The organism is Streptomyces sp. NPDC050560, assembly GCF_044457285.1.
Classification (GTDB): domain Bacteria; phylum Actinomycetota; class Actinomycetes; order Streptomycetales; family Streptomycetaceae; genus Streptomyces.
In genome coordinates this window covers 910,110-1,083,025 of record NZ_JBITGT010000001.1, presented here as the reverse complement: position 1 = coordinate 1,083,025, position 172,916 = coordinate 910,110, and the positions used below count along the sequence as shown (strand labels likewise).

At 72.7% G+C, this 172,916-nt stretch carries 150 protein-coding genes, 3 tRNA genes, 2 rRNA genes and 3 pseudogenes; 112 read left to right on the top strand and 46 right to left on the bottom strand.

Translation table 11 applies throughout. The annotated features are described in order from the left end of the window. The 9 genes from ACIBIW_RS04690 to ACIBIW_RS04650 all read left to right on the top strand — a co-directional run. A 23S ribosomal RNA gene (locus ACIBIW_RS04690) occupies positions 1–93 on the top strand; the annotation flags it as partial. A gap of 99 nt (positions 94–192) precedes the next feature. Further along, positions 193–309 (top strand): 5S ribosomal RNA (gene rrf / locus ACIBIW_RS04685). Positions 310–426: 117 nt separating this feature from the next. Next, complete coding sequence (locus ACIBIW_RS04680) at positions 427–1,077, top strand: HAD family hydrolase (RefSeq protein WP_399331845.1); 651 nt, start codon at positions 427–429, stop codon at positions 1,075–1,077. Between the two features lie 171 nt (positions 1,078–1,248). Then, positions 1,249–2,055 (top strand): VC0807 family protein, encoded by an 807-nt coding sequence (locus ACIBIW_RS04675; RefSeq protein WP_399331843.1) that lies wholly within the window; start codon positions 1,249–1,251, stop codon positions 2,053–2,055. 133 nt (positions 2,056–2,188) lie between these two features. Beyond that, positions 2,189–3,361, top strand: coding sequence for an acetoin utilization protein AcuC (locus ACIBIW_RS04670; protein WP_399331841.1), 1,173 nt, complete (start codon positions 2,189–2,191; stop codon positions 3,359–3,361). 698 nt (positions 3,362–4,059) lie between these two features. After that, the gene (locus ACIBIW_RS04665; protein ID WP_399331839.1) at positions 4,060–4,269 is read left to right on the top strand and encodes a helix-turn-helix domain-containing protein; all 210 of its coding nucleotides are present in this window, start codon (positions 4,060–4,062) and stop codon (positions 4,267–4,269) included. A gap of 136 nt (positions 4,270–4,405) precedes the next feature. Beyond that, the gene (locus tag ACIBIW_RS04660) at positions 4,406–4,504 is read left to right on the top strand and encodes a 30S ribosomal protein bS22 (protein ID WP_003948845.1); all 99 of its coding nucleotides are present in this window, start codon (positions 4,406–4,408) and stop codon (positions 4,502–4,504) included. 257 nt (positions 4,505–4,761) lie between these two features. Further along, positions 4,762–5,889 (top strand): NAD-dependent epimerase/dehydratase family protein, encoded by a 1,128-nt coding sequence (locus ACIBIW_RS04655; RefSeq protein ID WP_399331837.1) that lies wholly within the window; start codon positions 4,762–4,764, stop codon positions 5,887–5,889. Between the two features lie 14 nt (positions 5,890–5,903). Then, positions 5,904–6,995 (top strand): lysophospholipid acyltransferase family protein, encoded by a 1,092-nt coding sequence (locus tag ACIBIW_RS04650; protein WP_399331835.1) that lies wholly within the window; start codon positions 5,904–5,906, stop codon positions 6,993–6,995. Positions 6,996–7,080: 85 nt separating this feature from the next. Here the strand turns inward: ACIBIW_RS04650 and ACIBIW_RS04645 are convergent, their stop codons facing one another. The 3 genes from ACIBIW_RS04645 to ACIBIW_RS04635 all read right to left on the bottom strand — a co-directional run bounded on the left by ACIBIW_RS04645 (position 7,081) and on the right by ACIBIW_RS04635 (position 10,804). Beyond that, complete coding sequence (locus tag ACIBIW_RS04645) at positions 7,081–8,289, bottom strand: DUF5667 domain-containing protein (RefSeq protein WP_399331833.1); 1,209 nt, start codon at positions 8,287–8,289, stop codon at positions 7,081–7,083. A gap of 329 nt (positions 8,290–8,618) precedes the next feature. Beyond that, positions 8,619–9,413 carry an ECF subfamily RNA polymerase sigma factor, BldN family gene (locus ACIBIW_RS04640; RefSeq protein ID WP_399331831.1) on the bottom strand — a complete coding sequence of 265 codons (795 nt, stop codon included), beginning with the start codon at positions 9,411–9,413 and terminating at the stop codon, positions 8,619–8,621. A 464-nt stretch (positions 9,414–9,877) separates the two neighbouring features. Continuing rightward, the gene (locus ACIBIW_RS04635; protein ID WP_399331829.1) at positions 9,878–10,804 is read right to left on the bottom strand and encodes an HAD family hydrolase; all 927 of its coding nucleotides are present in this window, start codon (positions 10,802–10,804) and stop codon (positions 9,878–9,880) included. Between the two features lie 121 nt (positions 10,805–10,925). Between ACIBIW_RS04635 and ACIBIW_RS04630 the strand changes: the two genes are divergently transcribed. The 6 genes from ACIBIW_RS04630 to hemB all read left to right on the top strand — a co-directional run bounded on the left by ACIBIW_RS04630 (position 10,926) and on the right by hemB (position 18,237). Continuing rightward, on the top strand, positions 10,926–11,213 hold the full coding sequence (locus tag ACIBIW_RS04630) for a glutaredoxin family protein (RefSeq protein WP_399331827.1): 288 nt from the start codon (positions 10,926–10,928) through the stop codon (positions 11,211–11,213). Between the two features lie 505 nt (positions 11,214–11,718). After that, entirely contained in the window at positions 11,719–12,549 is an 831-nt protein-coding gene (locus tag ACIBIW_RS04625) for a redox-sensing transcriptional repressor Rex (RefSeq protein WP_399331825.1), read from the top strand. After that, the gene (locus tag ACIBIW_RS04620) at positions 12,546–14,249 is read left to right on the top strand and encodes a glutamyl-tRNA reductase (protein WP_399331824.1); all 1,704 of its coding nucleotides are present in this window, start codon (positions 12,546–12,548) and stop codon (positions 14,247–14,249) included. The genes ACIBIW_RS04625 and ACIBIW_RS04620 overlap by 4 nt, the downstream gene beginning before the upstream one ends. After that, complete coding sequence (hemC, locus tag ACIBIW_RS04615; RefSeq protein ID WP_399331822.1) at positions 14,246–15,280, top strand: hydroxymethylbilane synthase; 1,035 nt, start codon at positions 14,246–14,248, stop codon at positions 15,278–15,280. The genes ACIBIW_RS04620 and hemC overlap by 4 nt, the downstream gene beginning before the upstream one ends. 32 nt (positions 15,281–15,312) lie before the next feature. Next, positions 15,313–16,989: a uroporphyrinogen-III synthase gene (locus tag ACIBIW_RS04610; protein WP_399331819.1), complete on the top strand. Its 1,677-nt coding sequence runs from the start codon at positions 15,313–15,315 to the stop codon at positions 16,987–16,989. A 240-nt stretch (positions 16,990–17,229) separates the two neighbouring features. Beyond that, the gene (gene hemB / locus ACIBIW_RS04605) at positions 17,230–18,237 is read left to right on the top strand and encodes a porphobilinogen synthase (RefSeq protein ID WP_399331817.1); all 1,008 of its coding nucleotides are present in this window, start codon (positions 17,230–17,232) and stop codon (positions 18,235–18,237) included. 78 nt (positions 18,238–18,315) lie between these two features. Here hemB and ACIBIW_RS04600 read toward each other — a convergent pair whose 3' ends face one another. Further along, positions 18,316–19,188, bottom strand: a complete 873-nt coding sequence (locus tag ACIBIW_RS04600; protein ID WP_399331815.1) for a DUF4253 domain-containing protein — start codon at positions 19,186–19,188, stop codon at positions 18,316–18,318. Positions 19,189–19,305: 117 nt separating this feature from the next. Further along, complete coding sequence (argS, locus tag ACIBIW_RS04595; protein ID WP_399331813.1) at positions 19,306–21,093, bottom strand: arginine--tRNA ligase; 1,788 nt, start codon at positions 21,091–21,093, stop codon at positions 19,306–19,308. 192 nt (positions 21,094–21,285) lie between these two features. Between argS and lysS the strand changes: the two genes are divergently transcribed. Continuing rightward, positions 21,286–23,058: a lysine--tRNA ligase gene (gene lysS, locus ACIBIW_RS04590; RefSeq protein ID WP_399331811.1), complete on the top strand. Its 1,773-nt coding sequence runs from the start codon at positions 21,286–21,288 to the stop codon at positions 23,056–23,058. A gap of 72 nt (positions 23,059–23,130) precedes the next feature. Here the strand turns inward: lysS and ACIBIW_RS04585 are convergent, their stop codons facing one another. The 3 genes from ACIBIW_RS04585 to ACIBIW_RS04575 form a co-directional block, all read right to left on the bottom strand. After that, a complete protein-coding gene (locus ACIBIW_RS04585; protein WP_399331809.1) occupies positions 23,131–24,561 on the bottom strand; it encodes a DUF2637 domain-containing protein in 1,431 nt (476 codons plus the stop codon). A gap of 330 nt (positions 24,562–24,891) precedes the next feature. Next, entirely contained in the window at positions 24,892–25,728 is an 837-nt protein-coding gene (locus ACIBIW_RS04580; protein ID WP_399331807.1) for a DUF3558 domain-containing protein, read from the bottom strand. A 183-nt stretch (positions 25,729–25,911) separates the two neighbouring features. Next, positions 25,912–26,763, bottom strand: coding sequence for a DUF3558 domain-containing protein (locus ACIBIW_RS04575; RefSeq protein ID WP_399331805.1), 852 nt, complete (start codon positions 26,761–26,763; stop codon positions 25,912–25,914). 256 nt (positions 26,764–27,019) lie between these two features. Here ACIBIW_RS04575 and ACIBIW_RS04570 point away from each other — a divergent pair, with 256 nt between their 5' ends. Continuing rightward, positions 27,020–28,222: an RtcB family protein gene (locus tag ACIBIW_RS04570; RefSeq protein ID WP_399331803.1), complete on the top strand. Its 1,203-nt coding sequence runs from the start codon at positions 27,020–27,022 to the stop codon at positions 28,220–28,222. 102 nt (positions 28,223–28,324) lie between these two features. Here ACIBIW_RS04570 and ACIBIW_RS04565 read toward each other — a convergent pair whose 3' ends face one another. The 5 genes from ACIBIW_RS04565 to ACIBIW_RS04545 form a co-directional block, all read right to left on the bottom strand. Continuing rightward, a complete protein-coding gene (locus tag ACIBIW_RS04565; protein ID WP_399331801.1) occupies positions 28,325–28,585 on the bottom strand; it encodes a hypothetical protein in 261 nt (86 codons plus the stop codon). Further along, complete coding sequence (locus tag ACIBIW_RS04560) at positions 28,578–29,348, bottom strand: SDR family NAD(P)-dependent oxidoreductase (RefSeq protein ID WP_399331799.1); 771 nt, start codon at positions 29,346–29,348, stop codon at positions 28,578–28,580. Before ACIBIW_RS04560 ends, ACIBIW_RS04565 begins: the two co-directional genes overlap by 8 nt. Before the next feature lie 89 nt (positions 29,349–29,437). Continuing rightward, complete coding sequence (locus ACIBIW_RS04555; protein ID WP_399331797.1) at positions 29,438–29,776, bottom strand: YnfA family protein; 339 nt, start codon at positions 29,774–29,776, stop codon at positions 29,438–29,440. A gap of 88 nt (positions 29,777–29,864) precedes the next feature. Further along, a complete protein-coding gene (gene pip, locus ACIBIW_RS04550; RefSeq protein WP_399331795.1) occupies positions 29,865–30,836 on the bottom strand; it encodes a prolyl aminopeptidase in 972 nt (323 codons plus the stop codon). A 59-nt stretch (positions 30,837–30,895) separates the two neighbouring features. Continuing rightward, positions 30,896–31,714 carry a DUF6597 domain-containing transcriptional factor gene (locus ACIBIW_RS04545; protein ID WP_399331793.1) on the bottom strand — a complete coding sequence of 273 codons (819 nt, stop codon included), beginning with the start codon at positions 31,712–31,714 and terminating at the stop codon, positions 30,896–30,898. A gap of 133 nt (positions 31,715–31,847) precedes the next feature. Between ACIBIW_RS04545 and ACIBIW_RS04540 the strand changes: the two genes are divergently transcribed. The 3 genes from ACIBIW_RS04540 to ACIBIW_RS04530 all read left to right on the top strand — a co-directional run bounded on the left by ACIBIW_RS04540 (position 31,848) and on the right by ACIBIW_RS04530 (position 34,366). Next, complete coding sequence (locus tag ACIBIW_RS04540) at positions 31,848–32,486, top strand: TIGR03086 family metal-binding protein (RefSeq protein WP_399331791.1); 639 nt, start codon at positions 31,848–31,850, stop codon at positions 32,484–32,486. Between the two features lie 126 nt (positions 32,487–32,612). Further along, positions 32,613–33,752 carry an LLM class flavin-dependent oxidoreductase gene (locus ACIBIW_RS04535; protein WP_399331938.1) on the top strand — a complete coding sequence of 380 codons (1,140 nt, stop codon included), beginning with the start codon at positions 32,613–32,615 and terminating at the stop codon, positions 33,750–33,752. Next, complete coding sequence (locus tag ACIBIW_RS04530; protein WP_399331789.1) at positions 33,749–34,366, top strand: FMN reductase; 618 nt, start codon at positions 33,749–33,751, stop codon at positions 34,364–34,366. Before ACIBIW_RS04535 ends, ACIBIW_RS04530 begins: the two co-directional genes overlap by 4 nt. Before the next feature lie 121 nt (positions 34,367–34,487). Here ACIBIW_RS04530 and ACIBIW_RS04525 read toward each other — a convergent pair whose 3' ends face one another. Continuing rightward, positions 34,488–35,717 (bottom strand): glycosyltransferase family 4 protein, encoded by a 1,230-nt coding sequence (locus tag ACIBIW_RS04525; protein ID WP_399331787.1) that lies wholly within the window; start codon positions 35,715–35,717, stop codon positions 34,488–34,490. Positions 35,718–35,963: 246 nt separating this feature from the next. On the opposite strand from ACIBIW_RS04525, the gene ACIBIW_RS04520 reads away from it, so the two are divergent. The 8 genes from ACIBIW_RS04520 (at position 35,964) to ACIBIW_RS04485 (ending at position 45,059) form a co-directional block, all read left to right on the top strand. Then, a complete protein-coding gene (locus ACIBIW_RS04520; protein ID WP_399331785.1) occupies positions 35,964–36,626 on the top strand; it encodes a TetR/AcrR family transcriptional regulator in 663 nt (220 codons plus the stop codon). 311 nt (positions 36,627–36,937) lie between these two features. Further along, entirely contained in the window at positions 36,938–38,665 is a 1,728-nt protein-coding gene (locus tag ACIBIW_RS04515; RefSeq protein WP_399331783.1) for a molybdopterin-dependent oxidoreductase, read from the top strand. Between the two features lie 95 nt (positions 38,666–38,760). Further along, positions 38,761–39,435, top strand: coding sequence for a fasciclin domain-containing protein (locus ACIBIW_RS04510; protein ID WP_399331781.1), 675 nt, complete (start codon positions 38,761–38,763; stop codon positions 39,433–39,435). A gap of 138 nt (positions 39,436–39,573) precedes the next feature. Beyond that, entirely contained in the window at positions 39,574–40,899 is a 1,326-nt protein-coding gene (locus ACIBIW_RS04505) for an NAD(P)/FAD-dependent oxidoreductase (protein WP_399331779.1), read from the top strand. Positions 40,900–40,940: 41 nt separating this feature from the next. Next, a complete protein-coding gene (locus ACIBIW_RS04500) occupies positions 40,941–41,639 on the top strand; it encodes a DUF1365 domain-containing protein (RefSeq protein ID WP_399331777.1) in 699 nt (232 codons plus the stop codon). Then, the gene (locus tag ACIBIW_RS04495; RefSeq protein ID WP_399331775.1) at positions 41,636–42,940 is read left to right on the top strand and encodes a class I SAM-dependent methyltransferase; all 1,305 of its coding nucleotides are present in this window, start codon (positions 41,636–41,638) and stop codon (positions 42,938–42,940) included. Before ACIBIW_RS04500 ends, ACIBIW_RS04495 begins: the two co-directional genes overlap by 4 nt. Beyond that, a complete protein-coding gene (locus ACIBIW_RS04490; RefSeq protein WP_399331773.1) occupies positions 42,937–44,253 on the top strand; it encodes a class I SAM-dependent methyltransferase in 1,317 nt (438 codons plus the stop codon). The genes ACIBIW_RS04495 and ACIBIW_RS04490 overlap by 4 nt, the downstream gene beginning before the upstream one ends. Further along, positions 44,250–45,059, top strand: a complete 810-nt coding sequence (locus ACIBIW_RS04485; protein ID WP_399331770.1) for a DUF1295 domain-containing protein — start codon at positions 44,250–44,252, stop codon at positions 45,057–45,059. Before ACIBIW_RS04490 ends, ACIBIW_RS04485 begins: the two co-directional genes overlap by 4 nt. A gap of 25 nt (positions 45,060–45,084) precedes the next feature. Here ACIBIW_RS04485 and ACIBIW_RS04480 read toward each other — a convergent pair whose 3' ends face one another. The 3 genes from ACIBIW_RS04480 to ACIBIW_RS04470 form a co-directional block, all read right to left on the bottom strand. Next, a complete protein-coding gene (locus ACIBIW_RS04480; RefSeq protein ID WP_399331768.1) occupies positions 45,085–45,834 on the bottom strand; it encodes an anti-sigma factor domain-containing protein in 750 nt (249 codons plus the stop codon). Then, positions 45,831–46,415 (bottom strand): sigma-70 family RNA polymerase sigma factor, encoded by a 585-nt coding sequence (locus ACIBIW_RS04475; protein WP_399331766.1) that lies wholly within the window; start codon positions 46,413–46,415, stop codon positions 45,831–45,833. The genes ACIBIW_RS04480 and ACIBIW_RS04475 overlap by 4 nt, the downstream gene beginning before the upstream one ends. Before the next feature lie 127 nt (positions 46,416–46,542). Further along, positions 46,543–47,199 carry a hypothetical protein gene (locus ACIBIW_RS04470; protein ID WP_399331764.1) on the bottom strand — a complete coding sequence of 219 codons (657 nt, stop codon included), beginning with the start codon at positions 47,197–47,199 and terminating at the stop codon, positions 46,543–46,545. Between the two features lie 138 nt (positions 47,200–47,337). On the opposite strand from ACIBIW_RS04470, the gene hemL reads away from it, so the two are divergent. The 8 genes from hemL to ACIBIW_RS04430 all read left to right on the top strand — a co-directional run bounded on the left by hemL (position 47,338) and on the right by ACIBIW_RS04430 (position 56,061). Then, positions 47,338–48,666, top strand: a complete 1,329-nt coding sequence (hemL, locus tag ACIBIW_RS04465; protein ID WP_399331762.1) for a glutamate-1-semialdehyde 2,1-aminomutase — start codon at positions 47,338–47,340, stop codon at positions 48,664–48,666. Between the two features lie 101 nt (positions 48,667–48,767). After that, positions 48,768–49,421, top strand: coding sequence for a histidine phosphatase family protein (locus tag ACIBIW_RS04460; protein WP_399331935.1), 654 nt, complete (start codon positions 48,768–48,770; stop codon positions 49,419–49,421). A 161-nt stretch (positions 49,422–49,582) separates the two neighbouring features. Next, positions 49,583–50,218 (top strand): TlpA family protein disulfide reductase, encoded by a 636-nt coding sequence (locus ACIBIW_RS04455; RefSeq protein WP_399331760.1) that lies wholly within the window; start codon positions 49,583–49,585, stop codon positions 50,216–50,218. A 65-nt stretch (positions 50,219–50,283) separates the two neighbouring features. Next, positions 50,284–51,021: a cytochrome c biogenesis CcdA family protein gene (locus ACIBIW_RS04450; protein WP_399331933.1), complete on the top strand. Its 738-nt coding sequence runs from the start codon at positions 50,284–50,286 to the stop codon at positions 51,019–51,021. 3 nt (positions 51,022–51,024) lie between these two features. After that, positions 51,025–52,926 (top strand): cytochrome c biogenesis protein ResB, encoded by a 1,902-nt coding sequence (locus ACIBIW_RS04445; protein WP_399331758.1) that lies wholly within the window; start codon positions 51,025–51,027, stop codon positions 52,924–52,926. Next, entirely contained in the window at positions 52,923–54,008 is a 1,086-nt protein-coding gene (ccsB, locus tag ACIBIW_RS04440) for a c-type cytochrome biogenesis protein CcsB (RefSeq protein WP_399331756.1), read from the top strand. The genes ACIBIW_RS04445 and ccsB overlap by 4 nt, the downstream gene beginning before the upstream one ends. Before the next feature lie 185 nt (positions 54,009–54,193). Further along, positions 54,194–55,249 carry an aldo/keto reductase gene (locus ACIBIW_RS04435; protein ID WP_399331754.1) on the top strand — a complete coding sequence of 352 codons (1,056 nt, stop codon included), beginning with the start codon at positions 54,194–54,196 and terminating at the stop codon, positions 55,247–55,249. A 278-nt stretch (positions 55,250–55,527) separates the two neighbouring features. Continuing rightward, complete coding sequence (locus tag ACIBIW_RS04430) at positions 55,528–56,061, top strand: hypothetical protein (protein WP_399331752.1); 534 nt, start codon at positions 55,528–55,530, stop codon at positions 56,059–56,061. Positions 56,062–56,425: 364 nt separating this feature from the next. Here the strand turns inward: ACIBIW_RS04430 and ACIBIW_RS04425 are convergent, their stop codons facing one another. Then, positions 56,426–57,013, bottom strand: a complete 588-nt coding sequence (locus ACIBIW_RS04425) for a TetR/AcrR family transcriptional regulator (RefSeq protein WP_399331750.1) — start codon at positions 57,011–57,013, stop codon at positions 56,426–56,428. 72 nt (positions 57,014–57,085) lie between these two features. Here ACIBIW_RS04425 and ACIBIW_RS04420 point away from each other — a divergent pair, with 72 nt between their 5' ends. From ACIBIW_RS04420 to ACIBIW_RS04400, 5 genes are all read left to right on the top strand, one after another. Then, the gene (locus ACIBIW_RS04420) at positions 57,086–57,700 is read left to right on the top strand and encodes an NADPH-dependent FMN reductase (RefSeq protein ID WP_399331748.1); all 615 of its coding nucleotides are present in this window, start codon (positions 57,086–57,088) and stop codon (positions 57,698–57,700) included. Beyond that, positions 57,697–59,112, top strand: coding sequence for a DHA2 family efflux MFS transporter permease subunit (locus ACIBIW_RS04415; RefSeq protein WP_399331746.1), 1,416 nt, complete (start codon positions 57,697–57,699; stop codon positions 59,110–59,112). The genes ACIBIW_RS04420 and ACIBIW_RS04415 overlap by 4 nt, the downstream gene beginning before the upstream one ends. 361 nt (positions 59,113–59,473) lie before the next feature. Beyond that, entirely contained in the window at positions 59,474–60,178 is a 705-nt protein-coding gene (locus ACIBIW_RS04410) for a hypothetical protein (protein WP_399331744.1), read from the top strand. Between the two features lie 159 nt (positions 60,179–60,337). Next, positions 60,338–61,081: an HAD family hydrolase gene (locus tag ACIBIW_RS04405; RefSeq protein ID WP_399331742.1), complete on the top strand. Its 744-nt coding sequence runs from the start codon at positions 60,338–60,340 to the stop codon at positions 61,079–61,081. Further along, positions 61,078–63,435, top strand: coding sequence for a glycoside hydrolase family 65 protein (locus ACIBIW_RS04400; RefSeq protein WP_399331740.1), 2,358 nt, complete (start codon positions 61,078–61,080; stop codon positions 63,433–63,435). The genes ACIBIW_RS04405 and ACIBIW_RS04400 overlap by 4 nt, the downstream gene beginning before the upstream one ends. A gap of 34 nt (positions 63,436–63,469) precedes the next feature. Here the strand turns inward: ACIBIW_RS04400 and ACIBIW_RS04395 are convergent, their stop codons facing one another. Beyond that, a complete protein-coding gene (locus ACIBIW_RS04395) occupies positions 63,470–63,919 on the bottom strand; it encodes a PLD nuclease N-terminal domain-containing protein (RefSeq protein ID WP_399331931.1) in 450 nt (149 codons plus the stop codon). A 101-nt stretch (positions 63,920–64,020) separates the two neighbouring features. Here ACIBIW_RS04395 and ACIBIW_RS04390 point away from each other — a divergent pair, with 101 nt between their 5' ends. The 10 genes from ACIBIW_RS04390 to ACIBIW_RS04345 all read left to right on the top strand — a co-directional run bounded on the left by ACIBIW_RS04390 (position 64,021) and on the right by ACIBIW_RS04345 (position 72,752). Next, positions 64,021–65,478, top strand: a complete 1,458-nt coding sequence (locus tag ACIBIW_RS04390; protein WP_399331738.1) for a menaquinone biosynthesis decarboxylase — start codon at positions 64,021–64,023, stop codon at positions 65,476–65,478. After that, positions 65,475–65,651, top strand: coding sequence for a hypothetical protein (locus ACIBIW_RS04385; protein WP_399331736.1), 177 nt, complete (start codon positions 65,475–65,477; stop codon positions 65,649–65,651). The genes ACIBIW_RS04390 and ACIBIW_RS04385 overlap by 4 nt, the downstream gene beginning before the upstream one ends. Further along, positions 65,651–66,571: a menaquinone biosynthesis prenyltransferase MqnP gene (gene mqnP / locus ACIBIW_RS04380; RefSeq protein WP_399331734.1), complete on the top strand. Its 921-nt coding sequence runs from the start codon at positions 65,651–65,653 to the stop codon at positions 66,569–66,571. The genes ACIBIW_RS04385 and mqnP overlap by 1 nt, the downstream gene beginning before the upstream one ends. A gap of 70 nt (positions 66,572–66,641) precedes the next feature. Further along, entirely contained in the window at positions 66,642–67,346 is a 705-nt protein-coding gene (locus tag ACIBIW_RS04375) for a UbiX family flavin prenyltransferase (protein WP_399331732.1), read from the top strand. Between the two features lie 140 nt (positions 67,347–67,486). Next, positions 67,487–67,942 carry an Lrp/AsnC family transcriptional regulator gene (locus ACIBIW_RS04370; RefSeq protein ID WP_399331730.1) on the top strand — a complete coding sequence of 152 codons (456 nt, stop codon included), beginning with the start codon at positions 67,487–67,489 and terminating at the stop codon, positions 67,940–67,942. 125 nt (positions 67,943–68,067) lie between these two features. Further along, entirely contained in the window at positions 68,068–68,799 is a 732-nt protein-coding gene (locus ACIBIW_RS04365; RefSeq protein WP_399331929.1) for a hypothetical protein, read from the top strand. Positions 68,800–68,904: 105 nt separating this feature from the next. Further along, positions 68,905–69,204 (top strand): DUF4229 domain-containing protein, encoded by a 300-nt coding sequence (locus ACIBIW_RS04360; RefSeq protein ID WP_399331728.1) that lies wholly within the window; start codon positions 68,905–68,907, stop codon positions 69,202–69,204. Positions 69,205–69,569: 365 nt separating this feature from the next. Further along, positions 69,570–70,928, top strand: a complete 1,359-nt coding sequence (locus ACIBIW_RS04355; protein ID WP_399331726.1) for a dicarboxylate/amino acid:cation symporter — start codon at positions 69,570–69,572, stop codon at positions 70,926–70,928. Positions 70,929–71,233: 305 nt separating this feature from the next. Continuing rightward, positions 71,234–71,851, top strand: coding sequence for a TetR/AcrR family transcriptional regulator (locus ACIBIW_RS04350; protein ID WP_399331927.1), 618 nt, complete (start codon positions 71,234–71,236; stop codon positions 71,849–71,851). Between the two features lie 322 nt (positions 71,852–72,173). Continuing rightward, positions 72,174–72,752 (top strand): ClpP family protease, encoded by a 579-nt coding sequence (locus tag ACIBIW_RS04345; protein WP_399331925.1) that lies wholly within the window; start codon positions 72,174–72,176, stop codon positions 72,750–72,752. Between the two features lie 177 nt (positions 72,753–72,929). On the opposite strand, the gene ACIBIW_RS04340 is transcribed toward ACIBIW_RS04345, so the two are convergent. Then, entirely contained in the window at positions 72,930–73,133 is a 204-nt protein-coding gene (locus ACIBIW_RS04340) for a cold-shock protein (RefSeq protein WP_399331724.1), read from the bottom strand. Between the two features lie 345 nt (positions 73,134–73,478). Here ACIBIW_RS04340 and ACIBIW_RS04335 point away from each other — a divergent pair, with 345 nt between their 5' ends. Further along, entirely contained in the window at positions 73,479–74,378 is a 900-nt protein-coding gene (locus ACIBIW_RS04335) for a menaquinone biosynthetic enzyme MqnA/MqnD family protein (RefSeq protein WP_399331722.1), read from the top strand. A gap of 235 nt (positions 74,379–74,613) precedes the next feature. Next, the gene (locus ACIBIW_RS04330; protein WP_399331720.1) at positions 74,614–76,473 is read left to right on the top strand and encodes a protein kinase; all 1,860 of its coding nucleotides are present in this window, start codon (positions 74,614–74,616) and stop codon (positions 76,471–76,473) included. 53 nt (positions 76,474–76,526) lie between these two features. Here the strand turns inward: ACIBIW_RS04330 and ACIBIW_RS04325 are convergent, their stop codons facing one another. Beyond that, positions 76,527–77,513 (bottom strand): NAD-dependent epimerase/dehydratase family protein, encoded by a 987-nt coding sequence (locus ACIBIW_RS04325; RefSeq protein WP_399331718.1) that lies wholly within the window; start codon positions 77,511–77,513, stop codon positions 76,527–76,529. Between the two features lie 181 nt (positions 77,514–77,694). Between ACIBIW_RS04325 and mqnC the strand changes: the two genes are divergently transcribed. The 5 genes and pseudogenes from mqnC (at position 77,695) to ACIBIW_RS04300 (ending at position 83,250) form a co-directional block, all read left to right on the top strand. Next, on the top strand, positions 77,695–78,924 hold the full coding sequence (mqnC, locus tag ACIBIW_RS04320) for a cyclic dehypoxanthinyl futalosine synthase (RefSeq protein WP_399331716.1): 1,230 nt from the start codon (positions 77,695–77,697) through the stop codon (positions 78,922–78,924). A 7-nt stretch (positions 78,925–78,931) separates the two neighbouring features. Further along, the gene (locus ACIBIW_RS04315; protein WP_399331714.1) at positions 78,932–79,396 is read left to right on the top strand and encodes an imidazolonepropionase-like domain-containing protein; all 465 of its coding nucleotides are present in this window, start codon (positions 78,932–78,934) and stop codon (positions 79,394–79,396) included. A gap of 50 nt (positions 79,397–79,446) precedes the next feature. Continuing rightward, positions 79,447–80,142 carry a demethylmenaquinone methyltransferase gene (locus ACIBIW_RS04310; RefSeq protein WP_399331711.1) on the top strand — a complete coding sequence of 232 codons (696 nt, stop codon included), beginning with the start codon at positions 79,447–79,449 and terminating at the stop codon, positions 80,140–80,142. Positions 80,143–80,376: 234 nt separating this feature from the next. Then, a pseudogene (locus ACIBIW_RS04305) lies at positions 80,377–80,448 on the top strand (zinc-ribbon domain-containing protein); the annotation flags it as partial. A 405-nt stretch (positions 80,449–80,853) separates the two neighbouring features. Further along, entirely contained in the window at positions 80,854–83,250 is a 2,397-nt protein-coding gene (locus ACIBIW_RS04300) for a hypothetical protein (protein ID WP_399331940.1), read from the top strand. Positions 83,251–83,323: 73 nt separating this feature from the next. Here ACIBIW_RS04300 and ACIBIW_RS04295 read toward each other — a convergent pair whose 3' ends face one another. After that, the gene (locus ACIBIW_RS04295) at positions 83,324–83,899 is read right to left on the bottom strand and encodes a GNAT family N-acetyltransferase (protein WP_399331923.1); all 576 of its coding nucleotides are present in this window, start codon (positions 83,897–83,899) and stop codon (positions 83,324–83,326) included. A 109-nt stretch (positions 83,900–84,008) separates the two neighbouring features. Here ACIBIW_RS04295 and ACIBIW_RS04290 point away from each other — a divergent pair, with 109 nt between their 5' ends. Next, on the top strand, positions 84,009–85,292 hold the full coding sequence (locus tag ACIBIW_RS04290) for a geranylgeranyl reductase family protein (protein WP_399331709.1): 1,284 nt from the start codon (positions 84,009–84,011) through the stop codon (positions 85,290–85,292). A gap of 78 nt (positions 85,293–85,370) precedes the next feature. On the opposite strand, the gene ACIBIW_RS04285 is transcribed toward ACIBIW_RS04290, so the two are convergent. Continuing rightward, the gene (locus ACIBIW_RS04285) at positions 85,371–86,201 is read right to left on the bottom strand and encodes a C40 family peptidase (protein WP_399331707.1); all 831 of its coding nucleotides are present in this window, start codon (positions 86,199–86,201) and stop codon (positions 85,371–85,373) included. 1,017 nt (positions 86,202–87,218) lie between these two features. Between ACIBIW_RS04285 and ACIBIW_RS04280 the strand changes: the two genes are divergently transcribed. The 15 genes from ACIBIW_RS04280 to recQ all read left to right on the top strand — a co-directional run bounded on the left by ACIBIW_RS04280 (position 87,219) and on the right by recQ (position 105,540). After that, complete coding sequence (locus ACIBIW_RS04280; RefSeq protein ID WP_399331705.1) at positions 87,219–87,578, top strand: NADH-quinone oxidoreductase subunit A; 360 nt, start codon at positions 87,219–87,221, stop codon at positions 87,576–87,578. Between the two features lie 42 nt (positions 87,579–87,620). After that, the gene (locus ACIBIW_RS04275) at positions 87,621–88,175 is read left to right on the top strand and encodes a NuoB/complex I 20 kDa subunit family protein (RefSeq protein WP_399331703.1); all 555 of its coding nucleotides are present in this window, start codon (positions 87,621–87,623) and stop codon (positions 88,173–88,175) included. Further along, positions 88,172–88,906 (top strand): NADH-quinone oxidoreductase subunit C, encoded by a 735-nt coding sequence (locus ACIBIW_RS04270; protein ID WP_399331700.1) that lies wholly within the window; start codon positions 88,172–88,174, stop codon positions 88,904–88,906. The genes ACIBIW_RS04275 and ACIBIW_RS04270 overlap by 4 nt, the downstream gene beginning before the upstream one ends. After that, positions 88,903–90,237 carry an NADH-quinone oxidoreductase subunit D gene (locus tag ACIBIW_RS04265; protein WP_399331698.1) on the top strand — a complete coding sequence of 445 codons (1,335 nt, stop codon included), beginning with the start codon at positions 88,903–88,905 and terminating at the stop codon, positions 90,235–90,237. The genes ACIBIW_RS04270 and ACIBIW_RS04265 overlap by 4 nt, the downstream gene beginning before the upstream one ends. A gap of 17 nt (positions 90,238–90,254) precedes the next feature. Next, positions 90,255–91,097 carry an NADH-quinone oxidoreductase subunit NuoE gene (gene nuoE, locus ACIBIW_RS04260; protein ID WP_399331921.1) on the top strand — a complete coding sequence of 281 codons (843 nt, stop codon included), beginning with the start codon at positions 90,255–90,257 and terminating at the stop codon, positions 91,095–91,097. Beyond that, complete coding sequence (nuoF, locus tag ACIBIW_RS04255; RefSeq protein WP_399331696.1) at positions 91,094–92,458, top strand: NADH-quinone oxidoreductase subunit NuoF; 1,365 nt, start codon at positions 91,094–91,096, stop codon at positions 92,456–92,458. Before nuoE ends, nuoF begins: the two co-directional genes overlap by 4 nt. Beyond that, on the top strand, positions 92,455–94,965 hold the full coding sequence (locus tag ACIBIW_RS04250) for an NADH-quinone oxidoreductase subunit G (RefSeq protein WP_399331694.1): 2,511 nt from the start codon (positions 92,455–92,457) through the stop codon (positions 94,963–94,965). Before nuoF ends, ACIBIW_RS04250 begins: the two co-directional genes overlap by 4 nt. Further along, positions 94,962–96,350: an NADH-quinone oxidoreductase subunit NuoH gene (gene nuoH / locus ACIBIW_RS04245; RefSeq protein ID WP_399331692.1), complete on the top strand. Its 1,389-nt coding sequence runs from the start codon at positions 94,962–94,964 to the stop codon at positions 96,348–96,350. The genes ACIBIW_RS04250 and nuoH overlap by 4 nt, the downstream gene beginning before the upstream one ends. Continuing rightward, complete coding sequence (gene nuoI / locus ACIBIW_RS04240; protein ID WP_399331690.1) at positions 96,343–97,047, top strand: NADH-quinone oxidoreductase subunit NuoI; 705 nt, start codon at positions 96,343–96,345, stop codon at positions 97,045–97,047. Before nuoH ends, nuoI begins: the two co-directional genes overlap by 8 nt. After that, positions 97,044–97,859, top strand: a complete 816-nt coding sequence (locus ACIBIW_RS04235; protein ID WP_399331688.1) for an NADH-quinone oxidoreductase subunit J — start codon at positions 97,044–97,046, stop codon at positions 97,857–97,859. Before nuoI ends, ACIBIW_RS04235 begins: the two co-directional genes overlap by 4 nt. After that, positions 97,856–98,155, top strand: a complete 300-nt coding sequence (gene nuoK, locus ACIBIW_RS04230) for an NADH-quinone oxidoreductase subunit NuoK (protein ID WP_399331686.1) — start codon at positions 97,856–97,858, stop codon at positions 98,153–98,155. The genes ACIBIW_RS04235 and nuoK (ACIBIW_RS04230) overlap by 4 nt, the downstream gene beginning before the upstream one ends. A gap of 14 nt (positions 98,156–98,169) precedes the next feature. After that, on the top strand, positions 98,170–100,116 hold the full coding sequence (nuoL, locus tag ACIBIW_RS04225) for an NADH-quinone oxidoreductase subunit L (RefSeq protein ID WP_399331684.1): 1,947 nt from the start codon (positions 98,170–98,172) through the stop codon (positions 100,114–100,116). Positions 100,117–100,121: 5 nt separating this feature from the next. Then, a complete protein-coding gene (locus ACIBIW_RS04220; protein WP_399331682.1) occupies positions 100,122–101,693 on the top strand; it encodes an NADH-quinone oxidoreductase subunit M in 1,572 nt (523 codons plus the stop codon). Then, entirely contained in the window at positions 101,690–103,339 is a 1,650-nt protein-coding gene (gene nuoN, locus ACIBIW_RS04215; protein ID WP_399331680.1) for an NADH-quinone oxidoreductase subunit NuoN, read from the top strand. Before ACIBIW_RS04220 ends, nuoN begins: the two co-directional genes overlap by 4 nt. A gap of 221 nt (positions 103,340–103,560) precedes the next feature. After that, entirely contained in the window at positions 103,561–105,540 is a 1,980-nt protein-coding gene (gene recQ, locus ACIBIW_RS04210) for a DNA helicase RecQ (RefSeq protein ID WP_399331678.1), read from the top strand. 110 nt (positions 105,541–105,650) lie between these two features. Here the strand turns inward: recQ and ACIBIW_RS04205 are convergent, their stop codons facing one another. After that, positions 105,651–106,685 (bottom strand): SDR family oxidoreductase, encoded by a 1,035-nt coding sequence (locus ACIBIW_RS04205; protein WP_399331676.1) that lies wholly within the window; start codon positions 106,683–106,685, stop codon positions 105,651–105,653. Positions 106,686–106,816: 131 nt separating this feature from the next. Between ACIBIW_RS04205 and ACIBIW_RS04200 the strand changes: the two genes are divergently transcribed. After that, entirely contained in the window at positions 106,817–107,395 is a 579-nt protein-coding gene (locus tag ACIBIW_RS04200; protein ID WP_399331674.1) for a TetR/AcrR family transcriptional regulator, read from the top strand. 39 nt (positions 107,396–107,434) lie between these two features. On the opposite strand, the gene ACIBIW_RS04195 is transcribed toward ACIBIW_RS04200, so the two are convergent. Genes ACIBIW_RS04195 through ACIBIW_RS04185 form a run of 3 tightly spaced genes read right to left on the bottom strand, consistent with a single transcriptional unit; the run spans position 107,435 to position 108,357 of the window. Further along, a complete protein-coding gene (locus ACIBIW_RS04195; protein WP_399331672.1) occupies positions 107,435–107,857 on the bottom strand; it encodes a hypothetical protein in 423 nt (140 codons plus the stop codon). A 12-nt stretch (positions 107,858–107,869) separates the two neighbouring features. Beyond that, positions 107,870–108,070, bottom strand: coding sequence for a hypothetical protein (locus tag ACIBIW_RS04190; protein ID WP_399331670.1), 201 nt, complete (start codon positions 108,068–108,070; stop codon positions 107,870–107,872). Then, the gene (locus ACIBIW_RS04185; protein ID WP_399331668.1) at positions 108,067–108,357 is read right to left on the bottom strand and encodes a hypothetical protein; all 291 of its coding nucleotides are present in this window, start codon (positions 108,355–108,357) and stop codon (positions 108,067–108,069) included. Before ACIBIW_RS04185 ends, ACIBIW_RS04190 begins: the two co-directional genes overlap by 4 nt. Before the next feature lie 271 nt (positions 108,358–108,628). Between ACIBIW_RS04185 and ACIBIW_RS04180 the strand changes: the two genes are divergently transcribed. From ACIBIW_RS04180 to ACIBIW_RS04170, 3 genes are all read left to right on the top strand, one after another. After that, positions 108,629–109,456 (top strand): helix-turn-helix transcriptional regulator, encoded by an 828-nt coding sequence (locus ACIBIW_RS04180; protein WP_399331666.1) that lies wholly within the window; start codon positions 108,629–108,631, stop codon positions 109,454–109,456. Then, positions 109,453–109,662 carry a DUF397 domain-containing protein gene (locus ACIBIW_RS04175; RefSeq protein ID WP_399331664.1) on the top strand — a complete coding sequence of 70 codons (210 nt, stop codon included), beginning with the start codon at positions 109,453–109,455 and terminating at the stop codon, positions 109,660–109,662. The genes ACIBIW_RS04180 and ACIBIW_RS04175 overlap by 4 nt, the downstream gene beginning before the upstream one ends. A gap of 83 nt (positions 109,663–109,745) precedes the next feature. Next, positions 109,746–109,955, top strand: a complete 210-nt coding sequence (locus ACIBIW_RS04170) for a DUF397 domain-containing protein (protein ID WP_399331662.1) — start codon at positions 109,746–109,748, stop codon at positions 109,953–109,955. On the opposite strand, the gene ACIBIW_RS04165 is transcribed toward ACIBIW_RS04170, so the two are convergent. Then, the gene (locus ACIBIW_RS04165) at positions 109,927–110,709 is read right to left on the bottom strand and encodes a trimeric intracellular cation channel family protein (protein WP_399331660.1); all 783 of its coding nucleotides are present in this window, start codon (positions 110,707–110,709) and stop codon (positions 109,927–109,929) included. The two genes, ACIBIW_RS04170 and ACIBIW_RS04165, sit on opposite strands and share 29 nt — an antisense overlap. A gap of 272 nt (positions 110,710–110,981) precedes the next feature. Then, positions 110,982–111,608, bottom strand: a complete 627-nt coding sequence (locus ACIBIW_RS04160) for a hypothetical protein (protein ID WP_399331658.1) — start codon at positions 111,606–111,608, stop codon at positions 110,982–110,984. 316 nt (positions 111,609–111,924) lie between these two features. On the opposite strand from ACIBIW_RS04160, the pseudogene ACIBIW_RS04155 reads away from it, so the two are divergent. Further along, positions 111,925–112,422 (top strand): annotated as a pseudogene (locus ACIBIW_RS04155) (formylglycine-generating enzyme family protein); the annotation flags it as partial. 4 nt (positions 112,423–112,426) lie between these two features. Here ACIBIW_RS04155 and ACIBIW_RS04150 read toward each other — a convergent pair. Beyond that, positions 112,427–113,818 carry a sporulation protein gene (locus ACIBIW_RS04150; protein ID WP_399331656.1) on the bottom strand — a complete coding sequence of 464 codons (1,392 nt, stop codon included), beginning with the start codon at positions 113,816–113,818 and terminating at the stop codon, positions 112,427–112,429. A 249-nt stretch (positions 113,819–114,067) separates the two neighbouring features. On the opposite strand from ACIBIW_RS04150, the gene asnB reads away from it, so the two are divergent. Continuing rightward, entirely contained in the window at positions 114,068–115,834 is a 1,767-nt protein-coding gene (gene asnB, locus ACIBIW_RS04145) for an asparagine synthase (glutamine-hydrolyzing) (protein ID WP_399331654.1), read from the top strand. Between the two features lie 227 nt (positions 115,835–116,061). After that, positions 116,062–117,432: a UDP-glucose dehydrogenase family protein gene (locus ACIBIW_RS04140; RefSeq protein WP_399331652.1), complete on the top strand. Its 1,371-nt coding sequence runs from the start codon at positions 116,062–116,064 to the stop codon at positions 117,430–117,432. On the opposite strand, the gene ACIBIW_RS04135 is transcribed toward ACIBIW_RS04140, so the two are convergent. Next, positions 117,398–117,925, bottom strand: coding sequence for a DinB family protein (locus ACIBIW_RS04135; RefSeq protein ID WP_399331650.1), 528 nt, complete (start codon positions 117,923–117,925; stop codon positions 117,398–117,400). The genes ACIBIW_RS04140 and ACIBIW_RS04135 overlap by 35 nt on opposite strands. A gap of 82 nt (positions 117,926–118,007) precedes the next feature. Further along, positions 118,008–119,366, bottom strand: coding sequence for a fumarylacetoacetase (gene fahA, locus ACIBIW_RS04130; RefSeq protein WP_399331648.1), 1,359 nt, complete (start codon positions 119,364–119,366; stop codon positions 118,008–118,010). Between the two features lie 91 nt (positions 119,367–119,457). Between fahA and ACIBIW_RS04125 the strand changes: the two genes are divergently transcribed. The 5 genes from ACIBIW_RS04125 (at position 119,458) to ACIBIW_RS04105 (ending at position 125,433) form a co-directional block, all read left to right on the top strand. Next, entirely contained in the window at positions 119,458–120,264 is an 807-nt protein-coding gene (locus ACIBIW_RS04125) for a Cof-type HAD-IIB family hydrolase (RefSeq protein ID WP_399331646.1), read from the top strand. A gap of 493 nt (positions 120,265–120,757) precedes the next feature. Beyond that, complete coding sequence (locus ACIBIW_RS04120) at positions 120,758–121,768, top strand: polyprenyl synthetase family protein (protein WP_399331643.1); 1,011 nt, start codon at positions 120,758–120,760, stop codon at positions 121,766–121,768. Between the two features lie 256 nt (positions 121,769–122,024). After that, entirely contained in the window at positions 122,025–123,287 is a 1,263-nt protein-coding gene (locus tag ACIBIW_RS04115; protein ID WP_399331641.1) for an outer membrane lipoprotein carrier protein LolA, read from the top strand. A 207-nt stretch (positions 123,288–123,494) separates the two neighbouring features. Continuing rightward, positions 123,495–124,448: an ABC transporter ATP-binding protein gene (locus tag ACIBIW_RS04110; protein ID WP_399331639.1), complete on the top strand. Its 954-nt coding sequence runs from the start codon at positions 123,495–123,497 to the stop codon at positions 124,446–124,448. Beyond that, positions 124,435–125,433 carry an ABC transporter permease gene (locus tag ACIBIW_RS04105; RefSeq protein WP_399331637.1) on the top strand — a complete coding sequence of 333 codons (999 nt, stop codon included), beginning with the start codon at positions 124,435–124,437 and terminating at the stop codon, positions 125,431–125,433. Before ACIBIW_RS04110 ends, ACIBIW_RS04105 begins: the two co-directional genes overlap by 14 nt. Before the next feature lie 119 nt (positions 125,434–125,552). On the opposite strand, the gene ACIBIW_RS04100 is transcribed toward ACIBIW_RS04105, so the two are convergent. The 5 genes from ACIBIW_RS04100 to ACIBIW_RS04080 all read right to left on the bottom strand — a co-directional run bounded on the left by ACIBIW_RS04100 (position 125,553) and on the right by ACIBIW_RS04080 (position 132,597). Beyond that, the gene (locus ACIBIW_RS04100) at positions 125,553–126,653 is read right to left on the bottom strand and encodes a 2-oxoacid:ferredoxin oxidoreductase subunit beta (RefSeq protein WP_399331635.1); all 1,101 of its coding nucleotides are present in this window, start codon (positions 126,651–126,653) and stop codon (positions 125,553–125,555) included. Further along, positions 126,646–128,589: a 2-oxoacid:acceptor oxidoreductase subunit alpha gene (locus tag ACIBIW_RS04095; RefSeq protein ID WP_399331633.1), complete on the bottom strand. Its 1,944-nt coding sequence runs from the start codon at positions 128,587–128,589 to the stop codon at positions 126,646–126,648. The genes ACIBIW_RS04100 and ACIBIW_RS04095 overlap by 8 nt, the downstream gene beginning before the upstream one ends. A 359-nt stretch (positions 128,590–128,948) precedes the next feature. Continuing rightward, positions 128,949–129,608, bottom strand: a complete 660-nt coding sequence (locus ACIBIW_RS04090) for a LuxR C-terminal-related transcriptional regulator (RefSeq protein WP_399331919.1) — start codon at positions 129,606–129,608, stop codon at positions 128,949–128,951. A gap of 186 nt (positions 129,609–129,794) precedes the next feature. Next, positions 129,795–131,180, bottom strand: a complete 1,386-nt coding sequence (locus ACIBIW_RS04085; protein ID WP_399331632.1) for a sensor histidine kinase — start codon at positions 131,178–131,180, stop codon at positions 129,795–129,797. A gap of 139 nt (positions 131,181–131,319) precedes the next feature. Beyond that, positions 131,320–132,597, bottom strand: coding sequence for a sensor domain-containing protein (locus tag ACIBIW_RS04080; protein ID WP_399331630.1), 1,278 nt, complete (start codon positions 132,595–132,597; stop codon positions 131,320–131,322). Between the two features lie 212 nt (positions 132,598–132,809). Between ACIBIW_RS04080 and ACIBIW_RS04075 the strand changes: the two genes are divergently transcribed. The 20 genes from ACIBIW_RS04075 (at position 132,810) to ACIBIW_RS03980 (ending at position 158,926) form a co-directional block, all read left to right on the top strand. Further along, positions 132,810–133,202: an NADH-quinone oxidoreductase subunit A gene (locus ACIBIW_RS04075; RefSeq protein ID WP_399331628.1), complete on the top strand. Its 393-nt coding sequence runs from the start codon at positions 132,810–132,812 to the stop codon at positions 133,200–133,202. Continuing rightward, positions 133,193–133,837, top strand: coding sequence for an NADH-quinone oxidoreductase subunit B (locus ACIBIW_RS04070; protein WP_399331625.1), 645 nt, complete (start codon positions 133,193–133,195; stop codon positions 133,835–133,837). The genes ACIBIW_RS04075 and ACIBIW_RS04070 overlap by 10 nt, the downstream gene beginning before the upstream one ends. Then, a complete protein-coding gene (locus ACIBIW_RS04065; RefSeq protein ID WP_399331623.1) occupies positions 133,834–134,853 on the top strand; it encodes an NADH-quinone oxidoreductase subunit C in 1,020 nt (339 codons plus the stop codon). Before ACIBIW_RS04070 ends, ACIBIW_RS04065 begins: the two co-directional genes overlap by 4 nt. Beyond that, on the top strand, positions 134,850–135,818 hold the full coding sequence (locus ACIBIW_RS04060) for an NADH-quinone oxidoreductase subunit H (RefSeq protein WP_399331621.1): 969 nt from the start codon (positions 134,850–134,852) through the stop codon (positions 135,816–135,818). The genes ACIBIW_RS04065 and ACIBIW_RS04060 overlap by 4 nt, the downstream gene beginning before the upstream one ends. Before the next feature lie 128 nt (positions 135,819–135,946). Then, entirely contained in the window at positions 135,947–136,504 is a 558-nt protein-coding gene (locus tag ACIBIW_RS04055) for a 4Fe-4S binding protein (RefSeq protein WP_399331917.1), read from the top strand. Continuing rightward, entirely contained in the window at positions 136,501–137,127 is a 627-nt protein-coding gene (locus ACIBIW_RS04050; RefSeq protein WP_399331619.1) for an NADH-quinone oxidoreductase subunit J, read from the top strand. The genes ACIBIW_RS04055 and ACIBIW_RS04050 overlap by 4 nt, the downstream gene beginning before the upstream one ends. Beyond that, complete coding sequence (gene nuoK, locus ACIBIW_RS04045; RefSeq protein ID WP_399331617.1) at positions 137,127–137,558, top strand: NADH-quinone oxidoreductase subunit NuoK; 432 nt, start codon at positions 137,127–137,129, stop codon at positions 137,556–137,558. Before ACIBIW_RS04050 ends, nuoK (ACIBIW_RS04045) begins: the two co-directional genes overlap by 1 nt. Then, positions 137,555–139,543, top strand: a complete 1,989-nt coding sequence (locus ACIBIW_RS04040) for an NADH-quinone oxidoreductase subunit L (RefSeq protein ID WP_399331615.1) — start codon at positions 137,555–137,557, stop codon at positions 139,541–139,543. Before nuoK (ACIBIW_RS04045) ends, ACIBIW_RS04040 begins: the two co-directional genes overlap by 4 nt. Before the next feature lie 3 nt (positions 139,544–139,546). Then, on the top strand, positions 139,547–141,166 hold the full coding sequence (locus ACIBIW_RS04035; protein WP_399331613.1) for a NuoM family protein: 1,620 nt from the start codon (positions 139,547–139,549) through the stop codon (positions 141,164–141,166). A 16-nt stretch (positions 141,167–141,182) separates the two neighbouring features. After that, positions 141,183–142,742, top strand: coding sequence for an NADH-quinone oxidoreductase subunit N (locus ACIBIW_RS04030; RefSeq protein WP_399331611.1), 1,560 nt, complete (start codon positions 141,183–141,185; stop codon positions 142,740–142,742). Positions 142,743–142,994: 252 nt separating this feature from the next. Next, a complete protein-coding gene (gene htpX, locus ACIBIW_RS04025) occupies positions 142,995–143,858 on the top strand; it encodes a zinc metalloprotease HtpX (protein WP_399331609.1) in 864 nt (287 codons plus the stop codon). Beyond that, entirely contained in the window at positions 143,855–144,247 is a 393-nt protein-coding gene (locus ACIBIW_RS04020) for a YccF domain-containing protein (RefSeq protein WP_399331607.1), read from the top strand. Before htpX ends, ACIBIW_RS04020 begins: the two co-directional genes overlap by 4 nt. Before the next feature lie 210 nt (positions 144,248–144,457). Continuing rightward, positions 144,458–144,730 (top strand): GlsB/YeaQ/YmgE family stress response membrane protein, encoded by a 273-nt coding sequence (locus ACIBIW_RS04015; protein WP_399331605.1) that lies wholly within the window; start codon positions 144,458–144,460, stop codon positions 144,728–144,730. A gap of 322 nt (positions 144,731–145,052) precedes the next feature. Continuing rightward, complete coding sequence (locus ACIBIW_RS04010) at positions 145,053–148,142, top strand: AAA family ATPase (protein WP_399331603.1); 3,090 nt, start codon at positions 145,053–145,055, stop codon at positions 148,140–148,142. A 13-nt stretch (positions 148,143–148,155) separates the two neighbouring features. After that, positions 148,156–149,484, top strand: a complete 1,329-nt coding sequence (locus ACIBIW_RS04005; RefSeq protein WP_399331601.1) for a serine/threonine-protein kinase — start codon at positions 148,156–148,158, stop codon at positions 149,482–149,484. Between the two features lie 3 nt (positions 149,485–149,487). Beyond that, positions 149,488–154,281, top strand: a complete 4,794-nt coding sequence (locus tag ACIBIW_RS04000) for a hypothetical protein (protein ID WP_399331599.1) — start codon at positions 149,488–149,490, stop codon at positions 154,279–154,281. Further along, on the top strand, positions 154,278–154,712 hold the full coding sequence (locus ACIBIW_RS03995) for a hypothetical protein (RefSeq protein ID WP_399331597.1): 435 nt from the start codon (positions 154,278–154,280) through the stop codon (positions 154,710–154,712). The genes ACIBIW_RS04000 and ACIBIW_RS03995 overlap by 4 nt, the downstream gene beginning before the upstream one ends. Beyond that, a complete protein-coding gene (locus tag ACIBIW_RS03990; protein WP_399331595.1) occupies positions 154,699–155,592 on the top strand; it encodes a hypothetical protein in 894 nt (297 codons plus the stop codon). The genes ACIBIW_RS03995 and ACIBIW_RS03990 overlap by 14 nt, the downstream gene beginning before the upstream one ends. Further along, on the top strand, positions 155,589–158,213 hold the full coding sequence (locus ACIBIW_RS03985; RefSeq protein ID WP_399331593.1) for an Hsp70 family protein: 2,625 nt from the start codon (positions 155,589–155,591) through the stop codon (positions 158,211–158,213). The genes ACIBIW_RS03990 and ACIBIW_RS03985 overlap by 4 nt, the downstream gene beginning before the upstream one ends. Continuing rightward, complete coding sequence (locus ACIBIW_RS03980) at positions 158,210–158,926, top strand: hypothetical protein (protein WP_399331591.1); 717 nt, start codon at positions 158,210–158,212, stop codon at positions 158,924–158,926. Before ACIBIW_RS03985 ends, ACIBIW_RS03980 begins: the two co-directional genes overlap by 4 nt. 51 nt (positions 158,927–158,977) lie before the next feature. Here the strand turns inward: ACIBIW_RS03980 and ACIBIW_RS03975 are convergent, their stop codons facing one another. The 3 genes from ACIBIW_RS03975 to ACIBIW_RS03965 all read right to left on the bottom strand — a co-directional run bounded on the left by ACIBIW_RS03975 (position 158,978) and on the right by ACIBIW_RS03965 (position 162,394). After that, positions 158,978–161,287 carry a CHAT domain-containing protein gene (locus ACIBIW_RS03975; RefSeq protein ID WP_399331589.1) on the bottom strand — a complete coding sequence of 770 codons (2,310 nt, stop codon included), beginning with the start codon at positions 161,285–161,287 and terminating at the stop codon, positions 158,978–158,980. Positions 161,288–161,316: 29 nt separating this feature from the next. Beyond that, positions 161,317–161,730 carry a hypothetical protein gene (locus tag ACIBIW_RS03970; RefSeq protein ID WP_399331587.1) on the bottom strand — a complete coding sequence of 138 codons (414 nt, stop codon included), beginning with the start codon at positions 161,728–161,730 and terminating at the stop codon, positions 161,317–161,319. A 175-nt stretch (positions 161,731–161,905) separates the two neighbouring features. Continuing rightward, on the bottom strand, positions 161,906–162,394 hold the full coding sequence (locus ACIBIW_RS03965) for a YajQ family cyclic di-GMP-binding protein (RefSeq protein WP_399331585.1): 489 nt from the start codon (positions 162,392–162,394) through the stop codon (positions 161,906–161,908). Between the two features lie 163 nt (positions 162,395–162,557). Between ACIBIW_RS03965 and ACIBIW_RS03960 the strand changes: the two genes are divergently transcribed. Beyond that, positions 162,558–162,639, top strand: a tRNA-Tyr gene (locus tag ACIBIW_RS03960). 114 nt (positions 162,640–162,753) lie between these two features. On the opposite strand, the gene ACIBIW_RS03955 is transcribed toward ACIBIW_RS03960, so the two are convergent. The 6 genes from ACIBIW_RS03955 to ACIBIW_RS03930 form a co-directional block, all read right to left on the bottom strand. After that, positions 162,754–165,135 carry a hypothetical protein gene (locus tag ACIBIW_RS03955; protein WP_399331583.1) on the bottom strand — a complete coding sequence of 794 codons (2,382 nt, stop codon included), beginning with the start codon at positions 165,133–165,135 and terminating at the stop codon, positions 162,754–162,756. Next, a complete protein-coding gene (locus tag ACIBIW_RS03950; protein ID WP_399331581.1) occupies positions 165,071–166,177 on the bottom strand; it encodes a patatin-like phospholipase family protein in 1,107 nt (368 codons plus the stop codon). The genes ACIBIW_RS03955 and ACIBIW_RS03950 overlap by 65 nt, the downstream gene beginning before the upstream one ends. Before the next feature lie 179 nt (positions 166,178–166,356). Continuing rightward, the gene (locus ACIBIW_RS03945; protein WP_399331579.1) at positions 166,357–167,190 is read right to left on the bottom strand and encodes an SAM-dependent methyltransferase; all 834 of its coding nucleotides are present in this window, start codon (positions 167,188–167,190) and stop codon (positions 166,357–166,359) included. A gap of 140 nt (positions 167,191–167,330) precedes the next feature. After that, positions 167,331–168,164 carry a polysaccharide lyase family 7 protein gene (locus ACIBIW_RS03940; RefSeq protein WP_399331577.1) on the bottom strand — a complete coding sequence of 278 codons (834 nt, stop codon included), beginning with the start codon at positions 168,162–168,164 and terminating at the stop codon, positions 167,331–167,333. 230 nt (positions 168,165–168,394) lie between these two features. Further along, positions 168,395–169,054 carry an SDR family oxidoreductase gene (locus tag ACIBIW_RS03935; RefSeq protein ID WP_399331575.1) on the bottom strand — a complete coding sequence of 220 codons (660 nt, stop codon included), beginning with the start codon at positions 169,052–169,054 and terminating at the stop codon, positions 168,395–168,397. Positions 169,055–169,139: 85 nt separating this feature from the next. Further along, positions 169,140–170,411, bottom strand: coding sequence for an amidohydrolase family protein (locus ACIBIW_RS03930; protein WP_399331573.1), 1,272 nt, complete (start codon positions 170,409–170,411; stop codon positions 169,140–169,142). A 367-nt stretch (positions 170,412–170,778) separates the two neighbouring features. Between ACIBIW_RS03930 and ACIBIW_RS03925 the strand changes: the two genes are divergently transcribed. From ACIBIW_RS03925 to ACIBIW_RS03905, 5 genes and pseudogenes are all read left to right on the top strand, one after another. Beyond that, positions 170,779–170,851 (top strand) — tRNA-Thr (locus tag ACIBIW_RS03925). A gap of 56 nt (positions 170,852–170,907) precedes the next feature. Continuing rightward, positions 170,908–170,980, top strand: a tRNA-Met gene (locus ACIBIW_RS03920). A 93-nt stretch (positions 170,981–171,073) separates the two neighbouring features. Further along, positions 171,074–171,238 (top strand): 50S ribosomal protein L33, encoded by a 165-nt coding sequence (rpmG, locus tag ACIBIW_RS03915; protein WP_003948671.1) that lies wholly within the window; start codon positions 171,074–171,076, stop codon positions 171,236–171,238. A gap of 364 nt (positions 171,239–171,602) precedes the next feature. After that, positions 171,603–172,049, top strand: a pseudogene (locus tag ACIBIW_RS03910) (MaoC family dehydratase N-terminal domain-containing protein); the annotation flags it as partial. A 129-nt stretch (positions 172,050–172,178) separates the two neighbouring features. After that, positions 172,179–172,607, top strand: coding sequence for a MaoC family dehydratase (locus ACIBIW_RS03905; protein ID WP_399331571.1), 429 nt, complete (start codon positions 172,179–172,181; stop codon positions 172,605–172,607). Positions 172,608–172,916 lie beyond the last annotated feature (309 nt).

Sequence of the window (172,916 nt, the reverse complement as noted above, 5' to 3'; positions counted from 1 at the left end):
GGCTCCCAGGAGACGACTGGGTTGATAGGCCAGGTATGGAAGCCGGGTGACCGGTGGAGTTGACTGGTACTAATAGGCCGAGGGCTTGTCCTCAGGTGCTCGCGTCCACTGTGTTGGTTCTGAAACCACGAACAGCCAACCACCCACAACCGTTGCCAGTCGGCGGTGTGGGTGGTGGTTGGTGGTTTGTGTTTCGGTGGTTATAGCGTGGGGGAAACGCCCGGTTACATTCCGAACCCGGAAGCTAAGCCCTTCTGCGCCGATGGTACTGCGAGGGGGACCTCGTGGGAGAGTAGGACACCGCCGAACTCTTTGTGAAGAAGTGCCCCGCACGGGCCCCTGATTGGGGGCACTGTGCAGGGCACTTCTGCGTTGAAGAAGGCGTGGGCGTCGGGGTGGTTCTGGGCAGCGCTTAGAGTCGTCGGTATGCGACATGACTTGGTCATCTTCGACAATGACGGCGTTCTCGTGGACAGCGAACCCATCTCCAACCGCGAACTCGCCGCGTATCTGACCGAGTTGGGGCACCCCACCACCTATGAGGACTCCCTCCGCGACTACATGGGCGGGGCCATGCACCGCGTCCACGACACCGTGTTCGAGCGCAGCGGGCAGCGGCTCCCCGACGACTTCGACGACACCTTCCACGCCCGGGTCTTCCACGCCTTCGCCCGCGAACTGCGTCCCGTCGCAGGAGTCGCCGACGTACTGGAAAGGCTCACGGCGGACGGCACACCGTACTGCGTCGCCTCCTCGGGGACGCACGAGCGCATCAGGGTCGGACACCGGGCCACTGGGCTCGACCGCTGGTTCGACGACGGCCGCGTCTTCAGCTCCCAGGACGTCGGCCGTGGCAAACCGGCCCCCGACCTCTTCCTGCACGCCGCCGCCAGCATGGGCGTACCGCCCGAGCGGTGCGCCGTGATCGAGGACAGCCCCCTCGGGGTCCGCGCGGGGCTCGCCGCCGGGATGGAGGTCTACGGCTTCACGGCCATGACCCCGCCCGACAAGCTCACCGACGCCGGCTGCCGCCAGCTCTTCGACACCATGACGGACCTCCTCGACCTGCTGAAATAGGCGGCCGACGCGCCGCCCACAGGCGAGCGGTGACACGGGTCGGCAGGGCGGTGCTGACATTTGTCACGCGCAGTTCCGGACGATCTGACCTGCCGCCGGCCAGGGCCCTTCCACGAAGCTGAACACGTCGAGAACGAACGGCGCGAACAGTCACCACGGAGGGGGCCGGCCATGCGTGAGCACACAGCCAGCAGCACACGGCACAGCACCGGGCACACGACCGGCCAGGGCGCAGAAGCCGTCCAGGAAAGCCCACTCGAAGGGCTGAAGCCGCTGCTGCTCGACGTGGCCGTGCCCCTCGGCGCGTACTACCTGCTGCACGGGGCCCTCGGCGTCGGCACCGTCGCCGCCCTGGCGCTCAGCAGCATCGTCCCCGCCTTCCGCAGCGTGCTGAGCATCGTGAAGCGCAGGACCGTCAACGGCCTCGCCGGGCTGATCCTCGCCGTCAACATGGTCAGCCTCGCGCTGAGCACCGTCACCGGGGACCCCCGGCTGATGCTCGCCAAGGACAGCGGCGTCAGCGGCATCATCGCGCTCGGCATCCTCCTCTCCGTCGTCAGGGGACGGCCGCTGATGACGGCCGGGGTCAGGCCCTGGGTGGTGAAGGGCGACGTGCGCAAGGCCGCCGCCTGGGAACGGCTCGCGCCGACCGCCGGGTTCCGCCGCGCCGAGCGGATCTTCTCCCTGGTGTGGGGCTTCGCGCTGCTCGGCGAGTGCGTGGTGCGGGTCATCGGCGCCTACAGCGTGCCCGTGGACACCATGGTGTGGCTCGGCAACGTGATACTCGCCGTCGCCATGACGGTGGCGTTCGTGATCTCCGGGCGCTTCGGGGCGGCGCCTATGGAGACGATGGTCCAGGAGGCCGTCGACGCGGCGAACGCTGCAAACGAGGCGAGCGCGGCGGATGCGACGGGCATGGCGGACGGGGAGCCGGTTGCCGCGCGGCGGCCGGTGGCGGCAGGCGAGTTCGCCGGCTGACGCCGCAGCCGAGGGCCCTGTCGTGCGCCGCAGCGGGAGAGCGGCGCACGGCGGGGCCCCTCCCGTGTCCCGGCGCGCGGGCCGTACGGGTCGGCGGCGCCCCCGCCGCCGGGCGCCGGGTACGGTGGCTGGCATGAGCGGCCGAACACAGATGATGTGGGACGACGGCGTCACGGGCTACGACTTCGGGCCCGACCACCCCATGCAACCCGTGCGGCTCGCCCTGACCAGACGGCTGGTCGGAGCCCTCGGCCTGGACGCCGCCCTCGACATCGTCGCGGCGCCGCCCGCCGACGACACCACCCTGGGCCTCGTACACAGGCCCGAGTACATCGCGGCGGTGAAGGCCGCCTCCGCCGACCCGGACGCGGCACACGGCGCCCACGGGATCGGCACCATCGACGACCCGGCCTTCGCGGGGATGCACGAGGCGTCCGCGCTCATCGCCGGGCAGTCCGTGGCCGCCGCGGAGGCCCTGTGGAGCGGGCGGACCACGCACGCGGTCAACTTCAGCGGCGGCCTGCACCACGCCATGGCCGCGAACGCCTCCGGCTTCTGCGTCTACAACGACGCCGCCCTCGCCATCGCCCGGCTCCTCGAACTCGGCGCGGAACGCGTCGCGTACGTGGACGTCGACGTGCACCACGGCGACGGGGTGCAGGCCGCGTTCTGGGACGACCCCCGCGTCCTCACCCTCTCCCTGCACGAACACCCCAGCACCCTCTTCCCGATGACCGGGTTCCCGCAGGAGACCGGCGGCGAGGGCGCCGAGGGCACCGCGGTGAACGTGGCGCTGCCCGCCGGCACCGGCGACGCGGGCTGGCTGCGCGCCTTCCACGCCGTCGTGCCCGAACTCGTCGCCGACTTCGCGCCGCAGGTCCTCGTCACCCAGCACGGCGCCGACAGCCACTTCGAGGACCCGCTCGCCCACCTGGCGGTCTCCCTCGACGCACAGCGCGCCGCCCAGGTCGCCTGCCACGACCTGGCCCACCGGCACGCCGACGGCCGGTGGCTCGCCCTCGGCGGCGGGGGCTACTCGGTCGTCGACGTCGTGCCCAGATCATGGGCGCACCTCGTGGCCATCGCCGCCGAGCGGCCCGTCGAGCCGGGCACCGAAACCCCCGAGCAGTGGCGGCACGACGTGTACGCGCTGACGCGGGCCGCCGGGCCGCGGCGGATGACCGACGGGCGCTGGCCCGTCGCCTTCGCCGAGTGGCAGCAGGGATACGATCCGGCAGACCGGGTCGACCAGGCGATCAGGGCCACAAGGAACGCGGTGTTCCCGCTGCGGGGCCTGCTGCCCTGACCCACGGCCCGGTGCCACGGCCGTACCGGATGCCGCGTGCCGCATGCCGTGTGCACGGAACGTATCGGAGACGTAGACGCCGCCTACGCTCCGTGACCGGCGGCTCGGGTGCCGATGGGGCTGGTGGGTACGGGGTGTGGGCGTTCCGCGGCCGAAGTACGGGATCGCATCGGCTTGTTGACGGATCTCTCTGTCGACATACCGACCTGGTTCCGGCTACGTACGGGGTGAGACGGGGCTCTTTGTGGAGTCGTGCCGAGGCGGGAACCGGCGCACGGTGAACTGCGAATGCGACCGGCGCGAACGGCGTCCCCGCGGGCCCTTTCCGCGGCCTCCGCGATGGTCGTGCGGCCTCCTCGTGGGGCGCCGGAGGGCGCGGGTGGCCTTGCTGCGCAGCAGGTCAGACGCGGCGTCCGGGGCTTCGGGCGCAGGCGGCGCCTGGAGCGGCCAGGGTGGTGCAACCGGCGCGTGGCGCACACCGTGCGACGGGGCGCCCGTTGGTGCCGGGCGTTGCGCCCGCTACGGGTTGGGTGGTCGCTATGCCCCCAATGGGAGCGTCTGTCCGTGAGTGCGCCCGAAGGTGGCTCCTCTTCCCCACTCGTATCACCCGCCCCTAGTCTGGGGAGTGAGCGCGCAGCGACGTGGAGTCACCGGAGGGGAAGCCGGTGCCGGTCGCGCGCGGAAGGTTCAGGTGTGTCATGGCTGCTGGCGAGAAACCTCTCAACGAGGTTCAGTTCCTGACCGTGGCGGAAGTCGCCTCGGTGATGCGAGTGTCGAAGATGACCGTGTACCGGCTGGTGCACAGCGGTCATCTGCCCGCGATCCGGGTGGGGAGGTCCTTCCGAGTCCCGGAGCAAGCGGTTCACGAGTACCTTCGCGACTCGTACGTGGGGGTGGAGACGGCCTGAGCGTCCACCCTCGATTACTGGCTCGGCCGCGGGGCGAGTAGGCTAGCCCCTCGTAGGTCGTGTGGGCCCATGCAGCCCCGCACCGAGTGATTCCCGCCCGTTGCGGGGGTTGTCCCAGAAGTGAGCGAGGGTAGACGTGGGCTCTGTTATCAAGAAGCGGCGCAAGCGGATGGCGAAGAAGAAGCACCGCAAGCTGCTCAAGCGCACCCGTGTGCAGCGTCGTAACAAGAAGTAGTGGTCGGCCCCGCGCACGCGGGGCAGATCGCCGGGCGACCGCTGCGCCGATCGCGCTCTGTGGCCCCTCCACCCCGTGTGGAGGGGCCACAGCCGTTTCCGCGGGCGCCCCGGGGGCCGTCCGGGCTCGCCCCACCGGGCGATGTGCCCGCCCGCGTACGGTCGTACGAGCGAGGCGCAACCGGCTGGCGGTACCGTCGAGCACGAGTGTTCGGCCAGGCGGGCACAGCGGTGCGAGGCGGAAGGCAGGCGGCGGTCTTGGGCAAGATCGTGCTCGTGACGGGGGTGGCGCGCAGGCTCGGGGGCCGGTTCGTGGCCCGGGTCCAGAGCGATCCGCAGGTGGAGCGGGTGATCGCGGTGGACGCCGTGGAGCCGGAGTACCCGCTGGAGGGCGCGGACTTCGTGAAGGCCGACATACGGCAGTCGGCGATCGCCCGGGTGCTCGCCGAGCACTCGGTGGACACCGTCGTCCACATGGACGTCTCCGGCACGGCGCTCGGTGGCGGCAGCCGGGCCTCGGTCAAGGAGACCAACGTCATCGGCACGATGCAGTTGCTCGGCGCGTGCCAGAAGTCGCCCACGGTGCGCAGGCTCGTGGTGAAGTCGTCCACGAACGTGTACGGCTCCGCGCCCCGTGACCCGGCGGTGTACCGGGAGACGACGCCGCCCAAGTCCCTGCCCAGAGGCGGGTTCGCCAAGGACGCGGTGGAGGTCGAGGGGTATGTGCGCGGGTTCGCGCGGCGGCGGCCCGATGTGGCGGTGTGCGTGCTGCGGTTCGCGAACATCCTCGGGCCATCCGGGGACACCCCGCTCGCCGAGTACTTCTCGCTGCCGGTGCTGCCGACGGTGTTCGGCTACGACCCCAGGCTCCAGTTCGTGCATGAGGACGACGTGGTCGAGGTGTTGCGCATCGGCTCGCACGAGGCGCCGTCGGGGACGCTCAACAGCGGCACGTTCAACATCGCGGGGGACGGTGTGCTGACCCTCTCGCAGTGCTCGCGGCGGCTCGGCAGGCCGACGGTCCCCGTGGTGCTGCCCGCGGTCACCTGGGCCGGTTCCGCGCTGCGTACGCTGGGCGTCACGGACTTCTCGCCCGAGCAGGTGCGGCTGCTCACGCACGGCAGGGTGGTGGAGACCCGGGAGATGCGGGACGTGCTCGGCTTCAAGCCCGCGTACACCACCGCGGAGACGTTCGAGGAGTTCGTACGCGACCGCGGGCCCGGCCTGCTGCCGCCCCGTACGGTCGCGGGACTCGTCGACCGGGCCGACAGGGCCGCCACGGCCCTCGCGGCGCTGCCGCTCCTGTCCCGGCGGCGCGGGGACGGGCCCGGGGACGGGGCGGGAAGCGAAGGGCCGCGGCGGGCGGCGTCCGGGAACGGCGAGTGAGGAGCGCATCGACGATGCCTGACGCCAAGGTCATTCCGTTCGACGACGACAACAGGCCGCGCGGCGGGGCCAAGCGGCCCGCGCCGCGCCGCGGCAGGCAGGCGGGCCGCCGCGGCGGCGACGAGGCCGCGCGGGACGCGGCGGGCGGTCCAGGGCCCGTGGCGGACGCCGAGCCCGCGGAACTCGCGGCGGTCGCCGACGGGGCCGAGGACGCCACGGACGACGGGGCCGGGGACGCCGCGGGCGCTCCGGGGCCCGGGGGCGGCGCGAACTGGGAGCGGCGGCTCGCCGGGGGCCTGGCGTTTCTGCGCAGGAGGCTCACCGGTGACTACGACATCGACGACTTCGGCTATGACCGCGAGCTGACGGACCAGGTCCTGATGTCGGTACTGCGGCCCCTGTACGAGCGGTACTTCAGGGTCGAGGTCAAGGGCATCGAGAACGTGCCGGCCGAGGGCGGCGCGCTGATCGTCGCCAACCACTCGGGGACACTGCCGCTCGACGCGCTGATGATGCAGGTCGCGGTGCACGACCACCATCCGGCGCGGCGGCATCTGCGGCTGCTCGCGGCCGACCTGGTGTTCATGCTGCCGGTGGTCAACGAGCTGGCGCGCAAGGCCGGGCACACGCTGGCGTGCGCGGAGGACGCCGAGGTGCTGCTCGGGCGCGGGGAGCTGGTCGGGGTGATGCCCGAGGGGTTCAAGGGCATCGGGAAGCCGTTCGGCGAGCGGTACAAGTTGCAGCGCTTCGGGCGGGGCGGGTTCGTGTCGGTGGCGCTGCGCGCGGGCACCCCGATCGTGCCGTGCTCGATCGTGGGCGCCGAGGAGATCTACCCGATGCTCGGCAACGCGAAGACGCTGGCCAGGCTGCTCGGCATCCCGTACTTCCCGCTGACGCCGACGTTCCCGTGGCTCGGCCCGCTGGGGATGGTGCCGCTGCCGACGAAGTGGACGATCCAGTTCGGGGAGCCGATCGAGACGAAGGGCTATCCGGCGGAGGCGGCGGAGGACCCGATGCTGATGTTCAACCTGACGGACCAGGTCAGGGAGCAGATCCAGCACAGCCTGTACCGGCTGCTTGTGCAGCGGCGCTCGGTGTTCTTCTGAGCAGGGCGGAGAACAGGGCCGGGACGCCCCCGTGGTGGGTGTCCCGGCCCTGAGCCGTGCCGCCCGGCGGCGGTGCGGACGCGTCCTAGTGGGAGTCGTCCGACTCGTCGATGCCGAGGCCGGGGATGAGTCCCGGCAGCAGGGGCGGCAGGGTGATGTCCGGCTTGGGCAGGCCGCTGCCGCCGTCGGACGGGGTGGTGGCGGTGCCGCTGTCGGGCGGGTCGAGCAGCCCGGAGCCGTCGCCGAAGAGGGGGCCGCCCTCGTCGCCGGAGTGCGAGGGGCTCGGCTTCCCGTCGCCCCGGCCGTGGCCCGTGGAGGGGGCGCCGGACTCGGAGGGGGTGGCGCCGCGTGCGGGGTGCGAGGTGCCGGGGGAGGTGTCTCCGGTGCCGGGGGCCCCGGAGTCGGACGCCTCCTTCGAGGGGGGTCCGGGCAGCAGCGAGCGCAGCGGGGCGACCTCGTCGTCTATGGCGTCGAAGACGTCGCTGACCTCGCTGCTGACGTCGCCGAGCTGCGCGGGCAGCCGGTCGCGCAGGTCCGACCAGGTCGCGCGGTGGTTGTCGGTGAAGGCGGACAGGGTCTGGATGGGGCCGAGGGAGCCGTCCCTGCGGTAGGCGCCGTAGAGGAGACGGTGGCCCTCGGAGGCGTCGTGGCGCATGCCGGAGAGGGTGCGGCGGATCTCGGCGAGCGACTCGTGGTCGAGCGGTCCCGAGCGCTGGCGCTCCATCAGGCGGCGGACCTCGCTGAGCCGGGTGGATGCCTGGTCGAGGTAGATCCCGCCGCGGTCGGTGTCGCCGTCGGCGAGCCCGAGCTTGACGTCCTCCATGCCCCGCTTGAGGCCGTAGAGGGAGTCACCGGGGAGGGCGTGTGAGCTTGCCGCGGCGACTCCGCCGAAGGCACCGGCGGCCACGGACACGGTGAGCCCGCCCGCGGCAAGGCCCTTGGTCAGTCGGGTGCGCGGCCGGAGCTTCCGCAGGGGTCCTGCCGCCCGGTGGCTGCCCTTGGCGCTCCCGGGGGAGCGCTGCTCCGGGACGGAAGGGTCCGCGGCATCCGCGCCGTCGAGCGCCATGGCCTCCATCGCGGCCATGAGCCGGGTCCGCTGCTCCACCTTGACCTGGGGGTCGAGGGTGGGTCTCGGCAGGGCGGCGAGGCCGTCTGCCAGGGCGAGCAGCGCGCCCTCTTCCGGCCCCTCGGCCGTTTCCTCGGGCCGCTCGGCCGCCGCGTCGCGTGCGGAGCGCTCCTCCAGGGCCTGGGCGAAGGCGTTCGCCCGCCGGTGCGCCGATACGTTCGCGATCACTGGCGGCACCTCCTCTCGTATGACGGTCGACTCCCCAGGACATACCTGAGGATTGCGCCCCGGGCCGCGGTCACACGATCGAATGAGGGGAGCCGCGGGCACGACCACAGGGAGCCTGTATCCCGCACAACGAGCGGCGCGGCACTTGGGTTACGGACGTCCCCGGATCGGGCGGGGACGTCAACGAGCTTTCACCGTACGTTATTTGGACGTAGCTCTCCGTGCGCGCGCCTTCGAGTCTAGGCGCCGTGGGTGTCCGGTGTCCACGCCGTGCGCCCGGCGTACGCCGCGGTGCGCGAGCGGCGCGGGGCCGGTGGAGTGCGCCGCGGTCAGCGGGCGTCCTCGGGCAGGAGTCTGGCGAGGGTGCGCACGGCGCGGTACTGGAGGGTCTTGATGGCGCCCTCGTTCTTGCCCATCACGCGCGCGGTCTCGGCGACGGACATGCCCTGGAGGAAGCGCAGGGTGACGCACTCCTGCTGCTGGGGGTTGAGCCGGCGGACGGCGTCGAGCAGGGCGGCGTTGGAGAGGGATTCGAGGACGGAGTCCTCGGGGCTGCGCTCGACCTCGTTGGCGTCGAGCATCTCGCCGGTGGTGACCTCCAGGCGGAAGCGGCTTGACTTGAAGTGGTCGGCGACGAGGTTGCGGGCGATGGTGACGAGCCAGGCGCCGAAGTCGCGGCCCTGCCAGGTGAAGGTGCCGATACGGCGCAGGGCGCGCAAAAACGTCTCACTGGTGAGGTCCTCGGCGGTCGCCTTGCCGCCGACGCGGTAGTAGATGTACCGGTAGACGGTGTCGCTGTACTGGTCGTAGAGGCGGCCGAACGCCTCGGACTCACCGGCCTGGGCGCGCTCGACCAGGTCCATCATGCGGGCGCTGTCGCTGTCGGCGGCGGGGCGCCGCGGGGTCGCGGTCGCGGACCCTGAGCGGCCCCGTCTGCTCACCGCGGCGTGGCCGTCGGCGAGGGCGTAGCACGGGGCCGTGGGGCCCGTGGCTCGGTGCGGTGCGGCGTATGCGGGGACGGCGTACGCGCTGGGGACGGTGGGGACAAAGCCGCGCAGACAGTCGAGGACCGTTGCGCGGAGCGTAGCCAGGCCCGAGGCGTTGACCCCGACGTGTGGGTACACGGGACTCCCAGAGGCAGAGCTTGCATCACGTGCAGTGCGGGACCGTTCACCCGTCATGGCGACGTGTGGGTACCCGGAGTGCGTCTGAGGAGAATAACGCTTCGTACAGGCGGCACTACACCCAGTTGCTCAAATCGTCGGTTACGTCGCTTCTGTTATCGATTGCCGACCATTCAACTTACGGTTCGTGACCGTTTGTTGATCGAAATGCTTCGGATTCCGTTTGAGTGCGGGGTGTGTTGTGGCCGGGTGGTATCGGCGGGGACGGGGTGCCCCTGGGCTTCCGGCCGTCTCGGGTCGGGCGGCGTCGCCGCGGCGGGTGACACGGTGCGACGGAGGTTACCGCGTCGCGCGGCACGGGAGCAGCATGCGCGCTGCGGATACGCGCGCGTGGGTGGCCGTGGGGTCGTACGCGCGCGCGGCGGGTCGCACGGTCGTACGCGCGCGTGGGCGGCCGGTGGCGGTCAGTGGCGGCGGCGGTGGATCGCGATGGCCGCGGCGGTGCCGCCCGCCACGGCGCCGACGCCCGCGGCGGCCGGGATGCCGACCTTCGCCGCCTTGCGCCCGGTGCGGTAGTCGCGCAGCCGCCAGTCGCGCTCCTTGGCGTGTCTGCGCAGCTTGGTGTCCGGGTTGATCGCGTACGGGTGGCCGACGAGGGAGAGCATCGGGATGTCGTTGTGCGAGTCGCTGTACGCGGCACAGCGGGCGAGGTCGAGCCCTTCGGCCAGAGCGAGCGCGCGTACCGCCTCGGCCTTGGCGGGGCCGTGCAGCGGCTCGCCGACGAGGCGGCCGGTGTAGACGCCGTCGACGGACTCGGCGACGGTGCCGAGGGCGCCGGTCAGGCCGAGCCGCCTGGCGATGATGGTGGCGGTCTCCACGGGCGCCGCGGTGACGAGCCACACCCGCTGGCCCGCGTCGAGGTGGGCCTGGGCGAGGGCGCGGGTGCCCGGCCAGATGCGCTCGGCCATGTACTCGTCGTAGATCTCCTCGCCGATGGCCCGCAGCTCCGAGACCCGGTGGCCCTTGACGATGGAGAGCGCGGAGTCGCGGGCCTCCTGGATGTGGTCGGGGTCCTCGACCCCGGCGACCCGGAACCAGGTCTGCTGCCAGACGAACCTGGCCAGCTCGCGGCGCTGGAAGAACTTGCGCTTGTAGAGGCCGCGGCCCAGGTAGAAGATCGCGGCGCCCTGCATCACGGTGTTGTCGAGGTCGAAGAAGGCGGCCGCCCTGTCGTCGCCGTGGACGGGGAAGTCGGGCGCGTCGGACCCCGGGGCGGCGGCGGTGTCGGCCGCGTACGCCGAGCGGGCGGCCTCGGCGGCGGCCTCGCCCGCCAGGACGCTGCGCGGGGTGGTGGCGCGTCTGCGCGAAGTGAGCCATGCGGGAGCGGCCATGTGGCGAGCATAGCCAGTCTGTTCGGACGGCCGGGGGCGGGCGCGTTCGGCGGGCGTGAACTCTCGGCGACCACCCGGGGCGGCCGCGGGGCGGTCCGCGGGGACGGGGCAGACTGGGGGCATGACTCGACAACGCGGTCTGTTCCGGCGGGCGTCGAGGGCCCGCGCCGAGGGGCGTCTCGTCACGCTGATCCGCAAGCCCGGCTGCCATCTGTGCGACGACGCGCAGGCGGTGGTGGAGCGGGTCTGCGCCGACCTGGGCGCCGAGTGGGAGCAGAAGGACATCACCCAGGACCCCGACCTGCACAGGAAGTACTGGGAGCAGATCCCCGTGGTGCTCGTGGACGGGGAGCAGCACGACTTCTGGCGGGTGCGCGAGGACCGGCTGCGGGCGGCGCTGACCCGCTGAGCGCGCCGCGGTGCCGCCCGGTCCCGGGGCCGTGCGGGGCGCTCAGCGCGGGCGGCGCGGCGGGGGTGCGCGGTTGCCCCGGCCCCTGATGGGACCCCGCTGCGCCCGTCGCGCAGAGTGACCGGCCGTGAGCGGTGGGGTGGGCCGTCGCGCGGCCGGGCGCGCCGGTGGCGGGGCCGCGGCTGGAGTACGGCTGGGGTGGCGCTGAAACAATCACTTCCGAGCGGATCGAGAGCGGTCCTGTGTCGCTTACGATCGATGCGGTCTGGTCTCGGGGGTGATAATCGTGAGGAGTTGTGCGATTTTGCCCCCTTCGGCCGCGGAACGAGTGTGTGCTCGTACTGGTTCCCCGAACCCTGGCCCGAGGTGCGTGACCCCGGTCACGTTGCCAGGGCAAATCGGACACAATCTTTGTGCACGCGTTCACAAAGACATAGCCTGCATTCGACGGGGCGGTCCCGGGACGCATGGCCGCCCACAGCCCCGCGCTACCCGCAGGAGCACCGTGGCAACTGGCCGAACTCACCGACCGGCGACTCGCAGCCGAGGGATTCCCGAGGCCACCGTCGCCCGGCTTCCGCTGTACCTCCGCGCGCTGACGGCCCTGTCGGAGCGCTCGGTCCCCACGGTCTCGTCCGAGGAACTGGCCCAGGCCGCCGGGGTGAACTCCGCCAAGCTCCGCAAGGACTTCTCCTACCTCGGCTCGTACGGCACCCGCGGTGTCGGCTACGACGTCGAGTACCTCGTCTACCAGATCTCCAGGGAACTCGGCCTCACCCAGGACTGGCCCGTCGTCATCGTCGGCATCGGCAACCTCGGCGCCGCGCTCGCCAACTACGGCGGCTTCGCCTCCCGCGGCTTCCGGGTGGCGGCGCTGATAGACGCCGACCCCGCGATGGCGGGCAAGCCGGTCGCGGGCATCCCGGTGCAGCACACCGAGGGACTTGAGCGGATCATCGCCGACAACGGCGTCTCCATCGGCGTCATCGCGACCCCCGCGGGCGCCGCCCAGCAGGTCTGCGACCGGCTCGTCGCCGCGGGCGTGACCTCCATCCTGAACTTCGCGCCGACCGTGCTCTCCGTGCCCGAGGGCGTGGACGTGCGCAAGGTCGACCTCTCCATCGAACTCCAGATCCTCGCCTTCCACGAGCAGCGCAAGGCGGGCGAGGAGCAGGACAGGCGCAGGGCGGCCGCGGCGGCCGAGGCGGCGGGCCCCGGCGCGGAGGCCGCCGACACCGCCGACACCCCGGGCACCGCCGCCGACGGGCCCGGCAAGGCGAAGGGCCAGGCCCGGAAGGGGCCCGACGGGGACGTCCCCGCCGTGATGCCCGCATGAGCCTTCTCGTCGTAGGGCTGAGCCACCGCAGCTCCCCGGTGAGCGTGCTGGAACGTGCCGCCCTCGCCCCCGACACCCAGGCCAAGCTGCTCCGCGACACCGCGGAGGCGGAGCCGGTGGACGGCACCGCGGTGCTCGCCACCTGCAACCGCGTCGAGCTGTACGCGGACGTGGACAAGTTCCACGCGGGGGTCTCCGAGCTGTCCACGCTGCTCGCCCAGCACAGCGGTGTCGGCCTCGACGAGCTGACCCCGTACCTCTACGTGCACTACGAGGACCGGGCGGTGCACCACCTGTTCTCGGTGGCGTGCGGCCTCGACTCCATGGTCGTCGGCGAGGGCCAGATCCTCGGGCAGATCAAGGACGCGCTCGCCAGGGCGCAGGAGCAGCACACCGCGGGGCGGCTGCTGAACGACCTGTTCCAGCAGGCCCTGCGGGTCGGCAAGCGGGCCCACTCCGAGACCGGCATCGACCGCGCCGGGCAGTCCCTCGTCACCTTCGGGCTCGAACAGCTCGCGGACGGGCAGCAGGTCGCCGACTGGGCGGCGGGCAGGCGGGCGCTGGTGATCGGCGCGGGCTCCATGTCGTCACTGGCCGCGGCCACCCTCGCCAGGGCGGGGGTCGCCGAGCTGATCGTCGCGAACCGCACCGCCGCGCGGGCCCAGCGCCTGGCGCGCACGCTCACCGACCAGCAGGGCGTCGCCTCCCGCGCGATCCCCATGGACCGGGTGCCGCACGAGCTGGCACGCGCCGACATCGCCGTCTCCTGCACCGGGGCCACGGGGCTTGTCCTGACCGCCGAGGCGGTCGCCGACGCCGTACGCGACCGGCTCCCGGCCGAGGAGGCCGCACCCGCCGAGGCGGCGCCAGGGCCCGCTCCCGCCGAGGCCGGGCGTGCGGCGCCGCGCCGCGCGCCCGAGCCCGAGGGCTGCCCGCTCGACGTGGCCGCCGTGCAGGAGGCCACCGGATTCTCCGTCGAGGGCGAGGCCGCCGTCGAAGGACTCGACGCCGCCGCCCTCGAACAGCACGCGGCCTGGGTGGCCGGCGGCTTCGCCGGGCACCGCCAGGAGCCCAGGGGCCCCGAGGCCGAGGCGCGGGCCATCGCCGCGCTCGCCGCCGCGGGCGGCCGGGTGCCCGAGCTGCCCGGGCCGCGGCCCGTGCCCCGCCCGCGCCGCAGCCCGGTGCTGGCCCTGCTCGACCTCGCCATGCCACGGGACGTCGACACCGCCGCGCACCGTCTCGCCGGGGTGCGGCTCGTCGACATCGAGTCGCTGGCCGCGGCCTCCGCCGACGCCCCGATGGCGGCCGACGTCGACCAGGTGCGCGCCCTCGTCGGCGACGAGGTGACGGCCTTCGGGGCCGCCCAGCGCGCCGCTCGCATCACCCCGACGGTGGTGGCACTGCGTACCATGGCCGCCGATGTGGTGGCGGGGGAGATCGCCAGACTCGACGGACGGCTGCCGGGGCTCGACGACAAGCAACGCGCGGAGATCACCCAGACCGTACGGCGCGTCGTCGACAAACTGCTGCACGCGCCGACCGTACGGGTCAAGCAGCTCGCGGCGGAGCCCGGCGGCGCCGGGTACGCGGACGCGCTGCGCACCCTTTTCGACCTCGACCCGGAGACGGTCGCATCCGTCACCCGGGCCGACCTGAACGACGCCGACACCGAGAGCGGCAAGAACCGAGGGCGAGCATGACCGACGGCAACATCCCGGGGCAGCACGCCGCCCCCCGCGACCCGGGGGCGCTGCGGCTGGGGACCAGGCGCAGCAAGCTGGCCATGGCCCAGTCAGGACAGGTCGCCGAGGCGGTGCGCCGGATCACCGGGCGGCCCGTGGAACTCGTCGAGATCACCACGTACGGCGACACCTCGCGGGAGCACCTGGCCAGCATCGGCGGCACCGGGGTGTTCGTGACCGCGCTGCGCGAGGCGCTGCTGCGCGGCGACATCGACTTCGCCGTGCACTCCCTCAAGGACCTGCCGACCGAGCAGCCCGCCGAGCTGGTGCTCGCCGCCGTACCGCGGCGCGCCGACGCCCGCGACGTGCTGGTCGCGCGGGACGGCCTGACGCTCGCCGAACTGCCGCCGGGCGCGCGCGTGGGCACCGGGTCGCCCCGGCGGATGGCCCAGCTCAACGCGTACGCGCGCGCGTGCGGCCTGCTGATCGAGACGGTGCCGGTGCGCGGCAACGTCGACACCCGCATCGGATACGTGCGCTCCGGCGAACTGGACGCCGTCGTCCTCGCCGCCGCCGGACTCGACCGCCTCGACAGGTCACGAGAGGTGACCGACGTCATCGCGGCCGACGTGGTGCTGCCCGCCCCCGGCCAGGGGGCACTGGCGGTCGAGTGCGCGGCCTCGGCGCCCGCGCTCGCCGCCGAACTCGGCGCCCTCGACGACCCCCTGACCAGGGTCGCCGTCACCGCCGAGCGGTCCCTGCTCGCCGCCCTCGAAGCCGGTTGCAGCGCCCCCGTGGGAGCACTGGCCGACCTTCCCTCACTCTCGGCTCCGCCGGAGCGTGGGGACCTGCGGGCCGACGGGCAGATTGTCAGGGAAATGCGCCTGCGTGGCGTCGTCGGCACGCCCGACGGCTCCTCGCTCGTGCAGTTGTCCACCACCGGTCCCGTGCCCGAGACGCAGGAGCAGGCCCAAGCGCTCGGCCGTGAACTCGCCGCAGAGATGCTCGCCAAGGGCGCGGCCGGTCTGATGGGGGAGCGAGCACATTGAGCCCCACCACCTCGAATCAAACAGCCGTCACCGTGGCTAGCGCCCATCGGGCACACGGGCACGTCACCTTCCTCGGTGCGGGACCCGGAGATCCGGGACTGCTGACACTGCGCGCCGTGGAGGCGCTGGCGGGCGCTGACGTACTGATCGCCGAGCCCGACGTGCTCGACGTGGTACGCGCGCACACCAGGGCCGACGTCGCGGTGTGGGACGCCACGCAGGGCGCGCCGGGGCCCTCCGCGGTCACCGCAGTCCCCGCTGTCAACGGGGCGTCAAAAACCGCTGTGACCCCCGTGTTGAGGGACACGGCCAATCTTGTCATGGAGGCCGTGAAGGGCGGCAGGCGGGTCGTGCGTGCGGTCGTCGGCGACCCCGGGCTCGACACCTGCGCCGCCGAGGAGATGCTCGCGTGCGCGGCGGGCGGGGTGCCCTTCGAGGTCGTCCCCGGCATCGCCACCGCGGTCGGGGTGCCCGCGTACGCGGGGGTGCCGCTGCGCGACGCCGAGGGCGCGGACGTGCGCTTCATCGACGCCGCGACCGCGCCGCAGCGCTGCTGGACCGAGGTCGGCGCCTCCGACGGCACCGTGGTGGTCTCCGCCACTCTGGACACCGTGGCCGGGGCCGCCGCGGAGCTGGTGGCGGCGGGCCGCAAGCCCGACACCCCGCTCACCGTCACGGTCGCGGGCACCACCACCAGGCAGCGCACCTGGGGCGCCACCCTCGGCACCATCGCGCAGGTCTTCAAGCAGGCGAAGGTGCTGCCGTCGGCGGACGGCGGCAGACCCGTCATAGCCGTGGTCGGCGAGCGCTCCGCCACCGCACGGCGCGACCAGCTCTCCTGGTTCGAGTCCAAGCCGCTGTTCGGCTGGAAGGTGCTCGTGCCGCGGACCAAGGAGCAGGCCGCCTCGCTCTCCGACCAGCTCCGTTCGTACGGCGCCGTGCCGCACGAGGTCCCCACCATCGCCGTCGAGCCGCCGCGCACCCCGCAGCAGATGGAGCGCGCGGTCAAGGGCCTGGTCACGGGGCGCTACGAGTGGATCGCCTTCACCTCGGTCAACGCGGTCAAGGCGGTGCGGGAGAAGTTCGAGGAGTACGGGCTCGACGCCCGCGCCTTCGCCGGGATAAAGGTCGCCGCGGTGGGCGAGCAGACCGCGGCCGCGCTCGTCGCCTTCGGTGTGAAGCCCGACCTGGTGCCGAGCGGGGAGCAGTCGGCCGCCGGGCTGCTGGAGGACTGGCCGCCGTACGACCCGGTCTTCGACCCGATCGACCGGGTCTTCCTGCCGCGCGCCGACATCGCCACCGAGACCCTGGTGGCGGGCCTGATCGAGCTGGGCTGGGAGGTCGACGACGTCACGGCCTACCGCACCGTACGGGCCTCGCCGCCGCCCGCGCAGACCCGCGAGGCGATCAAGGGCGGCGGGTTCGACGCGGTGCTCTTCACCTCGTCGAGCACGGTACGGAACCTGGTGGGCATCGCGGGCAAGCCGCACGCGGTCACCGTGATCGCCTGTATCGGCCCCGCCACCGCGAAGACCGCGGAGGAGCACGGGCTCCGGGTGGACGTCATGGCGCCCGAGCCCTCGGTGCTCAGGCTCGCGGAGGCGCTGGCGGACTTCGGCGCGGAGCGGCGTGCCGCGGCGGTGGAGGCGGGCGACCCGGTGACCCGGCCGAGCGAGCGGCGGCCCGGGGCGCGGCGGCGTAGGTCGTAGGGGCGTGTCTCCCGAGGGGGCGCGCCCCCTCGGAACCGCCGCCACGGTGGCGCGCCTGCGTCGCCGGGTGCCTGCGGTGGGAGGGAGGCGGAGCCTCCCTTCCGAAAACCGCCGCGACGGCGCGTGACCACGACGGTGAAGGTCCGGCGGAATCCCCCACTGCGCACGCCCGAGGGGTCCGGCCAGGCGCCAGCCGTCCCCGCGCTACCGTGGGGGCAAGCGGCACTTGGAGGAGTTGGTGTGAGTACCTACGGACGTTTTCCCATGGCTCGGCCACGGCGCCTGCGCCGCACCGCGCAACTGCGCCGGATGGTGGCCGAGACCAGGCTGCACCCGGCGGATCTGATCCTGCCGGCCTTCGTCCGTGAGGGCATCGCGGAGCCCGTGCCCGTCGCCTCCATGCCGGGTGTCGTGCAGCACACCCGGGACAGCCTCCGCAAGGCCGCCGTGGAGGCGCTGGAGGCCGGGGTCTCCGGGATCATGGTCTTCGGGGTGCCGGAGGACGGCAAGAAGGACGCGATCGGCTCCGCCGGCACCGACCCGGACGGCATACTCCAGGTCGCCCTGCGCGATCTGCGCGCCGAGGTCGGCGACGACCTGCTGATCATGTCGGACCTGTGCATCGACGAGTTCACCGACCACGGCCACTGCGGCGTCCTCGACGAGCACGGCCGCGTCGACAACGACGCCACCCTGGAGCGGTACGCGGAGATGGCGCGGGCGCAGGCCGACGCCGGTGCCCATGTGGTGGGGCCGAGCGGCATGATGGACGGCCAGATCGGCGTCATCAGGGAGGCCCTGGACTCGGCCGACCACGAGGACGTCGTCGTGCTCGCCTACACCGCCAAGTACACGTCCGCGTTCTACGGCCCCTTCCGCGAGGCCGTCGCCTCCTCGCTCCAGGGCGACCGCAAGACGTACCAGCAGGACCCGGCGAACGTACGGGAGTCGCTGCGGGAGCTGGCGCTCGACCTGGAGGAGGGCGCCGACATCGTGATGGTGAAGCCCGCCGGGCCGTATCTGGACATCGTCGCCAAGGTCGCGGACACGGTGGACGTGCCCGTGGCCGCCTACCAGATCTCGGGCGAGTACGCGATGGTCGAGGCGGCCGCCGAGCGCGGCTGGGTCGACCGGGACCGCGCCATCATGGAGACCCTGCTCGGCATCAGGCGGGCCGGGGCGAGCGTCATCCTCACCTACTGGGCGACCGAGGTCGCCCGCCGCCTCCAGGACCCGGCCGCACGCTGACCCGCACCACCGTCCACCACCGCGCCCGGGCGTGGCTCCCGGGCGCGGCGGCGGCACGGGTGGGTCCTCAGCGGGCCGTCAGTCCCACCAGAAGGACCACGAGCGCCGGTTCAGGAGCTGCTTGGCCGCGTACTCCCTGAGCGTGCCGTAGTCGCTCTGGGTGATGTTGTCGGGGCAGAAGGCGAAGTGCTCGACCGCCAGCGCCTCGGCCTCCTCCGCGGTGGTGGGCGGGGCCGCCACCGACACGATGAGCTGGTCGAAGGTGAGGGCGACGACGCGTATGCCGAAGCGGTCCTCCCAGGAGCGCAGCACGGCACAGAGCCTGGCCACGTCGCCGTCGTAGTTCAGCGGGCCCGTCCAGCCGATCGCGGCGGGGATGTCCGCGCTGCGGCGGGCCGGGACGAGCGCGATCCTCGGCTCTGGCAGGGCGCCGCCGCGCTCGGTCAGCGAGTCCGCGACCTCGGCGGCGCGGGCGTCCGCCTCGCTCTCCGGGGTGGGCGCGGAGGTGAAGGGGCGCGCAAGGCCGGGCCAGTCGGGCCCGTAGGGGGCGATGGTGGTGTCGTCGGCCGACCCGCCGTCCCTGCCGCCCTCGCCGTCGGGGGCGTCGTCGGCCGCGTACTCCTCCCAGTAGTCCGCGAGGACTTCCTCCGCGTCGTGGTCGCCGGGATAGCTGACCTGGCCGGGGCTCAACTCCCAGTCCTGCGGCCCCTCGTCGTCCTCCTCCTCGTCCCCGCTGATCAGCACGGGGTGCAGGCCCGCCGCGCGGCGGGCGGTCAGCAGCCGGGACCAGTCGCCCGGGCGGGCGGGTGCCTCGGCGCACCAGAGGAGGGGTTCGTGCCAGTGGCCTTCGAAGGTGGTGTCGATCAGTGCCCCGGGCGGCAGGTCGAGCCCGAGGACCCCGCCGGTCGGGTCGGCCGCCAGTTTCGGCAGCGGATTGGGAAGCATCGCCATGCCCGTGACTGTAGAGCCCCACGGTGACACCTCAGCCCCGGCACCATCACGAACTGGCCGCCGGGGCCGCCCCGGCCACCTCCTCTGCCGGGACGGTACCGGCGGCGAGGCGGGGCCTCACAGCCTCTCGGGTGCCCTGATCCCCAGGAGTTCCATGCCCTGGCGCAGTGTTGACGCCGTCGTCGTGCTCAGGAACAGCCGGTTCTCCACCAGGTCCCTCGGGTTCTGCGGGTCGAGGATGCGGCACTGGTCGTAGAACGTGGTGAACAGGGACGCCAACTGGTAGAGATACGAGGTCAGTTTGTGGGGGGCGTAGCCCGTGGCCGCCTCGGTGACCGCCTCGCCGAAGGCGTCGACGTGGAGGCCGAGGGCCCGCTCCGCGTCCGCGAGCGGCAGCTCCGGGTGGGGCACGGGGGCCGTGTCGCCCGCCTTGCGGAGCACCGAGCGCACCCGCGCGTACGCGTACTGGAGATAGACGCTGGTGTCGCCGTTGAGGGACACCATCTGGTCGAGGTCGAACTTGTAGTCACGGCTCGCGGACGTCGACAGGTCCGCGTACTTCACCGCGCCGATGCCGACCTGCTCCCCGCGCTCCGCGATCTCCGCCTCGGTCAGCTCGCCCCTGGTGTCCTTCTCGCGCACCACCGCCGTGGCCCGCTCCACCGCCTCGTCCAGCAGGTCCTGGAGCCGTACGCTCTCGCCCGCGCGGGTCTTGAACGGCTTGCCGTCCTTGCCGAGGATGGTGCCGAAGGCCAGGTGGTACGCGGTGACGCCGTCCCCGAGCCAGCCCATCCTGCGGGCGGTCTCGAAGACCATCCTGAAGTGCAGCGTCTGCCGGGCGTCGACCACGTACAGCAGGGTGCTCGCCTTCAGGTGGAACACCCGGTCGCGTACCGCGGAGACATCGGTGGCCGCGTAGCCGTAGCCGCCGTCCGACTTGCGGATGATCAGCGGGACCTGCTTGCCGTCGGGGCCCTTCACATCGTCGAAGAACACGCACAGCGCGCCCTCCGAGCGGACCGCGACGCCCGCCTCCTCCAGGAGGCGGCAGGTCTCGTCGAGCATGTCGTTGTAGCCGGACTCGCCGACCACGTTCTCGTCGCGCACCTCCATGTCCAGCTTGTGGAAGACCGCCTGGAAGTAGACCTTCGACTCGTCGACGAACTTCTGCCAGGTCGCCAGCGTCGCCGGGTCGCCCGCTTGCAGTGCCACGACGCGGCGCCGCGACCGGTCCCTGAAGTCCTCGTCGGCGTCGAAGGCGGCGCGCGCCGCCTTGTAGAGCCGGTCCAGGTTCGACATGGCGGCCTCGCCCGAGGCGGCCTCGTCGCCGGTCTGCTCCGCGGAGCGGTCCAGCTCGTGCGGATGCTCGATCAGGTGCTGGATGAGCATGCCGAACTGGGTGCCCCAGTCGCCGATGTGGTGGCGCGGGATCACCGTCTCGCCGGTGAATTCGAGCAGCCGCACCATCGCGTCCCCGATGACGGCGGACCGCAGGTGGCCCACGTGCATCTCCTTGGCCACGTTGGGCTGCGCGTAGTCGATGACTGTGGTGCCGGGGTGCGGCGCCGTGGGCACGCCGAGCCTGCCGTCCTCGTCGGCGGCGCGGGCCGCCAGGTTCTCGGTGATGGCGCGGTCGGCGACCGTCACGTTGAGGAAGCCGGGCCCCGAGACCTCCACGTCCGCGAGCACCGGGTCGCCCGCGGCGGCCTCGGCGACCCGCGCGGCGAGCGCCCTCGGGTCGGACTTGGTGCGCTTGGCGAGCGCGAGGATGCCGTTGGCCTGGTAGTCGGCCCGGTCGCTTCGGCGCAGCAGCGGGTCGGCGGAGGGGGCCTCCGGCAGGGCAGCCGAGAGGGCGTCCGCGAGACGCTGCTGTACGGAAGCGGTGAGGGAGATGACCGAGGCCATGGAAAGGTGCCGTTCTCCTCGACGATGGGGCGGTTGTCCTCAGTATTTCATGCCCTGAAAAGCGATTTTCGCGCTTGCGGCCCGAGCTGGGAGAATGGCGCGGCGGGGGGTGGCGCCCCCGGAGAGCCCAGGTACCAGAGGACCACAGCGGACCGGGGAAACACCGCACCGAGGAAGCCGAGGAAAGAGGACGTGCCGATCGTGGCTGAGAGCAGTGAGAGCGCCGACTGGGTCTCCCGTTACGCGGACGAGGTCATCGCCGAGTCGGAGCGCCGCGCACCGGGCAAACCCGTCGTGGTCGCCTCGGGGCTCTCCCCCTCGGGCCCGATCCACCTCGGCAACCTGCGCGAGGTGATGACCCCGCACCTGGTCGCGGACGAGATCAGGCGCCGCGGGCACCAGGTGCGCCATCTGATCTCCTGGGACGACTACGACCGCTACCGCAAGGTGCCGGCCGGTGTCCCGGGCACCGACGCGTCCTGGTCCGAGCACATCGGCAAGCCGCTGACCTCGGTCCCCGCGCCCGCCGGCTCCCCGTACCCGAACTGGGCCGAGCACTTCAAGGCGCAGCTCGCCGCGTCGCTCGACGATCTCGGCATCGAGTACGACGGCATCAGCCAGACCGCCAAGTACACCTCGGGCGCCTACCGCGCGCAGGTGCTGCACGCGGTGCGCCACCGCGCCGACATCGACGCGATCCTCGGCCAGTACCGCACGAAGAAGCCGCAGGCGGGCCCGGCGCAGACGGCGCCGAAGGCGCAGCAGCGGCAGAAGCCGCTCGACGAGGCCGAGATCGAGGCCGCCGAGGGCTCGGGCGCCGCGGCGGAGGACGACGGCAGCGGCACCGGCGTCGGCTACTTCCCCTACAGGCCGTACTGCGGGAACTGCGGCAAGGACCTCACCCGGGTCACGGCGTACGACGACGACAGCACCGAGCTGACGTACCTGTGCGAGGAGTGCGGCTTCACCGAGACCGTGCGGCTCGCCGAGTTCGACCGCGGCAAGCTGGTGTGGAAGGTCGACTGGCCGATGCGCTGGGCGTACGAGGGCGTCGTCTTCGAGCCGAGCGGGGTCGACCACCAGACGCCCGGCTCGTCCTTCCAGGTCGGCCGGGAGATCGTCGGGCTCTTCGACTGGGAGCGGCCGATCGGCCCGATGTACGCGTTCGTGGGCATCAGCGGCATGGCGAAGATGTCGTCGAGCAAGGGCGGGGTGCCGGTGCCCGCCGACGCGCTGAAGATCATGGAGCCCCAGCTCCTGCGCTGGCTCTACGCGCGCCGCCGCCCCAACCAGTCCTTCAAGATCGCCTTCGACCAGGAGATCCAGCGGCTGTACGACGAGTGGGACCGGCTGACGGCCAGGGTCGCGGAGGGCCGCGAGGGCGGCGCCGCGGTGCTGCCCGCCGACGCGGCGGCGTACACGCGCGCGGTGGGCACCGCCGCGGGCGAGCTGCCACGCACCCCGCGCCCGCTGCCGTACCGCACGCTGGCGTCCGTGTCGGACATCACCGGCGGCCACCCCGAGCTGACCCTGCGCATCCTGCGCGACCTGGACCCGGCGCGCCCGCCCGCCTCGCTCGACGAGGTGCGGCCCCGGCTCGACAGGGCCGCCGCGTGGATCACCGGGCACGTCCCGGCCGAGCAGCGCACCGTGGTCCGCGAGGAGCCCGACACCGCGCTGCTCGCCTCGCTCGACGAGGACGCCCGCGGCGCGCTGCGGCTGCTGCGTGACGGGCTGGCCTCGCACTGGTCGCTCGACGGCCTGACGACGCTGGTCTACGGGGTGCCGAAGACCATGGCGGGCCTCGCCCCCGAGGCGGCGCCGACGCCGGAGCTGAAGGCCGCGCAGCGGTCGTTCTTCGTGCTGCTCTACCGGCTGTTGGTCGGGCGCGACACGGGACCGAGGCTGCCCACACTGCTGCTCGCGGTGGGCGAGGACCGGGTGCGGGAGCTGCTAGGCGCCTGAGGCGCCTGGTCCTGAGGCGCCTGGTCCTGGGGCGCCCGGTTCCCCGAAGGCACCGGGCGCCCGCGCGCGGGTCTACGCGATGTGGTCCTCGAACAGCTCGCTGTTGAGCCGGGCCGCGAAGCTGTCCATGTAGTGGGTCACCTCGCGGGCCTGGAGGCGCAGCCCGTAGGCGGCCTCGACGTTCGACGCGAACGCGCGGGGCGTCGGCATGCCCTCGCCCTCTATCGAGTGCCGGAAGACCTGGTACAGGTCCTCGTCGGAGGGGGCCGCCTCCGCCACGCCCTCGCCGAGCGGCCGCATGCCGCCCGCCCCGTCGGGCACCTGGAACTGCGGCTCGGGCTCGGGGAGCGGCACGTCACCCGGGGCGGGCTGCGGTACGGGCTGCCCGGGTGCCGGTGCCTGCGGGGGCTGGGGCTGCTGCTGGGGCTGGGGGGCCTGAGGTCCCTGGGGGCCCTGCTGGCGCGGTGCCTGGGGCTGCCGGGGCTGCGGCTGCTGTGCCTGTGCGGGGCCCGCGCCCCGGTACTGCCCGGGGCCGGGAGCCGGGTGGCGCATCGGGCCCTGGTCGGGCTCGGCCGAGCGCGGCTGGGGGACCGGGATCTGCTGCGGCTGGGCGTCGTACCAGGTCTGGTGCTCCTCCGCGGGCACATAGGTGGGCGGTTCGTAGTGGGGGTCGTAGTCGCCCTGGTAGTCCACGTTCTGCTGGGTGGCGAACCACTGGCTCGGCGCCTCGTCGCCCGCCGCGTCCCGCGCCCGCGGCCCTGCGGCCCCGGCCGTCAGCTCGGGGGCGCCGGGCTGGGTGGGCAGCGACGTCTGCTCGATGCCCGCCGCCGCGAGCCCGGCCCCCGCGGTCTCCTGGAGCGGCACCCCGTAGCGGGCGAGCCGCAGCGGCATCAGCGACTCCACGGGGGCCTTGCGCCGCCAGGCGCGGCCGAAGCGGGAGCGCAGCCGCGCCTGGTAGACGAGGCGCTCCTGCTCCAGCTTGATGGTGGCCTCGTACGACCGCAGCTCCCACAGCTTCATCCGCCGCCACAGCAGGAACGTCGGCAGTGGCGAGAGCAGCCAGCGGGTGAGCCTGACGCCCTCCATGTGCTTGTCCGCGGTGATGTCGGCGATCCTGCCGACCGCGTGCCGCGCCGCCTCCACCGAGACCACGAACAGCACCGGGATCACCGCGTGCATGCCCACGCCGAGCGGGTCGGGCCAGGCTGCGGCGCCGTTGAAGGCGATGGTGGCGAAGGTCAGCAGCCACGCCGTCTGCCGCAGCAGCGGGAAGGGGATGCGAATCCAGGTCAGCAGCAGGTCGAGCGCGAGCAGCACGCAGATGCCCGCGTCGATGCCGATGGGGAAGACGAGCGAGAAGTCGCCGAACCCCTTCTGCTCGGCCAGTTTCCGCACGGCCGCGTACGATCCGGCGAAGCCGATCCCCGCGATCACGACCGCCCCCGCGACCACAAGGCCCACGAGTATGCGGTGCGTCCGTGTCAGCTTCAGTGGCCCGGCCACCCGTGCTCCCCTCCACTACCGCCGTCCGGCGTACCGCACGGCGGCGTTCGACCCGCGCCCCAAGTGCCGCGGAACGGACGGGTTCCGCGTGCCGAGGGTGCCCTGCGGGCGTCCTGTCATGGCGTGTTGCGCGCAACAGCCTGGCACATGTGTACGGCAAACGTTCGCGCGGTGGCGCAAGCGGTCCGGGGCCACATCCGGGGCGTGGGGTGAAAGCCCAGGTGGCGCCGGGAAACTGACGATGCGGTACCGGCCGGTTTCGGGGCGGCTCCGCCCGGCACGGGTCGCCTCCCGGGGGCTGCCCGGGACGGCGCGTCAGGGGCGCCCCGCTCAGCCGCCGAGCGCTTTGTCCGACTTGTCGGACTTCTCGGAGGAGGACGAACCGCCCGGCTTCTTCGATGAGGAGCCGGAGGGGGAGTCGGAGGGCGCGTCGGAGCCGCCGCCCTTGCCGACCGCCTCGACGGCCGCCACGGCGTCCTTCGCGGCGCGCTGGGCGTCCTTCGCGAGGTCGTCCGCGTCCGGCGCCTTGTCGCCCGCGAGCCCGGCGCCGTCGTAGTCGACGGTCACGACGACGTTCTCGACCCGGACCACGACCGTCTGCTGCTTGAAGGCGCCCTCCTTCTTCTTCAGGTCGTAGCTGACGGCGGTGGCCTGGTCGCCGGTGTCGGCGACCGGGGTGTCCTTGGCGTCGGTGGCGCCCTCGGTGGCCTTGGCGGTGTCGATCTGCTTGGTGTAGTACTCCGTGGCCTGTTTGTTGCCCGTGCCGCGCGCGGTGTCGGAGTCGAAGCGCAGCAGCGACACGTTCAGCCAGCGGAACTGGGAGCCCTTGACGCCGTTGTTGTCGAGGCTGTCCCAGGAGCAGCTTGCGCGCCGCCCGGTGTCCGCCGACTCGCCCTCCTTGCCCTTCTTGCTGTCGGCCTCGGGCACCAGCGAGTCGAGCGTCTTGGCGGAGACGGTGTCGCACGCCGCGGGCAGCGAGGAGTACGCGGCCTTCGCGGGCGCGGTCGGGCTCGCGGAGGCCGCGGCCGACGACTTCCCGCCGCCCTTGGCGTCGCCGTCGTCCGAGCCGCCCGAGCCGCCGGACGAGCATCCGGCGGCGGCCAGGATCACCGGGACGGCGGCCGCGCAGACAAGGAGGCGGGTGAGTCGCTGGGCTGGTGGGTGCATGGTTCCTTCACTCGTGACGCGCTGGGTGTCCCCGGGCCCCTTCGCCGTGGACCGGAGGTCGGGACTCTGGAGCGCCGGCGGGGCGTGCCGTCACGCCCCGGGGGGTCACGGTACGCCGAAGGCGCCCGCCGCAGGCGTGTTCCGCGCGGCGCCCGGGCGCGTCCCCGGCGCGGGTGCGGGGCGTCAGCCGCCGAGCGTGCCGGCCAGCTTGTGCGCGAGTTCCTGCGCGTTGTCCTGCATTTCCTTGCTGTCGGGCACGTCGGCGGGCAGCGAGGGCTGCTCCTCGTACTGGACGGTGACGACGACGTTCGACGTGCGGAAGACCACAGTCACGGTGCGGTGGCCGCCCGCCGACGACGGTGACGTGTAGCTGTCGTCCACGTACGCGGCGTCGCCGAGGCCGTCGAGGGTGCGGGAGTCGAGGCCCTCGGGGGGCGCGCCCGCGTCGCCAGGGGACGACGGGTCCGCGGTGCCGGGGGACGCGGTGGAGCCGGGGCTTTCCACGCTGCCCTGCGCTCCCGCGCCGCCCGCGTCGGCGCTCGGGCTGTCGCCCGGGGTGCCGCTCGGGTCGGCGGAGTCCGGCGGCGCGGCGATCCCCGCGCTGTCCTCCTTGCTGAGGAAGACCTGCTCGGCGCGGGTGTCGTCGCTGATGGAGCTGTCGTAGGAGACGACGCGCTCGAAGTCGACGGCGAGGTGGTGGGTGGCCGCGGGCCCGTCCATCTTCCAGCTACAGCCCACCCGGCGGTTGGTGTCGTACGTCACCGTGGCCGTGCCGTCGTAGACGTGGTCGCGCTGCCGCTCGTCCTTGATGTCCTTCACGCCGGGCAGCAGGGTGTCCAGGCTGTCGTGGCTCACGCTGCCGCAGGGCTCGGGGAGCGACTGGTACTTGCCGGGCTCGGCGGAGGGCGAGGGCGTGCCGCCCGCGCCCGCCTTGGCGTCGGTGGCGTCGCTTTCCGCGCCCGAGCCCATGGTGCATCCGGCGAGCAGCACCGCGAGGAGTACCGCGGCGCCCGGTAGGTACGCCTTCCGCTGCACGATGGGGGCTCCCCTCGACGGGACGGGTGGGCGGCCTGCGCGGCCCAGTTAATGCGTGGCGCCGCGCGGTGGCCGGTGGACACAATGTCTACCGTACGGGCGCCCGCACCGCCGGTCCGGTGCCCCAAAGATCAAAGTTGGCCGCGGTATTTGCGGTTGGCGGCTTTTGGCCGGGTCGCCGGTTTCCCGGGGGAGCCGGGGGAGCCGGGAGAACCGTCCGCGGGGGAAGAACCGTCACGGGGGAGATGAGTGAGCGATGTCGTATGTAGAGGTGCAGGGCGCGCGGGTGCCCATCCGGATGTGGGCGGACCCGGCGGCGGTCGAGGAGGCCGCGCTCCGCCAGCTCCAGAACGTGGCGACGCTGCCCTGGATCAAGGGCCTCGCGGTCATGCCCGACGTGCACTTCGGCAAGGGCGCCACGGTGGGCTCCGTCATCGCCATGCGGGAGGCGGTCTGTCCCGCGGCCGTCGGTGTGGACATCGGCTGCGGGATGTCCGCGGTCAGGACGTCGCTGCGGGCGGGGGATCTGCCGGGGGACCTGTCGAGGCTGCGCTCCAGGATCGAGCAGGCGGTGCCGGTGGGCCGCGGGCTGCACCGGGACCCGGTGGACCCCGGCCGGCTGCACGGCCTCGCCACCGCGGGGTGGGAGGACTTCTGGCGCCGCTTCGAGGGGGTCGCGGACGCGGTGCACTTCCGCCGCGAGCGGGCCGCCCAGCAGCTCGGCACGCTCGGCTCCGGCAACCACTTCATCGAGGTCTGCTGCGACGCCGACCGCGAGGACTCGCCCGTGTGGCTGGTGCTGCACTCCGGCTCCCGCAACATCGGCAAGGAGCTGGCCGACCACCACATCGGCGTCGCCCAGCGGCTCCCGCACAACCAGGGCCTGGTCGACCGCGACCTCGCGGTGTTCGTCGCGGACACCCCGCAGATGGCCGCGTACCGCAATGACCTGTTCTGGGCGCAGGAGTACGCGCGCCACAACCGCGCCCTGATGATGGGCCTGCTCAAGGACGTGGTGCGCAGGGAGTTCAAGAAGGCGAAGGTCACCTTCGAGCCCGAGATCAGTTGCCACCACAACTACGTCAGCGAGGAGCGCTACGAGGGGATGGACCTGCTGGTCACCCGCAAGGGCGCGATCCGCGCGGGCGCGGGGGACCTCGGCATCATCCCGGGCTCGATGGGCACGGCCACGTACATCGTGCGCGGCCTCGGCAACACCGCGGCGTTCAACTCGGCGTCGCACGGCGCCGGGCGCCGGATGAGCAGAGGCGCGGCGCGGCGCCGCTTCAGCGCGCGCGACCTCGCGGACCAGACGCGGGGCGTGGAGTGCCGCAAGGACACCGGGGTGGTCGACGAGATCCCGGGTGCGTACAAGCCGATCGAGCAGGTCATGTCGCAGCAGAGCGACCTCGTGGAGGTCGTGGCCCGGCTGCGTCAGGTGGTGTGTGTGAAGGGCTGAGGCACGGTCGGCCCCGGGCCCGGCGCCGCCCTGTGCGGGGCCGGGCCCCGCCGTGTGCGCCGGGGCGCCCGGCGGGCATGGGGCGGGCGTGCGGCGGCGGGCTCAGTGGCCGTGCAGCACCGCGAAGATCATGACGAAGGCCACCAGGTGGATGCCGAAGAGGAAGTACGCCAGGTACCACCACATCTGCCGCTGGGTGTGCTTGTCGTCCGCTCTGCGCTGTGCCTCCGCGAGCCTGGCCGCGTCGGCGAGCCGCTGCGCCTCGGCCGCCACCCTGGCGCCCTCCGCCTCGACATCACGCTCGTCGTGGCCGCCGTCCGGGCCCGGGTCCGCCGCGGGCGGTTCGTGACCGGTGTCAGCCATCGCCGCGCTCCCTGTGCACCTTGGTGTTGGACGCCTGGGCGCGCGGGCGCACCACCAGCAGGTCGATGTTGACGTGGCTCGGCCGCGACACCGTCCAGGCCACCGTCTCCGCGATGTCCTCGGCGGTCAGCGGCTCCGCCACGCCCTCGTACACCTTCGCGGCCTGCTCCGTGTCGCCGCGGAAGCGGACGGCGGCGAACTCGTCGGTGCGCACCATGCCGGGCGCGATCTCCACGACCCGCACCGGGGTGCCCACGATCTCCAGGCGCAGGGTCTCGGCGAGCACGTGCTCGCCGTGCTTGGCGGCCACGTACCCGGCGCCGCCCTCGTACGTGCCGAGCCCCGCGGTGGACGACATCACCACGACGGTGCCGTCGCCGCTTGCGGTCAGCGCGGGCAGCAGGGCCTGGGTGACGTGGAGGGTGCCGATGACGTTGGTCTCGTACATCGCGCGCCAGTCGTCGGGGTTCCCGGTGGCCACCGGGTCGGCGCCGAGCGCGCCGCCCGCGTTGTTGACGAGCACGTCGCAGCGGTCCAGCCCGGCCGCGAAGGCGTCCACCGCGGCCCGGTCGGTGATGTCGAGCACCCGCGCGCTCGCGGTGCGGCCCGCGGCGGTCAACTCCTTGGCCAGCGCCTCCACCCGGTCGCCGCGGCGGGCCGTCAGCACCACATGGAAGCCGTCGTCGGCGAGCCTGCGCGCACTGGCCGCGCCGATGCCGCTGCTCGCTCCGGTGATGACCGCGGTGCGCGCGGAGGACGGCATGGGGACTCCTGCCAGGGGCTCGGAAGGGTGGGTTCTCCGTACGTCACCAGGGTCTCATGGCGTACGGAGCGGGCCGCGGGGCGGCGCCTTCAGCGGTGCCCGCGGGGCATGTACATGATGGTCGCCATGCCCACGAGGCAGACCAGGGCGCCCACGACGTCCCACCGGTCGGGCCGGTAGCCGTCGGCGACGGCGCCCCACACCAGCGAGCCGGCCACGAACACCCCGCCGTACGCGGCCAGGACGCGTCCGAAGGAGGCGTCGGGCTGGAGCGTGGCGACGAACCCGTAGACCCCGAGCGCGATCACGCCCGCCCCGGCCCATACCCACCCCCGGTGCTCCCTGACCCCCTGCCAGACCAGCCAGGCGCCGCCGATCTCGAAGAGGGCGGCGAGCACGAACAGCACGACGGAACGCAGCACGGACATGGCGGCAGCGTAGGTCAACTCCCCGGAGCGCAGGCCAACTCCCCGGGCCGCATGCCGCGGTCTGCCGGGGCGGCCCCCTCGGGGGCGTTCAGCGCCGTGCGAACCGGTCGAGCGCCTCCATGGCCAGCTCGCGCGGGCGCGGCGTCGGGATGTGGCCCGCGCTCTCCACCACGTGCAGCTCCGCGTCCGGCCAGCCCCGGCTGAGCTGCCACGCCGTCTCCAGCGGGCCGCCCATGTCGAGCCTGCCGTGGATCAGCACCCCTGGGATGCCCGCGAGCCGCCCCGCGTCCCTGATCAGCGCGCCCTCTTCGAGCCAGGCGCCGTGCGAGAAGTAGTGCGCGCAGATCCGCACGAAGGCCAGCCGCGCCCGCGAGGGGCGGTCCTGGTACGGGTTCCCGCCGCCGGTCTCCCCGGAGAGCACCGCGTCCTCCCAGGCACACCAGTCGGCGGTGGCCTTCTCGCGCACCGCCGGGTCCGGGTCCTCCAGGAGGCGGGCGTACGCGGCGACGATGTCGCCGTCCCTGGGGGTGCCGGGCGCCCCGGCGAGGAAGCGTTCCCACTGCTCGGGGAAGTACCGGCCGACGCCGCGGTAGAGCCAGTCGGTCTCGGAGCGCCTTGTGGTGGTCACCGCGTTGATCACGATCTCCGAGACCCGCCGCGGGTGGCGCTGCGCGTAGGCGAGCAGCAGCGTGGAGCCCCAGGAGCCGCCGTACAGCAGCCAGCGCTCGACGCCCAAGTGCGCGCGCAGCCGCTCCATGTCGGCCGTCAGGTGCCCGGTGGTGTTGTGCCGCATGTCGGTGGCGTGGTCGTCTGCGCCCGGGGTGCTGCGGCCGCAGCCGCGCTGGTCGAACTGGACGATCCGGTAGCGCTCCGGGTCGAAGAGCCGCCGGGCGCCGGGGGACGAGCCGGAGCCCGGTCCGCCGTGCACCACGAGCGCGGGCTTGCCGCGCGGGTTGCCCGAGGTCTCCCAGTGGATTCGGTTGGTGTCCCCCGCGGCCGGGTCGCCGACGTCCAGCATGCCGCTCTCGTACGGTTCGAGCGGCGGGTGGGGCTCGCGCACCCTCGGCCTCCTTCGCTGCGCGGGCTCGCGCGGTGGTGGGTGGATGTGGGCGGGTCTTGTCAGCCGCCCGGTGGCGCCGGCTGTCCGAAGGCCGTCGGGGGCACCCCCACCGTGGCCGTGAAGTCCCGTACCAGATGGGCCTGGTCGGCGTAGCCGAGGCGGGCGGCGAGGGCGGCCCAGTCGACCGGGGCCGCGCCCTCCGCGCGCTCAAGGGCCTCGTGGATGCGGTAGCGCAGGATGATCCACTTGGGGCCCACGCCGACGTACGCGGCGAAGAGCCGCTGCACGGCGCGGACCGAGAGGCCGGCCGCCCGCGCGAGGTCGTCCACCCTGCGCACCGACCTGTCGTGGCGCACCAGGTCGGCCAGGCGCATCGCGGTGCCCGCGGCCGGGTCGGGCGCGGGTTCGAGGCCGAGCAGGAAGCGGTCGAGCGCGGCGACCCTGGCGTCCTCGTCCGCGGGCGCGAGCACGTCGTGCGCGGCGCCCACGCGGCCGGGCCACACCTCGTCCGTACGCACCCTGCGGCCGGTGAGGGCGGAGACCGGGCGGCCGGGCGCGAAGGGCCTGAAGCCGCCCGGCCTGAACTGCACCCCGCAGACCCGGCCGCGCCCCTCCAGCTTCTGCTCGAACAGCTCAAGGCCGATCCCGGAGACCTCCCCGAAGGGCTCCGCGTCAGCGAACCGCTGGAAGACCACGTTCACCGAGGGGTGCGGCACCACCGTCGAGACATAGGGCCGCTCCAGGTCCCAGTCGATGAGCCAGTAGTGCTCCAGATAAGGGCGCAGCGCGGGCGCGGGCTCCCGGCGGCGGAAGCGGACCCGCGCCATAAGGCCCGCCGCGTCGACAATGCCGCGGGTGTCACGGCGTGGCGCTCCCATGGCCCCGATTCTAAGCTGCGTACTGGCCGCGTGCCGCGCCTTTTTCCCCGCCAGGGCGCCTCTGACCTGCGGCTCCGTGTGGCTGTCGCGTTTTTTCAAGCCATCGGGGCACGGCCCTTCCTACGGTGGCGGCATGACCGAGAACAAGATCTCCCTGCCTCCCGTGGCGACCGACCGCCCGGTAGGCGAACTGCTCGGGATGGCGGCCGGGCGCGCGGTGCCCGTGGTCGCCGCCATCCGCGACGACCAGCTCGCCGAGCCCACGCCGTGCGCGGAGTACGACGTACGGGCGCTGGTGAACCACCTCTTCCAGGTGGTCGTCGAGTTTCGCAAGCTGGCCGGCAAGGGGCTCGCGGACTTCGGCGCGCAGCGCGACTTCGTGGGCGCGGCGGACGGCGGCGCGGACTGGCGCGCGCGCTTCGCCGCGGCGGCGGACGAGCTGGTCGCCGCCTGGTCGGCCCCCGGCGCCGACGAGGGCGTCACCGGGATGATGGACCTCCCGGCGGTGACGGTGGGCTGCATGGCGCTGACCGACCTGGTGCTGCACGCCTGGGACCTGGCCAGGGCCACCGGCGCGGACTACCCGGAGGGCGAGGACATCGCGCCCGTCCTCGCCACGCTGGACGCCGCGACCGAGCAGATGGCGCCGATGGCCAGGTCGGCCGGTGTCTTCGGCGAGCCGGTGCCGGTGGCGGCGGACGCGCCACGGCTGCACAGGCTCGTCGCCGCCACCGGGCGCGACCCGCGGTGGCAGGCGCCGGGGGCCGCCTGACGCCGCCGGGGGCCGCTTCACGCCGCCGGGGCTCGCGCCCCCGGACCGCTCCTTGGGAATACGCACGCCGCCCACACCGTTCCGTGAGTGTAGTTGAACGGTAAACAAACACGGAGGGTGAGCGACATGCAGTTCGGCATCTTCACCGTCGGAGACGTCACCCCCGACCCGACGACGGGCCGGGCGCCGAGCGAGCACGAGCGGATCAAGGCCATGGTGGAGATCGGCCTCAAGGCGGAGGAGGCCGGGCTCGACGTCTTCGCCACCGGGGAGCACCACAACCCGCCGTTCGTCCCGTCCTCGCCCACCACCATGCTGGGCTACCTGGCGGCGCGCACGAAGCGCCTGGTGCTGTCCACCTCCACCACGCTGATCACCACGAACGACCCGGTGAAGATCGCCGAGGACTTCGCGATGCTCCAGCACCTCGCGGACGGCCGCGTCGATCTCATGACGGGCCGTGGCAACATGGGCCCCGTCTACCCCTGGTTCGGCAAGGACATCAGGCGGGGCATCGACCTCGCCGTCGAGAACTACGCGCTGCTGCGCCGGCTGTGGCGGGAGGACGTCGTCGACTGGGAGGGCGAGTTCCGCACCCCGCTCCAGTCCTTCACCGCGACCCCGCGCCCGCTCGACGGCGTCCCGCCGTTCGTCTGGCACGGCTCCATCCGCTCCCCGGAGATCGCGGAACAGGCCGCGTACTACGGCGACGGCTTCTTCCACAACAACATCTTCTGGCCCGCTGAGCACACCCGGCGCATGGTCGACTTCTACCGCCGCCGGTTCGCGCACTACGGGCACGGGGCGCCGGAGGAGGCCGTGGTGGGCCTCGGCGGGCAGGTGTTCATGCGCCGCAACTCGCAGGACGCGGTGCGCGAGTTCCGCCCGTACTTCGACGAGGCGCCGGTCTACGGGCACGGCCCCAGCCTTGAGGAGTTCACCGAGCAGACCCCGCTCACCGTGGGCTCCCCGCAGCAGGTCATCGAGCGGACCCTGGGCTTCCGCGAGACCTTCGGCGACTACCAGCGCCAGCTCTTCCTGATGGACCACGCGGGGCTGCCGCTGAAGACCGTGCTCGAACAGCTCGACATCCTCGGCGAAGAGGTCGTACCCGTGCTGCGCGAGGAGTTCGCGAAGAACCGCCCGGCGAACGTGCCGGACGCCCCCACCCACGCCTCCCTCCTCGCCGCCCGCGACCGCGAGTCCGCGCGGGCGGCGGCGGTACGGGGCGGCGCCGGGCGCGGCGAGGAGGTGGCCGCGCGATGAAACTGGTCCTGGTGACGGCGGGCCTGAGCAGCCCGTCCTCGACCCGGATGCTGGCCGACCGGCTCGCGGAGGCGACGGCCCGCCGGGTGCGGGCGGCGGACCCCGAGGCGGAGCCGGTGGCGGTGGCGGCCGTCGAGCTGCGGGAGCTGGCGCGTGACATCGCGGGCCACCTGGTCACCGGCTTCCCGCCGCCCGCGCTGGACGCCGCCCTCACGGAGGTCGCGGGCGCCGACGCGGTGATCGCCGTCAGCCCGGTGTTCTCCGCCTCCTACAGCGGCCTCTTCAAGTCGTTCTTCGACGTCCTCGACCCCGAGGCGCTGACCGGCAAGCCCGTCCTGATCGGCGCGACGGGCGGTTCGCCTCGGCACTCGCTCGTGCTCGAACACGCGCTGCGCCCGCTGTTCTCCTATCTGCGGGCGGTCGTCGTGCCGACCGGGGTGTACGCGGCGTCGGAGGACTGGGGCGCGGAGGGGCTCGCGGAGCGCGTCGACCGGGCAGGCGGCGAACTCGCCGCGCTCCTCACCGGCGGCCCCGCCACCCGCGCCCACCGCCCCGAGCTGGACTTCACCCCGTTCACGGAACGCCTCGCGGGGCTGCGCGACGGGGCGGGGTGAACGGCCGCCGGGCGCGGGGCGCCCGCCGGGCGAGGGGCGCGGGGCGCCGGGGCGGCGCGGGGCCGTCCCGGTCGGCCGGGGCGGCGAATCCGCCTCGCCCCGCCGGTCGGCGCCGCCCCCCTCACCTCCGTCGGCCGGTGACCATCCCCCGCAGCCTGCGTCGCGCCGAGGACGTGAGGCGGGCGCGCAGCCGTACCGCGCGGTTGCGCAGCCGTCCCGCGCGCAGCTCGGGGAAGAGGAGTTCGTAGCGGGCCACGACCGGGCCCGGATCGAATCTGCGGGCGCTCTCCAGCGCCGCGCGCCCCATCGCGCGCCGCAGCGGGGCGTCCTCGACGAGCCCGGTCAGCGCCTGCGCCAGCGCCGCCGCGTCCCCCACGGGCACCAGCCGCCCGTCCACCCCGTCGGTGATGATCTCGGCGGGCCCGAGCGGGCAGTTGGTGCTGACCACGGGCACCCCGCAGCGCATGCCCTCCACGAGCGTCATCCCGAACGACTCCGCGTCCGAGGCGCTGACCACGATCGACGCCCTGGCGAACTCCGGCTCGATCGGCGAGTGCGGCCCCATCAGCTCGGCGCGCCCCCCGAGGCCCAGCGAGTCGATCAGTGCCCGCAGCCGGTCCTCCTGCGCCCCGCCGCCGTAGATCCGCAGCCGCCACTCCCGGTGCCCGGCGCTGACCTTCGCGAACGCGTCGAGCAGCAGGTCGAACCGCTTCCCCTTGGCGAGCCGCCCCGCCGCCGCGATCACCTTCGCGGTGCCGTCCGAGGGGGCCACCCCGGGATCGGGCACGATGTTCGGCACCGCCACCACCCGCACCCCCGGCAGCCGCATCCTGGCCCGGTACACCTCGGCGTCCGCCGCGGTGGTGGTGACCACGGCGTCCAGGGTGCGGTAGTGCCGGGCGAGCACCCGGCGCAGGTCGGTGCCGTGCGCGTCGTGCCGCAGGTGCTCCTGTGCGATCCGCAGCGCCCGGCGCGGCCCGAAGCGGGCGAGGTAGACGTTGATCCCCGGCCGGGTGCCGATGACGACGTCCGCGTCGCAGTGGGCCAGGAAGTCCCGCACCCTGAGGTCGATCAGCCTGCTGTACTGGTGGTGGCGGCGGTCCTCGGCCGGGAAGTCCCGCGCGGGCAGGGCGAAGTCGGGCAGCCCCGCGTCGGGGCCCGAGGGGCGCAGGTCGACGAGCGGGGTGAGCGTGACGCGCTCGTCGACGGCGAATCTGGGGTGCTCCCGGTGCCGCATCATGGAGACGATCTCCACCCGGTGCCGCTCGGCGAGGGCCGCGGCGAGGTTCAGCGTCGTACGGATGGTGCCGCCGATCGCGTAGGCGTTGTGCAGCAGGAAAACAATCTTCATGACAGCGCGCTCCCGGTGCTCCCCGGCCCCACCGAACGGGCGTGGCACGACGGAGAGCACCCACACTTACCCCACCGCGGGGCGAAGCACCCCGTACCCGTCCGAACGTTCACCGAACACCACCCGTGCGACGTCGCCGCCCGGCGCCGGGTTGACGCCCCGCGCTGGTGATACCCTCTAACGGAACCTTGAACGCCTATCGGCGCCCGTGAGCGCCCGTCCACCCGTCGCGGAGGTTGCCGGAGCATGGCCCAGGAGAGCGCGACGACCCCCCGGGCGCGGTACCGCGCGCAGGTGCGGGCGGAGGTCAAGCAGCACGCGTGGGAGCAGATCGGCGCGGCCGGTGCCTCGGCGCTGTCGCTGAACTCGATCGCCCGGCGGATGGGCATGAGCGGCCCCGCGCTCTACCGCTACTTCGCCAGCAGGGACGAGCTGATCACCGAGCTGGTCACGGACGCCTACCAGAGTCTCGCCGACGCCTTCCACGCGGCGGCCGCGTCCGGCGCCGGTCTCGCGGGCCTCGCCCGCACCCTGCGGGAGTGGGCCACCGCCGACCCGCAGCGCTACCTCCTCATCTACGGCACCCCGATCCCCGGCTACCACGCCCCCGCCGAGGCCACCGCCATCACGGCCGGAATCATGGCGACCCTGCTCGACGCCTGCGCACCGCTGCCGCTGCCGCCCGCCGACGGGGAGGCGCCGCTCGCCGCGCACCTCGGCACCCACCGCGAGTGGACCCGGGGCCATCCCGCGCCCCCCGCGGCCCTGCAACGCGCCCTCACCTTCTGGACCCGGCTGCACGGCGTGCTCTCTCTGGAGGTGGCGGGCCACTTCGCGGGCATGGGCTTCGACCCCGCCGTGCTCTTCGAGTCGGAGGTGGCGGCCCTCACGGGCGCCGCGGGGGAGTGAGCCGGCCGCGCGCGGCCGCCCGCCGGGCGGCGGCCGCCGCGCTCCCGGCCCGGTAACGGCCCCGGGTTCCACACCGCTTGGGGCCGGGCGGCCTGGCCGCTCCCGGCCTTCCGGCCGCTCCTGGTCTTCCGGTTGGCGGTGTTTGCGCGGCCCACCCGACCTGCGCGCCCCGCCCCTCCACCCCGCCCGAGGAAACAGAGCCCGACCAGGTAATACGTCGCCAACCACCCCGCCGGATTGGTCGCGGAGCTGATTTCACCGGATCGGGGAACGAGACCCATCCGGGCGGGCCGTGGCACCGGATTCCCCCCGTGAGTGACGACAAGAGGGACCAGGCGGGGCGGCTGCGGCTGCTGCTCGTGGCGCTGGGCGCGCTGAGCGGGCTGCTCGCCGGGTTCGCCGCGCTCACGGTGGCGGAGCTGGCCGCCGCCGCGGTACGCCCGGAGTCCAGCCCCGTGGTCGCCGTCGGCGGCGCGGCGATCGACCGCACCCCCGTCGCCGTGAAGGACTGGGCGATCCGCCACTTCGGCAGCGACGACAAACTGGTCCTGCAACTCGGCATCGTGGCCGTACTGGCCGCGGTGGCCCTCGTACTGGGCGTGCTGACGAGGCGCTTCAGGAGGACGGGCGCCGCGGGCGTCCTGCTCTTCGGGGTGATCGGCGCGTTCGCCGCCACCGGCCGCCCCGACTCCACCGGCCCCGCCGACGCGGTGCCCTCGGTGGTCGGCGCCGTGGCGGGGGCCCTGCTGCTGTACGCGCTGGCGGGCCGCCTCCGTATGCCGCGGGGCGTGGGCGGCAGCGCGGCCGACGACCCGGCCGCGGAGCCCGGTTCCGGCCGGGCGCCCGGCGCGAGCGCTTCCGGCCACCCGCCCACCGGGCCCCGTACCACCGAACCCACCGAACCCACCGTCCCAGCCGAACCCGCCGTCCCCGTCTCCCACGCCGCCGCGTTCGACCGCAGGGGCTTCGTCCTCACGGCCGTCGCCGCGGCCGCCGCCTCCGCGGGCGCCGGGGCCGCGGGGCGTGCGCTGAACGGGGCCGGCGGCAGGGACGCGGCGGCCTCGCGCGCCCGGGTCACGCTGCCACGCCCCGCCTCCCCCGCGCCTGCCGTGCCCGCCGGGGCCGGGCTGCGGGTCCCCGGGGCCAGCGCCTTCACCACCGCCAACTCCGACTTCTACCGCGTCGACACGGCGCTCGTCGTGCCCAAGGTCGACGCCACCGACTGGCGGCTGCGCATCCACGGCAGCGGGGTGCGCCACCCGGCCACCCACTCCTTCGACGACCTGCTCCGCCGACGGCTGATCGAGCGGGACATCACCCTCACCTGCGTCTCCAACGAGGTCGGCGGCCCCTACGTCGGCAACGCCCGCTGGATCGGCGTCCCCCTGGCCGACCTGCTCGCCGAGTGCGGGGTGCGCCCGCCGTCGAAGGGCGGCCCCGCCGACCAGCTCGTGGCGCGCTCGGTCGACGGCATGACGATCGGCACCCCCGTCGAGGAGGTGATGGACGGCCGCGACGCGCTGCTCGCGCTCGGCATGAACGGCGAGCCGCTGCCCCTCGAACACGGCTTCCCGGTCCGCATGGTGGTCCCAGGGCTCTACGGCTACGTGTCCGCCTGCAAGTGGATCGAGGACATCGAACTCACCACCTTCGACTCCTACGACCCGTACTGGGTGAAGCGGAGCTGGGCCCGCAGGGCGCCCATCAAGACCCAGTCCCGTATCGACACCCCCAAGCCGTTCGCCAGGCCGAGGGCGGGCACGGTGATGGTCGCCGGGGTCGCCTGGGCCCAGCACCGCGGCATCGACAAGGTCGAGGTGCGCGTCGACGACGGCCCCTGGCGGGAGGCCGGGCTCGCCGCCGAGGACTCACGTGACACCTGGCGGCAGTGGTCCATCCCCTGGCGGGCCGCCAAGGGCGGACACACCCTCACCGTCCGGGCCACCGACCGCACGGGACGGCTCCAGACCGAGCAGCGCGCCCGCACCGTCCCCGACGGCGCGAGCGGCTGGCACTCGGTGGTGGTCACCGTCGAATGACCCCGCTCCCCGGCGCCGGGCGCGCACCGCCGCGGCCCGCGCCCTCCCGCACCCCCATGACCGCGGCACCCCGCCGCACTCTCCCAGGAGGAACCATGACCCACCCCCGTACCCGCCGTCTCGCCGTCACCGTGGCCGCCGCAGCGATGCTGCCGCTGGCCCTGAGCGCCTGTTCCGACGACAACGGCGGCGACTCCGGCGGCAACTCGGGCAAGGCGGACTCGTCGAGCAAGGCGTCCGCCTCGACGGGCAGCGGCGACCAGGGCGGCGCCGACAGCGGCACCAGCATGGACAAGCCCTTCGGGTCCGCCTGCTCCACCGTGCCGAAGACCGGCTCCGGCTCCTTCGACGGCATGGCCAAGGACCCCGTCGCCACCGCCGCGTCCCACAACCCGGCGCTGTCCACCCTGGTCTCCGCCGTGAAGAAGGCCGACCTCGTCGACACCCTCAACAACGCGCAGAACCTGACCGTGTTCGCGCCGACCAACGACGCCTTCAAGAAGATCCCGAAGGCCACCCTGGACAAGGTCATGAACGACAAGGCCCAGCTCACGAAGATCCTCACGTACCACGTCGTCGGCAAGAAGCTGGCGCCCAAGGACCTGGCGAACGGCTCCTTCGACACCCTGGAGAAGTCGAAGCTCACCACCTCGGGCTCGGGCGAGTCGTACACCGTCGGCAGCGACTCGGCCCACGTGGTCTGCGGCAACGTCAAGACCGCCAACGCCACCGTCTACCTCATCGACTCCGTCCTGATGCCGAAGAGCTGACGCCCAGGAAGGCGACCGCGCGTCCCCGGCCCCCCGCACGGCGGGGCGCCGGGGCGCGGCCGGGCTGGGGTGGCCGCGACACGGCCCGCCCGCGGCCCGCGGCCCGCCTCCCGACCGCCAGGGGAGGGAAGAGACACCATGCGACGACCGCACGAGCGGGCACAGGAGGTGACCGCCACGCGCCCGGCCACCGGCGCGCGGGGCCCGCACCGCACCGCCGTCATCGGCAGCGGCGTGGCGGGGCTCACCGCCGCCCACATCCTGTCCCGCACCCACCGCGTCACCCTGTACGAGGCCGACGGCAGGCTCGGCGGCCACGCCCACACCCACGAACTCGCCGCGCCCGACGGCCGCACCCACCGGGTGGACTCCGGCTTCATCGTGCACAACCGCCGCACCTACCCGAACCTGCTCCGGCTCTTCGGCGAACTCGGCGTCGCCACACAGGAGTCGGAGATGAGCATGTCGGTGCGGTGCGAGGGCTGCGGCCTGGAGTACGCGGGCGCCCGCGGCCCCCGTGGGCTGCTCGCCCGGCCGCGCGGGGCGCCCCGCGGCGCGTACCCGCGCATGCTTGCCGAGGTCCCGCTCTTCCACCGCGCCGCCCGCGGGCTGCTCGCACACGGCGGCGCGGACGAGGCGCTGACCCTGGGCGGGTTCCTCGACGAGGGCGGCTACTCGGCCTACTTCAGGGCCCACTTCATCACCCCGCTGGTGTCCGCGGTGTGGTCCTGCGACGCCCGCACCGCGCTGCGCTACCCGGCCGCCTACCTGTTCGCGTTCCTCGACCACCACGGGCTGCTCTCGGTCACAGGATCGCCCGTCTGGCGCACCGTCACCGGGGGCTCGGCCCGCTACGTCGACCGGATCGCGGGCCGCCTGCCCGACGTGCGCACCGCCACCCCCGTGCGCGCCGTGCTGCGGCACGCCGACGGCGCCGACGTCACCGCGCGCGACGGCACCACCGACTCCTACGACCACGTCGTCGTCGCCGTCCACCCCGGCCAGGCGCTGCGGCTGCTCGCCGACGCCACCCCGCGCGAGAAGGACGTGCTCGCCGCCTTCCGGTACTCGGCCAACACCACCCTGCTGCACACCGACACCGCGCTGCTGCCCCGCGCCCGCCGCGCCCGCGCCTCCTGGAATCTCCTCATGCCCTCCTGCGACACCGGCGCCGACCACGTCAGGGTCAGCTACGACATGAACCGCCTCCAGCGCCTGGACGCGGGCGAGACCTACGTCGTCACCCTCGGCGGCGAAGACCGTGTCGACCCGGCACGTGTGCTGGCCCGCATGGTGTACGAACACCCCGTCTACACCCCGGAGTCGGTCGCGGCGCAGCGCAGGCTGCCCGAACTCGCCACCCGGGTCTGCGTGTTCGCCGGTGCCTACCACGGCTGGGGCTTCCACGAGGACGGCTGCCGCAGCGGCGCCGCCGCGGCGGCGGCACTCGGGGCCGCCTGGTGAGCGCCCCGCCGCCGGGGCCACCGGCCCTCTACCCGTGCACCGTGCGCCACCTGCGCCGGGCACCCGCGCGCTACGCCCTGCGGCACCGCACCTATCTGTGGCTTGTCGACCCCGACCGGCTCCCGGTGCTGCCCCGCCCGCTGCGCGCGCTGGCGGGCTTCCGCGCCGCCGACCACTTCACCGGGCGCGCGCCGTCGATCAGGGCGGCGCTCGACGGCTTCCTCGCCGAGCACGGCGTCGACCTGGAGGGCGGCAGGGTCGTGATGCTCGCGCACGCGCGGGTGTTCGGGCACGTGTTCAACCCGCTGACGCTGTACTGGTGCCACGGCCCCGACGGCACCCCGCGCTGCGTCGTCGCCGAGGTGCACAACACCTATGGCGGCAGGCACGCGTATCTGCTGCACGCCGACGCGCGCGGCGCCGCCCGCGTCGCCAAGGACTTCTACGTCTCGCCGTTCTTCCCCGTCGACGGCCGCTACGACATGCGGCTCCCGCTGCCGGGCGAGCGGCTGCGCCTGTCCGTACGTCTTGAACGCCCCGGCGCCCCGCCGTTCACCGCGACCGTACGGGGTACCCGGCGTGCGGCGAGCGTGCCCGCGCTGCTGCGGCTCGCGCTGCGCCACCCCTTCTCGACCCTCGCGGTCTCCGCCGCGATCCGCTTCCACGGCGTCCGCCTGTATCTGCGGGGCCTGCCGGTGCAGCCGCGCCCTGGCCGCCGCTCCCGGGAGAGTGCGACATGACCACCAGGCCGTCCAACCCGCCCGGCGTGTCCACCGCGTCCGGCCCGGCCAACGCGCCCGAGCCGTCCGATGGGGCGCCCGACCCCGGCCGCTGGCCCGACGTCGCCCGCGTGCCCCGGGTCTCCAGGACCGTACGGGCCGTCACCTCCGGCCTCGTCGGCCACGCGCTGCGGCGGCTGCCGCTGCGGGTGCGGTTCTCCGGCGGCGCCACCCTCGGCCTCGGCGGCCCGCTGGTCGAGGTGCACGACCCGAGGGCGTTCCACGCCCGCGTCGGCGGCCGGGGCCTCATCGGCTTCGGCGAGTCCTACATGGCGGGGGAGTGGGACGCCCCCGACCTGGTCGGCGCCCTCACCGTGCTCGCCGCGCACGCCGCCGAGCTGATCCCGGCCCCGCTGCAACGGCTGCGCGGCCTGTGGGCGATACGCCACCCGGACGCGCAGCGGGGCACCCCCGACGGCGCCCGGGAGAACATCAGCAGCCACTACGACCTGTCCAACGACCTCTTCGCCCTCTTCCTCGACGACACCCTCACCTACTCCGCCGCCGTCTTCCGCGGCTTCCCCGCCACCTGGCCGCTGCTCGCCGCCGCCCAGCGGCGCAAGATCGACCGGCTGCTCGACCTCGCGGACGTCCACGACGGCACCCGGCTGCTTGAGATCGGCACCGGCTGGGGCGAACTCGCGCTGCGCGCCGCCGCCCGCGGCGCCCGCGTCACCTCGCTGACCCTCTCCGCGCGCCAGCGCGAACTCGCCCTCGACCGGGTGCGCGACGCGGGCCTCGCCGACCGGGTCACCGTCGAGCTGTGCGACTACCGCGAGGCGCGCGGCAGCTATGACGCGCTGGTCAGCGTGGAGATGGTCGAGGCCGTCGGCGCCGAGTTCTGGCCCGTCTACTTCCGCACCCTCGACGCCCGTCTCGCGCCCGGCGGCCGCGCCGCGCTCCAGGCGATCACCATGCCCCACGACCGCCTCCTGGCCACCCGGGGCACCCACACCTGGATACAGAAGTACGTCTTCCCCGGCGGCCTCATCCCCTCCACCCGGGCCGTCGAGGAGACCGTCCGCGACCACACCGCGCTCACCCTCACCCGCCGCGACGCCTTCGGCGAGCACTACGCCGAGACGCTGCGGCTGTGGCGCGAGCGGTTCACCGCGCGGGCCGCCGACGCCGCCGCCCTCGGCTTCGACGAGACCTTCCGCCGCCTGTGGACCTTCTACCTCGCCTACTCCGAGGCCGGTTTCCGCTCCGGCTACCTCGACGTCCAGCAGTACCTGTTCACCAAGGAGGAGCCCGCCCGATGAGCACCGCACCCACCACGGCCCGACCGGGCGCCGCGCACCGCCTCGCCGCCCTCGCCGCGGAAGCGCTCGGCGGCGCGCCCCCGGTGCGGCTGCGCGCCTGGGACGGCAGCGAGACCGGGCCCGCGGGCGCTCCCGTGGTCGTCGTACGCTCCCGGCGCGCCCTGCGCCGACTGCTGTGGCGGCCCGGCGAACTCGGGCTCGCGCAGGCGTACATCACCGGCGAACTCGATGTGGAGGGCGACCTCGCGGCGGGCCTGCGCGCGGTGTGGGCCGCCGCGCGCGAGCGCGGGCTGCACGCCCCGAGCCCCACCCTCGCGAGGCGGGCACGCGCCGTCGGCGAGGCCCTGCGCCTCGGCGCGGTGGGCCCGCGCCCGCCCACGCCCGCCTCGCAGGCCAGGCTCAGCGGCGGTCTGCACAGCAGGGCCCGCGACCGTGCCGCCATCAGCCACCACTACGACCTGTCCAACGACTTCTACCGCCTCCTCCTCGACGACACCATGGCCTACTCCTGCGGCTACTGGCCTGCCGGGGACCAGGACACGACCCCCGCCGGCGCCCAGCGCGCCAAGCTGGAGCTGATCTGCCGCAAGCTCGCCCTCGCCCCGGGCGCCAGGCTGCTCGACGTCGGCTGCGGCTGGGGCAGCCTGAGCCTGTACGCGGCCGAGCGGCACCGGGCCAGGGTCACCGCGGTCACCCTGGCGGGGGAGCAGGCCGCGTACGTACGGCAGCGGGTGCGTGAGCGCGGGCTCGAACACCGGGTCCAGGTCGTCCGCCAGGACTACCGGGACATCACCGGCGGCGGCTACGACGCCGTGGCCAGCGTGGAGATGGGCGAGCACGTCGGCGACCCGGAGTACCCGGCGTTCGCCGCGTCCCTGCGCCGGGTCGTGCGCCCGCGCGGACGCGTCCTCGTCCAGCAGATGGCCCGGGGCACGCGTGCCCCGGGCGGCGGCCCGTTCATCGAGGCGTACATCGCGCCCGACATGCACATGCGCCCGCTCGGCGAGACCGTGGGGCTGCTGGAGGCCGCGGGCCTCGAAGTGCGGTCGGTGGAGTCGATGCGCGAGCACTACGTGCGCACCATCGACGCCTGGCACCGCACCCTCGAACGGCGCTGGGCCGAGTTCGTACGGCTCGTCGGCGAGGAGACCGCGCGGGTGTGGCGCCTTTACCTGGTGGGCGGGGCGCTCGCCTTCGAGGAGCGCCGCATGGGCGTCGACCAGATCGTCGCGGCCCGGCCCTCGGACGACGGCGACAGCGGTCTGACGGCGGCCGAGGCCGCCGACTGGTACCGGGACCTGGCGGCCGGATGAGCGCCTATCCCTGGGGCCCGTTCGCGGTGAACCTCGGCTGGGCGGCGGCGGGCGCCCTCGCCGTGCTGCTCGCCACCTTCGCGCTCGCGCTGCGCAAGGGGGTGCACCGGATCGTGGACGTGGCCTGGGGCGCCGCGTTCGCGGTGGTCGCGGCGGTGTCCTGGGCGGCGTCCACGGGCGAGGGCGACACGGGCCGCCGGGCGCTGGCCGCCGTCCTCACGGCGGTGTGGGGGCTGCGGCTCGCGGTCCATATCGCGCGCCGCGGCCGCGGCCACGGCGAGGACCCGCGCTACGGGGAGTTGCTCTCCCGCGCGCCCGGCAGCCGCGCCTGGTACGCGCTGCGGATGGTGTACGCCCTTCAGGCCGCGCTGGTGTGGCTGGTGTCGCTGCCGGTGCAGGCCGCCTCGTACGCGCCGGGGCCGCTGTCCGCCGCGGCCTGGGCGGGCGCGGCGGTGTGGGCGGTGGGGGTGTTCTTCGAGGCCGTCGGGGACGCCCAGTTGGCCCGCTTCAGGGCCGACCCCGCGAACCGCGGCCTGATCATGGACCGCGGGCTATGGCGGCTGACCAGGCACCCCAACTACTTTGGCGACTTCTGCGTCTGGTGGGGCCTCTACCTCGTGGCCTGCGACGGAGGGCCCGCGCCCGCCGCGGTCGGCGCCGTCTCCCCGCTGGTGATGACCGCGCTGCTGACCAGGGGCAGCGGCAAGCGGCTGCTGGAGCGGCGGATGGCCGACCGGCCCGGCTGGGCCGCGTACGCCGCCCGCACCAGCGGCTTCTTCCCGAGACCGCCGCGCCGCCCCCGCTGATCCGGCGGGGGCGCCCCCGCCCCCCTCACGCAGGCATGTCGAGCAGCCCGATCGGCTCGCTCGTCGGCTGCCGTGACCCGCCGCTCGGCTCCACCGTGATCCCGATCGCGGACGCCCCGTCCACCGGGCCCCGCATCAGTACGGTCTGGCTGGCGCGGTCCGGGCTCATCAGCCCTGCGGAGCGCATCGCGCCGCCCTTCGCGAACCACAGTTGGTAGACCTTCCCCGCGGGGGGCTCGGGCATCCGGGAGGCCAGGAACACGGCCTGGTCGCGCCGCGCGGACACCACCAGGGTGCCGGTGCCGCCCGCCACCCGCGCCGAGCGCGTCCGCGCGTCGGAGGCGGCGAGCACACTGGCCACCGCGTCGGCGTCGTGCTCGGCGCGCGCCGCCTGCTGCCTGGCGTCCTGGGCGCGTTCGTACTGCCACGCCGCCGTCCCCCCGAGCCCCGCCGCGACCGCCACACAGGCGGCCAGCGCCCACCGCGTCAGCCGCCCGCCGCGCGGCAGCCACCGCCCCGCCCGCGCCACGGGGGCCGCGCCAGGCGGCACCTGCCGCACGGCGGAGACCCGGCGCAGCACCTCCCCGCGCAGCGCGGACGGCACGGGCCCCGAGGAGGCCGAGGCGAGCCGGGCCGCGGTGGCCGCGAACTCGGCGGCCTCCCGGGCGCAGGAGTCACAGGACGCCAGATGCCGCTCGAAGGCGGCGCGCTCCCGGCCGGGCAGCGCGTCCAGCGCGTAGGCGCCGGTCAGCAGGTGCGGCTCCGTGGTGCTCACGCCGTCACCCCCAGGCAGTCACGGAGCCGGATGAGCCCGTCGCGCAGCCGGGTCTTCACGGTGCCGAGCGGCAGCGCGAGCGCCTCGGCGACCTGCCGGTAGGTCAGCCCGCTGTAGTACGCCAGCGTCACCGACTGGCGCTGCAACTCGGTCAGGGTGCGCAGACAGCGCCGTACCTGCTCCTGTTCGAGCCGGGACTCCACCTGCTCGGTCACCTGGTCGTACTCGGGGGTGCGGTCGAGCAGCGCGGCCTTGGTGTCCCGGGCCGCCGCGGCCTCCGCCGACCTGACCCGGTCCACGGCGCGGCGGTGCGCGAGGGTCAGAATCCAGTTGAGCGCGGTGCCGCGCTCGGGCCGGTAGCGGGGCGCCGTGCGCCACACCTCCACCAGCACGTCCTGGGCGACCTCCTCCGACTGCGCCTGGTCGCGGACGACCGCCCGCACGACGCCGAGCACCGACCCCGCCACCGCGTCGTAGACACCGGCGAACGCCTCCTGGTCCCCCAGCGCGACCTCGTGCACCAACTGCTGCAAGTCAGGCTTGGACGACCGGCTCCTGCCGATATGAATGGCTTCCTTCACGAAGGCTCTCCCCAGGACGGCAACGGACCAGAACACCCCCGCGTAATCCGGGGCCGGGCCGCCGGTGGATTGGTCGAACCCGTGTCAGTCCGCCGAACCCGCCCTCAGAGCCACACCAAGCAGTACCTCAGGGCCACACCAGGCAGTAAGGCTGATGCCCCGCCTCGTGCAGCCGGTTGCTGAAGTCCTGCCACTCGTGGAGGAGCCGGTAGACGTTGAACGCGTCGCGGGGGCCGCCGCGGTCGGGGACCGTGGACCAGATGAAGGCGGCGGCGCCCACCGCCTCCTCGCCGATGCCGCGCAGCGGGTCGACGACCGTCATCGGGAGCTTGACCACCGCGTAGTCGGGATGCAGCACGACCAGTTCGAGCGGGGGGACCTTGTGCAGGGGTATGCCCTCGATGCCGGTGAGGACCATCGCGGCCATGGTCTCCGGCTTGATCTTGGTGAACATGCCGCCCATGCCCAGCTCGTCACCCCCCAGCTCCTCGGGGCGCATCGAGACCGGGACCCGAGCGGCCGTGGCGCCGTCCGGGGCGCCGAAGTACTTGTAGGTCACCCCCACGCGGCCACTCCTGCTTTCCGCGGGAGCCCACAGCTCTCCGCCCTGAGTCCCGGCGGGCGCTCCCGGCTCGGCATGGGCGTCGGCCCGCGCGCCCCTGGCGTCCGTACGAGGGTGCTGCTGTGCTTCCCGCCGGTGTCTGCCGTGCCCGGGGGTACGCGGGACCCCGCGCCGAGGACCCAGGTCATCGGTCCCCTCGCCCGGTCCACCACCGCGATGCATATCTCCACCCGACTGCTTCTAGGAGGCGGGGCCACCGCCGCGCAACCCGATCATCGTGTCAATGACCTCCCCAACGCCCGCGCGCCGAAACGTGCGCGCCCCCACCTCTCGCGACGGGGCGCTGGGGGCTCTGACACCATGGACGGCGTGAGCCATCCGTACGAACCCCCACCAGTTTCGCAGACGCTCTACGAGCGTGCCGCCCGTGTGACCCCCGGTGGTGTGAACTCCCCCGTGCGCGCGTTCGGTGCCGTGGGCGGTACGCCCCGGTTCATGGTGTCCGGAAAGGGACCCTGGCTGACCGACGCGGACGGCCGTGAGTATGTCGACCTGATCTGTTCCTGGGGTCCGATGATCCTGGGACACGCCCACCCCGCGGTCGTCGAGGCCGTCAGGGAGGCGGTAGGACACGGCACCTCGTTCGGTACCCCGAGCGCGGGCGAGGTGCTGCTCGCCGAGGAGATGGTCGCCCGGGTCGACCCCCTTGAGCAGGTACGACTCGTCTCCAGCGGCACCGAGGCCACCATGTCGGCGATCCGTCTCGCCCGTGGCTGCACCGGCCGCGCGAAGATCGTGAAGTTCGCCGGCTGCTACCACGGGCATGTCGACGCGCTGCTGGCCGCCGCCGGTTCCGGAGTGGCGACTTTCGGACTTCCTGACACGCCCGGGGTCACCGGCGCGCAGGCGGGGGACACGCTCGTCCTGCCGTACAACGATCTGGACTCGGTCCGCGCCGCGTTCGCCGCCCACCCCGGCGAGATCGCCTGTGTGATCACCGAGGCGTCCCCCGGCAACATGGGCTGCGTCCCGCCCGCCGACGGCTTCAACGCCGCGCTGCGCGACCTCTGCCACGAGCACGGCGCCCTCTACGTCTCCGACGAGGTGATGACGGGCTTCCGTACCTCGAAGGCGGGCTGGTACGGCGTCGACGGGGTGCGGCCCGACCTGATGACCTTCGGCAAGGTGATGGGGGGCGGCTTCCCCGCCGCCGCGTTCGGCGGGCGCGCCGACCTCATGGCCGCCCTGGCCCCCGCGGGCCCCGTCTACCAGGCGGGCACCCTCTCCGGGAACCCGGTCGCCACCGCCGCGGGGCTCGCCCAGCTCCGCCTCCTCGACGACGCCGCGTACCGGACGGTGGACGCCGTCTCCGCCGAGCTGCGGGGCCTCGTCGGCGCCGCGCTCACCAAGGAGGGCGTGCCGCACCGGGTGCAGAACGCGTCCAACATGTTCTCCGTGTTCTTCACCGCGGAGGGGGCCGGGCCCGTCAGGAACTACGACGACGCCCGCGCCCAGGACGCGTACCGCTACACGGCCTTCTTCCACGCGATGCTGGAGGCGGGTGTCCATCTGCCGCCGTCCGCGTTCGAGTGCTGGTTCGTCTCGACCGCCCACGACGAGCGGGCCATGGAGCACATCGCCGCCGCGCTGCCCGCCGCGGCCCGCGCCGCGGCGGAGGCCACCGCGTGAGCGCCGCGCGGGGCGACGGCGCCCCCGAGGAGCCGGCGGCCGTGGACACCGGGGTCCGCGAGGCCCCGGCGGGCGGCGCCGACACCACCGTCGTCCACCTCATGCGCCACGGCGAGGTGCACAACCCGGAGGGCGTGCTCTACGGCAGGCTCCCCGGCTACCACCTCTCGGAGCTCGGCCGCGCCATGGCCGACCGGGTCGCCGAGCACCTCGCGGGGCACGACGTCACCCATGTCGTCGCCTCCCCGCTGGAGCGCGCCCAGGAGACCGCCGCCCCGATCGCCAAGGCGCACGGACTCGACATCGCCACCGACGACCGGCTGATCGAGGCGGAGAACACCTTCGAGGGCAAGACGTTCGGCGTCGGCGACGGCGCGCTGCGCCGCCCGGCGAACTGGAAGTACCTCGTCAACCCGTTCCGGCCGTCCTGGGGCGAGCCCTACGCGGACCAGGCCGCCCGTATGCTCGCGGCGCTCGCCGCCGCCAGGGACGCGGCGCGCGGCCACGAGGCGGTGTGCGTCAGCCACCAGCTCCCGGTGTGGATCGTCCGCAGCTTCGTCGAGCGCCGCAGGCTCTGGCATGACCCGCGCCGACGGCAGTGCACCCTCGCCTCCCTCACCACCTTCACGTACGAGGGCGACCGCATCGTCTCGGTCGGCTACACCGAGCCCGCGCTCGACCTGGTGCCCGCGCATCTGCACGCGGGCGCCGCGAGGTCGAAGGGGGACGGCCAGGGCAAGGCGTTCGGGGCGTAGCCCCGCGGCACCCGTGCCCCGGGCGCGCCCGGGGTGCTCCCGCGCCCCGCCTCGCGTACGGACCCGGCCCGGCGAGCACCCCATAACGGGGCGAAACCGGGCGAAAGTGTGGGGCAGGGGGGTGCGGAAGATCCCCGAATCGGGCATGCGAAACTTTTCACATGAGTGCCGCCCGCCGCATCGCGAACCCCCGCGCCACCCTGCCCCGTTCCGCCCGGGGGCGGGTCCTCACCACCGCCACGGGGGCGCTCGCCGCCGCGCTCATGGTCGGCGGCTGCACCTCGGGCGGGGTCAGCGGCGGCTCCGACAAGAGCGGTTACGTCACCAACTCCGGTGGTGTCTCCGTCGTCAAGAAGGCCGACCGCAAGCCGGGGCCCAAGCTCGACGGCACCACCCTGGACGGCAAGAAGCTCGACGTGGCCTCGTACCGGGGCAAGGTCGTCGTCCTCAACACCTGGGGCTCCTGGTGCCCGCCCTGCCGCGAGGAGGCGCGCGGCTTCGCCAAGGTCGCCGAGGCCACCGCCGACCAGGGCGTCCAGTTCGTCGGCATCAACACCCGCGACCACGACAAGGGCCCCGCCCAGCAGTTCGAGAAGTCGTACAAGGTGCCCTACCCGAGCCTCTACGACCCGGCGGGCAGGCTGATGCTCCGCTTCCCCAAGGGCACCCTGAACCCGCAGTCCATCCCCTCGACCGTGGTGCTCGACCGGGACGGCGACCTCGCCGCCAGATCGCTCGCGCCGCTCAGCGAGGAGAAGCTGCGCAAGATGCTCGACCCGCTGATCGCGGAGAAGTGACCGGAGTGTCCCCGCTCACCGCGCACTCCGCGCTCGCCCCCGCCGTGCTCGCCGCCTCCGACGGCATGAACGACACCGTGTACAGCGGTGCCCTGCTGCTCGCGCTCCCGATCGCCGCCGCGGGCGGGCTGCTCTCCTTCTTCTCCCCGTGCGTCCTGCCGCTCGTGCCCGGCTACCTCTCGTACGTCACCGGGGTCAGCGGCACCGATCTCGCGCAGGCCAGACGGGGGCGGATGGCGGCGGGCGCGGGCCTTTTCGTGCTGGGCTTCACCGCCGTCTTCGTCTCGGGCGGCGCCCTCTTCGGCTTCTTCGGCTCCACCCTCCAGAGCCACGCCGACGGCTTCTCCCGGGTGCTCGGCGCCCTGATGATCCTGCTCGGGATCTTCTTCATGGGCCTCATGCCCTGGCTGACCCAGCGTGAGTTCCGCTTCCACCGGCGCCCGATCACCGGGCTCGCGGGCGCCCCGGTGCTCGGCGCGCTGTTCGGCATCGGCTGGACGCCCTGTGTGGGGCCCACCCTGACCTCGGTCAACGCGCTCGCCTTCGAGCAGGCCAGCGCCGGTCGCGGCGCGATACTGACCGTCGCGTACTGTCTGGGACTCGGGGTGCCCTTCGTCTTCGCGGCGGTCGCGTTCCGCAAGGCACTGGGCGCCTTCGGCTGGGTCAAGCGCCATTACGCGTGGGTGATGCGGATCGGCGGGGCGATGATGATCGTCACCGGGCTGCTGCTGCTGACCGGCGCGTGGGACAGCATCGTCCAGTCGATGCAGGTCTGGTCCGACGGCTTCACGGTGGGGATCTGAACCATGAGCAAGTCCACGACAAGCGGCTCCGCCGAAGGCGAGGGCGACGGAGCGGGAACCGTCACCGAGGAACGCGCCGCGGAGCCCGGCGCGACGGGCGGCGCCCCCGCGCCCGGAGACGAGGACCTGGGCGCGGCCGGCGCCCAGTTGTCCACCGCGCCCCGCGAGGACACCGCGCCGAACCTGCCCTCGCTCGGCGTCGTCGGCTGGCTGCGCTGGTTCTGGCGGCAGCTCACGTCGATGCGGGTGGCGCTGCTCCTGCTGCTCCTGCTGTCCCTCGCCGCCATCCCGGGCTCGCTGATCCCGCAGAGCAGCGACGAGCTGAAGGTCGCGGACTTCCGCAAGGCGCACACCAGCCTCGCGCCCCTCTACGACAAGCTCGGCCTGTTCCACGTGTACAGCTCGGTGTGGTTCTCCGCGATCTACATCCTGCTCTTCGTCTCCCTCATCGGCTGCATCGTCCCGCGCACCTGGCAGTTCGTCGGCCAGCTCCGCGGCCGCCCGCCGGGCGCGCCCCGCCATCTGACCAGGCTGCCCGCGCACACCACCTGGCGCACCGAGGCCGCCCCCGAGGAGGTCAGGGAGGCCGCGCTGAGCGTGCTGCGCCGCCGCCGCTACCGCGCGCACACCGTCGGCCCGGCCGTCGCGGCCGAGAAGGGCTACCTCAGGGAGGCCGGGAACCTGGCCTTCCACGTCGCCCTCATCGTGATGTTGATCGCCTTCGCCACCGGGCAACTGCTGAAGTCCGAGGGCGGCAAGCTGGTCCTGGAGGGCGACGGCTTCGCCAACACCCTCACCCAGTACGACGACTTCAAGTCCGGCAACCTCTTCGACGTCGACGAGCTGCCCCCGTTCAGCTTCACCCTCAAGAACTTCGTCGGCACCTACGAGCGCACGGGGCCCAACCGCGGCACCCCCCGCACGTACTACGCCGACATCGACTACAGCAAGGGCGCCGACGGCACGTCGCAGCGGGCCAGGGTCGAGGTCAACAAGCCGCTGGACATCGACGGCTCCAAGGTCTTCCTCACCGGCCACGGCTACGCCCCCGAGGTCACCGTCAGAAACGGCAGGGGCAAGGTCGTCTACCGGGCGGCGGTGCCGCTGCTGCCCATCGACAACAACCAGACCTCCACCGGCGCCATCAAGGTCATGGACGGCTACACGGACGCGGACGGCAAGAAGGAGCAGCTCGGCTTCAACGCGTTCTTCGTGCCGACCTTCGCCGGTTCAGGACAGGGCACCATGTTCTCCCAGTTCCCCGCGCCCGACTTCCCCGTGCTCGCGCTCTCCGCGTACCACGGCAGCCTCGGCGTCGACGCGGGCCTGCCGCAGAACGTGTACCAGCTCGACACCTCCCACCTGAAGCAGTTCAAGGACGCCAAGGGCGCGCTGCTCAAGCAGCGGCTGCTGCCGGGCGAGACCATGAAGCTGCCGAACGGCGCCGGGTCCATCACCTTCGGCAAGCACCTCCAGGAGTGGGCGAGCTTCCAGATCTCCCAGCAGCCGGGGGAGTACTGGGCGCTCGGCGGGGCGATCGCGGCCATCCTGGGTCTCGCGGGCTCGCTGTTCATCCAGCGGCGCCGGGTGTGGGTGCGCGCGGTGCGGGGCGCCGACGGGCTCACCCTCGTCGAGATGGCGGGCCTCGGCCGCAGTGAGTCGGCGCGGCTCCCCCAGGAACTCGGCGACCTGGCGGCCCTCGTCCACGACAGGGCCCCCACGGCGGCCGCCCGGGAGGACGACCGGGACAAGACCGGCAAAACCGATAAGCCCGATAAGCCTGACGGGCAAGGCAAGCCTGACGAGCAAGACGAGCCCGACGAGCAGGACCAGCAAGCCCCACCGCACGCGCCGTCCCACGCCAACGACCCCCACCTCGCATCCGCCGAAGGGGCTGAGAAGTGAATCTCGCCGCCGCAACCAACGAGAACCTCGCGCACGTCAGCAACGTGCTGATCTACTCCTCGATGGCCGTGTACCTGCTGGCCTTCTTCGCGTTCATGGCCGAGTGGGTGTTCGGCAGCCGCAGCCGGGTGGGCCGCACCGCCGCCGCGCTGACCGCGGACGCGGCCGCCGTCGCGAAGGCCCCCGAGGTGACGGTCAGGCAGCAGGGCGGCGGCACCGCCGTACTGGAGCGGCCCAAGGTCATCACCCGCTCCGCCGCCGGTGCCCGTGATGTCCCCGACGGCCCCGGCGCCCACGGCGGCGACGAGAAGGGCGACCTCTACGGCCGTATCGCCGTCGCCTTCATGGTGCTCGCGGTGGCCGTCGAGGCGGGCGGCGTCCTCACCCGCGCCCTCTCCGTGCAGCGCGCCCCCTGGGGCAACATGTACGAGTTCAGCATCACCTTCTCCACGGTGGCCGTCACCGTGTACGCGGTGCTGTTGGCGCTGAAGAAGAACGTCAGGTGGCTCGGGCTGCCGCTGGTCCTCACGGTCCTGCTCGACCTCGGGCTCGCCGTCACCGTCTTCTACACCGCGAGCGACCAGCTCGTCCCGGCCCTGCACTCGTACTGGCTGTGGATTCACGTCTCGACGGCGATCTTCTGCGGCGCCTGCCTCTACGTCGGCGCCGTCGCCACCCTGCTCTACCTCTTCCGCGACTCCTACGAGAACAAGCTCGCGGGCGGCGGCACCCCCGGCAGCTTCGCCTCGTCCGTGCTGGAGCGGCTGCCCGCCGCGGCCTCCCTGGACAAGCTCTCGTACCGGATCAACGCGGCGGTCTTCCCGCTGTGGACGTTCACCATCGTCGCGGGCGCGATCTGGGCCGGTGACGCCTGGGGCCACTACTGGGAGTGGGACCCGAAGGAGACCTGGTCCTTCATCACCTGGGTCGCCTACGCCTGCTACCTGCACGCCCGCGCCACCGCGGGCTGGAAGGGCCGCAAGGCCGCCTATCTGGCGCTGATCGCCTTCGCCTGCTGGCTGTTCAACTACTACGGGGTCAACATCTTCGTGACCGGCAAGCACTCGTACTCCGGGATGTAACGGGACCACTCCTCGCGAAGCCGCGCCGCCCGCTCCACACGCCGGGCGGCGCGGCTTTGTGCTTGCTAAGCGGCACGTCGTTCCGTATCGTCGTTGTGGAACAAGGTTCCGCTTACCTGGCGTGGGCCGACCGCGTACCGACACGGCGCGCGGGTGCCGTCCACGCCGAGCCACCGAGGAGAACCATGAAGTACCGCACACTGGGGCGCACCGGTATCAAGGTCAGCCCGTACTGCCTGGGCGCCATGATGTTCGGGGCCGTGGGCAATCCGGACCAGGACGAGGCCGTCCGCGTCATCCACCGGGCGCTGGACGCGGGCGTCAACTTCGTCGACACCGCCGACGTCTACTCGTCAGGGGAGTCGGAGGAGATCGTCGGCAGGGCGCTCAAGGGCCGCAGGGACAGGGTGGTGCTGGCCACCAAGGCGGGGCTCGGCATGGGCAGCGGTCCCGGCGGCCCCGGCAGCACCGACCCCAACGCGAGCGGCGCGTCCCGGCGGCTGCTGGTGCGCGCGGTCGACGACGCGCTGCGCCGCCTCGGGACCGACTACATCGACGTGTTCCAGATCCACAGGCCCGACCCGGACACCGACGTCGAGGAGACCCTGTCCGCCCTCACCGACCTGGTGCGCGCGGGCAAGGTCCGCGCGATCGGCGGCTCGTCGCTCCCCGCCTCGGAGATCGTCGAGGCGCAGTGGGCCGCCGAGCGGCGCGGCCTCGAACGCTTCCGCACCGAGCAGCCGCCGTACTCGATCCTCGACCGCGGCATCGAGCGCGAGGTGCTGCCGGTCTGCGAGCGCTACGGCATCGGCACCCTGGTCTGGAGCCCGCTCGCCCAGGGGATGCTGACCGGCCGCTACCGCAAGGGCCGCCCGGCGCCCGACAGCATGCGCGCCCGGCACGGGTTCGGGCACCTCGCCGACGAGCGCAGGCTCGACGCGGTCGAACGCCTGGTGCCCGTCGCCGAGGAGGCCGGTCTCTCCCTCACCCATCTGGCGATGGCCTTCGCGATCGCGCACCCCGGTGTCACCGCCGCGATCATCGGCCCCCGCACCCTGGCGCACCTGGACGACCTGCTGGCGGGCGCGGACACCACCCTGAGCGACGAGACCCTCGACCGGATCGACGCCATCGCGCCCCCCGGCACCGACACCGGCCGCCTCGACATGGCCTACGACACCCCTGCCGTGCAGCGGCCCGCACTGCGCCGCAGGGCCACCGCAGAACGCGCGGCCGCCTGAGCCGCCGGGCGGCCCTTGGACCCTGTCCGGTTCCGGTCGACCCTGCCCGGTTCCGGCCCCGTCCTGTACCGGCCGCGTCCCGTTGCGCGGACCCCCTGGTCCCGCCCCGTCGGTGTGGAAGGTGGCCTCGGGGCGAGGCTCGGTGTCGTTTCAACCGCGCTTCACGACCGCCGTCGCCCGGGGTGCGGGGTGCGGCTCGTGGCTGGCTCGTCCTCGACCTGCCGGGGCCGCGGGGGCGGTGCGCAACTCTCTTTCCGACGCCCGTGCATGATGGGGGCATGACCGACCCTGGACGATCTTCCCTCGGGCAGCACCCGGCCGCCGTCGTACCCGACGCGCTGCTCGCGCTCGCGGACGGCTACCACGCCCGTGCGGTACGGCCGTTCGGCGCCCGTACGGTGGCCGGGCACCTGGTGAAGCCGTACGCGATCGAGGCCCCGGGCCGTGCCGTCACGGACGGTGGCCTCGACGCCGCGCTGAGGGTCGCCGGGGCCCATCTGTCCTCGGCGGCGCTGCGGGGCTCCCTCGGGCTCGCCGTGCTGCTCGTCCACGCCGGGGGCGACGGTGACTACGTCCTCGTGCACACCTGGATCGAGGGCTACATGTCCGACCTCGCCGTCTTCACCGGCCCCGCGGGCGACCCCGCCGGGCTCCGCCCGGGCCGTACGGGCCTCGCCCCCTGCGTGTGGGAGGCGGCCGTACTCGCCCACGAGCGCGCCGCGTTCACCCGCCACGTCCTGGACGGCACAGGCCCCCTCGACGCCCGCCTCGCCGCCTGGCGCGACGATGTGACGGCGGAACGGGCGAGGTGACCGCCGCCCGCCGCCAACCGGCACAACCCGTCATCGACACCCCTGTCATCGTGCGAGGGCGCGGGGCGCATCGGGTTCTTCTTCGAGGCCACCGAGTGGGAGTGCACCCCGGTCGACCGGGAGCCGGACAAGTGCCTCGCCCTGCGCTGGTTCACCGTGCACGACCTGCCGCACGACCTCATCGACTACCCGGCGGCGGGCCTCTACGGCTACCTCGACGCCACGGGCCCCCTGGCCCTGCACGGCTGGGTCTGACGTTGTTGACGTGCCTGGTCTTTGCTGTCCATGGCTGATCGCGTCAGGTCTCGGGGCCCGAGCATCTGGTGTGCCGGGATGGCCCCTTGGTGGCGAACGGTTTGGATCGTCAGTGTCCGTAGGCGGCCAGGAACACGTCTACCCCCGCGCGCACGAGTCTCTGAACGTCAGCCGTCGGGCCTGTCGCGTTGACTGTGCCTGCCGTGAGCTGGACGAGGTGCATGGCGGCGATCTGTTCGTCTTGAATCCTGAGGAGACCTTGCTCGGCGTGGTGGCGCAGGTGGCCGGCAATGGCAGTGCGGACGCGTTCGGGGCCGGCTCGGCGCCACGCTGCGAGAACGGCCGGGTCGATGTGCTGGGCGTCGGCATTGATCTGGCGCACCATCGCGAAGTGTGTCTCTGCCGCCGGGTCCGGAGTGGCCCAGGCGACGCCGAAGGTGACGAGGTCGCGGTGGAGGTCGGCGATGCGGCCGAGCAGTCGGTCGGCCTGGGCGATCTCGCGTTCGGCCACGCGGTTGGCGCTGTCCAGGATGACGGCTCGGAAGAGTGACTCCTTGTTCCCGTACTGGTTGTAGATCGTCCGCGTGGATACCCCGGCTTCGGCCGCCAGCGTCTGCACACTCGCCCGGCTGTAGCCGTCGCGCGCGAACACACGTAGTGCGCCGTCAAGGAGTGCCCGCTGCTTGTCGCCACCCATGCGTCGCGCCTCCCGAATCCTCCAGTGCACTGTCCATTGTACTTGGTGCAATGAGCGTTGTACTTTCGAGGTATGGATGACCACACGCAAGACCCACCGCTCCGCATCGCTGTTGTCGCCGGCACCACCCGGCCGAAGCGCCGATCCCGGATCGTCGCCGAGTGGACGCAGGCTCAGGCCGACGCTCACCTGAGCGGGCGCGCGCAGGTCGAGCTGGTAGACCTCGCCGAGTTCGATCTGCCCCTGCTGGACGAGCCGCTGCCCGCCGCGATCGGCGATTATTCCGCGATGCATACGCACCGGTGGGCTCGCCAGATCGACCCCTTCGACGGTTTCATCTTCGTCACGCCCGAGTACAACCACTCGATGCCCGCCAGCCTGAAGAACGCCATCGACTTCCTCTTCGCCGAGTGGAACGACAAAGCGGCCGGGTTCGTCAGCTACGGCCTCCACGGGGGTGTCCGTGCGGTCGAGCACCTACGGCTGACACTGGCCGAGGTCAAGGTCGCCTGCGTGCGCAGTCAGGTCGCGCTGAGCCTTTTCACGGACTTCGACCTTCCCGACATGACGGAGCCGGGGGTGCTCGGGCCCGGCGCTCACCACGACGCGGTCCTGCGTCGCATGCTCGACGAGGTCGTGGACTGGGCAGGCGCCCTCCGGCCGCTCCGCTCACGGCGTGAACCGTGACGACCTCCATGCCCCGGTCCGCAGGTACGGCCGACCGGATCGATCACCGGACGTGGCAACTGTGCTGGGTGATCGTGCTCGGCGCGTTCGCCAGCGGCCTGGACGCCTCGATCGTCAACGTCGGACTGGCTTCGATCAATCACGATCTGCACGCATCGCTGTCCATCACGCAATGGGTGACCAGCGCATACCTCCTGGCCCTGGCCGTGTCCCTGCCGCTCGCCGGATGGCTGGCCCGTCAGTACGGCAGCGGGCGGATCTGGCTCGTGTCCCTCGCGGGATTCACCGTGGCCTCCCTCGCGTGCGCCGTCGCGCCCACCGTCGAGCTGCTGATCGCCGCACGGGTGGTCCAGGGACTCGCCGGCGGCGTCCTGATACCCACAGGCCAGACGATCCTTGGCCAAAGAGTCGGGCCTGAGCGTCTCGGGCGGGTGATGGGCACCTTGGGCATCGCGGTGAGCGCGGCTCCCGCCATGGGCTCGCTTCTCGGCGGGCTCATCCTGCACGCACTTCCCTGGCCGTGGCTGTTCCTGGTCAACGTCCCGATCGGCACGGCCGGACTGCTGCTGGGCGGCAGGCTCGTCCCCCGCGGAGCACCGGCCCCGGCGGGCACACTGCACCGCAGCGGTCTCGTGCTCATCAGCGTCGGCCTGCCGGCGCTGGTGTTCGCCATCACCCGATGGGGAGACTCCGGCGCGCTGACGACCGACACTCTTGTCGCCGCCGGACTGGCCGTGGCCGCACTCACCGCCTTCGTGACCACATCGCGAGCAACTGACCACCCGCTACTGAACCTCACCCTCTACCAGCAACCGGCGTTTCGAGCCGGGTCCGTGACCGCCTTCTTTTCCGGCGGTCTGGTTTTCGGAAGCGGGGTCGTACACGCCCTGTACTTCCAACTCGGCAGAGGCCAAGACCCCTTGCGCGCAGGGATCAGCATCCTCGGGGTCGCTGGTGCCACCGCGGCCGCCGCACCGCTGACAGGCCGATGGATCGATCGGCACGGCCCGAGCCGGGCAGCGCTCACGGGCGGCCTGCTGGCCATGACGACCACCGCCCCGCTGACACTTCTTCCGCTCGATACGCCGATGATGGTGATCCAGCCTCTGCTCATCGCCTACGGCGCCGCAGTGAGCCTCGTCGCCATGCCGGCCGGGGTCACGGCCTACAGGGCCGTCACGGTCACACAGCTTCCGGATGCCATCACCCAGATCAACATCCTTCAACGGATCGGCGGCTCACTCGGAGGAGCCATCTGCGCCGTTCTCATCGCCACACGGCAATCGGCACCGAGCGACGGTTTCCGGCTCGCCTTCCTCGCGCTGTTGCTCAGCGCTACCGGCGCCACCGCCGGAGCATGGCTCATTCACCGATCGACGCGATCTCGCGGGCATGTGCGCCGAAAGGGGTGAACCGCTGGGGGCGCTACGGCGACGCCGGTCTGCTCGATCGTTCTTCGGCACCGCGCCGCCAACCGACCGCCACCCCGGCCGAGGTGGTCGAGCAGGTCGACACGGTGCCCTCCTGGGTGCCCGGCATGACGTCGCGGTTGCCGAAGCCGAGCCACCTCTTTGCCGCGTATCCGGGTCACACCCCCTCCGTACGTGCGCCGCGGGCGGGAGCCGGAGCGGGTTGTTACCAACCGCGGACAAAATTCGGTGAACAACTCCCGCCCTGACGTGGATCACACATGGTGTACCGAACAGCAGATCAGGTAGGCACCCCGGGGAGCAGACGGGGTGCCGTGCCCAGACACCTGTAAGGAGATTCACCATGACCACGCGCCGCGTCCGCCGTATCGTCCGTTCCGCTGGCCTGCTGGCCGTCGCCGCCTCCGCGGCCCTCTCGCTGACCGCCTGCCAGGACAGCAGCAAGGACGCCTCAGCCGACACGGGAAAGCAGGTCTCCCACTCGGCGTCGCCCAACAGCGAGGGCAAGTCGGGTGGCTCCGGGAGCGGCGACTCGAAGTCCGGTGCCCCGGAGTCGGACAACGCCGCCACCAACGGCGCCCCGGCCGGTGACAGCAAGTCCGCCCCCGACACCGCGGGCAAGAAGTCGTCCCCGATCCGCACCGAGCCGCTGCCGGACGGCAGCAAGGCCGAGATCTACGAGGTCGGCTCCCAGCACTACTTGGCCAACATCATCAGCAGCGACGGCGAGGAACTCGCCTCGATGGAGTCGGACGGGCACGACGCCGGTCTTGACGCCAACGCCATGTACATCGTGCTCTCGCTCGACGGCCACATCCACGCCTGGACGGGCAACGACCACCAGGGCCCCGGCACGTTCAAGGTCGCGGGCGGCTGGACGGTCAAGGTCACCAAGGAGCCCGGTCAGAACCACTACCGCGCGCAGATCATGGACTCGGAGGGCACCGTCAAGGGCACCCTCGACGCGAACGGCCACGACGCCGGTGGCGTGGCCAACGGCATCAACATGGTGCTCAGCTTCGGCGGCATCATCAGCGCCCACGAGTGACCCCCGCCCCCCGCGCGGCGGTGGAGCCCCCCCGGAGGCGGCTCCACCGCCGCCTTCCGTGTTCCCGGGGCCCCGGCCGTGGCCGCCAGGACCGCCGATGTACACCTGACCGGCGCACCGCCGAGATATGAGCGACACTCGCGGGGGAAGGTGGGTGCGATGAAGATTTTCGGTCTGCCGGACCATGTCCGGGCCTGTCTGTTCGACCTCGACGGCGTCATCACCAGGACCGCCGTCGTGCACGCGGCGGCGTGGAAGGAGATGTTCGACGCGTTCCTCCTCGGGCGCGACAAGAACGCGAGGCCCTTCGACTCCTCCGACTACGACAGATACGTCGACGGGCTGCCGCGCGCCGACGGCGTCCGCTCCTTCCTCGCCTCCCGGGACATCGAGCTGCCCGAGGGCGGCCCCGACGACCCACCGGACCGCGCCACCGTCCACGGCCTGGGCAACCGCAAGAACGACCTGGTCCTGGAGAAGATCCGCACCGAGGGCGTCGAGGCGTACGACGGCACGCTCCGCTATGTGAGGGCGGTCCGCGCCGGGGGACTGCGCACCGCCGTGGTGTCGTCGAGCGCGAACTGCCGGGACATCCTGCGCGCCGTCAACGCGGAGGACCTGTTCGAGGTGCGGATCGACGGTGTCGTCGCCGCCGAGCGGCGGCTGCCGGGCAAGCCGCGCCCCGACACGTTCCTCGCGGCGGCGCACGACCTCGGGGTGGCGCCGGAGCACTGCGCGGTGTTCGAGGACGCGCTCGCCGGGATGGACGCGGGCAGGTCGGGCCACTTCGGCTACGTCGTCGGGGTGGACAGGGTCGGCCAGTCCGACGCGCTGCGCGCGCACGGCGCCGACGTCGTGGTGCGCGATCTGTCCGAGCTGGCCGAGCAGGAGGCGGACGAGTGATCACGCACACCAACTACACCGTCGAGCCCTGGACGCTGCGCGAGTGCGGCCTCAACCTGGACGTGCTCCCGCAGAGCGAGTCCGTCTTCGCCCTGTCCAACGGGCACGTGGGCTGGCGCGGCAATCTGGACGAGGGCGAGCCGCACGGGCTGCCGGGCACGTACCTCAACGGCGTCCACGAGCTGCATCCGCTGCCGTACGCGGAGGCCGGGTACGGCTACCCCGAGTCCGGCCAGACGGTCATCAACGTCACCAACGGCAAGATCTTCCGGCTGCTCGTCGACGACGAGCCCTTCGACCTGCGCTACGGCCGGGTCAGCGCCCACGAGCGGACGCTCGACCTGCGCGCCGGGGTGCTGCGCAGGACCTGCGACTGGGTCTCGCCCGCGGGGCGCACGGTGCGGGTGCGCTCGACGCGGCTGGTCTCGTTCACCCAGCGCGCGGTGGCCGCCGTCCGCTACGAGGTCGAGGCGATCGACGGCGACGTACGGCTCGTGGTCCAGTCGGAGCTGATGGCCAACGAGCAGTTGCCGTCCACCTCGGGCGACCCGCGCGCCGCGGTGGCCCTGGAGTCGCCGCTCCAGGCCGAGGAGCACTTCGCCGCCGGGGTCAGGCTGCGCCTGGTCCACTGCACCAGGCGCTCGGGGCTGCGGGTGGGCGCCGCGGCCGACCACGACGTCAGCGGCCCCGAGTCGACCAGGACGAGCAGCGAGAGCGGCGACGACGTCGGCCGGGTCACCGTGACCGCGCACCTCGCGCACGGCGAGACGCTGACCGTCGACAAGTACGTCGCCCACGGCTGGTCGTCCACCCGCTCCCTGCCCGGCGTGCGCGACCAGGTCGACGCGGCGCTCGCCCAGGCACGCGGCACCGGCTGGGACGGGCTCGTCGCAGAACAGCGCGCGTACCTGGACGACTTCTGGGCCAGGGCCGACGTGGAGGTCGAGGGGGACGAGGAGATCCAGCAGGCGGTGCGGTTCGCGCTGTTCCACGTCCTCCAGGCGGGCGCGCGGGCCGAGGAGCGGGCCATCCCCGCCAAGGGCCTCACCGGGTCCGGCTACGACGGGCACTCGTTCTGGGACAGCGAGACTTTTGTGCTGCCGCTGCTGACCTACACCGCGCCGGGCGCCGTCGAGCAGGCGCTGCGCTGGCGGCACAGCACCCTGCCGGCCGCCCGCGACCGGGCGGCCCAGCTCGGCCTCGAAGGCGCCGCGTTCCCCTGGCGGACCATCGAGGGCTCGGAGTGCTCCGCGTACTGGCCCGCGGGGACCGCCGCCTTCCACGTCAACGCGGACATCGCCGACGCCGCCGTACGGTACGTGGCGGCCACCGGGGACGAGGACTTCGAGCGGGGCGTCGCGCTGGAACTCCTCGTGGAGACGGCGCGGCTGTGGCGCTCCCTCGGCCACCACGACCACCACGGCGTCTTCCATGTCGACGGGGTCACGGGCCCCGACGAGTACAGCGCCGCGCAGGACGACAACACGTACACGAACCTGATGGCGCAGGCCAACCTGCACCACGCCGCCGACGTCGTCGAGCGCCACCCGGCGCGTGCCACGGAACTCGGCGTCGACGACGAGGAGAGCGCGGCCTGGCGGGACGCGGCCGACTCGATGCACGTGCCGTACGACAAGGAGCTGGGCGTGCACGAGCAGCACGCCGGTTTCACCCGCCACAAGATGTGGGACTTCGCGGGCACCGAGCCGGGCCACTACCCGCTGATGCTGCACTACCCGTACTTCGACCTGTACCGCAAGCAGGTCGTCAAGCAGGCCGACCTCGTCCTCGCGATGTTCCTGCGCGGGGAGAAGTTCGACGCGGCGCAGAAGGCGCGCAACTTCGCCTACTACGAGCCGCTGACGGTGCGGGACTCCTCGCTCTCCGCGTGTGTGCAGGCGGTGATCGCGGCCGAGGTGGGGCATCTGCGGCTCGCGTACGACTACACGGTCGAGGCCGCGCTGCTCGACCTGGAGGACCGCGAGAACAACACCAGGGACGGGGTGCACATCGCCTCGCTCGCCGGGACCTGGCTCGCGCTCGTCTGCGGCTTCGGGGGCATGCGGCACAGGGGCGACCGCCTGGAGTTCACGCCGAAGCTGCCGGAGCGGCTGCGCAGGCTCGCCTTCAAGGTGCACATCTTCGGGCGCCGTATCGGCGTGGAGATCAGGTCGGCGGCGGTGACGTACACCCTGCTCGAAGGCGACCCGGTGGTGCTGTGGCACTGCGGCGAGGAGGTGGAGCTGAGCGCGGGGAGCCCCGAGAAGCGGGCGCTGCCGAAGTGGACGGTGCGCCCCGCGCCCGCCCAGCCCCCGGGGCGCGAGCCGTCCCACGACCGCAGCCCGAGGGTCTGACACCCCCTCGCCCGGCGCGGGGCGGCGGGCGGCGTCAGTCCTCCGCGGCGCCGCCCTCGCGCTGCTCACGCCTGCGCAGCTCCGCCTCGCGGCGGCGCAGGTCGGCCTCCCAGTCCTTCAGCAGGGCCTCGTCGGGTGCCGAGTCCCGGACGGGCGGCGCGTCCTCCGGGGACGTGGGGGGCGTCCGGGACGGCTGGGACGGCTGGGACGGCTGGGACAAGGACGTCAGAAACTCGGTGTTGTCGTCGGGCGCCACCCACGCCGTGGAGCGGCCCGGCCCGGCCGCCGCCACCGCGGGGCCCCGCCGCCGCCCCGCGACCAGCCAGGCCACGGGCCCGACGAGCACTTCGCCGAAGAGCAGCACGACGATGATCCAGATCACCTTGGGAAGGTGCCGTACCTCTTCCTCCGGTGTGTTCAGGCAGTCGATGAACGCGTAGATCCACAGCGCCAGGACCAGCAGAAACGGCAGATACCTGAGCATGGTGGCGTAGTCCCCCAGCAGACGGCGGCAGAAGACGGCAACGGAGGCGCACACGGCCCCGGTGACCGGGCCAGCGTAGCCGGTGGCAGATACTGGACCCCATGGCTTACGACGATCTTCGCTCCCTGCTCAGGGCACTGGAGCGCGAGGGCGACCTGAAGCGCGTCAAGGCGGAGGTGGACCCGTATCTGGAGGTCGGGGAGATCGTCGACCGGGTCCAGAAGGCCGAGGGACCCGCGCTGCTCTTCGAGAACGTCAAGGGCTCGGCGATGCCCCTGGCGATGAACGTGTACGGCACCGACCGACGCCTGCTGAAGGCCCTCGGCCTCAAGTCCTACGACGGCATCGGCGAGCGGATCGGCGGCCTGCTCAAGCCGGAGCTGCCGCACGGCTTCGTCGGCGTGCGCGAGGCGTTCGGCAAGCTCGGCTCGATGGCCCATGTGCCGCCGAAGAAGGTGAAGCCGTCCGACGCGCCGGTGCGGCAGGTCGTCCTGCGCGGCGACGACGTCGACCTGGACAGGCTGCCCGCGCTGTTCACCTGGCCGGGCGACGGCGGCTCGTTCTTCAACCTCGGGCTCACCCACACCAGGGACCCCGAGACCGGCGTACGCAACCTGGGCCTCTACCGGCTCCAGCGGCACGACCGCAACACCATCGGCATGCACTGGCAGATCCACAAGGACAGCCGCAACCACTACCAGACGGCCGCGCGCCGGGGCGAGAGCCTGCCGGTGGCGATCGCGTTCGGCTGCCCGCCCGCCGTCACCTACGCGGCGACCGCCCCGCTCCCCGGCGACATCGACGAATACATGTTCGCCGGGTTTGTCCAGGGGCGCAGGATCGACATGGTGGACTGCGAGACCGTGCCGCTCCAGGTGCCCGCGCAGGCCGAGGTCGTCCTCGAAGGCCGCCTCGAACCAGGACGCGTACTCCCCGAGGGCCCCTTCGGCGACCACACCGGCTTCTACACGCCGCAGGAGGACTTCCCGGCCCTGACCGTCGACTGCGTCACCACGCGCGCCAGGCCGCTGCTCCAGTCCACCGTCGTGGGCAGGCCGCCGATGGAGGACGGGCCGCTGGGGCGGGCCACCGAGCGGTTCTTCCTGCCGCTGCTCAAGGTCATCGTGCCGGACATCGTGGACTACCACCTGCCGGAGGCGGGCGGCTTCCACAACTGCGCGATCGTCGCGATCGACAAGAAGTACCCGAAGCACGCCCAGAAGGTGATGCACGCCGTCTGGGGCGCCCACATGATGTCGCTGACCAAGCTGATCGTGGTCGTCGACGCCGACTGCGACGTCCACGATCTGCACGAGGTCGCCTGGCGCGCCCTCGGCAACGTCGACTACGCCCGCGACCTCAGCGTCGTCGAGGGCCCGGTCGACCATCTCGACCACGCCTCCTACCAGCAGTTCTGGGGCGGCAAGGCCGGGATCGACGCCACCAGGAAGCTGCCGGAGGAGGGGTACGCGCGCGACGGCGGATGGCCGGACATGGTGCTCTCGGACCCGGGGACACACAGACGGGTGACGGAGCGGTGGAAGGAGTACGGACTGTGACACGCGGACTTCTCACGGGGACCGGCGCGGACGGCCCCCGCACCGGCAGGACCGGCGCGGGCGGCCACGTGGGACGGAGCGGCCGCGCGGCGCAGGGCTGCCGCGCCCGCGAGGCCGTACGGGCGGCCGTGCCGCCGCCGTGTGCGGGGCGCCCGGCCCGGGAGCGCGTCTGATGTCCGCCGCGGAAGGACTCATCGGCGGCCCGGGGCCCGCGCAGCCGAACAGCAGGGTGCGGGCCTTCCTGAGGCTCGTGATGATCGAGCACTCGGTGTTCGCGCTGCCCTTCGCCTACATCGCCTCGCTGACGGCCTGTTACCGGTTCGACGGCAACATCCACTGGGGCCGGCTGCTGCTGGTCACCGTGGCCATGGTCGGGCTGCGCACCTTCGCGATGGCCTGCAACCGCATCATCGACCGCGAGATCGACGCGCGGAACCCGCGCACCGCGGGCCGCGAACTGGTCACGGGCGCCGTCTCCGTGCGCTACGCCTGGACGGGCGCCCTGGCCGCCGTGGCGGTCTTCCTCGGCGCCGCGGCGGCGCTGAACCCGCTCTGCCTCGCGCTCGCGCCGATCGCCGTCGTGCCGATGGTGCTGTACCCGTACGGCAAGCGGTTCACCAACTTCCCGCACGCCATCCTCGGCGTCGCCCAGGCCATGGGCCCGATCGGGGCCTGGCTCGCCATCACAGGCGAGTGGTCCTGGCCCGCGGTGCTGCTCGGCCTCGCGGTCGGCGTCTGGATCGGCGGCTTCGACCTGATCTTCGGCTGCCAGGATGTCAAGGCCGACCGGGCGCACGGCGTGATGTCCGTGCCCGCGCGCTTCGGCATCCCCGCCGCCCTGTACGGCGCCCGCGGCTGTCACGCCGTCACCATGGGCCTCTTCGTCTGGTACGCGCTCGACACCCACGCGGGGGTGTTCTTCTGGCTGGGGCTCGTCATCGTCGCGGGCGCCTTCCTCTACGAGCACAGCATCGTCCGCCCGCACGACCTGTCCAGGCTGAACCGCGCCTTCTTCTCGGTGAACGGCTTCATCGGCATCGCACTGTTCGTCTGCGCCCTGCTCGACCTGCTGGTACGGGGCCTCACCGTCTAGCACGGCGCCGCGCACCGCGTCCCGGACGGGGCCCGCGGGGAGTGCGGGGGCGGACGGTTAGGCTCGGGACATGGAGGGTGTGGGCATCGACGGCGAGCCGCCGCGCGACACGGACCGGCAGGTCCCCTGGGTCGTCGGCGTCTCGGGCGCGTCCGGCACCCCGTACGCCGCGGCCGTGCTGCGCGGCCTGCTCGACGCGGGCGAGAGCGTCGACCTGGTGGTGTCCCGCGCCTCCCGGCTCACCCTGCTGGACGAGACAGGCGCCGCCATCCGCGACGCCCACTGGCGCGCGGACCTGGCGCGCTTCCTCGCCAGGGGCGCCGACGGCACCCCCGACGCCTTCCGGGTGACCGGGCTCGACCGGGTACGCCACTGGTCGCCGGGGAACCTCGCGGCGGGGCCCTCGTCGGGCTCGTACCCCACCCGGGGCATGCTGATCGTGCCCGCCTCCACGGACTGCGTCGCGGGCGTCGCGCTCGGCCTGTCCAAGGACCTGCTCCAGCGCGCGGCCTCCGTCACCCTCAAGGAGGGCCGCCCCCTCGTGGTCACCGTCCGCGAGACCCCGCTGAACGGGCCGACCCTGCGGCACCTGGTACGCCTCGACGACGCGGGCGCCACCGTGCTGCCCGCCGCCCCCGCCTTCTACGCGGGCGCGCGCCACATCCAGGACCTCGTCAACTTCGTCGCGGGGCGGGCCCTGGACACCGTCGGCGTACCGCACCGGCTCTACCGGCGCTGGGAAGGCGCGCTCGGGGGTGGCGCGCACACCGAATGAGGGGCGCGTGACGGCGCGCGTGGGCAGCGCCTGGTTGGCAGTACGGGGCGCTCTGCGCCGTCCGAGCGCGCGGGCCCGCCCGGTGCCTTAGATTTCTCACACGACTCGCGACACGGATGAACAATGAAAGGCATCGGACTATGGACGCCGTGGATAGGCAGATCATCCAGGCCCTGCGCGAGAACGGAAGAGCCTCGTACGCAGAACTCGGACGGCTCGTCGGTCTCTCGGGCCCCAGCGTGACCGACCGCATCAACCGTCTGGAGGCCGCGGGCGTCATCACCGGCTACCGCGCCACGGTCGACTCCGCCTCGCTCGGCCTCGGCGTCACCGCCCTCATCGGCCTCTCGCTGTCCGACGCCACCGACCACGACGACGTGGCGCGGCGGCTCAAGGACCTCGGGGAGGTCGAGGACTGCTGGTTCATCGCGGGGGAGGACTCGTACATGCTCAAGGTCCGCACCCGCGACATCGCGGGCCTGGAGCGCATCGTGCGGCGCCTGTCCGGCATCAAGGGCGTCTCCCGCACCCGCACCATGGTGGTGCTCTCCACGAAGTGGGAGAACAGGGTCGGGCAGCTCCCCGACGAGGTGTAGCGGCTACGGTGAACCGGACCGCCGGACCGCCGGAGCATCAGGCGGGCAGCCGGGCGGTCGGGCAGGCGGCGGTCGGGCAGGCAGTGGACAGGCAGTACGGGGCTGACAGGAAGGCGGACGCCGGGATGGACGCGGAGCTGAAGCGCGCGCTCGGAGCGAAGGTACGCGGCGGACAGCGGCTCACCCATGAGGACGGCGTCGCGCTGTACGGGGCCGACGACCTCGCCTGGCTCGGCACCCTCGCCCACGAGGCACGCGCCGCCCGGCACGGCGACGCGGGGACCGTCCTCACCGGAGCGGGTGCCGAGGCCGCTTCCGCCGCACGGCCGCCCGCCGTGCCCGCGCCGGACGGCGACTGGACGGAGGTCGAACGCCTGGCGGGCGCGGGCGACCCCGGCGCCGCCGTCCTCTTCCCGTACAGCCGCGGGGAGGCCGCAGGGGAGCGGGTCGAGCGGCTGCTGCGGCTGCGCGCGCTCCAGGACGGGGCCGGGGGCCTGGCCGCCGTCGCGCCCGTACGGCGTACCGGCGAGGACGCGGGCGCCGCGGCCACCGGCGCCGAGGTGCTGAAGACCTTCGCGGTGTGCCGGCTGCTGCTGGACAACGTGCCCCATCTGACCGTCCGCCTCGACGCCCACGGCGAGCTGACCGCCCTGCTCGCCCTCCAGCACGGCGCCGACGACCTCGACCCCGCCGCCGCGTCCGGCGCCCCCGAGGGCGGCGACCTCGACGACCTCGTCGAGCTGGTACGGGACGCGGGCCTGCGCCCCGTGGAGCGCGACGCCCGCCACGCCGTCCTGCGCACCCACGAGGGCCCCGACGCGGACCGCCGCGAGACCCCCCAGCCCATGCGGGTCTGAGCGGGGCCCGGTGGGGGCGGCGCCCTCGGCCGCGGGGGCGCGTGCTTCACTGGGTGGCAGGAAGCGCCCGGTTCGGGTCACGTCGGAAACGGAAGGCGGAAAGACATGCTCCGCTACACCCTGAAGCGGCTCGCCATCTTCGTGGTCTGCTTCCTCGCCGTCTGGGGCCTCACCTACGCCGGGATCGTGCCGCGGGGCCTCGGGGGCTCCAACTTCCTCTGGGTGGCGCTGCTCGCGCTGGTGATCTCCGCGCCGATCAGCTTCGTCGTCCTGCGCAGGGAGCGCGACCGGGCCTCCGAGCACGTCGTGGCCCGGGTGGACCGCGCCAAGGCGAACCTGGAGCGCAGCCGCAGCCAGGAGGACGCGGCCGACGACGCGATGCGCGCCCAGCGCGGCCTGGGCTGACCGCCCCCCGCCCCCGCCCCGTCGCGCGCCCGCGCCCGCACCCCCTTCCGTCCCTTCAGCCCCGGCTGCCGCTTCCAGGCCGCCGGGGCCTTTCGCCGTTCTGACGCCGTCTCACCTCAAAGCAGCACTTTGATGCACTCAAAGTTTCAGTGTTAACGTGCTGGATATGAAGACAGCAGCGCACCGCTTCGCCCCGGGCATCCCGCTCGTGGCGCGCCTGCATGTCGACCTGTGCCGCTGCCTGTCCGCCACCTGTCGCCGCCGCTGAGCGGTTCTCGTAGCGACATCCGGCGGTGCCCGCGTCCGGCCACCGCACCCACCGTTGCCCAGCCCCCGGCTGCCCTTCCCCCAATCGGAGTGTGTCCGTGTCCGTCAACACCCCTGCGTCCGGAGATGCCCAGGACGCGCCCACCAGACCCTCCGGCGAGCCGGCGGGGCCACGCCTGCCCAAGATCCCGTTCTGGGGGCAGATACTCGGCGGCCTCGTCCTCGGCGTGCTGCTCGGGTGGCTCGCCCGCGGCCAGGACATCGACTGGCTGGTCACCACCCTCCAGAAGATCGGCGACATCTTCATCGGCCTGCTGAAGCTGGCCGTCGCCCCCCTGGTGTTCTTCGCGATCCTGGTGTCCATCACCAACCTCCGCAAGGTCAACAACGCCGCCAGGCTCGCCAGCCGCACCCTGCTGTGGTTCATGGCCACCTCCCTGATCGCCGTCGCGATCGGCCTCGCCATCGGGCTCATCACCGACCCGGGCTCCGGTACGGGGCTCACCCCGAAGGACGGCGCGAAGCCCGAGAGCACCGGCTCCTGGATCGACTTCCTCACCGGCATCGTGCCGACGGACGTCATCACCCCGTTCACCGAGCTGAACGTCCTTCAGATCGTCTTCATGGCCGCCGTCGCCGGAGCCGCCGCGCTCAAGCTCGGGGACCGCGCCAAGCCGATCCTCAGCATCAGCGAGTCCGTGCTCGAACTGCTCCAGAAGGCCCTGTGGTGGGTCATCCGGCTCGCCCCGCTCGGCACCGTCGGCCTCATCGGCAACGCGATCGCCACCTACGGCTGGGATCTGATCAGCAAGTACGCGACCTTCACCGCCGACGTCTACGTCGGCTGCGCCCTCGTGATGTTCGTCGTCTACCCGACGTTGACCGCGACCGTCGCGAAGGCGAGCCCGCTCCAGTTCTTCAAGGGCGCCTGGCCCGCGATCCAGCTCGGCTTCGTCTCCCGCTCCTCGGTGGGCACCATGCCGCTGACCCAGAAGGTCACCGAGCGCCTCGGGGTGCCGAAGGAGTACGCGTCCTTCGCCGTGCCGTTCGGCGCCACCACCAAGATGGACGGCTGCGCCGCGATCTACCCCGCCATCGCCGCGATCTTCGTCGCGCAGATCTTCGACATCGGTCTCGGCGTCGGCGACTACCTGCTGATCGCGTTCGTCTCCGTGGTCGGCTCCGCCGCCACCGCGGGACTCACCGGCGCCACGGTGATGCTGACCCTCACCCTGTCCACCCTGGGCCTCCCGATGGAGGGCGTCGGGCTCCTGCTCGCCATCGACCCGATCCTGGACATGATGCGCACCGCGACCAACGTCGCGGGCCAGGTTCTCATCCCGGTCATCGTCTCCGCCCGGGAGAAGATCCTCGACCGCGACGCGTACGACGCCGCCACCGCCTCCCCGGTGGACGAGCCCCAGCAGCAGCCCCGGCCGGTGCCCGCCGCGGCCTGACGCGCTGCCCTTCCGGGCACGCCCGGACGCCCCGGAGCCGCACGCCCGTGCCCCGCGACCCCAACCGGGTTGCGGGGCACGGGCGTTGGGCTTCGCCACCTCGCGATACGGCCGTTGCGGGATCGGAACGATCAACGCGCCCCGGCGACCGTACGCTTGCCCGGAACACCGCGGGACGGCGCCCGCGGGCACGGGGAGGAGGTCGGGTGGGGCTGGCCGAGCCGGGGGACCCGGGCGAAGCGGAGGCACCGGAACCGGCCGGCGCACCCGGGGCCGCCGGGGGCGGGCGGCCGAGGGCCAAGCGGATGCCGCGGGCGCTGCGCGAGCGCCAGATGCTGGACGCCGCGGTGCGCACCTTCGGCAGACACGGCTACCGCGCCGCCTCCATGGACGACATCGCGGAACTTGCCGGGGTGTCCAAACCCCTCGTCTACCTCTACTTGGACTCCAAGGAGAGCCTCTTCACCGCCTGCGTGCGCCGCGAGGCGCGGGCCCTCGTCGGGGCGCTGTGCGCGGGCGCCGACCCGGGGCTCGCGCCGCAGCGCCGCCTCTGGGAGGGGCTGCTCGCGTTCTTCACCCACACCGCGCGCCACCCCGACGGCTGGTCCGTGCTGCACCAGCAGGCCCGTACCCACGGCGAACCCTTCGCCACCGAGGCCGTGGTGATGCGTCGCGCGATCGTCGACCACGTCACCGCCCTCATCGCCGCCGCCCTCCAGGAGGCACACCAGGGCGCGCGGCCATGCCCCGGGGAGCTGGCCGGGCTCGCGCACGCCCTCGTCGGCGCCGCGGAGTCCCTGGCCGAGTGGGCCGCCGCGGGCCCGGTGCCGCCGGAGCGGGCCGCGGGCATGCTGATGAACCTCGCCTGGAACGGCCTCGACCGCCTCGCCGCGGGACACGCCTGGACACCGCCCGACCCCTGACCCCTGACCCCTGACCCCTGACCCCTGACCCCTGACCCCTGACCCCTGGCCCCTGACCTGTGACGGCGCCGACGGCGCACCTGCCATCGCCCGCAGCGAACGCCTGCCGCCCACAGCGAACAGCCCTGCCTGGCACGCCCGGTACCGGGCCATCGTGATCCCAGCAGGCGCCCCGCGGCGGGGTGGCAGGGGCGCGGCGACGGGAGCCCGGCGCAGGCGCGGGCCGAGTGGAGAGGGAACGCGAATGACACACGCACAGACCATGGACCGGGACGTCATGCTCCTCGCACCGGCGCGTGCCGGCCGGGGCGGGGGCGCCGGGATGTCCGCGGCGGGGGCCGAGGCCACGGCGGGCGACGCCGTCTTCGAGCGGCTGCTCAGGTCCCGCATCGTCTTCCTCGGCTCCGAGGTGAACGACGAGGTGGCGGGCCGCCTCACCGCCCAACTGCTGCTGCTCGCCGCCGACGACCCGACGCGGGACATCAAGTTCTACATCAACTCCCCCGGCGGCTCGGTCACCGCGGGCATGGCGATCTACGACACCATGCAGCTCGTCGAGCCGGACGTACAGACCTGGGGGATGGGCTTCGTGGCCTCGATGGGCCAGTTCCTGCTGTCCTCCGGCACCCCGGGCAAGAGGTTCCTGCTGCCGCACACCAGGATCGTCATGCACCAGCCGTCGGCGGGCCTCGGCGGCACCGCGAGCGACATCGCCATCCAGGCCAGGGCGTTCGGCCACAGCAAGCGGCAGATCGCCGAGCTGATCGCCCAGCAGACCGGCCAGACGGTGGAGCGCGTCACCGCCGACTCGGACCGCGACTGCTGGTTCACCGCGCAGGAGGCCCTGGACTACGGCCTCGTGGACCACGTCGTCACGCGGGGCGGGCAGCCGCTGGTCTGACGGGGCCCGCACCGGCCCCCCGGCCGGCGCGGGCGCCCGGCCGCCCGGACGGGAGGCAGGAGCCCCGCCTCCGCGCGGCACGGCTGGCGGACCAGCCGGTCGCGGAGGCGGGGCTCCTTGGGTACTGCTGTCAGTTCCGGAACGATCGTGGGGCGGCGGCGCGCCCCGACAACCCGACTAGAGCGGGGTGACGTTCTCCGCCTGCGGGCCCTTCGGGCCCTGCGTGACGTCGAAGGTCACCGACTGGTTCTCCTCAAGAGAGCGGAAACCGGTCGCGTTGATCGCGGAGTAGTGGACGAAGACATCGGGGCCTCCGCCTTCCTGGGCGATGAAACCAAAGCCCTTTTCGGCGTTGAACCACTTCACGGTTCCGGTAGCCATAAGCCCTCCTTGGGCCAAAGGGTTGCCCTGCTCCAGAACCTGCTGTTGTAAGCAACTGCATAAGTCTGAAAACGACGAAAGCCTGCGGGTTACATGCTCCGCAGGCTCTGTACTGCAAGGGAAACCAAACTGCAACTTGCGGGCGAGCCTAGCACGTGAGCAGCCAAAAGCAATAGAGGGCAAGATCGCGTCACCCCCGGGTCGGAACGGCGGTGCCCGCCGATTGACGCGGGGCCCGTATCGCTCCGGTTCGCCCCCGTTCGTCCCAGGTCGGGGCGGGGGACGCCGCGACGCGCCCGGGCCCTGGGGCGGGCACCGTACAGCACGGGGTCTAGTCTCCGCGATGTGGATAATTCTCCCGAGAACACACTTCCAGGCTCGGGCGGCACCCAGCGCCCCGGCCACCGCGCCGAGCGTCCGCGCGTCGGGCACATCCAGTTCCTGAACTGCCTCCCCCTCTACTGGGGGCTCGCCAGGACGGGGACCCTCCTCGACATGGAGCTTTCGAAGGACACCCCGGAGAAGCTCAGCGAACAGCTCGTCAGGGGCGACCTCGACATCGCCCCCGTCACCCTCGTCGAGTTCCTGAAGAACGCCGGCGACCTGGTCGCCTTCCCCGACCTCGCGGTCGGCTGCGACGGCCCCGTGATGTCCTGCGTCATCGTCTCGCAGGTCCCCCTCGACCAGCTCGACGGCGCCCGGGTCGCCCTCGGCTCGACCTCCCGCACCTCGGTGCGGCTCGCGCAGCTCCTGCTCGCGGAGCGCCACGGGGTCACCCCCGAGTACTTCACCTGCCCGCCCGACCTGGGGCTGATGATGCAGGAGGCGGACGCGGCCGTCCTCATCGGCGACGCCGCGCTGCGCGCCAACCTGCACGACGGGCCCAGGCTCGGGCTCGACGTGCACGACCTCGGCGCCATGTGGAAGGAGTGGACGGGGCTCCCCTTCGTCTTCGCCGTCTGGGCGGCCCGCCGCGACTACGCCGCGCGCGAGCCCGAGATGGTCGCCGAGGCGCACCGGGCGTTTCTCGCCTCGCGTGACCTTTCGCTCACCGAAGTGGACAAGGTGGCGGAACAGGCCGCCCGCTGGGAGAGCTTCGACAAGGACGTTCTCGCGCGCTACTTCACGACGCTCGACTTCCGCTTCGGACCTGACCAGTTGGGCGGCGTAACGGAGTTCGCCCGGCGCGTGGGGCCCACCACGGGCTTCCCGGCCGACGTGCAAGTGGCGCTGCTCGGACAGTAACCGGACGCCCGGTTTCCGCAGCCGCGGGAATCGGCTCCGCCGAGTTACCCGAATGGGCGGGCGCCGTAATGCCGAAATTCAGTTGCCGTTTCCCTGAATTGCGGTAAAGCGCGCCCGGCGGCGGCCGCCGGGACCCCGGCCGGGCGCGGCCCTCCCCGCCCGGTGGGGCATGGCCGCCGCGATCGTGCGCGACTACCCTGTGGCGCAGCGCATCCACGGGGGAGGGAAGGCCCGCATGCAGCCGCTTGACCCCGGTGAACCGGCCGTCATAGGCCCCTACCGGCTCCTCGGCCGCCTCGGCTCGGGCGGCATGGGCCGTGTCTATCTGGGGCACGGCGCCAGCGGCCGTACCGTCGCCGTCAAGTCCGTCCACCCGCACTTCGCGCTGGACGAGGAGTTCCGCGCCCGCTTCAGGCGCGAGGTCGCCGCGGCCCGCAAGGTCGGCGGCGCCTGGACGGCGCCCGTGCTCGACGCGGACCCCGACGCCCCGCTGCCCTGGGTCGCCACCGGCTATGTCGCGGGGCCCTCCCTCACCGAGGCGGTCGGCACCGGCGACCGGCTCGCGCCGCTGCCCGAGCGCGCGGTGCGCGTCCTCGGCGCCGGGCTCGCCGAGGCGTTGGCCCACGTCCACGCGCTCGGCCTCGTCCACCGCGACGTCAAACCGTCCAACGTGCTCCTCACCGTGGACGGCCCCCGCCTCATCGACTTCGGCGTCGCCCGCGCGCTCGACGGCACCACCACCCTCACCGCGACCGGCGCCTCCATCGGCTCGCCCGGCTACATGGCGCCCGAGCAGATCCTCGGACAGGACGTGACGGGCGCCGCCGACGTCTTCTCGCTCGGCGCCGTCCTGGTGTACGCGGCCACCGGGCGGCCCCCGTTCCCCGGCGACTCCTCGGCCGCCCTGCTCTACCACGTCGTGCACGAGCCCCCGACGCTGCACGGCCTCGGCGGCGACCTCCACGACGTCGTCGCCCGCTGCCTCGCCAAGGAGCCGGGGGACCGGCCCGCCCCCGCGGAGCTGTCCGCGCTGCTCGTGCCGGAGGGCGCTCAGACCGCGGTCGCGGCGGGCTGGCTGCCCGGACCGGTCATCGCCATGGCCGTACGCGCCCTCGACCAGGTGGTCAACCTGGAGCGCCCAGGGCCCGACACCCCCGCGCCCGGGGCGAACAGCGCCGCCACCCCCGCGCAGCCCCACACCCCCGCGCCCGGGGCGAACAGCGCCGCCACCCCCGCGCAGCCCCACACCCCCGCGCCCGGGGCGAACGGCGCCGCCACCCCCGCGCAGCCCCACACCCCCGCGCCCGGGGCGAACGGCGCCGCCACCCCCGCGCAGCCCCACACCCCGCCGCCCGACGGCACCCCGCCGCCCGCCGCCGGGGTCTTCGGCCCGCCCGACCCCTGGTACGGCGCACCGCACCCGCCCGCCGCGACCGGCGCCGCCGCCCAGGACGCGACGCCCCAGGACGCCGCCGGGACCGAGCCCGCGAGGGGCAGGATCAGCGGGAGCCTCGCCGCCCGTGTCGAACGCGGCCCCGACGGCCGCCGCCGCGGCCTCAGTTGCACCGTCGCGCTCGGCGTCGCCGCTGCGCTCGCCGCCGTCACCGTCGGATCGATGTTCGCCTTCGACCTGCTGCCGGGCGACGACGACAACCCCCCGACCGGCGCACAGCCGCCCGCCTCCCACGGCCCCACCACCGCGGGCACGCCCCCGTCGGACGGGAACGGCGGGGACGGCGCCGTGCCCGCCGCCTACCTCGGCACCTGGAGCGGTGAGGCCACCGCCACCCTGAACGGCAGCCCCATCCCCAGCGGGCACTACAAGCTGAGCCTGCGGCAGGCCGGTACGGGCGAGCAGGTCGGCACCCTGGTGGAGACCGACATCGCCGGGGGAACCTGCACCGACCTGCTGACCCTCACCAAGGCCAACGCCGAAGAACTCACCGCCACGGGCGCCGGGGACAAGGGCAACGACGCGCACTGCTCCCAGGCGGAGCACACCATCCATCTGACCCCGAAGGGCGACGACCTCCAGTTCACCTCGGACGACCCCGGGGCGGGCGACCCCAAGGCGAAGCTCAGCAAGGAGGAGTAGGCAGCGGGCGTGGGCACGGCGCTCACCCTCCCGGAAGCCGTGGCGCGGGGCGCTCACCCCGCCAGGGCGCGCGCCTCCTTCTCCGGGGCGAGCCCCACCGCCGGACGGTCCTCCCGCCCGGGCGCCGCACCGCCGATCGTCCCGAGCCACGCCCAGGTGTCCGCGGCGGTCTCGGCGAACGGGCGGCAGCGCAGCCCCGTGGCCAGCGCCCTCGACACGTCGCCGTCGTGCAGCGCGTCGTACAGCTCGCCCGGCGGCAGCCAGATCGGCAGCTCCGTCCACGGCTCGATGCCGGCCGCCAGCACCGCGTCCGGCTCCAGCCACCGCAGCCGCGCGTCACCACCCGTCACCCGCACACACGCTTCCAGTACCTCGCCCATCGTGGCGTGGCCGCGCGGGCTCACCAGGTTGTACGCCCCGCCGAGGCCCTGTGCGAGCGCCCCGTTGGTCCAGGCGGCCAGGTCCCGCGCGTCCACGTACTGCAACGCCAGATCGCGGGGGCCCGGCGCCAGCACCGTGCCGCCGCGCGCGATCCGGGTGAGCCACCAGGGCAGCCGCCCGATGTTCTCGTACGGGCCGAGGATCAGCCCCGCGCGCACCAGCAGCGCCCGCTCGCCGAAGCCGTCGAGCGCCGCCAGCTCGCCGCCGCGCTTGGCCTCCGCGTACCCCACGTCGTCCCCCGCGTCGGGTGCCGCGTCCACCACGGGCCCGTCCTCGGGCAGCCCCGCGGGCGTCGGGAACGTGTACACCGAGCGCGAGGACACGTACGCGTAGCGGTCCACCCGCCCCGCGAGCAGCCGCACCGCGTCGCGTACCACCGAGGGCGCGCCGCTCCAGGTGTCGACGACCGCGTCCCACGCCCCCTCGGACAGCGCCGCGAGCCCGTCGGGGGCGCGGCGGTCGCCCCTGAGGGCCACGGTGCCCGGCGGCGGTTCGTGCCGCCCGCGGTTGAGCACCGTCACGTCCCAGCCGCGGGCCACGGCGTCCTCGGCCACCGCCCGGCCCACGAACTCCGTACCACCCAGGATCAGCAGTTTCATGACCGCGACTCTGCCCCGGCACGGCGGTCCTGGGGAGTGGGGGACGCTGTGAGCGTAATCGCCGAGGGTGAACGCGAACGGGCCGCGGAGGGCGTCGCGGGGTGCCGGGCGGACGGCGGGCGGCGAGAGGGCTGGCGTACGCTGGGGCGGTCCGCACAACCCTTACGAAAGGGACGCCCCGGTGACCGAGCAGGCAGGTATCGCTTCCCCCGGTGTCGGTGACGTCGATGTGCCGGCCGTGCTCGAACGGGCCGCGGCGGGCGGCCGCGTCACCCCCGAGGAGGCGGTCGCCCTCTACCGGGACGCGCCGCTGCACGCCCTCGGCGCCACCGCGGACGCCCTGCGCCGCAGGCGGTACGCGGGCACCGAGCACATCGCCACGTACATCATCGAGCGGAACATCAACTACACCAACGTGTGCGTGACGGCGTGCAAGTTCTGCGCCTTCTACGCCGCGCCCAAGGACACCGCCAAGGGCTGGAGCCGGGACCTCGACGACATCCTGCGGCGCTGCGCGGAGACCGTCGACCTCGGCGGCACCCAGATCATGTTCCAGGGCGGGCACCACCCCGAGTACGGCGTCGAGTACTACGAGAAGCACTTCGCCGCCATCAAGAAGGAGTTCCCGCAGCTCGTCATCCACTCCCTCGGCGCGTCCGAGGTGCAGCACATGGCGGGCGTCTCCGGGGTGAGCGTCGAGGAGGCCATCGAGCGCATCCACGCCGCCGGGCTCGACTCGTTCGCGGGCGCGGGCGCCGAGCTGCTGCCCGCCCGCCCCCGCCAGGCCATCGCCCCCCTCAAAGAGTCGGGCGAGCGCTGGCTGGAGATCATGGAGACGGCGCACGGCCTCGGCGTGGAGTCCACCACCACCATGCTGATGGGCACGGGCGAGACCAACGCGGAGCGCATCGAGCACCTGCGGATGATCCGCGACGTCCAGGACAGGACGGGCGGCTTCCGCGCCTTCATCCCGTACACCTACCAGCCGGAGAACAACCACCTGAAGGGCAGGACCCAGGCCACGCCCCTGGAGTACCTGCGGATGATCGCCGTCGCGCGCATCTTCCTCGACAACGTCGCCCATATCCAGGGCTCCTGGCTGACCACCGGCAAGGACATCGGCCAGCTCTCGCTGCACTACGGGGCCGACGACCTCGGTTCGATCATGCTGGAGGAGAACGTGGTCTCCTCGGCGGGCGCCAGGCACCGCTCGAACCTGAAGGAGATCATCGACCTGATCCGCTCCGCGGACCGGGTGCCCGCGCAGCGCAGCACCACTTACGAGCACCTGGTGGTCCACGACGACCCGGCGAACGACCCGGACGACGTGCGCGCGGTCTCCCACCTCTCCTCCACCGCCATCGAGGGCGGCACCGCCCACCCGGAACTCAGGCTGATCGACGCCCGTTGAGCCGGCCGTGCTGACCCTGCACACCGCGCCGCTGCTGCGGACCACGGACGCGCGCGAGGGCGAGGGGGGCGAGGGGCCGCTGCCCGACGGGGCCGTCGCCGTACTCGACGGGCGTATCGAGGCGATCGGGCCGCTGGCCCGGCTGACCGTGCGCTACCCCGCCGCCCGGGTGCGGCGCTGGCCCGGCACGCTCGGCCCAGGACTCGTCCACCGCACTTGCGTGCCGTCCGCGCCCAGTCCGCGCGAGCGGGTGTACGCGATGCTGCGGCTCGGCGCCACGGCCGTACTCGCCGAGCAGGTCACGGAGCCCGCGCTGCGGGACGCGGCCCGCTACGGCGGCGTCCGGGTGCTGTCCGCGGCCCGGCCGCCGCGGCTCGCCGTCGGCGGCCCTGCCGACCTGGCCGTCTTCGACGACGACGGCGGCTGCGTCGCCACCGTGCTCGGCGGGCGGGTCCTGCACCGGCGGGTGTAGCGGGGCGGGTGCCCGGCGCCGTGCCGGGGCCGCTCCGTATGCTGGGGCGGGTGACGCGCGCATCCCTGGACAAAGAGCCCCACGAAGTCGCCTCCATGTTCGACGGGGTGGCGGAACGCTACGACCTCACCAACGACGTGCTGTCGCTGGGCCAGACCCGGCTGTGGCGCAGGGAGGTCGCCAGGGCGGTGGACGCCAGACCCGCGCAGAAGGTCCTCGACCTCGCCGCGGGCACCGCGACCTCCTCGCTGCCGTTCACCAGGACCGGCGCCTACGTCGTGCCCTGCGACTTCTCCCTCGGCATGCTGCGGGTCGGCAAGCAGCGGCACGCCTGGATGCCGTTCACGGCGGGCGACGCCACCCGGCTGCCGTTCAGGGACGACTCCTTCGACGCGGTCACCGTCTCCTTCGGGCTGCGCAACGTCCATGACACCGACACCGCGCTGGCCGAGATGTACCGGGTGACGCGGCCCGGCGGGCGGGTCGTGATCTGCGAGTTCTCCCAGCCGACCTGGGCGCCGTTCCGCACCGTCTACACCGAGTACCTGATGCGGGCACTCCCGCCGACCGCGAGGGCCGTCTCCTCCAACCCCGACGCCTACGTGTACCTGGCCGAGTCCATCAGGGCCTGGCCCGACCAGCCCGCGCTGGCGGCGAGGCTGGGCGACGCCGGCTGGGCACGGGTGGCCTGGCGCAACCTCACGGGGGGCGTGGTGGCGCTGCACCGGGGGTTCAAGGACGCCTGAGGCGCCGGGCGTTCAGGGCCGCCTGAAACGGGCCACTCGAAGGGGTGGCGGGGTTGTCCACAGAAGCCGGTTTGTCCACAGGGCAGTTGACGGGAACCGGGGACGGGGGAGGATGAGTCCTCCTCACGGCCACGCCCCTCGTCGAGCGGTGCGTGCGCCGGGGTGACGGGGCGTGCGCTGACGTGCGTTCCGTGCCGAACGCCGCCAGTGACCCACCGACCACGGAGCGACCCGATGCCCACCTCCTGCCCGCACTGCGCGGCCTCCGTCCCCGACGAGGCGAGCTTCTGCATGAGGTGCGGCCGCAAGCAACCGGAGGCGGCCGCCCCGCAGGGGCGGACGGGGGACGCCTCGGGCGAGCGGGCCGGGAGCGACGCCGTCGACGAACGGCAACGGGCCTCCGGGGAGGGGGCGTCGGGCGCGGGGGCCGTGGGGAAGGCGGCATCCCCTGCCGGGGAGGCGGGGGCGCCCGCGCGGGAGCCGGAAGGGCCCGTGGGGGAGCCGGAATCTCCCGCCGGGGAGGCGGAAGCGTCGGCGAGGGAGCCGGAGAGGCCCGTGGGGGAGCCGGAATCTCCCGCCGGGAAGGCGGAAGCGCCCGCGCGGGAGCCGGAGAGGCCCGCAAGGGAGCCGGAAACCCCCGCCGGGAAGGCGGAGGCGACTGAGGCCCCGCCCGATGTCGATCTCACGCAACCGGCGACCGACGTCCCCCTGGTGGCGCCTCCCACGGTCACCTCCGCGCTCTCCCCGCCCACCTCCGTCACCGCACCCGCGTACCCGCCGGGGGCCCCACCGCTTCCGCCCCCGCCGCCCGGTGTGCCGGGAGTGCCGCCGCCGCCCGCGCACGCCCCGGGGGGCCCGGCGGCGCCCTCCCCGCTCGGCGCGTTCCTCGGCCGCACGCTGGTCGGGGACTGGAAGAGCGCCGTACTGGCCGCCGTCGGGCCCGTGGTGGCGGTGCTCGTGGCGGCGCTGCTCTTCGCCGTCCCGGACTACGGCCAGTCCTCGGACAACATCGTGGTCGGCTACACGGACCGGATGCGTATCGCGCTCGCCGTGCTGCTCCAGGGCCTCGGGGGCGGCGGGGTCGGCATCAAGGACGGCACGGGGGACGGTGAGTTCAGCGCGGTCTCGGGGCTGGCCGACGGCGGCGACATCACCGTCTCCGTCACACCGCTGCTGACCACCGCCCTCTGGCTCGCCGCGCTCTACTTCGGCGTGCGCCGACTGCGCGCCCGGCTGCGGAGCCAGGACGCCGGAGGCCCGGCGGGCGCCCCACCGCCCACGGCGAGTGGCGGGGCGCGCCCTGGGCCGCGGGGGACCGCGGGCCTGGAGGCCGCGGTGCGTGTCGGAGTGCTCCTCTCGCTCGCGGCGCTGCTGCTCGCCCTGTTCGCACAGCCCTCCGTGCAGGGCACGTCGGTGTCCTCCTCGCCCGGCCTGGTCTTCCTGGGCGCCCTGCTGCTGTCGCTTGCCATGGCGTGCGGGGTCCTCGGGCGGGACGCGGCAGAGGACCGGCTGTCCGCGCACCCGGGCTTGGCGCTGCCGCTGCGCTCCCTCGGTACGGCGCTGCGCGCGCTCGCGGTGGTGGTGGCGCTCTGCGGCGTCGTCACCTTCGTCGTCCTGACGCAGATCGACGACCTCGACAAGAAGGCGGGCCTCGACGGCAGCGGCATACCGCCCCTGCTGCTCGCCGTGCTGCTGCTGCCGAACCTGGGCGCCGCCGCCCTCGGGTTCGCCTGGGGCGCCCCGGTGAAGGGGACCGTCAGCTCCTCGGGCGGCGGTCTCGGCGGCGCGGACGCCTCCGGCACCTTCGACTTCTCCCGCCTCGCCGACATCGCGGACGGCTGGGCGGTGGCGGGGGCGGTCGCCCTCGGCGTGGTCGGCGCGCTGACCGTGGGCGTCATCGCCGCGCGGCGCGGCGCGGAGCGCGCCGGGCACCTGCTCACCGCGGCCTTCTTCCTCCTGCTGTTCCTGCTGCTCGCGGCGCTCGGCGGGGTCGGCGTCACCTCGCACGCCTCGTTCGACCAGTACGGGCTCGACCTCGCCACCAAGGCCGAGGCGCACACGAGCGTGCCCGACGCGCTCCTCTTCGGGCTGCTCTGGGTGTTCGCGGCGGTGCTCGTGGCGCCGTACGCACTGCGGTCCGCACGGCTCAAGCAGCCGCCCCCGGCCCCCGCCCCCGGCGCGGCTTCCGCCCCCGGCGTCCCGCCCGCCTCCGGCGTCGCCCCCGCGCCCGGTGCGCCACCCGCGGCGTCGGCCACCGCCCCCGCCGCCTACCCGTATCCGCCGCCGCACACCCCGACGCAGCCGAACCAGGTCGGCCAGTTCGGCCCGCAGTACCCGCCGCAGTACCCGGGGCAGGGCGAGATCCTCGCCTCCCCCGGCGAGGGCGGGCCGGGCGGGGGCGGCGGCAGGGGCCCGATGGTCTGGATCGCCACCATCGTCGGCGCCCTCCTGATCGGCGGCGCCGCCGCCGCGGGCGTCCTGCTGTGGCAGGACCACAAGGACGACTCGGACGGCAGGGGCGCCCCGTCGCCCGGCCACAGCGCCGGGAGCAGGCAGGGCGACGGCGCCGCCTCGGACGACGGCGCGGTCGGCACGTCGGGCGGCGGCGGGGACGGCACGTCGGGCGGCGGGGACGGCGCCGCACCTGCCGAGCCCTCGGTCCCCACCGGATACCACGAGGTGGAGGACGAGAAGGGTTTCTCGTTCGTCATCCCCATGTACTGGTCGCGCACGGGGGTGGAGCGCGACAGCCAGATCACCTACGCGGGCGCCACCGGGTCCGACCACTTCCTCGTCGGCGTCATACCGGAGGCCGGCTACGACTCGTACGACAACTTCCTGCACATGGAGGAGATCGCCGCCGCGGAGAAGAGCGGTTACCGGCGCATATCCCTGCGGGAGAACACCTTCAGGGGGCGGCCCGGCGCGCTGTGGGAGTACACGTACACCGACGACGCGGGACAGCCGGTCCACTGCGAGGACCAGGGCTACGTCGCCGAGAACGGAACGGAGTACTCCATCCTGCTCTGCGGGCACGACGACTCATGGCAGGGCGACCTGGCGATGACGTTCGCCGTCGCCCTGGACTCCTGGCGGCTCACCCCGTAGCGCGCGCCGCCGCGGCCGGGCGCCCCGGGAAGGCGGAGCCCGCCCCGGGAAGGCGGGCCCGTGCCGCCCGCGGCTACAGGGCGAGCCGGAAGCAGTGGGCCTCGCGCCGGGACACGGGGGAGGTGTAGGTCTCGGCGAGGCGCATGCCGAGGCGCCTGGTCACGGCGGCGGAGCGGGCGTTGCGCGCGTCGACCATCGCCACGACCTCCCGTACCCCGGCCGCCCTGAGGCGGTCGAGGGTGGCGAGGGCCGCCGCGGTGACCAGGCCGCGCCCCCAGTGGGGGCGGGCGAGCCGCCAGCCGATCTCGATCTCGCCGCGCGGGCCCCACGCCTGCGGCCACGGCTGGGCCCCGGTGAAGCCGACCGGGACCCCCGCGTCGCCCTCCGCGCCGGGGGCGGCGGGACCCGGGCCGTCGAGCACGGTCCACAGGCAGAAGCCGAACTCGGCGTCGTGCCTGCGCTGCCGGGCGGTCAGCTCCTCATAGACGGACAGCTCGGCGGGGGCGCCGCCGTGGAACTCCATCACCTCGGGGTCGGCGAACAGCCGGTGCCAGGCGAAGGCGTCCTCGTGGGTGGGCACGCGCAGGCCCACGGGCGGCAGCGGTCTCGCGGGATGCGCGCCCACCGGCCCGGCGGCCGGGGGCGGCATGGTCGAATCGGTCACGGGCGGCCCTTCAGCTCGCTGATCTCTCCCGCTGAATAGACTGCCCATGTCCAGTGCCGTCGGCACGCAGTTTTCGAACTTGGGAGAACCCGCCGTGACCGAGACCCCATCCGAACAGTCCGCGGATGTGATCGTCGTCGGGGCCGGGCCCGGCGGTTCGACGACCGCCTACCATCTGGCCAGGGCCGGGCTCGATGTGCTGCTGCTGGAGAAGACGGCGTTCCCGCGCGAGAAGGTCTGCGGCGACGGCCTGACGCCGCGCGCCGTGAAGCAGCTCGTCGGCATGGGCATCGACGTCTCCGAGGAGGCGGGCTGGCTGCGCAACAAGGGCCTGCGCATCATCGGCGGCGGGGTACGCCTCGAACTCGACTGGCCCGACCTGGCCTCGTACCCGGACTACGGCCTCGTGCGCAAGCGCGACGACTTCGACGAGCAACTGGCCAGGCAGGCGCAGAAGGCGGGCGCGCGTCTCTACGAGCGCTGCAACGTCGGCGAGCCGGTCCGCGACGAGCGCACCGGCCGGATCACGGGCGTGCGGGCCAGGCTGGGGGAGGAGAAGGCCCCGGCCGTCTTCCGCGCCCCGCTCGTCGTCGCGGCCGACGGCAACTCCTCCCGGCTCTCCCTCGGCATGGGCCTGCACCGCCGCGAGGACCGCCCGATGGGCGTGGCGGTGCGCACGTACTTCACCTCGCCCCGCCACAAGGACGACTACCTGGAGTCCTGGCTCGAACTGTGGGACAGGCGCGACGGCACGGAGCGGCTGCTGCCCGGCTACGGCTGGGTGTTCGGCATGGGCGACGGCACGTCCAACGTGGGCCTCGGCGTCCTCAACACCTCGGCGGCGTTCAAGGAGCTGGACTGGCGCGACGTGTTGCGCGCCTGGTGCGCCTCGATGCCCGAGGACTGGGGCTACACCGAGGAGAACATGACGGGCCCGATCCGGGGCGCCGCGCTGCCGATGGCGTTCAACCGCCAGCCGCACTACACCAAGGGCCTGTTGCTCGTCGGCGACGCGGGCGGCCTGGTGAACCCGTTCAACGGCGAGGGCATCGCGTACGCGATGGAGTCGGGGCAGATCGCCGCCGACGTCATCGTCCAGGCCCACGCCCGCGCCACCGCCTCCCAGCGGGAACTGGCGCTGCACCACTACCCGAAGACCCTGAAGGACACCTACGGCGGCTACTACAACCTCGGCCGCCTCTTCGTGAAGCTCATCGGCAATCCGAAGATCATGAAGATCGGCGCCCAGCACGGTCTCACGCACCCGATGCTGATGCGGTTCACGCTGAAGATGCTGGCCAATCTGACCGACCCGTCGGGCGGGGACGCCATGGACCGCATCATCAACGGCCTCACCAGGATCGCGCCGCGGGCCTGAGCGCCCCTGCGCACGGCGAAGGGCGCCGTTCCCCGCGGGGAACGGCGCCCTTCGGTGTCTCGCGTGGTGCCCGGCGGCTCAGAGGACGCGGATCGCGCCGCTCGCCGGGTAGCCGGACAGGTCCTGGGTCACGACGCCCTTGGAGGGGTTCGCGGCGTCGAGGTACTGGCCGTCGCCCACGTACACGCCGACGTGGTACGCGGAGCCCGCGCCGCCCCAGTAGAGGATGTCCCCGACCTGGACCGAGGAGAGCGGCACCTGGGTGCCCGCGGTGGACTGCGCCTGGGAGGTGCGCGGCAGGCTCACACCGGCCTGCCGGAAGGCGGCCTGCACGAGCCCCGAGCAGTCCCAGGAGTTGGGTCCCGTGCCGCCCATGATGTACGCGTCGCCGAGCTGGGCCTTCAGGAACGAGACGACGGTGGCGACACTGCCGCTCGCCGGGACGGACAGGTCGCTGGAGCCGGAGTTCGACGAGGTGCCGGAGGACGCGCTGAGGGTGGTGCGCTCCTGGGAGCGCGAAGTGCGGGCGGCCTCGGCCGCCTTGCGGGCCGCGGCCTCGGCGGCGGCCTTCTTCTTGGCCTCCTCGGCCTTCTTCTCCGCGGTCGCCTGCGCCTCGGTGGCGGTCTTGGCGGCCTTCGCGGCGGCCGTCTGCTGCTCGGCGCGCAGGGCGTAGTCGGAGGCTGCCTGCTGGGTCGCGTCGGCCGACACCTCGGTCTGGGTGCCCAGGTCCGTGGTCAGCGTGGGCATCTCGATGGTGTCGGTGACGGGCTCCGTGGCACTCGCAGGCCCGGAGGAACCGGCAACCGCCAGCGTGCCGAGGACGCCGCTGGCGACACCGGCGCGCAGGACGACTCTCGACGCGCTGCGCCGCGGTTTCCGGTGGCTGGGTATGTGAGCGGTGTGGGACATGAGGACAACGGCTATCAAAGCGTCGGCGTTGCCTTCAAGGAACGTGGGGTGCGCCACAGTTGGCCCCCGGAGTGGCCGAATCCCGGGCGTGGCGCTCTTTATTGACGCCTTAACGGGCAATGTGGACATCGGTGATCATGGGTGTGGTCACGAGGTTTCGGTGATACGCCCGAATTGCCCGCGACTTACCACTGGTTGGGCTGCTTGGCCAAGCCAGCGGTTCCGGGCCGGGGGTCCGGTGTGGGATAGGTCACGGGAAGGTCACTGCTTTCGGCCGGCCCGTCTGCCGTCCGGGGGAAGCGGCGACCGGTGCCTTCTCGCGCGGATGAGCGGATGAACCGGGCGGGCGTCCGTCGCGTCGCCGCCCGCCCGCCTCGCCGCCGCGTCGCCGCCCGCCTCGCCGAAGTCCGCCTCGCCGACCCCCGCGCCCCGCAGCGTGCGCCCCCCAGTGCGCGCCGCCCCTGCGCGCCCCCGCCCCCGGTGCAATCCGCGCGATCGCCCCGAGGCAATTTCCGCCGCCCGCGGGGCATCCGCCCCGCCGCCCACCGGGCTCGTGAACGCGCGCACGTACCTCCGCGGGCACCTAGCACCCGGGCCCGTCCAGCGCCAATTTGCTCCCGAATGAGACCGCTTGATAGTGGACAGAGCCCGTCACCTGCGACAAAGCGCCTTTTAGGCGGGCAGGTGTCACTTCTGGTAAGCGGTCCTCCGCTTCCCGTAGAAAGATCAAGAGGCCCTGGCCTGCATGATCGTTCGTCAGGTGGTGGAGATCACAAAGGCGATGCAGGACCCCGTGTCGCAGATCACAGACCGGCGGGCATAAGATGCGTGGCGTCGGGCTTGTGACCTGCTTCACATGGACACGATCTTCGCGGATCGCCGGGGGAGTTCCCCGGGATCGCGGGAGGGTCGGGGCGGGCCCGCGGACCGCTCGCAGGGGGCCGCGGGACTCATGAGGAGGAGGCGCGGTCCGCTGCCTGCCGTAGGAGTCATGCCGACTGAGAGGAGCGAGGAGCGGTGAATTCCTATGCGCCCATCCTCGTACTGGGAGCCATCGGAGCAGCGTTTGCGATCTTCTCCGTGGTCATGGCCACGCTGGTCGGTCCAAAACGGTACAACCGGGCCAAGCTTGAGGCGTACGAGTGCGGTATCGAGCCGACCCCGACCCCGGCGGGCGGCGGTCGCTTCCCGATCAAGTACTACCTGACGGCGATGCTGTTCATCGTCTTCGACATCGAGATCGTCTTTCTCTATCCCTGGGCCGTCAGCTTCGACGCCCTGGGCCTGTTCGGGCTCGTGGAGATGCTGCTCTTCGTGCTCACCGTGTTCGTCGCCTACGCGTACGTGTGGCGGCGCGGCGGTCTGGAATGGGACTGAAAACGGTGAGGAACGAGCAGACAAGAGGGGTCTGAGGGGCCAATGGGACTCGAAGAGAAACTGCCGAGCGGGTTTCTGCTGACCACGGTCGAGCAGGCGGCGGGCTGGGTGCGGAAGTCCTCCGTGTTCCCGGCGACGTTCGGCCTGGCCTGCTGTGCCATCGAGATGATGACGACCGGCGCGGGCCGCTACGACCTGGCGCGGTTCGGCATGGAGGTCTTCCGCGGCTCACCGCGGCAGGCGGATCTGATGATCGTGGCGGGACGCGTCAGCCAGAAGATGGCGCCGGTGCTCAGGCAGGTCTACGACCAGATGCCGAGCCCGAAGTGGGTCATCTCGATGGGCGTGTGCGCGTCCTCCGGCGGCATGTTCAACAACTACGCGATCGTCCAGGGCGTCGACCACGTCGTCCCCGTCGACATCTACCTGCCCGGATGCCCGCCGCGGCCCGAGATGCTCATGGACAGCATCCTCAAGCTCCACCAGAAGATCCAGTCCTCCAAGCTCGGTGTGAACGCGAAGGAAGCGGCCCGCGAGGCGGAGGAGGCGGCCCTCAAGGCGCTCCCCACCATCGAGATGAAGGGCCTGCTGCGGTGAGCGAGAACGACGACGTCAACCCCGAGCAGGACCTCAACGCCTCGAACCTCCCGGGCAGGCGCGGCGAGCAGGGCGAGGAGATCCGCGTCCAGCGCGGCATGTTCGGCGCCAACAACGGCGGCGACACCACCGGCTACGGCGGCCTCGTCCGCTCCATCCGGCTGCCCGGCGCCTCCGGCCGCCCGTACGGTGGCTGGTTCGACGAGGTCGCCGACGAGTTGGAGGGCGCCCTCGAAGAGCAGGACCTGCTGCCGGAGAACGCCATCGAGAAGACCGTGGTCGACCGCGGCGAGATGACGTTCCACATCGCCCGCGAGCACCTCGTGCGCGTCGCGAAGACCCTGCGGGACGACCCCGCGCTCCGCTTCGAGCTGTGCACCGGCGTCAGCGGCGTGCACTACCCCGGCGACAAGGGCCGCGAGCTGCACGCCGTGTACCACCTGCGCTCGATCACCCACAACCGGCTGATCCGCCTCGAAGTCAGTGCCCCGGACAGCGACCCGCACATCCCCTCGCTCGTCGCCGTCTACCCGACGAACGACTGGCACGAGCGCGAGACCTACGACTTCTTCGGCCTGGTCTTCGACGGCCACCCGGCACTGACCCGGATCATGATGCCGGACGACTGGCAGGGCTTCCCCCAGCGCAAGGACTACCCGCTCGGCGGCATCGCCATCGAGTACAAGGGCGCCCAGATCCCGGCTCCGGACCAGCGGAGGTCGTACTCATGACCACTCCCCCCACCTCCTCGACGGCCTCGGCCCGCGAGACCACGGAAGGCACCGTCTACACCGTCACGGGCGGCGACTGGGACGAGGTCGTCCAGGCGGCGGCCAAGGCCGACGACGAGCGTCTCGTCGTCAACATGGGCCCCCAGCACCCGTCCACGCACGGCGTGCTGCGGCTCATCCTGGAGATCGACGGCGAGACCGTCACCGAGGCCCGCTGCGGCATCGGCTACCTCCACACCGGCATCGAGAAGAACCTGGAGTTCCGCACCTGGACGCAGGGCACCACCTACGTCACGCGCATGGACTACCTGACGCCGTTCTTCAACGAGGCGGCGTACTGCCTGTCCGTGGAGCGGCTGCTCGGCATCGAGGAGGCCGTGCCCGACCGGGCCAGCATCATCCGCGTGATGCTGATGGAGCTGAACCGGCTCTCCTCGCACCTCGTCGCCATCGCCACCGGCGGCATGGAGCTGGGCGCCACCACGATCATGATCTACGGCTTCCGTGATCGTGAACTCATTCTCGACCTCTACGAACTGATCACCGGGCTGCGGATGAACCACGCGTACATCCGCCCCGGCGGCCTCGCCCAGGACCTGCCGCCCGGCGCGGTCGACCAAGTGCGCGAGTTCGTGAAGACGATGCGCAAGAACCTCCCGGAGTACGACAAGCTCGCCACCGGGAACCCCATCTTCAAGGCCCGTATGCAGGACGTCGGCTATCTCGACCTGACCGGCTGCATGGCCCTCGGCGCCACCGGGCCCATCCTGCGCTCCGCCGGCCTCCCGCACGACCTGCGCAAGGCGCAGCCGTACTGCGGCTACGAGAACTACGACTTCGAGATCCCCACGTCCGACAGTTGTGACGCGTACGGGCGCTTCCTGATCCGCCTCGAAGAGATGCGGCAGTCGCTGGGGATCGTCGAGCAGTGCCTCGACCGCCTCGAACCGGGCCCCGTCATGGTCGGCGACAAGAAGATCGCCTGGCCAGCGCAGCTCGCCCTCGGCCCCGACGGCCTCGGCAACTCCCTCGACCACATCCGGCAGATCATGGGCACCTCCATGGAGTCCCTGATCCACCACTTCAAGCTGGTCACCGAGGGCTTCAGGGTCCCGCCCGGACAGGCGTACGCGGCCGTCGAGTCCGCCAAGGGCGAACTCGGCGTGCACACCGTCTCCGACGGCGGCACCCGCCCCTTCCGGGTCCACTTCCGCGACCCGTCCTTCACCAACCTCGAAGCCATGGCGGCCATGTGCGAGGGCGGCCAGGTCGCCGACGTCATCGTCGCCGTGGCATCCATCGACCCCGTGATGGGAGGCGTCGACCGGTGACTGACATCAGCCTGGGCATGCCCCAACTGCCCGCCCCCGACTACCCGGCCGACGTACGCGCGCGCCTGGAGACGGACGCCAAGGAGATCATCGCCCGCTACCCTGGCTCCCGCTCCGCGCTGCTCCCGCTCCTGCACCTCGTGCAGTCGGAGGAGGGCCACGTCACCCGCACCGGCATGCAGTTCTGCGCGGACCTGCTCGACCTCACCACCGCCGAGGTCACCGCCGTCGCCACCTTCTACACCATGTACCGGCGGGGTCCGGGCGGCGAGTACCAGGTCGGCGTCTGCACCAACACCCTCTGCGCGGTCATGGGCGGCGACGCGATCTTCTCCGCCCTCCAGGAGCACCTGGGCGTGGGCAACGGCGGGACCACCGAGGACGGCAAGGTCAGCCTCGAACACATCGAGTGCAACGCCGCCTGCGACTTCGCGCCCGTACTGATGGTCAACTGGGAGTTCTTCGACAACCAGACCATCGAGTCCGCCAAGCGCCTCGTCGACGACCTGCGCGCCGGTGTCCAGGTCGAGCCGACCCGCGGCGCCCCGCTGTGCACGTTCAAGGAGACCTCCCGCATCCTCGCGGGCTTCCCCGACGAGCGCCCCGGCGCCACCGACGCCTCGGGCAGCGCGGGCCACGCCTCCCTCGTCGGACTCCGCCTCGCCAAGGGCGAGGGCCTGGAGGGACGCGTCGTCCACCCGCGCGACGCGGGCCCCGGCGACACACCGCCCGCCGACGCCGCCAAGGCCGACACGCCCCAGCCCGGCTCCGAGCACCTCAGCTCGCACGACGCACCGCAGCCGACATCGGCCTCCGACCCCGCGCACCCGTCGGGACCGGCCGCCGAGGAGGGGGAGTGATGACCGTGACCACCGAAAGCTCCGGCGCCCGGGACGAGACCAACCCGGAGAAGCTCCTCCACCCGGTGCTCTCCTCCTTCTGGGACGAGGACAGGTCCTGGACGCTCGACGTCTACCGCGACCACGGCGGATACGCGGGCCTGCGCAAGGCCCTCGCGATGGAGCCCGACGACCTCATCGCCTACGTGAAGGACGCGGGCCTGCGCGGACGCGGCGGCGCGGGCTTCCCCACCGGGATGAAGTGGCAGTTCATCCCCCAGGGCGACGGCAAGCCGCACTACCTCGTCGTCAACGCCGACGAGTCGGAGCCCGGGACCTGCAAGGACATCCCCCTCCTCTTCGCGAACCCGCACTCCCTCATCGAGGGCATCGTCATCGCCTGCTACGCCATCCGCTCCGCCCACGCCTTCATCTACCTGCGCGGCGAGGTCGTCCCCGTGCTGCGCAGGCTGCACGAGGCCGTGCGCGAGGCATACGCGGCGGGCTACCTCGGCAGGGACGTGCTCGGCAGCGGCCTCGACCTCGAACTCACCGTGCACGCGGGCGCCGGCGCGTACATCTGCGGTGAGGAGACTGCCCTGCTCGACTCGCTCGAAGGCCGTCGCGGCCAGCCGCGCCTGCGCCCCCCCTTCCCCGCCGTGGCCGGTCTTTACGCGTGCCCCACTGTTGTCAACAACGTGGAGTCCATCGCGTCGGTTCCCGCGATCCTGGACAAGGGCAAGGAGTGGTTCAGGTCGATGGGCAGCGAGAAGTCCCCCGGCTTCACGCTGTACTCGCTCAGCGGCCACGTCACGAGCCCGGGACAGTACGAGGCCCCCCTCGGCATCACGCTGCGCCAGCTCCTCGACATGAGCGGCGGCATCCGCGCCGGGCACCGCCTCAAGTTCTGGACCCCGGGCGGCTCCTCCACCCCCATGTTCACCGACGAGCACCTCGACGTCCCGCTGGACTACGAGGGCGTCGGCGGCGCCGGCTCGATGCTCGGCACCAAGGCGCTCCAGTGCTTCGACGAGACCACCTGTGTGGTCCGCGCGGTCACCCGCTGGACCGAGTTCTACGCCCACGAGTCCTGCGGCAAGTGCACGCCCTGCCGCGAGGGCACGTACTGGCTCGTGCAACTGCTCCGGGACATCGAGGCCGGCAAGGGCTCCATGGACGACCTCGACAAGCTGGCCGACATCGCCGACAACATCAACGGCAAGTCGTTCTGCGCCCTCGGCGACGGCGCCGCCTCGCCGATCTTCTCCTCGCTCAAGTACTTCCGCGAGGAGTACGAGCAGCACATCACCGGCGGGGGCTGCCCCTTCGACCCCGCCAAGTCGACCGCATGGGCGGACAACCACACGGAGGTGAACGCATGACGGTGACGACTGGCGCTCCCTCCAAAGGAGGCGAGCCCGCCGTTCCACCGGAGGACCTGGTCACCCTGACCATCGACGGCGCCGAGATCAGCGTGCCGAAGGGCACGCTCGTCATCAGGGCCGCCGAACTCCTCGGCATCGAGATCCCCCGGTTCTGCGACCACCCCCTCCTCGACCCCGCGGGCGCCTGCCGCCAGTGCATCGTCGAGGTCGAGGGCCAGCGCAAGCCCATGGCCTCGTGCACCATCACCTGCACCGAGGGCATGGTGGTCAAGAGCCAGATCACCTCGCCCGTCGCCGAGAAGGCCCAGCGCGGCGTGATGGAGCTGCTGCTCATCAACCACCCGCTGGACTGCCCCGTCTGCGACAAGGGCGGCGAGTGCCCCCTCCAGAACCAGGCCATGTCCGTCGGCGACCCCGACTCCCGCTTCGAGGGCGCCAAGCGCACGTACGAGAAGCCCGTGCCGGTCTCCAGCCAGGTGCTGCTCGACCGGGAGCGGTGCGTGCTGTGCGCCCGCTGCACCCGCTTCTCCAACCAGATCGCGGGCGACCCGATGATCGAACTCATCGAGCGCGGCGCCCTCCAGCAGGTCGGCACGGGCGAGGGCGACCCCTTCGAGTCGTACTTCTCCGGCAACACCATCCAGATCTGCCCCGTCGGCGCCCTCACCTCCGCCGCCTACCGGTTCCGCTCCCGCCCCTTCGACCTGGTGTCGTCGCCGAGCGTCTGCGAGCACTGCTCAGGCGGCTGCGCCACCCGCACCGACCACAGGCGCGGCAAGGTCATGCGGCGGCTCGCCGCCAACGACCCCGAGGTCAACGAGGAGTGGATGTGCGACAAGGGCCGCTTCGCGTTCCGCTACGCGCAGCGCCCCGACCGCCTCACCCACCCGCTGGTCCGCGACGCCGACAGCGGTGAGCTGGTCCCCGCGAGCTGGCCGCAGGCGCTCGCCGCGGCCGCCGAGGGCCTGGCCGCCGCGCACGGCCGCGCCGGGGTCCTCACCGGGGGCCGCCTCACCGTCGAGGACGCGTACGCGTACGGCAAGTTCGCGCGCCTGGCGCTCGGCACCAACGACGTCGACTTCCGCACCCGCGCGCACAGCGCGGAGGAGGCCGACTTCCTCGCCGCCCGCGTCGCGGGCCGCGGCCGCGACCTGGACGGCACCGGCGTCACGTACACCGTTCTGGAGAAGGCGCCCGCCGTGCTCCTCGTCGGCCTCGAAGCCGAGGAGGAGGCGCCCGGCGTCTTCCTGAGGCTGCGCAAGGCGTGGCGGGGGCACGGCCAGCGCACGTTCGCGCTCGCCACCCACGCCACCCGGGGCCTGGAGAAGGCGGGCGGCACCCTGCTGCCCGCCGCCCCCGGCACCGAGACCGAGTGGCTCGACGCCCTCGCGGGCCAGGTCGGCCTCCAGGGCGACGGGGCCGCGGCCGCCGAGGCGCTGCGCGCCGAGGGCGCCGTCATCGCCGTCGGCGAGCGCCTCGCGGGCGTCAGCGGCGGCCTCACCGCCGCCGTGCGCGCCGCGACCGCGACCGGCGCCCGGCTGGTGTGGATTCCCCGCAGGGCCGGGGACCGCGGCGCGGTCGAGGCGGGCGTCCTGCCGACGCTGCTGCCCGGCGGGCGCCCCGCGGGCGACACGCGCGCGCGTGACGAGGTCGCCGCCGCCTGGGGCGTCGCCCACCTGCCCACCCGGCAGGGCCGCGACACCGCCGGAATCCTGGACGCCGCCGCCGCGGGCGACCTCGGCGCCCTCCTCGTCGCCGGGGTCGACCTCGACGACCTGCCGGAGCCCGCACGCGCGCGTGCGGCGCTCGACGCGGCCGGTTTCGTCGTCTCGCTCGAACTGCGTCCCGGCGAGGTCACCGACCGCGCCGACGTGGTCCTGCCCGTCGCCGCCGTCCCCGAGAAGGCGGGCACCTTCCTCAACTGGGAGGGCCGTGCCCGTACGTTCGAGGCCGCGCTGAAGCCCGACCAGATGACGCACCGGCTGCCCCCGACCGACGGCCGCGTCCTCCAGATGCTCGCCGACGCGATGGACGTCCACCTCGGACTGCCCGACGTGCGCACCACCCGCGCCGAGATCGACCGGCTCGGCCACTGGGGCGGCGCCCCCGCGGGCGAGCCCCTGGAGTCCGGCGCCACACCGCCGCGGCCCGAGGCGGGCGAGGCCGTGCTCGCCGGGCACCGGCTCCTGCTCGACCGCGGCCGGCTCCAGGAGGGCGACGAGGCGCTGGCCGGCACCCGGCACGCCGCGGTCGCCAGGATCTCCGCCGCCACCGCCGCCGAGGCGGGCGTCAAGGACGGCGACACCCTCGCCGTCACGGGACCCGAGGGCGCCACGGAACTCCCGCTGCTGGTCACCGAGATGCCCGACCGGGTGGTCTGGCTCCCGCTGAACTCCGTGGGACACGGGGTCGCCGCCGACACCGGCGCCCGCCCAGGCGCACTCGTCCGCATCGGCCCGGCCACCGTGTCCGCGGCCCCCGAGGCCACGGAGGTGACGTCATGACGCCGCATCTCGTGACGCTCGCGCAGGAAGACCTCTCGCTGTTCGGCCGCGACCCCTGGTGGCTCGTCCTCGTCAAGGCGGTCTTCTGCTTCGCCTTCCTGATGATCACCGTGCTCTTCTCCATCGTGTGGGAGCGCAAGGTCGTCGCCTGGATGCAGCGGCGCATCGGCCCCAACCGGCACGGGCCCTGGGGCATGCTCCAGTCGCTCGCCGACGGCGTGAAGCTGATGCTCAAGGAAGACGTCATCGTCAAGCGCGCGGACAAGTTCGTCTACGTGCTCGCGCCCGTCGTCGCCGCCATCCCCGCGTTCATGGCCATCGCCGTGATCCCGTTCGGCCCCTCGGGCAACGAGATCTCGGTCTTCGGCCACCGCACCACGATGCAGCTCACCGACCTGCCGATCGCGATGCTCTACATCCTCGCGACCGCGTCCGTCGGCATCTACGGCATCGTGCTCGCTGGCTGGTCGTCCGGCTCGACGTACCCGCTCCTCGGCGGGCTGCGCTCCTGCGCCCAGATGATCTCCTACGAGATCGCCATGGGCGCCGCGTTCGCCTCCGTGTTCCTGTACTCGGGCTCCATGTCGACGTCCACGATCGTCGGGGAGCAGCACGACCGCTGGTACATCCTGCTGCTGCCGGTGTCGTTCCTGATCTACGTCGTCACCATGGTCGGCGAGACCAACCGTGCCCCGTTCGACATGCCCGAGTCCGAGGGCGACCTCGTCGGCGGCTTCAACACCGAGTACTCGTCGATCAAGTTCGCGATGTTCATGCTCGCCGAGTACGTCAACATGGTGACCGTCTCCTCCGTCGCCACCACCCTCTTCCTCGGCGGCTGGCGCGCCCCGTGGCCCGTCAGCACCTTCTGGGAGGGCGCGAACCACGGCTGGTGGCCGCTCCTCTGGTTCGTCATCAAGGTCCAGTTGCTGCTGTTCTTCTTCATCTGGCTGCGCGGCACGCTCCCGCGCGTGCGCTACGACCAGTTGATGAAGCTGGGCTGGAAGGTCCTGATCCCGGTCTCCGTGGTCTGGCTGATGCTCGTGGCGACCGTGCGGGCGCTGCGCAACGAGAACTACGACTTCGGCGACATCGTGCTCTACGTGGCGGGCGCCGTCATCGTGGTGCTGCTGATCACGTTCGCCGTCGACGCGCTCAGGCCGCGCCGCGACGAACCGGACGGGGCGCCGGGCGCCGAGGTGACCGACAGGGCCGACGGGGAAACCCCCGAGTTCGACCCGATGGCGGGCGGGTTCCCCGTGCCGCCGCTGCCGGGGCAGACCCTGCCGCCGGTGCCGAGGCGCCGTTCCCGGCAGGAGCGCGAGCTGATTGTCAGTGGTGGGCCGGATACTGCCAGTGACGGAAAGGAGGCGTCCGATGGCTGAGCGATCCCCGGAGCCGCGCAAGCCGGCCGAGTCAGGCGGCGTCGAGCCGTACGCGCCGCAGTCCGCGGGCAAGGAGACCGATCCCGGTTTCCAGAACCCGGTCGCGGGCTTCGGCGTGACCTTCAAGGCCATGTTCAAGAAGCGGCTGACCGAGCAGTACCCGGAGCAGCCGAAGGTCACCGCGCCCCGGTTCCACGGCAGGCACCAGCTCAACCGCCATCCGGACGGCCTGGAGAAGTGCATCGGCTGCGAGCTGTGCGCCTGGGCCTGTCCCGCCGACGCCATCTACGTCGAGGGCGCGGACAACACGGACGAGGAGCGCTACAGCCCCGGCGAGCGCTACGGCCGCGTCTACCAGATCAACTACGCCCGCTGCATCCTGTGCGGCCTGTGCATCGAGGCGTGCCCCACCCGCGCGCTCACGATGACCAACGAGTTCGAGCTGGCCGACAGCAGCAGGCAGAACCTGATCTACACCAAGGAGCAGTTGCTCGCCGGGCTCACCGACGACATGGTCGACAGCCCCCACGCGATCTACCCCGGCACCGACGAGCAGGACTATTACCGGGGCCTGGTGACCGAGGCGGCGCCCGGCACCACCCGTCAGGTGGCGCTGTCCAAGGGCGAGGTCGCCCAGGAGGCGTCCTCGGACTTCGGCCCCGACGAACCGGCCTCCGAGAAGGTGATCGGCCGATGATGCAGCTCGCGGCTTACCACACCTCCACGGGCGAGGCCGTCCAGTTCTGGGTCCTCGGCATCGTCGCCGTGATCGGCGCCCTGTGCACGGTGCTCATGCGCAAGGCGGTGCACAGCGCCCTGTGCCTCGCCGGGACCATGATCATCCTGGCGGTGTTCTACCTCGCCAACGGGGCGTACTTCCTCGGCATCGTCCAGATCGTCGTCTACACGGGCGCGATCATGATGCTGTTCCTCTTCGTGGTGATGCTCGTCGGCGTCACCGCCGCTGACTCCCTCAAGGAGACCATCAAGGGGCAGCGCTGGCTCGCGGTGCTGTGCGGCGTCGGCTTCGGCGTCCTGCTGATCGCCGGGATCGGCAACGCGTCCCTGAAGGACTTCAACGGCACGGGACAGGCCAATTCGGCGGGGAACGTCGAGGGCCTCGCCTCCCTCATCTTCACCAAGTACGTGTTCGCGTTCGAGATCACCGGCGCCCTGCTGATCACGGCGACCGTCGGCGCGATGGTGCTCACCCACAAGGAGCGCACGGAGCGCGCGAAGACCCAGCGCGAGCTGTCCGAGCAGCGGGTGCGCGAGGGCAGGCACCTCCCGCCGCTGCCCGCCCCCGGCGTCTACGCCCGGCACAACGCGGTGGACATCGCGGGCCTGCTGCCCGACGGCTCCCCGTCCGAGCTGACGGTCAACAAGACGCTGCGCGACCGCGGCCAGATCCGCGACGTGTCCGACGAGGCGATGAACGACCTGCGGGCGCTTGAGCAGCGCTCCGCGAACCGCCTGGAGCGTACCGGGTCCGAGGAGGCTTCCCAGTGAATCCTGTCTACTACCTCTACCTCGCGGCGCTGCTGTTCACGATCGGCGGCACCGGCGTGCTGATCAGGCGGAACGCCATCGTGGTGTTCATGTGCATCGAGCTGATGCTGAACGCCTGCAATCTGGCCTTCGTCGCCTTCTCCCGGCTGCACGGCAATCTCGACGGGCAGATCATCGCGTTCTTCACGATGGTCGTCGCCGCCGCCGAGGTCGTGGTCGGGCTCGCGATCATCGTGTCGCTGTTCCGTTCCCGCCACTCGGCCTCGGTCGACGACGCCAGCCTGATGAAGCTGTAAGGGGTCGCAGTCTCGTGGACAACCTGATCGCGCTGCTCATCGCGGCGCCACTGCTCGGAGCCGCCGTGCTGCTCTGCGGCGGCCGGAGACTGGACAGGGCCGGGCACTGGCTCGGCACCCTGCTCGCGGCCCTCTCCTTCGTCCTCGGCGTGATCCTCTTCAGCGACATGCTGGGCAGGAGCGCCGGTGCCAGGTCCGTGCACCAGCACCTGTTCAGCTGGGTCCCGGTCGAGGGCTTCCAGGCCGACGTCTCCTTCCAGCTCGACCAGCTCTCGATGACGTTCGTGCTCCTCATCACGGGTGTGGGCACCCTGATCCACATCTACTCCGTGGGCTATATGGAGCACGACGAGCGGCGCCGCCGCTTCTTCGGCTATCTGAACCTGTTCCTCGCGGCGATGCTGCTGCTGGTCCTCGCGGACAATTACCTGCTGCTGTACGTCGGCTGGGAGGGCGTGGGCCTCGCCTCGTACCTGCTGATCGGCTTCTGGCAGCACAAGCCGAGCGCGGCCACGGCTGCCAAGAAGGCGTTCATCGTCAACCGCGTCGGCGACGTGGGCCTCTCCATCGCGATCATGCTGATGTTCACCACCTTCGGCACCTTCGCGTTCGGCCCGGTGAACGGCGCGGTGGACGACGGCAGCCAGGGCAAGCTGACCGCCATCGGCCTCATGCTGCTGCTCGCCGCCTGCGGCAAGTCCGCGCAGGTGCCGCTCCAGTCCTGGCTCGGTGACGCGATGGAGGGCCCGACGCCGGTCTCCGCCCTCATCCACGCCGCCACCATGGTCACCGCGGGCGTCTACCTGATCACCCGCTCCGGCGCGATCTTCGACGCGGCGCCCGACGCCCAGTTGGCGGTCACCGTCGTCGGCGCGGTCACGCTGCTGTTCGGTGCGATCGTCGGTTGCGCGAAGGACGACATCAAGAAGGCGCTCGCCGGTTCGACGATGTCCCAGATCGGCTACATGGTCCTCGCCGCCGGGCTCGGCCCGATCGGCTACGTCTTCGCGATCATGCACCTGGTGACGCACGGCTTCTTCAAGGCCGGGCTCTTCCTCGGCGCCGGTTCGATCATGCACGGCATGAACGACGAGGTGGACATGCGCCGTTACGGCGGCCTGTGGCGGAAGATGCCGGTCACCTTCGCCACCTTCGGCCTCGGCTACCTCGCGATCATCGGCTTCCCCGGCCTGTCCGGGTTCTTCTCCAAGGACAAGATCATCGAGGCGGCGTTCGCCAAGGGCGGCACCGAGGGCTGGATTCTCGGCGGCGCGGCCCTGCTGGGCGCGGCCATCACCGCGTACTACATGACGCGCGTGATGATCCTCACCTTCTTCGGCGAGCCCCGCTGGAAGGGCGCCGGGACGGCCTCGCCCGCCTCGCCCGACGTGGAGCCCGCCGCCGAGCACCGCGGCGAGCACGCGGAGCCGCACCCGCACGAGTCGCCCAAGTCCATGACGATCCCCATGATCGTGCTGGCCTTCGGCTCGGTCTTCGCGGGCGCGGTCTTCGGCGTCGGCGACCGCTTCCTGCACTGGCTCTCGCCCGTCACGGGCCACGAGGAGGGCAACTCCCCGGTCAGCGCGGGCACCGTCACCGTGGCCACCCTGGTGCTGCTGGTCGTCGGCGCGGGGATCGCCTACCTCCAGTACGGCAGGCGGCCGGTGCCCGCGGTCGCCCCGCGCGGCTCCCTGGTCACCAGGATCGCCCGCCGCGACCTCCTCCAGGACGACTTCAACCACGTCGTCCTGGTCCGCGGCGGTGAGCACCTCACCCGCTCCCTGGTCTACGTCGACCACACCTTGGTCGACGGGGTCGTCAACGGCACCGCGGCCTCCTTCGGCGGCCTCTCGGGGCGGCTGCGCAAACTCCAGAACGGCTACGCCCGCAGCTACGCGGTCTCGATGTTCGGCGGAGCCGCGGTCCTGGTGGCCGCGACGCTGCTGATGAGGGCGGTCTGATACCGATGTCCTTCCCCCTGCTCACAGTGACGGCGGCCGTCCCCGCCGTCGGCGCGGTCGTCACCGCCGCGGTGCCTGCGGCCCGGCGCACCACCGCGAAATGGGTGGCGCTGCTGTTCTCGCTCGCCACCCTGGTGTGCGCGGCGATCGCGCTCGTACGCTTCGAGCCCGGCGGCGACCGCTACCAGCTCACCGAGTCGCACGCGTGGATCGCCGACTTCGGCGTGCGCTACGAACTCGGCGTCGACGGCATCGGGGTCGCCCTGCTCGCGCTCACGGCGCTGCTGATCCCGTTCGTCATCGTGGCCGGCTGGCACGACGCGGACCCCCTGGAGACGCACAGCTCCCGGTGGCGGCCCACTCAGGGCTTCTTCGCCCTGATCATGGCCGTGGAAGCGATGGTGATCCTCTCCTTCGAGGCCACCGACGTCTTCCTCTTCTACATCCTCTTCGAAGCCATGCTGATCCCGATGTACTTCCTCATCGGCGGCTTCGGGGACCGGGCGCACGCCGGGAGCGACGAGAACGCCGCGGCCCAGCGCTCGTACGCCGCGGTGAAGTTCCTGCTGTACAACCTGGTCGGCGGCCTCGTCATGCTGGCCGCCGTCATCGGTCTCTACGTCGTCGCGGGCAACTTCTCCCTCCAGGAGATCGCCCAGGCCCGCGCGAGCGGCGACCTGTCCATGGCGACGAGCACCGAGCGCTGGCTGTTCCTCGGGTTCTTCTTCGCGTTCGCGGTGAAGGCCCCGCTGTGGCCGCTGCACACCTGGCTGCCGAACGCGATGGGCGAGGCCACCGCGCCGGTCGCCGTGCTGATCACGGCCGTGGTCGACAAGGTCGGCACGTTCGCGATGCTCCGCTTCTGCCTCCAGCTCTTCCCCGAGGCGAGCAGGTGGGCCACCCCCGTGATCATGGTGCTGGCGCTGATCAGCGTCATCTACGGGGCGTTGCTCGCGGTCGGCCAGCGCGACATCAAGCGCCTTGTCGCCTACGCGTCGATCTCCCACTTCGGGTTCATCATCCTGGGCATCTTCGCGATGACGAGCCAGGGCCAGTCGGGCGCCACCCTGTACATGATCAACCACGGCATCTCGACGGCCGCGCTGATGCTGGTGGCGGGCTTCCTGATCTCCCGGCGCGGCTCCCGGCTCATCGCCGACTACGGCGGGGTGCAGAAGGTCGCCCCGGTGCTCGCGGGCACCTTCCTCATCGGCGGCCTCGCGACCCTGTCGCTGCCCGGACTCGCCCCGTTCGTCAGCGAGTTCCTGGTGCTGGTCGGCACGTTCACGCGCTACCCGGCGGTCGGCGTCATCGCCACCGTCGGCATCGTGCTCGCCGCGCTGTACGTCCTCGTGCTCTACCAGCGCACGATGACGGGGCCCGTCAAGGCCGGTGTGCACGGCATGTCGGACCTCAAGGCGCGCGAACTGGTGGTCGTGGCCCCCCTGATCGCCCTGCTGATCTTCCTGGGCGTCTACCCGAAGCCCCTGACCGACATCGTCAACCCGGCCGTGAAGCAGACCATGTCCGACGTCCAGAAGCACGACCCCAAGCCCGAGGTGGAGGCGGCCCAGTGAGCCCAACTGCCGTCCACAGCCTGTGGACAACGGCGGCCGGTCCGATCTCCAAGATCGACGCGCCGAAGATCGAATACGGGCAGTTGTCGCCCACCCTGATCGTCATCGGCGCGGCCGTCGTCGGCATCCTCGTCGAGGCGTTCATCCCGCGCAGATCCCGCTACTACACGCAGGCGTTCATCGCGGTCGTGGCGCTCGCGGCGGCGTTCGCCGCCGTCGTCGGCCTCGCGGCGGGCGGCTACGGCACCACCAAGAGCCATATCGCGGCCATGGGCGCCATCGCCGTCGACGGCCCCTCGCTGTTCCTCCAGGGCACCATCCTGCTGGCGGGCATCGTCGCGGTCTTCACCTTCGCGGAGCGCCGCCTCGACCCGGAGGCGCACGGCAGCCGTGTCGACTCCTTCGCCGCACAGGGCTCCTCGGTGCCGGGCAGCGACGCGGAGCAGGCGGCGGTGCGTGCCGGGTTCACCACCACCGAGGTGTTCCCGCTGGCGCTCTTCGCCATCGGCGGCATGCTCGTCTTCACCTCGGCGAACGACCTGCTGACGCTGTTCGTCGCCCTTGAGGTGTTCTCGCTGCCGCTGTACCTGCTGTGCGCGCTGGCCCGCCGCAAGCGGCTGATGTCGCAGGAGGCGGCCGTGAAGTACTTCCTCCTCGGCGCGTTCGCCTCGGCGTTCACCCTCTTCGGCATCGCGCTGCTCTACGGCTACGCGGGCTCGGTGTCGTACTCGACGATCGCGCAGGTCGTCGACGGCAGCATCAAGACCGTCGACCCAGCGCTCGCGGGCACCATGGGCAACGACGCCCTGCTGATCATGGGCGCCGCGATGGTCGTCATGGGCCTGCTGTTCAAGGTCGGCGCCGTGCCGTTCCACATGTGGACCCCGGACGTCTACCAGGGCGCCCCGACGCCGGTGACGGGCCTGATGGCCGCCGCCACCAAGGTCGCCGCCTTCGGCGCCCTGCTGCGGCTGCTGTACGTGGTGCTGCCCGGCATGAGCTGGGACTGGCGCCCGGTGATGTGGGCCATCGCGATCATCACCATGCTCGGCGGCGCCATCGTCGCGATCACGCAGACCGACATCAAGCGGCTGCTGGCGTACTCGTCGATCGCCCACGCGGGCTTCATCCTCGCCGGTGTGATCGCGATGACCCCGGACGGCGTCTCCTCGGTCCTGTTCTACCTGGCCGGGTACTCGTTCGTGACCATCGGCGCCTTCGCCGTCGTCACGCTCGTACGGGACGCGGGGGGCGAGGCCACCCACCTCTCCAAGTGGGCCGGGCTCGGCCGCCGCTCCCCGCTGGTGGCCGCCGTGTTCGCGGTGTTCCTGCTGGCCTTCGCGGGCATCCCGCTGACCTCCGGGTTCTCCGGGAAGTTCGCGGTGTTCAAGGCCGCGGCTGACGGCGGGGCCACCCCGCTGGTCGTGGTCGGTGTGATCTCGTCGGCCATCGCCGCGTTCTTCTACATCCGGGTCATCGTGCTGATGTTCTTCAGCGAGCCCAAGCCGGAGGGGCCGACCGTGGCCGTCCCCTCGGCGCTGACCACCACCACCATCGCGATCGGCGTCGCCGTCACCGTCGTCCTCGGCGTCGCCCCCCAGTACTTCCTGGATCTCGCGAGCCAGGCGGGCGTCTTCGTCCGCTGACCCGGGCCGCCACGGCCCGCCTGCACCGCACCGCCGCCCGGCGCCCCCGTGGGGGAGCCGGGCGGCGGCGTTCGGCGGCCGTTCACCGGCGTTCGCCGATGGTTATCCACAGGCACCCGGCCGTGGTGTCGCTTCGACCGAAAGAGTCTGTGGATAACTCCGGCGGTGTCCGTGCCGCCGCCTATCGTGGGACACGCGATTTCCTCCGAGGGGCTGGGGTTATGAACGGGACAGAGCTGGGCGAGAGCGACGCCCTGCGGACCTTGCACAAGGTCTTCGGCTACGACGCCTTCCGCGGCGAGCAGGAAGCCGTCATCGACCATGTCATCGAGGGCGGCGACGCGGTCGTGCTGATGCCGACGGGCGGCGGCAAGTCGCTCTGCTACCAGATTCCGGCCCTGGTCAGACCGGGCACCGGCATCGTGGTCTCCCCGCTGATCGCCCTCATGCAGGACCAGGTGGACGCGCTGCGCGCGCTGGGCGTGCGCGCCGGGTTCATCAACTCGACGCAGGACTTCGACGAGCGCAGGCTAGTGGAGGCCGAGTTCGCCGCGGGCGAACTCGACCTGCTGTACCTGGCGCCGGAGCGGCTGCGCCTCGACGCCACGCTCGACCTGCTCTCCCGCGCCAGGATCAGCGTCTTCGCCATCGACGAGGCGCACTGCGTCGCCCAGTGGGGCCACGACTTCCGCCCCGATTACCTGGCGCTGTCCCTGCTCGGCGAGCGCTGGCCCGACGTCCCCCGTATCGCGCTCACCGCCACCGCCACGCGCGCCACCCACGAGGAGATCACCCAGCGCCTCGGCATGCCGGAGGCCCGGCACTTCGTCGCCAGCTTCGACCGGCCCAATATCCAGTACCGGATCGTGTCGAAGGCGGACCCGAAGAAGCAGCTCCTCGCCTTCCTGAAGCAGGAGCACCAGGGCGACGCGGGCATCGTCTACTGCCTCTCGCGCAACAGCGTCGACAAGACCGCCGAGTTCCTGACCCGCCAGGGTATCGAGGCCGTGCCGTACCACGCGGGGCTCGACGGGGCGACCCGCGCCGCCCACCAGGCGCGCTTCCTGCGGGAGGAGGGCCTGGTGGTGGTCGCCACCATCGCCTTCGGCATGGGTATCGACAAGCCGGACGTGCGCTTCGTGGCCCATCTCGACCTGCCCAAGTCCGTCGAGGGCTACTACCAGGAGACGGGCCGCGCGGGCCGCGACGGCCTGCCGTCGACGGCCTGGATGGCCTACGGGCTCCAGGACGTCGTGCAGCAGCGCAAGCTGATCCAGTCGGGCGAGGGCGACGAGGCGTTCAGGCGGCGCGCCGCCTCCCACCTCGACTCCATGCTGGCGCTCTGCGAGACGGTGCGCTGCCGCAGGAGTCAACTGCTGACCTACTTCGGCCAGGAGTCCTCCGGAAGCGACTGCGGCAACTGCGACACGTGTCTGACCCCGCCCGAGACCTGGGACGGCACGGTCGCCGCCCAGAAGGTCCTCTCCACGGTGGTACGGCTCCAGCGCGAGCGGCACCAGAAGTTCGGCGCGGGCCAGATCATCGACATCCTCCTCGGCCGCAGGACGGCCAAGGTGATCCAGTTCGACCACGACCAGCTCTCGGTGTTCGGCATCGGGGAGGACCTGGGCGAGGGCGAGTGGCGCGGCGCGGTGCGCCAACTGCTCGCGCAGGGCCTGCTGGCCGTCGAGGGGGAGTACGGCACGCTGGTGCTGACCGAGGACAGCGGCGCCGTACTGCGCAGGGAGCGTGAGGTGCCGCTGCGCAAGGAGCCCAAGAAGGCGGCCACGCCCCGCGCCGAGCGCACCGCAAGGGCCGCGGGCCCGAAGGCGGTGGTGGACCTCCCCGAGGAGGCGGTGCCGCTCTTCGAGGCGCTGCGGGCCTGGCGCGCGGCCCAGGCGAAGGAACAGGGCATGCCCGCCTATGTGATCTTCCACGACGCCACCCTGCGGGAGATCGCCACGCTGCGGCCCGCGTCCGTCCGTGACATGGCCCAGATCAGCGGCGTCGGCGAGAAGAAGCTCGCCACCTACGGCGAGGGGGTGATCGAGGTGGTCGCCGGCTTCACCGCGGGCGGCGCGGCGCCGACCGCCGCGCCCGGGTCCGGACCAGGGGCGGCGGCGCCCGACGCCGGTCTCTTCGACGGGGCGGACCCGGGACAGGAGCCCGAGCCGGACTCCGAGCCGGAGCCCGACTGGTAGGCGGCGGTGGGGAGCCCCGGCCGCGGCCGGGCGCCCGGTGCTGCCGGGGTGGGGCGCCCCGCGCTGCGGGCCGGGGCACTCCGCGCTGCTGAGGCCGGGGCGCCCGGCAGCTACGCCTTCACCAGCCCCAGCCTGATCAGGCTCTCCGCGGTGCCCACGATGGCGTCCTCGGGGGTTCGTGGTGTCCAGCCGAGCAGTGTGCGGGCCTTCTGCGAGCTGCCTGCCTTGACCTTGCCAAGCTCGGGGACGAAGGTGCGTACCGCCGGGTCCATGCGGGAGGCGAGGCGGGTGGCCCAGTTGGGCAGTCGGCGGGTGGGGACGCGCGCGGCGGCGCCGCCGAGGCGTTCGCGCAGCACCCGCGCGACATCGGCGATCCACTGCGGCGCCCCGGACACCGCGAGGAAGCGCTCGCCGTGGGCGGCCGGGGCGGTCATCGCCCGTAGGTGCAGGTCGGCGGGGTCGCGCACGTCGACCAGGCTGTACGACAGTTGCGGCAGCGCCGGGACGTCGTGGTCCAGGAGCCGCTGGACGAGGGTGACGGAGGTCGAGAGGCCGGGGCCGAGTACGGGGCCGAGGACGGTGACCGGGTTGACGACGGCCAGTTCGGGCGCCGCGGGCTCGCGCTCCACGAAGTCCCACGCCGCCCGCTCGGCGAGGGTCTTGGACTTGGCGTAGGCGCTCACCCCCGGGCCGTCGACATCGGTCCAGTCCTTCTCGGTGAACGTCCTCGCCGCCCCGGTGTGCCCATAGCTGATCGCCGCGAAGGACGAGGTCAGCACGGTTCGCCGGACCCCGGCGTCGCGGGCCGCGCGCAGCACCCGCAGGGTGCCCTCGCGGGCCGGGACGATCAGTTCGTCCTCGTGGCGCGGCATGCCGGCGGGGAAGGGGGACGCGGTGTGCAGGACGTAGTCGCAGCCGTCCATCGCGGCGGCCCAGCCCTCGTCGGATGTCAGGTCGGCGACCGCGAAGCCGAGCGCGTCGCCGGGCTCTGCCCCGCCCGTGCGCAGGAACTGCCTGACCCGGTCCGCGCGTTCGGGCGCGCGCACGGTGGTGCGCACCGTGTGCCCCGCGGCGAGCAGCCGCAGGATGCAGTGCGCCGCCACGAAACCGGAGCCCCCGGTCACCAGCACCGTCCCGTCGCTCATGCCGTCCCCTCTCCCACACCGGGATGCGACACATGCATCCCTCGATGAGACATGAATGTATCAACGGGCGACAGGGGCGTCAAAACAGCGGTGTCTTAATCTGCTACTTATCTGATACTTTGCTGGGCATCATGGAACCGGCCACACCTCCCCACGCCCACCGCAACTCCCCGCGCTTCGACCGCACTTCCGCCGCGATCCTCGACGCCGCCGCCCGCGTCTTCCACGAAGAGGGCACCGGCGCCAATCTCGCCTCGGTCGCCGCCGCCGCGGGCATCAGCCGCGCCACCCTCTACCGCTACTACGCCAACCGCGAGGCCCTGCTCGCCGCCCTCTCCGCGGACGCCCTGAGCGCCGCGGCCCGGCGGCTCTCGGACGCCGGGCTCGAACGGGCGGGCGTCGAGGACGCCATCGGGCGCGTCCTGCGCGCGCTCGTCGCCGTCGGCGACCGCTATGCGGTGCTCATCAGCGACCACGCCATGCTCAGCACCGCCCACGAACAGCTCGCCGCCGTCATCCAGGGCGTTCTCGCGCGCGGGATCGAGACGGGAGTGCTCCGCGGCGACCTCCCCGTCGAGATCCAGTACGAGTTCCTGGCGGGCACCGCGCTCAACGCCATCAAGATCACCCAGCAGCACGGCCTCGGCCTTGAGGAGGCCAGCGCCGCCGCGGCCGGGTTCTTCCTCGACGGCACCCGCTCACGGGCGTGACGGGCCCGCCGCCGGGGCGGGGCCGCCCGCACGCGGTGGTCACCCGGGCTGGTGCGGGGGCAGGCCCCAGTGCTCCGGGTGGGCCGCCATATCGGCGGTGAGGGCCTCGTGGGTGGGGTCGGCCACGGCCCACGAGTGCCCCGGGGGATGCCCGGCGTACAGCTCGCAGGGGTCGCCGCCGGGGTGTGCGGTGGTGCACCACGCCAGCGTGGCGAACCGGTGGCCGCCGCCCCCGTCGTCGTGCCACCGCAGCCACATGGCCGCGTCGGGCCCCTCGACGTCCCAGAGGTGGTCGGCGTGGTCCCCGTCGTGGCCCTCGGCGAGTTCGCAGGCGGCGTAGCCGTTGGCGAACCACACCGGGTCCTCGGGCGGTTCGCCCGCTGCCGCCGTTCGCAGCAGCGTCTCCGGTACGGGCAGTCGGCGCAGGGCGGTGCACTGCGGCAGGGAACGGTGGGAAAACACGGCACGGTCCTCCTACGTGTGGTCCAGGGCGAGGCAGTCGGGGCAGTTGACCGCCCGCAGCCATTCGGTGACGAGTTCGCCGGGTCCTCCGGCACCGCACTTCGGCCGCAGGACAAGGCCGCCGTGGCGGTCGAGTTCCGCTTCGAGCGCGTGCACGGTCAGCACGTCGTCCCCGACCGTGCCCGCGGCTTCCGCCGGGTGTGGGTTCCTCACGGTGTCCTCCTCCGGCTCTTCCTGTGGAGTGCGGCGATGGCCGTGAGCTGGCGCCGCTCCCAGGAGGTGGCAGGGCGCAGCCGCCAGTAACGCACCCGCCACACCAGCCCCGTGGGGCGCATGACCTCGACGTGCACTCCGTCGATGGCGGTCACCACACCGGGCATGCCGCGCTCCGAGCAGTAGACGGTCATGCCGGGAGCGACCTGGCGCGGATGCGTGAAGCCGGCCGCCTGGACGGGGTAACTCCAGCCGCCCCGCGCGCCGTTGGCGCTCGCGCGGCTCACCGCTCGTCCAGCGTTCTGAGATGGGCCTCGATCTCCAGGCCCAATTTCAGGGCCCGTTCGACCAAAACCTCTAACGACGCAGATTCGTTCTGTTCTTCGAGAGCACCACGTGAAGGTGATTCGCAGGTGCCCTCGGGCGCGATGACAGGGTGTTTCCGGGGCAAGGCTCGCTCCTCTCCGTAGCGACGCCACTACCGGGGCGATTAGCCTGGCGTAGAGTTGAACAACCCTCAACTTGGCGCTTTTTGCACGGAGAGTTAGGTGATGACCGTTGAACCGGAAGCAGTTAGTCCCCGAAGAATCGCCGAAGGCGGCGTACGGGGAGCGTCTGCGCAGGCTGCGCGATGAGCGCGGTCTGACGCAGGATGAATTGGGCGAGCGGATGGGATACTCAGGCACCCACATCTCCGCCGTGGAAACTGGCCGGAGATCCCCAACCCCCCACTTTTCCTCAAAGGCTGACGCGGTATTCGAAACTGGCGATCAGTTCGAGCGCCAGGGGAGGGCTGTACGTCACACGGCGGTTCTGGAGGGGTTTCCGGAGTACGTCGCGCGGGAGGCGGGGGCTACGGAGATCCGGATCTTCGAGGTAGGTCTTGTCCCGGGGCTGCTCCAGACTCCGGACTACGGGGCCGCGATCACGACGGGTGCCGTGCGCAGGGGGGCGATCACGGAGCAGCAAGCTGAAGAGCGATTGGCTCTGCTCACTCGGCGGCAGACATCCCTCGTACGAACACCCGCGCCGATGGTCCACGCGGTCCTGGACGAGAGCTGTGTCCGACGTGCTGTAGGGGGCCCCGAGGTCATGGCCGCGCAGCTCGATAGGCTCATTTCCTTCGCGGAACTGCCGTCCACCGTCTTCCAGGTCGCCCCGTTCGATCTCGGTGAGCGGCGGGCGTTCGACCTTCCCATCTACCTGCTGACTCTGAGTGACAGGACTCACCTGACCTACGCCGAGTCGGCGCATCAGGGCAGCCTGGCGCGCGATATGAACGTCGTACAGTCCAAGTTGACGGCCTACCATCAGCTTCAAGCCGAGGCGCTGTCGCAGGCCGCGTCCGTGGCTTTGATCCAGAAGTTGCGAAAGGGCATCCAGTGACGACCGAAACTCCCCGTTGGTACAAGTCTTCCTACAGCAGCAACGGCGGCGCCTGCGTCGAGGTCGCGGCCAACCTGGCCGCCTCGCGTGGCGTCGTCCCCGTCCGCGACTCGAAGAACACGAGCGGCCCGGTCCTGACCGTCGCCGCCGACGCGTTCTCGTCTTTCGTGGACGGCGTCAAGACGGGCACGATGGGCACCAACTGAGCAACGCGCAACCGGCCCCGCCGCTCCACGTCCAGCGGGCGGCGGGGCCGGACCGCGTCCAACCAGCAACGTAAGGAACCCCCATGGCAATGGAATCCCCTCGCTGGTTCAAGTCCTCCTACAGCAGCAACGGCGGCAGTTGCGTGGAGATCGCGGCCAACCTCGCCGCCTCGCACGGCATCGTCCCGGTCCGCGACTCCAAGAACCCGACCGCCCCGCCCCTGACCGTCACCACCGACGCGTTCCGCACCTTCGTGGCGAGCGTCAGGACCGGTACCCCGGGCGCCCACTAGGCGCTTGTTCGGGTAGTCCGCATTCAGGCAGGGCGTTGAGCGGGCCGGGGTGCCATGCCGCTTCTTGCGGTTCGGCGGCCGACTGGTGCCGCATGCCGGAGAAGGGGTTGCGCCAGAACTGTGAGCGTGGGGTGCGCCAGCGGTAGCGGAGGGCGAGAAGGCGCATCAGGAAGGCGAACAGGGCGGAGCCGGCGGCCGTGGCGACGTTGAGTGTGCCGGTGAGGTGCAGGGCGGCGGTCGAGCCGGCTCCGATCAGTGCGGGGAGTACGTAGAGGTCGTGGTTCCATCGCAGGACGGCGGGGAGTTCCTGGGCGATGACGCTCGCCAGGACGCCGCCGCCCACCGCGCTGGCGATGCCGAGTGTGACGGCCGCGGGGATGTCGAAGCCGTGGGTGAGTGCCTTTGTCGTGCCGGTGACGCTGAAGAGTCCGAGGGCGGCGGCGTCGGAGAGGTCGAGGAGGATGCTGCGCCGGATTCTGCGGTCGTCGTAGAGCCGGTGGCCGAAGTAGACGAGGGCGGCTGCCACGATCGGGGTGAAGAAGTAGCCCATGTCGGCGAAGGCGACCGGTTTCACCTGGAGGATCAGATCGCGGACGACGCCGCCGCCGAGTCCCGCTGCCTCGCTCAGGATGACCGCCCCGAAGATGTCGAAGTCTCTTCGCACGGAGAGGAAGGCCCCGGAGAGCGCGAAGGCGAAAATGGCCACCAGGTCCATCAAGTACTGGACAACTTCGCTGAGGTCTTGCATCGGCATGGGGGGAGGGTTCCTTTGCGGCACCGTGAAGTACGTTGCCCCCGGGTGCGTCCCGGCTCCGGCGGAGGCGTCTGTACAACGGCCGCCTCGGCCGTGAGGTTCAGCGCGAGCCTTCGGGCCCTCAGGCACGCGGGCGGGGGCTGGTGCCCACCTCCAGCGTCCAGAGCATGGCGCTGAGCGCACCGCCGGACAGCGGGGCGCGCCCCAGCCGGGCAGGACCGGGGCGCCCCTGATGTGCGGCATCGGTCACCGCTCAGGCGGCCTCGGGCGGGTCACCTGCCGGCCGATCGCCGCTGGTTTCCGCTCGTCCCTCCCAGCGGCGGCCGGTCACGCCGGTCGCGGTCGCGCCGGTCGTTTCGGTCACGCCGTTCACGCCGGTCGCGGCGATCACGCCGGTCACGGTCACGCCTGTTCGGCGATTCGAGCGCGGCGGCTGCCGCGGTACCCGCCTGCGGTGCCGAGCTGTACCTCCCGGACCGCTCGGCGACAGTCTGAGTCAACCCATTGCGCTGGATGAAGTTGGCGAGGTAGGCGTCGGCGTTCTGCCAGTGCTGATTAAGCGTGGCGGCTTCCTGCTGCAACGTGTTCTGCAACCACTGGTATACGGCCGGGCCCTCATGAGGTTCGTACCCCTCCTCCCGGAGGTAGGCCTGCGGGTCCTGGAGGTAGGCATCCACTGACGCCTGCCCCGCCGCGACGCTGTCGTTCGCATCCTGCGTGGCCACCATGTTGGGGTCCTGTGCGTAAGCCGCCCGTTCCTGTGGTGTCAGAAGGCCTATAACGTTGTCGGCGCCGCCCAGTTGGGCCATGAGTTCTGAGGCGGTCTCTGGGGGCGCCGGGTCCGAGCGGACCTCGAAGTCCGAGCTTTGACTGAAGTCGTACGGGTTTTGATTAGGCACTGAAGCCCTCCTGGCCTCGGAAGCACCCAACACAACGTGTCGCCCACCCGCCCGGTTCAACCCATTTCGCGCCTACGGCCGGCGGGGCCGGGGTGCTCCGAGGGGGCGGCGCGCTTCGACCAGTCCCCATACATCGCCCTGTCGCCCTCACTCGGCTGTCCTGCCGAGTCTCCAGGCGGTTCCGTCGGGGGCGCCCCGGCGAAGGGTGTGTTCCCCGCTGGCGTCCACCGTGAGCCGGTAAGCGTCCGGGGACGGTCGGAGTGGCTGTGCCGGTGTCGGCGACGAGCGACAGGCTCAACACCTCATTCGGACCTGGTTCGCGGTGCTCCTGACCGAGCGTGCCGCCGTCGAACACGACGAGCGTGCCGAGGAGTTGCTGCGCCGTGACTCCCGCGCCACCAAGCACCCCGTCGACGGGAAACTGATGACCCTCGTCGAGGAGGGCATCTACCTCTCCGGCGCGGACGGCCGCTCGGTGTGGGTGGAGTTTGGAGAGGCATCCGGTGGTCTGGGTGACCTGCCTACCGCTCCGCAGTGGGAGAAGGCGGCCCGTGGTCCGAAAGGGCGCGTCTACCCGTGGGGGAATGAACCGACCGCAGCGAAATGCAACGTCGCCGAGACCGGCATGGACGCGACGACGCCCGTCTCCCGCTACCGGTCCGGCGCCAGCCCATACGGCGTTTTCGACATGTGCGGCAACGTGTGGGAGTGGTGCTCCACCGAGGAGAAACCCGGCAACGGCCGGTACGAGCTGAAGGGGTCGGCGTTCACGTCACCCTTCGAGCGTGCCGCCCCCGCGTTACGCGTCGGTTGAACCGTCAGGCGGCGACGCCGAGTTCCTTGCGGGTCCGCTGGGCGAACTCGCGCACGGCCGGTTCGCGCCGCCAGGGGGCGAGGGCCGCGTTGAACTCACGCACATAGTCCTTGGCCCGGGAGGACTGGACGCGGGCGAGAATGTCGACGGACCGGTTGCCCAGTTCGAGGCCCTGGTCCAGGTCGCGGGCCTGGAGATGGGCGGTCCCGACGATCGCGAGCCGCATGCCGACGGAGCGGGTGAAGGACCCGGGCGCCATGGCTGCGGCCTGCTTGTTCCAGGCCAGTGCCATCTTGGGGTTTTTCAGGTCGCGGAAGATCTCGGCGGCGTCCGCCGAGAGGCGGGAGTGGGCATAGAAGTCGATCCACGCGGGCTCGTCGCCGCTGTCGGCCTTGGCCTGGTCGAGGAGGCTCTCCGAGGCGGCCAGGGCCCTGGAGGCGGCCCTGGAGTCGTTCTCGCGGGCGTGAGCGCGGGCCTCGATCAGCTTGGTGAACGCCAGCACCCGGGGGACCGCCCGGCCCTTGGCCCGGTTGAAGGCGCCCTGAGCCATGTCGACGGCCTCGGAAGTGAAACCGCGCATGAGGGACTGCATGGCCATGGTGGAGAGGACATAGCAGCCCAACTGCACGTCGCCGCCGGTGCGGGCGAGGCTGAGGGCCTGGATGAAGTGCCGCTGGGCGGCATCGTGTCGGCCGACGTCGAACGCCGTCCACCCGGCGAGCCTGGACAGCTCTGCGGTCACGGAAAAGAGTCCACGGCCGGTCTCCTCGGAGAACGCCCCTTGCAGCAGCGGGCCCGCGCGGTGGTCCAGGCAGTCGGTGACGGAGTTGGCCCGCCAGTTCCCGCCGCCGTACTTGGAGTCCCAGTGCCTCGCGTCGTCGGCGGCCTCGCGCAGTTCGTCGAGGTCGGCCCGGCCGACCTGTCGGCCGCCGCGGCGGCCGGGGTTCTCGTCGGCGGGGGTGACGAGCCATCTGGTCACGGGGGTGGTGAAGGCGGAGGCGGCGAAGCCGGTTCCGGCCAGGAAGTCGCGGCGGTTCACGGAGCTCCAGAACGAAGTGGCGACGCGGACTGCGTCGGCGGGGTCTCGCGGGAAATCCAACCCCACCGAGACGTCGGCTGTCTCCGCCTCGCCCATGCCGATCTCCGCCAGGTTGACGGGCCTGCCGAGCCTTTCGCCGATGGCCTGTGCCAACAGGTTCGGCACCGGCCATTTCGGTGTCATCCCGCGGCGGCACCAGTTCGCCACCGAAGTATGCGAATAGTCCGTCTCCATCCCGGCGGTGTGGGCGAGCTGGTTGACGCGCAGAGCCAGGGACTTGTGGCTCGCGCCGCTGGCTTCGATGAGCCGGGCCAGGTCCGCGTTGGGCGGACGGGCCCGGCGGGTGGTCGATGCCACGGCCTTCTCCCTTGCCGGTGACCGGACCACGGACGAAGAGTCGTACGCGTTCCGCATGGTGGGTCACCGAGGGTATGTCCTCGCGGGCTCGCGGTGAACGTCTCTGCGAGTTGTGAGCCCCCCTGTGAGCCCTCCCCGCATTTTCCTCGGGCGGCTGTGATGAGAGCCCGGGCCGTCGGCGGAACTGGAACGAATCTTCTTCCGGCGGCCGCCGCAAAGGCATCACCACTTCTCGGGGGTGAACCAGATATGTGCGGAATCGCAGGACTGGCCGGAGCCGACGCCGTCCGGCACGAGAGGACCGTCGAGGCGATGGGCGCCTCGCAGTCCCACCGCGGCCCGGATGGCACCATGCACGCCGCCGCGGGCGACGGACACGCGGTGCTGTCCATGAACACACTGCTGATCGTCGACTCCCAGGCGATGCCCGGTCCCTACCTCGACCGCGAGTCCGGGATGCTGCTGGCCTTCAACGGCGAGATCTACAACTACCGCCGACAGGCGAAGGCTTGGGGCATCCCGCTCGGGCACGGGGAGACGGACGCGCACTTTCTGCTGCGGGCCTGGGCCAGGATCGGGCCGTCCTGTTTGGACGGGCTCGACGGCATGTTCGCCCTCGCCGTCCATGACCCGCGGGCCGGAAAGCTCTTCCTGGCCCGCGACCGGCTCGGCGAGAAGCCGCTCTACTGGCGCCTGGACGGCGGACGGCTCGCGTTCGCCTCCGAGGTCACCACCCTGACCGGTTACGGCACTGCCCCGCTGGTCCTTCGGCCGGAGGTGCTGGCGATCGAGACGCCGGTCGGCGTCGACACCCCTTTTCAGGGCATCCAACTGCTGGCCCCCGCCACCCTGCTGACCTACGACGTCGCGACCGGCTCGCTCGACCAGCACGTCTACTGGCGCCTGGAGGACCGGCAGTCGTTCACCGGCTCCTACAGCGAGGCCCTGGCGAAGTTCTCCGTCGTCCTGGCCGAGCAGGTCCCGCTCAGGGCTCCGGCCCGCGACTTCGCACTCTTACTCTCCGGCGGGCTGGACTCGTCGGTGCTGGCCTGTCTACTGCGGCCGCCGGTCTGCGTCACCGTCCGCTACCGGGGCCAGGACCGGCTCGACGAATCGAAGATCGCGACCCGGATCGCGGCGGGCATCGGCGCCGAGCTCGTCGTGGTCGAGCCGGACCATGCCGACTTCACCGAGGTTCTGCCGCACATGATGTCCGCACTGGACTACCCGATGGGCAACGCGTCCACGTTCTCCGAGTACATGGCCTACCGGAAGATCGCCGAGATGGGCCTGAAGGTCGTCATCGGCGGGCTCGGACCGGACGAGTTCCTCATGGGCTACGTCCGTCACTCCCTGGTCCTTTTCGGCCCGGACGCTGTCCTGGCCGCGGGCATGGACGCCTACAGGCCGCTGGCCGCGAAGCTCATGCACACCGTCGGCGAGGACCTCGACCGCGCGGAAGCGGTCACCCGGCTCGTCCTGCGTGGCCCCGACCCCGAAGGCCGCATCCGCGACCTCATCGCCACCGCGATGGAGAAGGCCGGCAGGGACCTGGCTCGGGCACTCACGCTCGCCGACCTGGCCACCGCCTGGCGCCCGCTGGTGATGACCAGCGACAAGCTCGCCTCTGCCTACGCACTCGAACGCCGGTCCCCCTTTCTGGCACGGGAGTTGGTCGAGCTGTCCTACCGGCTGCCCTTGGAGCACAAGATCTGTCGCCCCGCCGAGGGCAAGCGGGTCCTGCGAGACGCCGCGAAGGCCCTGGGCCTGCCGCGGGAGGTCTGGGGCAGCCGGGACAAGCGCGGTTTCGCCAGCCCCGTCCCCGCCTGGTTGAACGGCCGGCTCGCGGCCTGGGCGGACGCCCAGATCACCACCGCTCTCGCCGAGGCCCCGGCCTCCATGCGGCCGCTGCTGGAGGGCGGGCTGAAGCCGGGCGGACGGTTCGACCGCACCCGGATGCAGGCCCTCATGGCGGCCGCCTGGTTCTGCAACCAGACGGTGAGGGCTGCCGCATGACGGCTCGTCACGTCACTGGACGGCGACGAGACCGCCCTACCCCTCGGGGAGGGCGTCAAGCTCCAGTTTCTCGCCCCCGAAGACCTCCCATCCCGCACCATCCCGCCGTTCGTCCGGGACGGGATCAACCGCTGTCCGGCCACCCCGCCCGCCTGAGCATCCGCCCCTTCCGGGCGGGGCAGAGGCGGGGGTCGTCGGCGGCCCCCACCGCGCAAAGGAACCCCGTTATGAAGCTCACCGTCGTCGGCTGCGGCTATCTCGGCGCCACCCACGCCGCCTGCATGGCCGACCTTGGCCACGAGGTCCTCGGCATGGACTGCGACATGGACAAGGTCGCCGTCCTGAACTCCGGCAAGGCCCCCTTCCACGAACGCGACCTCGACGACCTCCTCGCCAAGCACACCGCCGACGGCAAGCTGCGGTTCACTGCCTCCTATGCGGAGGCCGCCGCCTTCGGCGACCTGCACTTCATCGGGGTCGGCACGCCGCAGCAGCCCGGCGGACACGCCTACGACCTCAGCCACCTGTTCTCCGCCGTCCGCCGGCTCGCACCCCACCTGAGGAATCCGGCGGTGGTCGCGGTGAAGTCGACCGTCCCGGTCGGCACCGCACCCCGCGTCCGCGACCTGCTGCACGAGGCCGCGCCTGCCGGCGATGCGATCGAGGTTGCCTGGAACCCGGAGTTCCTGCGCGAGTCGTTCGCCGTCGAGGACACCCTCCGTCCCGGTCGGCTCGTCCTCGGCTTCGAGACCGAGCACTCGTGGGCTGAGGAGGTGCTGCGGCAGTGCTTCGAGAAGATCATCGAGTCCGGGACGCCGACGATCGTCACCGACTGGGCGACCGCCGAACTCGCCAAGGTGTCCGCCAACGCCTTCCTCGCCACGAAGATCTCCTTCATCAACGCCATCGCCGAAGTCTGCGAAGCCTCAGGCGCCGACGTCACACAGCTTGCCGACATCCTCGGCCACGACGCCCGCATCGGCCGCCGCGGCATGCGTCCCGGCCTCGGCTTCGGCGGCGGCTGCCTCCCCAAGGACATCCGCGGGTTCATGGCCCGCGCCGACGAACTCGGCGCCGACCAGGCCCTGACGATCCTCCGTGAGGTCGACGCGATCAACAACCGGCGCCGCGAGCGCATGGTCGACCTCGCCCGCGAACAGTGCGACGGCAACCTTGCAGGCAAGCGGATCACCGTCTGGGGCGCTGCCTTCAAGCCCAACACCGACGACGTCCGCGACTCGCCCGCCCTCGCCGTCGCCCAGAAACTCCACGAACTCGGCGCCACGGTCACCGTCACCGACCCCCAGGCCGTCGACAACGCCCGCAAGACGCACCCCGAACTCGACTACATCGACGACCCGGTCGCCGCTGTCCAAGACGCCGACCTGCTCCTGCACCTCACCGAGTGGCCGCAGTTCTCCCACGTCGACCCGCACCGCCTCGCCGCCCGCACCGCCACCCCGAGGGTCGTCGACGGCCGGGGCACCCTTGACGCTGACACCTGGCGCGAAGCCGGCTGGACCGTCCGAGCCCTCGGCCGACGACGCCACGTTCGCGACACCCCTACGCCCCCGTCGCCCCGTCCACCCGTTCCCTGAGCAGGTCGGCGTGGCCGTTGTGGCGGGCGTACTCCTCGATCATGTGGATCATGATCCAGCGCAGCGAGATCTCGCTGTCGCCCACGAAGGCCGCCTCCTGTTCCGAGAGGCGGCCCGTGGCGTCGAGCGGGACCCCGGCGGCGATCTCGCGGGCCGTCGCGATCTGCGCCTGCCAGGTCTCCATGGCCTCGTCGAGACCCCGGTCGGGGGAGAGGGCGAAGCCGTCGCCGCCGCCCTCCGGGTAGAGCCACGGCACATCGCGGCCCGCGAACACCCGCTGGAACCAGTTCCGCTCGATTTCGGCCAGGTGCTGCACGAGTCCCAGCAGTGTCATCGGGGAGGGCGGCGCGGAGGGCGCACGGAGCTGTGCGTCGTCGAGGCCCGCGCACTTGACGGCGAGGGTGGCGCGGTGGAAGTCGAGCCACCCGGCCAGCATGGCGGCCTCGTCGGCCCTGGGCGGTGGTACGGAGCGTCCGTCGGGTGTCGTCACCATGCCCGCAGCCTGGCACGCCCGCCGCCGGGGCGCGGGGCGGGGGTACGGCGCGCGCCCCGCCCCGCGCCCCCGGCCCCGCCCCTCAGCCCGCGGCGACGATGCGGCCCGTGACCTCGCCGAGGCCGATCCTCGTGCCGTCCGCGCCCGGCGCCCAGCCGGTGAGGGTGACCTCGTCGCCGTCCTCAAGGAAGGCGCGGGTGGTGCCGTCGGCGAGGGTCAGCGGGTCGCGGCCGTTCCACGTCAGCTCGATGAGGGAGCCGCGCTCGTCGGCGCCTGGACCGCTCACCGTGCCCGAGCCGTACAGGTCGCCGGTGCGCAGCCGCGCGCCGCCCACCGCCATGTGCGCGAGCTGCTGCGCCGCCGTCCAGTACATCGTGGCGAACGGCGGCCGGGAGATCTCCTCGCCGTTGAGGCGCACACTCATCCTGAGGTCGTAGCCGCCGGGCCCCCCGGCGCCCGACCCGGCGGAGTCGTCGGCGGAGTCGTCGAGGTACGGCAGCAGCGGATGGCTGCGCTCCGGGGGCGCCACCCGTGCGGCGTCGAGGGCTTCGAGCGGGGTGATCCACGCGGCGACCGAGGTCGCGAACGACTTGCCCAGGTACGGGCCGAGCGGCACGTACTCCCACGCCTGGATGTCCCGCGCCGACCAGTCGTTGAGGAGGCAGAGCCCGAAGACGTGCTCCCTGAAGTCCGCGAGCGGCACCGGCACGCCCTGCCGCGACGGCACCCCCACCACGAAGCCGACCTCGGCCTCGATGTCCAGACGCGTGGAGGGGCCGAACGACGGCGCCTCGGCGCCCGGCGCCCTGCGCTGCCCCGAGGGCCGTACGACGTCCGTGCCCGAGACCACCACCGTGCCCGCGCGGCCGTGGTAACCGGTCGGCAGGTGCTTCCAGTTGGGCATCAGCGGCTCGGGGTTGTCGGGCCGGAAGATGGTGCCGAGGTTACGGGCGTGGTGCTCGGACGAGTAGTAGTCCACGTAGTCCGCGACGTCGAACGGCAGATGCAGCGCGACCTCGGACAACGGGTGCAGCAGCGGGCGCAGTCGGGCGCGGTGGCGGGGCGCGGTGACCCAGTCGGTGAGGGTGCGCCGCACGTCGCTCCAGGCGGTGCGGCCCGCCGCGAGCAGCGGCCCGAGGTCGCGGTGGCCCAGGAGATGCCCGTACGGGGACCCGAGGGCCCCGGCCGCGGCGCCCGCGTCGAGGACGTGGTCGCCGATGCGCACCCCGATCCTCCGTTCGTTCGAACCGGCGGGCGAGAACACCCCGTAGGGGAGGTTGTGCGGACCGTACGGATCGTCGGCGGGAAGCTCGAAGGGGTTGTCTTCGCGCTCCCGGGCTGACGCCCCGGTGGCGGTCTTCGGCGTCCCGGTGGCGCCGTGCGGGGTGGGCACGGCGGCATCGGGGGAGGTGAGCGGGGTGTGCTCGGGCTGCTGGGGCATCGGCTGCCGCCTCGCTTTCCGTGGAGAGGGAGGACACGTTACGTGGCCGAAGTGGGCCACGCCGGTTGTGTGCTCTCCGTATCCTTGGATCATGCTCATCCCGCCGCCGTATGCGCTGATCGCGACCGATCTCGACGGCACTCTCCTCAGCCCGTGCGACCGGGTCTCGGGGCGCAGCCTCGCGGCGCTCGCGCGGGCCTCGCGGGCCGGCGCCCGGCACATCGTCGCCACCGGGCGCCCGGTGCCCCAGGTGCTGCCGCTGCTGCTCCGGCTCGGCTACCGCGGCCTCGCGGTCTGCGGCCAGGGCGCCCAGGTGTACGACGCGGGGGCGAGAGTGATGCTCCGCTCCCTCGTGCTCGAACGGGACCTGGCGGAGACGGCGGTCGGCAAGATCGAGGCCGAGGTGGGCGCGGTGTTCATGGCCGTGAACCAGACGGAGCCCGACGGCCTCACGCTCGCCGAGGCCGACTACCGCATGCCGCACCCGAGGCTCCCGGTGAGCCGGGTCGAGTGCCGCGAGTCGCTGTGGGACGAGCCGGTCAACAAGGTGCTGGTACGGCACGCGGAGCTGTCCGACGAGGAGCTGGTCGCGGTCGCACGGCGCGTCGTCGGCGATCTGGTGACCGTCACCATGGCGGGCCCCGACATCGTGGAGCTACAGCCGTTCGGGGTGAACAAGGCGACAGGGCTCGCGCTCGCCGCCGAGCGGCTGGGCGCGGGCCCCGAGGACACCATCGCCTTCGGGGACATGCCCAACGACATCCCCATGTTCGCCTGGGCCGCCCACGGGGTGGCGATGGCCAACGCCCACCCCGAACTGAAGGCCGTCGCCGACGAGATCACCCTCTCCAACGAGGAGGACGGCATCGCCGTGATACTGGAGCGGCTGTACGGCTGAGGTAGGGCTGAGGTACGGCTGATGTCGGGCTGAGCCGTCGCGGGCGGCGCGCGCGTGCGCGCGGGCGCGGGGTTCGTCGCGTCCCTCGCGTCCCTCGCGTCCCTCGCGTCCCTCGCGTCCGTCGCGGCCACCGGCGGTCCGGCCGCCCCTCCCGCCCCGCATCATCTGTCCGCCCGTACGCTCGTACGTTCGGGTTTCCCGTATTCGCGGCCGGGGTCCGGAACGAGTCATGTCGCCGGGACGTTCTCTGTGCGGAGGCGGCTCTGCCCGGACGAGAGGGAAACCGAAACCGTACGCAAAGTGAAGCGGAACCAGCCGATCAGAAAGACACTCTGATTGGTCGCATGCCATCCACGCTGGTCGGGCAGGCGCTCACTGTGATCGAAAGGCGACCGGATACGCTGACTTGAGTGGGAGCAGCGACACATTGACAAATCGTGTGATGGACACCGTGTGATTGACCTCGTGGTGGTCAGGAGACAGGAGAACCCCCGTGACCGTCGTCGGGCCCTTGGGGCTGAGCGTACGGGACCAGGCTCTCGAAGCCGAGGTCCAGGCCGGGTTGACGGCTGTCGAGGAAGGGCTGCTCGAAGCGACCAAGAGTGAGGTCTCCTTCATCACGGAGGCGGCCCAGCACCTGGTGCACGCGGGGGGAAAGCGCTTCAGGCCGCTGATCGTGATGCTCTCCGCACAGTTCGGCGACCCCTTCGCGCCCGGTGTGGTCCCGGCCGCCGTGGTCGTGGAGCTGACCCATCTGGCCACGCTGTACCACGACGACGTGATGGACGAGGCCGACGTGCGGCGCGGCGTGGACAGCGCCAACAGCCGCTGGGGCAACTCCGTCGCGGTGCTCACCGGCGACTTCCTCTTCGCCCGCGCCTCGCACATCCTCGCCGACCTCGGGCCCGAGGCGGTCCGTATCCAGGCCGAGGCGTTCGAGCGGCTGGTCACGGGCCAGATCCTGGAGACCGCGGGCCCCCGCGACGGCCGCGACCCCGTGGAGCACTACCTGGACGTGCTCGCGGGCAAGACCGGCTCCCTGATCGCGGTCTCGGGCAGGCTCGGCGCGATGATGGCCGGCGCCGACGAGACCGTCGTCGACATACTGACCCAGTACGGCGAGCGCCTCGGCATCGCCTTCCAGCTCGCCGACGACGTCCTCGACATCGCCTCCGACAGCGGAGAGTCGGGCAAGACCCCCGGCACCGACCTGCGGGAGGGCATCCCCACGCTGCCGGTGCTCCGGCTGCGGGAGCGGGTGCGGCGCCTCGGGCTTGCCGACGACGTCGCGCTGAGCGAACTGCTCGACTCCGACCTCAGCGACGACGCCAGGCTCCGCGAGGCCCTGGACAGGCTGCGCGCCCACCCCTCGCTCGAACACGCCCGCCGCGACACCCTGCGCTACGCGGAGGCGGCCCGCGCGGTGCTCGCGCCGCTGCCGGACTGCGCCGCCAAGAACACCCTCCTCGACCTCTGCGACGCGGTCGTCCACCGCGCGGGCTGACCGCCCCCGCCTCCCCCGGCGGTACCCGTCCCCTACGGGTCGCCACGGCCCCACGGGCGCGGGTGTCATACCCGAGCAGTACGCGGAGTTGATTCCGAGGGCTGACGCCGCCGGTAGGACTATTTGGTCTGATGGATATCACCACTCCTGGCCAGTTCGGGTGAGAATGGCAGTGCGGGAGTGGGCGTCCACGCCGCGACGGCGGGGGCGCACACGACGGCAACGCAGGCCGCCGACCGATGGAGGTAGGCAGAAGATGGCACCGTACGAATCCGGCGAGACGCCGGTCGGGCCGACCCAGGACCCGGGCGAGCCCACCCCGCGGCGCTCGCGCAGAGCGGCCCGGTACGCGGTTCCGGCCGCGGTGATGGGCATCGCCGCCCTCACCATCGGGCTGGTCCCGGCCCTGGCCGACTCCGGGGACCCCGACCTGCCGAAGATCAGCGCCGAGGACCTGCTGGCGAAGGTCGCGGCCTCGCACACGGACCAGTACTCCGGCACCGTGAAGATCAACACCGACCTCGGGCTGCCCGACTTCGGCGGCCTCGCGAAGGGCTTCGCCCCCGGCGGCATGGGCGACGCTTCCCCCGGCTCCTCCTCGGGCGACGGCGGCTCCAAGGCCGACCCCGGCGCGAAGCTCACCGAGCTGGCCTCCGGCACCCACACCCTGCGGGTCGCCCAGGACGGCGACCAGAAGCAGAAGCTGTCCATCCTCGAAGACGCCGCCGAGTACAGCCTCATCCACAACGGCGACGACGTGTGGGCGTACGACAGCGCCTCCAACCAGGCCGTCCACACCACGGGCGCCGACAAGGCCGCACAGCGGCACGGGGACAAGGCGCGCGAGGACGCCCCGACCCCGCAGCAGTTCGCCGAGGAGGCCCTGAAGGCCGCCGGGCCCACCACCGACGTCTCCGTGGACGGCACCGCCCGGGTCGCGGGACGCGACGCGTACAAGCTGGTGGTGAAGCCCAAGCAGTCGGGCACCACGGTGGGTGCGATCAGCATCGCGGTGGACGCGAAGAACTACAGCCCGCTGAAGTTCACCCTCACCCCGTCCTCCGGCGGGGCCGCGGTGATCGACGTCGGGTTCACCAAGGTCGACTTCTCGAAGCCCTCGGGCTCCACGTTCGACTTCACCGCGCCCAAGGGCACCAAGGTCACCGAGGGCGACCAGCTCAAGGGCGGCAAGCAGGACCACGGCAAGGGGCTCGGCGCCCTCGACCCCGAGGACCTGGCGGGCTCCGGCGCGAAGACCACGGGCAAGGGCTGGAACACCATCGCCGAGTTCGAGGTCCCCGGCGGCCAGGGCCTGCCGTCCGCGCGCTCCGGCGACGTACCGCCCGACGCGCAGAAGTTCCTCGACTCGCTCGGGGAGAAGGCCAGCGGCAAGTTCGGCTCGGGCACGGTCTTCTCGACCCGCCTCGTCAACGCCCTGATCACCGACGACGGCAAGGTCTACGTGGGCGCGGTCACCAAGGACGCGCTGGTGAAGGCGGCCGACGCGAACGCCGGATAGCCTTCGACGCACGTACACGCCTGGGACGCCGCCGCACGGCCGGGAACGCCGTGCGGCGGCGTTTCGTTGCGAGGAGGGCGGCGCACCGGCGTCACGGGCCGGGTCCTCGCAGGACGGACCGACGGCGGCGCGCGCCCGGACGCGGGCGGCCGAGGAGCGGTCGAGGAACAGTTGTCGAGGAGCAGTCGTCGAGGAGCAGGAGGGCGGATGACCGAGGAGCCGGGAGGCACCGAGGCGGTGATCGCCACCCGCGCGCTCACCAAGCGCTACCGCGGCGGCCAGCTCGCCGTGGACCGGCTCGACCTGACCGTGCCCGCCGGGAGCGTCTTCGGCTTCCTCGGTCCCAACGGCTCGGGGAAGACCACCACCATCCGCATGCTGATGGGCCTCATCGAGCCCACCGCGGGCTCGGCCCACGTCCTCGGGCTGCCCGTGCCCGGCGCGAGCCGCGCCGTCCTGCCCCGGGTGGGGGCGCTGATCGAGGGCCCCGCGCTGTACGGCTTCCTGTCGGGACGGGACAATCTGGTGCGGCACGACGCCGCCGACCCCGGCGCCGACCCCCGCACCCGCGCGGCCCGGGTGTCCGCCGCGCTCGACCGGGTCGGGCTCACGGCCGCCGCGCGGAAGAAGGCGAAGGCGTACTCGCTCGGGATGAAGCAGCGCCTCGGCCTTGCCGCCGCGCTGCTCCAGCCGCGCCGCCTGCTGGTGCTCGACGAGCCCACCAACGGGCTCGACCCGCAGGGCATGCGGGAGATCAGGGCCCTGGTGCGGGAGCTGGCGTCCGACGGCACCACCGTCTTCCTCTCCTCCCACCTCCTCGACGAGATCGAACAGGTGTGCACGCACGCCGCGGTGATGGCGCAGGGCAGGCTGATCACCCAGGGCCCGGTGGCCGACCTCGCCGCCGGGACCCGCGGCCGGCTCGTGGTGACGACACCCGACCCGGCGGAGGCCGCCCGGGTGCTGAAGGAGCGGGGCCTGACGGGACTCGTGGCCGACGGCGACCGGGTGAGCGCCGACCCGCCGCCGGGGGAGCCGGCGGACGTCAACGCCGCGCTGGTCGCCGCGGGGGTGCGGGTGCGCGCGTTCGGCCTGGAGCGCGGCTCGCTGGAAGACGCCTTCGTGGCGCTGACCGGGGAGGGCTTCGATGTCGCGGGCTGAGACGGAGGCGGACACCGAGGGCACGGCGGGTTCGGCGGGCACGGCGGCCCCGGAGGCCGCGCCCGGTGGACCCGCCCCGGCGGGCGGGCCCGGCGCGGGGGCCGTCGCCGACGTGGGCGGTGCGCCCGCGGCCTCCGCGCTGCGGCGGCGGCTGTGGACCCTCGGGCTGCTCGGCAGCGAGCTGGGCGTCACCTTCCGGCGCTGGCGCACCCTGGCGCTGCTCGGGGTGCTGGCGGTCGTGCCGGTGCTCGTCGGCGTCGCCGTCAAGGTGGAGACCGGCGACGGCGGCAGCTTCGGCGGCCCCGAGGGCGCGGGCCCGCCGTTCATCTCCCAGGTCACCAACAACGGCCTCTTCCTGGTGTTCACCGCCCTCGCCGCCACCCTGCCCTTCTTCCTGCCGATGGCCGTCTCGGTCGTCGCGGGCGACTCCGTGGCGGGGGAGTCGAGCGGCGGCACGCTGCGCTATCTGCTGGTGGCGCCCGCGGGGCGTACCAGGCTGCTCGCCGTGAAGTTCGTGACGGCCGTGGTGTTCTGCCTGGTCGCCACCCTGGTGGTGGCGGTGTTCGCGCTGGCCGCAGGGGCGCTGCTGTTCCCCGTCGGGGACGTGGTCACCATCTCGGGCACCCGGCTTGGCTTCGGCTCGGGGCTGCTGCGTGCCCTGCTGATCGCGCTGCTCGTGGCCGCCTCGCTGCTCGGGGTGTGCGCGCTCGGCCTGTTCGTCTCCACGCTCACCAGCAGCGGCATCGCCGCCATGGCGACCACCGTCGGCCTCGTGCTCACCGTGCAGATCCTCGACGGCATCCCCCAGCTCCACGCCATCCAGCCGTATGTCTTCTCGCACTACTGGATGTCGTTCTCCGACGCGATGCGCGACCCCGTCTACTGGGACCAGATCCTGAAGAACCTGGGCCTCCAGGCGCTCTACACGGCGGTGTTCGGCGCGGCGGCATGGGCGCGCTTCACGTCGAAGGACATCACGACGTAGCGCCGCCGCCTCTCCCGCTCTCCCCTGTGCACGAAGGCCCGTACCGCACGAGCGGTACGGGCCTTCGGGGCCGGGGCCGGGCCGAACCCGGTCCTGGCGGGGGCCGGGGCGTGGCCCCGTCAGCCGACCACCGTCCAGGTGTCGTTGCCGTGCAGCAGCGCGGACAGGTCGCCCTTGCCCTGCTTCTCCACGGCGGTGTCCAACTGGTCCGACATCAGCGTGTCGTACACCGGCCTGCGGACGTCGCGGAAGACGCCGACGGGGGTGTGGTGGAGCGTCGCCGGGTCGGCCAGCCGGGACAGCGCGAACGCCGTGGTCGGGGACTCCGCGCGGGCGTCGTGGACCAGGATGTCCGCCTCGTTCTCCGGGGTGACCTCGACGACCGCGAGGTCACCCGTGCCGCGGTCGCGCACCACGCCCTTGGCGAGGTCGGCGCCGAAGCGGATCGGGCTGCCGTGCTCCAGCGGGATGATCGCCTCGGTGGCCGTGGCACGGTCCTTCAGGGGCTCGAAGGCGCCGTCGTTGAAGATGTTGCAGTTCTGGTAGATCTCGACGATCGCCGTGCCCTCGTGCGCCGCCGCCTGCCGCAGCGTCTCGGTGAGGTGCTTGCGGTCGGAGTCGATGGTGCGGGCGACGAAGCTCGCCTCGGCGCCCAGGGCCAGCGAGAGCGGGTTGAAGGGTGTGTCGAGCGACCCCATGGGGGTGGACTTGGTGATCTTCCCGGTCTCGCTCGTGGGGGAGTACTGCCCCTTGGTCAGGCCGTAGATCCGGTTGTTGAACAGCAGGATCTTCAGGTTGACGTTGCGCCGCAGCGCGTGGATCAGGTGGTTGCCGCCGATGGACAGCGCGTCGCCGTCCCCGGTGACCACCCAGACGCTCAGGTCGCGCCGCGAGGTGGCGAGTCCCGTGGCGATGGCGGGGGCGCGCCCGTGGATCGAGTGCATCCCGTACGTGTTCATGTAGTACGGGAAGCGGGAGGAGCAGCCGATGCCGGAGATGAAGACGATGTTCTCCTTGGCGAGGCCAAGCTCCGGCATGAAGCCCTGGACGGCCGCGAGGATGGCGTAGTCGCCGCAGCCGGGGCACCAGCGGACCTCCTGGTCCGACTTGAAGTCCCGCATCGACTGCTTCGCCGGGGCCTTGGGGATCAGCCGCAGGGCGTGCTGGAGGTCGCCGACCGCACCGGCACCCGCCGGGACGGCCGTGGTGGTGTCAGTCATCGAGGCTCTCCTTGAGGGCGGTGGCGAGCTGTTCTGCCTTGAAGGGCAGGCCGCGTACCTGGGTGAAGGAACGCGCGTCCACGAGGTACTTGGCGCGCAGCAGCGACGTGAGCTGGCCGAGGTTCATCTCCGGTACGACGATCTTGTCGTAGCGGCGCAGGATCTCGCCGAGGTTGGCCGGGAACGGGTTCAGGTGGCGCAGGTGCAACTGCGCCACCCGGTCGCCCGCACCGCGCAGCCGCCGTACCGCCGCGGTGATGGGTCCGTAGGTGGAGCCCCAGCCCACGACGAGGAGGCGCGCGTCATCGTTGGGGTCGTCGACCACGGCGTCGGGGACCGTGATGCCGTCGATCTTGGCCTGGCGGGTGCGGACCATGTGGTCGTGGTTGGCCGGGTCGTAGGAGATGTTGCCGGTGCCGTCCTGCTTCTCGATGCCGCCGATGCGGTGTTCGAGCCCCGGGGTGCCGGGGATGGCCCAGGGGCGCGCCAGCGTCTCGGGGTCGCGCTTGTAGGGCCAGAAGACCTCGCTGCCGTCGTCCAGCGTGTGGTTGGGGCCGTTCGCGAAGCGCACGGTGAGGTCGGGCAGCTTGTCGACGTCGGGGATCAGCCAGGGCTCTGAGCCGTTGGCGAGATAGCCGTCGGAGAGCAGGATCACCGGCGTACGGTACGTGAGCGCGATCCTGGCCGCGTCCAGCGCCGCGTCGAAGCAGTCGGCGGGGGTGTGCGGGGCGATCACCGGGACCGGCGCCTCGCCGTTGCGGCCGAACATCGCCTGGAGCAGGTCCGCCTGCTCGGTCTTGGTGGGCAGGCCCGTGGAGGGGCCGCCGCGCTGGATGTCCACCACGAGCAGCGGCAGTTCGAGGGAGACCGCGAGCCCGATCGTCTCGGCCTTCAGGGCGACGCCGGGGCCCGAGGTGGTGGTGACGGCGAGCGAGCCGCCGAAGGCCGCGCCGAGCGCGGCGCCCACCCCCGCGATCTCGTCCTCGGCCTGGAAGGTCCGCACCCCGAAGTTCTTGTGCCGCGACAGCTCGTGGAGGATGTCGGAGGCCGGGGTGATCGGGTACGAGCCGAGGTACAGCGGCAGGTCGGCCTGGCGCCCCGCGGCGATCAGGCCGTACGCCAGGGCGAGGTTGCCGGAGATGTTCCGGTAGGTGCCGGCCGGGAAGGCGGAGGCGGCGGGGGCGACCTCGTAGGAGACCGCGAAGTCCTCGGTGGTCTCGCCGAAGTTCCAGCCCGCGCGGAACGCGGCCAGGTTGGCCGCCGCGATCTCGGGCTTCTTGCCGAACTTGGCCCGCAGGAACCGCTCGGTGCCCTCGGTCGGCCGGTGGTACATCCAGGACAGCAGCCCCAGCGCGAACATGTTCTTGGAGCGGTCCGCGTCCTTGCGGGACAGGTCGAAGTCCTTCAGCGCCTCGACCGTCAGCGTGCCGAGCGGCACCTGGTGGACGTGGTAGCCCTCCAGGGAGCCGTCCTCCAGCGGGGAGGCCGGATAGCCGACCTTGGACAGCGCGCGCTTGGTGAACTCGTCGGTGTTGACGATGATCTCGGCGCCGCGCGGCAGGTCGGGCAGGTTCGCCTTGAGGGCCGCCGGGTTCATCGCGACCAGCACGTCGGGCGCGTCGCCCGGGGTGAGGATGTCGTGGTCGGCGAAGTGGAGCTGGAAGCTGGAGACGCCCGGCAGGGTGCCTGCGGGGGCGCGGATCTCGGCGGGGAAGTTCGGCAGCGTCGCCAGGTCGTTGCCGAACGACGCGGTCTCCGAGGTGAAACGGTCACCCGTCAACTGCATGCCGTCGCCCGAGTCACCGGCGAAGCGGATGATCACCCGGTCGAGGCGGCGGATCTGCTTGCCGTCACCCGCACCCGGCGGGGTCGCCGTGCCGTCGGCGGCGGGCGCCACGCCGGACTGCTCGACTGGGCTACTGACCTGGCTGGTCACTGAACTGGACCTCCCTAGGGGCGGCTGCGGCGGCCGACCGGCCTTCCCGCACCCACCCTACTTCGGTAAGGGTCGCCTTCCTCGGGCCATTCGGATCGTGGAACGGCGCCCGAGGCGAAGCTTCACTTCGGTTTGACACGATTTATTCGCTTTTCAGCCCTTGGTCCTATGGGGTCGGCCCCCTCTGCTCCGCGGTGCGGCCAGTAGGGGGACGCTTCCGGGGCGCCGTCTGTTCCCGCGCCGATGACTGTCCGACGGAATTTTCCGTAGGCCGCGGCGGCGGACGCCAGTCGTCCGCCGACAGCCCGCGGCCTCCCCCTCTGTGGGGGTTGCCTATGGACGCCCCGGGCCCCGCCGGGTCAGGAGTTGATGTACCGCAGCACCGCGAGCACCCGGCGGTGATCTCCGTCACTCTGGGAGAGGCCGAGCTTGAGGAAGATGTTGCTGACGTGCTTCTCGACCGCGCCGTCGCTCACCACGAGCTGGCGCGCGATCGCCGAGTTCGTGCGCCCCTCCGCCATCAGCCCGAGCACCTCGCGCTCCCTGGGCGTGAGCCCCGCCAGCACGTCCTGCTTCCGGCTGCGGCCGAGGAGCTGCGCCACCACCTCGGGGTCGAGCGCGGTGCCGCCCTCCGCGACCCGTACCACCGCGTCCACGAACTCCCGCACCTCGGCGACCCGGTCCTTGAGCAGATAGCCCACGCCCCGGCTCGAACCCGCGAGCAGCTCCGTCGCGTACTGCTCCTCCACGTACTGGGAGAGCACGAGCACCCCGAGGCCCGGGTGGGAGCGCCGCAGCTCCACCGCGGCGCGCACGCCCTCGTCGGTGTGGGTGGGGGGCATCCTGACGTCCGCCACCACGACATCGGGCAGCCGCCCCTGCGCCGCGAGGTCGGTGATGGTCTTGATCAGCGCCACGGCGTCCCCGACACCGCCGACCACCTCGTGCCCCCTGTCGGTCAGCAGCCGTGTCAGCCCCTCCCTGAGCAGCACCGAATCCTCGGCGATGACGACCCGCACCCTGTCCTCCACGCTTCTCGTTCCCCCGGGCAGCCGTCCGGCTTCCCCCGCCGCTTCCAGCATCCCAGCATCCGCCGCCGCCCACTCCGGGACGCGGCGAAACGCGCCGCGGCGGGCCCGCGCGCGGACGCCCCGCGGCGGCGGCCGTGGGGTACGGCCGCCGCCGCGGGGCGTCCTGGCTCCCGCTCACTCACGCCAGGGCAGTTCCGCGGTGACCCGGGTGGGGCCCTCGGCGGGGGAGTCGACCACCATGACGCCGTCGACCGCGTCCAGGCGCTCCATCAGCCCCGCGAGCCCCGAGCCCGCCGTGACATCGGCGCCGCCCCGCCCGTCGTCGACGACCTGGAGCAGCAGCCGGTCGCCCGAGCGCCACACGTCGACCGTCGCCCGGGACGCCCCCGAGTGCTTGCTGACGTTCTGGAGCAGTTCGGAGACCGTGAAGTACGCGATGCCCTCGGTGGCCGCCGCGGGCCGCCGCGGCAGGTCGACCTCCACCCGCACGGGCACCGTGCAGCGGGCGGCGACGGCGGACAGCGCGGCGTCGAGGCCGCGGTCGGTGAGGACCGCGGGGTGGATGCCGCGGGCCAGGTCGCGCAGCTCCTGGAGGGCCGTCTTGACCTCGCCGTGCGCCTCCCCGACCATCCGGGCCGCCGCCTTGGGGTCCTCGGCCATCTTCTCCTTGGCGAGCCCCAGGTCCATGGCCAGGCTGACGAGCCGGGCCTGGGCGCCGTCGTGCAGGTCCCGCTCGATACGGCGCAGGTCGGCGGCCGCGCTGTCCACGACGGTCCCGCGGTCCGCCTCCAGCTCCACCACCCGGCTCGCGAGCCGCGAAGGGCCGAGCAGCCCGCTCACTATCAGGGCGTCCACCGTCGTCATGGCCCGTACGACCCACGGCGTCACCAGGGTGACCACCAGGCCGACCGCGGCCACGGCACCGATCTCGAAGGCGTTGTCCAGGTAGATGTCGTGGGTCGCGTCGCCGTAGACCTGGATGCCGTCCTGGCCGACATAGGTCGGGAACACCCACTGCCACAGCGGATACGTCAGCATCGACCAGCCGGCCGACCAGAACACCAGCGACACGATCCCCGCGAACAGCGACCAGGGGAAGAGCAGCAGCCCGTACAGCAGGTGCCGCCACGACGTGCCGCTCTTCAGCGCCGCGCCCATCCAGGAGGTCGCGCCGCCGCGGGAGCGCAGCGGCTCCGGGCGCTCCACGTCGACATGGAGCAGCACCCGCGCGCGCATCCGCTCCAGCGCGCCGACGCCCCGGAAGAGCAGCAGGGTCGCCGCGAGCAGCGGCACCCCCACGAACGTCACCAGCAGCCCGGCGCTCACGGAGACCAGCGAGACGCCGACGGTGAACAGGGCGATGCCGATCGGCATGCTCGTCAGCAGATAGGCGAACTCGCGCCAGTGCCGGCCCTCGACCGGTGCCCGCAGCGCCGTCGGCAGCCCGCGCCGCCGCCGTCCGCCGCCCCCGCCGTCACTCTCGCGCATGCCGAGCCCGCCCTCCATGGCGGCCACCGGACTCTCCGGCCGCCCGTAAACCTGCCCGAACTCCGTGGCCATCGGTCTTCGTCCGTTCTCCCCTTGGACCGGCGCCCCCTTGGCGGCCGTCCTCCTGTGCCCCAAGCCTGTCCCGGGGGCGCCGGCGCTGCCATGGAGTGCGTCGGCCTCTTCGCCGGGGGGTTTTCCCCACCCCGGCGCGCTACCCCGGCGCTCTGCGGCGCTCCCGGCGGCCGCGCCTGCGCCCCGCGGGCAGCGGCTCCGGCTCCGCCTCAGGGAGCCGGTCGCGCCACGGCAGCTCGGCGGTCACCACGGTGGGACCGCCCTGCGGGGAGTCGACCACGAACAGGCCGTCCACCGCGCCCAGCCGCTCCGCGAGCCCCGCCATGCCGCTGCCGCCGGTCAGCGAGGCGCCGCCCCTGCCGTCGTCGCGGACCTGGAGCAGCAGCCGTTCCCCCGAACGCCACACCTCCACCGAGGCCGAACGGGCCATGCTGTGCTTGCTGACGTTCTGGAGCAGCTCCGAGACCGTGAAGTACGCGATGCCCTCGATGGCCGCCGCGGGCCGCGCGGGCAGGTCCGTGGTCACCCGCACCGGCACCGTGCAGCGGGCGGCGACGGAGGACAGCGCGGCGTCGAGGCCGCGGTCGGTGAGGACCGCGGGGTGGATGCCGCGGGCCAGGTCGCGCAGCTCCTGGAGGGCGAGCTTCACTTCGCCGTGCGCCTCCTCCACCATGGAGGCCGCCGTGTCCGGGTCCTCAAGCAGCTTCTCCTTGGCGAGGCCGAGCCCCATCGCCAGGCTGACGAGCCGGGCCTGGGCGCCGTCGTGCAGGTCCCGCTCGATACGGCGCAGGTCGGCGGCGGCGCTGTCCACCACCACCCCACGGTCGGCCTCCAGCTCCGCGATCCTGCGCTCCAGGTCGGGCGAGGGCGACAGCAGCCCCCGCACCATCGCGCGGTCCACATGGGTGAGCCCCCGCACGATGAACGGCAGCACCGGCCACAGCAGCAGGAGGCCGGGCAGCGTGACCGCGAAGGTGGCGATGCCCCACGGCAGCCGGATGAGCTGGTAGAGCGCCGCCCGCCAGCCCACCGGGTTGCGCACGCTCGTCCACACCCGGCCGAAGAAGCTCTGCCCCGGCACCCGCCACCGGCTCGGCTCCGCCACGTCCACCCTCAGCAGCGCCCTGGCGCGGGCCCGCTCCGCACGGCCGAGCAGCCGGGCCCCCGCGAGCCCGCCGCCCAGCAGCGGCAGGCCGACCACCGTCACGGACAGGCCCGCCGTCGTCGTCAGCACCACGACGACGTAGGTGAAGCCCACGATGCCCAGCGGCAGGTTCAGCAGCAGATGCGCGACCTCCCGCCAGGTCTGCCCGGGGAAGGCGGCGCGCGGTGGCGGCAGCGAGGGGTTCCCCGCGGTCTCCGCGCCCTCCGCCGCGGCCGTCTCGTCGTCCCAGGGCCGGTCGTCTCTCCCGCTCATACGGCACAGCGTGCCCGGTCGGGTGGTGCTGGCGCCATACGGTGCGCTGGGGGCCGGGAGGGGGGTTAGCCCCCGGGCCGTTCTCACGCGTTTCCCGGCGCGCCCTAGAATCTCGTGCGTACAGTGCGTCGAACACGAGCGCCACGTACCCGTGAGGGGCCACGTGTCCGCCGGGTGCGCCGGGACCGAGGGAGCAGGGAGCGAGGGGCGGAGTGTCCGATCGGATCGTGCTCGCGGCGGACTACTTCAGGTCCTACTCGGTCGTCGGGCTGCTCGCCGTGGTCGGGGTGCTGTTCGTCGCCGTGGCGTTCGGCGCGGGCAAGCTGCTGCGGCCCGTGGTGCCGACCCGGGAGAAGATGCTCACCTACGAGTGCGGCGTCGACCCGGTCGGGGAGGGCTGGGCCCACACCCAGGTCCGCTACTACGTCTACGCCTTCCTCTACGTGATCTTCGCGGTGGACTCGGTGTTCCTCTTCCCCTGGGCCACGGTCTTCGCGGCCCCCGGCTTCGGTGCCACCACCCTGGTCGAGATGTTCGTCTTCCTGGGCTTCCTCGCGCTCGGGCTGCTCTACGCCTATAAGAAGGACGTCCTCTCATGGACATGACCCCGCGACGAGGGGACGTGGCGTCGGACGTGGCGCGGGGGACCGCGGTGCGCGGCAGCGTCGGCGCCCTGTCCCGGCTCGCCCCCAAGCCCATGAAGGTGGTCCTCAACTGGGGGCGCCGCTACAGCCTGTGGGTCTTCAACTTCGGCCTCGCCTGCTGCGCCATCGAGTTCATCGCCGCCTCCATGGCCCGCCACGACTTCATCAGGCTCGGCGTCATCCCGTTCGCGCCCGGACCGCGCCAGGCCGACCTGATGGTGGTCTCCGGCACCGTCACCGACAAGATGGCCCCGGCCGTCAAGCGGCTCTACGAGCAGATGCCCGAGCCCAAGTACGTGATCTCGTTCGGCGCCTGCTCCAACTGCGGCGGCCCCTACTGGGACTCGTACTCCGTCACCAAGGGCGTCGACCAGATCATCCCCGTCGACGTCTACGTCCCCGGCTGCCCGCCGCGCCCCGAGGCGCTGCTCCAGGGCATCCTGAAGCTCCAGGAGAAGATCGCCCGCGAGTCCCTGGGCGACCGCTACGGCCGCCGCGGCGCCGCCGCGCCCTCCGCGGGGCAGCTCACCAGCGGGCTCGTGCGCCCGCCCGAGCCCGGTGGCACCGGGGCCCCGGCGCCCGGGGAGGCCAGGTGACCGGCTGGCTCCCCGCCGACGCCGAGCAGCTTTTCGGCGCGGGCGCGAGCGCCGAGGAGTCGTACGGCGTCCTCACCGTCGACGTGCCGCGCGAGACCTGGACCGCGGCCCTGCGCACCGCACGCACCACGCTCGGCTGCACCTTCTTCGACTGGCTCAGCGCCGTCGACGAACCCGGCGACACCTTCTCCGTCTGCGCCCACCTCGTCGCCCCGGGCGGCCCGCCGCGGCGGCTGCTGCTGCGCACCGCCGTGCCGCGGGGCGAACCCGTACTGGCGTCGGCCGCGGGCGAGTACGCGGGCGCCGACTGGCACGAGCGCGAGACCCACGAGATGTTCGGCATCGCCTTCGACGGCCACCCGGGGCTCGCCCCGCTGCTGCTGCCCGACGGCTTCGAGGGCCATCCGCTGCGCAAGGACTTCGTGCTCGCCGCCCGGGTCGTCAAGGCGTGGCCAGGCGCCAAGGAGCCGGGCGAGTCCGGGCACGGCGGTCCGAGGCGCCGCCAGATGCAGCCGCCCGGCGTGCCCGACCCCAACGAGTGGGGCCCGCTCAAGGGCACCCTGCCGCCCGCGCCCGCACGCCCGGCCCGCGCCCGCGCGGGCGCCCCCGCGGCCACGCCGGGCGAGCGCCCCGCGCGCCCCGCCAGGCCCCGCCGCGCCCGCAGCGCCTCCGACGGCTCCGCCTCACAGCGCGGCCCTGAGCGACCCGAGCGGCAGCCGGAGGGGGACGGCGCCGCCGCCCGGCCCCCGGGCCCCGGCACCCGCCCCGGCGACGCACCCTGGCACCAGACACGGCCCGGTGAGGACAGGGCCGGTGCGGACCGGCCGGGCGACGAGGAGACCGGGTCCGGCGGCGAGGCACGCTCCGGTGGCGAGGGTGAGGCACGCTCCGGCGACGAGGGTGAGGCACGCCCCGGCGGCGACGGCGAGACCCGCCCCGGTGGCGACGGCGAGGCACGCCCCGGCGGGGACGAGGCCACCGGGTCCGGCGGCGACGCCTCAGGGGGGCGGGAATGAGCTGGGGCGTGGAGGTGGTGGTGAGGCTCGCCGCGGTGTTCGTGGGCTTCCTGGTGCTGCCGCTGCTCGTCGGCCAGACCGAGCACAAGGTGATGGCCCACATGCAGGGCCGCCTCGGCCCGATGTACGCGGGCGGCTTCCACGGCTGGGCGCAACTCGTCGCGGACGGTGTCAAGTTCGCACAGAAGGAGGACGTGGTGCCCGCGGACGCGGACCGCCGCGTCTTCCAGCTCGCGCCCGCGGTGGCGCTGCTGCCGTATCTGCTGGTGCTCGTCGCCGTGCCGGTGGGCCCCCAGAAGGGCGCGGTGGGACAGGCCGTGGACGCCGGGGTGTTCTTCGTCCTCGCGGTCATGGGCGTCGGGGTGCTCGGCTCCCTGATGGCGGGCTGGGCCTCCGCGAATAAGTACTCCCTGCTCGGCGGCCTGCGCACGGCCGCCCAACTGCTCGCGTACGAACTGCCGATGCTGCTGGCCGCCGCCTCCGTCGCGATGGCCGCGGGCACCGTCTCCCTCACGGGCATCCTCGACGCCTTCGCGTGGTGGTGGATTCCCTGGCAGCTCGTCGGCGCGGTGGTCTTCTTCGTCGCCGGGCTCGCGGAGCTGCAACGCCCGCCGTTCGACATGCCGGTCGCCGACTCGGAGATCATCTTCGGCGCCTACACCGAGTACACCGGGCTCAGGTTCGCGCTGTTCCTGCTCGCCGAGTACGCCGGGATCGTGGTGCTGTGCGCGCTGACCACCGTGCTGTTCCTCGGCGGCTGGCACGGCCCGGCGAGCGGCGCGGGCGCCGGCTGGGTGTGGACGCTGCTGAAGACCGCCGTGCTCGCGTTCGTGGTGATCTGGCTGCGGGTCAGCTACCCCCGGCTGCGCGAGGACCAGTTGCAGAAGCTCGCCTGGACGCTGCTCGTACCGCTCGCCCTGGCGCAGATCGCCCTCACCGGCGTCGTCAAGGTGGTGATCCAGTGACCATGCCCGACTCCCCGCCGCCCGCGGCCCCCGGGCACGAGCCGCGGGAGCGGCCGGACGCGGGGCGCGCGAAGCCCCGTGTCCCCGGCACAGGACTGGCCAAGGGCCTGGCGGTGACGCTGCGCACCATGACCCGCAGGACCGTCACCCAGCAGTACCCCGACCAGCTCCCCGACCTGCCGCCGCGCAGCCGCGGGGTGATCGGCCTGTTCGAGGAGAACTGCACGGTCTGCATGCTGTGCGCCAGGGACTGCCCCGACTGGTGCATCTACATCGACTCCCACAAGGAGACCGTGCCCCCGGCCGCGCCCGGCGGCAGGGAGCGCAGCCGCAACGTCCTCGACCGCTTCGCGATCGACTTCGCGCTCTGTATGTACTGCGGCATCTGCATCGAGGTGTGCCCGTTCGACGCGCTGTTCTGGTCGCCGGAGTTCGAGTACGCCGAGACCGACATCCGCGAGCTGACCCACGAGCGCGACCGGCTGCGCGAGTGGATGTGGACGGTGCCCGCGCCGCCCGCGCTCGACCCGGCAGCCGAGGAGCCCAAGGAGGTCGCCGCCGCCCGCAAGGCCGCGGAGAAGCTGGCCGCCGGGCAGCCGGGCGACGGCGCCGGGAGCGGTGCGGGCGAGAGCCGGAGCGGCGGCACGGGCAGCGGTGCGGGCAGTGGCGGGGAGGGCGGCGCATGAGCCTCGCCGCCGCCGCGCACGGCTTCCTCTCGCCGACCGGCGTCGAGATCGCGTTCGTACTGTTCGGACTTGTCACCCTGGGCGCCGCCATGGCCACCGTCACCACCAGACAACTGGTGCACGCCGCCCTCTGGCTGGTGGTCGCGCTGGCCGGGATCGCCGTCGAGTACCTGCTGCTGACGGCCGAGTTCATCGCCTGGGTGCAGGTGCTGGTGTACGTGGGCTCCGTCGTCGTGCTGCTGCTGTTCGGGCTGATGCTCACCAGGGCCCCGATCGGCCGCTCGCCCGACACGGACTCAGGACACCGCTGGGCCGCCCTCACCGTCGCCGCGGCCTCCGCCGCCGCCCTGGTCTGGGTGGTCGTGGACGCCTTCCGCACCACCTGGATCGACCTCGACACGGCCGCGGGGGGCTCCACCGAGGTGACGGGCTCCGCCCTCTTCAAGAACTGGGTGCTGCCCTTCGAGGCCCTGTCGGTGCTGCTGCTCGCCGCGCTGGTCGGCGCGATCGTGCTCTCCCGCAAGGGCGGCGGCGCGGGCGGCGGCGAGGCCGGTGGCGCGGGCACCTCGGAGCCGGGCCCCGCCGCCGGAGCGCCCGCCGAGGGCGAAGGGGGCGCGCGCTGATGCACCTCGTCTATCCGGCCGTCCTCGCCGTGCTCCTCTTCTGCGTCGGGGTGTACGGGGTGCTGGCGCGCCGCAACGCGATCCTGGTGCTGATGGCGGTGGAGCTGATGCTCAACGCCGTCAACCTGAACCTCGTCGCCTTCGACGCCTGGCTGCGCGACAGCCTCCACGCCGGGCAGGCGCTCGCCCTGTTCACGGTCGCGGTGGCCGCCGCAGAGATCGGCATCGGGCTCGCCATCGTGCTCATGGTCCACCGCGCCCGCGGCAGCTCCGCCGTGGACCTGCTCCGCGATACCGCCGAGCCCCCCGATGCCGACGAGGACGCAGACGACGCCGCCGACGCCGCCGGGGAAGAAGCCGCTGCCGACGGCGCCGCCCGGGGCGCCGGGGCCCGGGACACGGGCACGGACAGGACTGAGGCCCGCGCGTGAACACCACCACCCTCGCCGTACTCGTCCCGCTGCTGCCGTTCCTCGGCGCCGCCGCCGGGCTCGCGCTCGGCCGCACCGCGCCCGGCTTCGCGCGCCCCGTGGCGGTGCTGCCGACGCTGGCGTCCGCCGGGATCGCGGGCGTCATCGCCTGGCGGCAGGGCGGCGGGCCCGCGCTCGACGCCGCCACCCGGCTCACCCCGACCGGCTCGGTGCCGGTCGATCTGGCGCTGCACCTGGACGGCTTCGCGGTCCTCGTCGCCCTGCTCGTCGCCACCGTCGCCACCTGTGTGCAGATCTACTCGACCGGCTATCTGCGCGGCGACCCCCGCTACCCGTCGTACGCGGCGCTGGTGTCGCTGTTCACCTCGGCGATGCTGCTCGTCGTCTACTCGGGCGACCTCGTCGTGCTCCTCGTCGGCTGGGAGGTCATGGGCATCTGCTCGTACTTCCTCGTCGGCCACTACTGGGAGACCCCCGAGGCGCGGGCCGCCTCGCTCAAGGCGTTCCTCGTCACCAAGCTCGGCGATGTGCCCTTCCTGATCGGCATGTTCGCGCTCGCCGCCGACACCGGCTCCTTCCGCATCACCACCGTGGCCGCGCGGGCCGCGGGCGGCGACCTCGGCCACCCCACAGTGATCGCGCTGCTGCTGCTCGCCGGGGTCGCCGGCAAGTCGGCGCAGTTCCCGCTGCACACCTGGCTGCCCGACGCGATGGCGGGCCCCACGCCCGTCTCCGCGCTCATCCACGCCGCGACGATGGTCGCCGCCGGTGTCTACCTCGTCGCCCGCCTCCTCCCCGTGTTCGCCGCGTCCGCCGCCGCGCTGGTGGTGCTCGCCGTGCTCGCGGCCGTCACCATGGCGGGGTCCGCGCTCGCCGCGCTCGCCCAGGACGACGTCAAACGCGTCCTCGCCTACTCGACCGTCGGCCAACTCGGCTACATGACCGGCGCCCTCGCCGTCGGCGACCGCGGCGCGGCCGTCTTCCACCTGATCACGCACGGCGCGTTCAAGGCCCTGCTGTTCCTCGGCGCCGGCGTCCTCATCCACGCCGCGGGCACCAACTCGCTGGCCGCCATGTCCCGCATGGGCGGGCTGCGGGCACGGGTGCCCGACGCGTACTGGACGATGACCGTGGCCCTGCTGGCGCTGGCCGCGATCCCGCCGTTCAGCGGGTTCTTCTCCAAGGAGGCCGTACTCGGCGCCGCCGAGCACACCGCGACCCACACCCACGGCGCCGAGGGCGCGGCGGGCTGGATCGTGCTGCTCGCCGGGCTGCTGACCGCCCTGCTGACCGGCGCCTACGCCGTACGCCTCTGGCTGCTCGCCTTCCACGGGCGCGGGGCAGAGGCCCCGGACCACGGGCGGCAGCCCGTCGCCATGAACGCCGTGCTCTGGCTGCTCGCGCTCCCCTCCCTCGCGCTGGGACTCGTCATCAGGGCGCTGCCCGACTGGTTCGACGGCAGGACCCTCACGCCCGTGCTCACCACCTCCGTCCTCGGCACCGGGGTCGCCCTCGTCGGCGCGCTGGTCACCTACGGCGCCTGGCGGCACACCACCGCGCTGGCCGCGGGCGTGCCCATGGGCGCCGTCGCCGCGCACCCCGAGGGCGACGCGGCCTTGGTGGAGGAGGAGGCCATCGCCGCCCACACCCGCGCCTACGGCGACATCGCCGGGGCCCGCGACCCCGCCGACCCCGGCCGGCTGCTCCTCGGCCCGCTGCACCGGCACGCCGCCGCCGGATTCCACGTCGACGGGCTGTACACGGCGCTGTTCGTACGGCCCACGGCCGCCGCGGCCAGGCTGGTGCGCTTCCTGGACGAGAACGTCGTCGAGACCTACGTCAGGGGCGCGGGCGCGGCCCCGCGGCTGCTCGGCGCCGCCGTCCGCAGGGCGCAGACCGGCAACGTGCAGACCTACCTCGGCGCGCTGCTGGCGGGCTCCGCCGTGCTGGTGATCGCCGTCCTCGTCGCCACCGCGGGAGCGTGAGCCGTGATCGATATCAGCGAGTCCGTGATGCAGGCCCTCCTCGCGTTGATCGTCGTGGGCCCGCTCATCGGCGCCGCCACGGTCTTCCTGCCACCGCCGCCCGGGCTGAAGGGGAAGTCGCCGCAGCAGGCCGTGCTGCGGCACGGGGTGCTGGTGACCGGCGCCGTCCTGGCCGCGGCCGTCGTCCTCGCGCTCGGCTTCGACCGCGACCACCCGTCGACGATGCAGGCGAGCACGGACATCAGTTGGATCGCCGCGCTCGGCGTGCGCGTCCACCTCGGTGTCGACGGCATCTCACTCCCCCTCCTGCTGCTGACCGCCCTGCTTACCTTCCTGTGCGCGCTCTATAGCTACAAGGCGCCCCCCGCCGGGCGCGGCCCCGGGACCAGGGCCTTCGTGGCGCTGGTGCTCGTGCTGGAGTCGGGGACGCTGGCCACCTTCGCCGTCCTCGACCTGCTGCTCTTCTTCCTCGCCTTCGAGACGGTGCTCATCCCGATGTACTTCCTCATCGCCCGCTGGGGCGGGGCGGCCAGGCAGGCCGCCGCGTGGAAGTTCATCCTCTACACCCTCCTCGGCTCGGTGGTCATGCTGCTCGGCCTGCTCCTCATCGGGCTGCGGGCCGGCACCTTCGACATGGTGGCACTCGCCACTGACAACGGCCGGGGCCTCAGCACGTCCGTGCAGGTCATCGCCGTACTGGCGATCGGGCTCGGGCTCGCGGTGAAGTCCCCGATGTGGCCGCTGCACAGTTGGCTGCCCGACGCCCACACCGCCGCCCCGACCGTCGGCTCCGTACTGCTCGCCGGGGTGCTGCTGAAGATGGGCACCTACGGCTTCGTCCGCATCCTGCTGCCGGTCGCCCCCGACGGCATGCACGCCTTCGCGCCCTACCTGGCCGCGTTCGCGGTCGCCGGGATCATCTACGGGTCGCTCGCCTGCCTCGCCCTCGTACGCCGCGGCGGCGGTGGCGACCTCAAGCGGCTCGTCGCCTACTCCTCCGTGGGCCACATGGGCTTCGTGCTCCTCGGCGTCGCGACCATGACCCCCACGGGCGTCAACGGCGCCCTCTACGCGAACATCGCCCACGGCCTCATCACCGGGCTGCTGTTCTTCCTCGTCGGCGGCCTCAAGGCGCGCACGGGCACCACCGACCTCGACACCCTGGCCAGGGAGAGCGGCGCCGCCCTCTACCGGCGCGCGCCCCGCCTCGGCGGCCTCCTCGCGTTCGCCGCGGTCGCCTCGCTCGGGCTGCCGGGACTCGCCGGGTTCTGGGGGGAGATGCTGGCGATGTTCGGCGCGTTCCGCCCCGACGGCGCCCTCAGCAGGCCCGCCTACCTCGCCTTCACCGCGCTCGCGGGCCTCGGCACCCTGCTCACCGCCGCGTACATGCTGCTCGTGGTGCGCAGGGTCTGCATGGGCGCCGCCGCGCCCGAGGAGGGGCGGGGCGCCGCGCCCGCGGGGGAGCGGGGCGGCCCGCCGCCGCTGCCCGACGTGCGCGGCCACGAGGTCGCGGCCTGGTCGCCGCTCGTCGTCCTCACCGTGGTCGCCGGGCTCTGGCCCGCCGCGCTGCTCGGCCTCAGCGACCCCGCCGTCCAGCACCTGCTCGCAGGAGGCACCCCGTGACCGCAGGAGGCACCCCGTGACCTTCACCGCCGCCGGCGCCGTGCAGTCGGTGGACTGGGTGGCCATCGCGCCGCCCGCGCTCACCGCCGCCTTCGCGCTGCTCGTGCTCGTCGCCGACCTGTTCCTGCCCGCCGCGCGCAAACCGCTCCTCGGCTGGGTCTCCGTCGCCGGGCTCGCGCTCGCCGCGCTCACCCTGCTGCCGCTGCGCGAGGGCGACCGCACCACCTTCTGCACCGCGCGCGAGAGCGCGCTGTGCTCCTACGCGGCCGACCGCTTCGCGCTCGTCGTGCAGTTCCTGGTGCTCGGCGGCGCGCTGGTGGCCGCGCTGATGTCCGTCACCGGCCGCCGTGACGCGCGCGTGGGACGCGCCCTGCCCGAGGGCGAGTACTGGTTCCTGCTGCTGTCGTCCGCCGCGGGCGCCGCGCTGCTGCCCGCCGCCCGCGACCTGGCGACCCTGGTGGTGGCGCTCGAAGTGGCGTCGCTCCCGGCGTTCGCGCTGGTCGGGATGCGGCGCGGGGACCGGCGCTCGGCCGAGGCCGCGCTCAAGTTCTTCCTCTCCTCGGTGACCGCCACGGCCGTCACCCTGCTCGGCGCCAGCTTCGTCTACGCCGCCACCGGCAGCCTCTACCTGGCCCGCATCGCCGAACGGCTCGACGCCGTGGACGGGCAGCTCCACACGCTCGCGCGCGCGGGCGTGGCGCTCACCCTGGTCGGCTTCGCCTTCAAGACGGCGGCGGTGCCCTTCCACTTCTGGGTGCCCGACACCTATGTCGGCGCCCCGCTGCCGGTCGCCGCGTACCTGTCCGTCGTCGGCAAGGCGGTCGGCTTCTCCGGGCTCATCCTCGTCACCGTCGTCGGCTTCCCCTCGTACGCGGACGTGTGGGGCCCCGTGCTCGCCGTCCTCGCGGCGCTCACCATGACCGCGGGCAACGTGGCCGCGCTGCGCCAGCGCGCCACGCGCGCGTACGGCGCCGTACGGCTGCTCGCCTGGTCGTCGGTGGGGCAGGCGGGCTACCTGCTGGTGCCGATCGCCGCCGCCGGCTACTCCGACCGGCCGCGGCACGCCATCGGCTCCACGCTCTCGTACGCGCTGATGTACGCGGCCGTGAACATGGGGGCCTTCGCGGTCGCGGCACTGGTGGCGCGCGCGGCGCCGCTGAACCGGCTCTCCGACTACCGGGGCCTGTACGGGCGCCACCCGCTGGCCGCGGTGGTGCTCGGCTTCTTCCTGCTCTGCCTGGCGGGCCTGCCGCCCGGGATCATCGGGCTCTTCGCGAAGGTCACGGTGGTCTCCTCGGCGGTCGACGCGGGGCTCGGCTGGCTCGCCGTGGTCATGGCCGTCAACGTGGTGCTCGGCCTGTACTACTACCTGCGGTGGACGGCGGCGCTGTTCCGCGCGCCCGACGCCGGGGAGGCACCGGACGCCGCCCCCGCGGCGCCGTCCCCCGACGGGGCCGCCACCGCGCGCGTACCGCTGCCGATCGCGGCCACCATCGCCCTCACCTGCGCCACCGCCCTCGCCCTCTCGGGCGCGCCCCAACTGGTCCTGCGGTTCTCCTCCGGAGCGCTCTTCTAGACAACCGGGCGGGGCGACCGGGCCCGCGTCCCGCCCCGCGCCCCCGCCTCCCGCCGGCCGTTCAAAAGACCCCCCGCACCCACCCGAAGTAACCACCCCGCCACCCTCCGCATCCCCCGTTCGGCGTCCTCCGCCCTCGCGGGGAACTTGGCGTCGAGAGGTGGCGTTGATCTGTGCAGGAGGGTCCACTGGACAGGTAAGCCGCACCCCACAAGCAGAAGCGTTCCCCCGCCGCACCACCAGGAGGGCGTAGTGCACCGCCGCCACAACGGGCTCAAGACCGCCCTTCTTCTCGGAGGTCTCTCCGCGCTCATCCTCGTGATCGGCAGCTTCTTCGGCCGCATGGGCCTGGTGATCGCGCTGCTCGTCGCGCTCGGCACGAACGCATACGCGTACTGGAACAGCGACAAGCTGGCCCTGCGCGCGATGCGGGCCCGCCCGGTGAGCGAGTTCGAGGCCCCGGCGCTCTACCGCATGGTCCGCGACCTGTCGACGCAGGCCCGCCAACCGATGCCGCGGCTGTACATCTCGCCCACCGAGGCGCCGAACGCGTTCGCGACGGGCCGCAATCCGCGCAACGCCGCGGTCTGCTGCACCGACGGCATCCTGCGGCTGCTCGACGAGCGCGAGCTGCGCGGCGTGATCGGGCACGAGCTGAGCCATGTCTACAACCGCGACATCCTGATCTCGTCCGTGGCGGGCGCCCTCGCCTCGGTGATCATCTTCCTGGTGAACTTCGCCTGGCTGATCCCGTTCGGCCGCTCGGAGGACGACGAGGGCCCCGGCCTCTTCGGCATGCTGTTGATCATGCTGCTCGGCCCGCTCGCGGCCTCCGTCATCCAGCTCGCCGTCAGCAGGTCCCGTGAGTACCAGGCGGACGCCTCCGGCGCCCAGCTCACCGGCGACCCGCTCGCCCTCGCCAGCGCCCTGCGCAAGCTGGAGGACGGGACGCGCAGGCTGCCGCTGCCGCCGGAGCCCAGAATCGAGACGGCAAGTCACATGATGATTGCGAACCCTTTCCGACCGGGGCGGGGAATGGCGAAGATGTTCTCCACCCACCCGCCGATGGCGGAGCGGATCGCCCGACTAGAACAGATGGCAGGTCGTCACCGGTGAAGACAATCCTCAACCTCATCTGGCTTATCTTCGGAGGGATCTGGCTCTTCCTCGGCTATGTGGTCGCCGGGGCGATCCTCTGCATCACGATCATCGGCATCCCCTTCGGCATAGCCGCTTTCCGCATCGCGGTCTACGCGCTGTGGCCCTTCGGCCGCGCGGCGGTCGAGCGCAGGGACGCGGGCGCGGGCTCCCTCATCGGCAACGTCCTCTGGGTCATCCTGGCCGGCTGGTGGCTCGCGCTCGGCCACCTGTTCACCGGCATCGCCCAGTGCATCACGATCATCGGCATCCCGCTGGGCCTTGCCAACTTCAAGCTCATCCCGATCTCGTTGACCCCCCTGGGCCGGGAAATCGTCTCCACGGAGCAGCAGTTCGCCGGCTGGTAGCCCCGCCGGGACCCCCGTGCGGGCCGCGGCCCCGTCCCAGTCCGGGCGCGTGAACCGTCGTCGTCCGGGCACCCTCACCTCCGTACGAGCCCGCGACCCGCGCAACCGCGTGGTGTCCGGGGGGCGTCCTCCCGGGTGGAAGGGCGTCCGACCGCGGTCGCGAGGGCAACGGTGGCGTGCGGCGAGACCGCACCGCAGAGAGGTCAGGACATGGGCATCATCGGCTGGATCATCCTCGGACTGCTGGCAGGGGCGATAGCCAAGATCCTGCTGCCGGGCCGCGACCCGGGCGGTCTGATCGGCACCACGCTCATCGGCATCATCGGGGCCTTCCTCGGCGGCTGGATCTCGTCGAAGTTCCTCGACCACCCGATCAACAAGCACTTCTACGACGGCCCCACCTGGATCTCCGCCATCGGCGGCGCCCTGGTGCTGCTGGTCGTCTACCGCATCCTCTTCGGCAACTCCCGCTCCCGCCGCTGACGGCCGCGGCAGCGGACCACCGAGCAGGCCCCACGCGGCGGGCCGCCGGGCACGTGAGGCGCGCCGCCCCCCTGAGAACCGGGGGGCGGCGCGCTGTTTCGTGAGGGGTCCCGCGCCGTCGATGTCAAATTGGCATCGAGAGCGCGCGATCCGGTTGAAGGGGTGGCGCGCCCGTGGCCAGCGGCGAATAGTTGTGACGGACTTTTGCCGATTCGCGCTGCCCGGGCGGCAGTCGCTACGTTCGGATCGTACGGAAGCAACGGGCGGTGCCGTCGTGGCGGCACCGCCGGGTCGGGGGGACCGTAAGGTGGCGTTGTCGGGCATGCGGCCACAGGCCGGGGGGCCGGGGGAAGCGGCGGGACCACACGGGCCGGCGCGCGCCGCGAGAGGCGGCGGCGCCCAGCTCTTCTTCACCTCGGGGGTGCTCGACCCCTCGGCGCTCGGCGACCCGCGCACCGCCGACGTCCTCATGGCCGCGGCCCAGCGGGTCTCCGCGCGCCTGCGCCCCAGCGACGTCCTGCACGCGGCGCTCGCCGAGCGCGGCGGCCCGCTGCCCGCGCTGGAGACCGCGCTCGCCGAGGGCGCCGCCGTCCGGCACGTCCTCGACACCGTCGACGTCTACAACCCCCCGGGCGACGGCTACGAGTTCGACGGCTCGCCCGCCGGAGTCGCCCCGGAACTGCTCGCCGCCCTCGACGACTTCGCCGCCTTCGCCGACTCCGAGGCCGAGCGCGCCGCCGCGTCCGCCGCCGGGCCCGATCCCAGCCGCTCGGTCCTCCTCGCCAAGCCGCCGCCGCCCGCGCGCCGCGGCAGGCTGCCGGGGCGGCTCGCCGACGTCGCGCTCGAACTCCTCGTCGCCTGCGTCCTCGAAAACCCCGACGCCCAGGACCGCGAGTTCCTCGGCGTCCTCGACGCCCCGCTCGCCGCCCGGCTGCTGCGCGAGCGGGTCCGTATCCATCTGGAGCCGCTGCCCGAGCTGTTCGACGACAGCTCGGGGCGGCTGCGCTCCGAGGAGTTCACCGCCGACGCCTGGGCCACCCTGGAGCAGGCCGCGGGCCTCGGCGCCGACCTCGGCTACGACCGGTTGCTGCCGCCGCACGTCCTGCTCGCCCTGCTCTCCGAGACCGAGGGCCTCGCCGAGCGCCTGGTACGCCTGCAACTCCCGCCGCACATCAGCCTCGTCAAGGCCGTCGAGATCATCGCCGCCGCCTTCCGGCTCTCCACGCGCGGCCGCGAGGCCCCGCCGAGGCTGCACCGCGACGAGACCGGCGACACCCTCGTCACCCTGCTGCGCGGCGCCCGCCGTACCGCCACCTACTGGGGCGCGGAGCGCATCGACACCCCCCACCTGCTGGCCGCGCTCCTCGACGAGCCCCCGCAGCGGCTCGCCGGAGTCCTCTCCGCCGAACCCCTCAGGCTCGACCTGAACAAGCTCCGCGGCCATCTGCGCGAGGCCCTGCGGGACGCCCGCAACGCCGTGCCCCGCGAGGTGCCGTACAAGCTGCCGTCGTTCCTGCCGCCGTCCGAGGATCTGACGTACCTCGCGCGCACCGACGGCATCCTGCCCGCCCGCCACCTCGACCACTACTTCGACCCGCTCTCCCGCGCCCTGCACCGCTCCGAGAACAACCACGTGCTGATCACCGGGCTGCCCGGCGTCGGCACCACGACGCTGCTGCGCGAGCTGGCCAGGCGGGCCGCCGCGGGCGAGATCCCCTTCCTGCGCCGCAAAAGGTTTCTGCGCGTCGACTGCCGGGACGTCGCCCCCGAGCAGAGCAAGGACCAGCTCGCCGAACTCGTCGGCCAGGTCTCGGGCCGCACCGACCTGGTGGTCTGCGTGGACGGCCTCGGCAGGCTGCTGCGCGGCCCGCACGGCGTCAACCACCTGCTGGAGCTGCGCCGCGCGCTCGGCGAGCGCAGGCTCCACCTCATCGGCGTGCTCACCGCGCACGACTACGAGGACCTGCTGACCACCGACCACGCCCTCCAGGAGATGACGACCCGCGTCGACGTGGTCGAGCCGGGTCAGCAGGACGCCCGCGCCATGGTGCGGCAGGCCGCCGACGGGCTCGCCCAGGAGTTCGACGTCCGCGTCGACGAGCGCGCCGTCGCCCGCGCCGTCGTCCTCGCCGGGGACTTCATCGCCCACCAGAAGCTCCCGCTGTCCGCGGTACGGGTGCTGCGCAGGGCCTGCGAGGACCTGCACTACGCCCGCACCCAGCAGGGCGGCACCAGGGACGCGGTCGAGACGTCCGACGTGGTCGGCGTCGTCGCGGAGCTGTCCGGGGTGCCGCGCGAGCAGATCGCCGGCATCAGCGGCGAACGCGTCGACCACGCCGCCGCCCTCGCCACCGAGGTCGTCGGCCAGGAGGCCGCCGTACGGGTCGTCGCCGAGGAGCTGCGCAGGATCAAGTCGGGGCTCGCTGGCGTCAGCTCGGGGCCCGCCTCCGTGCTCCTGTTCGCCGGGCTCACCGGCGTCGGCAAGACGGAGCTGGCCAAGGCCGTGGCCAACCTGTACTCGGCCTCCAAGCGGCTCCAGACGTACCCCATGGAGAACTTCACCGAGCCGCACAGCGTCTCCGGCATCATCGGGTCGCCGCCCGGCTACATCGGCCACGACCAGGGCGGCAGGCTCATCAACGAGCTGAACGCCGACCCGTACTGCGTCTTCCTCCTCGACGAGACCGAGAAGGCGCACCCGGAGGTGCTGCGGCCCTTCCTGAACCTCTTCGACGAGGGCTGGATCACCGACCAGCGCGGCGTCAAGGCGCACGGCGACCGCGCCATCTTCGTCATGACCACCAACGCGGGCCACGAGGTCATCTCCTCGATGCCGCCCACCGCGAGCGACGAGCAGATCGCCGCCGCGGTCCGCGCCAGGCTCGGCAAGATCACCACCCGGCGCGGCGAGAACGTGTTCACCCCCGAGTTCCTCGCCCGCATCCGCCGCATCGTCGTCTTCAGGCCCCTCGGGCTCGACGCGATGACCGGCATCGGACGCAAGGTCCTCGAACGCCAGCGCGCCTTCTGGCGCGACAAGCGCGAGAAGGAACTCGTGGTGCCCGAGGAGCTGCTGCGGTACGCGGGCGAGACCGGGCACAGGCTCAACACCGAGGCACAGGGCAGGGAGGGCGGCCGGATCATGGCGAGGCTGCTGTCCGACCTGGTGGAGACCCCGGTACTGGCCGCCGTGGAGCGCGACCAGACGGCGTACCGCAGGGCCGCCACCATCGCCGTGGGCTTCCGCGTCGACGCCGCGGGAAACCCGCACACCACGGTGGACTTCCCCCCGGCGGAAAACCCGCCCGCCGAGCCCGCCGCGGCGGAACCGGGGGCCGCGCCGCCGCTGTCCTACCCCGACGAGGGCCAGGACGGCGCCACACCCGCCGGGCCCGGCGGAACCGAGGGGTGAAGGCAGGTGCGGCATGACACAGACCGGTGACTCCGGTCTGCTTGACCTCGCGGGCAGGACGGTCGACCGGCGCTACGTGCTGCGCGAATGGCTCGGCGGCGGCGGCTTCGGCGGGGTGTACAGGGCCGAGCAGTACATCCTGGGCCGCCCCGTGCGCAGCGTCGCCTGCAAGCTGTCGCGCGCCACCGGCGTCCGCGAGGACACCGCGGCCGAACTCTTCGCCGACGTGCTGCTCCAGGCCGAGGTGCTGGACGGCCTCACCGACGCCGAGGCCCGCGCCCACCTGGTGCAGGTCTTCGACGGCGGCCTCGCACCCGACCTCGGCGGCCGGGCCTTCCTCGTCATGGAGTACGTGCGCGGCTCCACGCTCGCCGACGAGTTCGCCGCCATGGAGCGCGTACCGCAGTCGCAGATGCTCAAGTGGGCCCGGCAGATCTGCGTCGCGCTGCGCGGACTGCACTCCCTGGTGCCGCCGCTGCTGCACCGCGACCTCAAGCCCGACAACGTCCTGCTCGGCACCGACCGCACCGTCCGCCTCATCGACTTCGGGCTCTCCGCCCGGCTGCTGGAGAGCGGCGACGTCCGCGGCACCGTCGGCACCGCCGACTACATGGCCCCCGAGACCGCCGACGGCGCCAGCCTGCCCGCCTCCGACATCTACTCGCTCGGGCTGCTCGTGTACGAGGGCCTGACCGGCCGGCACGCTTACGCCCACCTGCTGCCCCCGCGCCACCTGCCGATGCGCTCGTACGCGAACTGGCTCAGGGACCGCAAGAGCGCGGGACCCCCCCCGAAGCCCTCGGCGTACAACAACTCCGTGGGACCCGAACTCGACGACCTGGTGATGCGCTGCCTCGAACTGCGCCCCGCCGACCGCTTCGCCACCGCCGCCGACCTGCTGGCGGATCTTGACGCGCTCGCCGCGGCCGACGCGGCGGAACAGGGCGCGGCGCCCGGCGCGCCCCGCGGCGCGCGCGCCCGCGCGGGTGAGCCGCAGGAGCTGGCGGACGCGCGCGCGGCACGTGCCGCGGGCGATCCCGCGCGCGCCGTCGCGGGGCTCGGCAGGCTGCTCGCCCGGCAGAGCGGCGCGAGCCTCGCGCCCTGGCGCGCCGCGGTGCTCGCCGAACTCGCCTGCGCCCACGAGGACCTGCACGACCACGGCGCGGCCGCACGCGGCTGGGCCGACGCCTACCACGAGGTGCGCCGCGGCGCCCCGGTGCCGCGCGGCGAGTCCCGCGCGGGGCTCGCCGCGCGCGCCGAAGCGGCCTTCAGAGAGGCCGGAAACGCGTTCCAGGCGGACCGCTTCGCGCGTCTGAGCCGCACGGAACAGGGACGGAGGTGACGGATGAAGCCCCAGAAGTCCATCAAGAACAGCCTGTCCGGAACCGGGCGGCTGATCAACGCCTGGGCGAGCGCCGAGGAGGAGAGCGACCCGGCCGAGGGACTTGAACGCATGCGCGGCCTGTTCGAGCGCTTCGAGAGCCGTCCCGCGCGCACCGCCGAGCTGTGGCCCGACTTCCAGCGCTCGCTGCTCAGCGAACCGTTCCTGGCGCTGCTCACCCCGCCGGACGTCAACCGGCTGCGCGACATCGGCGAACTCGCCGCCCGCGAGGAGGGCACCACGCTGCCCGACGTGTGGCTGCCGCTCGCCCGCACCCTGCGCGGCCGCGGCGCGCCGGGCGACGCGCCCCAGGCGGTCTCCCTGTTCACCAGGCTCTACCAGTCCGGCGGGCTCACCGCGCAGGCCGCCGCCGACGTCGCCGCGGAACTCGCCCACCTCGGCGCCGACGGCGAGGACCAACTCGCCCTCTACGCCGACCTGCTGCGCACAAACCCGCAGATCCCGCAGGCCGTCTACGACCACCTCGCCATGCTGCTCGCCGCGGGCTTCGAGGCGCCCGCCGACCGCCTCGCCAAGGCCGGGGTACTCGCCAGGGCGCTCGCCGACCTGCCCACCGCCGTCCCCGGCGGCGCCCGCGCGCTCGGCTTCTGCGAGCTGCTCCTCGCCGACAACGCCGCGGGCGCCGTCCCGTACTTCGAGGCCGCCTGCCGCGCCGACCCCCGCGACGGGGAGGCGCTGCGCGCCCTCATCGCCGCCCATCTGATGGCGGGCAGCCCCGCGGCCGCCGTCACCGCGGCCGAGAGCAACCCCCGCACCCTCGGCGAGCGCGGCGCGCAGCTCGCCGACCTTTCCCGCATGCTGCTCTGGCTCGACAGCCCCGACGCCACCGCCGCGGGCACCCCGGCCCCGCTCGACGCGGAGCGCATCGCCGCCCTCGGCGAGGGCCCCGACACCGGACCCTGGCAGCGCTACGCGCTCGGCCGCGCCCAGCTCCTCCAAGGCCGCGCCACCGAGGCCAGGGACCTGCTCGTACCGCTCGCCGAGCGGATGCCGGTGCGCGCCGACATCGCCTACCACGCCGCCTGGGCCCAACTGCTGTGCGGCGAGACCGCCCCCGCGGCCGCCCGCTGCCGCGCCCTGCTCGGCGTCGACTGGGCGCTCGGCGGCCCCCTCGTCGACGCCGACCCCGACACCCCGCTCGACGAGGCGGAACGCGCCTCCTTCACGGACGCGGGCGAACTGCGCGACGTCGCCGCCGCCCGGCTCAGGCTCGCCGAGGGCAGACGGCCGCCGCGGCTGCCCGAGTGGGAGGAGCTGCCCACCGCGGGCGCCACCCTGCCCCAGCTCCTCGAAACCCTCCGCGCCCTCCTCGCGGTCGCCGCCGCCCGCCGCCAGGACGCCGTACTGGCCAGGCTGCTCAGGCTCCCCCTCTTCGCCCGGCTGCCGCTGGCCGAACAGTGGCTCTGGTACGGGCTGCTCGCCCTGCCGACCTACCCCGACGACGGCAGACAGCGCCTGGAGAACGCGTACGGCATGGGCCGCCGCCAGGCACGGCTCGCGCTCGCCGGGCAGGAACTCGCCCAGGGTGACCCGGCGAAGGTCGCCGCCCTCCTCGACGGCCTCACGGGGCGCCGCGCCGAACTGCTTCGCGCCCGCGCCGAGATCCGCCTCGGCGACACCGCCGCCGCCACGGAACGGCTCGTACCACTGGCCGCCAAGGGCTCACCGCGCGCCCGCTACGAACTCGGCCTCATCGGCTTCCTCGCCGCCGTCGTCGCCTGGGCCGAGGGCCGCCGCGACGAGGCGGTGCGGCTCGCCGAGCCCGCCGCGGCCCGCTTCACCGACGCCGTCGTCACCGGCGTGGACGCGCTGCCGCCCGTGCCGGGCGGCGCCAGGGGCCTCGGGCAGGCCGCCAGGCTGCTCGCCGAGCGCGCCCAGCGCCCCGGCACCGGGCGCGCGCCCTGGCGCCCGGTGCGCCACCGCGAGGACGTCGGCTGGCTCCTCGGCCTCGCCCAGCTCCAGGCGGAGCCCGCGGACGCCGAGCCGGTGCTCGCCGAGACCATGGTCGACTGGGCGCTCGGCCACCCGGGCGCCGACGGCGAGCCCGCCGTCAGGGCGCTGGGCGCCGCCCTCGCCCGCGGCTGCGCCGTCGCCCCCGACGACGAGGTGCGCGCGGAACTCTTCGCCCAGCTCGAACGCCTCACCGAGCGGCGCCCGCTGCCCGAGCTGACCCGGCTGCGCGGCCGCGCGGCCCACCTCGCCGGACTCCTCGCGGGCAGCCGGGAGCCGGGCGCGGAGGCCGCGTCCGACCCGCTGCTCGCACTGGCCGCCGCCGCGCCCGCGCTGGCCCGCGGCGACCGCGAAGGCGCCGCACGGCTGCTGACGGCCCCCGCGGAACAGGGCGCGGAGGCCGGGGCGCCCGCGCCCGCCGCCGCCCAGGCGGCAGGCGGCACCGCGCTCGCCACCGCCGCCGTCGGCGTCCCCGCGCCCGCCGGAGTGCCCGCCGCGGAACAGCTCGGCGGCCCGGGGCCCGACGGCTGGGGCGACGGCCGCGAGGCCCGTATCGCCCGCTTCGTCGGCCACGCGCTCGCGGGCACCCCGGACCAGGGCGACCCGCCCGACGACGGCATCGCCGCGCTCACCGCGCCGCTGCTCGTCGCCCGCGCCGCCGGGCTCGCCGCCAAGGACCCGGGCGCCGCCGCGAGCGCCCTCACCGAAGCCCTCGCGGGCCACAACCTCACAGGACTGATCAGCCTGGAGACCGCGCTGCCCGCGCTCTGCGCCCGGGTGGCCCGCGCCAAGCGCCGCGACCCGCGCACCACCGCGCTCGCCGCCGCCATCCAGCGCGTCGCCAAGGCCCACGAGCGCGCCGACAGGTCGGACCGCGACTCGGCGCCCGACGCAGACGAGGGCGCGATGGCGCTCACCCTCGCCCGCTGCGCCACCGCCGTCGGCGACCACAAGAACGCCGAGCGGATGTGGCGCCGCGCCCTCAAGGCCGCGCCCGCCGGGGCCGCCCCGGCCGCCGCTGCCGCCACGGAGTTTGCCGCCTACCTCTGCCACCGCGCCACGGTCGCCTACACCGAGGACGACCCGGAGGGCGCCAGGCTGCGGCTGCGCAAGGCGCTGCGGTACGTGCCGGGCGACCACCCGGCCGTGCAGATGGTCGCCGACCTCGAACGCGACGACCACATGGACGCACTCCTCACCCATCTGCTCCCCGACTCCGTGCCGGGACCCATCGAGCGCACCGGCCGCTTCAGCGCCCTGGAGGAGGCGCTGTCGCGGCGGACCGCGCTGTGGGAGGCGCTGGTCGGCGACGACCCCACGGTCACCACCAGGCGGCTGACCGAGTTCGTCACCGAGCACAGCCTCGACGTCCCCGTACTGCACTCCCTCGCCGTGCTCTACCGCGAGGACGTACGCTCCCGCCTCGCCCGCTCCGCGGGCACCGGGGCGGACCTCGTCACCGCCACCGCGCTGTGGACGCTCATGCTCGCCTCGCCCACCTTCTGGAACGCCTACGGCGACCGCGTCGGCGACGACGAGGAGCGGGCGGCGCTGCGCGCCGAGCTGACCGGGGAACTCCTCGAAGCGCACCGCGCGCAGGGCGCCCGCGCCCTCGTCGAGGGCGACAGGAAGGGCGCGCGGCTCCACCTGGGCTGCCTGACCGCGGTGCGCGACGGCATCTCCACCACCCGCGCCCTCCTCAAGGACGGGCCCTTCGCCCAGGCGTGGACCGACACCGGCGCCCACCGGCCGACGGCGGACATCATCGAGGCGCTCGAAGCGCTGATGAACACCCCGGGCGCCAACGCCGAGCTGTTCAGGCCCGCGTCCGCCCGCGCCAAGGAGCTGATCGACGCCTGGACGGTCGAGGTCGTGGAGTCCGCGCGCGAACGCGTCGAGGACCCGGCGGCCGTCGCCAAGCTGCCGAACGGCATCGACAAGGACTACGAGTCCGGCATCGCCGCCCTCGAACAGGCCGTGCTCTGCGGCTTCCAGCCGCCGCGGCTGCTGCTGACCATCCTGGAATGGCACAACGGCTGGCAGAACTGCCTCTACCAGATGGACGAGCGCGACCGGATGCGCAAGGTCGTCGACGGCGCCGTGCCCTACGCGGCGCTCCTCGCCGACCAGTGCGAGCCGGGCCGCGGCCACCTCAGGGAGAACCAGATGCTCGGCCAGCACTGGGTCGACCGCGGCTTCCTCGACACCACCAAGGACGCCCTGGACTACTTCGAGGAGGCCCTGAAGTGGGACCCCTCGAACTCCAACGCCCCCTCGCTCCTCGACAGGCGCCGCGAGTCCGTGCTGTTCGACAAGGTGTACGCGGAGAACAAGGCCCGCCGCTACGACAGCGCGCTGCGCGCCCTCGACGACGTGCCCCGCAGCTCCGCCACCGAGAAGTCCATCGACCGGCTGCGCGCCGTCATCCTCATGAACAAGGGCACCAAGGAGCTGAACGACTTCGACTTCAAGGCCGCCGAGCAGCACATGCGCCAGGCGCTGCACCTCGCCAGCACCGGCGCCGCGGCGGCCGACACCCAGCACTACGCGGACGCGGAGGAGGCGCTGCGCAGCGTCGCCACCGGCCTCAACAACCGCGGCGTCGCCCTCGCCGACAAGGCCATGGACACCTACGGCAGCTATGCGCGCAGCAGTCCGCGTCTCGCCACGGAGCTGAACACCGCGCTGTCGATGCTCATGGACGCCCAGCGCATCGACCCGGGCAACCAGACGGCGCGCAACAACGCCGACAGTGTGAGGGACCTGATGAGGAGGCTCGGCCTGTGACAACGGCCAACGACAGGCCCAACCCGTTCCACGTGCTCGGCCTCCCGGTGGACGCCGACCAGCAGACCGTCGTGGAGCAGGCGGAGGAGGGCATGCAGACGGCCGCCTCGGCCCAGGAGCGCGAGCTGTACGACTGGGCGATGCGGGAGCTGATCAAGCACCCGCACACCAGGCTCGGCCACGAGCTGACCGAGCCCCGCCCCACCGACTACCGCGACAGGCGGCGCGACGCGTTCGTCCGCCGCAACCGCGGCAACCCGGCGAAGCTCCCGGGACACCGGCTCGGCCCCGAGGACTTCGACCTGCCCGAGGCCGTACGGCGGACGGTGCGCGAGCTGATCGAGGCCACCCCCGCGGGCGGCCTCGCCACCCTGCCGGTCACCTCCGGCGACACAGAACCGGAACTGGAGGTACGCGATGTCCTCTTCTGAGCCCTCTTCCGGGCCCTCTTCTGGCATCCGCCCCACGGGCACCCGTACGGCGGACCAGGCGGCCGCGGCCCCCGAGCCGCTCGACTGGGACGCGTTCACCGAGCGCGCGGTGCCCACCGGGCTCGGCGAGACCGTCTCGCCCGAGGCGGAGCTTGCCGGGCTGCTCCAGCGGCGCCAGGACGACATCGGCGCGGCCAGGGGCGTGGGCGCCGAGTCGACGGCGAAGGCCCAGGAGACCCTGTTCGAACTGGCCTCCCTGCTCGGCAGCCTGGAACGTGTGGTGCAGCGCGCCGAGGGGCCGATGGCGGAGAGCGGCCACAAGCGGCTGCACCGCCAGCTCAGGGTCCTCAAGGACCAGATGTTCCAGGCGCTCGCCGACGACGAGGTCGAGGTCAGGGACCCGGTGGGGCAGCCCGCGGACGCGGTCGCCGACTGGGTCGACCCGGTCGGCTGGCGGCAGGGCCCCCAGTACACCTCCGAAGTGGTGGCGCAGACGGACGAGCCCGCGGTCTTCCACCGCGGCGCCGTCGTCCGCTTCGCCCGGGTCATCATGGGAGCCCCGGAACCGGAGCCGCCGCGGGCCGCCGAGCCGCCCGGGGCGCCGGAGGCGGAGGCCGCGGGGGAGCACGCGGACGGGAGGGCTCCCGAAGCGCCCGCGGACAATGGCCCACAGGCGGCGGACCCCGCGGCGGACCAGGCGACGGCCGGCGGCGCGAGCGGTGCGGACGACGTGAGCGACGCGGCAGACGCGCATGAAGCGGACGACGCGGACGACGCGGCGGACGCGAACGAGGCGAACCGCGCGGCAGACGCGGTGGACGCGGACAACGACGCGGCGGACAACGCCGCAGACAACGCAGAAACGGGCGGGAACGCATGACGCAGCAGATGGTGAGCAAGGCCGTCGGAATCGACCTCGGGACGACCAACAGCGCGGTCGCGGTCATGAACCCGTCCGACAGTGAGATCGTCATCCACCGCGATCCGGTCACCAAGTCGTACACCACGCCGAGCTGTGTGTGGCGTGCGCCGTCGGGCGGCGACCTCGTCGTCGGCCGCAAGGCGTTCGCCCGCAAGGGCAGCACCCCCGAGCCGATCACCTCGGTCAAGCGGCTCATGGGCAGCCCGCGCACGGTGCGGCTCGGCGCCGAGGAGTTCACCCCGCCGCAGGTGTCGGCCGCGATCCTCGCCGAGATGAAGCAGCAGATCGAGGCGGACGTCTCCCGGTTCGACACCCCGGGCGTGCGGTGGATCGTCGACCGCGCCGTCGTGACCGTGCCCGCGTACTTCGACCAGCCGCAGATCGACGCCACCCGGCAGGCCGCGGAGCAGGCGGGACTCGAAGTACTCGGGCTGCTGCACGAGCCCACCGCCGCCGCGAGCCACTACTGCTGGCGCACCGCCACCCAGAACGGCACGTTCCTCGTCTACGACCTCGGCGGCGGCACCTTCGACGTCAGCGTGCTGCGCTGCACCGCGGGCACCTTCGAGGTGCTGGGCATCAGCGGCAACAACCGCCTCGGCGGCGACGACATCGACGCCGCCTTCGCGCGCCACCTCCAGCACATGCTCCAGGAGGACGACTACGCGCTCGACCTGCGCCCCGAGGACGACCCCGAGGACCGGCTGCGCTTCAGCCAGCTCACCATCCTCGCCGAGGGCGCCAAGAAGGCCCTGACCGACCGCACCGAGTACATGCTGCGCGACGCGGGCCGCCTCATGGACAAGGACGGCAACCCCGTCGTCATCGAGACCGTCCTCGAACGCTCCGAACTCGACGACGTCGCCCGCCCCATCATCGAGCGCACCTTCACCTACTGCGACGAGGCCATCCGCCGCGCCCAGGAGCGCGCCGGCATCACCCTCGCCGACGTCGACCACATCATCCTCGCGGGTGGCTCCACGCATATGCCGCTGGTGCGCGAGATGGTCGCCCAGGAGCTGTGCGGCACCGCGGCCCCCGACTCGCCGCGGCAGGTACGCGCCGCCTGCTCGGAGCCGGTGTACGAGCAGGTCGACACCGTCGTCGCGCTCGGCGCCGCGGTGCGCGCCGCCGCCGTCGGCGGCCTCGCCGTCTACGACGAGCAGCGCACGGTACGCGTCTCGTTCCACGGCACCGCGGCCACGGGGCGCACCACCACCTCGGTCGGCGGCACCGTCACCGCGCTCGCCGAGGGGCTCGACCTCACCGACGGCCAGGTCAGGCTGACCACCACCGGCTACGAGGACGAGGCCGACCTGTCGGCCGAGGGCGCGTTCTCCTTCAAGGACGTGCCCGTCCAGCCCGACGCGGAGAGCAACCTCACCTTCGAGGTGTACGACGGCTTCGGCGACCTGCGCGCCACCGCGGGCCGCCCCCTCGCCCACAGCTCCGGCCCGGCCAAGCCGCTCGGCGGCTCCGGCGGCGCCGCCATCACGTCGAAGGCCGTCCTCCTCGAAGTCGACCTCGGCGACGGCCGCAAGGGCCGCAAGGAACTGGTGCCCGCGATGCAGTCGCTGCCCTTCGAGGCCGACTTCGAGTTCGCGCACCCCGGCCGCAGCAAGGTCGAGCTGCGGCTCTTCCAGCAGAGCGTGCCGATCCGCGTCATCACCGTCGAGGTGCCCTCGTCCACCCCGCGCGGCACCGCGGTCAGCATGAACGTCGCCATGCACGAGAACGCCGCCATCACCGTGCGCGGCACCATCGGCGAGGCCACGTACGACGCCCTGCTGGAACTGCCGGCCGAGCGCGAGATGCCCAGCGAGGGCGAGATCGAGTCGCTGTTCAAGCGCTTCGAGGACAACGTCGGCTATCTGCCCGCGGGCCCCCAGAACACGGCACGCGCCCAGTGGGGCATGGCCCGCAAGGCGTTCGAGGACTCCAAGAGCAACGGCGACACCTCGGGGGCCGTCCACGAGTTCCAGGAGCTGGAGCGGGTCGCCGACTCCGTCGGCCAGAACGTCGTCGAACTCACCCCGCCCAAGCAGGACTTCGACGAGCTGGTGCAGGACTGCCTGACCCTGCACGCCAACCTCGCCGAGAACGGCGTCCCCGGCGGCAAGCCCTTCGACGCCGCCGAGACGGCACGCTCCATCGAGGAGCAGCGCCGCCGTGGCGAGCGCGCGTGGACCAACGGCGACCAGTTCGCCTACGGCGAGGTCATCCAGGCGCTCCAGCGCACGTACGACTACCTGGAGGGGCTGCGCAGGACCGGTCCTCCGGTCGCGGACCTGCCGGTCGAGGTGCGCGCCGAGAGCCTGCTGCGCGCCGGGCTCCAGGGCGTCGAGGAGATGCTGCGGGTCGCGATGGGCAGCGGCAGGACCAGCGAGCAGCGCGAGCTGGAGACCATCAAGCACGACCTGGAGATGCTGACGCCCAAGCTGCCCACCGAGCCTCAGCGGGTGCTCCAGGAGAGCAGCAAGGCCGTCGCCAGGCTGCGCCAGATCGCCAAGGTGCTCCTCGGCCCCCAGGGCAGCGACGACATCGGCCTCCCCGTCGACCTGAGCGGAGGCCGCGGATGACGGTCGCACCGAGGCAGGGCCAGGCCGCCGTGCAGGCCCCGCACCCCGACACGGGCTCGCTCGCCTGCCCGCTGCCGCGCTGCCGCGCGGTCAACGACGCCGCCGCGGAGACCTGCCGCCAGTGCCAGACCCCGCTGCGCGCCTATGCCAGGCTGCGCAGCCACCCTGCCAGGCTCTTCAACGAGGGCCTCGCCGCGGCCAGGGAGGGCCGCATCGGCGCGGCGCGCGACCGCTTCGCCGCGATCGTCCACTGGTGCCCCCACGACACGGAGGCCCGCAGCGCCCTGGCCCTGGCCTGCCTGTTGCAGTCCGACCCGGGGGAGGCGCGCCACCACTGGAACCTGGTCCTGGAACGCCGCCCGAGCGACGCGGCGGCACTACGGGGCCTCGCGATGCTGACCCGGGGGCCCGACCCGGCCCCCGTACCGGCGCGGGCGGACGAGACGGCGGAGACGGGCGAGACCGAAGCGGCGGCCGAGCCGGTGCCGGAACAGCCCGCGGACGACGTGCGGACGAACCCCGCGGACGCGCAGACGGACAAGGAGCCGGAGCCGGAGCCGGGGCCGGGCACGGAGAAGGCGAAGGAGAAAGGGAGGGAGAAGGACGAGCCGGACGAGCCGGACGGTACGGGCGGTACGGGCGGTACGGGCGGGGACGAGGCCACGCCCGCGGCGGACGACGGGAGCGCCGCCCCCGCCCCCACCACGGCCTGACGCCCGGTCGCCGACACGGCATGACGAGCGGCCCGCAGGGCCCCGCGGAGGCTACTCGCCCGCGGGCTCCTCGGGCCGCTCGGGCGCGTCGCCCGGCTCCTGCCCGTCGCCGTCCTGCTTCCCCGCGCTCTTCCCGTCCCCCGCACCGTGGCCGAGATCGTCCCCGGGGCCGTCCCCCGCGGCGTCGGCGGCCTCGGAACCGACCGCCTCGAACAGCTCGTCGGGAAGCTGCGGCAGGGTGGTGCCGCCCGGCGGGGTCACCAGGGTCGTCGCCTGGGGCCCCGCCGTCTCCGGCGTACGCAGCAGCGTGTCGGCCCCGGAGCCGCGCAGCTCCCGCACGATCGCCCCCGCGTCCACCCCGTAGCGCTCCAGCAGGCTGCGCGCCGACGTGCCCTCCTCGGCGAGCAGCGACGCCAGCAGGGCCGCGGCGGAGGTGGGCTCCTCGGGGTTGAGGTCGCCGGTCTCCCGCAGGCTGGCGAGGGTGCGGGAGGAGAACTCCGCCGGCTTCGGCTTGGGCATGCGCGCCAGCCTGCGCAGCGCCGCCCTGCCCTCCCTGCCCTGGCCTTCGAGCGCGTCGAGCAGCGCCGGGCTGCCCGCCACCGCGAACGCCTTGAGCAGCAGATACGTACTGATCCGTTCCCCGCGCGCCCAGGCGAGCAGCCGCGCCGTGTGGATGACGGCGGCGGCGTCCGCGCCGAAGCCGCCCAGGTCGAGGGAGCGCTGCGCCGAGTCCGCCGACGGCGGGTTCGGCAGCAGCAGGACCGCGGGCCTGATGTGGCAGCGCTCGAACAGCTCGGCGCAGGTGCCGCAGCCCGCGTCCACGAAGGCGATCGCGATGTCGTCGACGCTGATGGCACGCCGCCCCGAGGCGCGCACCAGCGACGCCGCCCCGTCCAGGACGCGGGAGATGGTGTCGGAGACCTTCACCGAGCTGTACTCGTTGTCGTCGTCCGCGGGCCCGTGCGAGCCGTTCACCCGGGCGCCCGGCAGCGCGTGCCCGTTGACCCGGCCGCCGCCCGCCCGCTGCTCCTCGGGCCCGGGGTCGTCGGCGCCGGTACGGGAGTCGAGCAGCCGCAGCACCTCGTCGAGGAGCTGGAAGCGCGCGGCGCCGACCCGGGCCAGGCCGCGCTCGCGCACATGGTCGTTCTCCAGCAGCGCCATCAGCAGGTCCGTCGAGGTGACCAGGGCGTGCGGGGCGCCGAACTGCCTGGCGTGCCGCATCACCTTGGCCGCGTCGGGCGTGAAGCGCTGCTCCTCCTCGGGCTCCGGCGCGTACGGCGCGGGCGCGGGGCGCGAGTCGACCGCGGTGGTGATGCGGCCCTCCGGGTCGCCGTACAGCACGAAGGAGGCCCAGGCGGTGTCGCTCTCCGCGGCGAGCCCGGCCCGTGCGCTGCGCATGGCGGCGCCCGCGGGGACCTGGTCCTGGAGCTGCCCGTAGAACTCCTCGGCGAACCTGAGCGCGCTGGCGTCCGCGACCGGCGCCCGCGTGCCGACGACCATCTTCGCGCCCATCACCATGAAGGACATGCAGGCGCTCATCGTCTGCACCGCCTCCGTGAGGGCGCGGGCGCCGGGCTCCAGGGTGGCCTGCGCGGAGGCGCAGCCGTTGATGAACACCACCGGCGGCGCGCCGATCCTGGCGAGCGGCCGCAGCGCGTCGGCGTTGATCAGCTTGCGGCCGTGCACCAGCAGCCCCGCGGCCTCGGGGGCGCCCGAGACATGTCCCGAGTAGTGGAAGAGGTCGTACGGGTTGGTATAGTCCGCCAGCTCGCCGACCACCCGGGCGGGGGTGGCGCTGCGTCCGGTCAGCACGGTGCACTCGACACCGCGCTCGGTCAGCCACTCGCTGATACGGCGGGTCTCCTCGCGCGCGGACTCCAGGTCGCCGAGGGTGTCGCCGACGACGAGGGCGCGCCGCACCCGGCTGCTGCTGCGGCCCGCGATCACGGAGCGGGTGACGGTGGCGCGGCGGCCCAGGTCGTAGGTGAGGCCGAGGAACTTCTCGCCGTCGTACAGCAGCTCCCACGGGATCAGGTGCTCGTTGCTGTGCACCAGCAGCGGGCCGTCCATCTCGCGCAGCCGCTGCACAAGCTCCGGCTGCCCGGTGTGCGAGAACAGGGTGTCGAAGAGCACCTGGCCGTCCCTGGCGAGGGTGGCCCACAGCGCGTCCCCGTCGCCCGATGCGCTGCGCAGGCTGTCGTCGATCTTCTCGCAGAGGCCCTTCACCAGGTCCTGGTTGACGCTGGCGGTGTGCTCCTGTTCGAGGGGCCCGGTGGCGGACTCGTCCCAGGAGCGCAGCTCGTACGCGTACTGGGCGGAGCCGAGGTTGGGCCGGGAGATGCGTACCTGCAAGGTCTTCATGTGGGGTCCCCCGCTTCTCGGTCCTTGGCTCAGTCCTGCCGGTGGCGCTCGTAGAACTGCGCGATGGCCTCGCTGGTCGCCCGGTCGGTCGGGTTGACGAGGGTCAGAGTCTCGCCCGCGAGGGTGATGACGACCTTCGTGACCCCGTCCTCGGACGACGTCGTCGGACGGTGCGACGCGGCGGCGGCGCGCACGGCGAGCCACTGGCGAATGCTCTCGACGGCGGCGACCAGGTCGGAGACCCCGGCGGCCAGCAGCGTCAGCACCTCCGCAAGCTCGCCGACCCGGCGCCCCGGCTCCGGCTGCCGGAAGCCGACCTCCTCCACGCTGGCGACCCCCGCCGCCGTCAGCGCGTGGTGCAGCTCCGCAAGCTCGGGCCCCGGGTCGGGGCCGTGCACCGCCAGCTCAAGCGTCGGGCCGCCCGCCGTGCGTTCTGTGTTCACAGCGCCTCCTGTGCACCGTCCGCCGCAAGACCCGCCGGGCTCCCGCTCCCACGCCCGCGGCCTCCGTACAGCAGCCTAATGGTTACCGTGAACCGCCCACGTCGGAAGCACAGTTGAACCTCGCCAGAACATCGAACAGGCCACGGCGGCGCGGCACGGCGTGGGCCTGTCCGCCCTACCGGTAGTTGACGAACTGGAGGGCGAAGTCGAAGTCCTGCCCCTTGAGCAGCGCGATGACGGCCTGGAGGTCGTCCCTGCTCTTGGAGCTGACCCGCAGCTCGTCCCCCTGCACCTGCGCCTTGACCCCGCGCGGCCCCTCATCCCTGATGATCTTCGCGACCCGCTTGGCGTTCTCCTGGGAGATGCCCTCCTCGACGGACGCGCTCAGCTTGTACTCCTTGCCGGAGAGCTGCGGCTCGCCCACGTCCAGCGTCTTCAGCGAGATGCCCCGCTTGACCAGCTTGGACTGGAAGACGTCGAGGATCGCCTTGACCCGCTCCTCCGAGTTGGCCTCCATCAGGACCTTCTCGCCCGACCAGGCGATGGAGGCGCCGACGTTCTTGAAGTCGTAGCGCTGCGAGATCTCCTTGGCGGCCTGGTTGAGGGCGTTGTCGACCTCCTGCCGCTCGACCTTCGAGACGATGTCGAAACTGGAGTCGGCCATGTCCTGTGGCTCCTTGTCTCCGGGAGGCACCGCTGCCTCCACCGGCGTCCATCGCGGCCCAGCCTAGTGGCGGTAATCCGGTGGCGAAGCACTCCCCGGCATCGGGTATCGTTTACGTCGTTGCCAGCCCCCCACCCGGGGGACCCACACGGCAACACCCCCCGGCGGTGTGCCCGAGCGGCCAAAGGGAGCAGACTGTAAATCTGCCGGCTCAGCCTTCCCAGGTTCGAATCCTGGCGCCGCCACTTGTTTGAAGGGGCCCGTGAACAGCGGAAACGCTGCTCGCGGGCCCCTTTGGCGTGGGGTCGGGTGTTTCAGTGTTGAACACCGGGGGGCGGTTCCCATTCCTGTACGCGGCCTCACGCGCACCTCCCCACCCGTTCCGCCGCCAGGCAGGTTCGGGCCATGGTTACTCGGATGGTGGGGCCGCCTATGCCGCACTTGATGACGTAGAACAGGAAGATGTTCGTCGAGGTCACGGCCAGGGCGTAGACCCACTCGTCGTGGAGCAGGTCCACATAGAGGAAGCTGCCGACGGTCACCACGGCCGTGGCGTAGAAGAGGGATGTCGGGACCCACTGCGAGAAGGAGAGGTAGCCGGTGATCTTGCTGTCGTCGGTGGGGACCGTGCTGAGGCGCAACTGGCGTGAGCGGGCGGTCACCGACCGTATGTAGGCGAGCGTGACGAAGTTGGCGAGCCAGGTCAGCCACTGGCCGATCGCGGAGTTGATCGGCCACCACCGAGGCTCGATCAGCATCGCCGTCATCACCAGCGTGCACGGCGCCAGCGCCATCAGCCGCATGACCGCCTCGGCCGCCAGGGCGATCCAGCTCGCCGAGCCGGCGCGTCTGCCGATGACCAGCGGTGTCAGGCCGGAGAACAGCATCTCGTAGTACTTCGGCGCCGCCAGTGCGTAGGAGAGGCCGACGAGGCGGGCCGGGAGGTTGGCCCGTAGGTCCGGCAGGTGGTAGTCGCTGTTGCGCCAGGTGTCGATCACCGGGAGCCCTTCGGGGTTGTGGCTGAGGTGCTGGATCAGCTCGACCACCTTGTTCCCCCAGTCGAGGTCCATGTCCCGCAGCAGCCACGTGACGACGGTGGTGTTGGTGATGGCCCAGGCCGCGGCGGCGAGAATCGACCAGGCGAACAGCCAGTTGGTGTACAGCATCCGGTTCACGCTCTGCTGCACACCCTGCTGTCGGCGCATCCGCCACAGCCGCCACTCACGCCCCGGGCCCCCGGCCAGCGGGCGCAGCAGCTCGCGCAGGGCCGACCAGCCGCTCTCGACCCGCAGCTCCGTCTCGTTCCGCTCGGCGGCCGTCACCATCTCCAGCTCCGCCAGGAAAGCGTTCTTCAGCGCGGTGAACGAGAACTCCTGGCCCTGGCCCGGCGCCTGGCCAGGGTCCTGGGCGAAGATGAGCAGCCGGCGCGCAGGACTGGCGTCGATCAGGTCTTCCAGGAGCCGGGCGAGCAGCAGGGCCCGCATATAGAAGATGTCGGGGACCACCCCGTCCCTGCTCGCCCGCCCGCAGCCGAAGAGGATCAGCAGATGGCCGAGCGAATAGAGGTCGGCCCGCGCGATCTCGGCGTCCCCGGCCCTGACTTCCGGCGCGATGAACGAGGACTCGACGCCGGTGGTTCCGGTGACGGCGTGGGTATGGAGGTAGTTGCGGCCGAGATCGATGAGCTTGAAGGAGCCGTCGGCGTCGGAAATGATGATGTTGGACGGTGTCAGGTCCGCGTGCACGCCCCTGACACCGCGGTGCAGTGGATCGTCCCCCGCTATGCGCTGAAGTTCCTCAAGGGCCTCGAAGAGCAGCAGCCCCCTCGTTCTCAGCCGGTCGAGCCTGAGGACCCGCACGTCCCCGGAGTTCTCCGGTTCCCGCGCCGCGTCGTCGTGAATGGTCTCGGCGAGGGTTTTCCCCCTGATGAAGTCCATGAGAATCCAGTTGTCGAAACTGGCCCACACATGGACGAGATGCCGTGACCCCGTACTCGCGGTGTCATAGGTCTCGGCATAGGCGCGGGTGGCCTGGGTGATGGTCCCGATTCTGGTGAAGGGATAGAGGATCAGTTTGAGGGCGAATTGCGGGAGGGTGCCGTGGACCGCCGTCGACGCGGTGCCGCGCAGGATTATCGAGGTGCTGCCGTGCCGGTGGAAACGCAGGCTGTCCCGCTCCACCGCCCGCCACTCCCGTACCGCCGCGCGGTTGTGTGCGTGGTCGGCGGGGCGCGGGCTGTAGACGTCGTAGACAGCGGCCGTCACCGCGGTCTGCTCCACCAGTACGCCGCAGACGCCGTCGCAGTCGTGCGTCAGCGCCTCGCTGCTGTGCGCGGGGTAGTCCGCGACCTGGGGGAGGGAGCGCCTGGCCTCGGATTCGGCGAGGCTCAGCAGCGTCAGCAGGAAAAGGCTCACAAAACCGAACAGCTCCGCGGAACCGGCCGGCTGGGGCGCGCTGCGCGCGGGATGGCCGAGGCACCACGTTCTCAGGAGCCCGATCGTGTCCGCCCTGCTGTTCAGGCCGAAACGCCCGTCGAAGGACCGCTCGTCCAGCGGAATGTCCTGGAGCATCCGCCGCCATATGTCGAGGCGTCTGGAACGCTGTCGCGCGGTTTCCTGCTGCCCGGCGGTGCCGCCCAGACTCAGCAGCCCGCTGACGCGTGAAAGGTGCTGTTCGCTATACCCCGTCAAGTCGCGTAACGCCGCTATCAGCCCGTCCAGCGTCGCGTTTTGGCGTTCCATCGGCAGTGTCCACCATCGTCAGTCTCGGCAGGGCACGGGAGTGTTCGGGACGGATCAGCTCTGCGGGCCGCTCCTCCGTGGCGCAGAACGCGATCTCGTAGGCCATGCGCGCGTTCTTGAGCAGCAGGTGATGGCCCATCTCGTGCCGTTTCAGCTCCGTCATCCAGGGCAGCGGGGCCAGGTCGAGGACGTACGTGGCTTTGTCGTCGGGGGCGGTGCGCACCCTGTGCAGCCAGTCCTGGTCGCGGCGCTTCTCGCGGATGGCCTCCAGATAGCCGCGGCCGAGACCGCGGCGCATCCGTTCGAGGTAGAGGTACGTGTACCGGTGCATCGGGGAGAAGCCGCTGCCCGCGGCGGCCCGCATCGGCCGGGTGCTCAGCGACAGCACATGTGTGCAGCCCTCCCGGACCGCGAGCCGGAACGGCAGCGCGGTCAGCACCCCGCCGTCGACGGCCCGTCGCCCGTCGGTGAGCCGGGCCGTGCCGGGCACGGCGATGGGCAGCCACGCGGAGGCGCGCAGCGCGGTCTTGAGGTCGTCGCGCGAGGCGAAGTCGCGCAGCACCACGGTCTGGAGGGCTTCGACGTCGGTGACGGGGATCGCCAGGTCGACGTCCGACCCGATGGCCGCCTCGTAGTCCAGCGGCTTGCTCTTCTCCATCACGTGGTCGAAGGCGTAGTCGAGGCCCAGGATGGGCAGCCGGCGCAGTGCGCGGGAGAAGTCGACGAACTGCTTGGTCGTCAGGTCGTCGTAGTAGATCGAAAGGTTGTACCAGGTCTCGCCCGCGAGGAAGTACGCGCCGTTGATGCCGCCGGACGAGCAGCCGTAGACGACGTCGAAGGCGTTCTTGAACCCGTAGTCCTCAAGCTCGCACAGCATCGCCGCGGAGATCACCCCGCGCATGCCGCCGCCCTCGACGGCCAGCGCCACCTTGGCCCCGTCGGTCCGCCGCCCCGGCAGGCTCCCGGAGTCCCGGCGGGCCCGGAGGACTTCGAGCACCGGGTGCGCCGGGTCCCAGTGGACAGGCGTGTCTCCTGTCGCCATGGCAGGTATGTCCCCCTACAGCCATCGTCCGATTGCCGTCCACGGCACACCACTTGAGCCGCGTACCGGCGCCGCGTCCCCCGCACTCTGCCAGACCGGGACCCGGTACGGGCCCCGATGACCGAAGAACGCCCACGGACCGCCCAGGAGCCCCGTGGGCCCCGGGGGGAGACACGCCCTCAGGGCTTGTAGGCGACGCCCCCGTACATGGCGATGTCCTCGTCGTCGATGGCGGCGATCTCCGCCGGGTCGCGGCGCCACTTGTGCATCTGGACCACGCCGGGCTCCTCGATCTCCAGACCGTCGAAGAAGCGCTCGGCCTCGGCGTGGGTGCGCCACTTCAGGGGCTCGCCGTGGTCGGCGTACTGCTGCGCGACCCCGGCGAGCAGCTCGGGCGCGAAGTCGTCGGTGGCGATACTGATGGCGACCCAGCTACCGGAGGGCAGGATGTCGACGAGCTGCCTGACGACGCGGCGGGCCTCCTCGTCGTCGAGGATGAAGTGGACGACGGAGATGATCGTCAGCGCGACCGGCCGGCTCAGGTCGAGGGTGTCGCGCAGCTCGGGGGAGCCGATGATGCGCGCGGGGTCGCGCATGTCCGCGTCGAGGTAGCTGATCGTGCCCTCGGGGCTGCCGTCCATGAAGGCGCGCGCGTGCGCGAGGACGATCGGGTCGTTGTCGACGTAGACGACGCGCGAGCCGGGGTCGACGGCCTGGACGGTCTCGTGGAGGTTGGGCGAGGTGGGCAGGCCCGTACCGATGTCGAGGAACTGGCGTACCCCCTTCTCGGCGGCCAGGTACCGCGCCGAGCGGTGCATGAACGCGCGCCCCTCGCGCATGTGGACCCGCAGCGACGGCCAGATCCGCAGCGAGGCGTCGCCCACCTCGCGGTCGACGACATAGTTGTCCTTGCCGCCGAGTATGTAGTCGTAGACCCGTGCTCCATGGGCCTTGTGGGTCCCCAGCCGGTCCTCCGGCACGGCCCGGCCACCCTCGCCCAGCGACTCGCTCATACCCGTCCTCCGACATCGCCCAACAGCCCCAACAGGCTCTTTCAACACCCTAACAACATGCGGCAAGTTGGAGACCGGCCCGGCGCGCCCCGCTTCCCGCGCGCGGCCGTGGGCCGGTGCCGCGCGCGGGGGGTCCGTGCTCAGCCGTGGCTGACCGTCAGCCCGTAGAAGCCGACCTTCGCGCCGTTCGTGGTGCTGTCGGAGGACGACTGGTTGTACGAGCCCGCCTTGAAGTACTGCTTGTACTGGTTGAAGGACGACGGGATCGCGTAGTGCGTGGTGCTGTCGTTGACCGTCAGGTCGATGGTGTTGCCGCCCGAGACGGCGATCGTGTAGCTCCACGTCTTGCCGAGGGACACATGGCCCACCGTGTGGGTGGTCTGGCCGCCGTCGGGCGAGTTCTCGGTGCCGACGACGATGTCGCCGTTCGCGTGGTAGTACAGCTCCACCAGCGGCTTCGTCGACGAGCCGCCGGAGCCCAGGTGGATCTGGCCCACGCAGACGTTCTGTGTCACCGACACCACCCGCAGCGTCGCCCTGAGCTGGTGGCTGCCGCCGAGTGACCAGTCGGCGGCGGAGCCGTCGCGGTTCATCTCGCGCAGTTCGGAGCGCGCGTAGTTGGAGTTCGGGGTGGTCACGCCCTTCTCCGGCGCCCAGAACGTCATCGCGCCGTCCCGGGTGTCCGTGTAGAAGTACGCGTCCTGGAAGCCGTCCGCGCCCTGGAGCCGGGAGGACGGGATGGTGGTGGGGGAGCCGGGGTTGCCGACCGGCTCCTGGAGTTCCCACACCGAGAGGTCGAAGTTGCCGCCGGGCGCGACGTCCGGGTCCGCGAGCAGCCGGGCCCCGGTGCGGGGGGTGTCGGCGGCGTCGGCGGAATGGGGTGTGGCCGGTGTGGCGGCGGGGGCCGCGGTGGCGAGGCCGCAGGTGGCGATGGTGGCGGCGGCGAGCAGGGGGAGCAGCTTGCGTATGCGCATGGAGGTGCCTTCCCATTGACTCGGTGGGGGGTGGGGCGCGCCCGGGCGGTGGGGCCGCGGGGTGCGCCTCGACGACATGGGATTTACGTACATGAACACCATGTGTGCATGTGAACTGCTCGCCGACGGTAGCGGGCCGGGGTGGGGGCGTCAATGGCCCGGACCAATGGCCCGGGGCGGTCGGCCTCCCGGCGTGCCCCGGCCCCCTCAGCCCCGGCAACTCCCTCGGCTCAGGCCGCCTCCCCCGCCGCCGTCACCGCCGCCTGAACCGGCGTCGTACCGCTGATCAGCTCCAGGGTCAGGCCCGCAGTCGCCGTGGAGCCGAGGAGTTCCGCGATGACCGCCGCGACGTCGTCGCGCGGGACCGCGCCGCGGCCCGTGGACGGCGCGAGGTTCACCAGACCCGTACCCGCGTCGTCGATCAGACGTCCTGGGCGCAGGATGGTCCAGTCGAGTCCGGTACGGGCCCTGACCGCCTCGTCCGCCTCACCCTTCGCACGCAGATACGCGTCGAAGACCTCGTCCCCGCGGTGCCCGGGGTCCGCGCCCATCGAGGAGATCACCACGTGGCGCCGCACCCCCGCCCGCTCCGCCGCCTCCGCGAACAGCACCGCGGCCCCACGGTCCACCGTGCCCTTGCGCTCCACCCCGCTGCCCGGGCCCGCGCCCGCCGCGAACACGGCGCCGTCCGCGCCGTCGAGCACGGCCCTGACCTCCTCGGGCGACGCCGACTCCAGGTCGCACACGAGCGGTTCCGCGCCCGCGGCGCGCAGGTCGCCCGCCTGCGCCGGGTCGCGGATCAGGCCCGCGGGCGTGTCGCCGCGCGCGGACAGCAGGCGTTCGAGACGGAGGGCGATCTGACCATGTCCACCAGCAATGACGATGCGCATACAAGCGACCGTACGCCCGGCGCCGCACCGCCGCGCCGAGGCACGGCCGCGGGCACCCGCGCTCGCGCGAGCGGCGCAACCCCGCTCACGAGGGCCCCTGTTGGTGCGGCAGCCCCGGCGCCTGGGCGGCGGGCACCGGCCAGTCGCAGTACTCCCGCACCGCGCTGGTGCGCGCCACCACGCGCCCCCGGTGCACCACCACCCTGCTGTACGCGAGCGACAGCACCCCCGCGAGGCCGTCGCCGCGCACCGCGAGCAGCTCCGCCGGGAAGCCCGCCTCCACCCGCACCCGCGGCAGCCCGAGGACCGCGCGGGCGGAGCCCGCCACCGCGTCGTACGCCTCCCTGGGGCGCAGCCCCGCCTGCGACGCCAGCAGGAACGCCGCCTCCAGCGGGTCGCCGCGGCCCACCGGGTTCGCCGGGTCCCGCAGCGCCCCGCCGCCCGCCGCCACCCGCACCCCCGCCGCCCGCAGCAGCCGTACGGGCGCGCTGCCGCGCCGCTCCACCGCGCCGCAGCCGCCCTGCGGCAGGCAGACGACGTTCACCCCGGCCGCCGCGAGCTGCCGCGCGACCCGTGTCGCCGCGTCCCCGGGCAGCCGGGACAGGCCCGCGCAGGGGCCGATGGTCACCCCGGGGCGCAGCCCGCCCGCCATCGCCGCCAGCCGTGCGAGCCGCGCCGGGTCGTCCCCGTCCGTGTGCAGGTCGACCGGGCAGCCGTGCTCGGCCGCCACTTCGAGGACCGTCTCCACATAGCCGCCGGGGTCGGGATCGGCGTCCGGGCAGCCGCCCACCACCGACGCGCCCATCTTCATCGCGTCCCGCAGCATCGCGAGACCGTCCGCGCCCGCCGCCCCCGTCAGCAGCCTGGGCACCGCCACCACCGACAGGTCCGCAAGGCCCCGCAGCACCCGCTGCGCCCCCAGCGCCGCCTCAAGGCCGCCGAGCCCCTGGACGCCGCCGATCCTGGCGTGCGCGCGCAGCGCCGTGGCGCCGTGGCCGAGTTGGAGCAGCGCCGCCTCCGTGGTGCGCCGCAGCACGTCCGCACGCTCCTGACCCACCGGGCCCCCGGCGTCGGAGGTGAGGGCGCTCTCGCAGTGCGCGTGCGGCTCGGCGGGCGCGGGCAGCAGCAGATAGCCGCTCAGGTCGAGCCGGGCGCCGCCGGGCCGCACCCCGAGGCTGCCCACCGTGCCGACCGCCTCGATACGGCCGCCGGCGAGCCGCACGTCGACCAGGCGGCCGTCCGGAAGCCGGGCGCCGCACAGCAGCAGGCCGCCGCCGTGGCCTTCGCCGGGCGCGCGCGTGTCCTCGCGGCCCTCGGCGCCGTGGGAGTGGGGCCCCCGCGGCTGACTTTCTGGCATCGCGCTCCTGAGTGGTCCGGGGCGGCTGCGCTGGTCGGCGGGGCACGCGGTCACGCAGCGTGGGGACGAGCCTAGGCCGAGCTTCCGGCGGCATCCGGGAGGAGCCGAATAGTCATACCGGTGTGGTGCGTACGGGGTGACGGACAGCGCACACGGTGGTACGGGGCTCGTACACCCGTCTCGCGCGCGGGCGCCGCGGCGCCGTGGCGCGGCCGTTCACGCCGTGGCGGCAGCGGTTCTCCGAGGGCCGCGAGGGGGCGTCGGCGGGCCGCGCGGGACCCTTGGGGAAGGCGGGGAGGACCTGGGACGAGTCCCGCGAAACGGATTTGGGCGAACGGCGGGCGACCGTGTAATGTCTTCATCGCTCGCCCCAATAGCTCAGTCGGCAGAGCGTCTCCATGGTAAGGAGAAGGTCAACGGTTCGATTCCGTTTTGGGGCTCTGGTGTGCAAGAGATCTCCTCCGTCCTCGTGGCGGGGAGCACTTCGGCACATCGCAGCGGTGTAGCTCAGTCGGTAGAGCAAGCGGCTCATAATCGCTGTGTCACCGGTTCAAGTCCGGTCACCGCTACTCCTGGTAGCCGATTGCGGGCTCGGTCCTTCGATCGGCTACTCTTTTCTGCGTTCGTACGTTTTATTCATCCGTTCGTCAAGGAGCACTCACGTGGCTGCCACCGACGTCCGCCCGAAGATCACGCTGGCCTGCGTGGAGTGCAAGGAGCGGAACTACATCACCAAGAAGAACCGGCGTAACAACCCGGACCGTCTTGAGATGAAGAAGCACTGCCCGCGCTGCAACGCGCACACCGCACACCGCGAGACCCGCTGATCCCAACTCCGCGCGACCGCCCGGGTCAGGCGCTCACCGCACCACCACCCGGGTCAAGCGCCGAGCAGGACGCAGAGCCGAGGCCGTTCCCCGCGGGGGACGGCCTCGCGCCGTATCCGGGCACGGACGGGCGGGGGAGAGGGGGGACGCCGGGCGGCTCCGGCACCGTCCACCGCACCTCGCCTCGTGCGGCCGCAGCCCGCGTACTAGCGGCGGGGCGCAGGATGGCGCGGGCGTCATGGCCGTGGGGGCGGTGGCGGTGCCGGTGGGGCCCGGTGGGGCCGCGGGCGGTTGCAGAATTTCACAGGTCCGTGGGTGTCCCCACCCGCGGATACACAGGTTCACAGCAGGAGGTGTCCGGCGCATGGCGCTCGACCAGTCCTTCGTGGGGCGTACGTATCCGCCCACCGATCCGTACGAGGTCGGACGGGAGAAGATCCGCGAGTTCGCCGAGGCCATCGGCGACGCCAACCCCGTCTACACAGACACGGAGGCCGCCAGGGCGCTCGGCCACCCCGATGTGCTCGCGCCGCCCACCTTCGCGTTCGCGATCACCTACAAGGCCGCGGGGCAGGTCGTCGACGACCCCCAACTCGGCCTCGACTACAGCAGGGTCGTCCACGGCGACCAGCAGTTCGCGTTCACCCGCCCGGTGCGCGCGGGCGACCGGCTGACGGTCACCACCAGCATCGAGGGCATCAAGACCCTCGCGGGCAACGACGTGCTGAACGTCCGCGGCGAGGTCCACGACCAGGCCGGGGACCACGTCGTGACGGCCTGGACGAAGCTGGTCGCACGCGCGGAGGAAGAGGAAGAAGAGGGCGATGGGGAAGGCGGGGGCGGTTCCGGTGACCTGGCCGGCGCTCCCGAGGCGGCCGTCGCCTCCGCCACGGCCGACACCGTCGACGCGGCCGACGCCACGAACGGGAGGGCCTGACCCATGGCAGCGACGGTCGCGTACGACGCGGTGGAGGTGGGCACCGTGCTGCCCACCCGCACCTTTCCGGTGACCAGGGCGACCCTCGTGCGCTACGCGGGCGCCTCGGGGGACTTCAACCCCATCCACTGGAACGAGAGGTTCGCCAAGGAGGTCGGGCTGCCCGACGTCATCGCGCACGGCATGTTCACCATGGCCGAGGCCGCGCGCGTCGTCACCGACTGGGTGGGCGACCCCGGGGCGCTCGTCCAGTACGGGGTGCGGTTCACCCGGCCCGTGGTCGTGCCCGATGACGGGACGGGGGCGGTCATCGAGGTCGGCGGGAAGGTCGCCGTGAAACTCGACGACCGCCGCGTCCGGGTCGACCTGCTGGCCATGTCGGCGGGACAGAAGGTCCTCGGCATGTCCCGCGCGGTCGTCCAACTCACCTGACCGGCAGGGGCGGGCGCCCCACACAACCCCGCCCGCCCCTCTCCTCCACCGCCCCGTCTCCGCGCACCGATCCCCGATGCCTGGCCCCGCCACACGGCCTCCGATGCCTGGCCTCAGGACGCACGGCCCTTGATGCATGGCCCCGCCCGATGTACGGCCCCGATGTAAGGCCCCCGTACACGGCCCTCGACGCCCGGCCCCGATCTCCCGGCCCCCGCGCCCCGCGACCCCGCGCCCTCTGCCACCTCCCCGGCCCCCGGCCCGCCAGCCCTGCCCCCAAGCCCCTCCCACCAGACCCCCCGCCCCCCG

Excerpts from the sequence above, each read along its gene's own strand:
- ACIBIW_RS03990 (WP_399331595.1), top strand. The coding sequence starts at position 154,699 with ATGTCCTCTTCTGAGCCCTCTTCCGGGCCCTCTTCTGGCATCCGCCCC.
- ACIBIW_RS04620 (WP_399331824.1), top strand. The coding sequence starts at position 12,546 with ATGAGCCTTCTCGTCGTAGGGCTGAGCCACCGCAGCTCCCCGGTGAGC.
- hemC (WP_399331822.1), top strand. The coding sequence starts at position 14,246 with ATGACCGACGGCAACATCCCGGGGCAGCACGCCGCCCCCCGCGACCCG.
- argS (WP_399331813.1), bottom strand. The coding sequence starts at position 21,093 with ATGGCCTCGGTCATCTCCCTCACCGCTTCCGTACAGCAGCGTCTCGCG.
- nuoI (WP_399331690.1), top strand. The coding sequence starts at position 96,343 with ATGGCTGAGCGATCCCCGGAGCCGCGCAAGCCGGCCGAGTCAGGCGGC.
- ACIBIW_RS04250 (WP_399331694.1), top strand. The coding sequence starts at position 92,455 with ATGACGGTGACGACTGGCGCTCCCTCCAAAGGAGGCGAGCCCGCCGTT.
- ACIBIW_RS04275 (WP_399331703.1), top strand. The coding sequence starts at position 87,621 with ATGGGACTCGAAGAGAAACTGCCGAGCGGGTTTCTGCTGACCACGGTC.
- ACIBIW_RS04010 (WP_399331603.1), top strand. The coding sequence starts at position 145,053 with ATGCGGCCACAGGCCGGGGGGCCGGGGGAAGCGGCGGGACCACACGGG.
- ACIBIW_RS04100 (WP_399331635.1), bottom strand. The coding sequence starts at position 126,653 with ATGACTGACACCACCACGGCCGTCCCGGCGGGTGCCGGTGCGGTCGGC.
- ACIBIW_RS04630 (WP_399331827.1), top strand. The coding sequence starts at position 10,926 with ATGACTCGACAACGCGGTCTGTTCCGGCGGGCGTCGAGGGCCCGCGCC.
- ACIBIW_RS04295 (WP_399331923.1), bottom strand. The coding sequence starts at position 83,899 with ATGCCGCCCCCGGCCGCCGGGCCGGTGGGCGCGCATCCCGCGAGACCG.
- ACIBIW_RS04015 (WP_399331605.1), top strand. The coding sequence starts at position 144,458 with ATGGGCATCATCGGCTGGATCATCCTCGGACTGCTGGCAGGGGCGATA.
- ACIBIW_RS04680 (WP_399331845.1), top strand. The coding sequence starts at position 427 with ATGCGACATGACTTGGTCATCTTCGACAATGACGGCGTTCTCGTGGAC.
- ACIBIW_RS04365 (WP_399331929.1), top strand. The coding sequence starts at position 68,068 with ATGGACGCGGAGCTGAAGCGCGCGCTCGGAGCGAAGGTACGCGGCGGA.
- ACIBIW_RS03985 (WP_399331593.1), top strand. The coding sequence starts at position 155,589 with ATGACGCAGCAGATGGTGAGCAAGGCCGTCGGAATCGACCTCGGGACG.
- ACIBIW_RS04265 (WP_399331698.1), top strand. The coding sequence starts at position 88,903 with ATGACCACTCCCCCCACCTCCTCGACGGCCTCGGCCCGCGAGACCACG.
- ACIBIW_RS04330 (WP_399331720.1), top strand. The coding sequence starts at position 74,614 with ATGCAGCCGCTTGACCCCGGTGAACCGGCCGTCATAGGCCCCTACCGG.
- ACIBIW_RS04170 (WP_399331662.1), top strand. The coding sequence starts at position 109,746 with ATGGCAATGGAATCCCCTCGCTGGTTCAAGTCCTCCTACAGCAGCAAC.
- ACIBIW_RS04555 (WP_399331797.1), bottom strand. The coding sequence starts at position 29,776 with ATGTCCGTGCTGCGTTCCGTCGTGCTGTTCGTGCTCGCCGCCCTCTTC.
- ACIBIW_RS04485 (WP_399331770.1), top strand. The coding sequence starts at position 44,250 with ATGAGCGCCTATCCCTGGGGCCCGTTCGCGGTGAACCTCGGCTGGGCG.
- ACIBIW_RS04490 (WP_399331773.1), top strand. The coding sequence starts at position 42,937 with ATGAGCACCGCACCCACCACGGCCCGACCGGGCGCCGCGCACCGCCTC.
- mqnP (WP_399331734.1), top strand. The coding sequence starts at position 65,651 with ATGTCCGCCGCGGAAGGACTCATCGGCGGCCCGGGGCCCGCGCAGCCG.
- ACIBIW_RS04675 (WP_399331843.1), top strand. The coding sequence starts at position 1,249 with ATGCGTGAGCACACAGCCAGCAGCACACGGCACAGCACCGGGCACACG.
- ACIBIW_RS04460 (WP_399331935.1), top strand. The coding sequence starts at position 48,768 with ATGCGCCACGGCGAGGTGCACAACCCGGAGGGCGTGCTCTACGGCAGG.
- ACIBIW_RS04540 (WP_399331791.1), top strand. The coding sequence starts at position 31,848 with ATGACCGAGAACAAGATCTCCCTGCCTCCCGTGGCGACCGACCGCCCG.
- ACIBIW_RS04560 (WP_399331799.1), bottom strand. The coding sequence starts at position 29,348 with ATGCCGTCCTCCGCGCGCACCGCGGTCATCACCGGAGCGAGCAGCGGC.
- ACIBIW_RS04390 (WP_399331738.1), top strand. The coding sequence starts at position 64,021 with ATGGCTTACGACGATCTTCGCTCCCTGCTCAGGGCACTGGAGCGCGAG.
- ACIBIW_RS04370 (WP_399331730.1), top strand. The coding sequence starts at position 67,487 with ATGGACGCCGTGGATAGGCAGATCATCCAGGCCCTGCGCGAGAACGGA.
- ACIBIW_RS04495 (WP_399331775.1), top strand. The coding sequence starts at position 41,636 with ATGACCACCAGGCCGTCCAACCCGCCCGGCGTGTCCACCGCGTCCGGC.
- ACIBIW_RS04665 (WP_399331839.1), top strand. The coding sequence starts at position 4,060 with ATGGCTGCTGGCGAGAAACCTCTCAACGAGGTTCAGTTCCTGACCGTG.
- ACIBIW_RS04135 (WP_399331650.1), bottom strand. The coding sequence starts at position 117,925 with ATGGTGACGACACCCGACGGACGCTCCGTACCACCGCCCAGGGCCGAC.
- ACIBIW_RS04055 (WP_399331917.1), top strand. The coding sequence starts at position 135,947 with ATGACCCGCAGGACCGTCACCCAGCAGTACCCCGACCAGCTCCCCGAC.
- ACIBIW_RS04535 (WP_399331938.1), top strand. The coding sequence starts at position 32,613 with ATGCAGTTCGGCATCTTCACCGTCGGAGACGTCACCCCCGACCCGACG.
- ACIBIW_RS04565 (WP_399331801.1), bottom strand. The coding sequence starts at position 28,585 with ATGGCTGACACCGGTCACGAACCGCCCGCGGCGGACCCGGGCCCGGAC.
- nuoK (WP_399331617.1), top strand. The coding sequence starts at position 137,127 with ATGCACCTCGTCTATCCGGCCGTCCTCGCCGTGCTCCTCTTCTGCGTC.
- ACIBIW_RS04545 (WP_399331793.1), bottom strand. The coding sequence starts at position 31,714 with ATGGGAGCGCCACGCCGTGACACCCGCGGCATTGTCGACGCGGCGGGC.
- ACIBIW_RS04285 (WP_399331707.1), bottom strand. The coding sequence starts at position 86,201 with ATGTCCCACACCGCTCACATACCCAGCCACCGGAAACCGCGGCGCAGC.
- ACIBIW_RS04200 (WP_399331674.1), top strand. The coding sequence starts at position 106,817 with ATGGAACCGGCCACACCTCCCCACGCCCACCGCAACTCCCCGCGCTTC.
- ACIBIW_RS04635 (WP_399331829.1), bottom strand. The coding sequence starts at position 10,804 with ATGGCCGCTCCCGCATGGCTCACTTCGCGCAGACGCGCCACCACCCCG.
- ACIBIW_RS04670 (WP_399331841.1), top strand. The coding sequence starts at position 2,189 with ATGAGCGGCCGAACACAGATGATGTGGGACGACGGCGTCACGGGCTAC.
- ACIBIW_RS04205 (WP_399331676.1), bottom strand. The coding sequence starts at position 106,685 with ATGAGCGACGGGACGGTGCTGGTGACCGGGGGCTCCGGTTTCGTGGCG.
- ACIBIW_RS04425 (WP_399331750.1), bottom strand. The coding sequence starts at position 57,013 with ATGGGTGGCGACAAGCAGCGGGCACTCCTTGACGGCGCACTACGTGTG.
- ACIBIW_RS04070 (WP_399331625.1), top strand. The coding sequence starts at position 133,193 with ATGGACATGACCCCGCGACGAGGGGACGTGGCGTCGGACGTGGCGCGG.
- ACIBIW_RS04105 (WP_399331637.1), top strand. The coding sequence starts at position 124,435 with ATGTCGCGGGCTGAGACGGAGGCGGACACCGAGGGCACGGCGGGTTCG.
- ACIBIW_RS04510 (WP_399331781.1), top strand. The coding sequence starts at position 38,761 with ATGACCCACCCCCGTACCCGCCGTCTCGCCGTCACCGTGGCCGCCGCA.
- ACIBIW_RS04235 (WP_399331688.1), top strand. The coding sequence starts at position 97,044 with ATGATGCAGCTCGCGGCTTACCACACCTCCACGGGCGAGGCCGTCCAG.
- ACIBIW_RS03950 (WP_399331581.1), bottom strand. The coding sequence starts at position 166,177 with ATGGCGACAGGAGACACGCCTGTCCACTGGGACCCGGCGCACCCGGTG.
- ACIBIW_RS04505 (WP_399331779.1), top strand. The coding sequence starts at position 39,574 with ATGCGACGACCGCACGAGCGGGCACAGGAGGTGACCGCCACGCGCCCG.
- ACIBIW_RS04530 (WP_399331789.1), top strand. The coding sequence starts at position 33,749 with ATGAAACTGGTCCTGGTGACGGCGGGCCTGAGCAGCCCGTCCTCGACC.
- ACIBIW_RS03980 (WP_399331591.1), top strand. The coding sequence starts at position 158,210 with ATGACGGTCGCACCGAGGCAGGGCCAGGCCGCCGTGCAGGCCCCGCAC.
- ACIBIW_RS04085 (WP_399331632.1), bottom strand. The coding sequence starts at position 131,180 with ATGGCCACGGAGTTCGGGCAGGTTTACGGGCGGCCGGAGAGTCCGGTG.
- ACIBIW_RS04110 (WP_399331639.1), top strand. The coding sequence starts at position 123,495 with ATGACCGAGGAGCCGGGAGGCACCGAGGCGGTGATCGCCACCCGCGCG.
- ACIBIW_RS04650 (WP_399331835.1), top strand. The coding sequence starts at position 5,904 with ATGCCTGACGCCAAGGTCATTCCGTTCGACGACGACAACAGGCCGCGC.
- ACIBIW_RS04165 (WP_399331660.1), bottom strand. The coding sequence starts at position 110,709 with ATGCCGATGCAAGACCTCAGCGAAGTTGTCCAGTACTTGATGGACCTG.
- ACIBIW_RS03930 (WP_399331573.1), bottom strand. The coding sequence starts at position 170,411 with ATGCCAGAAAGTCAGCCGCGGGGGCCCCACTCCCACGGCGCCGAGGGC.
- ACIBIW_RS04375 (WP_399331732.1), top strand. The coding sequence starts at position 66,642 with ATGGAGGGTGTGGGCATCGACGGCGAGCCGCCGCGCGACACGGACCGG.
- ACIBIW_RS03935 (WP_399331575.1), bottom strand. The coding sequence starts at position 169,054 with ATGCGCATCGTCATTGCTGGTGGACATGGTCAGATCGCCCTCCGTCTC.
- ACIBIW_RS04125 (WP_399331646.1), top strand. The coding sequence starts at position 119,458 with ATGCTCATCCCGCCGCCGTATGCGCTGATCGCGACCGATCTCGACGGC.
- ACIBIW_RS04140 (WP_399331652.1), top strand. The coding sequence starts at position 116,062 with ATGAAGCTCACCGTCGTCGGCTGCGGCTATCTCGGCGCCACCCACGCC.
- ACIBIW_RS03955 (WP_399331583.1), bottom strand. The coding sequence starts at position 165,135 with ATGGAACGCCAAAACGCGACGCTGGACGGGCTGATAGCGGCGTTACGC.
- recQ (WP_399331678.1), top strand. The coding sequence starts at position 103,561 with ATGAACGGGACAGAGCTGGGCGAGAGCGACGCCCTGCGGACCTTGCAC.
- nuoH (WP_399331692.1), top strand. The coding sequence starts at position 94,962 with ATGACGCCGCATCTCGTGACGCTCGCGCAGGAAGACCTCTCGCTGTTC.
- ACIBIW_RS04520 (WP_399331785.1), top strand. The coding sequence starts at position 35,964 with ATGGCCCAGGAGAGCGCGACGACCCCCCGGGCGCGGTACCGCGCGCAG.
- ACIBIW_RS04345 (WP_399331925.1), top strand. The coding sequence starts at position 72,174 with ATGTCCGCGGCGGGGGCCGAGGCCACGGCGGGCGACGCCGTCTTCGAG.
- ACIBIW_RS04060 (WP_399331621.1), top strand. The coding sequence starts at position 134,850 with ATGAGCTGGGGCGTGGAGGTGGTGGTGAGGCTCGCCGCGGTGTTCGTG.
- ACIBIW_RS04525 (WP_399331787.1), bottom strand. The coding sequence starts at position 35,717 with ATGAAGATTGTTTTCCTGCTGCACAACGCCTACGCGATCGGCGGCACC.
- ACIBIW_RS04405 (WP_399331742.1), top strand. The coding sequence starts at position 60,338 with ATGAAGATTTTCGGTCTGCCGGACCATGTCCGGGCCTGTCTGTTCGAC.
- ACIBIW_RS04360 (WP_399331728.1), top strand. The coding sequence starts at position 68,905 with ATGCTCCGCTACACCCTGAAGCGGCTCGCCATCTTCGTGGTCTGCTTC.
- ACIBIW_RS04420 (WP_399331748.1), top strand. The coding sequence starts at position 57,086 with ATGGATGACCACACGCAAGACCCACCGCTCCGCATCGCTGTTGTCGCC.
- ACIBIW_RS04430 (WP_399331752.1), top strand. The coding sequence starts at position 55,528 with ATGACCGACCCTGGACGATCTTCCCTCGGGCAGCACCCGGCCGCCGTC.
- ACIBIW_RS03905 (WP_399331571.1), top strand. The coding sequence starts at position 172,179 with ATGGCAGCGACGGTCGCGTACGACGCGGTGGAGGTGGGCACCGTGCTG.
- hemL (WP_399331762.1), top strand. The coding sequence starts at position 47,338 with ATGGACGGCGTGAGCCATCCGTACGAACCCCCACCAGTTTCGCAGACG.
- ACIBIW_RS04450 (WP_399331933.1), top strand. The coding sequence starts at position 50,284 with ATGAACGACACCGTGTACAGCGGTGCCCTGCTGCTCGCGCTCCCGATC.
- ACIBIW_RS04470 (WP_399331764.1), bottom strand. The coding sequence starts at position 47,199 with ATGCATCGCGGTGGTGGACCGGGCGAGGGGACCGATGACCTGGGTCCT.
- fahA (WP_399331648.1), bottom strand. The coding sequence starts at position 119,366 with ATGCCCCAGCAGCCCGAGCACACCCCGCTCACCTCCCCCGATGCCGCC.
- ACIBIW_RS04580 (WP_399331807.1), bottom strand. The coding sequence starts at position 25,728 with ATGCACCCACCAGCCCAGCGACTCACCCGCCTCCTTGTCTGCGCGGCC.
- ACIBIW_RS04325 (WP_399331718.1), bottom strand. The coding sequence starts at position 77,513 with ATGAAACTGCTGATCCTGGGTGGTACGGAGTTCGTGGGCCGGGCGGTG.
- ACIBIW_RS04000 (WP_399331599.1), top strand. The coding sequence starts at position 149,488 with ATGAAGCCCCAGAAGTCCATCAAGAACAGCCTGTCCGGAACCGGGCGG.
- ACIBIW_RS04570 (WP_399331803.1), top strand. The coding sequence starts at position 27,020 with ATGTCGTATGTAGAGGTGCAGGGCGCGCGGGTGCCCATCCGGATGTGG.
- ACIBIW_RS04435 (WP_399331754.1), top strand. The coding sequence starts at position 54,194 with ATGAAGTACCGCACACTGGGGCGCACCGGTATCAAGGTCAGCCCGTAC.
- ACIBIW_RS04115 (WP_399331641.1), top strand. The coding sequence starts at position 122,025 with ATGGCACCGTACGAATCCGGCGAGACGCCGGTCGGGCCGACCCAGGAC.
- ACIBIW_RS04455 (WP_399331760.1), top strand. The coding sequence starts at position 49,583 with ATGAGTGCCGCCCGCCGCATCGCGAACCCCCGCGCCACCCTGCCCCGT.
- ACIBIW_RS04445 (WP_399331758.1), top strand. The coding sequence starts at position 51,025 with ATGAGCAAGTCCACGACAAGCGGCTCCGCCGAAGGCGAGGGCGACGGA.
- ACIBIW_RS04395 (WP_399331931.1), bottom strand. The coding sequence starts at position 63,919 with ATGCTCAGGTATCTGCCGTTTCTGCTGGTCCTGGCGCTGTGGATCTAC.
- ACIBIW_RS03945 (WP_399331579.1), bottom strand. The coding sequence starts at position 167,190 with ATGAGCGAGTCGCTGGGCGAGGGTGGCCGGGCCGTGCCGGAGGACCGG.
- ACIBIW_RS03965 (WP_399331585.1), bottom strand. The coding sequence starts at position 162,394 with ATGGCCGACTCCAGTTTCGACATCGTCTCGAAGGTCGAGCGGCAGGAG.
- ACIBIW_RS04340 (WP_399331724.1), bottom strand. The coding sequence starts at position 73,133 with ATGGCTACCGGAACCGTGAAGTGGTTCAACGCCGAAAAGGGCTTTGGT.
- asnB (WP_399331654.1), top strand. The coding sequence starts at position 114,068 with ATGTGCGGAATCGCAGGACTGGCCGGAGCCGACGCCGTCCGGCACGAG.
- ACIBIW_RS03975 (WP_399331589.1), bottom strand. The coding sequence starts at position 161,287 with ATGAAGACCTTGCAGGTACGCATCTCCCGGCCCAACCTCGGCTCCGCC.
- ACIBIW_RS04080 (WP_399331630.1), bottom strand. The coding sequence starts at position 132,597 with ATGAGCGGGAGAGACGACCGGCCCTGGGACGACGAGACGGCCGCGGCG.
- ACIBIW_RS04410 (WP_399331744.1), top strand. The coding sequence starts at position 59,474 with ATGACCACGCGCCGCGTCCGCCGTATCGTCCGTTCCGCTGGCCTGCTG.
- ACIBIW_RS04005 (WP_399331601.1), top strand. The coding sequence starts at position 148,156 with ATGACACAGACCGGTGACTCCGGTCTGCTTGACCTCGCGGGCAGGACG.
- ACIBIW_RS04220 (WP_399331682.1), top strand. The coding sequence starts at position 100,122 with ATGTCCTTCCCCCTGCTCACAGTGACGGCGGCCGTCCCCGCCGTCGGC.
- ACIBIW_RS04050 (WP_399331619.1), top strand. The coding sequence starts at position 136,501 with ATGAGCCTCGCCGCCGCCGCGCACGGCTTCCTCTCGCCGACCGGCGTC.
- ACIBIW_RS03940 (WP_399331577.1), bottom strand. The coding sequence starts at position 168,164 with ATGCGCATACGCAAGCTGCTCCCCCTGCTCGCCGCCGCCACCATCGCC.
- nuoE (WP_399331921.1), top strand. The coding sequence starts at position 90,255 with ATGCCCCAACTGCCCGCCCCCGACTACCCGGCCGACGTACGCGCGCGC.
- ACIBIW_RS04350 (WP_399331927.1), top strand. The coding sequence starts at position 71,234 with ATGCCGCGGGCGCTGCGCGAGCGCCAGATGCTGGACGCCGCGGTGCGC.
- ACIBIW_RS04600 (WP_399331815.1), bottom strand. The coding sequence starts at position 19,188 with ATGGCGATGCTTCCCAATCCGCTGCCGAAACTGGCGGCCGACCCGACC.